The sequence below is a fragment of the Sphingomonas sp. genome (genome assembly GCF_965227385.1).
Lineage (GTDB): Bacteria > Pseudomonadota > Alphaproteobacteria > Sphingomonadales > Sphingomonadaceae > Sphingomonas.
Genome location: NZ_OZ245750.1, coordinates 3,535,982 through 3,754,662 on the forward strand (window position 1 = coordinate 3,535,982; position 218,681 = coordinate 3,754,662).

The 218,681-nt window shown below is 66.3% G+C and carries 226 protein-coding genes, 4 tRNA genes and 1 pseudogene (2 of these 231 running past the window's edge); 99 read left to right on the top strand and 132 right to left on the bottom strand.

The window, feature by feature from the left end; all coding sequences use genetic code 11:
• The 4 genes from ACO05N_RS17335 to ACO05N_RS17350 all read right to left on the bottom strand — a co-directional run.
• Nucleotides 1–711, bottom strand: partial view of an HAD family acid phosphatase gene (locus tag ACO05N_RS17335; RefSeq protein WP_422058237.1) — the 5' portion only. Its footprint begins 243 nt before the window's first position; the window shows 711 of its 954 coding nt (coding positions 1–711); it begins with the start codon at nt 709–711; its stop codon lies beyond the left edge, outside the window.
• The gene (locus tag ACO05N_RS17340) at nt 708–1,421 is read right to left on the bottom strand and encodes a CoA transferase subunit A (RefSeq protein ID WP_422058238.1); all 714 of its coding nucleotides are present in this window, start codon (nt 1,419–1,421) and stop codon (nt 708–710) included. Before ACO05N_RS17340 ends, ACO05N_RS17335 begins: the two co-directional genes overlap by 4 nt.
• Before the next feature lie 290 nt (nt 1,422–1,711).
• Nucleotides 1,712–1,786 (bottom strand) — tRNA-Gln (locus ACO05N_RS17345).
• A gap of 52 nt (nt 1,787–1,838) precedes the next feature.
• On the bottom strand, nt 1,839–2,987 hold the full coding sequence (locus ACO05N_RS17350; protein ID WP_422058239.1) for a branched-chain amino acid aminotransferase: 1,149 nt from the start codon (nt 2,985–2,987) through the stop codon (nt 1,839–1,841).
• On the opposite strand from ACO05N_RS17350, the gene ACO05N_RS17355 reads away from it, so the two are divergent.
• The gene (locus ACO05N_RS17355) at nt 2,986–3,468 is read left to right on the top strand and encodes a MarR family winged helix-turn-helix transcriptional regulator (protein WP_422058240.1); all 483 of its coding nucleotides are present in this window, start codon (nt 2,986–2,988) and stop codon (nt 3,466–3,468) included. The genes ACO05N_RS17350 and ACO05N_RS17355 overlap by 2 nt on opposite strands.
• 2 nt (nt 3,469–3,470) lie before the next feature.
• Here ACO05N_RS17355 and ACO05N_RS17360 read toward each other — a convergent pair whose 3' ends face one another.
• The 8 genes from ACO05N_RS17360 to ACO05N_RS17395 form a co-directional block, all read right to left on the bottom strand.
• Complete coding sequence (locus ACO05N_RS17360; protein ID WP_422058241.1) at nt 3,471–4,100, bottom strand: hemerythrin domain-containing protein; 630 nt, start codon at nt 4,098–4,100, stop codon at nt 3,471–3,473.
• Between the two features lie 61 nt (nt 4,101–4,161).
• On the bottom strand, nt 4,162–4,965 hold the full coding sequence (gene proC / locus ACO05N_RS17365) for a pyrroline-5-carboxylate reductase (protein WP_422058242.1): 804 nt from the start codon (nt 4,963–4,965) through the stop codon (nt 4,162–4,164).
• A gap of 130 nt (nt 4,966–5,095) precedes the next feature.
• A complete protein-coding gene (locus tag ACO05N_RS17370; protein WP_422058243.1) occupies nt 5,096–5,602 on the bottom strand; it encodes a YbjN domain-containing protein in 507 nt (168 codons plus the stop codon).
• A 111-nt stretch (nt 5,603–5,713) separates the two neighbouring features.
• Entirely contained in the window at nt 5,714–6,013 is a 300-nt protein-coding gene (locus ACO05N_RS17375; RefSeq protein WP_422058244.1) for an accessory factor UbiK family protein, read from the bottom strand.
• A 14-nt stretch (nt 6,014–6,027) separates the two neighbouring features.
• Nucleotides 6,028–6,579, bottom strand: a complete 552-nt coding sequence (locus ACO05N_RS17380; RefSeq protein WP_422058245.1) for a TspO/MBR family protein — start codon at nt 6,577–6,579, stop codon at nt 6,028–6,030.
• A gap of 27 nt (nt 6,580–6,606) precedes the next feature.
• Nucleotides 6,607–9,708 (bottom strand): efflux RND transporter permease subunit, encoded by a 3,102-nt coding sequence (locus tag ACO05N_RS17385; RefSeq protein ID WP_422058246.1) that lies wholly within the window; start codon nt 9,706–9,708, stop codon nt 6,607–6,609.
• Nucleotides 9,708–10,769: an efflux RND transporter periplasmic adaptor subunit gene (locus ACO05N_RS17390; protein ID WP_422058247.1), complete on the bottom strand. Its 1,062-nt coding sequence runs from the start codon at nt 10,767–10,769 to the stop codon at nt 9,708–9,710. The genes ACO05N_RS17385 and ACO05N_RS17390 overlap by 1 nt, the downstream gene beginning before the upstream one ends.
• 122 nt (nt 10,770–10,891) lie before the next feature.
• Nucleotides 10,892–12,274: a helix-turn-helix domain-containing protein gene (locus ACO05N_RS17395; protein ID WP_422058248.1), complete on the bottom strand. Its 1,383-nt coding sequence runs from the start codon at nt 12,272–12,274 to the stop codon at nt 10,892–10,894.
• Between the two features lie 179 nt (nt 12,275–12,453).
• Here ACO05N_RS17395 and ACO05N_RS17400 point away from each other — a divergent pair, with 179 nt between their 5' ends.
• The 3 genes from ACO05N_RS17400 to ACO05N_RS17410 all read left to right on the top strand — a co-directional run bounded on the left by ACO05N_RS17400 (nt 12,454) and on the right by ACO05N_RS17410 (nt 14,778).
• Nucleotides 12,454–12,612: a hypothetical protein gene (locus ACO05N_RS17400; protein ID WP_186456931.1), complete on the top strand. Its 159-nt coding sequence runs from the start codon at nt 12,454–12,456 to the stop codon at nt 12,610–12,612.
• A 124-nt stretch (nt 12,613–12,736) separates the two neighbouring features.
• Nucleotides 12,737–13,882, top strand: a complete 1,146-nt coding sequence (locus tag ACO05N_RS17405) for an acyl-CoA dehydrogenase family protein (RefSeq protein ID WP_422058249.1) — start codon at nt 12,737–12,739, stop codon at nt 13,880–13,882.
• Nucleotides 13,883–13,989: 107 nt separating this feature from the next.
• Nucleotides 13,990–14,778: an SDR family oxidoreductase gene (locus ACO05N_RS17410; protein WP_422058250.1), complete on the top strand. Its 789-nt coding sequence runs from the start codon at nt 13,990–13,992 to the stop codon at nt 14,776–14,778.
• Here ACO05N_RS17410 and ACO05N_RS17415 read toward each other — a convergent pair.
• Nucleotides 14,775–15,848 (bottom strand): AI-2E family transporter, encoded by a 1,074-nt coding sequence (locus tag ACO05N_RS17415; protein WP_422058251.1) that lies wholly within the window; start codon nt 15,846–15,848, stop codon nt 14,775–14,777. The two genes, ACO05N_RS17410 and ACO05N_RS17415, sit on opposite strands and share 4 nt — an antisense overlap.
• Nucleotides 15,849–15,993: 145 nt before the next feature.
• Here ACO05N_RS17415 and ACO05N_RS17420 point away from each other — a divergent pair, with 145 nt between their 5' ends.
• Nucleotides 15,994–17,100 (top strand): lactonase family protein, encoded by a 1,107-nt coding sequence (locus ACO05N_RS17420; RefSeq protein WP_422058252.1) that lies wholly within the window; start codon nt 15,994–15,996, stop codon nt 17,098–17,100.
• 7 nt (nt 17,101–17,107) lie between these two features.
• On the opposite strand, the gene ACO05N_RS17425 is transcribed toward ACO05N_RS17420, so the two are convergent.
• Complete coding sequence (locus tag ACO05N_RS17425; protein ID WP_422058253.1) at nt 17,108–19,366, bottom strand: NADP-dependent malic enzyme; 2,259 nt, start codon at nt 19,364–19,366, stop codon at nt 17,108–17,110.
• 29 nt (nt 19,367–19,395) lie between these two features.
• Complete coding sequence (locus ACO05N_RS17430; protein ID WP_422058254.1) at nt 19,396–21,003, bottom strand: hypothetical protein; 1,608 nt, start codon at nt 21,001–21,003, stop codon at nt 19,396–19,398.
• Nucleotides 21,004–21,107: 104 nt separating this feature from the next.
• On the opposite strand from ACO05N_RS17430, the gene mutS reads away from it, so the two are divergent.
• A complete protein-coding gene (gene mutS / locus ACO05N_RS17435) occupies nt 21,108–23,684 on the top strand; it encodes a DNA mismatch repair protein MutS (RefSeq protein WP_422058775.1) in 2,577 nt (858 codons plus the stop codon).
• A complete protein-coding gene (locus ACO05N_RS17440; protein ID WP_422058255.1) occupies nt 23,681–23,851 on the top strand; it encodes a hypothetical protein in 171 nt (56 codons plus the stop codon). Before mutS ends, ACO05N_RS17440 begins: the two co-directional genes overlap by 4 nt.
• 147 nt (nt 23,852–23,998) lie before the next feature.
• Here the strand turns inward: ACO05N_RS17440 and ACO05N_RS17445 are convergent, their stop codons facing one another.
• Nucleotides 23,999–24,589, bottom strand: coding sequence for an NADPH-dependent FMN reductase (locus ACO05N_RS17445; protein WP_422058256.1), 591 nt, complete (start codon nt 24,587–24,589; stop codon nt 23,999–24,001).
• A 65-nt stretch (nt 24,590–24,654) separates the two neighbouring features.
• Between ACO05N_RS17445 and ACO05N_RS17450 the strand changes: the two genes are divergently transcribed.
• Nucleotides 24,655–25,218: a hypothetical protein gene (locus ACO05N_RS17450; RefSeq protein ID WP_422058257.1), complete on the top strand. Its 564-nt coding sequence runs from the start codon at nt 24,655–24,657 to the stop codon at nt 25,216–25,218.
• A gap of 369 nt (nt 25,219–25,587) precedes the next feature.
• Here ACO05N_RS17450 and ACO05N_RS17455 read toward each other — a convergent pair whose 3' ends face one another.
• From ACO05N_RS17455 to ACO05N_RS17475, 5 genes are all read right to left on the bottom strand, one after another.
• Nucleotides 25,588–26,121 carry a hypothetical protein gene (locus ACO05N_RS17455; protein WP_422058258.1) on the bottom strand — a complete coding sequence of 178 codons (534 nt, stop codon included), beginning with the start codon at nt 26,119–26,121 and terminating at the stop codon, nt 25,588–25,590.
• Between the two features lie 41 nt (nt 26,122–26,162).
• Complete coding sequence (gene uvrB, locus ACO05N_RS17460) at nt 26,163–28,352, bottom strand: excinuclease ABC subunit UvrB (protein ID WP_422058259.1); 2,190 nt, start codon at nt 28,350–28,352, stop codon at nt 26,163–26,165.
• A 74-nt stretch (nt 28,353–28,426) separates the two neighbouring features.
• Nucleotides 28,427–28,825, bottom strand: a complete 399-nt coding sequence (locus ACO05N_RS17465; protein ID WP_422058260.1) for a hypothetical protein — start codon at nt 28,823–28,825, stop codon at nt 28,427–28,429.
• A gap of 22 nt (nt 28,826–28,847) precedes the next feature.
• Nucleotides 28,848–29,840 (bottom strand): DNA/RNA non-specific endonuclease, encoded by a 993-nt coding sequence (locus tag ACO05N_RS17470; RefSeq protein WP_422058261.1) that lies wholly within the window; start codon nt 29,838–29,840, stop codon nt 28,848–28,850.
• A 101-nt stretch (nt 29,841–29,941) separates the two neighbouring features.
• Nucleotides 29,942–30,406: a hypothetical protein gene (locus ACO05N_RS17475; protein ID WP_422058262.1), complete on the bottom strand. Its 465-nt coding sequence runs from the start codon at nt 30,404–30,406 to the stop codon at nt 29,942–29,944.
• Between the two features lie 153 nt (nt 30,407–30,559).
• Here ACO05N_RS17475 and ligA point away from each other — a divergent pair, with 153 nt between their 5' ends.
• The 3 genes from ligA (at nt 30,560) to ACO05N_RS17490 (ending at nt 36,961) form a co-directional block, all read left to right on the top strand.
• On the top strand, nt 30,560–32,692 hold the full coding sequence (gene ligA, locus ACO05N_RS17480) for an NAD-dependent DNA ligase LigA (protein WP_422058263.1): 2,133 nt from the start codon (nt 30,560–30,562) through the stop codon (nt 32,690–32,692).
• A gap of 134 nt (nt 32,693–32,826) precedes the next feature.
• Nucleotides 32,827–36,264, top strand: a complete 3,438-nt coding sequence (locus ACO05N_RS17485; RefSeq protein WP_422058264.1) for a TonB-dependent receptor — start codon at nt 32,827–32,829, stop codon at nt 36,262–36,264.
• A 106-nt stretch (nt 36,265–36,370) separates the two neighbouring features.
• On the top strand, nt 36,371–36,961 hold the full coding sequence (locus ACO05N_RS17490) for a hypothetical protein (RefSeq protein WP_422058265.1): 591 nt from the start codon (nt 36,371–36,373) through the stop codon (nt 36,959–36,961).
• Here ACO05N_RS17490 and ACO05N_RS17495 read toward each other — a convergent pair.
• The 4 genes from ACO05N_RS17495 to ACO05N_RS17510 form a co-directional block, all read right to left on the bottom strand.
• A complete protein-coding gene (locus ACO05N_RS17495) occupies nt 36,958–37,107 on the bottom strand; it encodes a hypothetical protein (protein WP_422058266.1) in 150 nt (49 codons plus the stop codon). The two genes, ACO05N_RS17490 and ACO05N_RS17495, sit on opposite strands and share 4 nt — an antisense overlap.
• A complete protein-coding gene (locus ACO05N_RS17500) occupies nt 37,104–37,304 on the bottom strand; it encodes a hypothetical protein (RefSeq protein WP_422058267.1) in 201 nt (66 codons plus the stop codon). Before ACO05N_RS17500 ends, ACO05N_RS17495 begins: the two co-directional genes overlap by 4 nt.
• 63 nt (nt 37,305–37,367) lie before the next feature.
• Nucleotides 37,368–37,580 carry a cold-shock protein gene (locus tag ACO05N_RS17505; RefSeq protein ID WP_066658172.1) on the bottom strand — a complete coding sequence of 71 codons (213 nt, stop codon included), beginning with the start codon at nt 37,578–37,580 and terminating at the stop codon, nt 37,368–37,370.
• A gap of 466 nt (nt 37,581–38,046) precedes the next feature.
• Nucleotides 38,047–38,514 (bottom strand): hypothetical protein, encoded by a 468-nt coding sequence (locus ACO05N_RS17510; protein ID WP_422058268.1) that lies wholly within the window; start codon nt 38,512–38,514, stop codon nt 38,047–38,049.
• Between the two features lie 118 nt (nt 38,515–38,632).
• On the opposite strand from ACO05N_RS17510, the gene ACO05N_RS17515 reads away from it, so the two are divergent.
• Both ACO05N_RS17515 and ACO05N_RS17520 read left to right on the top strand, forming a co-directional pair.
• Nucleotides 38,633–39,145 carry a DUF421 domain-containing protein gene (locus tag ACO05N_RS17515; protein WP_422058269.1) on the top strand — a complete coding sequence of 171 codons (513 nt, stop codon included), beginning with the start codon at nt 38,633–38,635 and terminating at the stop codon, nt 39,143–39,145.
• Complete coding sequence (locus tag ACO05N_RS17520; RefSeq protein WP_422058270.1) at nt 39,142–39,501, top strand: DUF1622 domain-containing protein; 360 nt, start codon at nt 39,142–39,144, stop codon at nt 39,499–39,501. Before ACO05N_RS17515 ends, ACO05N_RS17520 begins: the two co-directional genes overlap by 4 nt.
• A gap of 9 nt (nt 39,502–39,510) precedes the next feature.
• On the opposite strand, the gene ACO05N_RS17525 is transcribed toward ACO05N_RS17520, so the two are convergent.
• The gene (locus ACO05N_RS17525) at nt 39,511–39,906 is read right to left on the bottom strand and encodes a cupin (protein ID WP_422058271.1); all 396 of its coding nucleotides are present in this window, start codon (nt 39,904–39,906) and stop codon (nt 39,511–39,513) included.
• Nucleotides 39,907–39,910: 4 nt separating this feature from the next.
• The gene (locus ACO05N_RS17530) at nt 39,911–40,930 is read right to left on the bottom strand and encodes a P63C domain-containing protein (protein ID WP_422058272.1); all 1,020 of its coding nucleotides are present in this window, start codon (nt 40,928–40,930) and stop codon (nt 39,911–39,913) included.
• A gap of 103 nt (nt 40,931–41,033) precedes the next feature.
• Here ACO05N_RS17530 and ACO05N_RS17535 point away from each other — a divergent pair, with 103 nt between their 5' ends.
• On the top strand, nt 41,034–41,732 hold the full coding sequence (locus tag ACO05N_RS17535; RefSeq protein ID WP_422058273.1) for a cyclodeaminase/cyclohydrolase family protein: 699 nt from the start codon (nt 41,034–41,036) through the stop codon (nt 41,730–41,732).
• A 17-nt stretch (nt 41,733–41,749) separates the two neighbouring features.
• Here ACO05N_RS17535 and ACO05N_RS17540 read toward each other — a convergent pair.
• Nucleotides 41,750–41,935: pseudogene (locus ACO05N_RS17540) on the bottom strand (hypothetical protein); the annotation flags it as partial.
• Nucleotides 41,936–41,985: 50 nt separating this feature from the next.
• Nucleotides 41,986–44,985, bottom strand: coding sequence for an excinuclease ABC subunit UvrA (gene uvrA, locus ACO05N_RS17545; RefSeq protein ID WP_422058274.1), 3,000 nt, complete (start codon nt 44,983–44,985; stop codon nt 41,986–41,988).
• A 311-nt stretch (nt 44,986–45,296) separates the two neighbouring features.
• Between uvrA and ACO05N_RS17550 the strand changes: the two genes are divergently transcribed.
• Nucleotides 45,297–47,033, top strand: coding sequence for a hypothetical protein (locus ACO05N_RS17550; protein WP_422058275.1), 1,737 nt, complete (start codon nt 45,297–45,299; stop codon nt 47,031–47,033).
• A 6-nt stretch (nt 47,034–47,039) separates the two neighbouring features.
• On the opposite strand, the gene ACO05N_RS17555 is transcribed toward ACO05N_RS17550, so the two are convergent.
• Entirely contained in the window at nt 47,040–47,501 is a 462-nt protein-coding gene (locus ACO05N_RS17555) for a vgr related protein (RefSeq protein ID WP_422058276.1), read from the bottom strand.
• A gap of 48 nt (nt 47,502–47,549) precedes the next feature.
• On the opposite strand from ACO05N_RS17555, the gene ACO05N_RS17560 reads away from it, so the two are divergent.
• From ACO05N_RS17560 to ACO05N_RS17575, 4 genes are all read left to right on the top strand, one after another.
• Nucleotides 47,550–48,080 carry an rRNA large subunit pseudouridine synthase E gene (locus ACO05N_RS17560; protein WP_422058277.1) on the top strand — a complete coding sequence of 177 codons (531 nt, stop codon included), beginning with the start codon at nt 47,550–47,552 and terminating at the stop codon, nt 48,078–48,080.
• Between the two features lie 92 nt (nt 48,081–48,172).
• Nucleotides 48,173–49,321: a PepSY-associated TM helix domain-containing protein gene (locus ACO05N_RS17565; protein ID WP_422058278.1), complete on the top strand. Its 1,149-nt coding sequence runs from the start codon at nt 48,173–48,175 to the stop codon at nt 49,319–49,321.
• Nucleotides 49,318–49,509, top strand: coding sequence for a hypothetical protein (locus ACO05N_RS17570; protein WP_422058279.1), 192 nt, complete (start codon nt 49,318–49,320; stop codon nt 49,507–49,509). Before ACO05N_RS17565 ends, ACO05N_RS17570 begins: the two co-directional genes overlap by 4 nt.
• 23 nt (nt 49,510–49,532) lie before the next feature.
• Nucleotides 49,533–51,659, top strand: coding sequence for a TonB-dependent receptor (locus ACO05N_RS17575; RefSeq protein WP_422058280.1), 2,127 nt, complete (start codon nt 49,533–49,535; stop codon nt 51,657–51,659).
• A gap of 30 nt (nt 51,660–51,689) precedes the next feature.
• Here ACO05N_RS17575 and ACO05N_RS17580 read toward each other — a convergent pair whose 3' ends face one another.
• A complete protein-coding gene (locus ACO05N_RS17580; RefSeq protein WP_422058281.1) occupies nt 51,690–51,884 on the bottom strand; it encodes a hypothetical protein in 195 nt (64 codons plus the stop codon).
• 55 nt (nt 51,885–51,939) lie between these two features.
• The gene (locus ACO05N_RS17585; RefSeq protein WP_422058282.1) at nt 51,940–52,368 is read right to left on the bottom strand and encodes a copper chaperone PCu(A)C; all 429 of its coding nucleotides are present in this window, start codon (nt 52,366–52,368) and stop codon (nt 51,940–51,942) included.
• A gap of 176 nt (nt 52,369–52,544) precedes the next feature.
• On the opposite strand from ACO05N_RS17585, the gene dnaK reads away from it, so the two are divergent.
• The gene (gene dnaK / locus ACO05N_RS17590) at nt 52,545–54,449 is read left to right on the top strand and encodes a molecular chaperone DnaK (protein WP_066658756.1); all 1,905 of its coding nucleotides are present in this window, start codon (nt 52,545–52,547) and stop codon (nt 54,447–54,449) included.
• Nucleotides 54,450–54,569: 120 nt separating this feature from the next.
• Nucleotides 54,570–55,682 (top strand): molecular chaperone DnaJ, encoded by a 1,113-nt coding sequence (dnaJ, locus tag ACO05N_RS17595; protein ID WP_422058283.1) that lies wholly within the window; start codon nt 54,570–54,572, stop codon nt 55,680–55,682.
• 157 nt (nt 55,683–55,839) lie between these two features.
• Here dnaJ and ACO05N_RS17600 read toward each other — a convergent pair whose 3' ends face one another.
• Both ACO05N_RS17600 and ACO05N_RS17605 read right to left on the bottom strand, forming a co-directional pair.
• Entirely contained in the window at nt 55,840–56,583 is a 744-nt protein-coding gene (locus tag ACO05N_RS17600) for a sulfite exporter TauE/SafE family protein (protein ID WP_422058284.1), read from the bottom strand.
• A 1,008-nt stretch (nt 56,584–57,591) separates the two neighbouring features.
• Complete coding sequence (locus tag ACO05N_RS17605) at nt 57,592–58,023, bottom strand: cupin domain-containing protein (RefSeq protein WP_422058285.1); 432 nt, start codon at nt 58,021–58,023, stop codon at nt 57,592–57,594.
• 93 nt (nt 58,024–58,116) lie between these two features.
• Here ACO05N_RS17605 and ACO05N_RS17610 point away from each other — a divergent pair, with 93 nt between their 5' ends.
• From ACO05N_RS17610 to ACO05N_RS17620, 3 genes are all read left to right on the top strand, one after another.
• On the top strand, nt 58,117–58,437 hold the full coding sequence (locus ACO05N_RS17610; protein WP_422058286.1) for a glycine zipper 2TM domain-containing protein: 321 nt from the start codon (nt 58,117–58,119) through the stop codon (nt 58,435–58,437).
• A 102-nt stretch (nt 58,438–58,539) separates the two neighbouring features.
• A complete protein-coding gene (locus tag ACO05N_RS17615; protein ID WP_422058287.1) occupies nt 58,540–58,920 on the top strand; it encodes a glycine zipper 2TM domain-containing protein in 381 nt (126 codons plus the stop codon).
• Nucleotides 58,921–58,966: 46 nt separating this feature from the next.
• Nucleotides 58,967–60,133: a glycosyltransferase gene (locus ACO05N_RS17620; RefSeq protein WP_422058288.1), complete on the top strand. Its 1,167-nt coding sequence runs from the start codon at nt 58,967–58,969 to the stop codon at nt 60,131–60,133.
• Here ACO05N_RS17620 and ACO05N_RS17625 read toward each other — a convergent pair.
• Nucleotides 60,130–61,257, bottom strand: coding sequence for a DUF3089 domain-containing protein (locus ACO05N_RS17625; protein ID WP_422058289.1), 1,128 nt, complete (start codon nt 61,255–61,257; stop codon nt 60,130–60,132). The two genes, ACO05N_RS17620 and ACO05N_RS17625, sit on opposite strands and share 4 nt — an antisense overlap.
• A 139-nt stretch (nt 61,258–61,396) precedes the next feature.
• On the opposite strand from ACO05N_RS17625, the gene ACO05N_RS17630 reads away from it, so the two are divergent.
• Nucleotides 61,397–62,527, top strand: coding sequence for a tetratricopeptide repeat protein (locus ACO05N_RS17630; protein WP_422058290.1), 1,131 nt, complete (start codon nt 61,397–61,399; stop codon nt 62,525–62,527).
• Between the two features lie 12 nt (nt 62,528–62,539).
• Here ACO05N_RS17630 and ACO05N_RS17635 read toward each other — a convergent pair whose 3' ends face one another.
• The 4 genes from ACO05N_RS17635 to yajC are packed head-to-tail and all read right to left on the bottom strand — an operon-like array spanning nt 62,540 to nt 65,881.
• The gene (locus ACO05N_RS17635) at nt 62,540–62,902 is read right to left on the bottom strand and encodes an MTH938/NDUFAF3 family protein (RefSeq protein ID WP_422058291.1); all 363 of its coding nucleotides are present in this window, start codon (nt 62,900–62,902) and stop codon (nt 62,540–62,542) included.
• Nucleotides 62,902–63,879 (bottom strand): protein translocase subunit SecF, encoded by a 978-nt coding sequence (secF, locus tag ACO05N_RS17640; protein ID WP_422058292.1) that lies wholly within the window; start codon nt 63,877–63,879, stop codon nt 62,902–62,904. Before secF ends, ACO05N_RS17635 begins: the two co-directional genes overlap by 1 nt.
• 12 nt (nt 63,880–63,891) lie before the next feature.
• A complete protein-coding gene (secD, locus tag ACO05N_RS17645) occupies nt 63,892–65,535 on the bottom strand; it encodes a protein translocase subunit SecD (RefSeq protein ID WP_422058293.1) in 1,644 nt (547 codons plus the stop codon).
• A 4-nt stretch (nt 65,536–65,539) separates the two neighbouring features.
• On the bottom strand, nt 65,540–65,881 hold the full coding sequence (gene yajC, locus ACO05N_RS17650) for a preprotein translocase subunit YajC (protein WP_422058294.1): 342 nt from the start codon (nt 65,879–65,881) through the stop codon (nt 65,540–65,542).
• 174 nt (nt 65,882–66,055) lie between these two features.
• Here yajC and ACO05N_RS17655 point away from each other — a divergent pair.
• The 5 genes from ACO05N_RS17655 to ACO05N_RS17675 all read left to right on the top strand — a co-directional run bounded on the left by ACO05N_RS17655 (nt 66,056) and on the right by ACO05N_RS17675 (nt 71,516).
• A tRNA-Pro gene (locus tag ACO05N_RS17655) sits at nt 66,056–66,132 on the top strand.
• A gap of 115 nt (nt 66,133–66,247) precedes the next feature.
• Entirely contained in the window at nt 66,248–69,823 is a 3,576-nt protein-coding gene (locus ACO05N_RS17660) for a CHASE domain-containing protein (protein WP_422058295.1), read from the top strand.
• Between the two features lie 74 nt (nt 69,824–69,897).
• Nucleotides 69,898–70,518 carry a response regulator transcription factor gene (locus ACO05N_RS17665; protein WP_422058296.1) on the top strand — a complete coding sequence of 207 codons (621 nt, stop codon included), beginning with the start codon at nt 69,898–69,900 and terminating at the stop codon, nt 70,516–70,518.
• A gap of 15 nt (nt 70,519–70,533) precedes the next feature.
• Nucleotides 70,534–71,388 carry a hypothetical protein gene (locus ACO05N_RS17670; RefSeq protein ID WP_422058776.1) on the top strand — a complete coding sequence of 285 codons (855 nt, stop codon included), beginning with the start codon at nt 70,534–70,536 and terminating at the stop codon, nt 71,386–71,388.
• Between the two features lie 52 nt (nt 71,389–71,440).
• Nucleotides 71,441–71,516, top strand: a tRNA-Thr gene (locus ACO05N_RS17675).
• Nucleotides 71,517–71,584: 68 nt separating this feature from the next.
• Here ACO05N_RS17675 and ACO05N_RS17680 read toward each other — a convergent pair.
• On the bottom strand, nt 71,585–71,878 hold the full coding sequence (locus ACO05N_RS17680; RefSeq protein ID WP_422058297.1) for a PqqD family protein: 294 nt from the start codon (nt 71,876–71,878) through the stop codon (nt 71,585–71,587).
• A gap of 103 nt (nt 71,879–71,981) precedes the next feature.
• Between ACO05N_RS17680 and ACO05N_RS17685 the strand changes: the two genes are divergently transcribed.
• Nucleotides 71,982–72,920 (top strand): hypothetical protein, encoded by a 939-nt coding sequence (locus ACO05N_RS17685; protein WP_422058298.1) that lies wholly within the window; start codon nt 71,982–71,984, stop codon nt 72,918–72,920.
• Here ACO05N_RS17685 and ACO05N_RS17690 read toward each other — a convergent pair.
• On the bottom strand, nt 72,889–74,820 hold the full coding sequence (locus ACO05N_RS17690) for an asparagine synthase-related protein (RefSeq protein ID WP_422058299.1): 1,932 nt from the start codon (nt 74,818–74,820) through the stop codon (nt 72,889–72,891). The two genes, ACO05N_RS17685 and ACO05N_RS17690, sit on opposite strands and share 32 nt — an antisense overlap.
• Before the next feature lie 29 nt (nt 74,821–74,849).
• Nucleotides 74,850–75,023 carry a hypothetical protein gene (locus tag ACO05N_RS17695; protein ID WP_422058300.1) on the bottom strand — a complete coding sequence of 58 codons (174 nt, stop codon included), beginning with the start codon at nt 75,021–75,023 and terminating at the stop codon, nt 74,850–74,852.
• Between the two features lie 297 nt (nt 75,024–75,320).
• Here ACO05N_RS17695 and ACO05N_RS17700 point away from each other — a divergent pair, with 297 nt between their 5' ends.
• Entirely contained in the window at nt 75,321–76,733 is a 1,413-nt protein-coding gene (locus ACO05N_RS17700) for a sugar MFS transporter (RefSeq protein ID WP_422058777.1), read from the top strand.
• A 101-nt stretch (nt 76,734–76,834) separates the two neighbouring features.
• Here ACO05N_RS17700 and ACO05N_RS17705 read toward each other — a convergent pair whose 3' ends face one another.
• The 3 genes from ACO05N_RS17705 to ACO05N_RS17715 all read right to left on the bottom strand — a co-directional run bounded on the left by ACO05N_RS17705 (nt 76,835) and on the right by ACO05N_RS17715 (nt 78,665).
• Nucleotides 76,835–77,182, bottom strand: a complete 348-nt coding sequence (locus ACO05N_RS17705; protein WP_422058301.1) for a hypothetical protein — start codon at nt 77,180–77,182, stop codon at nt 76,835–76,837.
• Nucleotides 77,183–77,272: 90 nt separating this feature from the next.
• Nucleotides 77,273–77,689 (bottom strand): hypothetical protein, encoded by a 417-nt coding sequence (locus tag ACO05N_RS17710; protein ID WP_422058302.1) that lies wholly within the window; start codon nt 77,687–77,689, stop codon nt 77,273–77,275.
• A 157-nt stretch (nt 77,690–77,846) separates the two neighbouring features.
• Nucleotides 77,847–78,665: a flagellin gene (locus ACO05N_RS17715; RefSeq protein WP_422058778.1), complete on the bottom strand. Its 819-nt coding sequence runs from the start codon at nt 78,663–78,665 to the stop codon at nt 77,847–77,849.
• 298 nt (nt 78,666–78,963) lie between these two features.
• Between ACO05N_RS17715 and ACO05N_RS17720 the strand changes: the two genes are divergently transcribed.
• A complete protein-coding gene (locus tag ACO05N_RS17720) occupies nt 78,964–80,718 on the top strand; it encodes a methyl-accepting chemotaxis protein (RefSeq protein WP_422058303.1) in 1,755 nt (584 codons plus the stop codon).
• A 150-nt stretch (nt 80,719–80,868) separates the two neighbouring features.
• Here the strand turns inward: ACO05N_RS17720 and ACO05N_RS17725 are convergent, their stop codons facing one another.
• Nucleotides 80,869–82,506, bottom strand: a complete 1,638-nt coding sequence (locus tag ACO05N_RS17725) for an amidohydrolase (RefSeq protein ID WP_422058779.1) — start codon at nt 82,504–82,506, stop codon at nt 80,869–80,871.
• A gap of 176 nt (nt 82,507–82,682) precedes the next feature.
• Between ACO05N_RS17725 and ACO05N_RS17730 the strand changes: the two genes are divergently transcribed.
• Nucleotides 82,683–83,927 (top strand): threonine ammonia-lyase, encoded by a 1,245-nt coding sequence (locus tag ACO05N_RS17730; protein WP_422058304.1) that lies wholly within the window; start codon nt 82,683–82,685, stop codon nt 83,925–83,927.
• Nucleotides 83,928–84,169: 242 nt separating this feature from the next.
• Nucleotides 84,170–84,958: an arginyltransferase gene (locus tag ACO05N_RS17735; protein ID WP_422058305.1), complete on the top strand. Its 789-nt coding sequence runs from the start codon at nt 84,170–84,172 to the stop codon at nt 84,956–84,958.
• Nucleotides 84,959–84,960: 2 nt separating this feature from the next.
• On the opposite strand, the gene ACO05N_RS17740 is transcribed toward ACO05N_RS17735, so the two are convergent.
• The 5 genes from ACO05N_RS17740 to ACO05N_RS17760 all read right to left on the bottom strand — a co-directional run bounded on the left by ACO05N_RS17740 (nt 84,961) and on the right by ACO05N_RS17760 (nt 91,503).
• Nucleotides 84,961–85,764 carry a transglutaminase family protein gene (locus ACO05N_RS17740; RefSeq protein WP_422058306.1) on the bottom strand — a complete coding sequence of 268 codons (804 nt, stop codon included), beginning with the start codon at nt 85,762–85,764 and terminating at the stop codon, nt 84,961–84,963.
• Nucleotides 85,764–86,699 (bottom strand): alpha-E domain-containing protein, encoded by a 936-nt coding sequence (locus ACO05N_RS17745; RefSeq protein ID WP_422058780.1) that lies wholly within the window; start codon nt 86,697–86,699, stop codon nt 85,764–85,766. The genes ACO05N_RS17740 and ACO05N_RS17745 overlap by 1 nt, the downstream gene beginning before the upstream one ends.
• 5 nt (nt 86,700–86,704) lie before the next feature.
• Nucleotides 86,705–88,177, bottom strand: coding sequence for a circularly permuted type 2 ATP-grasp protein (locus tag ACO05N_RS17750; protein WP_422058307.1), 1,473 nt, complete (start codon nt 88,175–88,177; stop codon nt 86,705–86,707).
• Nucleotides 88,178–88,836: 659 nt separating this feature from the next.
• On the bottom strand, nt 88,837–89,442 hold the full coding sequence (locus ACO05N_RS17755) for a redoxin domain-containing protein (protein WP_422058308.1): 606 nt from the start codon (nt 89,440–89,442) through the stop codon (nt 88,837–88,839).
• A gap of 24 nt (nt 89,443–89,466) precedes the next feature.
• Nucleotides 89,467–91,503 carry a protein-disulfide reductase DsbD family protein gene (locus ACO05N_RS17760; protein WP_422058309.1) on the bottom strand — a complete coding sequence of 679 codons (2,037 nt, stop codon included), beginning with the start codon at nt 91,501–91,503 and terminating at the stop codon, nt 89,467–89,469.
• A 71-nt stretch (nt 91,504–91,574) separates the two neighbouring features.
• On the opposite strand from ACO05N_RS17760, the gene ACO05N_RS17765 reads away from it, so the two are divergent.
• Nucleotides 91,575–93,203: an alkaline phosphatase family protein gene (locus ACO05N_RS17765; RefSeq protein ID WP_422058310.1), complete on the top strand. Its 1,629-nt coding sequence runs from the start codon at nt 91,575–91,577 to the stop codon at nt 93,201–93,203.
• Nucleotides 93,204–93,398: 195 nt separating this feature from the next.
• Here ACO05N_RS17765 and ACO05N_RS17770 read toward each other — a convergent pair whose 3' ends face one another.
• The 12 genes from ACO05N_RS17770 to ACO05N_RS17825 form a co-directional block, all read right to left on the bottom strand.
• Nucleotides 93,399–93,902: a hypothetical protein gene (locus tag ACO05N_RS17770; protein ID WP_422058311.1), complete on the bottom strand. Its 504-nt coding sequence runs from the start codon at nt 93,900–93,902 to the stop codon at nt 93,399–93,401.
• A 110-nt stretch (nt 93,903–94,012) separates the two neighbouring features.
• Nucleotides 94,013–94,450 (bottom strand): hypothetical protein, encoded by a 438-nt coding sequence (locus ACO05N_RS17775; RefSeq protein ID WP_422058312.1) that lies wholly within the window; start codon nt 94,448–94,450, stop codon nt 94,013–94,015.
• A 102-nt stretch (nt 94,451–94,552) separates the two neighbouring features.
• Complete coding sequence (locus ACO05N_RS17780) at nt 94,553–94,993, bottom strand: hypothetical protein (RefSeq protein WP_422058313.1); 441 nt, start codon at nt 94,991–94,993, stop codon at nt 94,553–94,555.
• A gap of 28 nt (nt 94,994–95,021) precedes the next feature.
• The gene (locus tag ACO05N_RS17785) at nt 95,022–99,107 is read right to left on the bottom strand and encodes an Eco57I restriction-modification methylase domain-containing protein (RefSeq protein WP_422058314.1); all 4,086 of its coding nucleotides are present in this window, start codon (nt 99,105–99,107) and stop codon (nt 95,022–95,024) included.
• Between the two features lie 117 nt (nt 99,108–99,224).
• Nucleotides 99,225–99,773, bottom strand: a complete 549-nt coding sequence (locus ACO05N_RS17790; RefSeq protein ID WP_422058315.1) for a rolling circle replication-associated protein — start codon at nt 99,771–99,773, stop codon at nt 99,225–99,227.
• 406 nt (nt 99,774–100,179) lie between these two features.
• Nucleotides 100,180–100,434, bottom strand: a complete 255-nt coding sequence (locus ACO05N_RS17795; protein ID WP_422058781.1) for a helix-turn-helix domain-containing protein — start codon at nt 100,432–100,434, stop codon at nt 100,180–100,182.
• A 189-nt stretch (nt 100,435–100,623) separates the two neighbouring features.
• A complete protein-coding gene (locus ACO05N_RS17800) occupies nt 100,624–101,880 on the bottom strand; it encodes a tyrosine-type recombinase/integrase (protein ID WP_422058316.1) in 1,257 nt (418 codons plus the stop codon).
• A 133-nt stretch (nt 101,881–102,013) separates the two neighbouring features.
• Nucleotides 102,014–102,090: transfer RNA gene (locus ACO05N_RS17805), tRNA-Arg, on the bottom strand.
• 39 nt (nt 102,091–102,129) lie between these two features.
• Nucleotides 102,130–102,567, bottom strand: coding sequence for a DUF1178 family protein (locus ACO05N_RS17810; RefSeq protein WP_422058317.1), 438 nt, complete (start codon nt 102,565–102,567; stop codon nt 102,130–102,132).
• Complete coding sequence (locus tag ACO05N_RS17815) at nt 102,564–103,397, bottom strand: carbon-nitrogen hydrolase family protein (protein ID WP_422058318.1); 834 nt, start codon at nt 103,395–103,397, stop codon at nt 102,564–102,566. The genes ACO05N_RS17810 and ACO05N_RS17815 overlap by 4 nt, the downstream gene beginning before the upstream one ends.
• A complete protein-coding gene (gene grxC / locus ACO05N_RS17820; RefSeq protein WP_422058319.1) occupies nt 103,394–103,651 on the bottom strand; it encodes a glutaredoxin 3 in 258 nt (85 codons plus the stop codon). The genes ACO05N_RS17815 and grxC overlap by 4 nt, the downstream gene beginning before the upstream one ends.
• Nucleotides 103,652–103,682: 31 nt before the next feature.
• Complete coding sequence (locus tag ACO05N_RS17825) at nt 103,683–104,414, bottom strand: ComF family protein (RefSeq protein ID WP_422058320.1); 732 nt, start codon at nt 104,412–104,414, stop codon at nt 103,683–103,685.
• A 7-nt stretch (nt 104,415–104,421) separates the two neighbouring features.
• Here ACO05N_RS17825 and ACO05N_RS17830 point away from each other — a divergent pair, with 7 nt between their 5' ends.
• From ACO05N_RS17830 to ACO05N_RS17840, 3 genes are all read left to right on the top strand, one after another.
• On the top strand, nt 104,422–105,306 hold the full coding sequence (locus ACO05N_RS17830) for a methyltransferase domain-containing protein (protein ID WP_422058782.1): 885 nt from the start codon (nt 104,422–104,424) through the stop codon (nt 105,304–105,306).
• Between the two features lie 178 nt (nt 105,307–105,484).
• On the top strand, nt 105,485–105,664 hold the full coding sequence (locus ACO05N_RS17835) for a DUF465 domain-containing protein (RefSeq protein ID WP_066665305.1): 180 nt from the start codon (nt 105,485–105,487) through the stop codon (nt 105,662–105,664).
• A gap of 110 nt (nt 105,665–105,774) precedes the next feature.
• The gene (locus ACO05N_RS17840; protein ID WP_422058321.1) at nt 105,775–106,758 is read left to right on the top strand and encodes a TerC family protein; all 984 of its coding nucleotides are present in this window, start codon (nt 105,775–105,777) and stop codon (nt 106,756–106,758) included.
• Here ACO05N_RS17840 and ACO05N_RS17845 read toward each other — a convergent pair.
• Nucleotides 106,755–107,183 carry a (deoxy)nucleoside triphosphate pyrophosphohydrolase gene (locus ACO05N_RS17845; protein ID WP_422058322.1) on the bottom strand — a complete coding sequence of 143 codons (429 nt, stop codon included), beginning with the start codon at nt 107,181–107,183 and terminating at the stop codon, nt 106,755–106,757. The genes ACO05N_RS17840 and ACO05N_RS17845 overlap by 4 nt on opposite strands.
• A 54-nt stretch (nt 107,184–107,237) precedes the next feature.
• Between ACO05N_RS17845 and ACO05N_RS17850 the strand changes: the two genes are divergently transcribed.
• The 3 genes from ACO05N_RS17850 (at nt 107,238) to ACO05N_RS17860 (ending at nt 107,968) form a co-directional block, all read left to right on the top strand.
• Complete coding sequence (locus tag ACO05N_RS17850; RefSeq protein ID WP_422058323.1) at nt 107,238–107,420, top strand: Flp family type IVb pilin; 183 nt, start codon at nt 107,238–107,240, stop codon at nt 107,418–107,420.
• Nucleotides 107,421–107,550: 130 nt separating this feature from the next.
• Nucleotides 107,551–107,718, top strand: coding sequence for a Flp family type IVb pilin (locus tag ACO05N_RS17855; RefSeq protein ID WP_066665303.1), 168 nt, complete (start codon nt 107,551–107,553; stop codon nt 107,716–107,718).
• Nucleotides 107,719–107,797: 79 nt separating this feature from the next.
• The gene (locus ACO05N_RS17860; RefSeq protein WP_422058324.1) at nt 107,798–107,968 is read left to right on the top strand and encodes a Flp family type IVb pilin; all 171 of its coding nucleotides are present in this window, start codon (nt 107,798–107,800) and stop codon (nt 107,966–107,968) included.
• A 74-nt stretch (nt 107,969–108,042) separates the two neighbouring features.
• On the opposite strand, the gene ACO05N_RS17865 is transcribed toward ACO05N_RS17860, so the two are convergent.
• The 4 genes from ACO05N_RS17865 to ACO05N_RS17880 are packed head-to-tail and all read right to left on the bottom strand — an operon-like array spanning nt 108,043 to nt 111,840.
• The gene (locus ACO05N_RS17865; RefSeq protein ID WP_422058325.1) at nt 108,043–108,990 is read right to left on the bottom strand and encodes an acetyl-CoA carboxylase carboxyltransferase subunit alpha; all 948 of its coding nucleotides are present in this window, start codon (nt 108,988–108,990) and stop codon (nt 108,043–108,045) included.
• 9 nt (nt 108,991–108,999) lie between these two features.
• Nucleotides 109,000–109,929: a tyrosine-type recombinase/integrase gene (locus ACO05N_RS17870; RefSeq protein WP_422058326.1), complete on the bottom strand. Its 930-nt coding sequence runs from the start codon at nt 109,927–109,929 to the stop codon at nt 109,000–109,002.
• Nucleotides 109,926–111,722, bottom strand: a complete 1,797-nt coding sequence (locus tag ACO05N_RS17875) for a hypothetical protein (protein ID WP_422058327.1) — start codon at nt 111,720–111,722, stop codon at nt 109,926–109,928. Before ACO05N_RS17875 ends, ACO05N_RS17870 begins: the two co-directional genes overlap by 4 nt.
• Entirely contained in the window at nt 111,703–111,840 is a 138-nt protein-coding gene (locus tag ACO05N_RS17880; protein ID WP_422058328.1) for a hypothetical protein, read from the bottom strand. The genes ACO05N_RS17875 and ACO05N_RS17880 overlap by 20 nt, the downstream gene beginning before the upstream one ends.
• Before the next feature lie 79 nt (nt 111,841–111,919).
• Between ACO05N_RS17880 and ACO05N_RS17885 the strand changes: the two genes are divergently transcribed.
• Nucleotides 111,920–112,459, top strand: coding sequence for a shikimate kinase (locus ACO05N_RS17885; protein ID WP_422058329.1), 540 nt, complete (start codon nt 111,920–111,922; stop codon nt 112,457–112,459).
• Entirely contained in the window at nt 112,456–113,556 is a 1,101-nt protein-coding gene (gene aroB / locus ACO05N_RS17890) for a 3-dehydroquinate synthase (protein WP_422058330.1), read from the top strand. The genes ACO05N_RS17885 and aroB overlap by 4 nt, the downstream gene beginning before the upstream one ends.
• A 97-nt stretch (nt 113,557–113,653) precedes the next feature.
• Here aroB and dnaA read toward each other — a convergent pair whose 3' ends face one another.
• From dnaA to mutM, 4 genes are all read right to left on the bottom strand, one after another.
• A complete protein-coding gene (dnaA, locus tag ACO05N_RS17895) occupies nt 113,654–115,012 on the bottom strand; it encodes a chromosomal replication initiator protein DnaA (protein WP_422058331.1) in 1,359 nt (452 codons plus the stop codon).
• 460 nt (nt 115,013–115,472) lie between these two features.
• Nucleotides 115,473–115,736 (bottom strand): 30S ribosomal protein S20, encoded by a 264-nt coding sequence (gene rpsT, locus ACO05N_RS17900; RefSeq protein ID WP_300497779.1) that lies wholly within the window; start codon nt 115,734–115,736, stop codon nt 115,473–115,475.
• 94 nt (nt 115,737–115,830) lie between these two features.
• The gene (locus tag ACO05N_RS17905) at nt 115,831–116,490 is read right to left on the bottom strand and encodes a hypothetical protein (RefSeq protein WP_422058332.1); all 660 of its coding nucleotides are present in this window, start codon (nt 116,488–116,490) and stop codon (nt 115,831–115,833) included.
• 12 nt (nt 116,491–116,502) lie between these two features.
• Nucleotides 116,503–117,315, bottom strand: a complete 813-nt coding sequence (gene mutM / locus ACO05N_RS17910; RefSeq protein WP_422058333.1) for a bifunctional DNA-formamidopyrimidine glycosylase/DNA-(apurinic or apyrimidinic site) lyase — start codon at nt 117,313–117,315, stop codon at nt 116,503–116,505.
• 55 nt (nt 117,316–117,370) lie between these two features.
• On the opposite strand from mutM, the gene ACO05N_RS17915 reads away from it, so the two are divergent.
• Genes ACO05N_RS17915 through ACO05N_RS17950 form a run of 8 tightly spaced genes read left to right on the top strand, consistent with a single transcriptional unit; the run spans nt 117,371 to nt 124,364 of the window.
• Nucleotides 117,371–118,102, top strand: a complete 732-nt coding sequence (locus ACO05N_RS17915) for a class I SAM-dependent methyltransferase (RefSeq protein ID WP_422058334.1) — start codon at nt 117,371–117,373, stop codon at nt 118,100–118,102.
• Nucleotides 118,099–119,631 (top strand): 2-polyprenylphenol 6-hydroxylase, encoded by a 1,533-nt coding sequence (gene ubiB, locus ACO05N_RS17920; RefSeq protein ID WP_422058335.1) that lies wholly within the window; start codon nt 118,099–118,101, stop codon nt 119,629–119,631. Before ACO05N_RS17915 ends, ubiB begins: the two co-directional genes overlap by 4 nt.
• A 31-nt stretch (nt 119,632–119,662) precedes the next feature.
• Complete coding sequence (locus ACO05N_RS17925) at nt 119,663–120,775, top strand: hypothetical protein (protein WP_422058336.1); 1,113 nt, start codon at nt 119,663–119,665, stop codon at nt 120,773–120,775.
• Between the two features lie 9 nt (nt 120,776–120,784).
• Nucleotides 120,785–121,963 (top strand): bifunctional phosphopantothenoylcysteine decarboxylase/phosphopantothenate--cysteine ligase CoaBC, encoded by a 1,179-nt coding sequence (gene coaBC, locus ACO05N_RS17930; RefSeq protein ID WP_422058337.1) that lies wholly within the window; start codon nt 120,785–120,787, stop codon nt 121,961–121,963.
• A complete protein-coding gene (locus ACO05N_RS17935) occupies nt 121,953–122,753 on the top strand; it encodes an alpha/beta hydrolase family protein (protein WP_422058338.1) in 801 nt (266 codons plus the stop codon). Before coaBC ends, ACO05N_RS17935 begins: the two co-directional genes overlap by 11 nt.
• Nucleotides 122,753–123,199, top strand: a complete 447-nt coding sequence (gene dut / locus ACO05N_RS17940; protein WP_422058339.1) for a dUTP diphosphatase — start codon at nt 122,753–122,755, stop codon at nt 123,197–123,199. Before ACO05N_RS17935 ends, dut begins: the two co-directional genes overlap by 1 nt.
• Nucleotides 123,199–123,609 carry a hypothetical protein gene (locus tag ACO05N_RS17945; RefSeq protein WP_422058340.1) on the top strand — a complete coding sequence of 137 codons (411 nt, stop codon included), beginning with the start codon at nt 123,199–123,201 and terminating at the stop codon, nt 123,607–123,609. Before dut ends, ACO05N_RS17945 begins: the two co-directional genes overlap by 1 nt.
• Nucleotides 123,606–124,364, top strand: a complete 759-nt coding sequence (locus ACO05N_RS17950) for a HesA/MoeB/ThiF family protein (protein WP_422058341.1) — start codon at nt 123,606–123,608, stop codon at nt 124,362–124,364. The genes ACO05N_RS17945 and ACO05N_RS17950 overlap by 4 nt, the downstream gene beginning before the upstream one ends.
• A 34-nt stretch (nt 124,365–124,398) precedes the next feature.
• Here the strand turns inward: ACO05N_RS17950 and ACO05N_RS17955 are convergent, their stop codons facing one another.
• Together ACO05N_RS17955 and ACO05N_RS17960 are read right to left on the bottom strand one after the other, a co-directional pair.
• On the bottom strand, nt 124,399–125,736 hold the full coding sequence (locus ACO05N_RS17955; RefSeq protein WP_422058342.1) for an amidohydrolase family protein: 1,338 nt from the start codon (nt 125,734–125,736) through the stop codon (nt 124,399–124,401).
• Nucleotides 125,737–125,785: 49 nt separating this feature from the next.
• Complete coding sequence (locus ACO05N_RS17960; protein ID WP_422058343.1) at nt 125,786–126,160, bottom strand: DUF1244 domain-containing protein; 375 nt, start codon at nt 126,158–126,160, stop codon at nt 125,786–125,788.
• A 75-nt stretch (nt 126,161–126,235) separates the two neighbouring features.
• Here ACO05N_RS17960 and pyk point away from each other — a divergent pair, with 75 nt between their 5' ends.
• Nucleotides 126,236–127,693, top strand: a complete 1,458-nt coding sequence (pyk, locus tag ACO05N_RS17965; RefSeq protein WP_422058344.1) for a pyruvate kinase — start codon at nt 126,236–126,238, stop codon at nt 127,691–127,693.
• On the opposite strand, the gene ACO05N_RS17970 is transcribed toward pyk, so the two are convergent.
• Nucleotides 127,690–128,298 (bottom strand): HAD family hydrolase, encoded by a 609-nt coding sequence (locus ACO05N_RS17970; protein WP_422058345.1) that lies wholly within the window; start codon nt 128,296–128,298, stop codon nt 127,690–127,692. The two genes, pyk and ACO05N_RS17970, sit on opposite strands and share 4 nt — an antisense overlap.
• Nucleotides 128,299–128,321: 23 nt before the next feature.
• Entirely contained in the window at nt 128,322–128,447 is a 126-nt protein-coding gene (gene ykgO / locus ACO05N_RS17975; protein WP_066663252.1) for a type B 50S ribosomal protein L36, read from the bottom strand.
• 165 nt (nt 128,448–128,612) lie between these two features.
• Here ykgO and ACO05N_RS17980 point away from each other — a divergent pair, with 165 nt between their 5' ends.
• The 5 genes from ACO05N_RS17980 to ACO05N_RS18000 are packed head-to-tail and all read left to right on the top strand — an operon-like array spanning nt 128,613 to nt 132,163.
• Nucleotides 128,613–129,212 carry a DUF4136 domain-containing protein gene (locus ACO05N_RS17980; RefSeq protein ID WP_422058346.1) on the top strand — a complete coding sequence of 200 codons (600 nt, stop codon included), beginning with the start codon at nt 128,613–128,615 and terminating at the stop codon, nt 129,210–129,212.
• Nucleotides 129,209–130,327, top strand: coding sequence for a M14 family metallopeptidase (locus ACO05N_RS17985; protein WP_422058347.1), 1,119 nt, complete (start codon nt 129,209–129,211; stop codon nt 130,325–130,327). Before ACO05N_RS17980 ends, ACO05N_RS17985 begins: the two co-directional genes overlap by 4 nt.
• A gap of 21 nt (nt 130,328–130,348) precedes the next feature.
• A complete protein-coding gene (locus tag ACO05N_RS17990; protein ID WP_422058348.1) occupies nt 130,349–131,113 on the top strand; it encodes a hypothetical protein in 765 nt (254 codons plus the stop codon).
• A complete protein-coding gene (locus tag ACO05N_RS17995) occupies nt 131,110–131,574 on the top strand; it encodes a GNAT family N-acetyltransferase (protein WP_422058349.1) in 465 nt (154 codons plus the stop codon). Before ACO05N_RS17990 ends, ACO05N_RS17995 begins: the two co-directional genes overlap by 4 nt.
• 34 nt (nt 131,575–131,608) lie before the next feature.
• Nucleotides 131,609–132,163, top strand: coding sequence for a TIGR00645 family protein (locus ACO05N_RS18000; RefSeq protein ID WP_422058350.1), 555 nt, complete (start codon nt 131,609–131,611; stop codon nt 132,161–132,163).
• 62 nt (nt 132,164–132,225) lie between these two features.
• On the opposite strand, the gene ACO05N_RS18005 is transcribed toward ACO05N_RS18000, so the two are convergent.
• From ACO05N_RS18005 to thiE, 28 genes are all read right to left on the bottom strand, one after another.
• Nucleotides 132,226–132,486: a DUF1467 family protein gene (locus ACO05N_RS18005; RefSeq protein ID WP_066663239.1), complete on the bottom strand. Its 261-nt coding sequence runs from the start codon at nt 132,484–132,486 to the stop codon at nt 132,226–132,228.
• Nucleotides 132,487–132,495: 9 nt separating this feature from the next.
• A complete protein-coding gene (locus tag ACO05N_RS18010) occupies nt 132,496–134,136 on the bottom strand; it encodes a ribonuclease J (protein ID WP_422058783.1) in 1,641 nt (546 codons plus the stop codon).
• A gap of 138 nt (nt 134,137–134,274) precedes the next feature.
• A complete protein-coding gene (locus ACO05N_RS18015) occupies nt 134,275–135,045 on the bottom strand; it encodes a type III pantothenate kinase (RefSeq protein WP_422058351.1) in 771 nt (256 codons plus the stop codon).
• 11 nt (nt 135,046–135,056) lie between these two features.
• Complete coding sequence (locus ACO05N_RS18020; protein WP_422058352.1) at nt 135,057–135,758, bottom strand: biotin--[acetyl-CoA-carboxylase] ligase; 702 nt, start codon at nt 135,756–135,758, stop codon at nt 135,057–135,059.
• 97 nt (nt 135,759–135,855) lie between these two features.
• Nucleotides 135,856–137,301, bottom strand: a complete 1,446-nt coding sequence (gene nuoN, locus ACO05N_RS18025; protein ID WP_422058353.1) for an NADH-quinone oxidoreductase subunit NuoN — start codon at nt 137,299–137,301, stop codon at nt 135,856–135,858.
• Entirely contained in the window at nt 137,301–138,848 is a 1,548-nt protein-coding gene (locus tag ACO05N_RS18030) for an NADH-quinone oxidoreductase subunit M (protein ID WP_422058354.1), read from the bottom strand. Before ACO05N_RS18030 ends, nuoN begins: the two co-directional genes overlap by 1 nt.
• The gene (gene nuoL, locus ACO05N_RS18035) at nt 138,845–140,953 is read right to left on the bottom strand and encodes an NADH-quinone oxidoreductase subunit L (RefSeq protein WP_422058355.1); all 2,109 of its coding nucleotides are present in this window, start codon (nt 140,951–140,953) and stop codon (nt 138,845–138,847) included. The genes ACO05N_RS18030 and nuoL overlap by 4 nt, the downstream gene beginning before the upstream one ends.
• Nucleotides 140,953–141,258, bottom strand: a complete 306-nt coding sequence (gene nuoK, locus ACO05N_RS18040) for an NADH-quinone oxidoreductase subunit NuoK (RefSeq protein ID WP_066663206.1) — start codon at nt 141,256–141,258, stop codon at nt 140,953–140,955. The genes nuoL and nuoK overlap by 1 nt, the downstream gene beginning before the upstream one ends.
• A complete protein-coding gene (locus ACO05N_RS18045) occupies nt 141,255–141,881 on the bottom strand; it encodes an NADH-quinone oxidoreductase subunit J (protein ID WP_422058356.1) in 627 nt (208 codons plus the stop codon). Before ACO05N_RS18045 ends, nuoK begins: the two co-directional genes overlap by 4 nt.
• Nucleotides 141,882–141,911: 30 nt before the next feature.
• Nucleotides 141,912–142,397 carry an NADH-quinone oxidoreductase subunit NuoI gene (gene nuoI, locus ACO05N_RS18050; RefSeq protein ID WP_066663200.1) on the bottom strand — a complete coding sequence of 162 codons (486 nt, stop codon included), beginning with the start codon at nt 142,395–142,397 and terminating at the stop codon, nt 141,912–141,914.
• On the bottom strand, nt 142,394–143,449 hold the full coding sequence (gene nuoH / locus ACO05N_RS18055) for an NADH-quinone oxidoreductase subunit NuoH (protein ID WP_422058357.1): 1,056 nt from the start codon (nt 143,447–143,449) through the stop codon (nt 142,394–142,396). The genes nuoI and nuoH overlap by 4 nt, the downstream gene beginning before the upstream one ends.
• Complete coding sequence (gene nuoG / locus ACO05N_RS18060; RefSeq protein WP_422058358.1) at nt 143,446–145,452, bottom strand: NADH-quinone oxidoreductase subunit NuoG; 2,007 nt, start codon at nt 145,450–145,452, stop codon at nt 143,446–143,448. Before nuoG ends, nuoH begins: the two co-directional genes overlap by 4 nt.
• Nucleotide 145,453: 1 nt before the next feature.
• Entirely contained in the window at nt 145,454–146,050 is a 597-nt protein-coding gene (locus ACO05N_RS18065; protein ID WP_422058359.1) for a hypothetical protein, read from the bottom strand.
• Nucleotides 146,047–147,351, bottom strand: a complete 1,305-nt coding sequence (gene nuoF / locus ACO05N_RS18070; protein ID WP_422058360.1) for an NADH-quinone oxidoreductase subunit NuoF — start codon at nt 147,349–147,351, stop codon at nt 146,047–146,049. The genes ACO05N_RS18065 and nuoF overlap by 4 nt, the downstream gene beginning before the upstream one ends.
• A gap of 1 nt (nt 147,352) precedes the next feature.
• A complete protein-coding gene (locus ACO05N_RS18075; protein WP_156442874.1) occupies nt 147,353–147,523 on the bottom strand; it encodes a hypothetical protein in 171 nt (56 codons plus the stop codon).
• Complete coding sequence (locus ACO05N_RS18080; protein WP_422058361.1) at nt 147,520–148,188, bottom strand: complex I 24 kDa subunit family protein; 669 nt, start codon at nt 148,186–148,188, stop codon at nt 147,520–147,522. The genes ACO05N_RS18075 and ACO05N_RS18080 overlap by 4 nt, the downstream gene beginning before the upstream one ends.
• Nucleotides 148,188–148,556, bottom strand: a complete 369-nt coding sequence (locus tag ACO05N_RS18085) for a nuclear transport factor 2 family protein (RefSeq protein ID WP_422058362.1) — start codon at nt 148,554–148,556, stop codon at nt 148,188–148,190. Before ACO05N_RS18085 ends, ACO05N_RS18080 begins: the two co-directional genes overlap by 1 nt.
• Nucleotides 148,549–148,836 carry a hypothetical protein gene (locus tag ACO05N_RS18090; protein WP_422058363.1) on the bottom strand — a complete coding sequence of 96 codons (288 nt, stop codon included), beginning with the start codon at nt 148,834–148,836 and terminating at the stop codon, nt 148,549–148,551. The genes ACO05N_RS18085 and ACO05N_RS18090 overlap by 8 nt, the downstream gene beginning before the upstream one ends.
• Nucleotides 148,833–150,068: an NADH-quinone oxidoreductase subunit D gene (locus ACO05N_RS18095; RefSeq protein WP_422058364.1), complete on the bottom strand. Its 1,236-nt coding sequence runs from the start codon at nt 150,066–150,068 to the stop codon at nt 148,833–148,835. Before ACO05N_RS18095 ends, ACO05N_RS18090 begins: the two co-directional genes overlap by 4 nt.
• Nucleotides 150,068–151,003, bottom strand: coding sequence for an NADH-quinone oxidoreductase subunit C (locus ACO05N_RS18100; RefSeq protein ID WP_422058365.1), 936 nt, complete (start codon nt 151,001–151,003; stop codon nt 150,068–150,070). Before ACO05N_RS18100 ends, ACO05N_RS18095 begins: the two co-directional genes overlap by 1 nt.
• The gene (locus ACO05N_RS18105) at nt 151,000–151,578 is read right to left on the bottom strand and encodes a NuoB/complex I 20 kDa subunit family protein (RefSeq protein WP_422058366.1); all 579 of its coding nucleotides are present in this window, start codon (nt 151,576–151,578) and stop codon (nt 151,000–151,002) included. Before ACO05N_RS18105 ends, ACO05N_RS18100 begins: the two co-directional genes overlap by 4 nt.
• A gap of 5 nt (nt 151,579–151,583) precedes the next feature.
• Nucleotides 151,584–151,958, bottom strand: a complete 375-nt coding sequence (gene ndhC / locus ACO05N_RS18110) for an NADH-quinone oxidoreductase subunit A (protein WP_422058367.1) — start codon at nt 151,956–151,958, stop codon at nt 151,584–151,586.
• A gap of 234 nt (nt 151,959–152,192) precedes the next feature.
• Nucleotides 152,193–153,008 carry an inositol monophosphatase family protein gene (locus tag ACO05N_RS18115; RefSeq protein ID WP_422058368.1) on the bottom strand — a complete coding sequence of 272 codons (816 nt, stop codon included), beginning with the start codon at nt 153,006–153,008 and terminating at the stop codon, nt 152,193–152,195.
• Between the two features lie 125 nt (nt 153,009–153,133).
• On the bottom strand, nt 153,134–153,697 hold the full coding sequence (gene efp, locus ACO05N_RS18120; protein ID WP_300492876.1) for an elongation factor P: 564 nt from the start codon (nt 153,695–153,697) through the stop codon (nt 153,134–153,136).
• Nucleotides 153,698–153,770: 73 nt separating this feature from the next.
• Entirely contained in the window at nt 153,771–154,361 is a 591-nt protein-coding gene (locus ACO05N_RS18125) for a M23 family metallopeptidase (protein ID WP_422058369.1), read from the bottom strand.
• A gap of 5 nt (nt 154,362–154,366) precedes the next feature.
• Entirely contained in the window at nt 154,367–155,401 is a 1,035-nt protein-coding gene (locus tag ACO05N_RS18130; protein WP_422058370.1) for a L,D-transpeptidase family protein, read from the bottom strand.
• A gap of 49 nt (nt 155,402–155,450) precedes the next feature.
• Nucleotides 155,451–155,858, bottom strand: coding sequence for a low affinity iron permease family protein (locus tag ACO05N_RS18135; RefSeq protein WP_422058371.1), 408 nt, complete (start codon nt 155,856–155,858; stop codon nt 155,451–155,453).
• Between the two features lie 18 nt (nt 155,859–155,876).
• The gene (gene thiE, locus ACO05N_RS18140; RefSeq protein WP_422058372.1) at nt 155,877–156,566 is read right to left on the bottom strand and encodes a thiamine phosphate synthase; all 690 of its coding nucleotides are present in this window, start codon (nt 156,564–156,566) and stop codon (nt 155,877–155,879) included.
• A gap of 78 nt (nt 156,567–156,644) precedes the next feature.
• Between thiE and ACO05N_RS18145 the strand changes: the two genes are divergently transcribed.
• The gene (locus tag ACO05N_RS18145) at nt 156,645–157,010 is read left to right on the top strand and encodes a hypothetical protein (RefSeq protein ID WP_422058373.1); all 366 of its coding nucleotides are present in this window, start codon (nt 156,645–156,647) and stop codon (nt 157,008–157,010) included.
• Here the strand turns inward: ACO05N_RS18145 and ACO05N_RS18150 are convergent.
• The 5 genes from ACO05N_RS18150 to tkt form a co-directional block, all read right to left on the bottom strand.
• A complete protein-coding gene (locus tag ACO05N_RS18150) occupies nt 157,007–157,909 on the bottom strand; it encodes a fructose bisphosphate aldolase (RefSeq protein ID WP_422058374.1) in 903 nt (300 codons plus the stop codon). The two genes, ACO05N_RS18145 and ACO05N_RS18150, sit on opposite strands and share 4 nt — an antisense overlap.
• Before the next feature lie 101 nt (nt 157,910–158,010).
• On the bottom strand, nt 158,011–159,201 hold the full coding sequence (locus ACO05N_RS18155; protein WP_422058375.1) for a phosphoglycerate kinase: 1,191 nt from the start codon (nt 159,199–159,201) through the stop codon (nt 158,011–158,013).
• A complete protein-coding gene (locus ACO05N_RS18160) occupies nt 159,198–159,653 on the bottom strand; it encodes an MOSC domain-containing protein (protein WP_422058376.1) in 456 nt (151 codons plus the stop codon). The genes ACO05N_RS18155 and ACO05N_RS18160 overlap by 4 nt, the downstream gene beginning before the upstream one ends.
• A gap of 286 nt (nt 159,654–159,939) precedes the next feature.
• Entirely contained in the window at nt 159,940–160,947 is a 1,008-nt protein-coding gene (gene gap, locus ACO05N_RS18165) for a type I glyceraldehyde-3-phosphate dehydrogenase (protein WP_422058377.1), read from the bottom strand.
• Between the two features lie 10 nt (nt 160,948–160,957).
• A complete protein-coding gene (gene tkt / locus ACO05N_RS18170) occupies nt 160,958–162,922 on the bottom strand; it encodes a transketolase (protein ID WP_422058378.1) in 1,965 nt (654 codons plus the stop codon).
• A gap of 146 nt (nt 162,923–163,068) precedes the next feature.
• Between tkt and ACO05N_RS18175 the strand changes: the two genes are divergently transcribed.
• The 4 genes from ACO05N_RS18175 (at nt 163,069) to ACO05N_RS18190 (ending at nt 164,545) form a co-directional block, all read left to right on the top strand.
• The gene (locus ACO05N_RS18175; RefSeq protein WP_422058379.1) at nt 163,069–163,254 is read left to right on the top strand and encodes a hypothetical protein; all 186 of its coding nucleotides are present in this window, start codon (nt 163,069–163,071) and stop codon (nt 163,252–163,254) included.
• Nucleotides 163,254–163,556: a cell division protein ZapA gene (locus ACO05N_RS18180; RefSeq protein ID WP_422058380.1), complete on the top strand. Its 303-nt coding sequence runs from the start codon at nt 163,254–163,256 to the stop codon at nt 163,554–163,556. The genes ACO05N_RS18175 and ACO05N_RS18180 overlap by 1 nt, the downstream gene beginning before the upstream one ends.
• A gap of 219 nt (nt 163,557–163,775) precedes the next feature.
• Nucleotides 163,776–164,330 carry a 5-formyltetrahydrofolate cyclo-ligase gene (locus ACO05N_RS18185; protein ID WP_422058381.1) on the top strand — a complete coding sequence of 185 codons (555 nt, stop codon included), beginning with the start codon at nt 163,776–163,778 and terminating at the stop codon, nt 164,328–164,330.
• Nucleotides 164,327–164,545 (top strand): DUF2842 domain-containing protein, encoded by a 219-nt coding sequence (locus ACO05N_RS18190; protein ID WP_422058382.1) that lies wholly within the window; start codon nt 164,327–164,329, stop codon nt 164,543–164,545. The genes ACO05N_RS18185 and ACO05N_RS18190 overlap by 4 nt, the downstream gene beginning before the upstream one ends.
• Here the strand turns inward: ACO05N_RS18190 and ACO05N_RS18195 are convergent.
• Nucleotides 164,542–164,904, bottom strand: coding sequence for a PRC-barrel domain-containing protein (locus ACO05N_RS18195; RefSeq protein ID WP_422058383.1), 363 nt, complete (start codon nt 164,902–164,904; stop codon nt 164,542–164,544). The genes ACO05N_RS18190 and ACO05N_RS18195 overlap by 4 nt on opposite strands.
• 89 nt (nt 164,905–164,993) lie before the next feature.
• Between ACO05N_RS18195 and ACO05N_RS18200 the strand changes: the two genes are divergently transcribed.
• Together ACO05N_RS18200 and ACO05N_RS18205 are read left to right on the top strand one after the other, a co-directional pair.
• Nucleotides 164,994–166,880, top strand: a complete 1,887-nt coding sequence (locus ACO05N_RS18200; RefSeq protein WP_422058384.1) for a M1 family metallopeptidase — start codon at nt 164,994–164,996, stop codon at nt 166,878–166,880.
• Nucleotides 166,881–166,943: 63 nt separating this feature from the next.
• On the top strand, nt 166,944–168,203 hold the full coding sequence (locus tag ACO05N_RS18205) for a sensor domain-containing phosphodiesterase (protein ID WP_422058385.1): 1,260 nt from the start codon (nt 166,944–166,946) through the stop codon (nt 168,201–168,203).
• A gap of 46 nt (nt 168,204–168,249) precedes the next feature.
• On the opposite strand, the gene ACO05N_RS18210 is transcribed toward ACO05N_RS18205, so the two are convergent.
• From ACO05N_RS18210 to ACO05N_RS18235, 6 genes are read right to left on the bottom strand one after another with little or no spacing between them, the layout of a single operon-like run.
• Nucleotides 168,250–168,414 (bottom strand): hypothetical protein, encoded by a 165-nt coding sequence (locus tag ACO05N_RS18210; protein ID WP_422058386.1) that lies wholly within the window; start codon nt 168,412–168,414, stop codon nt 168,250–168,252.
• A 1-nt stretch (nt 168,415) separates the two neighbouring features.
• Complete coding sequence (locus tag ACO05N_RS18215; protein ID WP_422058387.1) at nt 168,416–168,682, bottom strand: hypothetical protein; 267 nt, start codon at nt 168,680–168,682, stop codon at nt 168,416–168,418.
• Nucleotides 168,682–169,017: a DUF423 domain-containing protein gene (locus ACO05N_RS18220; protein ID WP_422058388.1), complete on the bottom strand. Its 336-nt coding sequence runs from the start codon at nt 169,015–169,017 to the stop codon at nt 168,682–168,684. Before ACO05N_RS18220 ends, ACO05N_RS18215 begins: the two co-directional genes overlap by 1 nt.
• Nucleotides 169,014–170,834, bottom strand: a complete 1,821-nt coding sequence (locus ACO05N_RS18225; RefSeq protein ID WP_422058389.1) for a cation:proton antiporter — start codon at nt 170,832–170,834, stop codon at nt 169,014–169,016. Before ACO05N_RS18225 ends, ACO05N_RS18220 begins: the two co-directional genes overlap by 4 nt.
• On the bottom strand, nt 170,834–171,271 hold the full coding sequence (locus ACO05N_RS18230) for an iron-sulfur cluster assembly scaffold protein (RefSeq protein WP_422058390.1): 438 nt from the start codon (nt 171,269–171,271) through the stop codon (nt 170,834–170,836). The genes ACO05N_RS18225 and ACO05N_RS18230 overlap by 1 nt, the downstream gene beginning before the upstream one ends.
• Nucleotides 171,268–171,843: a CvpA family protein gene (locus tag ACO05N_RS18235; protein WP_422058391.1), complete on the bottom strand. Its 576-nt coding sequence runs from the start codon at nt 171,841–171,843 to the stop codon at nt 171,268–171,270. Before ACO05N_RS18235 ends, ACO05N_RS18230 begins: the two co-directional genes overlap by 4 nt.
• 108 nt (nt 171,844–171,951) lie before the next feature.
• On the opposite strand from ACO05N_RS18235, the gene ACO05N_RS18240 reads away from it, so the two are divergent.
• On the top strand, nt 171,952–172,362 hold the full coding sequence (locus ACO05N_RS18240; protein WP_422058392.1) for a hypothetical protein: 411 nt from the start codon (nt 171,952–171,954) through the stop codon (nt 172,360–172,362).
• Here ACO05N_RS18240 and radA read toward each other — a convergent pair.
• Nucleotides 172,309–173,676, bottom strand: coding sequence for a DNA repair protein RadA (gene radA / locus ACO05N_RS18245; protein WP_422058393.1), 1,368 nt, complete (start codon nt 173,674–173,676; stop codon nt 172,309–172,311). The genes ACO05N_RS18240 and radA overlap by 54 nt on opposite strands.
• A gap of 83 nt (nt 173,677–173,759) precedes the next feature.
• On the opposite strand from radA, the gene ACO05N_RS18250 reads away from it, so the two are divergent.
• Entirely contained in the window at nt 173,760–174,245 is a 486-nt protein-coding gene (locus ACO05N_RS18250) for a hypothetical protein (RefSeq protein ID WP_422058394.1), read from the top strand.
• On the opposite strand, the gene ACO05N_RS18255 is transcribed toward ACO05N_RS18250, so the two are convergent.
• On the bottom strand, nt 174,229–174,924 hold the full coding sequence (locus tag ACO05N_RS18255; RefSeq protein ID WP_422058395.1) for a glutathione S-transferase N-terminal domain-containing protein: 696 nt from the start codon (nt 174,922–174,924) through the stop codon (nt 174,229–174,231). The genes ACO05N_RS18250 and ACO05N_RS18255 overlap by 17 nt on opposite strands.
• Before the next feature lie 216 nt (nt 174,925–175,140).
• On the opposite strand from ACO05N_RS18255, the gene ACO05N_RS18260 reads away from it, so the two are divergent.
• On the top strand, nt 175,141–176,283 hold the full coding sequence (locus ACO05N_RS18260) for a glycosyltransferase family 4 protein (protein WP_422058396.1): 1,143 nt from the start codon (nt 175,141–175,143) through the stop codon (nt 176,281–176,283).
• Between the two features lie 117 nt (nt 176,284–176,400).
• On the opposite strand, the gene ACO05N_RS18265 is transcribed toward ACO05N_RS18260, so the two are convergent.
• Nucleotides 176,401–176,715: a DUF2218 domain-containing protein gene (locus ACO05N_RS18265; protein WP_422058397.1), complete on the bottom strand. Its 315-nt coding sequence runs from the start codon at nt 176,713–176,715 to the stop codon at nt 176,401–176,403.
• Nucleotides 176,715–177,272 (bottom strand): PadR family transcriptional regulator, encoded by a 558-nt coding sequence (locus ACO05N_RS18270; RefSeq protein ID WP_422058398.1) that lies wholly within the window; start codon nt 177,270–177,272, stop codon nt 176,715–176,717. Before ACO05N_RS18270 ends, ACO05N_RS18265 begins: the two co-directional genes overlap by 1 nt.
• A gap of 141 nt (nt 177,273–177,413) precedes the next feature.
• On the opposite strand from ACO05N_RS18270, the gene ACO05N_RS18275 reads away from it, so the two are divergent.
• A complete protein-coding gene (locus ACO05N_RS18275; protein ID WP_422058399.1) occupies nt 177,414–178,724 on the top strand; it encodes a replication-associated recombination protein A in 1,311 nt (436 codons plus the stop codon).
• Nucleotides 178,725–178,858: 134 nt separating this feature from the next.
• On the opposite strand, the gene ACO05N_RS18280 is transcribed toward ACO05N_RS18275, so the two are convergent.
• Nucleotides 178,859–180,742: a hypothetical protein gene (locus ACO05N_RS18280; RefSeq protein WP_422058400.1), complete on the bottom strand. Its 1,884-nt coding sequence runs from the start codon at nt 180,740–180,742 to the stop codon at nt 178,859–178,861.
• Nucleotides 180,742–181,911 carry a glycoside hydrolase family 88/105 protein gene (locus ACO05N_RS18285; RefSeq protein WP_422058401.1) on the bottom strand — a complete coding sequence of 390 codons (1,170 nt, stop codon included), beginning with the start codon at nt 181,909–181,911 and terminating at the stop codon, nt 180,742–180,744. The genes ACO05N_RS18280 and ACO05N_RS18285 overlap by 1 nt, the downstream gene beginning before the upstream one ends.
• 162 nt (nt 181,912–182,073) lie before the next feature.
• Between ACO05N_RS18285 and ACO05N_RS18290 the strand changes: the two genes are divergently transcribed.
• Both ACO05N_RS18290 and ACO05N_RS18295 read left to right on the top strand, forming a co-directional pair.
• Complete coding sequence (locus tag ACO05N_RS18290; RefSeq protein WP_422058402.1) at nt 182,074–182,991, top strand: DUF4861 family protein; 918 nt, start codon at nt 182,074–182,076, stop codon at nt 182,989–182,991.
• A 34-nt stretch (nt 182,992–183,025) separates the two neighbouring features.
• On the top strand, nt 183,026–183,757 hold the full coding sequence (locus ACO05N_RS18295) for a FadR/GntR family transcriptional regulator (protein WP_422058403.1): 732 nt from the start codon (nt 183,026–183,028) through the stop codon (nt 183,755–183,757).
• Between the two features lie 385 nt (nt 183,758–184,142).
• Here ACO05N_RS18295 and flgH read toward each other — a convergent pair whose 3' ends face one another.
• Genes flgH through ACO05N_RS18315 form a run of 4 tightly spaced genes read right to left on the bottom strand, consistent with a single transcriptional unit; the run spans nt 184,143 to nt 186,954 of the window.
• Entirely contained in the window at nt 184,143–184,922 is a 780-nt protein-coding gene (flgH, locus tag ACO05N_RS18300; RefSeq protein WP_422058404.1) for a flagellar basal body L-ring protein FlgH, read from the bottom strand.
• Between the two features lie 14 nt (nt 184,923–184,936).
• Nucleotides 184,937–185,404, bottom strand: coding sequence for a flagellar basal body P-ring formation chaperone FlgA (gene flgA / locus ACO05N_RS18305; protein ID WP_422058405.1), 468 nt, complete (start codon nt 185,402–185,404; stop codon nt 184,937–184,939).
• Entirely contained in the window at nt 185,404–186,186 is a 783-nt protein-coding gene (gene flgG, locus ACO05N_RS18310) for a flagellar basal-body rod protein FlgG (protein ID WP_422058406.1), read from the bottom strand. The genes flgA and flgG overlap by 1 nt, the downstream gene beginning before the upstream one ends.
• Before the next feature lie 24 nt (nt 186,187–186,210).
• Nucleotides 186,211–186,954, bottom strand: a complete 744-nt coding sequence (locus ACO05N_RS18315; RefSeq protein ID WP_422058407.1) for a flagellar hook-basal body complex protein — start codon at nt 186,952–186,954, stop codon at nt 186,211–186,213.
• Between the two features lie 129 nt (nt 186,955–187,083).
• Here ACO05N_RS18315 and ACO05N_RS18320 point away from each other — a divergent pair, with 129 nt between their 5' ends.
• The 5 genes from ACO05N_RS18320 (at nt 187,084) to ACO05N_RS18340 (ending at nt 190,335) form a co-directional block, all read left to right on the top strand.
• Nucleotides 187,084–187,656 carry a flagellar basal body-associated FliL family protein gene (locus ACO05N_RS18320; protein WP_422058408.1) on the top strand — a complete coding sequence of 191 codons (573 nt, stop codon included), beginning with the start codon at nt 187,084–187,086 and terminating at the stop codon, nt 187,654–187,656.
• Nucleotides 187,653–188,672: a flagellar motor switch protein FliM gene (fliM, locus tag ACO05N_RS18325; RefSeq protein ID WP_422058409.1), complete on the top strand. Its 1,020-nt coding sequence runs from the start codon at nt 187,653–187,655 to the stop codon at nt 188,670–188,672. The genes ACO05N_RS18320 and fliM overlap by 4 nt, the downstream gene beginning before the upstream one ends.
• Nucleotides 188,669–189,007 carry a DUF6468 domain-containing protein gene (locus tag ACO05N_RS18330; protein WP_422058410.1) on the top strand — a complete coding sequence of 113 codons (339 nt, stop codon included), beginning with the start codon at nt 188,669–188,671 and terminating at the stop codon, nt 189,005–189,007. The genes fliM and ACO05N_RS18330 overlap by 4 nt, the downstream gene beginning before the upstream one ends.
• Complete coding sequence (locus ACO05N_RS18335) at nt 189,007–189,591, top strand: MotE family protein (protein ID WP_422058411.1); 585 nt, start codon at nt 189,007–189,009, stop codon at nt 189,589–189,591. The genes ACO05N_RS18330 and ACO05N_RS18335 overlap by 1 nt, the downstream gene beginning before the upstream one ends.
• Before the next feature lie 93 nt (nt 189,592–189,684).
• Nucleotides 189,685–190,335, top strand: a complete 651-nt coding sequence (locus ACO05N_RS18340; protein ID WP_422058412.1) for a GAF domain-containing protein — start codon at nt 189,685–189,687, stop codon at nt 190,333–190,335.
• Here the strand turns inward: ACO05N_RS18340 and ACO05N_RS18345 are convergent.
• A complete protein-coding gene (locus ACO05N_RS18345; protein WP_422058413.1) occupies nt 190,332–190,742 on the bottom strand; it encodes a hypothetical protein in 411 nt (136 codons plus the stop codon). The genes ACO05N_RS18340 and ACO05N_RS18345 overlap by 4 nt on opposite strands.
• A gap of 100 nt (nt 190,743–190,842) precedes the next feature.
• Here ACO05N_RS18345 and ACO05N_RS18350 point away from each other — a divergent pair, with 100 nt between their 5' ends.
• A complete protein-coding gene (locus tag ACO05N_RS18350) occupies nt 190,843–191,067 on the top strand; it encodes a hypothetical protein (protein ID WP_422058414.1) in 225 nt (74 codons plus the stop codon).
• Nucleotides 191,064–192,836, top strand: a complete 1,773-nt coding sequence (locus ACO05N_RS18355; protein ID WP_422058415.1) for an endoglucanase — start codon at nt 191,064–191,066, stop codon at nt 192,834–192,836. The genes ACO05N_RS18350 and ACO05N_RS18355 overlap by 4 nt, the downstream gene beginning before the upstream one ends.
• Before the next feature lie 173 nt (nt 192,837–193,009).
• Here the strand turns inward: ACO05N_RS18355 and ACO05N_RS18360 are convergent, their stop codons facing one another.
• From ACO05N_RS18360 to ACO05N_RS18375, 4 genes are all read right to left on the bottom strand, one after another.
• The gene (locus ACO05N_RS18360; RefSeq protein WP_422058416.1) at nt 193,010–194,956 is read right to left on the bottom strand and encodes a methyl-accepting chemotaxis protein; all 1,947 of its coding nucleotides are present in this window, start codon (nt 194,954–194,956) and stop codon (nt 193,010–193,012) included.
• A 68-nt stretch (nt 194,957–195,024) separates the two neighbouring features.
• Nucleotides 195,025–195,927 carry a flagellin gene (locus ACO05N_RS18365; RefSeq protein WP_422058417.1) on the bottom strand — a complete coding sequence of 301 codons (903 nt, stop codon included), beginning with the start codon at nt 195,925–195,927 and terminating at the stop codon, nt 195,025–195,027.
• 11 nt (nt 195,928–195,938) lie between these two features.
• Nucleotides 195,939–198,044 carry a FlgK family flagellar hook-associated protein gene (locus ACO05N_RS18370; protein ID WP_422058418.1) on the bottom strand — a complete coding sequence of 702 codons (2,106 nt, stop codon included), beginning with the start codon at nt 198,042–198,044 and terminating at the stop codon, nt 195,939–195,941.
• A 25-nt stretch (nt 198,045–198,069) separates the two neighbouring features.
• Nucleotides 198,070–199,374 carry a flagellar hook protein FlgE gene (locus tag ACO05N_RS18375; RefSeq protein ID WP_422058419.1) on the bottom strand — a complete coding sequence of 435 codons (1,305 nt, stop codon included), beginning with the start codon at nt 199,372–199,374 and terminating at the stop codon, nt 198,070–198,072.
• 176 nt (nt 199,375–199,550) lie between these two features.
• On the opposite strand from ACO05N_RS18375, the gene ACO05N_RS18380 reads away from it, so the two are divergent.
• The 10 genes from ACO05N_RS18380 to ACO05N_RS18425 all read left to right on the top strand — a co-directional run bounded on the left by ACO05N_RS18380 (nt 199,551) and on the right by ACO05N_RS18425 (nt 210,319).
• Nucleotides 199,551–199,946 (top strand): flagellar biosynthesis repressor FlbT, encoded by a 396-nt coding sequence (locus ACO05N_RS18380; RefSeq protein WP_422058420.1) that lies wholly within the window; start codon nt 199,551–199,553, stop codon nt 199,944–199,946.
• Nucleotides 199,947–199,956: 10 nt separating this feature from the next.
• Complete coding sequence (gene fliI / locus ACO05N_RS18385; protein ID WP_422058421.1) at nt 199,957–201,294, top strand: flagellar protein export ATPase FliI; 1,338 nt, start codon at nt 199,957–199,959, stop codon at nt 201,292–201,294.
• Nucleotides 201,278–201,712: a hypothetical protein gene (locus tag ACO05N_RS18390; RefSeq protein WP_422058422.1), complete on the top strand. Its 435-nt coding sequence runs from the start codon at nt 201,278–201,280 to the stop codon at nt 201,710–201,712. Before fliI ends, ACO05N_RS18390 begins: the two co-directional genes overlap by 17 nt.
• Nucleotides 201,709–202,671, top strand: a complete 963-nt coding sequence (locus tag ACO05N_RS18395) for a peptidoglycan-binding protein (protein WP_422058423.1) — start codon at nt 201,709–201,711, stop codon at nt 202,669–202,671. The genes ACO05N_RS18390 and ACO05N_RS18395 overlap by 4 nt, the downstream gene beginning before the upstream one ends.
• Before the next feature lie 69 nt (nt 202,672–202,740).
• A complete protein-coding gene (locus ACO05N_RS18400) occupies nt 202,741–204,102 on the top strand; it encodes a protoglobin domain-containing protein (RefSeq protein WP_422058424.1) in 1,362 nt (453 codons plus the stop codon).
• A gap of 135 nt (nt 204,103–204,237) precedes the next feature.
• A complete protein-coding gene (locus ACO05N_RS18405) occupies nt 204,238–205,272 on the top strand; it encodes a sigma-70 family RNA polymerase sigma factor (protein ID WP_422058425.1) in 1,035 nt (344 codons plus the stop codon).
• A gap of 28 nt (nt 205,273–205,300) precedes the next feature.
• Entirely contained in the window at nt 205,301–205,780 is a 480-nt protein-coding gene (locus ACO05N_RS18410) for a hypothetical protein (protein ID WP_422058427.1), read from the top strand.
• Between the two features lie 77 nt (nt 205,781–205,857).
• Nucleotides 205,858–206,955 carry a helix-turn-helix domain-containing protein gene (locus tag ACO05N_RS18415; protein ID WP_422058428.1) on the top strand — a complete coding sequence of 366 codons (1,098 nt, stop codon included), beginning with the start codon at nt 205,858–205,860 and terminating at the stop codon, nt 206,953–206,955.
• A gap of 254 nt (nt 206,956–207,209) precedes the next feature.
• Nucleotides 207,210–209,705, top strand: a complete 2,496-nt coding sequence (locus ACO05N_RS18420) for a PAS domain S-box protein (RefSeq protein WP_422058429.1) — start codon at nt 207,210–207,212, stop codon at nt 209,703–209,705.
• Nucleotides 209,702–210,319, top strand: coding sequence for a response regulator transcription factor (locus ACO05N_RS18425; protein ID WP_422058430.1), 618 nt, complete (start codon nt 209,702–209,704; stop codon nt 210,317–210,319). Before ACO05N_RS18420 ends, ACO05N_RS18425 begins: the two co-directional genes overlap by 4 nt.
• A gap of 25 nt (nt 210,320–210,344) precedes the next feature.
• Here ACO05N_RS18425 and flaF read toward each other — a convergent pair whose 3' ends face one another.
• Complete coding sequence (flaF, locus tag ACO05N_RS18430) at nt 210,345–210,704, bottom strand: flagellar biosynthesis regulator FlaF (RefSeq protein ID WP_422058431.1); 360 nt, start codon at nt 210,702–210,704, stop codon at nt 210,345–210,347.
• A 169-nt stretch (nt 210,705–210,873) separates the two neighbouring features.
• On the opposite strand from flaF, the gene motA reads away from it, so the two are divergent.
• The 11 genes in view from motA to ACO05N_RS18485 are tightly spaced (at most 12 nt apart) and all read left to right on the top strand, a layout consistent with a single transcriptional unit that may run on beyond the window.
• A complete protein-coding gene (motA, locus tag ACO05N_RS18435) occupies nt 210,874–211,758 on the top strand; it encodes a flagellar motor stator protein MotA (protein WP_422058432.1) in 885 nt (294 codons plus the stop codon).
• On the top strand, nt 211,733–212,065 hold the full coding sequence (locus ACO05N_RS18440; protein ID WP_422058433.1) for an STAS domain-containing protein: 333 nt from the start codon (nt 211,733–211,735) through the stop codon (nt 212,063–212,065). The genes motA and ACO05N_RS18440 overlap by 26 nt, the downstream gene beginning before the upstream one ends.
• Entirely contained in the window at nt 212,062–212,427 is a 366-nt protein-coding gene (locus ACO05N_RS18445) for a response regulator (RefSeq protein WP_327519224.1), read from the top strand. Before ACO05N_RS18440 ends, ACO05N_RS18445 begins: the two co-directional genes overlap by 4 nt.
• On the top strand, nt 212,424–214,580 hold the full coding sequence (locus ACO05N_RS18450) for a chemotaxis protein CheA (protein ID WP_422058434.1): 2,157 nt from the start codon (nt 212,424–212,426) through the stop codon (nt 214,578–214,580). The genes ACO05N_RS18445 and ACO05N_RS18450 overlap by 4 nt, the downstream gene beginning before the upstream one ends.
• Nucleotides 214,577–215,068, top strand: a complete 492-nt coding sequence (locus tag ACO05N_RS18455; RefSeq protein ID WP_422058435.1) for a chemotaxis protein CheW — start codon at nt 214,577–214,579, stop codon at nt 215,066–215,068. The genes ACO05N_RS18450 and ACO05N_RS18455 overlap by 4 nt, the downstream gene beginning before the upstream one ends.
• Nucleotide 215,069: 1 nt before the next feature.
• Nucleotides 215,070–215,948 carry a CheR family methyltransferase gene (locus tag ACO05N_RS18460; RefSeq protein WP_422058436.1) on the top strand — a complete coding sequence of 293 codons (879 nt, stop codon included), beginning with the start codon at nt 215,070–215,072 and terminating at the stop codon, nt 215,946–215,948.
• Nucleotides 215,945–216,997 carry a protein-glutamate methylesterase/protein-glutamine glutaminase gene (locus ACO05N_RS18465; protein ID WP_422058437.1) on the top strand — a complete coding sequence of 351 codons (1,053 nt, stop codon included), beginning with the start codon at nt 215,945–215,947 and terminating at the stop codon, nt 216,995–216,997. Before ACO05N_RS18460 ends, ACO05N_RS18465 begins: the two co-directional genes overlap by 4 nt.
• Nucleotides 216,998–217,387 (top strand): response regulator, encoded by a 390-nt coding sequence (locus ACO05N_RS18470; RefSeq protein WP_294017182.1) that lies wholly within the window; start codon nt 216,998–217,000, stop codon nt 217,385–217,387.
• A complete protein-coding gene (locus tag ACO05N_RS18475) occupies nt 217,384–217,917 on the top strand; it encodes a chemotaxis protein CheD (RefSeq protein ID WP_422058438.1) in 534 nt (177 codons plus the stop codon). Before ACO05N_RS18470 ends, ACO05N_RS18475 begins: the two co-directional genes overlap by 4 nt.
• Before the next feature lie 12 nt (nt 217,918–217,929).
• Nucleotides 217,930–218,244 (top strand): hypothetical protein, encoded by a 315-nt coding sequence (locus ACO05N_RS18480; RefSeq protein ID WP_422058439.1) that lies wholly within the window; start codon nt 217,930–217,932, stop codon nt 218,242–218,244.
• Between the two features lie 2 nt (nt 218,245–218,246).
• Nucleotides 218,247–218,681, top strand: partial view of a flagellar motor protein MotB gene (locus tag ACO05N_RS18485; RefSeq protein ID WP_422058440.1) — the 5' portion only. The gene runs 417 nt beyond the window's last position; only the first 435 of its 852 coding nucleotides appear in the window; the start codon lies at nt 218,247–218,249; the stop codon falls past the right edge of the window.

Here is a 218,681-nt window from a genome sequence, read left to right on the forward strand (position 1 = left end):
GCCGCGCAGGATCAGCGTCTTGCCCGGCACGAAGTCTCCAAATCCAAGCTTGGCGAGCATGGCGGCCGCAGCGTTGTTGCCGGAGGGCCGCCGTGCGCTGGTGAAGATCGCCTGCACACCCTCGCGACGCAGCGCATCGATTCCTTCGACCGCGCCCGGCACCGCGCTGACCTGATCGCTGCCGTCGCCGATCCAGCGGCGAAAGCGCGCATCGGGATCGCTGCCGGCGGCGCTTTCATCCAGGTCGAACAGGATCGCGAACGGCTTTGCCTCGCACGGCACATAGCGTGGCGCATCGAGCGTCGCGCCTTCGGCCAGCACGGCCGAGCGCACCGCCTCCCCCGCCTTGCGCGCGGCGACCTGGCGTTCGACATAGGCCCAGAGCGACTGATACGCCTGCAGCGATGCCGCAGCGGATTCCGCCGATGCCGCCGGTGTGGCGGGCGATGCTGCCGCCGATGCCTGCAGCCGCAGCGCCAGCGCGCGCGCCTCGGGTGTGGCCAGCGTCGCGGTTGCATCGCCGGGCGCGGCCGCAACCGGTGCCGGCGTCGCGGTAGCGGCTGGCTGCGGCTCGGGCTCCGGCTTGTCGCCGTCGAGCAACCGCTTCCCCGCGATCGATCCGCCCGCGACGATCGGGATCGCCGCCGCGACGCATCCGCCGCACAGCAGCCCCGCCGCGCCAAGCGTCAGCAGGGCGCGCAGCCGGCTCACGCCGCCTCGCTGGTCCGCTGACGGACCGTGCGGAACTCGATCTTCTTGTCGTACGGCGCGCCGATGATCATCCGCTTCACGTAAATGCCGGGCAGATGGATCGTGTCGGGGTCGAGGCTGCCGACGGGCACCACTTCCTCGACCTCGGCGACGCAGATGTTCGCGGCGGTCGCCATCGGCTGGTTGAAGTTGCGCGCGGTCTTGCGAAAGATCAGGTTCCCCGCCTCGTCCGCCTTCCACCCCTTGATGATGGCGAGGTCCGCGCGGATGCCGCGTTCCAGGATATATTCCTGGCCGTCGAACACCTTGACCTCCTTGCCCTCGGCCACCTTCGTGCCGACGCCGGTCTTGGTGTAGAAGCCGGGGATGCCTGCCCCGCCCGCGCGGCAGCGTTCGGCCAGCGTTCCCTGGGGGCAGAACTCGACTTCCAGCTCGCCCGCCAGATACTGCCGCTCGAACTCCTTGTTCTCACCGACATAGGACGAAATCATCTTGCGGACCTGCCGCGTGCGCAGCAGCTTGCCCAGACCCTCGCCGTCGATACCGGCGTTGTTGCTGGCGATCGTCAGGTCCTTGACCCCGGCATCGCGGATCGCGTCGATCAGCCGTTCGGGAATGCCGCACAGGCCGAACCCACCGGCGCAGATTGTCATGCCGTCGTGCAGCAGGCCCTCAAGCGCCGCTTCGGCAGTCGGGTACAGCTTGTTCATCGCCGCGAGTCTCTCCTAGCCCCTGTCACGGGGGCGATAGTCGCGGGGGGTCGGCGTGGTCAAGCGAACCTGAACGGAGTTTCAACTTTGTTCGGGAGGATCATATCGAGTGACAGCGGGACGGCGGGCAATCCGCCCAAGACTGATCGAGGCTCAGGGGATGCACAGGCAAGTCAGCGCTAAACGGCGGGCCTTGCACTCCGCCAACGACCCAGCTTCAGACTGATGCGCCGACGGCACGGTCCCGGCCACCCTGTTCCGGTGCGCTTGCGGAAAAGGCATCGTCGATATGGCTGGGGCGGCTGGATTCGAACCAGCGCATGGCGGTACCAAAAACCGCTGCCTTACCGCTTGGCTACGCCCCAACATCGCGGAAGCGACGCCCTTAGAGCGCCGCGCCGCGTGTGAAAAGAGGGTTTAGCCGAACCGATGCACCCAGCCATGCGGGTCGGGTGCCTCGCCGCGCTGGATCGCGGTCAGCCGCGCCTTGAGCGCCTCGGTGACCTGCCCCGGACCGCCGCTGCCGATGGTGAAGCCGCCGTCCCGGCTCTTCACCTGGCCGACCGGCGTGACCACGGCCGCCGTGCCGCAGGCGAAGGTTTCGACCAGCCGCCCGCTCTTCGCATCCGCTTCCCACTGATCGATAGCATAGGGCTCTTCGCGCACGGTGATCCCCTGTTCGCGGGCCAGCGTCAGGATCGATTCCCGCGTGATACCGGGCAGGATCGTGCCGGTCAGCGGCGGGGTGAGGATGCTGCCATCGTCGAACACGAAGAACAGGTTCATGCCGCCGAGTTCCTCGACCCAGCGGCGCTCGGCTGCGTCGAGAAACACGACCTGATCGCAGCCCTGCTTGATCGCTTCGGCCTGGGCGACCAGGCTCGACGCATAATTGCCGCCGCATTTGGCAGCGCCGGTGCCGCCGGGCGCGGCGCGGGTATAATGGTCGGAGACCCAGATCGTCACCGCCTTGGCCCCGCTCTTGAAATAGGCGCCGGCGGGCGAGGCGATGACCAGGTAGAGATATTCGCTGGCCGGCTTCACGCCTAGGAATACCTCGCTCGCGAACATGAACGGGCGCAGGTAGAGCGAACCGCCCTCAAGGCTGGGGATCCAGTCGCGATCGGCGGCGACCAGTGCCTCGAGCGACCCGATGAACAGCTCGTCGGGCAGTTCGGGCATCGCCATGCGCCGCGCCGACTCGCGAAAGCGGCGGGCATTCTGCTCGGGCCGGAACAACGCCGTGCCGCCGTCGCCGAGGCGATAGGCCTTGAGCCCTTCGAAAATCTCCTGCGCATAATGCAGCACGGCGGTCGCGGGATCGAGCGTCAGCGGCGCTCGCGCAGTGATCTTCGCATCGTGCCAGCCCTGCGTGTCCGACCAGCGGATCATCGCCATATGATCGGTGAACAGCTTGCCGAACCCGGGATCGGCGAGCAGGCGCGTACGCTCGTTCGCGTCGATGGGAGCCCGATTGGCTTCGATCTGGAACGTCAGGCTGCTCACTTCACTCTCCTGAATTGACCGTTGCGCACGCCTAAGCCCGATGGCAAAACAGGTCAACATGGCTGTCCCAACTGCGTCCCCGCTATTCCTGCGCGAAGCCGAAATCCGGCGCGGCGTCGAAATGCTGTATTTCGGCTACAGTCACCTGACCCGCTCGATCGATGAAGGGCTCGCCGCACAAGGTCTGGGCCGGGCGCATCATCGTGCGCTCTATTTCATCGCGCGCCAGCCGGACATTACCGTCGGTGAGCTGATCTCGCTGCTGGCGATCACAAAACAGTCGCTCGGCCGGGTGCTGACCGACCTTACCGATCGCGCGCTGATCGACACTCGGCCCGGCCGTGAAGACCGTCGCCAGCGCCTGTTGCGCCTGACGCCTGAGGGGGCACGGCTGGAGGCCGAGCTGTTCGACGCGCTGCGCGAAAAAATGACCGCCGCCTATTCCTCGGCGGGACAGGCGGCGGTCGGGGGGTTCTGGGCCGTACTCGAAGGGCTGATCCCCGCCGACGAACGCAAGCGGGTGTCAGACCTGGGGCGGTAGGATTACGCCACCTTGAACCCTTCGCGGTTCATCGCCTTGGTCAGTACGGCGTTCTTCTCCTCGGACAGGCTGGCGCGCAGCTCCGGGAACAGGCGCTCCTCCTCGTCCTTCATATGCTCTTCCAGCTCGGTGCGCAGCTTGCGGATCGTGGCGAGGAACTGCGGGCTGGCGGCGGGCATATTGTCCAGCTCGTACAAATGCTGCTTCACATAGCCATGTTCGCCGTTAAGCGCATCGGCTTCCGCGACTTTCCCGGCCTCGCGCAGCGCGGGGTAGATCACATTCTCTTCCTCGATCGCATGCTTCGCCAGCGCGTGCTTGAGCTGGGTCAGCATCAGCGTGCGGCGCGCGGTCGCGGTGTCGTCGGTCGCCTCGATCGCGTCGAGCAGCTTGAGCACCGCCTGATGTTCCGCGATCAGCCCGTCCATCCAGTCGCCAGCCAGCAACGTCGGGGACTGCACCGCCGCCTTGCGTCCGAGCATCGCCAGCACCCCTAGCGCCGCACCGGCTGCGGTCGCACCGGCGATCTTGCCGAAGCTGCCGCCCCAGCCGCCTTCGTCCTTGAACCGGCCCTTGCTGTCGCGCGTCTGGTTGTCAGCCTGGGTCGCTCTGCTCTGCGTCTTGGTCGCCATCATCGCCTCCGTGAATAGAATACTGGCGCGACAACGTTTTCAAGAGGTTGGACGTTCCGCTTTACCCGCGCGCAGCGGCGGCCATTTCGGCGTTACGGCGCTCCGAGGCTTCAAGGGTGGCGGTGAGCAGCCTGACCAGCGCGGCGTCGGTGTCTAGCACGTCCAGCCCCGCGCGCGTCGAACCGCCGGGACTGGCCACCTTGTCGGCGAGCGTAGCTGGACTGTCGCTGGACCGGGCGGCGAGCAGCGCCCCGCCCTCCACGATCGCCAGCGCCAGCCGCAGCGCCTGATCGGCGGGAATACCGACCGCCGCGCCCGCTTCGGCTAGCGCGTCGATGAAGCGATAGACAAAGGCCGGACCGCTGCCTGCCAGCGCGGTCACCGCGTCGAACCGTGCAACATCGACCCATTCGACCAGGCCGAGCGGCGCCATCAGCGCGCCCGCCCCGGCCCGCGCGGTCGCATCGGCGCTGTCACTATGCAGCGCGACCACGCCCTTGCCGATCTCGACCGGCAGGTTCGGCATCGCGCGGATAATTGCCCCGGCATCGAACCGCGCCGCCACCGCGGCTTCCTCGACCCCGGCGAGGATCGAAACCAGCATCGGCACGCCCGCGATCCGGCCTGCGATCTGTTCGGCGATCGGGTCGATTTGCTGCGGCTTCACCCCCAGCATCACCGCATCGGGCAACGCACCGTTGGGCAACACCCGCCCCTGCCGCACGCCATCGGGCAGGTCGCGGTCGCTACGGTTGAGGACGAACACATCCTCCCCCCGCACCGTTCCCGCTGCGATCCAACGCCGCAACATCGCCCCGGCCATATTCCCGCATCCGATCAGCCACAGGGTCTTGGGGGTGGACAATGGGGCCTCCGGACATTGGCCGCCGGGACGGCGCCGGGCGGAAGATTACACTGGCTCTACACGATCGCGCGCCGCATTGCGGGTCGCTTGGCCTGGTGCGACGCGGCTGTGGCGTGAGCGTGTGGGTGGCCTACGCCTCGCCCTGCGTCTCGATCAGCGCGGCGGCGATGGCTTCCTTGGGAGTCTTGCCGCCCCACAGGACGAACTGGAACACCGGGTAGAAGCGTTCGCATTCGTCGATCGCGCTTTCGACCAGCAATTCGGTGTGCTGCAGCGTGATCGATGCGCCGTCGTCGCCGGGGATCATCGCGGCGTGGCGGTACAGCAGGATGCCGCTGGACGACCAAAGCTCGAAATGGCCGACCCAGAGCTGTTCGTTGACGAGGCCGATGGTTTCGTAGATCGCGCCGCGACGCTCGTCCGGGATGCGGACATCCGGGAACGCCAGGAACTGGAGCACGCCATCGTCTTCGCGCCAGATCGCGCGCAGTTCGTACTCGGTCCAGCTGCCCTTTACCTTGGCAACGACCTCGTCCTCCTCGCGCGTATGGCTCCAGCCATGCGCCGCGAAGTAGCTTTCCAGCATGTCGATCGGCGCGGCGTCATCGTCGCGCTCATATTCGCTCTCATCGAGCATTCCGGTCGTCCTCCGCCCGGCCCTTGCCTGGCGCAGTTGGTGCCAATCCTCGCCGCGCTGCACAAGCAGCATAACGTAAACGCGGCGGAAATAGATGTGGAAAAGGCGGGCTCAGGCGTCCGGCGCGGACTTCCTGGGCTTGGCAGGCTTTGCAGCAGCGGGAGCACCGCCCAGCTTCGCCTCCAGCGCCTCGATCCGCGCACGCAGCGCGTCATTCTCGTCGCGCGCCGCCACGGCCATCGCCTTCACCGCCTCGAACTCGTCGCGCGCCACGAAATCCATGCCACCGACGAAGCTCTTGAACCGCTCACGCGCGGCGCTCTCGCCCTCCCGCGCCATGCCGGCCATCGTGCCGGCCGCGCCGTTCACGAACTTTACGAAATCGTCGAAAATGCGGTTGTCGCTCTGCATGATAAGTCGGCTCCTCAAATACTCATCTGGGGCGCCGACTGCGCCGGGACAAGGGTTGCGGCATTGGGGTTGAGCTGGTCGATCTGGAAACACAGCCATCCGGCAAAGCACAGCCAGCCCAGATAGGGCAGCATCAGGATCGCCGCGCCCGTACGGATGCGTCCGAACATCACCGTCGTGGCCAGCGCCAGCACCAGGATCACGCCGATCAGCACGAATGCCCAGAAGGGCTGGTGCATGCCGAAGAACAACGGCGACCATGCGAGGTTCGCGCCCATCTGTACCGCGAACAGTACCAGCGCCGGGCCACGCAGCTTCGATCCGCGCGCGTTGATGATCATCGCCAGCGCCAGGCCCATCAGCACGTAGATGACCGCCCATGCCACGGGAAAGGCCCAGTCCGGCGGGGTCTGCGCCGGCTTTTCGAGCATCTGGTACCAGGGATTGTCGGCCCCGGTCGGAGCGATGCGGGCCGAGGTAAAGCCGAGCAGCAGGATGAACGGAACGGTGACGATCGCCCAGCGCAGGAACGCCAGCCGCAATTGCCCCTTGGACGCAATCTCCATTCCCCGCTCCCCGTTCTTGTAGCCGCCCTATTCGGCCGGTTGCGGCGATGTCATCGCCGCGTCAAGCTCGCGGCTCACCGCTTGGGGCGATCCGGTCCACTTGGCAAGCCTGCTATAGAGGATCGGGATCAGGAACAAGGTGATGAGCGTCGCCAGCATCACGCCGAACACGATCACCACGCCGATTGCCGAGCGCGCGCCCGCCCCTGCCCCGCTCGCGATCATCAGCGGCACCGCGCCCGCCGCCGTCGCGATCGACGTCATCAGGATCGCGCGCAGGCGCCGGGCAGAGGCGAGGCGGATCGCGTCGGCGATCTCCTTGCCCTCGTCGCGCAGCTGGTTGGCGAATTCGACGATCAGAATGCCGTTCTTCGCCGCCAGCCCCACAAGCATGACGATCCCGATCTGACTGTACAGGTTCAGCGTCTTGCCGAAGAAGAACAGCCCGAGCATCCCGCCAGCAACCGCCAGCGGCACGGTCATGATGATCACACCGGGATGCACGAAGCTTTCGAACTGCGCGGCGAGCAGCAGATAGACGACCAGGATGGTGAGGCCGAACACCAGCAGGATCGACCCGCCGGTCTCGACGAACGCCTGGCTCTCGCCGCGATAGCCGACCGCCAGCACCTCGGGCGACTGCGCCGCCTGTTCCTGCAGGAAGGTCAGCGCCTCGCCCAGCGAATAGCCCGGGGCGACGCCGCCCGACAGGGTAATGGCCCGCAGCTTGTTATAGCGGCCGAGGTCGCGTGGCCCGGATACTTCGCGCGTGGTGACGAGGTTGGACAGCGGCACGAGCGACCCGTCGCGCGCGCGCACCTGGATCTGGGCGAGGTTGGCTAGGGTGGAGCGGCCGGCCTCGTCCGCCTGAACGATCACGCGATATTCTTCGCCCCGGTCGAGGTAGGTGGACACGCGGCGCGAACCGAGCAGCGTCTGCAGCGCCTGGCTGACCGCATTGACCGAAACGCCCAGGTCGCCGGCGCGCGTGGTGTCGACCTCGATCCGCATCTGCGGCTTGGTTTCCTTGTAATCGGAATCGAGGTTGATGATGCCCGGATTCTGCGCCGCCGCGGCGAGGATGCGATCGCGCGCGGCGACCAGCCCCTCATAGGTGTTGCCCGCGAGCACGAAGTTGATCGGCTGCCCGCGCCCGCGCCCCAGCGCCGATCGCACCTGCGCATTGCCGCGCACCGCCGGCTGGTTGGCCAAGATGGCGTTGATCTGCTGGGCGACCTGCGCGGTCGAGGTGTCGCGCTCTTCCCAGGTCTTCAGGAAGATGACGAAGGCGCCGCTGTTGAAATCGTCGCTCGCACCGAACCCGCCCGGTGTGCGCGTGATGATCGTGCGCACCGCCCCCTGATCGAGCAGCGGCAGCAGCTTGCCCTGCGTATCGAGCATATAGCGGTCCATCTGGTCGAAGCCGGTGCCTTCGGGCGCGCTGATCTGGACCTGCGCGACGCCCTGATCCTCCGCCGGGACCAGTTCCGACTGGAGCGTGGAGAAGGCCGCGCCCGCCGCGAACAGAAAGGCCAGGACCGCGATCAGCGGGATCGCCGGCTTTTCGATCGCGCGCGACAGGCGGCGCGAATAGAAATTCTCCAGCTTCTGGAACTGCTTGTCGACCCAGCCGGTGAAGCGCCCGCGCTTTTCCTGCTTCAGGATCTTCGAGCACAGCATCGGCGTCAGGCTGAGCGCCAGGAACCCGGAAAACGCGATCGCGCCGATCATCGCCACTGCGAGCTCGCGGAACAACAGCCCGGTCTGCCCGGCCAGGAAACAGATCGGCACGAACACCGCGCACACGACGAGCGTCGTCGAAATCACCGCGAACCCGACCTGGCGCGTACCCCGGAATGCCGCGACCAGCGGAGTTTCCCCCTCCTCGATCCGGTGGTAGACATTCTCCAGCACCACGATGGCGTCGTCGACGACCAGGCCGATCGCCAGCACCAATGCGAGCAGGGTCAGCAGATTGATCGAAAAGCCGGCGAGCCACAGCACGGCGAATGCGCCGAGCAGGCAGATCGGCACCGTCACCGCCGGGATCAACGTGGCGCGCCACGATCCCAGGAACAGGAAGATGACGAGGACGACCAGGATCGCCGCCTCTGCCAGTGTCTGCCACACCTTTTCGATGGCGCGGCCGATGAACAGCGAATCGTCCGATCCGACGGTGATCGTCATCCCCTCGGGCAAATCCGCCTGAACCGCTTCTGCGGTTGCCTTGGCAGTCTTCGCGACCTCCAGCGTGTTCGCGCCCGACTGGCGGACGATGCCGAGCCCGACCGCCTGCTGGCCGTTCATGCGGAACGCGTTGTAGGGATTTTCCGCCGACTGTTCGACCCGCGCGACATCGCCCAGCCGGACAAGATAGCCATCCTCGCCACGCCCGACGACAAGGTTCGAAAAGTCGCCCGCCGTCGCAAACGGCCGGTCGACGCGCAATGTGCGGTTCTGTTGCTGCGATTCCAGCCGCCCGGCGGGCAATTCGACATTCTGGCTGCGCAGCGCGGTTTCGACTTCGGCCGGGGTCAGCGAATAGGCGGCCAGCCGCGTCGCATCGAGCCACACGCGCATCGACGGGCGCGCATCGCCCGCCACGAACACGCGCGCGACGCCATCGATCGTGCTGAACCGGTCGACCAGGGTACGGTCGACATAGTCGGACAGCTGCAACCGCGACCAGCCGGGGCGCGAGATCACGAGGAACAGGATCGGCGAGCTGTCGGCATCGACCTTGCGCACTTCGGGCGCCAGCGCCTCTTCAGGCAGATCCTCGGCGACGCTGCCGATGCGGTCGCGCACGTCGTTCGCGGCGGAATCGATATCACGGCCCGGGCGAAATTCGATCGACACGTCCGAAACGCCGTCGCGCGAACGCGAGGTGATCGTCTGGATGCCCTCGATGCCCGAGAGCGCCTCTTCGATCGGCCGGGTGATCCGCGCCTCGATCACGCTGGCAGCGGCGCCGGTGTAGGCGGTTTCGACCGACACCACCGGCGGGTCGGTGTCGGGATATTCGCGCACCGACAGGCCCAGGAATCCGACCACGCCGATGATCGTCAGCAGGATCGCCAGCACTGCGGCAAAAACGGGCCGCCGGACGGAGAGGTCGGACAGTTGCATCAGTTACCCTTGGCCTGGCCGGCCTTGGGGGCCGCATTGCCGGGTCCGGCGGTGCGCACCTGCTGTCCTTCGGCAATCTTGACCACGCCTTCGGTGACGACTCGCTGGCCGGGCTTCAGGCCCTGCGTCACCTCGACCAACCCGTTCTGGCGCAGCCCGGTGCGGATCCGCACCCGCTTCGCCTTGCCATTTTCGATGACGAACACGAAGCTCTGGTCACCCTCTCCCACCACCGCGAGTTCGGGCACGGCGGCCGCGGTCCGGGCCTGAGATTCGATGCTGACCGTCAGCAGCATCCCGGGCTTCAGCTTGCGATCGCCGTTGGCGAGCACCGCGCGCACGGTCGCCGCGCGCGTCTGCGGGTTCAGGACGGGGTCGATGGTCGCGACCGTGCCGCGAAACGGCTGATCCGGATAGGCGGCGGCGACCGCGACGATCGGCTGACCGGGCTCCAATTGCGCCAGCAGGGTCTCAGGCACGGTGAAGTCGAGCTTGATGCGGCTGATGTCGCTGACGGTGGCGATTTCGGTCCCCGCGCTCACCACCGCGCCGGCGGAAATATTGCGCAGCGACACCCATCCGCCGAACGGCGCGCGCACCACGCGATCGCCGATCGATGCCCGGGCCTCGGCCGCCTGGGCATTGGCCTGCCCGGCGAGCGCGGTCTGGGCGTCGACCGCGCTGCGCGTCGCAAAGCCGCGATTCTTCAGTTCCTCGAGCCGGGCAAGCTGCTGCTGCGCCTCACGCGCCCGGGCACTCGCCTGTGCCAGCTGGGCGTTTTCCTGGCCCTGCGCCAGAACCGCGATCACCTGGCCCCGGCTGACATAAGCGCCGTCCTCGAAATTGAGGCGCAGGATGCGTTCGGTCACCGGTGCCGTCAGCGTAACCTGTTCGTTGGCGCGCGCCGTGCCGACCGCATCGATGCGCTCGACAAAGCGCGCCGACTGGACCGCGCCCAGCGTCACCAGCGGCGCTTCGCGGCCCTTTTTCTGCGCTGCGTCACCGCCGCCGCACGATGCCAGGGCTACGGCGGAAGCCGCCAATACAAGAATCATTCGCATGAAAAAGCGCGCTACACCAACCGGGGGGAACATCAACTATTCCAACCAACTTGTCGCAAAAGTGTGTCAGGCTTTATTGCGCATGCGAAGAAACGCTGTGTTTCCAATCGGAACAGCGCGGCTCAATCTCCGGCAAAACCGAACGGCGAAACCCCGGCCTCGCGTTCGTTGACCAGCATCGCGCGTCCGGTGGGTGGCGCGCTACGCTGGGGGCATTCGCGGGTGCAGGCGCGGCAGCCCAGACCCACAGGCACCGCCTCTCCGCCGAAATCCAACCCGCGCGCAGCAGCCAGCCCCGTCGCCGCCTCCGCCGCCAGCCCCAGCGTGACCACGAACCGCGCGCGCACGGCCCCCGCCCAGCCGCCCGGCGGCGCGACGCAGCGCGAGCTGGTGAACCAGCGCGTTCCGTCCTCGAGTTCGACCAGCTGGACGATCCGCTCATCCGGGCGCGCGAATGCGGCATAGGCGTCGAGCAGCGGGCATGGCACCGCGGATTCCACCAGCGGCGATCCGCTCGCCCCGGCAAAGCGCTTGGACACCTGCCCCGCCCGGTCGACCCGCAGCATGAAGAACGGCAGTCCGCGCGCGCCGACCCGCTGCAGCGTGGTCAGCCGGTGCGCCACCTGTTCCGCGCTGGCCCCGAAACGGCGCCGCAGCAGTTCCAGGTCATAGCCGGTCGCCTCGCACGCGCGCAGGAAGCGGGCATAGGGCATCATCACCGCCGCAGCGAAATAGCCGACGAGATGGCGGCGATAGAGCCGTTCGGCGACGCGGTCGGCGAACCCGGCGCCGCGCACCAGCGCCTCGATCTCGCTCCGCGCCTCGCTCGCCAGCTGACGGGCCAGCGCGAATACCCGGCTCGGCGGATCGAGCGCTTCGGAGAGCTGCAGCTGCCGCGCGTGCAGGTCGAGGCGGACGCGCAGTCCGGCGAGTACCTCGATCGGGAGCACCCGGATCGACAGCTGATGCTTGACCCGCAACCGCTCCGCCATCGCGCCGAACGGGTCGCTCGAGGCGATGCGCAGCTCGTCGGCGAGCGCTTCGGCGGCGGCGTCAAGGTCGGCGAAATGGTTGCGCCAGCGCTCGACCTCGCGCCGCACCGCCGCGCCCGGATCCTCCGCGTCCCCGGACGCCACGGTGCCACCCGCCCCGATCCGGTCATAAGCACGCGCAAACGCCTCCGCCCCGCCGGGTGCTCCGGCAAGCCATTCGGTGAGCTCGCTGCGATCGATCTCGATATCGGCGAACAGCGGATCGGCCAGCCGCCGCCGCATTGCCTCCTCACCCCCGCCCGGCTCGCCCGCAGCCAGCGTACGCGGGTCGAAGTCGAACACCTGCGCCAATCCCAGCATCAGCGTCGCCGAGAGCGGCCGCTGGTTGCGCTCGACCAGATTGAGATAGCTGGCCGAAACGCCCAGCATCTCGGCCATCGCCGCCTGGGTCAGCCCCTGCCCCCGCCGCAACCGGCGGACCGCATGCCCCGCGAACAATTTGCGTTCCGCCATGTCCTACAGCCCCTGTTCCTGATACGTTCGCAGGAATTGTCACCTGTCAATTATTTACATAAAATCCACCGGCCTGTCATCCGTCATCTACACCATGACCCCGCTGACACCTGATCAAATTGTCAGCATCGCCATTCGAGAGTCATACAGAATGCACGACAGTTTACAGGAGCAAGCCTATGAAGACCCCCGAACCCGCGACTGCCCGCCCGGTCTTCTCGACCGCCGACTTCGCCCTGCTCAAGGAAGCGGTCGCGGATTACACCCGCAAGATCGCCGACGACCCCCGTTCGGTCCAGTTCGCCAACCTCTATCATCGCCTCGGCCGCCTCGGCTGACGCGGCACCGCCTTCCTGGGGAGGAACGATGCCCGCCGGTTCGCCCCGGCGGGCATTTGCGTCTGTGTTTTGGCCCTGCTAATCCCTCGATTCGAAAACAGGGTATGGAGCAGGATCGCCGGATATGAGCCTCGACGCCGAGACGTTTGACGCATTGATCGACACGGTACGCCGCTTCGTCGCCGAACGGCTGCGGCCGCTGGAGGCGGAGGTCGAAGAGGCCGATGCGATCCCCGCGCAGATCGTCGAGGAGATGAAATCGCTCGGCCTGTTCGGGCTGTCGATTGCCGAGGAATATGGCGGCCTGGGCCTGACGATGGTCGAGGAATGCCGCATCGCGCTGGAGCTAGGGCGCACCACCCCGGCCTTCCGCTCGACCTTCGGCACCAATGTCGGCATCGGCAGCCAGGGTCTCGTCATGGCCGGCACCCCCGAACAAAAAGCCGAATGGTTGCCGAAAATCGCGACCGGCGAGATCATCACCAGCTTCGCACTGACCGAACCCGATGTCGGCAGCGACAGCGGCGCGGTGAAGGCGCGCGCGGTGCGCGATGGCGATGTCTATCGGCTGAGCGGGACGAAACGCTATATCACCAATGCCGACAAAGCGTCGCTGTTCACGGTGATGGCGCGCACCGGCGACGAACCCGGCGCACGCGGCGTCTCCGCCTTCCTCGTCCCCCGCGACCTGCCCGGCGTCAGCATCGGCGAGCCCGAGAAGAAGATGGGGCAAAAGGGTGCGAAGGTGGCCGATGTGATCTTCGACGACGTCCCCGTCCCCGCCGCCAACCGGCTGGGCGAAGAGGGCGAAGGCTTCAAGATCGCAATGCGCGTACTCGACCGCGGCCGGCTGCATATCAGCGCGGTCAGCGTCGGCGTCGCCGAACGCCTGATCGCCGACTGCGTCGCCTATGCGACCGAGCGCAAGCAGTTCGGAAAGGCGATAGCCGAGCACCAGCTGATCCAGGCGATGATCGCCGACAGCAAGACCGAGGCGCTGGCCGCCCGCGCCCTCGTCCTCGAAACCGCCGCCGCAAAGGACGCGGGCAAGGACGTGGTGATGGAGAGCGCGGCGGCCAAGCTGTTCGCGACCGAAATGGTCGGGCGCGTCGCCGACCGCGCGGTGCAGATCTTTGGCGGTGCGGGCTATATCGCCGATTACGGGATCGAACGGCTGTACCGCGACGTCCGCCTGTTCCGCATCTACGAAGGCACCAGCCAGATCCAGCAGCTGATCATAGCGCGGGAGACGATCAAGCGGGGTGGGTAGTGATCAAAGCCGTCACCCCAGCGAAAGCGGGGTCTCCCACGGCAAAGCGGACGGCCTGACGCACAAGACCCCAGCTTGCGCTGGGGTGACGCACTTGGAGAGATAGGATGGACACCAGCAAATTCTTCGACCTCAGCGGCAAGGTCGCTCTCGTGACCGGCGGCAGCCGCGGCATCGGCAAGATGATCGCCGAGGGCTTCATCGCGCAGGGCGCGAAGGTCTATATCTCGTCGCGCAAGGCTCCGGCCTGCGAGGAAACCGCAGCCGAGCTCGGCCCGAACTGCATTCCGATCCCGATGGATGTATCGAGCGTCGAAGGCTGCAAGGCGCTCGCCGCCGCGCTGGCGGAGCGCGAGCCGCATCTCGACATCCTGGTCAACAATGCCGGCGCAGCATGGGGCGTGGAGTTCACCGAATTCCCGGAGAGCGGCTGGGACAAGGTGATGGACCTCAACGTCAAATCGCCCTTCTTCCTGACGCAAGCGCTGCACGAACTGCTCAAGGCCCGCGCCAGCCACGACGCGCCGTCCAAGGTGATCAACATCACCTCTATCGACGGACTGCGCCTCAATCCGTGGGAAACCTATAGCTATCACGCGTCAAAGGCGGCGCTGATCTACCTCACCAAGCGCATGGCCGCGCGGCTTATCCGCGACGGGATCATCGTCACCAGCCTCGCCCCCGGCGCCTTCGCCAGCGAGATGAACCGCGCCGCCCACGACCATGGCGACGAAGTTGCGAAGCGCATCCCGATGCGGCGCATCGGCACGCCGGAGGACATGGCGGGGGCCGCGATCTTCCTCGCCAGCCGGGCGTCGGACTACGTCGTCGGCGACACGCTCGTGGTGGATGGCGGGTTGGTCAACGCCTCCCTTGCCGTCAGCATCGACGCTTAATCCGCGTCGTCGGCTTGGCCAGCAATCTTGATGTCCTTGCCCAGCAGGGTGCGGACATAGATGCGCTGGACCAGCACGAACACCACCACGGTCAACGGGGCGGCCAGCAGGACGCCGAGGAAGCCGAACAGCAGCCCCGCGGCGACCACGGCGAACAACAGGATGGCGGGCGGCACGTCGACCGCCTGCTTCTGGATCATCGGCTGCAGGAAATTGCCCTGAATCTGCTGGATGATCAGGAACAGCACGATCGTCCACACGGCCGTGATCGGCGAGACGGTAAAGGCGAGCAGGACTGCGGGAACTCCGGCGATGATCGGGCCGATCATCGGGATGACGTCGAGCAGGCCCGCGATCAGGCCAAGCCCGCCCGCCGCTGGAACACCGAGCAGCGCGAGTCCGGCCCAGGTGAAGGCGGCGACGACCAGCGACGACACCGCCTGCCCCACCATCCAGCCGCGCAGGCCGCGCGCGGCATCGTCGATCGCATTGGCCACGGTCGGCTCGGCCCGGCGGGGCATCAGCAGCAAGAGGCCGCGGCGATAGACCGCGGGATCGCTGGCGAGGAAGATCGCCGCGACAAAGACGAGGACGAAATTTGCGATGCCGTTGGTGGCGGTGAGGACATAGCCGCCGGCCTGGCTGGCGAAGCGCGACACGTCGCTGCTCCCCTGCTCGACCATCTTGCGGACCGACTCGCTAAGGCCGGCGCGTTCGAGGAAGGCGCGAACCTGTTCGATCGCGGGCGGGATGCTGTCCTCAATCGTGTCGAACTCACCCGCGAGCTGCGACCCGAACAGCGTGAAGGCGCCGCCGAACACCGCGAGGATAAGCAGCACCGAGACGCCGAGTGCTAACCCGCGCCCGATGCCGGTCCAGCGACTCACCGCCTGGGTGATCACACCGAAGATCGCGGCGAGCACCAGCGATGCGAAGATCAGCATGAGGAAGCCCGACAATTCGAGCAGCATCCACGCAAAGCCGACGATCGCCAGGATCGTGACGGTGACCGTGGCGACGCGGCCGACCGTCGGGAACGCGCTGGCGGCCGGGTCCGATGGGGTGGTCATGCGGTGAGGTGCTCCATTCTAGTCCGGGATTTTCAGCCGAGCTGCGGCGATGCTACCGCGCAACGCTTTGCATCGCCAGCGGCTCCCGAAGCGGCTTACCCATCGCGGCATTGACGCGGCGCGCGCAGGCGGCTTTCAAGTGACGATGACTGCTTCCCCCTTCACTCCGTCGCGCCGCAGCTTCGTTGCCGGCACCCTCGCGCTTGCCGGCAGCCCGACGGCTGCGATGGCCGCCGCGCCTGATCGACTGATCGCCGGCACCTATGCCAGTCGCGGCGGTCCGGGCGTCGTGCCGCTGACAGGAACGGGGGATGGCTGGACCGCAGGCGCGCCGTTCGCGGCGATCCGCAACGCGTCGTTTGGCGTGACGTCGCGCGGTGGTCGCCTGCGCTATCTGCTCGACGAGAGCGAGGCGGGAACGCTGGGCATCTATGACCGGGCGCTGAAGCCGATCGCCAGCGTGTCCACACTGGGCGCGCATCCATGCCATGCCGCGGTCAGCCCGGATGGGGGCATGCTCGCGGTGGCGAACTATTCGAGCGGCAATGTCGCTGTGTGGCGCCTGGACCGGAAGACGGGGCTGTTGGTCGGCGAGGCGCAGAGCGTGGCGCATCGCGGGAGCGGGCCGAACCAGCGGCGACAGGCCGGGCCGCATGCGCATTGGGTCGGATTCAGCCGCAACGGGCGAACGCTGCACGCGGTCGATCTCGGCGCGGACGTGGTGTTCGCGCATCGCCTCGATCCCGCGTCGGGGCGCGTCACGCGCAGCGATGTTGCGTACCGCGCCGCGCCGGGATCTGGGCCGCGCCACCTTGCCTGGCACCCGCGCCTGCCGGTCGCCTATCTGCTGGCCGAGCTGGCGAATACGGTGACGGTGCTGCGCGCGAATGCCGATGGCGGGTTCACGGCAGGCGCTACGCTCTCGACCTTGCCCGCCGGGTTCGCGGGAGCGTCTTCGGGCGCGCATATCGCAGTCAACCGCGGGGGCACGCGGCTGTATCTGTCGAACCGCGGCCATGACAGCATCGCCGTATTCGCTATCGCGCGCGACGGCGGGCTGACCCTGGTGCAGCATGTCAGCTGCGGCGGAGACTGGCCGCGCCTGTTCCTGCTGCGCGAGGATCGCCGCGAGTTGCTCGTCGCCAACGAGCGGTCGGGCAATGTGGCGGTGCTGCGGATTCAGGTGGACGGTCGGCTCGCCGAGCCGACGCGCGGCCCGGCGATTCCCGGCGTAGTGTTCCTGTCAGAATAGCCTCGCTTTAGCGCGCGATCCCTCCGGCCGCGAGCACCGCCAGCGTCACCAGATCGCCAGCACTGCTGGTCATCGGTGCGACCTGGACCGGCTTTTCCATGCCGACCAGCATCGGTCCGATCATGCTGTCGCCGCCCAGTTCGCGCAGCAGCTTGGCCGAGATATGCGCCGACTGCAGGCCCGGCATGATCAGGATGTTGGCCGGGCCGGACAGGCGGGCGAACGGATAGTTGGCGAGCTGACGCGGGTTGAGCGCCACGTCGGGCGCCATTTCGCCTTCATATTCGAAGCTGACGCCGCGCCCGTCGAGCACCTTCACCGCGTCGCGGATATTTTCGAGGAACGCGCCCTTGGGGTTGCCGAAGTTCGAATAGCTGAGGAACGCGACGCGCGGTTCGTGGCCCATCTGGCGGGCGACCTGGGCGGTCTGTTCGGCAATGTCAGCCAGTTCCTCGGCGGTGGGGCGTTCGTTGACGGTGGTGTCCGCGATGAACACCGTGTGCGACTGGCCGACCATCAGGTGCATGCCGAACGCGGTGCGGCCATCGGCGACGTCGATCACGCGGCGCACTTCGCGCAGGGTCTGCGAATAGGTGCGGGTGACGCCGGTGATCATCGCATCGCCCTCCCCCAGCTGGAGCAGCAGCGAGCCGAAGATGTTGCGGTCCTGGTTCACCATCCGCTCGCAATCGCGGCGTAGATAGCCACGGCGCTGGAGCCGGTTGTACAGGAAGTCGACCATCGCCGGGACGAGCGGCGAGTTGCGGCTGTTGTGCAGTTCGAAGCTGTCGGGGTCGCTGACGCCGAGCGCGCGCAGGCGATCGGGCACATCGTCGCGGCCGACCAGCACCGGCGTACCATAGCCGCCGTCGCGGAAGGCGATGGCGGCACGCAGCACGACTTCCTCCTCCGCCTCGGCAAAGATCACGCGCTTGGGGTGCGCACGCGCGCCTTCATAAGCGAGCGTCAGCACCGACGTAGTCGGGTTGAGGCGGCTGCGCAGCGTGTGGCGATAGGCGGCCATGTCGAGAATCGGCTTGGTCGCGACGCCCGAGTCCATTGCCGCCTTGGCCACTGCCATCGACACGACTTCCATCAGGCGCGGATCGAACGGCGCGGGGATGATGTATTCGGGACCGAAGCTGTGCGCCTTGCCATAGGCGAGCGCGACTTCCTCCGGCACCTGTTCGCGCGCGAGTTCGGCGATGGCGCGGGCAGCGGCGATCTTCATTTCCTCATTCACCGCCGTCGCGCGGACGTCGAGCGCGCCGCGGAAGATGAAGGGAAAACCGAGCACGTTGTTGACCTGGTTGGGATAGTCCGACCGGCCGGTGGCGATGATCGCGTCGGGGCGCGCCGCCTTGGCCAGTTCGGGCCGGATCTCGGGCTCGGGATTGGCCATGGCAAAGATGATCGGCGCCGGGGCCATGTCCTTCACCATTTCGGGCTTCAGCGCGCCCGCGGCGGAGAGGCCAAGGAACACGTCGGCCCCGACCAGCGCCTCGGTCAGCGAGGTGCGGTCGGTGGCGACGGCATGCGCCGACTGCCACTGGTTGACGCCCTCGCGGTCCGGGGTGATCACGCCCTTGCGGTCGCACATGAGCACGTTGTCGTGCCGCACGCCCATCGCCTTGATCAGCTCGGTACAGGCAATGGCGGCCGCGCCCGCGCCATTCACCACCACCTTGATATCGGGCAGACTGCGCCCGGTGAGCAGGCAGGCGTTGATCAGGCCGGCGGCGGTGATGATCGCGGTGCCATGCTGGTCGTCATGGAACACCGGAATGTTCATCCGCTCACGCAGCGTCTGTTCGATGATGAAGCATTCGGGGGCCTTGATGTCTTCAAGATTGATGCCGCCAAAGCTCGGTTCCATCAGCTCGACCGCGTCGATGAAGCGGTCGACATCCTCGGTCTTCAGCTCGATATCGATCGAATCGACATCGGCGAAGCGCTTGAACAGCACCGCCTTGCCCTCCATCACGGGCTTCGATGCCAATGCCCCCAGATTGCCCATGCCGAGGATCGCAGTGCCGTTGGATATGACCGCGACGAGGTTGCCCTTGGCAGTATAGTCGTAGGCGGTAGCGGGATCGTCGGCGATCGCCTGGACCGGGACCGCAACGCCGGGGGAATAAGCGAGCGCCAGATCGCGCTGGGTCGTCAGCGGCTTCGACGCGATGATCTCGATCTTGCCGGGCCGGCCCTCCGAGTGGAACAGCAGCGCCTCGCGCTCGGAAAACTGGATATTGGCTTCTTCGGACATTCGGGTCTCCGCGGCGTTGTTGTGGCTCTTTAGGGCGGGTCGGCGCGGAATGGAACCGGGTGGCGCACGGCATAAAGTTCGCTGCGTCCGTTTGACCATATCCGATCGAGGGGCGGGCCGGCATAATCGGTCGGCAGACGGGCGCTGACCAGCCACAGATAGTCGGCGCCGTCGATTGGCGCGACCGTCAATGTTTCCTGCAATGTCCGGCGACTACGCTCGGCCAGTGGCAGCTTCATGTCGATGCACCGTGCGGGAAACACGAATGCGGACGGGTCGCGGTAATAGTCCGCGTGCGGACGATAGCGGACCTGCAGCATGTTGACGCCGTCCATTTCCCAATGCGCGTTGACCCATGATTGGCGGGTTACGGTCGCCACATTGGGAATATGTTCGAGCCGATGCCGCTTCCAGTCCGACAGCTTGCATCCGACGGCGACGAAGCTGAGGATCCGCGATCCGGGGCGGACCTGATCGAGCGCGGACAGCTCGCTGGCATAAATTCGATCATAGCCGACGAAGCTGGTCGTGGTGGCGATAAGGCGCACGACGAGCAATAGCGCGCCGGCCACTGCGACCCATCGCCGGCGGTCAGGCGCGACCCCACTCCAGTCCTGTAGCGCCAGCGCGAGCATCAACGCGACCGGGGCCAGCCGGGTATCGATATGGTGCGCCGCGTTGAGCACCGATGGAGCAAGCACCACCAGACTTGCTGCCGCGATGACCGGCACCACCGTGCCGTTGCGATAGCGGGCGCCCCACCGCCTTCCGATGAACAGGACAGCAAAGGCTGCGGCGACGGAGCCGATGTCGAGAATGATATTCTGGTCGCGCAACGCCATGACCACGGCATCGATCTTGAGGCTGACCAGCCAGCGGGTTTCGCCGCCGGTCGGCGGTGCCATCGCCATCCACAGGACCACGAACGCCACGACACCGGACAGCGGCCACAGCGCGCGCGAACCCGCGCTGGCCGCAGACAGCGTCCAGTTGGCCCGGCGCCAGATCTCGCGCCGCCCCGCTTCCTGGCTGGCGATGATGATCGTCGCCATGGCGCCGCCGACTGCGTGCGAGACCATCAGCAACGGGAGCAGGACCAGGTACAATCCTGCGCGCAGTGCGGGGCGCAGCTCCAAGCGGAACCACAGGGCAAGCGCCAGCAGCGCGAACCCGATGGTCAGCGAATAGTTGAGAAAGCCGTAGAGGAACGGCCAGTTCATCACGAAGATCAGCGCCCAGGGCAGCGCCGTCGCGCCGCGCGGATTGAGCGTTCGCGCGATGGCGATCACGCCGAGCGCGTTCATGACGGGAGTCGCGGCGCAGACCAGCCAGGTTGCGTCCATCAGCCCCAGCGCCGGACTGAGTGCGACGATCAGCGCGTCGCTGCCAAGGTTCAGGACGGGGACCCAGGTGAAGCTGAAGAACGCATGCAGCGCGCTGTCGCCGGGCGCGACCGCCACCGCCAGGCGACCCATATGCCCGGGCACGTCGATGATCGGGGGGATGCGGACGAACAACCACGGCAGCAGAAACAACAGGCAGACAAGGGCCACCACCGGCCATCGCAGCGGGCCGAACGCGTCACGTTCGGCCAGATTCGGTGCGGGCTGCGCGGCATGTGGGGTCGGTGTCGGCATCCATCGCCGACTATTGCAGCCCGGAGCGCGCGTCACGCCGTTACAGCCATTGCAATCAGCGAATTTTGAGATAGCGGTCTCGCATGTCCGCCCCCCCAACACCAATGATGGCGCAATATCTGGCGCTCAAGGCGGAGTCTCAGGACTGCCTGCTATTCTATCGCATGGGCGATTTCTTCGAGCTGTTTTTCGACGATGCGAAGATCGCCAGCAATGTCCTCGACATCGCGCTCACCTCGCGCGGAGAGCATGGCGGCGACAAGATTCCGATGTGCGGCGTGCCCGCGCACTCGGCGGAAGGGTATCTCGCGCGGCTGATCAAGGCGGGGCATCGGGTCGCCATTGCCGACCAGATCGAGACGCCCGAGGAGGCCAAGAAGCGCGGTGGGTCCAAGGCGCTGGTCGCGCGCGCGATTATCCGCGTCGTTACGGCCGGCACGCTGACCGAAGAGGCGTTGCTCGACAGCCGCAGCGCGAACTGGTGCGCGGCGATCGGCGAGGCGGGCGGCGCGGTCGCGATTGCGGCCGCCGACATTTCCACTGGCCGGTTCGAACTGCTGGAATGCAGCGCCGATGCGGTCGGGGCGGTGCTGGCGCAGCTCAACCCGGCGGAGATCGTCGTTGCGGAGGGGAGCGAGGCGGAGATGCTCGCCACCACCACCCGGCCGCGCGGCGAATTCGACAGCAGCCGGGGCGAAGCACGGATCAAGACGCTGTTCGGCGTGGCGACGCTCGACGGGTTCGGCCAGTTCGGTCGCGCGGCGCTGGCGGCTGCGGGGGGCCTGATCGCCTATCTCGATCATACGGCGAAGGGCGCCCTGCCCTTTTTGCGCCCGCCGCGCATCACCCGGTCGGACGCGTGCATGGCGATCGACGCGGCGACACGCGAGAGCCTAGAGCTGACACAGAGCCAGTCGGGGACGCGCAAGGGCAGCCTACTCGATGCGGTCGACCGGACGGTGACCGGCGCGGGAGCGCGGTTGCTGGGGCAGGATCTCGCCGCACCGCTGATGGATGTCGGCGCAATCGAGGCGCGGCTGGATCTGGTGCAGCGGTTTCACGACGACCCCGGCCTGCGTGAGGATGTGCGCGGGACGTTGCGCAGCCTGCCCGATATCGGGCGCGCGCTGGGGCGGCTTGCCGCCGGGCGCGGCAGTCCGCGTGACCTGGGCCAGCTGCGCGACGGACTCGATGGCGCGTGGCGATTGGGGGAGAAATTGGGGCGGCTGGCGGATGCCCCGACGCTGCTTGCAGAGCTTGCGCCGCAGCTGCGCGGGCATGGCGCGCTGATCGACTTGTTGCAGCGTGCGCTGGTCCCTGCCCCGCCGATTGATGCGGCGCATGGCGGCTATATCGCCGAGGGTTATGACGCCGCGCTAGACGATCTGCGCGACGCGGGCGCGGGCGGGCGGCGCGCGATCGCAGCGCTGGAGGCGCAGTATCGCGACCGCACCGGCATCGCCGCGCTCAAGATCAAGCATAATGGCGTGCTCGGCTATCATATCGAGGTCGCGGCGAAACATGCCGACGCGCTGATGGTCGCCGATAGCGGCTTCACCCATCGCCAGACTCTGGCCGGCGTGGTGCGGTTCAATGCGCCCGAACTGCACGAGATTGCGGTCAAGGTGACGCAGGCGGGCGCGCATGCGCTGGCGGCGGAGGCGGCGCATCTGGAGGATCTGACCGCCGCCGCGCTGGGAACGCGCGAGGCGATTGCGGCGACCGCCGATGCGCTCGCCCGGCTCGACGTGGCGGCGGGGCTGGCCGAGCGGGCGGCAGAGGGTGGCTGGACGCGACCGGCTCTGGTGGATCACGCCTGTTTCGAGGTCGAGGGCGGGCGGCACCCGGTGGTGGAGTCGGCGCTGGCACGGAGCGGCGAACGCTTTGTCGCGAATGACTGCGTGCTGTCCGAACGCAGCCGGTTGTGGCTCGTCACCGGGCCGAACATGGGCGGCAAGTCGACGTTCCTGCGCCAGAACGCGCTGATCGCGGTGCTTGCGCAGGCGGGCGCCTATGTCCCGGCGGCACGCGCGAAGCTGGGGCTGGTGGATCGGTTGTTCAGCCGCGTCGGCGCATCCGACAATCTTGCGCGCGGGCGATCGACCTTCATGGTCGAGATGGTCGAGACCGCCGCAATCCTCGCGCAGGCGACGGCGCGCAGCTTCGTTATCCTCGACGAGGTCGGGCGCGGGACCAGCACCTATGACGGCCTCGCCATCGCCTGGGCGGTGGTCGAGGCGATTCACGAGGATAATCGCTGCCGCTGCCTGTTCGCGACGCATTATCACGAACTGACGCGGCTGGCGGAGCGGTGCGAGGCGCTGTCGCTGCACCATGTCCGCGCACGCGAGTGGAAGGGCGACCTGGTGCTGCTGCACGAGGTGGCGGAGGGGCCGGCGGATCGCAGCTATGGCCTGGCCGTCGCGCGGCTCGCGGGGCTGCCGCCGATGACAATCAGCCGGGCCAAGGCGGTGCTCGCCAAGCTGGAGGTGGGGCGCGAGAAGACGGGCGGGATCGCGGCGGGACTGGACGACCTTCCGCTGTTCGCGGCGATGGTGGCTGAGGAAGCGGCGCCGGTCGATCCGCTGCGCGCGGAACTCGAGGCGCTCGACGTCGATGCGCTGAGCCCGCGCGAGGCGCTGGACGCGCTTTACCGGCTTAAGGCATTGAGTGACGCATGATGCGCAATAACGGCTTTTTCGGCCTGCTGTGGGTGATCTACGCCAGCTCGCGCGAGGGTTTCGGCAAGCGGCGCGCAGCCGAGGTGATGGTTGTCGCGGGGCTGATCCTGGCGACGCCGTTGCTGATCGTCGCGCTGCTGGTCTGGCTGCTCCTCCACTTCACGTAGAGGATCGCGCGTAAATCACAAATCAGGTTGCCGTTTGTGCTGAGCTTGTCGAAGCACGGTTCCGGCGCTCGCGGATGGCGGACCAACGCCCTTCGACAAGCTCAGGGAAAACGGCTGTAGAGCGAGCCCGATTAAACGCTCGATGAGTTAATAGGGCGGATCGCGGCGCGCGCGCTGGGCCCTGGCTGCTTCGACCCACCATAGGAAATCATCGACGAAGCGCGGGAAGGCGCGGGTCAGCGACGCCCCGCCCTCCCCCTGCGGCTGGTCGTCGGCGTCGATCGCCTGGCCGATCTGGCCCACTGTCAGCGTGGAGGAGATCACGACCATGCCCATTTCGCTGAGCGTCGGGTGCCACATCGAACTGCTGCGCGCGCCCGCCAGCCGACCGGCCGAATAGCTGGCGATCGCGGCGGGTCGCCAGAACCACTCCTCCAGAAAATGGTCGGTCAGGTTCTTGAGGCCGGGCTGCATGCCCCAATTGTATTCGCCGGTGACGAACAGGAATCCGTCCGCCGCCTTGATCTTCCCCGCCAGCGTTTCCATCGCCCCCGGCGCCTCGCCCTTCGGATATTCCTTGTACATCCGGTCAAGCATCGGGAGGTCGACCGCCATCGCGTCGATCAGTTCGGCGTCGCAGCCTTTCGCCGTCAGCTGTGCGGTGAGCCAGCGGGCGAGGCGGATACCCATGCGGTCGCGGCGGTAGGAGCCGTAGAAGACGAGAATACGGTCGGACATGATCGGCGGGCCTTTCGCTCGACAGGGCGGTGTCGTCATGGATAGTGGGCGCGAGGGGAAAATCCATGAGCGAGTTCGAGTTCATCTTCGCGCTGTTCGGGCTGCTGCTCGGCCTGTCGATCGTCGAGGTGCTGGGCGGTCTGGCCCGGGCGATCGAGGCGCGGTTGCGGCCCGGGGCGACGGTGCGGATCGGTTGGCTGACGCCGCTGCTGGGCATCTTCGTGCTGCTTGACCTCCTGTCCTTCTGGCAGGCGGCGTGGACGACGCGGGACGTGGTCGGGGTGTCCGGCCATTCGCTGATGGCGATCACTCTGTTCGCCAGCGCTTACTACCTGGCCGCGCACCTGGTGTTTCCGCGGGAGCCGGGTGATCATGCGGAGCTGGACAGCCATTTCTTCCGGGTTCGGCGGATCGTGCTGGGCGTGATGCTGGCGCTGCTGGCGTGTCAGATCGGATTTTATCTGGCGACGCCGGCAACGGCGGGGGTGCTGATGCGACCGCTGGCAATCGCGCTGACGGTGGTCCTGGCGGCGCTGATGGTTGCGGCGATGCTGGTGCGCGGCGAGCGGTTGAGCATCGCGGTGATGGTGGCGCTCGTGGCGCGCTATCTGGTCGTCTACCTGATCTGAACATGAAAGAGGCCACCGGGGCCATCTCTGGCACCCGGTGACCTCCGACATGGTCAGCGGCCGGAGAGCTCCAGCCCGGGAGACCATGCGGACCATCAGCTGTTGCGGCGTCGTTGATTGGAGGAGGATACCTCCCGTACGCCAGCCGGGTGGAGGGCTTCCACCCGGTGCACAGCTTAGGCCCGAGTCTCCCGAACGAACTGAACCGACCTCACTGCTGAACCATGAGACATCGGATCACCTCCTTTCGCTTGTTGAAACGGCGTACCTCGATTTGGGTACGATGCGAATGTGGCGACTCCGACAGGCGAGAACAAGTCTTGTAATTATCCGGAGTTTATACGATTCTGGTCTTCTGGCGCCGGTTGATCAGCGTCGGCAATCCTCCACCACGCGCTGCACCTCTGCCCAGGTCGGGACGACCAAGGGAGCGAGCGGCGGCATCTCCACCACGAAACGGCCGCGGCTGTAGCCCATCGCGTCGAGGATCGGATCGTTCGCGGGCAGCATCACCGCCATATAGGGCTGCGCACCCGGTGTGGCCCGGGCTGCCAGGCTCCGCGCGGTGGTTGACGTGCGGATCGTGATCGGCCCCGGGGCTTCGCCACGACGGGCGATCTGGACCTGTCGCGTCGCGCGATCGCAGCGCAGCGACAGTTCGGGCTGATCGGTGCGCAGGCCGAACAGCGCGATCGTCCCCTGCCCTTCCTGCCGGTAGCTCCAGTCCCCGCGCGCCGCAGGCCAGTCGCGCCAGTCGCTGCTGGCTGGAGGCGGCGCGGGTGCCGGAGCGGGTGCTGGCGCCGGGACCGGACGCGGCGGCGGCGGCGGAGCGGGGGCCGGCGGCACGACATTGGAACAGCTGGCGAGGGCGACCGACGCGGCGAGGAGAGGAATGAAACGCATGCCCGGCCTTATGGGCGAAGCGCGAGGGCGGCTCAACCGGCTCACCGCTTCCCCCCACCCCATTTGCGCTGCACCTTGCCGAAGCGGGTCTTGCGCGTACCCGGCTTGCCTTCGTTGCTGCGGCCCATGACGGGTGCCTTGTGGTCGCCGGCGGGGAGGCCGAGTTCCTCGGCCTCGAGGCTGCGGATCTCGTCGCGCAGACGGCCCGCCTCCTCGAACTCCAAGTTCGCGGCGGCGTTGCGCATCTTCTTTTCGAGTTCCTCGATGTACGCGCGCAGGTTGTGGCCGACCATGTGCGCCGGGCCGTCCTCGATCTCGACGGTCACCTGATCCTTGCTCGCGACATGGGCGATGATGTCGCCGATGTTGCGCTTGATCGTGGTCGGGGTGATGCCGTGTTCGCGGTTATACGCCTCCTGCTTTTCGCGACGGCGGCCGGTTTCGTTGAGCGCGCGCTCCATGCTGCCGGTGATGCGGTCGGCATAGAGGATCACGCGGCCATCGACGTTGCGCGCGGCGCGGCCGATCGTCTGGATCAGCGAAGTTTCCGAACGCAGGAACCCTTCCTTGTCCGCGTCAAGGATCGCGACCAGCCCGCATTCGGGAATATCAAGGCCTTCGCGCAGCAGGTTGATCCCGATCAGCACATCATACACGCCCATGCGCAGGTCGCGGATCAGCTCGATCCGCTCCAGCGTCTCGACGTCGCTGTGCATGTAGCGGACCTTGATCCCCGCTTCGTGCATATATTCGGTCAAATCCTCGGCCATGCGCTTGGTCAGCGTGGTGACGAGGGTGCGATAACCCAGTTCGGCGGTCTTGCGGCATTCGACGATCAGGTCCTGGACCTGCTCCTCGACCGGCTTGATCTCGACCGGGGGGTCGATCAGGCCGGTGGGGCGGATCACCTGTTCGCTGAACACGCCGCCGGTCTGCTCCATCTCCCACCCGCCGGGCGTGGCCGAGACGCTGACGGTCTGCGGCCGCATCGCATCCCATTCGTTGAAGCGCAGCGGGCGGTTGTCGATGCAACTCGGCAGGCGGAAGCCATATTCGGCGAGCGTAATCTTACGCCGGTGATCGCCGCGCGCCATCGCGCCGATCTGCGGCACGGTCTGGTGGCTTTCGTCAACGAACAGCAGGGCGTTTTCGGGGAGATATTCGAACAGGGTCGGCGGCGGCTCGCCCGGCAGGCGGCCGGTGAGGAAGCGGCTGTAATTCTCGATCCCCGCGCAGCTGCCGGTCGCGGCGATCATCTCAAGGTCGAAATTGGTGCGCTGTTCCAGCCGCTGCGCTTCGAGCAACTTGCCTTCGATATGCAGCTCCTTCAGCCGCTCGGCGAGTTCGTGCTTGATCGCCTCCATCGCCTGTTTGAGCGTCGGGCCGGGGGTGACGTGGTGCGAGTTGGCGTAGACGCGGATGCTGTCGAGGCTCGCGACCTTGCTTCCGGTAAGCGGGTCGAACTCGGTAATCTCCTCGATATCGTCGCCGAAGAAGCTGATCCGCCAGGCGGTGTCTTCATAGTGCGACGGGAAGATTTCGAGGCTGTCGCCGCGGACCCGGAAATTGCCGCGCGCGAAGGCGGCGTCGTTGCGCTTGTACTGCAGCGCGACGAGCTTGCGGATGATCTCACGCTGATCGGCGACCTGGCCCTTTTTGAGGTCGAAGATCATTGCCGAATAGGTTTCGACCGAGCCGATGCCGTAAAGGCACGAGACCGAGGCGACGATGATGACGTCGTCGCGTTCGAGCAGCGAGCGGGTGGCCGAGTGGCGCATCCGGTCGATCGCCTCGTTCACCGAGCTTTCCTTCTCGATGTACGTGTCCGAGCGGGGGACGTAGGCCTCAGGCTGGTAATAGTCGTAATAGCTGACGAAATATTCGACCGCGTTGTCGGGGAAGAAACTCTTGAACTCGCCATAGAGCTGCGCCGCGAGGATCTTGTTGGGGGCGAGGATCAGCGCCGGGCGCTGCAGATTGTTGATCACGCTCGCCATCGTGAAGGTCTTGCCCGAGCCGGTGACGCCGAGCAGCACCTGATCGCGCTCCCCCGCCAATGCCGCTTCGGTCAGTTCCTTGATCGCGGTCGGCTGGTCGCCGGCGGGGGAATAGTCGCTGACCAGCTTGAACGGCCGCCCGCCCTCGCTCTTTTCGGGGCGGCTCGGGCGGTGGGGTACGAAACCGGGGCCGGTTTCGGGCTCGGCAAGGCTGGTACGGATCTGGATCGCCATGGGGGGAATATGGGGCCTTCAGACGGGGGTGCAAATGGGGGCGAGTGTCAGGCTGACAGACGATGCTGACAAAATCAGGTAGTTGGCGACGGCTTCCACTCGGTCATCCCCTCGATCGGCGGATAGACCACCTTCCGGTCGCCGAAATGAGCGCGCAATGCTGCCTCGCGCCGCTCGATATCGGGCTTGGTTACATCGACCTCGTCGGGGAATTTGTAATCGGCCCGGAATTTATCGTTCTCCACGACATATTCCATCACAGACCAACGCTTGGTCGGGTCGGGCTCGGCATACCAAATGTCTGACAGGATTTCGGAAACCGCCGAGTCTTCCGACGGATAATAGCGAACCATGTTGCCGTCAGCGCGAAATACGCTCGGCGCAATCCACCCGTCCCCGGCCTCAACATAGAGAAAGACCCCGTCGGCACTTCCTCCAAGAACCTCCGCAAGCTCTTGTCCAAGCTCGCTCAACAGCGGGCCGAGGATTTCATACTTATTTCGCTCCACGGGGCTTGCCTTTCGCTTCGTTCCAGAAGGTTCGCGTTTCTCGACGCCCACCGTCCACCGACCATGTGACAACAATCTTGTAGGGGCGTCTGGACGCGCCCGAATAATATGGCTTGATGCTGGCAAAAACCGACCGGCCTGCACGTCGATGCGCTGCCCATGCATCCTCCATGGCGCGATAGGCGCCGCGATTGAAATTTGCGTCCTGGGCGAAGTGGTTGAAGCGTACTAGGGGCCCGTCAAAGCGAGCAGCCCAAAAATGCCCGCCATCGTCAGTGGGGCGGCGGTCAGCGCCGCCCGCTCTCGCCTGAAGACGCCGGGACCGCTTGGGCTTATTCGTTTGCGACACTGTTCCGTAGGTAATTCGGGGACGGTCGATAACGTCGATCTGAAAATCATAGCCATTCAGCGTCTCCCTTCGCCAATTGCTGTCGAGAATCTGACGTTCAAGCGAAGGCGGGTTCGCCGGGTTTGGTGGCAACCGGCCCCCATGCGTTTGCTGGTAATAGGCCAGCGCCAGAAACTTGTTCCGCGCATCACGCCCCGCATCAAGGAACTGCTGATGCGGCAGCATGAGCCGCTGCCCGATCCGAAGCCGCTTTTTCGGGTCGATGCCGTTAAGCCAGGCGAGATCGGATACCCGCAACCCTTTTCGCCGCCGCGCGATAGAGGTCAGGGACTCGCCCGCTTGGACCGTGTGCACCGAGTGGTTGCGCGGATTGCGCGGATCATCCTCGCGCGAACTCCGCTCTGCATCCGTTTCAGTTGTCCAGGGTCCACGCCCATAGCCGCCGCGAGCGGCGAACGGATCGTCAATCGACCCACGACGCGGGAAATAATTTCCCTGTCCGACAAAGGTGAACCGGCCATCTTCGGAATCGTACCACGGGTTGAATTTAAACTCTAACCCTCGCTGACCGAATCGCATCCAGATGCCGAATGCCGAAGCACGAAAACTGTCGCCCTGCTGTACTTTCATAAACCCCTTCCTGGCGGTTAGATGGGGAATGATGAGAACATATCAAGAACATCGATAAGTCAAGCCGACCCGCGTCAGGCCCGGGACGATGAAGAGTTAGGTCAAAACACCCGGCGATAGGCGACGCGCCACATCGCCAGTGCGATCCCCGCCGCAACCATCGCGAGCAGCGCGCTGGTGCCGAGCGCGCTGATCCAGCGGAACAGGGTGGTGCGCAGATCGCTCGTCGGCGCCGCGAGAAATCCGAAGCCATAGGTCTGGGCCCCGACGAACAGCACCAGCGAGATGAGCGCCCCCAGCACGGCCGCGTGCCAGGCGCGGCGGTAGCCGGCCAGATGCAGGACCAGCCACAGCGGCCCGCCGGCGCCCGCGATGCCGAGCGCCGAGAAGATCGTGCCGAGCACCCAAGCGGCGCCCAGCGACACCGCCTCGCGCTGTCCCGCCGCGATGACGAGCAGCAGCACAACCAGGCCACCCAATGCGCCGCCCACGGCCAGCGCCAGCCCCGCACGGTCGAGCGTCGTGTCATAATGCGGCGCGGACGCGCGCATTGCATGTTCAGTCACCAGAAACCCCTCCCCGGTGCGCGGGGCTTAGCATCGCGCGGCAGCGCGGCTCAAGCGCGGAGAATGCGGCAGTAATCAAATCCGGGACAGCCGGACGCGCGACTTGACGAATGGGGGTTTCAATGCGCCAGCCAACCCGGCTAGCGAAGCCAGATGGATACCCTGCCCGCTACCGAGACTGACGCCGTCGCCGAACTGGAGCGGCTGGCCGCCGAGATCGCGCGCCACAACGCGCTGTATCATACCGAGGATTCACCGGAGATCAGCGATGCGGCCTATGACGCGCTGGTCCGGCGCAATGCCGCGATCGAGGCGGCGTTTCCGCATCTGGTACGGGCGGACTCGCCGTCACGGTTGGTGGGTGCCGCGCCGGCCGGACACCTTGCCAAGGTGCCGCATGCGCGCGCAATGATGAGCCTGGACAATGCGTTCAGCGACGAGGATGTGATCGAATTCGTGCTGCGCGTGCGACGGTTCCTGTCGCTGGGCGAAGGCGACCGCGTGGCGCTGACCGCCGAACCGAAGATCGACGGGCTGTCCTGCTCGCTGCGTTACGAGAGCCGCAGACTGGTGCTGGCGGCAACGCGCGGCGATGGGCAGGTGGGTGAGAATGTTACCGCCAATGCGCTGACGATATCCGACATTCCGACCGAGCTGCCCGCCGATGCCCCGGACGTGTTCGAGGTGCGGGGCGAGGTCTATATGGCCAAGGAGGATTTCCTGGCGCTCAACGCGCGGCTGCTGGCCGAGGCGGAAGAGAGCGGCAAGGAAGCGCGCCAGTTCGCCAATCCGCGCAACGCCGCCGCCGGATCGCTGCGGCAAAAGGATGCGAGCGTGACTGCGGCGCGGCCGCTGCGGTTCCTCGCGCATGGCTGGGGCGAGACCAGCGCGCTTCCGGGCGACACGCAACACGCGGTGATGAAGGCGATCGCCGGCTGGGGCTTTCCGGTCCACCCGCTGTTCGTCGCGTGCGCCCAGGTCGAACCGGCGCTGGCGCAGTATCGCAAGATCGAGAAGCTGCGCGCCGACCTGCCGTTCGACATCGATGGCGTGGTGTACAAGGTCGATCGGATCGACTGGCAGGAGCGGCTGGGCAGCGTCGGGCGCGCGCCGCGCTGGGCGATCGCGCACAAATTCCCGGCCGAGCGCGCCGAGACGACGCTGCGCGAGATCGACATTCAGGTTGGGCGGACGGGCAAGCTGACCCCCGTGGCGCGGCTGGAGTCGGTGACGGTGGGCGGTGTGGTCGTGACCAACGCGACGCTGCACAATGCCGACGAGATCGAACGGCTGGGCGTGCGTCCCGGCGACCGGGTCGTGCTGCAGCGCGCGGGCGACGTGATCCCGCAGATCGTCGACAACCTGACGCGTGACGTCGAGCGGCAGGCGTTCGTGTTCCCCACGCATTGCCCGATCTGCCAGTCCGAGGCGACGCGCGAGCAGGGCGAGGTCGATGTGCGCTGCACCGGCGGCCTGATCTGCCCGGCGCAGCGGCTGGAGCGACTCAAGCATTTCGTCAGCCGCGGCGCGCTCGATATCGAGGGGCTGGGCGAGAAGACGATTGTCGAATTTCTGGAGCTGGGCTGGATCGCCGAGCCGGCCGACATCTTCCGCCTGAGCCAGCACCGCGACGCACTGCTGGGGCGTGAGGGGTGGAAGGAGAAGTCGGTCGACAACCTCCTCGCCGCGATCGAGGCGAAGCGGGAGCCGGATGCTGCGCGACTGCTGTTCGGCCTTGGTATCCGGCACATCGGTGCGATCACGGCGCGCGACCTGATGAAGCGGCTGGAGACCCTCCCTGCCCTTGCCGGGCTGGCGGACGAGATCATTGCGCTGCGTGGGTCGGTCACCCCCGCGCTGGGCGAGCCGGAGGCGAAGTTTCAGGCACGGCGCGACAAGGCGATTGCCGAGCATATCGGGATCGAGAATGTCGGTGCCGCCGTCGGCCACGCGCTGGCCGATTTCTTTCACGAACCGCATAATCGTGCGGTGTGGGACGATCTGCTCGCCGAAGTGGCCCCGCCCCCGTTCGTGGTCGAGGCGCGCGACTCGGAGGTGTCGGGAAAGACCGTCGTCTTCACCGGATCGCTGGAAACGCTGAGTCGCGACGAGGCGAAGGCGCAGGCGGAGTCTTTGGGCGCGCGCGTGTCGGGATCGGTGTCGGCCAAAACCGACCTGATCGTCGCCGGGCCGGGCGCCGGATCGAAGCTGAAAAAGGCCGCAGAGCTGGGGATTCGGGTGATCGACGAGGCGGCGTGGAACGCGATTGTGACAGCCGCAAGGTGATGCTTTTTTGCAACGCACAATTCGCTTGATCCGATTGTAACAATTCCGCAAAGAAGCATCCCCATGGGGCAGCGCAGGACGGTGAACGACACCGCGTGTGCAGGCTTTGGATAGCCCATCCTAAGGGGACAATAATGCGAAACCATCTGCTGATCGGCGCGGCTGTTGCTGCGTTCGTGATTCCTGCCGCCGCGAGCGCGCAGCAAATTACCTCTGGCATCGTCGGCACCGTCACCGATGAATCCGGCAACCCGCTGGCAGGCGCCGAGGTCGTGATCACCGACACGCGTACTGGCGCATCGCGCACGGTCACCACCGGCACCGACGGCGGCTTCAACGCATCGGGTCTCGTGACGGGCGGCCCCTACACCGTGGCGGCAACCGCGGCCGGGTTCGAAGGCCAGACCGTTCAGGACATCAACACGACCGTTTCGGGCAACACCAGCCTGAGCTTCGCCCTGTCCGCCGGCGGCGGTGAGATCGTCGTGACCGGTTCGCGCGTGCGCGCCACGCAGCTGGCCACCGGTCCCGGCCAGTCGTTCAGCGCCGAAGTCATCTCGGCCCTGCCGAGCTTTGACCGTGATATCCGCGACATCCTGCGCGTCGACCCGCGCGTCAGCCTCGAGCGCAACCTGGAATCGGATCGCGTGTCGTGCCTTGGCGGCAACGACCGCGCGAACGCGTTCACCGTGGACGGCATTTCGCAGGGCGACAACTACGGCCTGACCGACACCCCGTTCTCGTCGCGTTCGGGTTCGCCGATCCCGTTCGGCGCGGTGCGTGAGACGAGCGTCGAGTTCGCTCCGTTCTCGGTCGAATATGGTCAGTTCACCGGCTGTGCGATCAACCTGGTCACCAAGTCCGGTTCGAACCAGTTCCATGGCGACGCTTTCTTCCAGTATGGCGACACCAGCCTGGCGGGCGACCGCGTTGCCGGTCGTCCGGCAAAGGCCGCGGCCGACGACATCCGCTATGGCGGATCGCTGGGCGGGCCGATCTGGAAGGATCGCCTGTTCTTCTTCGGCGCCTATGAGCATAGCGAAGTCACCTTCCCGCAGGACGATGGTCCTTCGGGCGGCGGCTTCCCGAACGAGCGCGCGTTCCTGACGGTCGCTCAGTTCAACGAGATTTCGGACGTGCTGCGCACCGTTTACGGTCGCGACACGATGGGCATCGTGCGGGATCGCAAGGCCGTGACGGACCGTTATTTCGGCCGCCTCGACTTCTACATCACCGACGACCATCGCCTTGAAGGCACCTATCAGCGCACCGAGGAAAACCAGGTCCGCGCCGACGACTTCAGCGGCAGCAACATCACCGGTTTCGACAACTTCCAGAATTCGGGTTCGACCGCCGACTATGCGTCGGTCCGTCTGTATTCGAACTGGACCGACAAGTTCTCGACCGAAATTCGATATTCGCGTTCGGAAATCACCGACGCGCAGAATCCGGTCGGCGGTGGTGAGGCGCAGGACGCCAACCCGCTCCCGCGCATCGTGGTCGGCACGCAGAACCAAACCTCACCTGGCGTGTTCAGCCGTGGCCTGTTCATCTCGGGTCCGGGCTTCTCGCGCTCCGCGAACGATCTCTACACCACGGTCGACCAGTATAAGCTGAAGGGCACGCTGACCGCCGGCGCGCACAAGATCATGGTCGGCGCCGAGCTGAACACGGTCAATTTCGACAATCTGTTCGTTCAGAATGCGACCGGTACGCTGTACTTCGCCAACGTGCAGGCGCTGCGCGACGGCCGCATCAACACCGGCACCAGCACGAGCGTGACCACCGCTGCCGACGTCATCGCCGGAACGACCATCGGTGCCGAGGGCTCGTTCACCCGCGACGGCAACGTCAACACCGCGCGCGCCAAGTTCAACCGCTCGCTCTACTCGGCTTATATCCAGGACGTGTGGCAGGCGACCGACGCGCTCGAACTGACGCTGGGCGTCCGTACCGACTGGTATGACGGCGGTCATCCGAACCTGAACCCGAACTTCCAGCGCCGCTACGGCTTCTCGAACGTCACGGGCTTCAGCAACCTCGACCCGGTCGTGCTGCCGCGCTTCGCCTTCAACTATGATGCGGGCGACCTCGGCTTCATGAGCCGTGCGCGCGTCAAGGGTGGCGTCGGCATCTTCTCGGGCGGTGATCCGGGCGTGTGGTTCGGCAACGCGTTCCAGAACGACGGCTTCGGCTTTGCCTCGGGCAACACCACCGATGCGCCGTGCGTCAACACCGCGGCCAACCCGATCGTGGTGGTGAGCGGCGGCCGCTTCACCGGCCTGCCGAGCTGCTTCCGCACGGCGGCGCAGAACCGCGCCGGGGCCGGCCTTGGCGACACGCAGTCGATCGATCCGGATATCGAAATCCCGACGGTCGTCCGCGCCAATCTGGGCTTTGAAGCGCAGACTGCCGGCAGCGGCTTCTTTGGCGGCTGGAACGTCAACCTCGACTATATCTACAGCCGCTATCGCAAGGCGCTGACGCTGGTCGACCTGTCGCAGACGATCGACATCCGTCGTGGCCTCAACGGCTACACCATCGACGGCAATCCGATCTTCGCTGCCATCGATCCGACGGTTGCCGGTTGCTCGGCGCGCCTGGTTCAGGATGGCGTGAACATCCAGTGGTCGGGCGTGACCACCGCCTGCTTCAGCACCAGCCGCGACGACGAACTGCAGCTGACCAACGGCCGCGATTATGAATCGCACATCGCGTCGATCGTCCTGTCGAAGAACTTCGAGGGCGGGCTGTTCACCGAGGGTGGCCGCAGCTTCGTGAACTTCGGCTATGCGTACACCGATGCGCAGGACCGCCGGAACATGTTCAACTCCACCGCGGGTTCGAACTATGACAACACCGCGGCAACCAGCCTGCAGGATCCGCCGGCGTCGCGCGGCTTCTATGAAACGCGTCACAACTTCACCCTGTCGGCGAACCTGACCGAGAAGTTCTTCGGCGAGGAAGACACGAGCCTTGGCTTCACCTTCATCGCGCGTTCGGGTCGTCCGTACAGCCTGACCTTCGGTGGTTCGGGCGGGTTCTTCGACTCGGCATCGGGCTTCGACAACCGTCTGCTGTACATCCCGAACGGTCCGAGCGATCCGAATGTCGTGTATCGCGACACGGTGGTCAGCGGGGCGACGACGCGCACCGCCGCACAGAACCAGACCGACTTCCTGAACTACATTGAAGGTCTGGATTGCGCCAACGAAGCACGCGGTCGCGTGATCGATCGCAATACCTGCCTCAACGACTGGTATTTCGATCTGGACCTCAACTTCTCGCAGACGGTCCCCGGGCCGTTCCGCGGCGACAGCCTGAAGTTCACCGTCACGGTCGACAACTTCCTGAACATGCTGGACCAGAACTGGAACACGTTCCGCAAGCGCCAGTTCGCCAGCCTGATCAACGTCGTCGGCACGCCGACGGGGACCAGCGGCGCGAACCTGGGCCCGGTGGACTCGCAGGGCCGCTACATCATCAACAGCTTCGCGCCGGACGATACGCGCGATCTGGTGACCAGCGCGTCGCTGTGGCGTCTGAAGGTTGGCGTCAGCTACCGCTTCTGATCGCGGTCTGAACACCGAAGGAAACACCGCCGTCCCGGGCAACCGGGGCGGTGGTTTTCTTTTGGGCGTAGTGGGTTAAGCTGGTCGCCGAAACCTGGGGGAAGCGATGTCGCCATTCGAGCTGGTATTCGCGGTCTATGGGCTGCTGCTGGGGCTGGCCATTGCGGAGGTGCTGGGGGGATTTGGCCGGGCGCTGAAGCTCAAGCGGGGCGGAAAATCTGTCCGGGTCGGGTGGCTCACGCCGTTGCTGGGCATCGTCGTGATCCTCGACCTCACCTCGTTCTGGCTGCTGGCATGGGAGGCGCAGCCCCAGATCGGGGCGAATTACCTCACGCTGGTCAGCGTGCTGGCGATCGTGGGGATCTATTATTTGGCCGCGTCGCTGATCTTTCCCGACGATCCCGAGGATTGGCCGGATTTCGACCTGTGGTACGAGCGGCAGAACCGGATGGTGATTGGCGGGTTGCTGGCGGCGAATATCGGCAGCTGGATCGGATCGATCGCACTGGAATTTGTCGCGCCGTCGCCGGACGAGACCTTTTCCGGCATCGGGGATGCCGTCGAAGTGCTGGCCTCGCTTGGCGTGCTGGTGCTGCTGCTGGTCCTGCTGCGGGTCAATGGGCGGCGCACCAACGCAGGGTTGCTGGCGGCGGTCAGCCTGTTGCTGCTGACCGCGGGAATTGCCGAGCTGTTCTAGCCGATCACTTCAAGGACGGCGGCGCGGGCCACGGCGGCGGCGCGGAGGTCGTCGGCGGTGCGCCGCGCGAGGAAGGTAAGCGGCGGGCGAGCCGGCCGGGGATGATTGGTAACGTTCTGATACTTATTCGAAAAAATGGACTTCACTGGGTATCCTGTCTTGGGGTTACGTTAGCCTCACGCTCGGCGCGGGCGGTGTCGGTGCGTTCCTGACGGTCGGCCATGGCGAGCCATGCGGCCTCTGCGCGCAGATTGCGGTCGCGAACATTGTCCAGCGTCGCGGCATCGGCATCGGCGCGGCACTTGGCCGCATTGTCACGATAGGTCAGCGTCTGGGCAGCCATCGGGCGCTCCTTTTTTCTGCAAGAGCGGCGGGCGGAGCACGGATGCGCCCCGCCCGTCGCGGATCAGTCGGCGGCCTGCAGGTTGACGGCGGCCATCTTGCCGCGCTTGTCCTGCTCCAGCTCGTAGCTGACGCGCTGGTCCTGGTTCAGCGTCGCCATGCCGGCGCGCTCAACGGCCGAGATATGGACGAACGCGTCGCCACCGCCATTGTCGGGGGCGATGAAGCCATAGCCCTTGTCCGAATTGAAGAACTTGACGGTTCCGGTGATGCTCATTGGATATTCCTTCTTTAAGCGGCGCGTCCCGATTGGACGCACCTCGAGCTGCGGAGGCAGGGAAAGAAGGAAGAAGGGGCCGCAAAGCACCGAAGACCGTCGATTTGCGACTGTAGCAGCCCCTATATGGCGGATTGTACCAAAATTACAAGGGCAGCCCCCGGCGGGGGGCGGCGGCGCTCCCCTGCCCCATGGCGCCACCGGTGGTGCGGCGAGGCTGACAGCGGTCCGACGATGCTGACAAAAATGAAGGGGTTTTGGGCGGAAGCGACGGGTTCAGGCCCCCGACGCGACGGGTTCGCGACGGCGACGCGACACCCACGCGACCGTAGCGCGACGGGGTTGTCAGCCGGGGGTGGGGGCGTCGGGAATGGCATGGTGGATGGTCCTGTCGATTGGAGAGGACCATCCACAACTGCAGTCAGGGGGCGTGTAGGAAAGCCCCCTGCCCGGCCGTTACAGCGGATCAGTGGCGCAGGTCGGCGCGCCCATCGCCATTGGCGAGCGCCGGGGCGAGCGCCGCGCGGTCAGCGGCGTTCATCGGCGCATCCATGTCGGGGCGGAAATGCGGGGCCGCGCGGTCGTCCGCGCCCGGGTGGGCGTCGCCCTCAAGATCCGGGGCGGCGTGGCCCTCTGCGAGCACGTTGTTGCGACGGGTGAAGAACAAAGCGGCGGCGGTCGCGGCACCGGCGGCGAGGGCACCGGCGATCGGGAAGACGTTGCGGCGCAGCGTGGCGAGCGCGGCGGTCGTGGCGCCGCCCTGTGCCGCCTTGGCGCGGGCCGGGGATTTGCGCGCGGTGGTCTTGCGCGGCGCGGTCTTGGCGGTGGCGGCGCGCTTGGCGGGGGCGCGTTTGGTGGTCGCGCGGCCGGTGGACTTGGTCGCGGACTTGGTCGTCGTGGCCTTGGTCTTGGGGGTCGTGGTGCGGGTTGCCATGATCGATCTCTCTGAAATTGCTTGGGGAATGGCGAGAGAACACGGCAACGGGCGCGCGGGTTCCGGATGCGCGGGCGACGCGGGCGGAACAAGCGGGCGCGGGGCGACTTGATGGGGCATGTTCTTCGACACCGGATTTGGCCTGTTGCGGGTCATCGTCATCACGCTGTGCGCCTATGCGATCCTGATCGTCGTGCTGCGCGCGGCGGGGAAGCGGGCGCTGGCCAAGCTCAACGCGTTCGACCTAGTGGTGACGGTGGCGCTGGGGTCGACGCTGGCGACCGTGCTGCTGAGCAAGGACGTCGCGCTGGCCGAGGGGGCGCTGGCGTTCGCGATGCTCGCCGGGCTGCAATATGCAGTGGCGCGGGCGTCGATCCGCTGGGGCTGGTTCCGCGACGCGGTGCGCGCCGAGCCGCGCTTGATGGTCGAGGATGGCGTCGCCCGCCGCGACGCGATGGCGGCGGAGCGGGTGACGCGCGGCGAGATCGATGCGGCATTGCGCCAGCGGGGCATCGGCCGGATCGCGGAGGCCGCCGCCGTGGTGCTGGAAACCGATGGCAGCTTGAGCGTGGTCCCGGCGAGCGCCGGGCGCGCGGCGGAGCTGGACGCACTGGAGGGCGTGGCGCGATGATCGAGGATGCGGGCTTGCTGCAGATCGTCCACTGGATCACGCGCTGGGTCGAGCTGGCGGGGATCGCGGTCATCCTGGCGGGCGCGATCTGGGCCGCGCTGCGCTTTGCGCGCGACGTGATGCGGCGCGACGGGACCGACAGCTACCGCGCGCTGCGATCCAATCTGGGCCGATCGATCCTGCTGGGGCTGGAGCTGCTGGTCGCGGCGGACATCATCAACACGGTCGCGGTCGAGCCGAGCCTGACCAGCGTCGGCGTGCTGGCCGGCATCGTCGCGATCCGCACCTTCCTGAGCCTGTCGCTGGAACTGGAGATCGAGGGCAAATGGCCGTGGCAGCGCGCGGGGGACGCGTAACGCGGCGGATCAGCGCGGGCGGTGGTCGGTGCCGGCGCCGGGGGTGATGAAGATGGCGGTGGCGGTGGTGCCGGGGGGCACGTCCGCCGTGTGCCACACGCCGGGCGGGTTGATCGCATAGTCGCCGGGGGTGAGGGTTTCGCGGGTCGTGCTGCCATCGGGAAGTTCCTGCACCAGCGTCATTTCCCCCGCGGTGCAGATGACCAGCTCCGCGCCGTGGGGGTGGACTTCCCAAGAGGTCCAGCTTTCGGTGAAGCTGTATTGCGAGACCAGCCGCCCCTCGATCCCGTCGGCGGCGTGGCGTTGTTCGTAGCCGGCGTACCAGGCCATGCCGTCGAAGGGCGGTTCGACTGTGGCGGTGGCGTTTAGGCCGAGATGGGCGAATTGGGTTTCGAGGTGGGGCATGGGGTCACCTTCGATTCAGTACATCATGGAAATCAAGCTGATCGATATCTTTCTTCGGTATCGCCTCGGGGAAAGCCCGATAAAATGATCGGTCAAACTGCTGACGATCATTCACCGACTCTCCAATCCCCACAACTTGCCAAAGGTGCTGCCTAAAAGCAGACATTCCGATTTCATCAGAAAGATACTGAAAGAATTTGCGTTTTCTTCCGCCTGAATCATAGACAACAGGGTTATGTTGCTCAAGATTCTCCAATATAGCACCATTACTGTTTGCAAGCGGATAATAAATATATCGCCTAATGAAATGTCCAAAAAATTGAGGGTGCTTATTGCTATCCGGCATTTGACGCCGAAGCCCGTAAAGCCGATAAATCATATCAAAAAATTTGTCCGGAAATTCCTTCTCCCACTGTCTAAACTCTGCCCGAATAAATCCATCGAACAGTTTGCGGTATTCATCTCTCGTCTTATCGACGTAGCCAGTCGCCTCATCAACAAGTGCGATGATACCGAGCTTGGCAGCTGAACGAAAAATTATTTCTGCCTGCCTCGCTAGGAAAAATTGAGACGGAGCAAGTCTTCCCTTATTTCGCGCCTCGATAATAGCATCGCAAACTTCGATTAGCGTTTCAGCTTCATAGCCATCCGCCAATTCCCCCCTCATCCCATAAAATGAGAGCGGATTTTCCACTTTCTCCATAAGCGCAGGCGACAGTGCGGCTTGAATGCCCTTACGCGACATGGTGCGCATAAACGCATTCCCCCCCTGAGATTTCAGGTTGAGGCCTTTCGCTATTCCGCGCTTACTGATAACTCGTTGGCCGTTATCGAGAACATAGGCCTCGATCTCAACTTCACCGATATTGAGCGTGCCTCCATTTCGCGCGGTCGGAATTCGAACCTGCGTGCGTGCACGCTGCCAGCGCGCCTTAGCGGCCTCTTGCGCAATCTTGCTCCGTTGCTCACTCGATAGGCGAACGGCGCGCGCATCGCCGCCGAGGCTCTGAGGAGTTTTTGCCATTATACACCTGCTTGCTAGACCCGCCGAGATATATGCTTGCTATCGCGCAAATTAGCAAGCATAAATCCGACGAATCGTCGCGATTGCTTGCTGGAGGAATGAAGTGAAGGCCACCGTCGATCCATTGCCAAGGAATCGCTCACTGATCGCGATGCCCACAGATCAACTTTTGGACGAGTTTGGCGCGGGGCGACATTCGCCCGGATCGGGCAGCGCAGCCGCGCTCATGGCGCTACTGTCCGCCAAACTCAGCGGGACGGTGTATAAAATTTCGATGAAGAGAGGCCACGGCGATGCGGCGCAGTTCGCATATTTGCTGAAGCAGCTTGAAGACGTGCTGGTTCCCCGCCTGAAGTCCTTATTTCAGGAAGACGCTGAAAAGTTCGATGAAGTGATACGTGTTAGAACTTCCCGAGACATTGAACAAAATCCAGCCTCCAAAAGAAAGCTACGCGAACGTGCGCTGCAGCTTCTTCGAGAAGCAACGGACATCATTACAGAAATTGTAAATATCTGCAGCCAGCTAATAGATTACGGGATTATCGCGTTTGATTCTGGCTTGAACCGAGTTCGTGGAGACTCCGGGTCAGCTATCAGCGTTGCTATTGCAGGGGCGATGTCTGGCTTATTTATTCTGAAGCTCAACCTCGAGTCCTTCGCCGAAGGTCGCTGGGCCACCGAACAACGCGAATCCGTTGAGAAGCTACAAGCGACCATCCTCAACAAACAAAACGAGGCACTAGCTCGAATTGCTCGGCTTTCCCCAAGAGATCCGCCAACGAATCAACCAAACTTGTTCTGACTTCAATTTCTGTAAGTTCACTCCGCTGCCACCTCAGCCCGCTCCTTCACCCCACCCCGCCCCAGCAACGGCGCAAGATACTTCCCCGTGCAGCTGCGCGGTTCCTTCGCCACCTTTTCCGGCGGCCCCTCAGCGACTATTTCACCGCCCTTGACGCCGCCTTCGGGGCCGAGGTCGAGGATCCAGTCGGCGGTTTTGATGACCCCGGCCTTCGCCGGGGCAGGCTGATTATCTTCGAGAGTCTTTGTTGTCGTCATTCCGCTGCCGTTGCGACGGGAGCGTTCAAGAGCGGCGCGAGGTATTTGCCGGTATAGGATCGCGGTTCCTTGACGACCTGCTCAGGCGTGCCTTCAGCCACGATCTCGCCGCCCTTGACCCCTCCCTCCGGGCCGAGGTCCAATATCCAATCGGCCGTTTTGATCACATCCAGATTGTGTTCAATGACGACGACGGTGTTGCCCTGTTCGACCAGCGCGTGGAGCACCTCCAGCAGCTTGCGGACGTCCTCGAAATGCAGGCCCGTCGTGGGCTCGTCCAAAATATAGAGCGTCTGGCCGGTGGCGCGGCGGCTGAGTTCCTTGGCGAGTTTGACGCGCTGGGCTTCGCCGCCGGAGAGGGTCGTGGCCTGTTGGCCGACCTTGACATAGCCGAGGCCGACTTCGGCGAGCATCGCCATCTTGTCGCGGATCGGGGGGACGGCCTTGAAGAACTCCACCGCGTCCTCGACCGTCATGTCGAGCACGTCGGCGATGCTGCGGCCCTTGAACTTCACCTCCAGCGTTTCGCGGTTGTAGCGCTGGCCGTGGCACACGTCGCAGGTGACGTAGACGTCGGGGAGGAAGTGCATTTCGATCTTGAGCACGCCGTCGCCCTGGCATGCTTCGCACCGCCCGCCCTTAACGTTGAAGCTGAACCGGCCGGGCTTGTAGCCACGCGCCTGTGCCTCTGGCAGCCCCGCGAACCAGTCGCGGATGTTGGTGAAGGCGCCGGTATAGGTGGCGGGGTTGGAGCGCGGGGTGCGGCCGATCGGCGACTGATCGATGTCGATCACCTTGTCGAGATGGTCGAGGCCGGTGATCTTGTCATGCTTGCCCGCGAGCACGCGCGCGCCGTTGAGGTGGCGGGCGGCGGCGGCGTAGAGCGTGTCGATGGTGAAGCTCGACTTGCCCGAGCCGGACACGCCGGTGATGCAGGTGAAGGTGCCGAGCGGGATCGACGCGGTGACGCCGGTCAGGTTGTTGGCGGTGGCGTTGTGGACGGTCAGCTTCTTGCCATTGCCCTTGCGGCGCTTGGCCGGCACCTCGATCCGGCGGGTGCCGTTGAGGTAATCGGCGGTGACGCTGCCGGTGCTGGACAGGATTTCATCGAACGTCCCCTGTGCCACCACCTGTCCGCCATGGACGCCGGCGCCCGGCCCCATGTCGATGACGTAATCGGCGGTGCGGATCGCATCCTCGTCATGCTCGACCACCAGCACGGTGTTGCCGAGGTCGCGCAGGCGGCGCAGCGTGGCGAGCAGCATGTCGTTGTCGCGCTGATGCAGGCCGATGCTGGGTTCGTCGAGGACGTAGAGGACGCCGGAGAGGCCGGAGCCGATCTGTGACGCGAGGCGGATGCGCTGGCTCTCCCCGCCCGACAGCGTGCCGCTGGTGCGATCGAGGTTGAGGTAATCGAGGCCGACATTGTTGAGGAAGCCGAGGCGCTCGTCGATTTCCTTGAGGATCGCGCGGGCGATCTCCTGCTGCTGCGGGGTGAGCGCGGCGGGGAGGTCGCGGAAGAAGGGCAGCGCGTCGACGACGCTGAGGCGGGTGACGGACGAGATGTCGCGGTTGGCGACCTTGACCGCCAGCGCCTCGGGCTTCAGGCGCGCGCCGTTGCAGGTCTCGCACGGGTGCGCGGCCTGATACTTGCTCAGCTCCTCGCGCATCCAGGCGCTTTCGGTCTGGAGCATGCGGCGGTTGAGGTTGCCGATGACGCCCTCGAACGGCTTCTTCACGTCATAGCTCTTGCGGCCGTCGATGAAGGTGAGCGTGACCGGCTTGCCGCCGGTGCCGTGGAGGATGATCAGCTGAACCTCGCCGGGCAGGTCCTTCCACGGGGTGTCGAGGGAGAAGCCGAATTCGCGGGCGAGGCTGCCAAGCACCTGCATGTAATAGGGCGATGGCGGGTTGGACTTGGCCCAGGGGACGACCGCGCCCTTCTTGATCGACAGGTCGTGGTTGGGGACGACGAGGTCTTCGTCGAAGATCAGCTTTTCGCCGAGGCCGTCGCATGCCGGGCACGCGCCCTGCGGGGCGTTGAAGCTGAACAGGCGCGGTTCGATGTCGGGGATGGTGAAGCCGCTGACCGGACAGGCGAATTTCTCGCTGAACACGATGCGGTTGTCGGGGATGCCGGTGTTTTTCATGCCGGACTTGCGCACCGGCTCGGCGGGGGTGGCGCCTTCGGCCGCGAACGTCTGGCGCGCCTCTCTGACAGACCCTCCCCCGGCCCCTCCCGCGAGCGGGAGGGGAGAGATGGCCTCGACCGTGGTGTCGACCAGATCGACATAGGCGAGGCCGTCGGCGAGCTTGAGCGCGGTCTCGAAGCTCTCGGCGAGGCGCGTGGCGATGTCTTCGCGGACGACGAGGCGGTCGACCACGACCTCGATGTCGTGCTTGTACTTCTTGTCGAGCGCGGGGGCTTCTTCGATCAGATAGGTTTCGCCGTCGATGCGGACGCGCTGGAAGCCGGCCTTCTGCCACTCGGCCAGTTCCTTGCGATACTCGCCCTTGCGGCCGCGCACGACCGGGGCGAGCAGCAGGAGGCGCGTGCCTTCGGGCAGCGCGAGGACGCGGTCGACCATCTGGCTGACGGTCTGTGCCGCGATCGGCAGGCCGGTGGCGGGGCTGTAGGGCACGCCGACGCGCGCCCAGAGCAGGCGCATGTAATCGTAGATCTCGGTCACCGTCGCGACGGTCGAGCGCGGGTTGCGGCTGGTCGTCTTCTGCTCGATCGAGATGGCAGGGCTCAGCCCCTCGATATGCTCGACATTGGGCTTCTGCATCATCTCGAGGAACTGGCGCGCATAGGCGCTGAGCGATTCCACGTAGCGGCGCTGCCCCTCGGCATAGATGGTGTCGAAGGCGAGGCTGGATTTGCCGCTGCCCGACAGGCCGGTGATGACCGTCAGCGTGTCGCGCGGAATGTCGATGTCCACGCCCTTGAGGTTATGCTCGCGCGCGCCGCGGACCGAGATATGCGTAAGTGCCATGCGGTGAGTTCTAGCTTTGTTCTGGAGGGGAAGCTAGGGGGGAGATAGGGGCGCGGGCGGCCGGTTGCGAGGGGGGCAGAGGCAGAACAAAAGCGCTTTGTGGCGAAGGGGTTGTGGGCAAGGCGCTGAACAGCGTCTCCGGCATCTTGACCGCTGACATGCGCGAGGTGGTGCGCAAGAACGTGACGCGGTGTCCGCGTTTCAGGACGAAATCTGACGGCGGCTTCAAATCGTGCCGCCCCCGAAATCCATCCACCCGCCGTTCATACCGACTCGTCGAATAGTGCCGCATGAACGTGAGGAGCGGGACGATGCGTGGATTGCGTGGCGTGAGTCTGATGGCGGTGGGGCTGGTGCTGGCGGGGGGCTTTGCCGGTTCCGCGCAGGCGGCAGCGGTGGGCTATGCGGCATCCTCGCCGACTGCGCAGGCCGGATGGCGGGCGGAGTCGGGCGATTATTACTGGATCGACAATGCCGATGGCCTGTTGGAGGCGATCGGCGATGCGCCGCCGGACTTTACCTTCATCTATCGCGGCGACGATGTCTGGGGCTGGGAGTTGCAGACCGGGCATCTGGTGCTGGCCGAGAGCGACCGCGACGGCGGGCTGATCCATTATTATTTCGAGCCGAACGCGGATGCGCCGTTCCTGGTGCAGGAAGCGCGGCGGTCGTTCGCGTACCAGCGCCAGCGGCTGGCGGTGGTGTATGACAGCGGCGGGGCGGCATTGTCGCCGCGCGAGAGCGACCTGTGGGACGAGCGCGCCGAGGAGCTGTACGATCGCGCGGTGGCGCTGCGCGACGCAGCCGACGGGACCGATCAATGGGATGCGGTCGACGCCGGATGGTGGGCCGGACAGGTCGCGACGGTGATCGAGTGGCGGCTGCGCTGGGAAAGCGGGCGCGTGCGGCATCCGGGGTGGCAGCGCTGGCGCGGCACGTCCGACGCGGTGCGCTGGCGGTTGCGGCTGGAGCGCGAGCGCGAGCGGCGGCGGCTGGACGGCGACCGCTTCCGGCGCTGGCAGCGCGATGGCTTTCGCGGACCGCCGCCGCGCTTTGACGGGCCCGGGCGACCGGGCCGCCCGGGTCTGGGCGTGCGTCCGCCGTGGCGCGATGGCGATGGTCGCCCGGGCGCTGGACGGCCCGGAGGCGGTCGGCCCGATGTCGGCGCGCCCGGAGGCCCACGCCCGGGCGACGGTCGTCCCGGCAGCGGTCGCCCCGGTGCCGGGCGCCCTGACGGCGGACGGCCGGGTGCCGGTGGACCCGGTGGCGGACGGCCCGACGCTGGACAACCCGGCGGTGGTCCCGGCGAGGGACGACCGGGCGGCGGGCGCCCCGGAGCGGGGCGGCCCGATGGCGGGCGCCCCGAAGGTTGGCAGCCGGGCGGCGGACGCCCCGGCACCGGCAGACCTGAAACCGGTCGGCCCGATAGCGGTCGGCCGGAAGGTTGGCAGCCGGGTGGCGGACGCCCCGGAGAAGGAAGACCCGGCGATGGTCGCCCTGGTGGCAGCAATCCCGGCGCGGGTCGGCCTGACGGTGGACAGCCCGGCGCCGGGCGGCCCGGCGGGCGGCCCGGCGGGGGCCGACCGCCCGTGACCACGCCGATGCCCACGCCGACCCCTGCCCCGCCGCCGCCGGTGGCGGTACAGCCGGCACCGCCACCGCCTCCGCGCCCGCCGCGGCCGGAAGTCGGGCGGCCATTGGGCGATCGGCCGGCCGAATGGCGGCGGCGACTGCCCGAAGGCACGGCCCCGCGCGAGACCGCACCACAAGCGCCGATGCGGGTCGAGCCGCGGCCGCAGCCGCAGGCCCAGCCGCAATGGCGCCCGCAACCCCAGCCGCAGGCCCAGCCGCAGTGGCGCCCGCAACCCCAGCCGCAGGCCCAGCCCCGGCCACAGCCGGCGCCGCCGCCAGTGCGGATGGCTCCCCCACCTCCGCCGGTCCGGGTGGCGCCACCGCCTCCCCCGCCTCCGCCGCCACCGCCGCCTCAGACGCGCAGCAGCGATTCAGGGCAGTCGATGCAGGACCGCAGCGCCCCGGACCCGCGATGAGCGGGGTCAGGCCGGCGTAAAGGGCAGGATGGCGCGAAACACCTCGCGCGACGGCGATCCGGGCACGGGAGCGCCGCGCGCGAGGAGGAAGGCGTGGGCGACGATCTCCGCCTGCTGCTCGATCCCGTAGCGCTCGAGCGTCCAGCCGGGCTTGATCGCGTAATCATAGCGGCAGAACGGATGGCGGCGCAGGGGGAGGAAAATGCCCCGCTGATGCTGCCACACATGCGTCATCTCATGGATGAAATGCGCCTGGAGGCCGAGCGACGCGGTCGAAAAATCCTCCCGATAGGCATGGCCCCCGGGATGGAAATGGATGCAGCCCAGCGGCGCCATCGTCACGTTACGCGGCTGGAAGAAGATCCATTTGCGGTTGGATACCGCGGCGGCGGCATAGTCGATCGCGTCGCCGAAGACGCTGCGGGCGAGCGCGATCTCTCCAGGCGTGAGGGGGCGGCGATGAGTCATCGTGGCTGAGGTGGATTGCAGGAGGGGTTCTGTCTAGACCCCCTCCCCATGCTGATCCTGTTCAACAAGCCGTGGGGCGTGCTGTCGCAATTCACCGATGAGGGCAGCGGGCATCCGACGCTGGCCGATTATATCGACGTGCCGGGGGTGTATCCCGCCGGGCGGCTGGACCGGGACAGCGAGGGGTTGTTGCTGCTGACCGATGACGGGCGGCTGCAGGCGCGGATTGCGGACCCGAAGCACAAGATGCCAAAAACCTATTGGGCGCAGGTCGAGGGGGAGCTGGACGACGCGGCGCTGGCGGCGCTGCGCACGGGCGTGCGGCTGAAGGACGGGATGACGCGCCCGGCGCAGGCCGAGCGGATCGATCCCCCAGCGATCTGGCCGCGCGATCCGCCGGTGCGGTTCCGCAAGACGGTGCCAGATTGCTGGATCGCGCTGACGATTACCGAGGGGCGTAACCGGCAGGTACGGCGGATGACCGCGGCGGTGGGATACCCGACGCTGCGGCTGGTGCGCTGGCGCGTCGGGGAGTGGACGCTGGACGGGGTTGCGCCGGGGACGTGGCGGAGCGTGTAGCGATTGCAAATGCGAATGCCTCGCATTGACTGCCCCGGTGAAGCGAGGTAGGCGCGCGGCGTAACGTTATTTGCCGAGGAAAGCCGCACGCCGTGTCCCGCTCGACGATCAAGGCCTGGTTCCTGATCCATAAGTGGTCGAGCATCGTGTGCACTGCATTCCTGCTGATGCTGTGCGTCACCGGGCTGCCGCTGATCTTCCACGACGAGATCGAGGCGCTGACCGAGCATGATGCGGCGGCGGCGATGCAGGGCATGCCGTCGGCACAGGGCGGCGTGCCGCTCGACACGCTGATCGCCAAGGCGGTGGCCGAGGGCGGCGGCGGGGTGCCGCTATTCGTCGGGTTCAGCCATGACAATCCGATCCTGACCGTCACGACCGGGCCGAGCCCGGATGCGCCGGAAGCGCAGATGCGGCTGTTCTCCTACAACCGCACCACGGGCGCGAGCGCGGGCGAGATCCGCGAGGAAGGCGTGATGCACTTCCTGCTGAAGCTGCATACCGACATGTTCCTGGGGCTGCCGGGGATGTTGTTCCTTGGCGTGATGGGGACGCTGTTCGTGCTCGCGATCCTTTCCGGCGGCGTCCTCTATGTCCCGTTCATGCGGCGGTTGCGGTTCGGAACGCTGCGCAGGACGCGGAGCAAGCGGGTGCGCCGGCTCGATACGCATAATTTGCTGGGCGTGGTGACGCTGGGCTGGGCGCTGGTGGTCGGGGTGACGGGCGTGATCAACGCCTTTGCCGATCCGCTGACCGCGAGCTGGCGCGAAGGGCAGCTCAAGGAGATGGTCGCGGCGCATGGCGGCGACCGGCCGGTCGCGCCCGCCGACTACGCATCGGTCGATGCCGCGATGGCGGCGGCGCAGGCGGCGCTGCCGGGCGTGTCACCACAGTTCATCGGCTTTCCCGGCGGCGGGTGGAGCAGCGGGCGGCACTATGCGATCTTCTTTCAAGGCGACACGCCGCTGACCAGCCATGTGCTGACCCCGGCTTTGGTCGATGCCGAGACGGCGAAGCTGGCCGACACCGCGACGATGCCGGCGCTGAGCCAGGCGCTGATGCTGTCCAAGCCGCTGCACTTTGGCGATTATGGCGGGATCGCGCTCAAGATCCTGTGGGCGATGCTGACGCTGGCGACGATCTGGGTGCTGTGGAGCGGGCTGCAGCTATGGCTGGGCAAGGGCGCGCGCGGCACAGAGCGCGCGGTCGACGAGATCGTCCATGCCGGAGCGGCATCGTGAATGCGTCGCGCCGCATCGGTCCGCAGCGCGCGGCCAGCGTCCTCGCCGTCCCCGCCATGTTGCTCGTCGCGAGCCTCGCTGGGCTGATCCTTGGTCTCACCGGCGATGGCTGGCGCGATGCGGCCGCGTCGCTGCTGCTCGCCCTTCCTGTCCTGATTTTCCTGCGCAGCTGGCTGCGCCGTTCCTGAACCCTAGACAATTGGATAGACAAATGAAGCGCCTGATCCTTGCCACTGTGTCGCTCGCCGCGATCGCCACCCCTGCCCTGGCGCAGGATGACGAGGTCGTCATCCAGGCCCAGCGCGAGAATGCGAGTGCGGTGACCAGCGAAGGCGATCTGGGCGCGCTGGGCACCAAGAAGGCCGAGGACGTGCCGTTCACGGTGCGGTCGTATAATGAGGCGCTGATCCTCAACCAGCAGCCACTGACGCTGGGCGCGCTGCTGGAGAATGATCCGACGATCCGCACCACCTATGGCTTTGGCAATGCGTCGGAGCAGTTCGTGATCCGCGGCTTCCAGCTGTTCGGCGACGATGTCGGCCTGAACGGCCTGTACGGGATTGCGCCGCGCCAGCTGGTCGCGCCCGAATTGTTCGAGAGCGTGCAGGTGCTGAACGGCGCATCAGCATTCCTGAACGGCGCGGCGCCGGGCGGGTCGGGGATCGGCGGCAGCGTCAACCTGCAGCTGAAGCGCGCCGGGCGCGACCTCACCCGCGTCACCGCCAGCTATATCGGCGACCAGCATTTCGGCGGCAGCTTCGACGTTGCGCGCCGCTTTGGCGACGGGTCGTTCGGGGTGCGGGTCAACGGCGCGTTCCGCAGCGGTGACGTGGCGGTCGAGGGCGAGTTCCGCCGCACCGCCGTGCTGGGCGCGGCGTTCGACTGGCGCGGCGAGCGGGTGCGCGCGTCGCTGGACCTGGGCTATCAGCGGGTCGAGGTGGACGGGCTGCGCCCCAAGGTGACGGTCGGCACCACCGTCGTCCCGCGCGTGCCGGAAGCAGACGCCAACTATGCCCAGCCCTGGACCTATACCGACATGCGCGACGTGTTCGGCGTGGCGCGGATCGAATATGACGTGGCCGACAATGCGATGTTCTATGCCAGCGCCGGTGCGCGCGACGGCATGGAAGAGGGCATTTATGGCGGGATCACCATCCAGAACGCCACCACCGGCGCGGCGAATGGCAATGCGCTGTACGTGCCCCGGACCGACAATAACGAGGCGATCGAGGCCGGGCTGCGCGTCAAGCTGGGTCAGGCGGTGACGCATGAGTTCAACCTGGGCGGCAACATCGCGTGGCAGGTGAACCGCAATGCGTTCGACTTCCTCTATGGCCCCGGGTTCGCGGGGTTTGCGACCAATCTGTACAGTCCGACGCTTGCGGCGATCCCCGCCTCCACCCTGGTCGGCGGCGATCTGGACGATCCCTTCCCCATCAGCCGCACCCGGTTGTGGAGCGTCTATGCGTCCGACACGCTTGGCCTGTTTGACAACCGCCTGTTGGTGACCGGCGGCCTCCGGCTCCAGTCGATCCGCGTCAAGGCGTATAATGCCTATAATGGCGGGCTGCTCGACACCACCTACGACGAAAGCGCAGTGACCCCGGTGGTTGGCGTGGTGGTGAAGCCGGTTGCCGGCGTGTCGCTGTTTGCCAACCGGATCGAGGGGCTGCAGCAGGGCCCGACCGCGCCGATCGACCCGCTGCTGGTCAATTCGGGCGCGGTGCTCGCGCCGACCAAGTCGGTGCAATATGAGGTCGGCGGCAAGGTGCGCATCGGCGGGTTCGATGCCAGCCTGGCGGTGTTCCAGATCGACCTGCCGACCGCTTATGCGGTGCCGACCGGCACCGGCACCAGCCAGGTCTATGGCCTGTTCGGCAAGCAGCGCAATCGCGGGATCGAACTGAGCTTCGCCGGTGAGGTTGCGCCCGGGCTGCGCCTGATCGGTGGCGGCACGGTGGTCGACGCGAAGCTGCGCGAGACGCTGGGCGGCGCGAACGAGGGCAATCGCGCGCAGGGCGTGCCGGAATATACCGCGAACCTGAACGCCGAATGGGACATGGCGTTCGTTCCCGGCCTGACGCTGACCGGGCGTGTGGTGCATACCGGGCCGCAGGCGGTCAACATCGCCAACACGCTGGAGCTGGACGACTGGACCCGGGTCGATGTCGGCGCGCGCTATGTCTTTGCGGCGGGCGACAAGCCGCTAACGTTGCGGGTCGGAGTCGATAACGTCGCCAATGCGCGGTACTGGGCATCGGCCTATGACGCGTTCAACCAGTCGCTGTTGCAGGGTGCGCCGCGTACGGTGCGCGCGTCGCTTTCGGTCGATTTTTGAGTTTCCAATCCTCCCCCGCAAGGGGGAGGATCACCGCGCCAAATTCACCGGACCCGGCACGCCGGATTCGTTGCCGACGGCCTCGCCGCGCTCGGTTTGACGCAGGTGGCTCAAGTTCATGCCGACAAAGATCACCGCGACGATGGCGATGATCACAAGCGGAAGCAGCCACAGGATGCGGCGCTGGCGCGGGCCGGGGGGCGGTGCGGGATCTTCGAGGGACATGGCGGTTCAACGCGGCGGGGACGCCATCGCTCCCGCGCCGCCGCCCGCCCCAGTCTTACTTTTCCTGGCCCGGCGCGCGCAGTTCGGCCTCGACCTCGACCGTCTTGCCATTGGCGAAGGCGAGGCGCAGCGGGATCTTGCCGCCCGCCCGCAGTTCGGGGGACAGGTCATAGAGCATGACATGCTTCCCACCCGGCTCGAACTTGATGGTGGCGCCGGCGGGGATCGCGACGTCCTTGAGCGGGGACATCGTCATCATGCCGCCTTCATGCTTCATTTCGTGCAGTTCGGTGCGCACGGCGGCGGGCGAGGAAACCGCGAGCAGGCTGGTTGCGTCCGCCCCGCCCTTCACCGTGAAATAGGCTGCGCCCGGACGGCTCGACACCGCGGGCAGGCGGACCCATGCGTCCTCCACGCCGAGCTGCGCCTGTTCGCATCCGGCCAGTGCCACCGCCGCCGCCATTACCGCCACCAGAGACCGCATATTCGAAACTCCTTCTCCCGATTCGGGAACCTTCGGGAAATTCCTAAGAGCGCCATGGTCTTGCGACAAGGCGCGCCGCGCCTATATCCCGCCTAGTGATGGCCGCGTTGCCGCTTTAGGGGCGCGGTAACGCACTGGTTTAACATGATTTAGCAGACGGGGGCCTTAGAGGACTCATGGGTAAAGTTATCGGAATCGATCTCGGCACGACCAACAGCTGCGTGGCAGTGATGGAGGGCGGCAAGCCCAAGGTGATCGAGAATGCAGAGGGCGCGCGCACGACGCCGTCCATCGTCGCGTTTGCCAAGGACGGCGAGCGACTGATCGGCCAGCCGGCCAAGCGCCAGGCGGTCACGAACCCCGACAACACCGTCTTCGCGGTGAAGCGCCTGATCGGCCGCCGCTATGACGATCCCATCACCAAGAAGGACACCGAGCTGGTCCCCTACACGATCGTGAAGGGTTCGAACGGCGACGCATGGGTCAAGGCGGGTGGCGAGGATTATTCGCCGTCGCAGATCTCGGCCTTCATCCTGCAGAAGATGAAGGAAACCGCCGAAAGCTATCTCGGCGAGACCGTGACGCAGGCGGTGATCACCGTCCCGGCTTACTTCAACGACGCGCAGCGCCAGGCGACCAAGGACGCCGGCAAGATCGCGGGCCTCGAAGTGCTGCGCATCATCAACGAGCCGACCGCGGCGGCGCTGGCCTATGGCCTCGACAAGGACAACAACAAAACCATCGCGGTCTATGACCTTGGCGGCGGTACGTTCGACATCTCGATCCTCGAGATCGGCGATGGCGTGTTCGAGGTGAAGGCGACCAATGGCGACACCTTCCTGGGCGGCGAGGATTTCGATTCCAAGCTGGTCCAGTATTTCGCCGACGAGTTCAAGAAGGTCGAAGGCATCGACCTGACCAAGGACAAGCTGGCGCTGCAGCGTCTGAAGGAAGCGGCCGAGAAGGCGAAGATCGAGCTGTCGTCGGCCCAGACGACCGAGGTCAACCTGCCCTTCATCACCGCCGATCAGAACGGCCCGAAGCACCTCGTCAAGACGCTGTCGCGCGCGGAGCTGGAGCGGCTGGTCGACGATCTGATCACCCGCACTCTCGACCCGTGCCGCAAGGCGATGGCGGATGCCGGCGTCAAGTCGGCGCAGATCGACGAAGTGGTGCTGGTCGGTGGCATGACCCGCATGCCCAAGGTGCGCCAGGTCGTGAAGGAGTTCTTTGGCAAGGAGCCGCACACCGGCGTCAACCCCGATGAGGTGGTGGCGATCGGCGCGGCGATCCAGGCCGGCGTGCTGCAGGGCGACGTCAAGGACGTGCTGCTGCTCGATGTGACCCCGCTGTCGCTGGGCATCGAGACGCTGGGCGGCGTGTTCACCCGCATGATCGACCGCAACACCACGATCCCGACCAAGAAGAGCCAGGTCTATTCGACTGCCGATGACAATCAGCAGGCGGTGACGATCCGCGTCTTCCAGGGCGAGCGCGAAATGGCGGCGGACAACAAGATGCTGGGTCAGTTCGACCTGGTCGGCATCCCCCCTGCCCCGCGCGGCGTGCCGCAGATCGAGGTCACGTTCGACATCGACGCCAACGGCATCGTCAACGTGTCGGCCAAGGACAAGGGCACCGGCAAGGAGCAGCAGATCCGCATCCAGGCGAGCGGCGGCCTGTCGGACAGCGACATCGACCAGATGGTGCGCGACGCCGAGAAGTTCGCCGAGGAGGACAAGGCGCGCCGCGCCGCCGCCGAGGCGAAGAACAATGCGGAATCGCTGATCCACACCACCGAACGCCAGCTCGCCGAAAATGGCGACAAGGTCGACGAGGCGCTGAAGGGCGAGATCCAGTCGGCGATCGACGCGGCCAAGGCGGCGGTCGAGAGCGGCAACGCCGATCAGATGAACGAAAAGAGCCAGGCCCTCGCGCAGGTCGCGATGAAGCTGGGTCAGGCGATCTACGAGAAGCAGCAGCAGTCCGAGGCGTCGCCCTCGGCCGATGCGGCTGCGGAGAAGCCGGCGGACGACGTGGTCGACGCCGAATTCTCCGAGGTGGACGACAACAAGGCGTAATCAGATGATCCGAAACCGTCACCCCAGCGCAAGCTGGGGTCTCCGGCCTCAGGCAAGCAGCCTGTGACGCGAGATGCCAGCTTTCGCTGGCATGACGGCTTTTGGGCGGGGGCCGAGTGAATGACCACCCAGGTAGATTATTACGAACTGCTCGGTGTTGCGCGCGATGCAGACGATGCGACGATCAAATCGGCGTTTCGCAAGCTGGCGATCCAGTGCCATCCCGACAAGCATGGCGGGTGCAAGGAGCACGAAGCCAAGTTCAAGGCGATCAACGAAGCCTATGATTGCCTGAAGGACCCGCAAAAGCGCGCGGCCTATGACCGGTTCGGCCATGCCGGACCGCAGGGCATGGGCGGCGGCGGCGGGCAGGGTTTCGACGCCTTTTCCGACATTTTTGAGTCGATGTTCGGCGAGTTCATGGGCGGACGCGGCGGCGGCGGACAGCGCCAGGCGCGCGGCGCGGACCTGCGCTACGACATGGAAATCAGCCTGGAAGATGCCTTTCACGGCAAGGCGACCGACATCACCATCGACGTGTCCGGCCCGTGCGAGCCGTGCGGCGGCACCGGTGCTGCGCCGGGGACGATGGCGAAGCGCTGTGGCACCTGTGCCGGGCATGGCAAGGTGCGCGCGCAGCAGGGATTTTTCGTGGTCGAGCGGACCTGTCCGTCGTGCCATGGCGCGGGCCAGACCATTGCCGATCCGTGCCGCACCTGTCGCGGCGACGGGCGCGTCGACAAGACGGTGACGCTGGCGGTCAACATCCCGCCGGGCGTCGACGAAGGCACGCGCATCCGCATGGCGGGTCAAGGCGAGGCCGGTGCGCGCGGTGCGCCTCCGGGCGACCTCTACATCTTCCTGCACGTCAAGCCGCACGCGATCTTCGAGCGCGAGGGCACGACCCTGTTCGCGCGCGCGCCGATCAGCTTCACGACCGCGGCGCTGGGCGGGGAGATCGAGATTCCCGGCCCCGATGGCGAGGTGCACAAGATCCACCTGCATCCCGGCACACAGAGCGGACGCGAGGTGCGCCAGCGCGGCGCGGGCATGCCCGTGCTGCAGGGACGCGGTCGCGGCGACCTGGTCGTGCGGATCGAGGTCGAGATCCCGACCAAGCTGTCGGGCGAACAGCGCGCGCTGCTGGAACAGTTCCGCGCGCTGGAAACGGGCGAGGAATGCCCGATCTCGACCGGGTTCTTCGACAAGCTGAAGAAGGCGGTGGGGGGCTGAGGCTTTCCATCGATAAGTTGCTGCCGCTAATCTCACGCGTCACCCCGGCCTTGTGCCGGGGCCCACTTCGCGGCGCGCGCGGAACGTGAAGCTCTAGCGCTGGATGTGCGGCACGGTGGACCCCGGCACAAGGCCGGGGTGACTACGTGGGGCCAGCTCAATAGACCCCGAACAGCTTCGCGCTGGCGACCAGCAGGACGAGGCCAAGGGCGCGCAGGATCCACTTTTGCGGTAGCTTGATGCCGAGCGTGGTGCCGACCACTGCGCCCGCGAGCACCGCGACCGCATAGAGCGGGAGTTCGGGCGGCAGGCTGCCGACCGAGGCAAGGTTTCCGGCGAGGCCGGCGGCGGAGTTGGCGAGGATGAACACCGCCACGACGCCCGACGCCGGCTTGGGCGCGGACCAGGCGAGGAACAGCAGCAGCGGCGAAAGGAAGATACCGCCGCCGGTGCCCGTGAGGCCGGCGAGCAGGCCAAGGCCGATCCCGGCGAGGATCGCGAGCCACAGCGGGGGATCGTGCCACTCCCGCTCGGCCTTCAATTCGCGTGGCCACAGCATGCGGGCGGCGGAGAAAAGCAGGACCGCGCCCATCGCCGGACGGTAGAGTTCGGGGGGGACGTGGATCATACCGCCGACGAACGCGGCGGGAATCGCGCCGACCAGGAACGGCCAGAGCGTGCGCCAGCGGAATAGTCCGGCGCCGGCGTAGCGGATCGATCCCAGGGTCGCGACGATCAGGTTGAGGACCAGCGCGGTCGGCCGCATCGTCGCGACCGGCACGCTGAACAACGCCATCAGCGCGATATAGGACGACGCGCCACCGTGGCCGACGGTGGAATAGAGCAGCGCGCCGAGGAACATGCAGGCGGCGAGCGCGAGGTGCAGGGAGTCGACGGCCATCGCACCGAAGGTTTAGCTACTCGTTGGATCACGTCCACACTCTTCTGGTCACCCCGGACTTGTTCCGGGGTCCACCGGGAGACGGGCTCGGAGCAAGACGCTGGAGCGCCGGATGTGCGGAGAAGTGGACCCCGGCACGGGGGCCGGGGTGACGATGAAGTTGGGGCGTCGCCCTCTCCCACAAGCGGAATCATGGGGAAGAGGAGTGGCGCGGCCCGCGTTTCCTCGAAACCAAAAGAGGGCCGACGTTTCCGCCAGCCCTCCGGTGTCGCCATCCGCTCGCTTGCCCATCCGGGAGACGGGCGCGCCGCGGCGGCGGCAGGCAGTGTTCCGCTTCCGGCAAGGGACTGCGGAACCCTGCGCTCCAGCGGTCGCGATGCGCCCGCTGGGCGGTCACCGGGACGGGGGCGGTTCCGAAGAGCCGCGTTCCCGCCTCGATGTCCTTGCGATCCCTTTCCGCCTTGCGGCGCTCCGGCATCGCGGTCCGGTCATCGATCGACACCATCCCCGAAGGGTCGTTTCGTTCGATCACCTCGCGTCGGTTCCGTTGCCCTAAGGCTTCCGGTTCCGTCGCGGCTGTGGCTACATCGTCCCGGCCTTGCCCGAAGGCGCCGCCCGTCCGGTGCAACCCGCTCCACCCGGTCCGAAGACGGGCTTTGCGTCCATGGCTTCCGGTTTGGCCCGCTGCCCGAAGGCACCGGCCCCTGCCCGTCCGCCTGTCATCCCCGGCACGAAGCCCTGGGATGCCATTGGACGCCTGTCCGTTCCGTTCGCGCAAAGCCGATGCGAACATCGCCTTCACGGTTTCCCGGGGTGGCGTCCCCGTCCCGATCATGCGGTTTCCCGAAGGCACCTGCATGGTTCAGACCGTGACAAACATTTGATTTCGCTTTGGTTTCCCGCTGCGGCCTCATCTGCCTGCCCGATGATGCTGTCACGGTTTTCGAGTCGGGCGAAGTAGCGATCGACGGTTACGATCTGTGGATAACGTGAATCACGGGAAGCAATTCAGCAGGTCGGGGACCAGGCAGGCGGAGCGAGTTCAAACCCGGCAAAGTCGAACCCGGGGACAACGATGCAGCTGACCAGCGCCCAGCCGCGATGCGCATCCGCCGCCTGCCAGCGACTGGTCGGGACGCGCGCCTGCGGCTGGTAGCCGCCGAGCACGTCGCCGCCAAGCGCGATCGTCACCGGATTGGCATCGGCCGCGTCGGCAATCATCAGATCGAGCGGCGACCCGGCGTGCCACAACCACAGTTCATCGGCATCGACACGGTGCCAATGTGACTTCTGACCCTGCTCCAGCAGAAACAGGATCGCCGTTCCCGGCGACCGCGCGCTGGGGTCAAGTGCTTGAGAACGCCATGTTTCCTTGTACCAGCCCCCCTCCGGATGGGGGGTGAGGCCGAGGCGGTCGATGAGGGATCTGGCTTCCTGCATGGGGCATGAACTGCCCGAAATGTGACGTTCATGAAACCCCGGCCAGAAGCCCGGCGTTCTATTCCGAGAGTTCAGGAAGATGGAGTAATTGATATGCGTAACCTGATGCTGGCGCTGGGCGCCGCTTCGCTGGCCGTCCCCGCGACGGCGATGCTGCCGCTGACGTCGAGCGACGCGCAGGCGCATTCGAAGAAGAAGCGCTATAGCTATCGCGAGTGGAACGGCCGTGACGGCCGCCGCTATTGCCGCAAGCCCGATGGCACGACCGGATTGGTGATCGGCGGCGTCGCCGGCGCGCTGGTCGGTCGGACGATCGATACCCGAGGCGACCGCACGGTTGGCACGCTGCTGGGCGCTGCTGCAGGCGCAGTGGCGGGTCGTGAGATTGAGCGCAGCGGCAAGCGTTGCCGATAACATCGGCCCATCAGTCGAAATGATGCGGGGCGCGGGATATTTCCGCGCCCCGTTTCGTTGGCACAACATCGGCGGGGGGCATCGTGGACAGGGAGATGCCCAATGAATTTTTCACTTCGCACCGGCATGATCGCGCTGAGCGCAGGCGCCATGGCGCTGACCGGTGCCTGCAGCCAATATGGCTATGATCGCCCGGGCTATGCCGGTGCCAGCGACTGGGATGCTGCCCGCTATTATCGCGACGGCAGCTATGAAGAGCGGCGGCTGAGCCGTGGCGACAATGTCTATGTCGGCCGCGACGGGCGTTATTATTGCCGCCGTAGCGACGGAAGTGCCGGGCTGATCGTCGGCGGAATCGCCGGCGGCGTGCTCGGCAACATCATTGCTCCGGGCGGGTCGAAGACGCTGGGCACGATCATCGGTGCCGCCGGTGGCGCGGCGATCGGCTCTGCAGTCGACAAGGGTGAAGTGCGCTGCCGCTGATCGCGGTTTCGCAACGTTAACGCAAAGGGTGTAGTGCGTCGGAGCAATGCTCCGCGTGCTCACTCTGTCGTCGCTCTTTCCCGATGCCTCGCGGCCCAATTTCGGCGTTTTCGTCGAGCGGCAGACGCTGGGCCTGGCGGCGCATCCCGGTGTCGCATTGAAGCTGGTGGCCCCGCTTGGGCTGCCGCCCTGGCCGCTATCCCGCATGGGGCATTATGCGGCGCTGGCCGTCCTCCCCCGGCACGAGACGTGGAAGGGCGTCGAGACATGGCGTCCGCGCTTTGCCAATCTGCCGGGGACCGGCGGACGATTCCATGCCGCCATGCTGGCGACACGGATCAAGCCGCTGTTGCGCGCGATCCGGCGCGATTTCCCGTTCGATGTGATCGATGCGAGCTTCTTTTTTCCCGATGGCGTCGCTGCGGTCGCGCTGGGCCGCTCCTTTGGCGTGCCGGTTTCGATCAAGGCGCGCGGAGCCGATATCCATCATTGGGGACGCGCACCGGCAACCGCCGCCCAGGTCCTGGACGCCGGGCGGCGTGCCGACGGGCTGCTGGCAGTCGCGGCATCGATGCGCGATGACATGGTGGCACTGGGCATGGATGGCGCGAAGATCCGCGTGCATCGCACCGGTGTGGATCTCGACCGTTTTGCACCGCGCGACCGGGCAGCGGCCAAAGCGGCGCTGGATGTCCACGGTCCGCTGGTCGCCAGTGTCGGCGCGCTGATCCCGCGCAAGGGGCATGAGATCGTGATCGAGGCGGTCGCGGCGCTGCCCGGCGTGCGGCTGATGATCGCGGGAGAAGGGCCGGAGCGGCCGAAGCTGGCGGCGCAGATCGCGCGGCTGGGTGTCGGCGACCGGGTGACGCTGCTGGGCAGCGTGGCGCATGGCGAACTGCCGGGATTGCTGGCGGCGGCGGACGTCATGGCGCTGGCGTCGTCGTCCGAGGGCCTGGCCAATGCGTGGGTCGAGGCGCTGGCGAGCGGGACGCCGGTGGTGATCCCCGACGCCGGCGGCGCGCGCGAACTGGTGACCGCACCGGCCCATGGGCGGATCGTGGCAAGGACCGCGGCGGCCTTTGCCGAAGCCATCGGCGCGCTGCTCGCCGCCCCGCCCCCGCCCGATGCGGTGCGCGCGGGCGCGGCGGGGTTTACCTGGGAGGCGAACCGCGACGCGCTCTACGCGCATCTTGCGGGGCTGGTCGGGCGCTAGCGCTGCTTCTTCGCCCACGCCGCGTATTGCGTCTCCGCGAGCTTTACCAGATCGCCCATCGCCAGGTTCATGTCGATCAGGTGCAGGCCCCAATCGTCGAGCCGCTGCGGGCCGACCATCACGTCGCCGGGGATCGTGTCGGTACGCGCATCAGAAGGGTCGGCGTTGAGCGTCGCTTCGAAATAGCTCGCGCCGTCCTTGACCACGCACGCGCCGGAGATCAGGCCGGGCAGCTTGACGAAGTTGGTCGTGACTGGTGGCCCGTCCTTGCTCCAGACAAAGGCGGAGGCGGTGCCGAGCAGCGAGCCGGTCGGCAGATAGGCGTCTAGCGGCGCGCTGCCGCCGCCGAGCGCCGCCGGATTGGTGCAGGCGACCTGCATCCCCGGCGTGGTCGAGCGGGCGAAGCGCGACCTGGCGGGCGGCGGCACGGTCGCGCGGAAGCTGACATAGGTGACGACGCAGCCGATATCGGTCGCGCTGGCGCAGGTCGGGATCGTCTTGAGCGTGCCGGTGCGCTGGCCCGACGCGACGTCGAGATTGAAGCCGATCGGCATCGCCGAGATGATCGGCTTCATCGCAGCCGGCTTCCCGTCGAATTCGCGTTCGAGCAGCTGGGACAGCATCCGCGCGCCCTGGCTATGGCCGATCAGGATGACGCCGCGACCCTGATTGTCGTGCTTCATATAGTCGTCGAACGCGGCCTGGACGTCGCGATAGCCGAGCACGGGATCGGCGCCCGACGTCTGCCCCGCCATCACCGCCTGCAGCGCCTTGAGCGTTACCTGACGGTACATTGGTGCATAGACGCGGCACACGCTGCGGAAACGGGCGGCCTGAATCATCGCGACACGGCGCTCGGCAGCATCGATGCTGAGGTCGCTATTCGGGGTCTGATCGGTCGAGACGGTGGGATAGACGTAGAAGCAATCGAACTTCGGGTTTGCTGACGCAGTGAATTTCTCGATCGTCCGCGATCCGTCGGGTGCGACAACCGTCGCGTCGAGATTGACGGTGCAGCTATCCTCGCGACCCGGTCGGCACAACCAATTGGCCATATCGCGATAGTCTGCGGGCGCGGGTGCGGCGGTTTGCGCGGCGGCGAGCGCAATGGCGGCAGTCAGCATGATCCTCTCCCCTCTTTGTGCGAGGATATGCATGAGTTCGAGCGCAATTGGAAGATCGGGTATGGGAACCATCGCGCGCACGACCGCGCTGTCAGCAACTGTCGGTTGCGCGTCAGCCCGTGGCGCGCAAGGTTGGCGCATGGCGCTCGCCCCTGCCCTCGCCCTGTTATTGCTCAGTCAGGCGGCGCCGCCCGACCCTGCGCGCGTGCTCGAGGATGCCGGTCGGTACCGCGAGGCTGAACCGATCCTGCGGCGCGCGGTCAGCGACGCTGGGGGCAAGCCGAGCGATGCGCTGGCCGATGCGGCGGAGCGATTGGCGGACAATCTGGCGAAGCAGGCGCGTCCGCGTGAGGCGGAGCCGCTCTACCGGCGTGCGTTCGAAATCCGGCTGGCGCGGCATGGCACGGCGCATCCAGTGGTTGCGCGCAGCCTGAGCCAGTTGGCGGGCCTTGCGGCAGATGCCGGACGGCTGGACGAGGCGGAGGCGCTGTCGGCAAGCGCCGTGACGATCCTGACCGCTGCCGGCCCGGACGCGCGGCTCAACCTTGCGCGTGCGCAGGGCAACCGCGCCGGCATCCTCGCGGCGATGGGGCGCCACGAGGACGGCTATGCGCTGTATCGCGAGGCGGCGGCGACGCTGCAGCGGCTGGGGCCGACGGCGGAGGCCGAATTTGCCGTCGCGCTGAACAATCTGGGCTCTCATCTGGTGCGCATGGCGGGCGCGACCAGCGTGCAGGCGGGGTTTCGGCGCAGCTTTACCCTGCGCCAGGCTGTGCTGTCGCCGCTCCCGCCGGTCAGCGCCCCGGCCACAGGCGGCACGGAGCCAGTCGACGCGACGTTGCGCCGTCGGTTGCTGTTCGATGCGGCGATGGCGCTGCGCATGGCGCTGAGCGTTCGCGTGAAGTTGCTCGGCGAGATGCACCCGGACACGGCCAATAGCCTCAACGGGCTGGCGGCGGCGGAGCGGGCGCTGGGGCGGCGGGCGGAGGCAGAGGCCCTGTATCGCCGCGCGCTCGCCATCAAGCTGGCAATGCTGCCCAGCGGCGACCGCGATCGCGTGATCGGCGCATGGAGTCTCGCCAGCGTCATTGCGGAAGATGGCGCGCGTACCGGTGAAGCGCGGACATTGTATCGCGCGGCGGCTGGCGAAGCGCTGACCGCTCAGGGGTGGCATGCGGACTATGACCGCGCGGCGAGCACCGAATTGCGCAGTTTCGCCCCGATCTTCACCGGACAGATCCGTACCGCCTGGACGCTCGCCAACCCTTAGTCGAGCGGCCTCTTAGTCGAGCGGATAGAGCGCTGCGGCGACGCCGCGCAGTTCGGCGCGCAGCACGCCCCACAGGCGCGCGGCGGCGCGACTGTCCATCGGTTCGATCCCGAACGGCAACACTGCCTCCAGCGCGCGCGGCGGGCGGCGCAGGATGGTGCCCGTGCCGAGAATCAGAAACTCCGGCAGCGGGTTCATCGCCAGCAATGGCGCGAGATCGTCGGCAGTCAGCGCGTCGAGCGGCGGCGGCGACCAGCCATCGGCACGGGTCGGGGTCAGCAACAGCCCTTCATACACGCCATCGTCGACGCGGAACCCGCGCCCGCTGAACCCCGAGACGACCGGCCCCTCGATCCGGGTCCGGTCGACCCGCATCAGGGCATGTCCTTGAAGTCGATCGACGCAGTGCGCTCCGCGCCCTTCGGCCCCGCGACTTCCTTGGGCAGGAAGCTGTCGGGCTTGAGCCGCAGCCACAGCAGGATCGCCGCCGAGACATAGACCGACGAGAAGGTGCCGATGACGATGCCGAGCAGCATCGCGGCGGTGAAGCCGAAAATGACTTCCGGACCGAGCACGAGCAGCACGGTAAGCACGATGCCGATCGAGAGCGAGGTCACGACGGTGCGCGAGAGCGTTTCGTTGATCGACAGATCGAGCAGCTCCCCCATCTCCATCTTGCGGTATTTGCGCATATTCTCGCGAATGCGGTCATAGACGACGATGGTGTCGTTCAGCGAGTAGCCGATGATCGTGAGAATCGCCGCGACGATGTTGAGGTCGAACTCAAGCTGGGTCAGCGCGAAAAAGCCGAGCGTCAGCGCGACGTCGTGGAACAGCGCAAACAGTGCGCCGACACCGAACTGCCATTCGAAGCGGAACCACACATAGAGCGCGATGGCGATCATCGCGAGCGTCAGGCTGATCGCGCCGTTGCGGAACAGCTCTTCCGACACCTTGCCCGACACGCTCTGCGCGCCTTCGACCTGGGCGCCGGGATAGCCCTGCTGGATCGTCGCGCGGATCGCCGAAGCCGCCTTGTTCGCGGCTTCCTCGCCACCCTCGGGCAGCGGGGTACGGACCGAATATTCGTTCGTCGAGCCGCTGCGCTGGATCGTCGCCTCGCCATAGCCGAGTCCTTCGACCCGCTGGCGCAGAGTTTCGACATCGACCGGCTGGCTGAATGTCACGCGGGTCTGCTGCCCCCCGACGAAATCGATGCCGAGGTTGAACCCCTTGACGAAGCACAGCACGATCGAGCCGATGATCAGCAACAATGACAGCGCCATCGCCACGTTCCGCCATTTGAGGAACGGGATGTTGGTGTTGTCGGGAACAAGCTTGAGAGGGCGCATATCTGGGCGGCCTTAAATATTGATCGTCTTGGGACGGTTGCGCTTCAGATAATCGGCAACGAGCAGACGCGTGAAGGTGACGCCGGTGAACACCGAGGTGACGATGCCGATGGCAAGCACGACCGCGAACCCGCGGATCGGGCCGGTGCCGAACAGGAACATGATCGCCGCCGAGATGACGTTCGTGATGTTGGCGTCGAAGATCGCGCGGCTTGCCTCCTTGTAGCCGAATTCGACCGAGGCGATCGCGGCGCGGCCACGGATGCGCTGCTCCTCACGGATGCGTTCGTTGATCAGCACGTTGGCGTCGACCGCGGCACCGATGGTCAGCACGAACCCGGCGATGCCCGGCAAGGTCAGCGTTGCGCCGAAGAACGCCATGACGCCCAGCACCATGACCGCGTTCACCAACAGCGCGGCCGCGGTGTAGACCCCGAAGCGCAGATAGGTGAACAGCATGAAGGCGATCAGCGCGAGCGTGCCGACGATGCCGGCGAGGATGCCCTTTTCGATCGATTCCTGACCGAGCTCGGCCGAAACCGTGCGCTCCTCGACCACCTTGAGCGCAACCGGCAGCTTGCCCGAGCGCAGTGCGATGGCAAGTTCGTTGGCGCTTTCGACGGTGAACCCGCCCGAAATCTGGCCGCGACCGCCGAGGATCGGTTCGTTGATGTTGGGGGCGGAGATGACCTGGCCGTCGACGATGATCGCGAACGGCTTGCCGGTATTGGTCTGGGTCGCCTGCGCAAAGCGACGGCCGCCCTGCGTATCGAAGGTGAAGCCGACCACGACGCGCTGATCCTGGTCGAACTCCTGCTTGGCATCGATAAGCTGATCGCCGCCGACGATGATCTGGCGCTTGAGCGCGATCTTGGCGACGTCGCCCTCCCTGGTCGGATAGGCGACATAGGGCAATCCGCCCGGTGCGGTCGGATAGGCGGCGATTTCGCTGCCGATCGGCGGGCGCCCGGCGGCAATCTCAGCCGGATTGGCGGTGGTATCGACAAGCTTGAACTCAAGCCGCGCGGTCTTGCCGATCGTACGCTTCAGCGCCTCGGGATCCTTGACCCCCGGCACTTCGACGAGGATGCGGTTGCGGCCCTGCAGAATGATCGTCGGTTCGAGCGTGCCAAGCGCGTTGATGCGCCGGTCAACGACCTCGCGCGCGTCGGCCATCGCCTGCGTCACCGCCTGATCAAGCCCGGCACCGGTCTGGCTGACGATGAAGCGGGTGCCGTCGCGCACCTCGATCGTCCATTCGCGCTGGCCGGACATGCCAACGCCGCTGCCGGTCAGCTGAAGCAGGCGTTCGCGCGCGGCATCGACCTGCGCCACGTTGCGCACCATGAAGCTGATGCGGTCGTCGCGGGTCGAAATGTCGCCGATGTCGATCCGCGGATCCTGCCGACGGAACTCGGTCTCGATCTCGTCGCGCTTGGCCGCGAGGCGGGTGCGGGCGAGATCGTCTACATCCGCTTCGAGCAGGATGGAGCTGCCGCCGGCGAGATCGAGGCCGAGGTTGATCGACGGCTGCGGGATCCAGGACGGCCAGCGTTCCCGCGCGCTTTCGGGCACGAAGCTGGGGATCGCCAGCAACAGGCAGACCGCGATGCTGAGCCAGACCGCCCACACCTTCCACTTGGGAAAATCGAGCATGGCGTCAGTCGTTCGCGGGTTTGCCGCCGAGCGGCTGAACCTCGACGATGGTGGCCTTGACCACCTTGACCTTCACGGTCGGCGCGATTTCGACATTGGCGTATACGTCGTCGACCGACACCACCTTGCCGACCAGGCCGCCCGCAGTCACGACCGTATCGTTCTTCTTCATCGACGCGATCGACGCCTGCAGCGTCTTCATCCGCTTTTGCTGCGGGCGAATCATCAGGAAGTAGAAGGCGACGAAGATGAGGACGAGCGGGGCGATCGACAGGAACGACGCTGCGCCGCTAGACGGAGCCGCCGCGCTGCCCGCGGCCTGTGCAAATGCTGGGGTGATGATCATGGGGTTCCCGGGGCCAGTAGGTTGGGCCTGAATGGTGGGGAGCGATGCTCCCCGGTTCAAGCGGCGCGAGCTACCACTTGTGTTGCGCGGGTGCAACTGTCGCCCGATCGGGGCACCCCCAACCGAACCCCCTTGCATCCCCGGCGACAGCCGCCTAGAGGGCCTGCCTTCGGTCGGGGCGTAGCGCAGCCTGGTAGCGCATCACACTGGGGGTGTGGGGGTCGCAGGTTCGAATCCTGTCGCCCCGACCAAATTTCCATCACGGTTCGAAAACTTCAGCGCGCAACCGGTGCGGGCGCGACGCGCGGTCCGCAACCGGGTAACGCGACGGATGCATTGGTCGCGCGACTTGCTATAGACTGCGTTGTGGAGCCCGCGCGCGACGTCCCTTCTGCTGACCAATGGCTGTCCGACGATCGGGCGGGCGCGGCACCCCTGTCGCCGATCGCGCGCGTTCGGGTCGCGCTGATCCTGATCCTGACGTTCGTCGCAAGCGGATGGGTGGCGCGGCAGCTCGCGGTTCCGCCGGACAATGTCACCATGTTGTGGCTGCCGTCCGGCGTGGCGGTCGGGGCGGTGCTGCTGTACGGGCGCTGGCTGCTTCCGGCGGTGTTTCTGGCTTCGCTGTTGCTCAACACGATCCTGGGCATGTCGGTGGGGTCGGGGATGCTGCGCGCGGGCGGTCTGGCGGTCTGGACTGCGTTCGGTGCGACGCTTCAGGCCCTGACCGCCGATGTCCTGCTGCGCCGCCGCTTCGGCGGTCATATCGAACTGACCCGCGCACGGCATGTCGCCGCAGCGATCGGGTTGGGAATATTGATCCCCGCGCTGGTATCCGCGTCGATCGGACACCTCGCGCTGATGGCGCTGCGCGACGTTCCGATCGAGCGCGTGCCGGGCAGCCTGGCGACCTGGGCGCTGGGCGACATCCTCGGCATCCTGACGGTCGCCCCCTTTGCGACGATCGGCCGACATCGGCGCTTTCAGGCGCTGTGGCGTGGCGCGACGATCCGCGGCTTGTTCGGCTATATCGCGCTGGGATGCGGCCTGGGTCTGGCGCTGACCATGTTCGCGTGGATCAACGTGCGCGAGCGGGTATATGGCAGCAGCCGTGCCAGCTTTGCGATGCTGACTGCGGAAAACGAGCAGGCGCTGCACGAGCGACTGAACCGCGCCGCGCAAAGCCTGGACGCTGCATCCGCGCTGTTCACCGCCGGCGAGCGGGTGACGTGGAGCGAATGGGTCGCCTTTGCCAAGGTGATCGACATCGAGCGCAGCAACCGCGGCGTTCGCGACATCGGGTTCATCCGCCGCGTTCCCCGCGCGGAGGTAGCCACATTCCAGGCCGCCGCCCGGAGCAACGGGCTGGCGATCGATCGCATCGAGCGCGCCCCGGCGGAGGGCGACCATTATGTCGTCACCTATATCTATCCACTTGAGCGCAACCGCTTCGTTCTGGGCATGGACATCACGTTCGATGCCAAACGGCGCGAGGCGGCCGATCAGGCCCGCGACAGCGGGGCGGCGGTGGTGACCCGCCCGCTTGAATTCGTTCAGTATCGTGGGCCCGGCACCGGCTTCACGATCCTGCGGCCGGTCTATGCGGCGACCGAACCACCCCGCACCGTCGCAGAGCGCCGTCGCACGCTGATCGGATGGGTCTATCATCCGTTTACCGCCCAGCGCTTCTTCAGCGGTCTGTCGCCAAACCAGGGCGACGATTTCGAGCTGTCGATCCGCGCGCGCGATCAGGCGAACAACTGGGTGACGGTGTACGATACCCGATCCGGCGAGCCCGGCGCGATGCATCAGCCGGCCTTCGTCACGTCGCGACAGATCAAGGTCGCGGGCCGTGTCTGGTCGCTCGAATGGCGCAGCACCGCCGCGTTCGAAGAGCGCACCCGCAGCAAAGAGCCGCTGCTGGTCCTGCTCACCGGCCTGACCATCAACCTAGCCCTGGCCGCCGTGCTGGCGGTGGTAGCGCGACGCGAGGCGGTGGTAACGCGCGAGGTGGAGCGCGCCACGGCCGAACTGTCGGAGGCGAACCGCCTGTTGCTGATGACCGAGGCGACAACGCATGTCGGCCATTGGCGATACGACATCGCCGCCGGCACCTTGCTCTGGTCGGACGAAGTCTATCGCATCCATGGCCGCGACCCGGCCCGACCGATCACGCGGGACGAAGCGCTCGCCTATCTTCACACCGAGGACCGCGACCAGACCTGGCAGGCGATGCTGGCGGCGGTACGCGACCACCACCCGTTCAACCTCCGCGTGCGGATCACCCGGGACGATGATGGCGAGACGCGCTACCTGTCCTATCTCGGCCGCACCGAACAGCGCCCGGATGGCAAGCCCAGCGCACTGTTCGGCGTGATCCAGGACGTCACCAATGAAACGCGGGTGCGCGAGCAGCTGCTGAAAGCGCGCGACGCAGCGCAGCACGAGGCGCGAGCGCGCGGCACGTTCCTGGCCAATCTCAGCCATGAAATCCGCACGCCGATGAACGGCGTGATCGGCTTTGCCGAATTGCTGCTCGAATCGAAGCTCGCCACCGAACAGCGCAACTATGCCCAGATCATTATCGAATCCGGGACGAACATGATGGCGCTGCTCAACGATGTGCTCGATCTGTCGAAGATCGAGGCCGGACATCTGGAGCTCGCCGACGAACCCGTGGTGCTCGAGGAACTGGCCAATTCGGCGATCCGCATGCTGATGCCCAGCGTGCGCCGCCGCGACGTGTGGCTGGAGGTCCAGATCGATCCCCGGCTCCCGCCGGTGGTGCGCGGCGACAAGCTGCGGCTGCGCCAGGTTCTGCTCAACCTGCTCGGCAATGCGGTCAAGTTCACCGAACAGGGGTTCGTGCGGCTGCAGATCAATCGGGTCGGCGAGCAAATGCGGTTTGCCGTCGTCGATTCCGGCCCCGGTATCCCCGCCGACCGCGTGAACGACATCTTCCAGTCTTTCGTCCAGCTCAATCCACTGACGCGTGCCGCCGGGTCGGGGACCGGGCTTGGCCTGACCATTTCCAGCTCGCTCGTGCGGCTCATGGGCGGAAGCCTGAAAGTGCAAAGCCGGGTGGATGAAGGCAGCAACTTTCACTTCACCCTGCCCTGCATTCCCGCCGCCCTGGCGGAGGGGTCCGCGCCGCCCGACCAGCCGCAGGTAGGCAGCGCGGACGATGAAGCGGCGCCGACAGCGATCCGGGTGCTGCTGGCCGAAGACAACGAGATCAACCAGGCGCTGATCCGCGCCACGGGCGCGCGCCTTGGCCTGAAGCTTGACGTGGTCGGCAACGGTGCAGAGGCGGTAGCGCGGGCCGAAACGGCGGCGCGCGATGACATACCGTATGACTTGGTCCTGATGGATATCCAGATGCCCGTTCTGGACGGCATCGGCGCCACGCGGCGGTTGCGCAGCATGGGGTTCGACGCCGAGCTGCTGCCGATCGTCGCGCTGTCGGCGAACGTCTATCAAAGCGACATCGACGCCTGTTTCGCGGCCGGGATGCAGGCGCATCTGGCCAAGCCGGTGCGGCGCGAGGCACTGGAGGCCGCGATCGCCACCTGGGCGCGCCGGCGTCCCGGTGCCACGCCGGTGCGATCGGTGCCAACGACGCCGCCCCACGCCACCGCCACCGCCACCGAGCCGACCCCGCCCTCGCTGGCGGCGCGCTATGCCGAACGCCGCGCGGCGCTGGCCGAAACGCTCCGCAGATTCGACTCGATCGCGGCCGACGACGCGCAGACGATCGCCGCGCTGCTGTCCGATATCCACAAGCTGGCCGGCACCGCCGGGCATTTCGGGGATACCCGACTGGGTGAAAAGGCGCGCGAAACCGAACGGGGGATGATCGATGCGTTACCCGACGAACGCATGATTCTTGCACAAGCGCTGCTGGCGATGATCGAAACAAGTTCCCACAATGCTTCAAGTTGAGTAGTATCGTTACACGATCATATAGACTTGCGGAGCATTCCGGTTATCAGGCCGGTTCCTGTGCCAAACAGCGAATGAAAATGTCCAGAACCATCCATGTCGTAGACGACGACGATCTTGCCCGCGATGTGATTTCCAGCCTGGTGGCGACATTGCCGGGGGTGTCAGTCAGTACATGGGATTCGGCCGAGCGTTTTCTGGGCGCTGCCCGCGACGGCGCCGCCCCGGGGGTGGTCCTGCTCGACCTGAACATGCCCGGCCTGTCCGGCAATGAGGCGTTGCGCGCGTTCGACCACCGCCGTTTCCCCGCAATTATCGTGTCGGGACAGGGGCAGATCACCTCGGCGGTCGAAGCGCTCAAGCGTGGCGCGATCGATTTCATCGAAAAGCCCTTTACCCTCGAAAAGCTGCTCGGCCCGCTCAAGATCGCGTTCGACCTGCTCGACCGCAATCTGGCTGAGGAACGCCAGTCCGACCGCGACCGCGACCGACTGGAGACGTTGAGCGAGCGCGAGGTCGAGATCCTGGCCCTGCTGGTCGACGGGATGACCAACCGCGAAGTCGCCGAGAAGCTGGGGCTGAGCGTGCGGACGGTCGAATCGCATCGCGCGCGGATCATGCTCAAGCTCGACGTGGCGAGCTTTGCCGAGGCGATTCGGCTGGCGGTGCTCGCGGGGATCGAGACGCCGGGCTGAGCCGGCGCAATCGTGTTGTCGCCCCATCATTTCACCCGCTTTGCCGCCATCGACTGGTCGGGCGCGAAGGGCGTTCGGCATCCCGGCATCGCGGTCGCGCAGTGCGAGCGGGGAGATGCAGCACCGGTGCTGATCCCGACGCCCAACCGGGCGTGGGCGCGACGCGAGGTGCTGGAGTGGGTCTTGCGGCACGCCGACGCGCCGATACTGATCGGGTTCGACTTCAGCTTTTCGGCGCCGTTCATCGCGCGCGGCGCGCATCTGCCCGGGGAGACGCAGGGCGACGATGCCCGCGCGCTATGGGCGCATGTCGATGCCGCGAGCGACGATCCCGACCTGGGAGCGGCGGGGTTCATCGATGCGCGGCGCGGGACGCATTTCTATCTGGGCGCGGCCGACGGGGCGAAGGCGGATTTCCTGCACTGGCGCGCGTGCGAGATCGCGCATGACGGCAGCACCAAGCCATCGACGGTATTCGACGCGATCGGCGCGGCGCAGGTGGCCAAGGCAAGCTTTGCGGGGATGCGGCTGCTCCACCAGCTGAATGGGCGGGTGCCGGTGTGGCCGTTCGACCCCCTGCCCGACCGCGGTGCGTGTATCGTCGAGATCTACACCGCCATCGCCGCGCGCGCGGCCGGTGCGCGGAAGGGACGATCCAAGCTGCGCGACGCGGCATCGCTGGACGCCGCGCTGGCGGCGCTCGGGTCGCAGCCGCATGCGCCGATCGCACGCTACAGCGACCATGCGACCGACGCGCTGCTGACGGCCGCATGGCTGCGACGGGCGGCGGACGCGCCCGCGCTCTGGGCTCCCGCGGCGATGACCGACGCAATTGCGCGCACGGAGGGCTGGACGTTCGGGATCGGTTGACGCAAAGGGGCTGCATCCAGATGCGGGCGACGGACAAGCGCCAGCCCGCCGCGCCGGTTTAGCTCAGCTGGTAGAGCAGCGGTTTTGTAAACCGAAGGTCGCGGGTTCGATTCCTGCAACCGGCACCACCCGAACCCCGACGCTGCGACTGGCCCAAGGGCAAAGCCTGCCCGGTCTGAACTACGGATGTTTGCTGCTACGCCTGGCGCTCGATCATCTGGTGCGCTTCCAGATAGTTGAGGAAGGCCAAGGTATCCGCTTCGACCGTTTCCGGCGGTGCCCGATAGGCATCGGCGAGTTCTGCGCACAGGTCGCGGACCCGCATGGGCGTGGCGAGCCGGTCCCAAATCGCACGGCTGGTCACCTTCAACGCGTAATATGTACCGGTTTCCATGCTCATGAGGACGGTTTCGTCGCCGACACTGGCGTCGAGCACGGCGCCGCTGCGCACCACCACCGTCTCCAGATCGATCATGATTTTGCTACCCATTTCGTTTGCGGTCCTCCTATATGGCGGTCGCGCGGCGGTGACCATTGCCCAGGCCGTGCTCCCTCAAATTCCCGCTGCGGGGCGGGGCAGCAGACCGGACGCAATGCACGATTACACGCTTTTCGGCTGGCGCGTGCGGTGCGCATTCCCGCTTCCGGAGCTGCGCCCATGGCGTGGCGACGATCGAACGCCGGACCTTACCGTCGCGGTCGGCGCGGTGCTGCCCGTCGATCCCAGCCTGCCTACCCCGATACCGCACGTGCAGGTGCATCCGCAGGGCGTGCGCATGGCCATTCCACAGGTCGCCACCTATTGGATCGAGGCGGGCCGCCAGGTCACCATCGCGGCGCCGCTGCCGCCGGACACATCCTTGATCCGGGTGTTCCTGTTAGGAACGGTGCTGACCGTCCTCTGCTTCCAGCGCGGGCTGGTGCCGCTGCATGCCAGTGCGGTGGACATCGGGGACCGGGCGCTGCTGATCTCAGGCGTGTCGGGCGCGGGAAAATCGACACTGGCAGCGGCGTTCGCGGCGCAGGGTTACCGGTTGCTCGGCGACGATCTCTGCGCGCTTCAGCTGGACGAAGGGCAGCCGCTGCGCATCCTTTCGGCCTTCCCGCGGGTCAAGCTCCGGGCGGATTCGGCACGCCAGTTGCGCGTATCCGCCGACGATCTCGATCGCGGCCGGGAGGGGTTGGAGAAGTTCAATCTTGCGCTGCCCGAAACACGCTTCCAGCCACACGCCCTCCCCCCCGCGCAGATCGTGTTCCTGAAGACCGCAGCCGATGGCGCGCTGGCCGAGCCGCGCGCCCTGGTCGGCGTCGCTGCGATGCGTCGCCTTGATCTGGTCCATCGGTGGCAGCTGGGCGCGGCGCTGGGCTTTCAGCCGTTGATTTTTGCCGCGATGGCGCGGTTGGCCAATGCGGTTCCGATGGTCGAGGTGAGCCGGAGCGACGATCTTTCCGACCTGCCGGTCTTGGTCGATCGGATCCGCGCACTGGCGGATCACCCGGTCAGCGATTGCTCCGCTCACTCCAGCGAATGAACCGGCCGGTCTGGATCGCGCGCGGCAGCAGCTGCGCATATTCAAAGCGCCGGGACTCTGCGGCGACGGCGTCCTCGGGCCAGTCGTCGATCAACCGTCGCAGGCGTGGCAGGTCGAGCATCTCCGCCGCGAGCGGGACATCGGCCAGCCGCTCAATATCCGCGGCGAAACTCTCGCGCTGCGCGGTGATGCGCGCGAACCATTCGGGGTTTTGCCGCCCGAAACCACGTTCGGCGAGCAGTGGTTCCGGGAGGCGATCGGCGAGCACCCGGCGCGCCAGGCTGCGCTGGATACCGCCCAGCAGATATTGGTCGCGCGGGATCGCCAGACAGAATTCGACAAGATCCCGGTCGGCAAGCGGGTCGCGCAGTTCAAGGCCGTAATAGGTCCGGATCGCGCGAACGGACTCGATCATCCGCACCCGCTGTCCGTCCAGCAGATGCGCGGTGAGTTTTCGGCTGTCGGTGCCATAGAAGGCAAGGCCGTCGTTGCCCTGTTCCCGCAGTGTCGCGTCCAGACCGATCCGTGCGGCGAACTCCGATCGGATGGCGGCATATTTGGTCGAAGGCGCTAAGTCGCCATGCCGCCACCGCCACAGCGCAGCGCGCAGCTTCGGCGGCAATGCCGGGATCAGTACCTCTCCTTTCAGCGTGCCCCACAGCGTGTTCTGGCGAAACCGCGCGGCACCGGGGAGCAATTGGACGAGCTTATCGATCCGACCCGTGCGGGCAAGATCACCCAGACCCCGCATGCCACTATAGCTGAGCGTCAAATTGCCCGATTGGCCAGTCAGCAGGACGGCATGCCCATTGCGTTGGGCGGCGCGATAGAGGGGGTCGAACCAGCCGATGTGACTGGCATTGATCTGGGGCCGTCCCCCGGCAACGAAAAAGGGAGTGGGATCCTCCTCAAACGAAGCGAGCTCGCTCGAATGGCAGAAATGCGGGCGCAGGTTGGGATAGCGCGCCGCGAGTGCGTCGACATAGGGCCGCTCGCGATCATACCAACCGCCGCGCGCGGCGAGTTCTTGGTCCGGCGGTGGCTCGGCGGTGTAGGAGTAGAGCGGATCAGGCGCCAGCATGCGCGCCGCCGACGCCGCAACCGCCGCGCTGTCCAGCCCACCCGACAGCATCACGCCGGGCGTGTCGGCAGTGCGCAAGGTTCGCCGAACCGCCTGATCGAGCAGCGCGCGCGCTGCCTCGGCATAGGCTTCCGGGGAGTTCAGTGTCACGCGGCGGCGGGTGTCGAGGCGCCAAAAACTGTGTTGCCGCACGCCGCCGACATCGGATGTGAGATGGGTCCCCGGCGGCACAAGCCGGATATCCTTATACAACGTATCGGCCGGATCGCCGACTGCCGCCGTGAACTGGAGCGCGAGCTGAAGCGGGTCGAGCAGCTGGGGAACGCTTGGAAACTGGAGGAGCGCGTTCAGCGTCGTCGCGAACCAGAAGCCGGACGGACGCGCATGCCAATAGATGGTCCGCATCGCCATCGGGGCAACGATGAGGTGCAACCGACGCGCGCGCGGATCCCATAGCGCGCACCCAAAGTCGCCCTGCAGCTGGTGCAGCGAATCAAACCCGTACCGCTCGAGCCAGGCCGCAGCAATTTGCGAGTCCGGGGTGTGCGCAGGGAGGCGCAGGTCGGCGCGCAGCGCGGCGGGATCAAAAAGATACCCGTCGAACAATATGACGCGACCTGCACCATCCTCAATCGGCTGGCGCTCGGCGCGGTCTTCTGTCGTGGCGATTCGCTGCGCATGTGCGAGCGTGGCGACATCGTCGCGCCACACCCGTGTCTTGGCGAGACCGGTCCCTAAAAAAGCCGCACCGCCGCGCGCCCGATCCTGCTCGGTCAGCGCTTCCGCCCTATACGCAATATAACCGCGAAAATCGCTCATGCGTCACGGGCACGCGCCATTGCCGGACTTCAGGACTGGGTAAAGATGCCTATGCCATCGTCGCCCGGAAAGGAGTCAAGCCGGGTAAACTCGGAAATCGAAAACGCCTCAACCGACTGAAGCGGCGCAACCCAGCGCGTCGCAACGGCGTCCGACGACACCGACATGGTCAAAGCCTCGTGGTCAAACTGCTGCTTTTCCATTCAGATTCCCCCCGATTATGCCGGAGACGAATGCCGCGCCCCGCTGAGCGTGGGGACCGCCAAGCAGTCATATCCATCTTCGTTTCCAATACCGTCGCTCGGCACGGATAGCAACCGAAGCAATGGCGCCGCCGCCCTGCTGCCCCCGTTTATCGGCTCTGTCCCTGCATCGGGCCGATACCAGCACCGTGATCGCATCGACACACTTTCCCCTCGCCTTTCGCGCGAGCGGCGTTAAACATCGCGCCAGCTGACAACGTTATCAGGAGAGGGGCCTTGGCCGCACCCGTCACGAACATGAGCTCCACCGACCCGAATTCGGGCGATCCGGGCGCGCAGGGGGTGAACGCCCCGGACCTTCAGGTCTTCGTCTTCGCGCTGTTTTTCATCTTTGGCGGCATCACTTCGCTCAACGACGTGATCATTCCCAAGCTGAAGGAGCTGTTCACGCTCAACTTCACCCAGGCGATGCTGATCCAGTTCTGCTTCTTCACCGCGTATCTGGTGATCGGCATTCCCGGCGCGAAGCTGGTCAAGAAACTTGGCTATATGCGCGGCGCGGTCGCGGGGCTGGTCATCATGATGGTCGGCTGCCTGCTCTTCATCCCGGCGTCCCAGACCGCGACCTACGGCCTGTTCCTCGGCGCGTTGTTCGTGCTGGCGAGCGGCGTGGTGATCGTGCAGGTCGTGGCCAACCCGCTGATTTCGCTGCTCGGCAAGCCACAGACGGCGCATAGCCGCCTGACCTTCGCCCAGGCGTTCAATTCGCTTGGCACGACGGTGTTTCCCTATGTCGGCGCGATCGTGATCCTGGGCAGCCTTGCCGCAGTCACGGCCGACCAGCTGTCCGGCGCCGAGCTTGCCGCCTATCGCACCGCCGAGAGTCAGGCGATCGTCAACGGCTACCTGGGCATCGCCGCAGCGCTCGCCGTCGTGGCCATCGCCGTCTGGGCATTCCGCAACCGTCTTCCCCACAGCGCAGACAGCATGGGCGACAAGGAATTCGTCAGCGTTCCGCGCTACGCCGCCGGGCTGGTCCTGTTCATCATCGGCGCGGTGCTGGCGGTCGAAGTCAACGCGATCGCCGGGCTTGTCCTGATCATGGCCGCCCCGGTGGTCTGGCTGTACGGCAACGACCTGCTCTCGCGTCGTCGCTTCAGCTTCGGCGCGCTGTGCATCTTCCTCTATGTCGGCGCAGAGGTTTCGATCGGGTCGCTGATCATCAACTATCTCGCGCTCGACCGGGTGCTGGGTCAGCCGGAATCGGTCATTGGCTGGATGGTCTCGATCTACTGGGGCGGCGCGATGATCGGTCGTTTCATCGGATCGGCGCTGATGCGGGTCATCAGCCCGGGCAAATTGCTGGCGGCCGTGGCGATCGGCGCGATTGCCCTGATCGCGATCTCCGCGAATACGAGCGGCACCGTCGCGGCCTATTCGCTGCTGGCAATCGGCCTGATGAACTCGATCATGTTCCCGACGATCTTCAGCCTGGCCAGCGAAAAGCTGGGCAGCCGGGCGGCGGACGGGTCGGGGATCATCAACGTCGCGATCTTTGGCGGCGCGGTCATTCCGCTGGCGACCGGCGCGATTGCCGACAACACGGGCAGCCTCGCCATCGCCTTTGCGCTGCCGGCCCTGTGCTACGCGATCATCGCCGGCTTCGGCTATTATGCCCGCCGTCCTTATGACGGGCCGGTCGCGGGCTGAGTCCCGAAACGGTCGAAGGGGCCGGCGAGAGGGATCGCGCCGGCCCCTTCTTCGGGGGATTTGCGAGGGGACGTGCAGCGCGCGTCCCCCTTTTTCTGCAGTCAGGCGGCGATGGCGTTCTGGCTCGGCATGCTGGGCAGGCTGGGGAGGCCGGGCATGGCATCGACCCAGAAATCATCGACCGAGCATCCCGGCACCAGCGACGGCGCACAGAGCAGTGCGACGCAATCAGCGAGCTGCGGCGCTTCGACCGGACCGATCGTCTCCTCGACCATCTCCTCGCACCCGCCCGGCGCAGCCAGCAGGCGCGCACGTGCCGCGTGCCACAGGCGATCGGCATCCGACAGGGTCAACGTCACCGTCACGCGAAATTCAGGCTGCCCGCCCATGCCCCAGACGCGACGGTCAGGATCGTTCTTCAACAATTGCGCGTCACGGTTGTCCATCATGCTCGCCCCCTGTTTTCGAGCGCAGTATCTTCGTTCAAAATGGCGATTGCGGGCCCGGAACGAAATACTGCGCGATTACCTATGGTAGAATTACAATGCCGCCTCCGCGCTGGCGGAGAGGCCGCCCAAGGCCCGGGCATGCGCCCCTACGATGCATAATTCCGCATAGAGCCGGTCCCACATCGTGGCAGGGATCGTCAGGACTGCATCGTCGAGCAGATGGCGGCGCACCTCGACCCGTACGATCGGGTCGTGCGAGAGGCTGAACGTCGCAGCCAGCGGGCCGAACGAGGTCTCGTCGGCAAGCTGCTGGCGTCCGGAAAGCCGAGCGGCGACCAGATAGCCGCACAGCAGATCGGCACCGTGCGGGTCGAGCCGCACTTCGACATCGAAATCGGGCCGGCCCAGTCGGATCGATGGACCGCGCGCACCAGGCTCTATCGTCACCCTAAGCCGCATGCCGGTGGCGTCGATGATCTCTCGGATGCGGGGGGCAGTGGTTACCATGCCATTGTTATAGAAGCAGCAACGGCGGCACGGGTGCCCGGAATGACAATTTCATCGCAAATGCGCGGGCGGTCGTCGGGACCGCGGCAACGCTGATGCAAGAAAACGGGCCGGAACGCTTTCGCGTCCCGACCCGCCTTTGTCAGGGTAGTCTTTATTAACGGAACAGCGAGGTGATCGTCTGCGGCGCCTGGTTGGCAATCGACAGTGCCTGAACGCCCAGCTGCTGCTTGACCTGCAGCGCCTGGAGCTTGGCCGATTCCTTCGCCAGGTCGGCGTCGACAAGATTGCCGATGCCGCTCTCGATCACGTCCGACAGCTTGCTGACGAACGACTGCTGACCCTCGATCTTACGCGAGGCAGCGCCCAGGGTGCTCATCTTGGTGTTGATGGCAGTGGCCTGGGTTTCGAGAGTGCCCACCATCGTCTCCGCCGTGGCGGCCGAGGTGAAGGTGGTGCCGATCGCGGTCACGATCGCGGTGAAGTCCTGGTTCGCCACGTCGAGCGTATCAGCCGCCATGTCGGTCGACTGAAGCGCGCTCACCGAGCCGCTCGCTGCCTTCAGCAGATTGGTGCCATTGAATTCGCTGGATTCGATGACGGTTTCGATCTGCTCCTTGAGCCCATCGAAATCTGCTGCGAGCGACGTGCGGCTGGCAGAGTCCAGACCCGCGTCCGAAGCTTCGATCGCCTTGGCCTTCATCTGGTTGACGAGGTCGGAGATCTGCTCGGCACCGGCCACCGCGACGTCAACCGTGCTCTTTGCACGGCTGAGCGACGAACCGACCGACTTCAGGCCACCCAGGTCGCCGCGAAGCGTCTGAGCAACGGCGAAGGCAGCCGAATCGTCCTTGGTCGACGCGACATTCATACCGGTGTTGATGCGGCTCTGGGTGGTAGCCAGGGACTTGTTGGTCGCATTCAGGCTCTGGAGAGCCGCCATCGCGCCAACGTTCGTGTTAACCGAAAAACCCATGATCATATTCCTTCTGGAAGAGTTGGCCGCTTCTGCTGCCAGGGCCAAGACGCAGACCCAACGACGGCACACGTCACATGCACCGCATGACCATTTTGGAGGGTTCGGCAGACCGCCGGTCGCGACCGCGGATTATTGATGGTTAACCGCGCGTTATCCGGCGCTGCGCGCACTGCTTACCCAGGCGCTTTCCATACTGTCCGTGCCAGGCCGCACGACCGGCACCGCCGCGCCGCGTCTATAATGGGCGGAAATAGGCCGCCGCTGTGGGCAGGTCGACGAAGAAGGCTCTCTTACCATGTTGCAGAACTGGCCGATCTGGCGAAAGCTCACCCTCTCCTTCCTCATCCTGATCGTGACGTTCGGCGGCGTCAGCGCGCTGATCGTCACGAGCATCACCGGACTGGAAAAAGCGCAGCACGAAAAGGAAAGCGCGTATGCCGGCGCACGCGCCAGTCAGACGCTGTTGTACCTGACGCTGGAGCAGATGAATGCGGTGCGGGGGTTTACGATCCTGGGCCAGGAAGCATTCTACGAAACCTATGTCGAAAACCGCGACAAGGTCGCGGCGGCGGTCGAGGAAATTCGCACCGTGTCGCAGGGGCATGACTTTGGTGGCCTGATCACCGAATATTCCGCCGCGACGACCGAGTGGCAGAAGGAAAAGCTGGAACCCACGATTGCGCTGGCGCGCAACCCGGCAACCCGTGCTGAAGCGCAGGAGATGGCCGGCAAGAAGCAGCTCAGCCGCATTCGCGACGCGATCAAGGCGCTCGACGCCGCGCAGAAAACCCGCATGGAGGCCGCCGATGCCGAAGAAGCGGCATGGCGCAGCCAGGCGCACTGGGCGCTGGGCATCGGCATCGCGTTGATCATCGCGCTGTCGGCTGCGATGGCGTGGCTGCTCAACCGATCGATCGCCAGTCCGATCGCCGACATGGTCGGCAAGATGGGGCGACTGGCGGCGGGTGATCACGCGGTCGAAGCAGAGACCGGCGAGCGCCGCGATGAAATTGGCGACATGGGCCGGGCGCTGCACGTCTTCCGCGACGCCGCGATTGCCAAGGAGGCAGCGGACGTTGCCAAGCGTGCCGATGAAGCCGCGCAGAAGCGCATCGTCGAGCTGCTGAGCGGCGCGCTCAAGCGCCTGTCCGCCGGCGATGTGTCGCACAGCATCGACGCTGATGTTCCTCCGGCCTATCGGGGGCTGCGCGACGATTACAACTCGGCTGTCGCCGGATTGCGCAACCTTGTCCAGGCGGTCAGCCATAGCGTCGAGGCGATCCGTACCGGCACCAACGAAATTGCCAGCGCCACCAACGACCTGGCGCGCCGCACCGAAAGCAATGCGGCGTCGATCGAGGAAACGGCCGCTGCCGTCACCCAGATCGACGGCAGCGTGCGGGCAAGCTCGACCGCTGCCGGCGACACCGTGACGCGCGCCGATCGCGCGCATGGGGCGGTCGTGTCGGGCCGGGCGGTGGCCGAGGAGGCGATGCAGGCGATGACCCGCGTGTCCGACAGTGCCAAGGGCATCGACGACGTCATCGAAGGCCTGGACAAGATTGCGTTCCAGACGCGCGTGCTCGCGATGAACGCCGCGGTCGAGGCGGGCCGTGCAGGTGAAGCCGGCCGCGGCTTTGCGGTCGTTGCCGACCTTGTCTCCGCGCTCGCCATGCGTGCCGAAGAAGAATCGAAGCAGGCACGCGAGCAGCTGACCGCGACCCAGGTCGATATCGAAGGCGCCGTCCAGGCGGTGCGCCGCGTCGACTCCGCGCTGGTCGGCATCGCGACCGATGTGGAGGAGGTCAACAGCCTGCTCGGCACCGTCGCGGAAGGCAGCCGGTCGCAGGCCGCCGCGATCAGCGAAGTGTCCGGTGCGATCCAGTCGCTCGACGGCGCGACCCAGCAGAACGCGGCAATGGTCGAACAGACTTCGGCAGCGGCACAGACGCTGAGCACCGAAGCGGATCGTCTCGCCGAGCATGCCAGCGCGTTTCAGCCCGGCACCGGTGGCGGTCGGGTGAGCGCACCGCTGCACATGGCCGCCTGACCCACTGCTGTTTCGCGCTGCCTTCCCGGAGCGCGAACGGCCCGCCCGCCGAACCCCACCCACTCCCTCGCGGTGGCGGTCCGGTCGGGCGGGCCGAATGCGTTTAACGGGCCTCCCGGCGGCGCGGGCGCGCGCCGATGCTGGGTCGAACTAGCGCCCGCCCGACGCGTCGCTGCCCGGACGGCGATAGACCTGCTCGCCGCCGACCCAGGTTTCGATCACCACCGTTGCGCGCAAGTCGCTGGGCGACGCCAGCAGCGGATCGCGGTCCACCACGATGAAATCCGCGCGCATGCCCGGCGCGAGATGGCCGAACCTGGTTTCGGCAAATCCGGCATAGGCGCCATCCAGCGTAAACGCCCGCCAACTGCGCTCACGCGAGAGCGCTTCTTCGGGTCGCCAGCCGCCGAACGGCTGAGACTGCCCGTCCTGACGCGTGAAGCCGGTCGCCCAACCCTCGAACGGATTTGGACGTTCGACCGGATAGTCGGACCCGAAGGCAATCCGCGCGCCGCTGTCCAGCATCGACTTCCATGCATAAGCACCCGCCAGCCGCGCCGCACCGACGCGGGCCTCTGCCATGGTGCGGTCGCTGCTCTGGTGCACCGGCTGCATCGACGCGATCACCCCGAGCTTGGCGAAGCGCGGCAGGTCGACGGGGTCGACGACCTGAGCATGCTCGATCCGCCAGCGGCGATCGCCCTTGTAGGTGTCGCTGACCTCGGTGATCGCGTCGAGCACCTGCTGGTTCGCGCGGTCCCCGATCGCGTGGATCGCGAACTGGAACCCGTCCATCGCGCCGCGCACGAGCAGGTTCGACAGCTGGGCATCGGTCAGGAACGGCAGGCCGCGATTGCCCGGTGCATCGCTATAGGGCGTCTTGAGCCACGCGCCGCGCGATCCGAGCGCGCCGTCGGTGTAGAGCTTGATCCCGCCCATGCGCAGCTTGTCGCCGTAAAGCCACGGCGTCGGGCCGCTGCCGCCGACCCGCAGCGCGGTTTCGACCCCATCCGAATAGGACATGATCCGCATCCGCAGCAGACCCATATCGCCCATGCGACGATAGGTCAGCCAGTCATCGACGCTGGTGCCCATGTCCGCGCTGGCGGTAACGCCCATCGACAACAGGATTTCCTGTGCCTTGATGAAGGCGGCATTGCGGTCGCGCGGCGTCGGCTGGGGCAGCACCTTTTCGATCAGCTCCATCGCCGCATCGACGAAGACGCCGCCGGGCTTGCCCGCCACCAGCTCGATCCGGCCACCGGCGGGCGATTTGGTCGCCGCGGTGATTCCCGCCGCCTTCAGCGCCGCGCTGTTCGCCCAGCCGGCATGGCCGTCGGCGCGGACCAGCCAGGTCGGGACATCGCCGGTCGCAGCATCCAGTTCCGCCGCAGTGGGGAAACGGCCAAGGCCCCAGACTTCCTGATTCCACCCGCCACCGGTGATCCAGCGGCGCGTGGGGTTTTCAGTGGCATAGCGGCGGATCGCGTCCTGCGCATCCACCAGCGAGCGGGTCGCCGACAGGTCGAGCGCCAGCGCGCGGAAACCGAGATTCATGACATGGCCATGCGCATCGACCATGCCGGGAATGACCACGCGACCCTTGAGATCGGCACGCCAATCCGGGCGCTCGGGCCGCTTGTCGCCGCGCCTGAGCAGCTTCACCACCTTGCCATCGGGCGACATGACGATGCCGGTGAACCGCACGACTTCACCCTGTTCGTCCAGCGTGATGCCATCGAGATTGTCGACCAGCGCATCGGCAAGCGCCGGGGTGGACAGCAGCATGGCGGCGATCAGAGCAAAGGAACCGGGAAGGCGCACGCAGGTCTCCAGTAAACAGGGCCAGGCACAAAGCTGGGCTTGGCGCGCGTTTCGAATAGGCGGTGTTCCCCCATCGCGCCAGATGGTCTAGGGCGCGCGCACCGGCCCGGCGGCATTTCCGGGATTGCGAAAGATTCATGATGGCAACCCAGGCTGCGTCCGACCCCACTCCCCTTCCCCTCGCTCTGGCCGATGTGCAGATGGCGGCGGAGCGGATTGGCGGATCGATCGTGCGCACGCCGACCTTGCACAGCAAGACGCTGTCCGACCTGACCGGCGCGACCGTGTATCTGAAGTTTGAAAACCTGCAGTTCACCGCGGCGTACAAGGAGCGCGGCGCGCTCAACACGCTGCTTCAGCTCGACGATGCCGCGCGGGCAAAGGGCGTGATCGCGGCGTCGGCCGGCAATCATGCGCAGGGCCTGGCCTATCACGGCAATCGCCTAGGCATCCCGGTCACGATCGTCATGCCCAAGCCGACCCCGACGGTGAAGGTGACGCAGACCGAGGGCCATGGCGCGAGCGTGATCCTGGAGGGCGAGACGTTCGACGAAGCCTATGCCCATGCGCGGCAGCTGGAGGCGTCCAACGGCTATACGTTCGTCCATCCGTTCGACGATCCCCGGATCATGGCGGGTCAGGGCACGGTGGCGCTGGAGATGCTGGCCGATGCGCCCGACATCGACACGCTGATCGTGCCGATCGGCGGCGGCGGGCTGGTGTCCGGCATGGCGACCGTCGCCAAGGCGGCCGACCGCGCGATCGAGGTCGTCGGGGTCGAGGCGGAACTGTTTCCGTCGATGTACAACCGCGTGAAGGGCACCGACCTTGCCATCGGCGGCGACACGCTGGCCGAGGGTATCGCGGTCAAGGAACCGGGCACGATCACCGCGCAGGTGATCGAGGCGCTGGTCGATGACATCGTACTGGTCAGCGAGCGCAAGCTGGAGGAATCGGTCAGCCTGTTGCTACAGATCGAAAAAACCGTGGTCGAGGGCGCGGGCGCGGCGGGCCTCGCGGCACTGCTGTCCAATCAGGAGCGGTTTGCGGGCCGGACGATCGGCATCGTGCTGTGCGGCGGCAATATCGACACGCGGCTGCTCGCCAATGTGTTGCTGCGCGACCTCGCCCGCTCGGGCCGGCTCGCGCGGCTGCGCATCCGGTTGCAGGACCGCCCCGGCGCGCTGTTCCACGTCAGCCGCATCTTCCACGAACAGGGCGTCAACATCATCGAGGTGTATCACCAGCGCGTGTTCACCTCGCTTCCCGCCAAGGGCCTGATCACCGACATCGAATGCGAGACGCGGGACGGCGCGCATCTCGACCGGCTGATGGCGGCCCTGCGTGCGGCGGGCTATTCGGTGAGCATGGTCGAGCTCGACTGACGCTTTTCCACAGCTCGACGACGAACCGAATCTGGCGTGCGGCGAACCGAGTCGCGCGCCTCTCCCCACCGAATCGCCACTGCGGTACATGTGCGATGCGCGTGTCTTTCGGCTGCGCAATCCCGAATTATCACTGCGCCGCCGTTAACCCATTTTCATGGTAAATCGGCTTTTCATCGTGATTCCGCCGCTTCATAAGGGTCGCGTTCGGCGCATATTGCGTGGTTGAAAGGGGCGAACGGGTGACGGCACTGACGCGCTTTCCACGGTTCTTCGTGACCAGCCCCTCCGCCTGTCCGTACCTGCCCGGGCGGCAGGAGCGGAAGATCTTCACCGAGCTGAACGGCCCACACGCCGGCGAGCTGAACGATGCGCTGGGCCGCATCGGGTTTCGCCGCAGCCAGTCGGTCGCCTATCGGCCGAGCTGCGTCGGCTGCAACGCCTGTCTCTCCGTGCGCGTCGTCAATGACGAGTTCCGGCCCAACGCGACGCAGCGCAAGCTGATCCGCCGCCATTCCGACCTTTCCGTCACCGCGTGCCGCCCCTGGGCGACCGAGGAGCAATATGCGCTGCTGCGCCGCTACCTTGCCGCGCGTCACCCCACCGGGGGCATGACGATGATGGACGAGACCGATTATGCCGACATGGTCGAGCAGTCGCCGGTCAGCACCTATGTCATTGAATATCGCGAGCCGGAGGAACTGGGCGGTGCGCTGGTCGGCGCCTGCATCACCGATCAGCAGGCCGATGGGCTGTCGATGATCTACAGCTTTTTCGCCGCCGACCATCCCGAGCGGCAGGGCCTGGGCAATCTGATCATCATGGATCACATCGTCCGCGCCCGCAGCGCCGGGCTGCCCTATGTCTATCTTGGCTATTGGGTGAAGGGCAGCGAGCGGATGGCCTACAAGACGCGCTATCGCCCGATGGAGGTGCTTGGCCCCAATGGCTGGTCGCGGATGCCGGACGATGCCGATGCGACCGTTGCCGAAGCTGCGCCCCAGCCGATGCGGCTGCGCGCTTTCGCCTGAAATCAGGCGTCGCCGTTCATCCGTTCGACCTGCAGCTCCACGGACAGCTCCTCCACCCCTTCGCCTTGCCGGATACCGGCGATCGGCGCGGCGCCGTTGAAATCGAGCGCAGTGGCGACGCGGACATAGTTGGCGTCGGGGCAGATGCCCGCCGACGGATCGAACCCGACCCAGCCCAGTCCATCGATCCAGCCCTCGGCCCAGCCATGCGGCGGGCAGGTTGCCTCACCGCAATTGCGATAGCCCGAGACGTAGCGCGCCGGGAGTCCGAGTGCCGAGGCCCCGGCGATGAAGATATGGGCGAGGTCGCGGGCATTGGGTTCGCCCTCAAACGCCTCGGCCGCCGTCGCGCCGCTGTCGGGCAGGTCGGTGGCGTCGGGGAAACGACCGGCGAGGGCCAGGTTCCAGCGGTGGAGCCGGTCGAGCGCGTCCCCCTCCCCCGCCGCCGCGCGGGCCAGTTCGGCGAGCGCCGCGCTGGGCGCGGTGCGCGGCGTGGTGCGGTTGAACAGCGCGGGCGGCAGCGGCTCGTTGCTGCCGCGGATCAGGCCGTCCGCCTCGGTCGTCAGCACCTGTCCGGCGACGTTGATCTCGATCCGGTCGATCGGCCCTTCGGCGTAGAGCATCGTGACGCGGTTGCCGAAGCCGTCGATCGCATCGCGCAGCCGGACGTCGCAATCGACGTCGATGCGCCAGTCCACCACGGTCTGGTCATGGGTGTCGCCCGGCGTCAGGCGCAGCGTCTGGACCAGCCGCTGCTGCGGACTGCTAAAACGGTAGCGGGTCTGGTGGTCGATCGCGAGACGCATCAGATAAACCTGAACTGGCGCGCGATCGCCGCGTCGAGCAATGCGTTTTCGCGGATGAATGCCTGAAGATATTCGTGCAGGCCGCTGACGATCACCTCATGTGCGCGGGTTTTCTGCATCCTTGCGATGCGCGCGCGGGCCATGCGGTCGGCCTCACCCTGCAGCCCGGTGCGCTTGGCGAGGGCGTTGAGCTGTTCCACCACTTCCTGCACGCAGCCCGCCAGGCTGCGCGGCAGTTCGGAGCGGGTGATCAGCAGGTCGATGACGTTGGCGGGCCGCAGCCCGTCGCTGTAGAGCCAGCGATAGGCGGTGACCGCCGATACGGTCTGCAGGATCGTGGTCCATTGGTCGCGATCGACCAGCCCCCCTATCCGCTCGCCCTCCGGCAGCAGCAGGTGATATTTGACGTCGAGCAACCGCGCGGTGTTGTCCGCCCGCTCGATCGCGGCGCCGAGCTGGATCAGCATCGTCGCTTCATTGTCCATCATGCGGTGGATCGCGCCTTCGAAGCCGCGCGCTTCGGCCATGATGCCTTCGATCAGCGAGAGCGTCGTCGTGGTTCCGCCGGGACTGACGCGCTTGGCGAAGAGGAGCCAGAGGCGGTTGATCGCGGTCCAGGCTTCGCGCGTCAACGAGGTGCGCACCGCGCGGGCATTGTTGCGCGCCTGTTCGAGGCAGCGGACGATGGAGCCGGAGTGGCTCATGTCGAGCGTCAGGAAATGCGCCACCGGCTGCTGGCTGATCGACTGGTGCGCGGCGGCATAGGCCTCTTCGGTATAGGTGACGCTGAGCGCGCTGGCCCAGGCCGCTTCCCCCGCCGGGCGGGCGGACAGCGCGTCGAGGCGCACGGTCGCTTCGACCAGCCGGGCGATGAAATCGGCGCGCTCGACATAGCGGCCGAGCCAGTAGAGCGACGCCGCGGTGCGGGAGAGCATGCGCATCAGCCGACCACCTGCGTCTGTTCCTGTCCCTGTACGGGCCGGTCGGGCAGCAGCACGAAACTGTCCTTGGTCCCGCCGCCCTGGCTGGAATTGACGACCAGCGACCCTTCCTTGAGCGCGACGCGCGTGAGGCCGCCGGGGACGACGCGGACGCCGTCCGAGCCGGTGAGGACAAAGGGGCGGAAATCGACATGGCGCGGGGCAAGGCCGGTCTCGGTCACCGTCGGCACCGTCGACAGCGCCAGCGTCGGTTGTGCGATGTAGCGATGCGGTTCGGCGATCAGCGCGGCGCGGAACGCCTCGATCTCCTTCTTGCTCGCGGTGGGGCCGACCAGCATGCCATAGCCGCCCGAGCCATCGACCAGCTTGACCACGAGGCTGTCGAGATGGTCGAGCGTGTATTTCAGCGCATCGGGCTCGCGACAGCGCCAGGTTTCGACATTGGGCAGCTTGGCCTCGCCGCCCGAATAGAATTTCACGATCTCTGGCATGTAGCTGTAGATCGCCTTGTCATCGGCGATGCCGTTGCCCGGTGCGTTGACCAGCGCGACATTGCCGGCGCGATAGGCGGCCATGATGCCGGGAACGCCGAGCAGCGAATCCGGGCGGAACACCAAAGGATCGAGGAAATCGTCGTCGATGCGGCGATAGATCACATCGACGCGGACCCGCCCGGCGATGGTCTGCATATAGACGATATCGTCATCGACCAGCAGGTCGGCGGGCTCGACCAGCTCCACCCCCATCGTGTCGGCGAGGAAGCTGTGTTCGTAATAGGCCGAGTTGAAATGGCCCGGGGTCAGCACGACCGCGACGGGACTGGCGCTGCGGCGTTCCGGCGCGACCGAGTAGAGCGTTTCGCGCAGCATGTCGCTGTAGCTGTCGACTGCTGCGACGCGGAAACTGCGGAACAATTCGGGGCAGAGGCGGATCATCGCCTCCCGGTTTTCAAGCATGTAGGACACGCCCGACGGGGTGCGGGCATTATCCTCGAGCACATAGAATTCGTCCGGCCCGGTACGGACCAGATCGATGCCGCAGATATGCGCCCAGATATCGTGTGGCGGGCGGATGCCGGCGACTTCGGGGCGGAATTGCGGATTTGACAGCACCAGTTCGGGGGGCAGCACACCCTCGCTCAGGATGCGGCGTTCGCCGTAGATGTCCTGGAGGAAGGCGTTGATCGCCTCGACCCGCTGCACCAGCCCTTCGGACAGGCGCGCCCATTCGTCGTGCATGAAGATGCGCGGGACGATGTCGAACGGGATGATGCGTTCGCTGGCGTCGGTGTCGCCATAGACGGCGAAGGTGATGCCGAGCTGGCGGAAGGTCGCTTCGGCCGATTGCTGGCGACGGTGGAGTTCGGCGTGCGGGGTGTCGGCCATCCAGCGCGCGAGTTCGTTGAATTCAGGTCGCGGCTTGGCCGGCCCACCATGACCCCAGATCTCGTCGAACGCGCGGCTTTCCCCCATCAGGCCTCCAAAGTCCCGAACCCCGTAACGGTTCCATGCTGCAATGCTTTGTTGCGTTGCACAAGGGGGTGTGGAGCGGGCCGACGAAGCTGACGATGATGGGGGTGTTTTGGGGTGAGGCGACTGGGAGGGGGCGGGTTTGGGACTGGGAGGGAACTGCGACGCGACACTGGCGCGACAGGTGCGCGACGTTGGCGCGACTTGGGTGTCAGGCTAGGCGTGGTGCTGGGACGCGGGGTCGGCGGCATGGGTGGAGCAGATCAGGAAATTTCCAACTTGTATCCAACAAAGCGGGGCAGCGTCACGATCAACGGCCGACTTCCCCAAGATCGTCGGCTAGCTGCAGTTCAACTCAGTCCCCCATATCGCAATATCGTGCACCAGCTCAGCCGGCTCCGTGGCGGCAGCCTGAATAGCCACCGGCACAATGCTTCGACCCTGATACTCCGGCTGTGCGGAATAGCGAGTTACCCGACCTTCCGCGGCTTGAGGGATCACAACATTATGATCGAGATCCTGCTTGAGATCAGCGACGGCCCCCTCCACCATCCTTCTGATGGTCCCCCCTCCCCTGCTGCGCAGGTAGGGATAAAAAAGGCCGGGGTTTCCCCCGACCTTCTCTCCTTCCCTGCCCCCTATCACAGGGAAGGAAAGCCCGTTCACTCGGCGTATTTGACCGAGCAGCCATAGGGCGTGGTCTGGGCGACCGAGACCGGCTTGCCCGCCTTGATCTCGTTCAGCGCGGCGAGGACGTGGTTGCGTGCCGACCCCATTTCCTCGACGCGGGCGGCGGGTTTGTCGTCGATGCCGCCCTGGAAGCGCAGCGTGCCCGCGCCGTCGATGATGTACAGGTGCGGGGTGGTCTTGGCGGCATAGCCCTTGCCGACCACGCCCTTGGGGTCGAGCAGGTAATGGGCGGGGCTCGCCTTCTTGTCCGCGACCCATTTCTGTGCCTCGGCACCCTGCATGTAACCCTGCTTGCCCGGTGCGCCGGAGTTGATCGTCAGCCACACCACGCCGCCGGCCCTGGCCGCGGCCTGGGTCTTTTGCATGTTGCCTTCGTAGTGGCGCTGCACGAACGGGCAGCCGGGGTTGTTCCACTCCAGCACCACGGTCTTGCCCTTGAAGTCGCTCAGCTGGACGGTCTTGCCGCTGGCGTCGGTCAGTTTGAAATCGGTCGCTTTCTGGCCGTTGGTCTGCTCTGCGGCGGCGGGGAGTGCGAGCGCCGCGACGGCGGCGGCTGCAAATGGGATCAGTCGGTGCATCGGCTCATCTCCTTGATCTGCGGATCATTTGCCCCCGGTCAGCTCGGTCAACATGCCTTGCGTGAGAAGCTGCGGCAAGACCTGAGGTTCGCGCGCGCCGGCCGGATACCACAGGTAGAGCGGCACGCCCGCGCGGTTGTGGCGTTCGATGAAGCGGCCAAGCGCGGGGTCTCCGTCGGTCCAGTCGCCGACAAGGACGGTGACGCCGCCCTTGGCGAAGGCGTCGCGGACCGCGTCGGTCTCGATCGCTGCCTTTTCATTGACCTTGCAGGTGACACACCAGTCGGCGGTGAAATAGGCGAAGACGGGTTTGTTCTGGGCGCGCAGCTCGGCGAGCCTGGCTTCGCTGAAGGGCTGCGCGCCGGAGACACTGGCTGCGGCAGCGGGGGGCTTTTCGATGGTGCCGACCAGCCACATGCCGCCGATCACGATGGCGAGGCTGAGCGCCCAGGCGATGCCATTCCCGGCCCCGCGCAGCTGGCGCCGGCCGAGCACCCACAGCACGACGCCAAGCGCGAGCGCGACGATCAGGCCGGTGGCCATGCCGTTGACGCCGGTGAGGCCGCCGAGCACCCAGGCGAGCGCGATCGCGGTGAGGAACATCGGGACCGACAGGATCTTGCGGAATGTGTCCATCCACGCGCCCGGCCTGGGCAGCATCCGGCGCAGCGCGGGGACGAAGCCGAGCAGCAGGAACGGCAGCGCGAGGCCGAGGCCGAGGCCGAAGAAAATGATGAGCGCGATATACCAGGGCAGCACGAGCGCGGCGCCGAGCGCGGCACCCATGAACGGGCCGGTGCAGGGCGTGGCGATGAACGCGGCGAGTGCGCCGGTCATGAATGCGCCGCCACTGCCGCCGTTGGCGAGGCGGCCGGCGAATTTGGGGGTCATCAGCTCGAACAACCCCGCAAGGTTGAGCGCGATGCCGAGGACGAGGAGCAACAGGAGCAGGATGACGCGCGGGTCGGTGAGCTGGAACGCCCAGCCGACGCTCGCCCCTGCAGCGCGCAGGCCGAGCATGAGGCCGCCGAGCGCGAGGACGACGAGGACGACGCCAGCCGTGTAGGCGAGGCCTTCGGCGCGGGCATGGGCTTCGCTCGTGCCGCTCTTGGCGAGGCTCAGCGCCTTGAGGCTGAGGATCGGAAAGACGCACGGCATGATGTTGAGGATCAGCCCGCCGAGCAGCGCGCCGCCGAGCGCGAGCAGGGCGGCGCTCCAGTCGATGCCGACTGGCGCTGCGGATGCGGCGGCGACGGTGCTGGGGATGGCGGTCAGCGCAAAGCCGTCACGCTCACCGGTGGCGAGGATGCCGTCGAGCCGTTCGGGGACTTTCGACCCGGCCTTGACCGACAGGATCAGCGTGTCGCCGTCGCGGGTGACGGTTTGGGGCGCGGAATAGGTGACGGCGTCGGGGGTCTGGGCGAAGAAATAGGCGTCCTTCCACAGATCGACCGAAGCGGGGAACGGGATCGCGATCCGTAGCGTGCCGTCGGTGACCTGGAACTGCGCCTGGCTGCCGAGCGGCTTGGGCAGCAGGCGGCGCCACTGGTCGAACTGCGCGCGGCGCTCGGGGGTGATCGACCCGTCACCGACGGTCAGGTTCAGCGTCAGATTTTCGGTCTCGGGGACGCAGATTTCATCGGTGCAGATCAGGTAGTCGGCGCGCACCGCGATCGGGAGCTGCGTTCCTGGGGCGAGGCCGGCGGGGATCTTCAGCGTCGCGAACTGGGTGTAATTGCCCTTGTAGATATAGTTCATGATCCCGGCGATCATCAGCCGGGTCGGCACCGGGTAGCGCAGCTCGCCTGCGGTCACGCCTTGGGGCAGCGTCCAGTCGAGGCGGGTGTCGAGGCCCGCATCGCCGGGGTTCTTCCAGTATCCGTGCCAGCCGGGGTTGGGCTGGGCGACGAAGGCGATCGTGACCTCGCTTCCGGCGGCGGGGGCGTCGCTCTCCGCGAGCAGATCGACGGTCAGGTTGTTCTGGCCCGCGGGCTGCGCGGCCGCTGGCAGGGCAACCAGCGCCAGCAGGAAAGTCACCCAGGCCAAACCGAATCTGCGCATTGCCAACCCTTGCCGTATCGACGTTGCGGGAACATAGCGGGCGCGGCCATTTTTGCCATGCCGGAGGGTTCATGTTCGCTCGATTGCTCGCCACTGCCATGCTGATCGCCGTTCCGGTTGCGGCACAGGAAGCTGCTCCGGCGCCTGCCCCGGCGGCTCCACCCAAGCTGATCGTCACGATTTCGGTGGACCAGTTTTCGACCGACCTGTTCGCGGCCTACCGCACCTATTTCACCGGCGGGCTGGCGCGGCTGGCGCGCGGCGTGGTGTTTTCCGGCTATCAAAGCCATGCTGCGACCGAGACCTGCCCCGGCCATTCGACGATCCTGACCGGCAGCCGCCCGTCGCGCACCGGCATCGTCGCCAATGACTGGGTCGACCTGAAAACCGCGCGTGAGGACACGACGATCTATTGTGCCGAGGATGAGCGCGTGGCGGGCAGCACGTCGGAGAAATACACGGTGTCGCCGGTGCATCTGCTGGTGCCGACGCTGGGCGACCGGATGAAGGCGGCGACCCCGGCGACGCGCGTCGTATCGGTTGCGGGGAAGGATCGCGCGGCGGTGATGATGGGCGGCAAGACCGCCGACCAGACCTGGTGGTGGGGCGGCAAGGGCTTTGTCACCTATACCGGCACCGCCGAGGCACCAATCGTGACCCGCGCCAACGCCGCGATCGCCGCACAGATCGCCAAGGCGCAGCCCGCGCTGGAGCTGCCCGACTATTGCAAGCCGCGCGATGCCGCGGTGAGCGCGGGCAGCCGCACCGTTGGCACCGGGCGGTTCGCGCGCGAGGCGGGCGACACCCGCGCCTTCCGCGCATCGCCCGAGATGGACGGCGCGACGCTGGCGCTGGCGGCGGCGTTCTTCGAAGAGATGCAACTCGGCCGGGGCGCGGCGACCGATGTGCTGATCGTGGGCGCGTCGGCGACCGACTATGTCGGCCATGGCTATGGCACCGAGGGCACAGAGATGTGTCTGCAGCTTACCAGCCTCGACCGCGATCTGGGCGCGTTTTTCGACGTGCTCGACCGCAGCGGGGTGGATTATCAAGTGGTGCTGACCGCCGATCATGGCGGCCATGATCTGCCCGAGCGCAATGTGCTGCACGGCATCCCCGACGCCGCGCGCGCGCAGACCGGGCTGTCGTCGAAGCCGATGAGCGACAAGGTGGCGGCGGCGCTGAAGCTGGGCGATCGCCGCCTGTTGTGGGGCGGCAATTTCGGCGACATCTATATCGATCCCAAGCTCGCGCCCAAGCTGCGCGCCAAGGTGCTGGCCGAGGCGGTGGCGCAGTATCGCGCGCACCCGCAGGTCGCCGCCGTCTTCACCGGTGCGGAGATCATGGCGACGCAGAGCCCGAGCGGCCCGCCGGAAAGCTGGACGCTGATCCAGCGTGTGCGCGCATCCTATCATCCCGACCGCTCGGGCGACTTCTATGTCGCGCTCAAGCCGCGCGTGACGCCGATCCCGGTGCCGGGCGGTGCGGTGGCGACGCATGGCAGCGTGTGGGATTATGACCGCCGCGTGCCGATCCTGTTCTGGCGCAAGGGCGTGACGCCGTTCAACCAGCCCAATGGCGTCGAGACCGCCGACATCCTGCCGACGCTGGCGAGCGTGGTCGGGCTCAAGATCGATCCGGCGGAGATCGACGGGCGGTGTCTGGATCTGGACGCGAGTGCCGCGAACAGCTGTCACTGATCGGGGGAAATGGTGTCCCGGAGAGGATTCGAAAAGGCAGCTTAATCCGTTGCTTTTGTTGTGTATTTTATAGCTGACTTGTCAGCATGCCCCCAATTCTGCCCCCAAACGTGCCCGGTGCCCCTAAAATAATTTGCCGGGGCGGGGTGCCGGGACAGGTTGGGGGATGTCGGCTTCGCGTCGGTCGGGACGCGCTCAGCCCGCCAGCCGGGACAGCATCCCGTGCATGACTACCGCGCATTGCCCGTCCAGCGCCTCATACTCCCGCCACATGCGCGCATAGGTCCGATTCCACATGCCTTTCGGACGCCGGGGCAGTCCGGCCTCCCATCCTTGCGGCCCGCCCAGCCGCTTTTGCAGCCGGAACAGCGCCTCGAAAGGTCGATCGTGATCGGCAATGCGTTGCGAGTGATAGCCCAGCCGCCAAGCCGTGCGCGATGCGAAGCGGTCGCCATGCGGGGGCAAATACAGCTTCGCCGCCCGGACCCCGCGATAGGGGCAGATCATCCACCACCGAAACCCGCCATAATGCGGGCGCGTTCGGCAAAGGCGTATCCGCTGCTCGACCTGCTCCGCGCTCGCTCCGCTTCCCCGGCGATAGGTCAGGACAAGATGCGGCTGTTGGTCCTCTAGGTCCGCCACATAGCCGATAGACCCGGCATGCTCACCGCCCCGGCTCCAGCGGAGTGTCCCGCTCATCCGCGCGCCCGGCCTAGCGTGACCGGTGCGCAGCATCCAATTCAGGTCAACGCGGAAACTGTGATCCGCCAGCGGTCGCCCGCCTTGCCGTCCGGAACCCCAGCCGCCCATTAGTAGGATTCCCGGTCGTCATCGGCGGACGCCTCGGCAGCGTCCGCCCCAGCTTCCTCTTCGCGCGCGCGGCCCTCCGCATAGGCGCGACACCCCTCTTCGAAGCTCCAGCTTTTCCCGCCGCAACTGTCGGGGTCGGAAATGCCGCGCTCCTCCGCCCAGCGATAGCCCGCGTCATGGCCGCTGCAATCCACGGTGCAGCCATCTCCGGCATAGGTGCCCCGCGCGCCGTCATAGCTGTCGCGCCGGTCGTCAAACTCCGAATAGGTCTCGCCGCCGCGCTCTTCGCCGGTCTCTTCGGATTCGTCGGAAGGTTCGGACTCGGTGTCATCGCGCGACGAAATGCTCGCCTCGCTATCATCGGAACCAGCATCGGCTCCGCCGCACGCGGTCAGCGTAAAGAGCAACAGCGCGGGTAAAAGCTTGCTCCCCATCATGGGCCGACTGATAGCACGCCTCGCGCGCGCCCGCGCGGGAAAACCTGTGTTAGCGATATTCAGCGGCTGGGCGATTGGTTTCCCGATTGGAAGGCGTAGGGATTACCCTTCCCCCGCCCCCAGCAGTTTCTTGCGCCGTTCGATGTCGCCCGGAAGCTGGGGGCGTTCGGGCATCGGGTCGGACGGGACGTTAAGCCGGAGCGTGTGGATGCTGGCGGGATAGCCGCCACCGCTTCGCCGGGTTCCGATGTCGGCATAATCGTCCAGCTTGATCTTGTGCCGGTTGCGAGCGTTGACCTGGGCATCGGTCAGGGGGCGTTTGATCCGCACCGCCTTCTTTGCCGCGCGTTCCCGCTCCGCCTCCAGATGCGCCTTGCGCCGCTCGACCAGATCGGGCTCCGCTACCCAGCCGGGTTGCCCGTAGTCGTCCGGACGCCAGCGGACGCCATCCTCCAGCGCCAGCGCGGTCAGTTCCTTTTTGGTCAGCCCGATATGCGCAGCCGCAAGCGGGAGGGCAAACCAATGGACGCCATCCGCCAGCATGACATCGCCTTTCGTCCGCCGAACCATATCAGACCGAAACCACCGCGTCGGGCTGTCCCGCGTCGAGCACGTTGACATAGGCAAGGCACAGGTCGCGGCTGAGATAGCGGTCATGCGCCGCCAGTTCCTGCCGCTCGACGATCGGGAAGGTCGAGTAGATGTAGCGGATGTCGTCGCGGCTCCGCTCGCGATCGGCTGGGTCGAACACGCCGTAGAGGATGAAATACAGGGCATCCAATTTCGCGCGCAAATGCAGCCGCCGCATTTCATCCCACGGGAACGGGGACAGGACATTCCCCTCGCCATCCACATGCCCCAGATCGCGCGCGAACGGGGCCATGTCGTGCGCGGTATAGGTCAGTTCCAGCACCGCCTCCCGCACGATGTCAGCGGCGGATTTGGGGCCGAACATGCGGGTGTAGGCGGCTGGCGGGATGATCGGGAGTTGCTCGACCATATACTTATTGAGATTTCTGCTCTGTAACTTTTGACGCAAAACATAGTCCAGAGGAATAGAACCAAAATTTCCCTGTAACAAACACTTCGAAATGGCGCCGTCGGTATCCAGTATTGGTAGCGAATTTCCACAGCCGACGTCAGGAATTATCGCACTGATTAAGGTGCGTTCGTTGTTTGAATTGCATATTCCATTAAACGAAAAGTGATATTCTTTCCTAGGGTGCACGTTACTCGCCGCGACCCAGTATCTCGGGACAGTAGAAAACATTGCATTCGACCAATCGGATTTGTTAGCATGAATACTAACGCCTTGGCCACTCGTTCCAGTATGCGAGAACGCAATCCCCGCATAGCGATGATTATCGATTTGAATGCTCTTTCCTTCAAATAGTGGCAACCACTCGCCACTAGAAGACTGCCACCGGCTCTGTCTTACAGGCCAAGCACCTTCCTTGCCTTCCAGTTCCGCGCGAGTGCGAAACAAGGCACTGTCATTCGTCATATGGAACATTGTTACGTAGCGCACCGGCCACGTAGCAACCGGCGCATCACTTGACTTGTCCAAAAGAACTGGAACACGGGAATAAATTCCAGTTATCAGTGGCAAATCTTCTGCATTCCTCAATATTGGAGCGGTTCCGGTATTTGGATTAACCCTAGCCAGAATCTCCGCCGTCAGATTTTGAATAAGATTGTCAGAACCGGTCGGAATTTTGTCTAGTTTTACAGCATATTTGAAAGAATCACTCTCACGCCCTTCACCGGAATATACAATAATCGTAGGCTGATCTTCAGTGTGAACATCTGCAAACAACCAATGACGCCTGTTTTCAAACGCGATAAATGCCCTTAGCCTTCGCCGGGCTGCGAGTTTTGAAAAAAATGCGGCGGCATAATTATCCGCTCCGACTCCAATTGGAGTCACAAGACCAACCATTCCTCGCTTGTTTATGAGCGACTCGGCTCTTTCGACGAACAACTTGTAGATATCGATGTCACCTTGGCTCATCAGCGGAAAATAGCCGGTGTCCCGAGAAATACGAGCGGATGCCAAGGCGCGACCTTCGGCCTTTAGAAAATCATCATAAAGCGGCGCGTCCGTTTCCTTAAGTTTGGCGATCATTTGTTTTCGGTCAGATGCGCGTTGCGCCTTCGCAATCTCCGGTCGCCGCGCAGCGAACCATTCCACCTGTTGCAGCTTGATCCGGTCCCATGGCGGATTGCCCACGATCGCATCGAACCCGCCTTCCCGCGCCGCGCTGCTCCAGTTGGTCCAGACGCCGGGAAAGGCGATTTGCCAGTTCAGGAAGCGCTCTTCGTCGATCAATTCGCGCGCCTGTTTCCAGATCGCGGTAAAGCGCTCGACTTCCTCCCGTTTCGCCTTGCCCGGTTCCGGTGCCACCCGGCCCCGCGCGATCGGGATCGGGTCGCCGAACCGCCCGTCCAGCCATAGCGTTACCAGCGCCTTGTCGGGCTTTTTCAGGTCCAGCCAGTCGAGCGCGTGCATGAAGCTGACAAAGCCGTCCAGCGGCCCCGTCTGTGCCTCCACATCGTGCCACATCGCCGCGCTGCGATGCGCCTCCGCCACTTCCGCGTCGGTCAGCGCCTCGATCGTCTGCATTGCCGCCGCTTGGCGTTGGGCGTTCGAAATCGGTTCATGCAGGAACAGCGCGCCGCCCTGCCCCGCCTTGTCGATCGCGTCGCGCACCCACAGCCCGAACAGGCTGTCCCCAGCCGCCAGATGGTGGTCGATGAACGACAGCGGCGCGCCCACGGTAAAGGTGTGCAGCCACAGCGCCACCTTTGCCAGTTCAACGGCCATCGGGTTCTTGTCCGCGCCATAGATGCAGCGTTTCAGGACCATGCGCTTGACCAGCTGGGGGTCGTCCAGCTGCTCTTCGCTTACGCTCCAGCGCGCATCCTCCGCATTGTGGCGAATGGTCGAGCGAACCTTGCGGACTTCCTCCGCCACCGGGCTTTCATAGTCCAGCTTGGCGATGTCGCGGGCCATCGCCGCCGCCTCTGCCATCGCGTCCAGCGTGTGGTTGGTCAGGCGATCGACCAGATTGACCAGAAAATGACCGGACCCCATCGCCGGGTCGCAAATGCGCAGCCGGGCTATGGCGCGCGCCGGGTCCGCCTTTTGCAGCTGGGTGATCCGGTAATCCTCACTGTCGCCCGGCTTCAATGTTTTGAGCGCCGCCCGGAACGCCGCCATCGCATCGTCGATCAGCGGGGCGAGGGTTTCGTCCAAAATCAGCAGGACCAGATCGTCCGGTGTGTAATAACTGCCGCTGTTCTTGCGTGCGAACAGGTTGGGGCGCACATCCACCGCGCCCGCGTCGTCGCGGACCAGTTCGAACTCCAGCAGCCGTTCGTAAATTGAGCCCAGTTGCTGAACCGACAGGTCGCGATAATTGATATAGCGCCGCCGCCCGCCGCGCTGTTCGAACGACAGGATGTCGAGCGCGTCCGACATGATCGCATCGCCCAGCGCAATCGCTTTGAGCAGCGGGGTGCGCTCGGCATTGAACAGGCCGCCATTATAGGGGGGCAAGCCCACGGATTCGTCGCCCTTGTCGATCATCTCCGACAGGTCGGCAAAGCGGTTCCAGATGGTTTTTGCGACGGTCGAAAAGCTGTCCCCCGCGTCTTTCCGCTCGCCAACGTCCAGCCGCGCCTTGCGCAGTGCGTAATCGTCGAACCGGCGGTCGCTGACCGGCAACAGGCTGCGATCCTCCGCGTAGAGGATGAACAACAGCCGGTAGAGCAAGATCAGCGTTGCTTGGCGGATTTCGTCCAGATCGGTGCCCGCCGGTGCCGCTTGCGCCACAGCACGCCCTAGCGCCGGGTAAAGGCGATCGAACACAAGGTCCGACAGGTTCGACGCCACCCGCTCTTCATACAGCGCCGCGTCGCGCCGGGCGGTATCGTGGAAGCTGGGCGATGTCGTGGTGGCGCGCTCGAATGCGGTGCGCGAAAACATCGCGACGAATACGGCCAGCCAATGGTCGCGCTCCGCCTCGCTGACCGCGCTGTCCAGCAACGCATCGCCCGCCAGCCCCATGATCCGGGCGAAGTCGAGTTCCAGATAGTCGTCGATGGTCGAACGCGCGCCGGAGAAATACAGCCGCCACTTCGCCCCATTGGTCAGGATGCCCCAGCGAACGCCGCCTTGGGTCAGATCATCCACGCGGCGAAGGTAACGCAACAGCTGGGTTGAGGGGGTGTCGCGATCGTCGCCCTTGCGCCCTTCCGCCCGGTCGAGCGCGCGGCCCCAGCGCTTGCTTTCGACAATCGCCGCACCGAACGCATAGCGCCGCCATTCCTCCGGATGCGCGTTGGCTTGCGCCTTAGCGCCCGCGTCGATGAACAGCAGCGCGTCCGGGACATCCACGCGCCCGGACCCGCTGAGATTTTGCTGGGTCAGGTAATCCGTCCAGCCCAGCAGGTGGAGGATCGGCCAAATCAAATCCTGTTCGGTCGTCGCTTCATTCGGGCCGCTGCCATGCGGGAAGCGGGTCAGGATGTCGGACAGCGCCGCGCGCATCCCCGGGGCATCCACCTGCCGGTAATGCGCGGTGCCCTTGATCGCTTCGATTAGGTAGTCCTGGGTGAACAGCCCCCCGGTCGTGAACAGGCTCGCGTCGGTCACGGCTGGCGGCTTTCGGCTGGGGCAATGCGATGGTGGCGAACAGGCATCGGCAATGCCTATCCGGGGAAACGACCCGCGCCAAGATTTTCCGAAATTATTAGGCAACTTGCCGAAAATTCAGCCGCCCGGATCGGTCCGCCAGCCTTGCCAGATCGCCAGCCGCTTGCCGAATACGCGGCAAGGCTTTCCCCAGCTTTTCGGCCCCGCGCCCAGCATCCCCAGCCGCGCCTCCAGCGCCGCCGGGGCCGCTTTGAGCATGTAGTGGACCTTGCCCCCAATTTCCGCGCGATAGGCGTCCAGCGACGCTGTATCGCCCGCGTTCAGGGGATAGGGCACCCTTTGGCTATCAGTGGTCTTCCCGACATAGCCAGTCTCCACGATCCGCTTTACCCAACGCGTCGGCATCGGCCCGAACAGCGGCTGCAGATCAAGCGGAACGTGTAACAGCATATGCACATGCGCGCGGAACCCATCGCTTGATTCCTGCACCCATGCCCAGCGCAACCGGCACCCACGCGCACGCATCCAGTCGCTCGCCATCTTGATGAACCGCCCGGTCGCTCGGGCATTGTCACGCGGGTCGATGCCGCTCCGCTCCCACGTGATCGTTATGAACCGGTTGAACGGCGCGCCGATTTCCTCCGCCCGCTGTAGGGCCCCGATCAAGTCCCGGCATTGCCGTTCGGTCAGCGAGTCACTCGTCCGCCCGCGCGTGTTCCGCGCACCGCCGCGCCCAGTCTCCTGTCCGCTAGTTCCGCCCTTTAATAGAGGACCACCCGTCACCACGCCGAACACCTTGAAAACGCGCCATAATCATAGCGCGCGGCTGAAACCTCCGGAGACATACCGGATCAAACCGCCGTAAGTTTCAAAGAATGACCGGGGAACGATCGCTCCCCGGTCAGGTGCTCAGTCAGCAGATCGCCCGAACAGCATCCCGCCTCAATTCGGCCCAAACAAGTTGCCATCCAAATGTTGGAAGGATACTTCCAACGGGGCACCGCTGACCAAGCATGCTCACGCCCTCAGGTTCGTTCCGTCGCCAAACTGTGCGAACCTGAGGGTCACGGCATTAGCCATTGTCGTTCGCGGGGGGCTGCAGCCCGCGCTCCCATGCCACGGCAGAATCTTCCGTGATGCGAACACTCCGGCCAATTTTGACGCTGATAACCTTGCCAGCCGCCAGCAGCCGGTAAATGGTCGAGCGGCTAACCTGATACTGTTCGGCGAACTGCCGGATCGTTAGAAATCGTCGTCGCATTCTTCGTGGTCCTCTGTTGCTGTCATCCGGGTCTGTTCCCGATATGACCACTAGCACCCTAGGCATTCCGGAATGCCCCGCCAAGCCGAACAGATGTAGACAAGCGACTCCACTCGTCGCGCATATGACTCGGCTCGTGGCACGCGCGTAACGACACTTGCGACGCGACTCGCGCCCAACTGCGCCTTCCTCAGACCGCAAGAGAACGCGGTGCGAACAGAAGAAAATTTTCGGTCGCCAGTTCGTCCACAGAATTCATGCAGGAGCGGCCACCATTCGGTGAATAGTCGCGCCATCCCGCATGCCATCGATCCGATCGCTCCACCATTGGTTCATCGCGACTCGCTCCTCCCAATAGCTTCCCCTATTGTAGATGCCGCGCACCACATCGTTATCGCGATGCGCCAACGCGCGCTCCACTGCATCGGCTGACCATTTCCCGCTTTCGTTCAGGAAGCTGGAGGCGGTTGTCCGCAAGCCGTGCCCGGTGACTTCATCCTTGGAAAAGCCCATCCGGCGAAACGCGGCATTGATCGTGTTTTCGCTCATCGGACGGTTCAGCGTCTGCATTGACGGGAACAGGTATTTGCCGCCCCCGGTCAGTTCCTCCAGATCGTCCAGCAACGCCAGCACCTGCCGGGTCAGCGGCACCGAATGGGGCCGCCGCCCTTTCATCTTACTGGCAGGAATATCCCAGCGCGCCGCCGCCCGGTCGATTTCCGCCCATTCCGCGTGCCGCAATTCGCCGGGCCGCACGAACACATGCGGGGCAATCTGCAATGCCAGCCGGGTGATCGGGCTTCCCTCGAAACCGTCGATCGCGCGCAACAGCTCGCCAAACTTGGCCCGGTCCAGAATTGCGGCATGGTGTTTGACTTGGGGGGCGGACAATGCGCCGCGTAACAGCGCCGCCGGGTCCGACTTCGCCCGCCCGGTCGCAACCGCGTAGCGGAACACGCGGCTGGCAAACGCCCGGCATCGCCGCGCGCTCTCCAGATTGCCCTTGCGCTCCAGCTTGCGCAGCGGCTCCAGCAACTCCGCCGGTTCGATCGCGGTGATCGGGCGATTGCCCAGCGCCGGGCGCAACAGCGCCAGAAACCACCGCGCCCGAACCAGCGTCCGGTCAGCGCGTCGATCGCCGGTCATCTTAGATTCGATGAACTCGTCTGCGATCTTGCCGAAACTGTTGTCCGCCTCCAGCTTCGCCTGTCGCTTGTCCCGCTTCTTTTGCTCGGCAGGGTCCAGCCCTTCCGCGAGCGTCGTCCGCGCCGCCTCCCGCATCCGCCGGGCGCTCGCCAGCGTGACATCGGGATAGGCTCCGAACGCCAGCCGCTTTTCCTTCGCGGCAAATCGGAACTTGAACCGCCACAGCTTCGCGCCGTTCGGGAATATCTCCAGATACAGCCCGCCCCCGTCCGCCCGCTTGTAAGGTTTGTCCATCGCCCGAAAGCTGCGGATTTCAGAATCTGTCAGCGCCATTTGGGGGCATCCCTTTCCTACCGCGCCCGCCATGCCCCCAACGATGCCCCCAGCCGGGGCGGATTATGCAGGAACAATCGGAAACATTCCGGGCCTTACAGGTCCAGAATATCGCAGTTTCCCGGGGATTTGTCGATATGCCGGGGAACAGGCCGGAACAGGGAAATGGTGTCCCGGAGAGGATTCGAACCTCCGACCTGCGGTTTAGGAAACCGTTGCTCTATCCTGCTGAGCTACCGAGACACGCCGGGGCTGGTTAAGAGCGCGCGGCGATCTGGTCAATCAGTTGCACTGCTCCGGCGGGATGACCGGCAGCGGCAGGGGCGCGACGGGGACGCCATCCTCGATCAGCGCCTTGGCCTCGGCGAGGCTGGTCTCGCCGTGGATCGGGGCGGCGGTTTCCTCGCCGGCGTGCATCGCGCGCGCCTTGTCGGCAAAGGACATGCCGACCCATTGCGAGCCCTCCAGCATCCTGGCCTGAACCTGCGCGAGCGCGGCCATCAGCGCCTTGGGATCCGGGGGCGTACCTGCGGGCGTGGCGGGGGCGCGGTTGCCCTTGGCAGCGAGATTGGGGGCCATTACCGCCTTGGCGATATCGAGGTCGCCGCAGATCGGGCAGGACAGGAGGCCGCGCGTGCGCTGGTCCTCGTAATCTGCGCTCGACCCGAACCATGCCTCGAACACATGGGCGTGGGCGCATTTGAGGTCGAACACGATCATGCGCTGGTCACCGGCGGGATCGGGCGGCGGTGCGCGATGGCGGGGACACGGCTGCGCACGTCGGCGACACGCGCGGGGTCGATCTCGACAAAGCCAAGGCCCACCGGTTCGCCCATGTCGAGCAGGATTTCGCCCCAGGGATCGATGGCGAGGCTGTGGCCATAGGTGGTGCGGCCATCCGCGTGCGTGCCGGTCTGGGCGGCGGCGATGACGTGGACGCCAGCCTCGATCGCACGGGCGCGCAGCAGCGTGTGCCAGTGCGCGGCGCCGGTTGGGCGGGTGAATGCGGCGGGCACGGCGAGCAGGGTCGCGCCGGCGTCGGTGAGCGCGCGGTAGAGATCGGGAAACCGAATATCATAGCAGATCGACAGACCGAGCGGCCCGAGCGGCGTGTCCACCACCACCGCACGCTCGCCGGGGGCATAGGCATCGGATTCGCGCCAGCGTTCACCTGTGGGCAGGTCGACATCGAAGAGATGCAGCTTGTCATAGGAGGCGCGGATGGCGCCATCGGCGTCGATCACAAAGCCGCGATTGACGAAGCGGCCACCGTCGCCGCGCAGGGCGAGCGAGCCGAGCTGCACCCAGATGCCGTGGCGCGCGGCGGCTTCGCGGACGGCGGCGAGGACCGGATCGTCATCCTGCGCCACGATCGACGCCGCCCCGCGCTGACGGTCGCGGTCGAGCAGGCCCGACATTTCGGGGGTGAACAGCATCGCTGCGCCCTCCCCCGCTGCCGCAGTGATCGCATCGACCAGCGTACTGGCGTTGGCCAGCGGGTCGATGCCGCTGGTCATCTGAAGGATCGCGGCGCGCACCGGACCGCTCACGTACCGAGCAAGGCGTCCAGCTTGCCCTCACGCTCCAGCGCCATGAGGTCGTCGGAACCGCCGATATGCGCGCCGTCGATGAAGATCTGCGGCACGGTGGTGCGACCATTGGCGCGCTGGATCATCTCCTGCCGCTTGGGCCCTCCCATGGTGAGGTCGAATTCCTCATAGTCCGCACCCTTGCTATCGAGCAGCGTCTTGGCGCGGTGGCAGTAACCGCAAAATGCCTTGGTGTAGATTTCGATCTTGGCCATGGGCCCGAGTTGTGGATCGCGACCGCGCTTGTCAATCCGCCTCGGCATCGTCGATCACCCGCGCCCAGCACAGGATCGTCACCTTGGCCGCGCCGGCGCGCTTGAGGAGGCGGACGCAGGCGGTAGTGGTCGCGCCGCTGGTGTGGACGTCGTCGACCAGGACGATCGCCTTGCCCTGAATCATTTCTTTCGCCCCCGGCGCGAGCGCAAAGGCTCCCGCAACCGCCCTGGCGCGTCCGCGCGGGCCGAGGCCGCGCAGCACCGGGGTCGCCTTGACCCGGCAGAGCAGGTCGGGCGCGACCGGCACATTCGACGCGGCGCCGAGCGCGCGGGCGATCAGCAGCGCCTGATTGAACCCCCGCCCCCAGATCCGCCAGCGGTGAAGCGGGACCGGCACGAGCAGCGCGGCGTCGTCGGGCATGAGGCGCGTCATCAGCCGCGCGGCGGTGACGGCAAAGCCGGTGCGCCCGCCATATTTGAGGCGCAGCGCGAGCGTGCGCGCCGCCGGACCATAGGCGACCGCGGCGCGCACGCCGTCATGCAGCGGCGGGTCGGACAGGCATGCACCGCATTGTGCGTCAGGCCCCCGGTCATGATCGAACGGCAGGTTGCAGGTCGCGCACCAGGGCGGGGCAATCAGACGCATCCCGCTCCAGCAGGCAGCGCAGAAGCGGTGATCGGCATCGACCACATCGCCACAGCCCGGGCAACGCGGGGGCAGCGCCAGGCCGATCAGGTCGAGCAACGGTTGATGCAGCCCCATGCAGCGCTTGTCGCGCGGCGCGCGACCGGGCACAAGCCGCGCCGTGACCCCAGCCCCCACCCCGCCCGAGATTTTCGACCGCACCCGCCGCCGCCTGCGCCGCGATCGCGCCGCGCCGGGTTTTGCCGGGTTCGACTTCATCCGCGGCTGGATGCTCGAGGGGATTGCCGAGCGGCTGGACGCAGTGCGGCGCGAGTTTCGCGATGTGCTGGATCTGGGCAGCTTCGACGGCGGGTTCGTCCCTCCGCCCGGCGCGAAGCTCACGCGGATCGACGCCGGGGCGCGTTTTGCATCGCAATCGGGCGGCGTGCAGGCCGATGAGGACCGGCCGCATTCGCCCGAGGGGGCCTATGACCTCGTCGTCTCGGCGGGGGTGCTCGACAGCGTCAACGACCTGCCCGGCGCGCTGGCGTTGATCCGCCGGTCGCTGCGTCCCGATGGCCTGTTCATGGGCGCGTTTCTGGGTGGGTCGACGCTTTCTACGCTGCGCGGCGTGATGCTGGAAGCGGAGGGCGACCGACCGGCGGCGCGGGTGCATCCGCAGGTCGATGTGCGCGCGGCGGGCGACCTGCTGGTCCGCGCCGGATTCGCGCTGCCGGTGGCGGATGTCGAGACGCTGGAGGTGCGCTATTCCAGCCTGTTCGATCTGGTCCGCGATTTGCGCGGCATGGGCGCGACCAGCCTGCTGCGCGACCCCGCCCCGCTGACCCGCAGCGCGGTGGCACGTGCCGCGCAAGCCTTTGCGGCGCGAGCCGATGGCGAAGGGCGGACCAGCGAGCGATTCGACGCGATCTTCGTCACCGGCTGGGCCCCCGACCCCAGCCAGCCCAAGCCCGCGCGGCGCGGATCGGCGAGCGCCTCGCTGGCCGACGCGCTGCGGCCCAAGCCCTGATATCTTGACAAAATGGTGCGCTGCCGCCATAAACAGCGCGCGGACCGGGCCCCTCTGGCGATCCTTTGATCGCGATGTCGGACCGCATCGGATGACCCGATGCAGGCTGGGCTTTTTGTGACCGTATCCTCCCGCTGACGGCCGTCCGATCGATTTCACATCGACAGGAGGCATTATGATGAGTGGCATGTTGTACCGTCTGAGCGTCGTCCACCGGAAGCTGGACGAGGAAATTCGCCGTGAAGCGCGGCGACGCAACCCGGACGGATTTCGGCTGCTGCGGCTCAAGAAGCTGAAGCTGGCGGTCAAGGACCGTCTGGCCGGCCACTGGAAGCGCACGCTCGCGACCGGTAGCTGACCTAATCACCACCACCGGCGGCCCGGGCCCCTCTGATGCGCGCGATGCGCATGATGTCGGGCCGCCATGATGGCGCGTGCAGCGCCTCACCCAACTGGGGCTGATTCACCATGGAATTTCTGACGTTACTCTGGCTGGGCAAGCCGGTGTGGATGTGGCTTGCCTTCATGGGGCTGGTCGCGGCGCTGCTCGCCCTCGATCTGGGCGTCCTGCATCGCAAGGCGCGCGAGATCGGGGTCAAGGAGAGCCTGATGCTCTCCGCTTTCTATATCGTTCTGGGCCTGTCGTTCAGCGGCTTTGTCTGGTGGCAGCTCGGCGAGACGGCGGCGATCAACTATGTCACCGGCTTCGTCGTCGAGAAGAGCCTGGCGATGGACAATGTCTTCGTCATCGCGATGATCTTCACCTATTTCGCGATCCCGCGTCAGTATCAGCACCGGGTGCTGTTCTGGGGCATCCTGGGCGTCATCGTGCTGCGCGCGATCATGATCGCACTGGGCGCGACGATCGTTTCCGAATTCGGCTGGGTGCTCTACCTCTTCGCCGCCTTCCTGATCTTTACCGGCATCAAGATGTGGCGGATGGTCGACACGCCCTATGACGTGGCCGGCTCGCCGCTGCTCGGCTGGCTGAAGCGGCACATGCGCGTGACCGATGGGCTGCGCGGATCGGCGTTCTTCGTGCAGGAGCCGGATGCCAAAACGGGTATTGTCGTGCGCCATGCAACGCCGCTGTTCCTGGCGCTGGTGATGATCGAGTTCGCCGATCTGGTGTTCGCTGTCGATTCGGTGCCCGCGATCTTTGCGATCACGACCGACCCGTTCATCGTCTACACGTCGAACATCTTCGCGATCCTGGGCCTTCGCGCGCTGTATTTCGCGCTGTCGGCACTGGTCGACCGGTTCCACTATCTGAAGTACACGCTCGCCGTGCTGCTGGTGTTCATCGGATCGAAGATCTTCGTCGCCGATGCGCTGGGCCTCGCCAAGATCCCGCCGGTGGTGTCGCTGGGCATCACCGCGCTGATCCTGACGACGGGTGTGGTCTATTCGCTGTGGCGCACGCGCAATGCGCCCACGCCGAGCCTGACCTAAAGGAGTGCCTCGAGCATGCCGATCAGCGGGATATCCGCTGGCGGCATGGCGAGGGTGCGCAACGCGGGCGGGTGAACCCATTGCAGCGCGGTCGCGTGCCGCGCTTGGGGTTCCCCGCCCCATTCGCGCAGTGTGTACAGCAGCAGCAGCAAATGACGCCCGCCCAATGGCGCGCTGGCGAAGGTCGCGGGGGCCAGCGCGGCGGCGTCGACGGTGATGCCGAGCTCTTCGTGCAGCTCGCGACAGAGCGCGGCTTCGGGCAGTTCGCCCGGCTCGACCTTGCCGCCCGGGAATTCCCAAAGATCGGCCATCGGCTTGCCCGGTGGGCGTTGCTGGACGAGCACGCGTCCGTGATCGTCGACCAGTGCCGCCGCCACTACCGTAAGGATACCCCCCGTTGAAATCCCAGCGTCCGACTTCAGCATTTCGTTAATCTTGTTTCCGTATTTTTTCGGTAGCTCGAACATGAAAGGCCGAGGATGCGTGACCCAAAGCCATTGCTGACCCGGCTTTCACGCTGCAACCGCGGCGCGACTGCGGTCGAATATGGCTTTGTCCTCGCGCTTATCGTCCTCGTCCTGATCGGTGCGCTGACCGAAATGGCCGGCGGCACGACCGACATGTGGAACAATGTCAGCAACAAGGTCCAGAACCCCCGCTGATTTTTTCCCGGGATCGTCTGTGCCTCTAAGCCCTTTATTAACTTCCGTCCCCTAGTTTCGGGCTTGCTGAGACCGGTTTCCGCCGGGCGCAGCCGGGAAAACTGAAGCTTCGAACAGGATGGAGACCGGTATGAACACGATCCGCAAGATTTTCGGCAACAAGAAGGGCGCGACCGCCATCGAATACGGTCTGATCGCCGCTCTGATCGCGGTCGCCGCGATTGCCGCGATGCAGGGCCTGGGCAACCAGCTCAAGACCACCTTCACCAACGTCTCGTCGAACATGAAGGCGTCGTAAGACCCCTTCATATCGAAACGACTGAACAGGGGGCGGTGGGCCGATGGTTCACCGCCCTTTTTTCGATGCAGGGGGATTTATGGTTAAGCGCCTATTGGTGGCCCTGCGCGATACGCGCGGAGCGACCGCAATCGAATATGGCCTGATCGCCGCACTGATCGCCGTCGCCGCGATCGCCGCGATGCAGGGCCTGGGCAATCAGGTCAAAAAGACGTTCTCCAACGTCTCGTCGAACATGAAGGCGTCGTGACCTGAACGACCCATGAAACAATGGGGCGGCGACCATCGGTCCCCGCCCCATTTTTTTGGCTGTTCGAGGAACGGCTACGCCCGGCCCATTGCCAGGAACTTGGCCCGGCGCGCCTTGCGCAGCGCGGTCGCGCTCTGGCCCGACAGATCCTTGAGCGCCGCTTCGATCGCGTCGCCAAGCGCGTCGATCGCCTTGGCATGGTCCCGATGCGCCCCGCCCAGCGGCTCCGTGACGATCGTATCGATCACGCCGAGTTCCTTGAGGTGCTGCGCCGTCACCTTCATCGCCTCGGCTGCATCGGCCGCCTTGTCGGCGGTGCGCCACAGGATCGACGCGCAACCCTCGGGCGAGATCACCGAATAGACGGCGTGTTCCATCATCAGCACGCGGTTGCCGGCGGCGAGCGCAACCGCGCCGCCCGAACCGCCCTCGCCCAGGATCGACGCGACCATCGGGACGCCGAGGTTGAGGCACGCCTCGGTCGAACGGGCGATGGCTTCGGCCTGACCGCGCTCTTCGGCCTCCATGCCGGGAAAGGCGCCCGACGTGTCGACCAGCGTGACCACCGGGATGCCGAACTTGTCGGCCAGCTCGACCAGGCGGATCGCCTTGCGATAGCCCTCAGGCTTGCCCATGCCGAAATTGTGGCGCAGCCGGCTGGTGGTGTCGTCGCCCTTTTCATGGCCGATGACCATGACGCGCTGCCCCCGGAACCGGCCGAGCCCGCCCTGGATCGCCTGATCGTCCGCGAACGCGCGGTCGCCACCCAGCGGCATGAAATCGGTAATCAGCCGCGCGACATAATGTTTGAAATGCGGACGCTCCGGGTGGCGCGCGACCAGCGTCTTCTGCCACGGCGTCAGCTTGGCATAGGCGTCCTTGAGGAAGCGGTCGGACTTGGCCTGAAGCTTGGCGACTTCGGACTCGATGTCGACCTCGCCGCCGGCAGCGGTGTCGCGCAATTCGTCGATCCGGGCCTGAAGCTCAGCGATCGGCTTTTCGAATTCAAGAAAACTGGCCATCGCGCGCACCTATGCGCGGTCGCGCTTCGCGTCAACGCGGGGCGTATCGGCGAGCGGGTGGCGTTCGTTGACGAGGGTGACCAGCCGGGCGCTGTCGACATGGGTGTAGATTTCGGTCGTCGCGATATCGGCATGGCCCAGCATCGACTGAAGCGCGCGCAGATCGGCCCCGCCCTCCAGTAGGTGCGTGGCGAAAGCGTGGCGCAGGACGTGCGGGCTGATCCGGTCGGGCGGGATGCCCGCCAGCCCCGCAATATCGCGCACCATCTGATACAGGCGGATGCGGCTGAGATGCCCCTTGCCCGAGGGGAACAGCCATGGCCGGGCGGGATCGACATGGTCGCGCCACGCCGCCACCGCCGCGCGTGCGCGGTCGGACAGCGGGACCAGACGTTCCTTCCCGCCCTTGCCGCGCAGGATCAGATAGGGCCTGTCGGGCTGGACCGCGCCGCGCGGCAGCGAGACGAGCTCGCTGGCGCGCAGGCCAGAGCCGTAGAGAAGTTCGATCAGCGCGAGCAGGCGCAGGTCGCGCGGATCGGGCGGCACGCGATCGATCCGCGCCTGAATCGCCGCAAAGATCGCATCGACATCGGCGTTCGACAGCGTCTTGGGCAGGCTGCGTCCGGTGCCGGGCCGGGGCAGCGCGCTGCCGGGATCGTCGGCGCGGAGCTTTTCATCGACCAGGAAGCCGTAGAAGCGGCGCAGCGCAGCCGATTTGCGCGCGACGGTGGCGCGGGCAAGGTCGCGCCAGTCCTCCGCCAGCCGCTCGATCGCCGGACGGTCGGCAAGCGCGAGCCCGCCGTCCAGCGCCTGCGACGCCAGCCGCAGATCGGTGCCATAGGCAGCGATGGTGTTGGCCGACGCCCCCGCCTCGGCCGCCAGCATCTCCAGAAAGCGCTCGATCAGCGCCGGGTCGTCGCCCGGGCGGATCGTCGTCAAAGCCGGGTAATCGCCTCGACGGCGATCATCCGGGCATAGGCGTCGAGCCCGACCTGAGAGAGCGCGCGGGTGATGTGATACAGCGCCTCGGGCGAGATGCCTTCCCATACCCGGCTCTGCATGCCGACCGCAGCGAGCAGGATCACGGTTCCCGGCTGGTTCGCATCCGCCGCCTGCGCGATGGCACGCGTCCAGGCGTTGGCGGCGCCGAACTCGACCCCCGATGCGCGCATCAGCCGCTCGCCATCGCCAGTCGGGATGCGGCCCATCCCGGCCATCGCGGCGATCAGCATCGCGCCATTGGTCGAGTCGGCGCTGTTCCGATACGCCTCGACATCGCCGACCGCGACCGCGCGGCCGGGTTCGGCGAGGAGCAACATGCCCCAGCCATCGCTGCCGCGCGGCGCGATCTGCTTCCAGCGCAGCGCGGCGCGGTCGAGCCCGGCGCTGAGCATCGATGCGATCAGGCGATCGGTGTCCTCGGCATGCTCCGCCGACGGCGTCAGGCGCGCGGCGGCGCGGGCGGTGAGGATCAGGCGGCTATAGGTGGCGCGCGGCCCCTGTGCCTCGTCCCATAATTGCCGCATCCGTTCGACCCGGTCGGCGGCGGTGGCGGCGGTGAAGGCGGCGCGCAGGTCGCGGGCAACCGCGACTTCGGCGATCGACGGATCTTCCTGCGCCTCGATCTCACCATAGAGATCGGTCAGCGCCTGGCTGGAAAAGATGCCCTGGCTCGCCGCAGCTTCGGCTGCGGCAGCGCGATCGCGCAGGCCCAGCATTGGCGCGGTCGCGCGCCAGTAGCGCAATTGCGGCCCGGCGGTGCCGTAAAGACGCTCGGGAATATCGGTTGCGGACGCCACCGCCAGACCCCAGCGCCACGCGCTGATGCGGTCGACCGGATCCCATTCGATCGTCACCGCGCGGCGGCCCGAAACGCCCATGCCCACCAGCTTTTCGGCAAGCAGCACATCGACCGCATTACCCATTCGACGGCGGCTGGCGTCGATCAGCGGCCCTGCCTTGCTGGGATCGCCGTCCAGCCCGGCGCAGATCGCCTCGGCCAGGCGCCAGTTGCGGTCCGGCGCGGTATCCAGCGCCGGCCTGACCATCGGGCACATTCCGCCCGGATCGGCGGTGGCCAGCATCGCCTGCATCGCCACCTGAAACATCTTGGGCGTGTAGTTGGCGATATCGACCGACTGCACCAGCGCGCGGGCGGCATCCGCCTCCCCCATGCGGATTAACAGCCAGGCGCGTTCGGCCGCGAAATCGGCGCCGTTGAGGCCGCGGGGCGTGTTCACCCGCGATAGCAGCGCTCGACGCAACGCGATCGACAGCCAGCGCGACGCGACCGGCGCATCGGTGCGGCGCATCAGCGTCTGGAGGAAGCCGCCATCGGCAGTGCCGAATGCGGTGACCGGCAGCCCGTCGCTGGCCGGGGAGGACGGGCCGACCTGTGCCAGCGAGCGCTTGGCGAAATCGGGCAGTTCGTAGCGGGCGATCGTGGCGTAATCGATCTCACCCGCCGCCTCGGCCGCGACGCCGCTCGACGGAGCGGTGGTGTTGTCCAGATCGCCCGACGCAGTCGGTTCCGCATCAGCGCGCGGCGCGGTCGTCGGCCCCGCAGCAGGCGCCGGTGCCGGCGCAGGCGTGGGCGCAGGCGCCGGGACGGGATCGTCGAACCCCGGCGGCAACAGCGATTCGGGTCGATCCTGCCCCAGCGCGGGAATCCCGACGCCTGCGGCGACCACCAGAACGGCGGCGAGTGCGGTCTTAGTTCGCGAGATTTTCAAGCGGGACGACCTTTTCGACGCGCACCGGCTGTTTCTCCGTATCGCGTCCGGCGAGGAAAAACAGTCCGCCGATCAACAGGATAGCGACAATGACGATGATGATGAGCGAACGGGACATCGACCCCCTCAAACCGGTTTTAAATACAGGCACGGGCCTTTTGCCCGAGCGCGATGCTCGCTGTATAGCCCCCGCGACCATGCTGCAAACCCACCCGGCCGATCCTGAACCGATTACCCGCCCGATCGTGCTGATCGGCCTGATGGGTGTGGGCAAAACCACGGTCGGCCGTCGCCTCGCCCAGCGGCTGAAACTGCCCTTTGTCGATGCGGACGCCGAGATCGAGGCAGCGGCGGGAATGACCGTCGCCGAAATCTTCGAGCGATTCGGCGAACCGCATTTCCGCGACGGCGAGCGGCGGGTGATCGCGCGGCTGATCGACGGCGAACCCAAGGTGATCGCGACCGGCGGCGGCGCTTTCCTGAACGACGAGACGCGCGCGCTGATCCTTGACCAGGCGACCGCGATCTGGCTGGACGCCGCCCCCAAGGTTTTGGCCGAACGTGTCGCCAAGCGCGACCATCGCCCGCTGCTGCGCGGAAAGGACCCGTTGAAAGTGCTCACCGAACTCGCCGAAATCCGCAACCCGGTCTACGCGCTCGCGCCGATCCATATCGTGAGCAAGGTTGCCCCGCACGAGGCGACGGTCAGCGCGATCATGACGGCGCTCGGGCGATGAAGGTCGTTCCGGTCGCGCTGGGTGCGCGCAGCTATGACGTGCGGATCGCCAGCGGGCTGCTCAGTCAGGCGGCGGAGCAGATTGCGCCGCTGGCGCGCGGACGCCCCTTTGTCATCGTTACCGATGCCAATGTCGCGCCGCACGCCGCGCGGCTGGCGGCGCTGCTGCACCATGGCGGCCTGGCGAGCGACATCATCACGCTGCCGGCGGGTGAGGCGACCAAGAGCTGGGGGCAGCTGGAAGCACTGACGGACGCGCTGCTCGACCGTGGCATCGAACGTGGCGACCATGTCGTCGCGCTGGGCGGCGGCGTGATCGGCGACTTGGTCGGCTTTGCCACGTCGATCCTCAAGCGCGGCTGCAACTTCGTGCAGATCCCGACGACGCTGCTGGCGCAGGTCGACAGCTCGGTCGGGGGCAAGACCGCGATCAACAGCCGCGCCGGCAAGAACCTGATCGGCGCGTTCCACCAGCCGTCGCTGGTGCTGATCGATCCGGACCTGCTCGGCACGCTGCCGCTGCGCGACCTGCGCGCGGGCTATGCGGAGGTCGTGAAATACGGGCTGATCGACGACCTCGCCTTTTTCGAATGGTGCGAAGCCAATGGCGCAGCGCTTCTCGCCGGAGACCCGGCGGCGCGGGAAACTGCCATCGCCCATTCGGTAGCGGCCAAGGCGCGGATCGTCGCGGCGGACGAGCGGGAAACGACCGGCGTGCGCGCGCTGCTCAACCTTGGCCACACATTCGGCCATGCACTGGAGGCCGAAACCGGCTTTTCCGATGCGCTGCTACATGGCGAGGGAGTCGCAGCCGGGATGGCGCTGGCCTTTGCCTATTCGGCGCGCCGCGGCCTGTGCCCCGTGCAGGATGCCGAACGGGTCGCGGCGCATCTCAGGGCGATGGAGATGCCGCACGACCTCGCCAGTGCGGGAATCACCGCGTCGGGCGCGACCCTGGTCGGCCATATGCTGCACGACAAGAAGATGGACGCCGGCACCCTGCCCTTCCTGCTCGCGCGCGGAATCGGGCAGACCTATCTCGACAAGCAGGTCGATCTGGCGGACGTGGCGGCGTTTCTCGACGAACTGCCACGCTGACCTGCCCCGCACTGGGCCACAACGCTTGGGGTGAAGAATAAGTCGTTCCGGGGAGACCCCCCCCACCCCGGCGTCCCCCCCCAGGGAGATGCAAGCTTCAGGCTTCGAGCTGTCGCATCAGGCTGCGGACGGCGCCGTCGATTTCGCTGTCGGTGCCGCGCAGTTCCTCGATGCGGCGGACGGCGTGGATGACGGTCGAATGGTCGCGATTGCCGAATTTGCGGCCGATTTCCGGAAGCGAGCGCGTGGTCAGGCGCTTGGCGAGGTACATCGCGATCTGGCGCGGGCGGGCGATCGCAACGGCTCGGCGCTGTGACACCAGATCGAGCTGCTTGACGTCGAAGTGGCTCGAAACCGCCTTCTGGATCTCGTCGATCGTCACGCGGCGCTGGCTGCCGCGCAGCGCTTCGCCGAGCACGCTTTCGGCGAAGGCGATCGACACCACCTCATTGTTGAGCTGTGCATAGGCGACGAGGCGGTTGAGCGCACCCTCCAGCTCGCGCACCGACGAGCTGATCCGCGCGGCCAGCAGGTCGAGCACGTCGGACGGCACCGACGCGCCCGGCATATCCTCAAGCTTCCGGTCGAGGATCGCGCGGCGCAGGCCGAGTTCGGCGGGCTTGATATCGGCGGCAAGGCCCGATCCGAGGCGCGAGGCGAGGCGCGCCTCGATCCCCTCAAGCGCCAGCGGGCTGCGGTCGGCAGCGATGACCAGGCGCTTCCCCTCACGCATGAATTCGTCGACCGTGTGGAAGAATTCCTCCTGGGTCGATTCCTTGCCCGCGATGAACTGCAAATCGTCAATCATCAGCAGATCGACGCCGCGCAGCCGCGCCTTGAAGGAATAGGTGTCGCGCTCGCGCACCGCCCGCACGAATTCGAACATGAAGCGTTCGGCCGGCATGTAGATCGCGGTCGCGTCGGGGCATGCATCCATGAAGGCCTGGCCGATCGCATGCATCAGATGCGTCTTGCCCTGACCGGTATTGCTGTGGAGGTAGAGCGGGCTGAACCGCGGCGTCCCCGGCTCGGCCAGCGCCTTGGCGGCGTTGAACGCCAGCCGGTTGGACGTGTCGACCACGAACCGGTCGAAGGTGAAGCGCGAATCGAGGTTGGGACGCTCGCCCGCTCCGGCCATGGCCGAGGGCGTGGCGGGCGTCGCCGCGTCGACCACAGGGGCCGTAGCGGCAAGCTCACGATTCGCGCGTGCATCGACCGTTTCGATCGAAACCGTACGCACGCCCGGAAGCTGCGCACGGAATTCCATCATCAACCGATCGGCGTAATGATTCTTGACCCAATTGGTCATGAAGGCGGACGGCAGGCCAAGGCGGACGGTTTCAGCGTCATCGCCGGGGATCAGCACGATCGGCTTCAGCCACTGGTCGAACAGCCGCTGGCCTGCGGAAAGTCGCAGATTGCCCCGCACGCGTGTCCAGGCCTTGGCTTGATCCATCTTGTCGCTGCCCCTCAACTTGCCAAAACCCGGCCCTGCGCGTGCGCGCAGATGCCACTCCCCCGGACGCAAGAGCGTTGCTCCCGCGCGAACAGCTCAGGCAACAGCTTCCCGAAGCCGGAATCACATCCGCACTTGGTTGGCGCCTTCGCTGAATCCACCGACGCGAACGCCGCGGTGGAAGTCCGTTTTAGGGACGCATTTCTGAGTCGATCAAGAGGGCTGCGTGTAAAGAATCTGAAATAAGTAGGGTTGACTCACTCAGAGCCGCGGAAAACCGTTATTCTTCCGCCAAGCCCCTGATTTAGCTCGATTTAGTTAGATCATTACATTGCCGTTACGGCGCGACTCATTGAGATTCCGCGATTCGCCGCGTGAATGCTTGCGACGCGACCCGGACAAAAGAAAAACCCCGTCGGCGCTGGGCCGACAGGGTCACTTTCTTCACGCGGAGAGCGGATCAGCCGAGTGCGGCGAGACGCTTCGTGAGACGCGAGAACTTGCGCGAGGCGGTGTTCTTGTGAACCACGCCCTTGGCGACGCCACGTGCCAGCTCCGGCTGCATCGCCTTGAGCGCGGTTTCCGCAGCCGCCTTGTCGCCGCTGGTCAGTGCGCTTTCGACCTTCTTGATGAAGGTGCGGATGCGGCCGACGCGGGCACCGTTGACTTCGGCGCGGCGTTCGTTGCGGCGGATGCGCTTCTTGGCTTGCGGCGTGTTCGCCATGAATCTTCGTTCCTGTTTTCGATGCGAAAAGAGGCGCGGATTTCCGTCCCACGCCTCGGGAAAGCGCGCCCCTTAGCGGCGGCAGACGATTCGGTCAACCAAGAACCAGCCGACAAGGCGGTGGAGCGGGCTGTCCGGGAAGCGGCGGCGGCGCGGTCTGGTCGAACTCGACTCCGTCCAGAACGAGCGTCTTTCCTTCGAACCACGCCTTGCCGCGCAGCGTGTCGTCGAGAAACAGTTGCGACGTCGCAGCATCCCAGCGGAAGCGGCCGCCACCGCTGGTCATCGTCTCGACCATCATCTCGGGGAAGGTGAAACTGTAGTAGCCGTTGGCGGTGAATACGATCTCCCCCGGCACCTTGCCGCGGCAGTCCTTGTTCGATCGTGGACGCCAGGTTCCGGTCAACACCTGTTCTTCGCGCCCGGTGATGGCGATGCGATATTCCTTTGGCTTGCCGTCGATCAACACACTGATGGTCACCGTGTCGCCCGCCTTCGCCGTGTCGGCGATCTGCAGCCCGACCTTCTTGTCGAACACCGCCGGCCCGCTGACCTTCAACCTGCGAAAGCAGCGTTGCGGCACCGGCTTCGATCCGAAAGGCCCGTCACGCCACATCAGCGTCAGGGAAACCTTGTCGCCCGGACGTAACACATCCTGAGACAATTGAGGCCAGTTCGGCATTTCCGACATCAGGCTGCACGGAGTGTCATCGTCCGCCGGGAGCAGAATCATGAGGATTGCGGCTAAGATCATGATCACCCCGGGTCATTTTTGGCAGCGCGGGCACCAGAATGTCGAGCGTCCGCCTTCGACGTAGCGTGCTACGATCCCACCGCATTCGCAAGCTGCGCCTTCACGGCCATAGACTTTGAACTGTTTCGAAAAATAGCCGAGCTCGCCGTCGGGCTGGGCATAGTCGCGCAGGGTCGATCCGCCGGCTTCGATCGCCGATTCGAGCACGTTGTGAACCGCCGCGACGAGCCGCTGCAGTTGCGGCCGGGTCAGCGATCCGCCGCTGCGCTTGGGCGAGATGCGCGATTCGTGCAGCGCTTCGCAGACATAGATGTTGCCGAGCCCGGCAACGATGCGCTGGTCGAGCAGCAACAGCTTGATCGAGGCGATGCGCCCGGCCAGCGCCTCGCGCAGATGATCGACGGTGAAGTGCGGCCCGAGCGGCTCCGGCCCCAGCGCGGCGAAGGGCGGCCAGGCACCGACATCGGCCGTGGGCATCAGATCGACAGACCCGAATCGGCGCGCATCGTTGAGCGCCAGCCGCCGCCCCGCCTCCGTCTCGATTACCAGATGGTCGTGCGTCAGCAGCTCCGCCGGGTCGATGCGCCAACGCCCCGACATGCCGAGGTGGAAGATCATCGTGTCGCCGCGATCGGTGTCGATCAGGCCATATTTGGCGCGGCGGCCAAGCGCGGTGACGGTCGCGCCGGTCAGCCGTTGCCCCAGATCGACCGGCATCGCGCGACGCAGATCGGGGCGGCGCAGCTGGACGCGCGCGATGCGCTGGCCGTGCAGTGCGGGGGTCAGGCCGCGGACGGTGGTTTCGACTTCGGGAAGCTCGGGCATTTTGTCCAGCTAAGCGGGCTTTGCCGCGCCCACAAGGGCGGCTAAGGGCTGAGGCATGACCGACACCGTCTCCTTTGGCTATGAAGAGGTTGCCCCCGACGAAAAGACCCGTCGCGTCGGCGGCGTCTTTTCCAGCGTGGCCTCGCGCTATGATCTCATGAACGACGCGATGTCGGGCGGCCTGCACCGCGTGTGGAAGGACGTATTCGTCCGCCGCGTGAAACCGCGCGAAGGCGAGGCGATCCTCGACATGGCCGGCGGCACGGGCGACATCGCGTTCCGCATGGCCGAACATGGCGCGGCGGTGACCGTGGCCGACATCAACCCCGACATGCTGGCGGTCGGCATCGAGCGCGCGGCGCAGCGCGGGATCGACGGACTGGTGTGGAGCGAGGCCAATGCCGAGACGCTGCAGTGGCCCGACCGGTTCTTCGACGCCTATACGATCGCCTTTGGCATCCGCAACGTCACCGACATCCCGGCCGCGCTGCGCGAGGCGCATCGCGTGCTGCGCCGGGGCGGGCGGTTCTTCGTGCTCGAATTCTCGACGACGTTGTGGCCCGGATTCGCGGACGTGTACGATGCCTATTCGCACCGGCTGGTGCCCAAGCTCGGCGAACTGCTGGCGGGCGATGCCGACAGCTATCGCTATCTGGTCGAATCGATCCGGCGTTTCCCCGACATGCCGACGTTCGAGGCGATGATCAAAGACGCGGGCTTTGTGCAGACGCGGGTCGAGCCGATGCTGGGCGGACTGGTCGCCATTCATAGCGGCTGGAAGATTTGACCGCTCCCGTCGTCCATCTGTGGCGTCTCCTGAAATGGGGCCGCACGCTGGCGCGTCACGGCGCGCTGCGCGGGATCGAGCGTGACCGCAACACGCCCGCCCCGGTCCGCCGCCTTGCCCGCATCGCCCGGTTCGGCGCGCGCGTGCCCGAGGTTCCCGGCTATGCCGATGCGCTGCAGGCGATCGGCCCGGCAGCGATCAAGCTGGGCCAGACGCTTGCCACCCGCCCCGACCTGATCGGCGAAGCGGCCGCGCACGACCTGCTGCGCCTGCAGGACGCCCTGCCCCCCGTCCCCTTTGCGGTGATTCGCGCGGCGATGGAGAACAGCTTCGGGCGGCCGATCGAGGAGCTGTACCAATCGGTCGAGGAAACGCCGATCGGTGCTGCGTCGATCGCACAGGTCCACCGCGCGATCACTACCGATGGCCGCCAGGTCGCGGTCAAGGTGCTGCGCCCGGGGATCGAGGCCGAGTTCTCCCGCGCCATCGACACCTATGAATGGGCGGCGGCACAGGTCGAGGGGATGGGCGGCGAAGCATCGCGCCTGCGCCCGCGCCTGGTGATCGAAACCTTCAAGCGCTGGACCGCGCGCGAGCTGGATCTGCGGCGTGAGGCGGCATCGGCGTCCGAACTGGCCGAGTCGATGGAAGCCGAGCCCGACTTCGCCGTCCCCACGATCGACTGGCAGCGCAGCACCGGCAAGGTCATGACGCTGGAGTGGATCAACGGCATCAAGCTGTCGAACCGCGACGCGCTGATCGCCGCTGGGCATGACACCGAGAAGCTGGCGCATACGCTGGTCCGCGCGTTCCTGCGTCAGGCGATTTCGGAAGGGTTCTTCCATGCCGACATGCACCAGGGCAATTTGTTCGCCCTGCCCGGCGACCGGATCGCGGCGATCGATTTCGGGATCATGGGGCGGATCGACCGGCGCGCCCGGGTGTGGCTGGCGGAGATTCTCTACGGCCTGATCACCGGCAATTATCGCCGTGTCGCTGAAATTCATTTCGAGGCGGGGTATGTCCCCCCGCATCACAATGTTGCCGAGTTCGCCACTGCATTGCGCGCGGTGGGTGAGCCGATGCGCGGTCTGGCAGTCAAGGACATGAGTGTCGGCATGATGCTCGACAGCCTGTTCAACATCACCCGCGATTTCGACATGCAGACCCAGCCGCATCTGCTGCTGCTGCAAAAGACGATGGTGATGGTCGAGGGCGTGGCGACGCGGCTGCACCCCGATATCAATTTGTGGGACAGCGCCGCGCCGTTCGTGCGCGAATGGATTCGCACCGAGCTCGGACCCGAGGCGTTCCTGGCCGACCGGATTTCCGAAGACCTCAAGACGCTCGCCCGGCTGCCCAAGCTGATCCGCAACATCGAGCGCCACTTCCCCGACCCGGGCGGCGCGCCCCCCGCCCCGCCGTTGCGCGAGATCGAGGTGGTGCGCGTCGGCGGCGGCTGGCGCTACGTCGTGGTCGCGCTGCTCGCCGGGGGAGCGGGCGTGGCGGCTACCTTGCTGCTCGCCTGACCGGCGCGGCAGGCTGGATCAGAGTCGCACCATGGCGTCCCCACCCCCGATCTGGATGGCCGAGCCGACCCGGTTCGCACGGCTGTCGCAGCGGTCGGCGCGGATCGTGGCGGCGGTGCTGGCAGTGCTGCTGCTCGGCGCGCTGGCCAGCCTGGCCGCCCCCGCGCCACCGGCCGCCAGCGGCACCGGCAACAGTGCCGATGATCAGCGCGACGTGCTCCTCTATGAGGAGATCGTCGATGCGATGCGCCATGGCGGCGGCTATTACGACGTGGCGGTGACCGAGCTGCGCGCGGGCCATTATCCCCTGCGCCCGTTCTTCACCGTGCGCCTGCCCGGGCTGGCGCGCGTTCAGGCGGCACTGCCCCAGCCACTCGTGATCGTATTGCTCTATGCGCTGGTCGTCGCGGTGCTTGCCGCCTGGGCGATGCGATTTCGCACGGCCTTTGCCCGCTGGCCGGGGCGGGCGGTGGCGATGACATTGCTGGCTGGCGGGCTGATGGCGTTCGTGCAGGCCGATCTATGGGCATTCCACGAGATCTGGGCGGGGCTGCTGATCGCGCTGGCGCTCGCGATTCGGCGGCCGGGCCGTTGGATCGAGGCGGTGGCGATCGCGCTGCTTGCCGCGCTGATCCGGGAGACGGCCGCGCTGATGCTGGTGATCATGGCGGCGATGGCATGGATCGAGGGCGAGCGGCGCGAGGCAACGGGATGGGCCGCGGCACTCGGCATCCTGGCGCTGGCGCTGGCGGCGCATGCCTGGGGCGTGGCGCAACTGGTGGGCCCGCTCGACCCGGCATCGCCCGGCTGGAGCGGGATGCTGGGACCGGGATTTGCGCTGCATTCGGTGCGCGCGGCCACCGCACTGGTGCTCGCCCCCGGCTGGCTGGCGGCGCTGCTGGTGGTGCTGGCGCTGTTCGGGTGGAGCGGGTGGCGCGATCCGCTGGCCCGTCGCGTGCTCGCGGTGATGGCGGGCTATGGCACGATACTGGCGCTGTTTGCGCGGCCCGACACCTTTTACTGGGTGTTGCTGATCGCGCCGCTGTCGCTGGTGGGGCTGGCCTTTGCCCCCGATGCCCTGCGCGATCTGGCGCGGGCGGCGCGGGGCACGCGGCGGGTGGTCGTGACGCGAATGGATCGCTAGAGTCGGGTGATGAAACGCATCCTGTTGATCGTCGGCGGCGGTATCGCCGCGTACAAGGCGTGCGAACTGATCCGCCTGCTGCGCAAGGCCGGGCATGAAGTCACCTGTGTGCTGACGGCGGGCGGGCAGCATTTCGTGACGCCGATGACGCTGGCGGCGCTGTCCGAGAACCAGGTGTTTACGACGCTGTGGGACCTCAAGGACGAGGCAGAGATGGGGCATATCCAGCTCAGCCGTGCCGCCGACCTAGTGGTGGTCGCGCCCGCCACCGCCGATCTGATCGCCAGGATGGCGGCGGGCATTGCCGACGATCTTGCCACAACGCTGCTCCTCGCCACCGACAAGCCGGTGCTGGCCGCGCCTGCGATGAACGTGCGGATGTGGCAGCATGCCGCGACCCGGCGCAACGTCGCGACGCTGCGCGGCGATGGCGTGACCGTGCTGGAGCCCGACGAAGGGCCGATGGCGTGCGGCGAGTTCGGTCCGGGGCGGCTGCCCGAGCCGGAGGCGATCCTGCGTGCGATCGAGGCTGCGCTGGCGCCGTCCTCGGACCGGCTCAAGGGCAAGCACATCCTCGTCACCGCCGGGCCGACGCATGAGCCGATCGATCCGGTGCGCTACATCGCCAACCGTTCTTCGGGGAAACAGGGCTTTGCGATTGCCGGAGCGCTCGCGGCGCTGGGCGCGCGGGTGACGCTGGTTGCCGGGCCGGTCGCGCTGCCGACGCCCGCGGGCGTGGCGCGGGTCGATGTCGAGACCGCGCGGGAGATGGCGGCGGCGGTCGATGCCGCGCTGCCCGCCGATGCCGCGGTCATGGTGGCCGCCGTCGCCGACTGGCGCGCGGACGAAGCGGCGGGGCAGAAGATCAAGAAGGGCGACGTCGCCGCGCCCGCGCTGACGCTGGTCGAAAACCCCGATATTCTGGCCGGCCTCACCCGGCATGCACAGCGCCCGCGCCTGGTGATCGGTTTCGCCGCCGAAACCGAACGGGTGGTCGAACATGCGGTCGCTAAACGTGCGCGCAAGGGTGCAGACTGGATCGTCGCCAATGATGTGTCGGGCGATGTCATGGGGGGTGATGCCAATCTTGTTCATCTGGTTACGGAATCGGGCGTGGAAAGCTGGGAGCGGCTGGCCAAGGCCGATGTCGCACGCCGCCTCGCCGAACGGATCGCCGATGCGCTTTAAGCTTCCGCTGTTCCTGTTGCCGCTGCTGATCGCCGGTTGCGCGGCGGACCGGGCGCAGACGCCCGCCGCACCGAAATTGTTCACACAAGGCTATGGCGCCTCGCCGCGCACTGCGCCGACGCTGTATGTCGTCATCCACGGCAATGGACGGCGTTCCAAGATCGACACGAGCGATTTTGCCAAAGCGCTGGCGGCGGCGGAGCCGGGCAGCGCTGTCGTGCGCCTGTTGCGTCCCGGCTATGCCGATGGCCTGGGCGGCCAGTCGCCCGGTACCCGCGGCGCCAGCCCGACCGATGATTTCAGTGCGGAGCGGATCGCCGCAGTGGGCGACGCGATCGCCGCGCTGCGTCAGCGCTATCGCCGCGCCCGGGTGGTTTTGATCGGCGAGGTTGGCGGCGCGGTGGTTGTCGCCAACCTCGCGGGACTGCGTCCGGGCCTGGTCGACGGGGTGGTGCTGGTATCCTGTCCCTGCGCCCTGCCCGAATGGCGGGCCTATCGGGCCAAGCGCGAGCCGAGCGCGCCGCATTGGCGCGACAAGCTGGTCAGTCTCGATCCGTTGCAGACCGCTGGCGGGATCCAGCCGGGACTGCGCGCGGCGATCCTTGTGGGCGGTTCGGACGCCGATGTTCCCGCGCGCTTTTCCCGCGCCTATGCCGAGGCGCTGAGCCTGCGCGGCATTGCGACGGACTTCCGCATCATTCCCGAGCGCAGCGACCCCGTACTCGACGACCCCCAGGTGATCGAGGCGGCGCGCCGCCTTGCCGCGACGTTGCCGGGGCGCAAAAAATGATGGCTGCGCCGATCACCATCCGCCTGATGCGCCTGCCCCATGGCGAGGGACTGCCCCTGCCCGCTTATGCCACCGCCGGGGCGGCGGGCATGGACGTCGTCGCGGCGGAGAACCTGGTGCTTGCCCCGGGCGCGCGCCATGCGGTCGCCACCGGCTTCGCGATCGCGATCCCGCCCGGCTATGAAGTGCAGGTGCGCCCGCGCTCCGGCCTCGCGCTCAAGCACGGCATTACCTGCCTCAACACCCCCGGCACGATCGACGAGGATTATCGCGGCGAGGTTAAGGTGATCCTCGCCAATCTTGGCGACCAGCCCTTCACCATCGCGCGCGGAGAACGGATCGCGCAGCTGGTGCCCGCACCGGTACAGCGCGCGCTGTTCGAGGAGGTCGCGGTGCTTGACGACACCGACCGTGGCAGCGGCGGCTTTGGATCGACCGGGCGGTGATGATCCCCGTGCTCCTTGCCCTCGCCAGCGTGCAGAGCGATCCCGTACGGGCGCAGGAAGCCCCTGCGCCGGCCGCGATCGATTGGGAAAGCCTGCCCCATTTGCCCTATCGCGAGGCGCCGAGCATGACGCCGGCGATGCACGATTGGGCGCGCGGACAGGTGCACGCGCGCAAATGCCGGGCGCGGCGGCTGGTCGATGGCCGCCCGGCGGTGCGGGTCGAGGTTGCGGCGCTGGTCGATGAGGATGGCGTGCGCACGACGATCCCGCGCGCGATCGGCTGCCCCTCGATCGAGCAGTATGCGGCGGGTCTGGTCGCGGGTTTCTCGCGCAACAACCTTACACAGCGCACCGGCGCGGCCGGCCCCGCCTGGTACCGCGCCACGGTGACCTTTGCCTGGCGGCAATGAGCTTTTCCGACGCAGAACTCGAACGCTATGCCCGCCACATCGTGCTGCCCGAGATCGGCGGCGCGGGTCAGGCGGCGCTGAAGGCCGCGCGGGTGCTGGTGATCGGCGCCGGCGGGATCGGGAGCCCGGCATTGCAGTATCTGGCGGCGACGGGGGTTGGCCAGATCACGGTGGTCGATGACGATCGGGTCGATCTGTCGAACCTGCAGCGGCAGACGATCTTCGGCACTGCGGATGCGGGGCGATCCAAGGCGGTGGCTGCACTGGCGAGAGCCGAATCGCTCAATCCCCATATCGAAGTCCGGGCGTGGCAGGTCCGCCTCGATGGCGACAATGTGGACGAATATGTCCGTGGCAACGACGTCATCCTCGACGGCACGGACAATTTCGAGACCCGCCTGCGCGTCGCCGATGCGGCGCTGCGTCACCGCGTCCCGCTGGTCAGCGCGGCGGTCGGACGGTTCGAGGGACAGCTCGGCGTGTTTCGCGGGTGGGAGGCGGACAAGCCCTGCTATCGCTGCTTCGTCGGGGCCGACCCGGAGACAGCGGGGATCAACTGTTCCGAACAGGGCGTGCTCGGCGCGCTCACCGGGATCATGGGCAGCCTCGCCGCGCTCGAGGTGATCCGCGCGATCCATCCGTTCGGGGAGGACAGCGCGGGCAAGCTGCTGCTCGCCGACACGCTGGCGCTCCGCTTCCGCACGCTGACCCTGCCCAAGGACCCCGGCTGCCCGGCCTGTTCGGGCGCGCGATAATCCTCCCCCGCCAGCGAGAGGATTGCTACAAATCCTATTCCGCCGGGAACGCCTGCCGCTTGCCGCCGGCCTTGTGGACCACGCCCTGGCGCATCACGAAGTCGACCTGCTCCATCCGCTTGATCTCGTCGAGCGGACTTCCCGCAACCGCGATAATGTCGGCCTGTTTGCCTGGCGCGATCGAGCCGATGCTGTTTGCCCGGCCCAGCGCTTCTGCAGCGTTCAGCGTTGCGGTCTTGAGCGCCATGGCCGGGGTCATACCCGCCCGCACCATCAGCGCAAATTCCTGCGCATTGTCGCCATGGCGCGACACGCCACTGTCGGTGCCGAACGCGATCTTTACCCCCGCCGCATAAGCCTTGCTATGGCTGGCAAAGGCGGCTGCGGCGGCTTCCTCGGCTTTCGGTATGACGGCCGGCGGGAGCAGGCCCTTGCGTGCCTGTTCGAGCGCCGCAGCGGGGGCCATCATCGTCGGGACGAGCCAGGTGCCGTTCTTCTTCATCAGCGCGATCGCTTCGTCGTCGAGGAACGATCCGTGGTCGACGGTATCCACTCCGGCCGCGACCGCCGCCTTGGTCCCGGCCGCCGCATGGCTGTGCGTCGCGACCTTGCGGCCGAGGCCATGCGCGGTGTCGATGATCGCCTTCATCTCCGCATCGGTCATCGCGCGGCCAAGACCGCCCGAGACGTTGGAGAGCACGCCGCCGGTCGACATGTATTTGATCACCTGAGCCCCAAGCGCGATCTGCTGGCGCACCGCGCGGGTACAATCCTCAGGACCGTCACAGGTGTTGATCTGATGCTTGTGGATCGCGTCGGCGAACACTTCCGCCACACCGTTGGTGCCATCGGCATGGCCACCCGAGACCGAGATCGAAGTGCCGGCATTGACGATCGTCGGCCCGGCAATGTCGCCCCGCTCGACCGCCTCGCGCAGCGCCCGCATGCCCCGCGCGCTCCCGCCGAGATCGCGCACGGTGGTAAAGCCAGCTTCCAGCGTGGCCCGCGCGTTGGCGACCGCGTGCATCATGTCATCGGCATCGTCGCGGTTGAGCGCGGTGAGCCGGTCGCGCAACGGATCGCCGCCGATTCCCCACAGATGCACGTGCATGTCGACCAGCCCCGGCATGACGAACCGGTCCTTGAGGTCGATCAGTTCCGCACCGCCCTCGGGCGCGACAAAGCCGTCGCGGATTTCGGCGATTTTCCCGTCCCGCACGACGATCGTGCTCGCCCCGCGCGGCGTTTCGCCCGGATTGGCGAGCAGCGTGCCGGCATGGATGAACTTCACCTTGGCCGGCGCGCTGGTCTGCGCAGCCAGCGGCGTGGCTCCAGCGAGCAGCGCGACGGCGACTGCGGCGATTCGGCGCATGAAACTCTCCCTGTTTTTCCGCAGCCTAGGCGGCAAACAGGCGCGCTGCCTAGCCCCCCCGCTGGGTGATCGACGGCGGGTCGCTGGCGGGGAAGCTGTCGTCGAGTTCGGCGTCCAGCTCCGCGTCCTGCTTGTTGCGCGCGACGCTCGCCTCCATCCGGGCGATCTGCTCTGGCGTCGCCTCGCCCTGGTGCTGCGCCTTCCACGTTGCATAGGGCATGCCATAGATAGCGGTGCGCGCCGCGTCGCGATCCAACTCCCCGCCGCTCGCTTCGCTCACCCAGTCGGCCAGGCAGTTGCGGCAAAAGCCGGCAAGCCCCATCAGTTCGATGTTTTCGGCGTCGGTGCGGTGGCGTAGATGGCGGACGAGGCGGCGAAACGCCTGGGCGGCGGTGCGGTCGTCGATGTTGTCCAACGTTGTCATATTCACGCCTCCACGGTTGAATAGTGTGCATTTGGCGTTAGGGACCGGCACGGGCAAGAGATGGAGAGTTCGGCGATGACAAAGGCAATGGCACCGCGATCGCGCAAGGTGCGCGTTCTGGCGACGCTCGGCCCCGCCAGCAATTCGCCCGAGATGATCGCCGCGCTGCATGCCGCGGGTGCCGACGCCTTTCGCATCAATATGAGCCACGGCGACCAGGAATCGAAGATTCCGGTAATTCAGGCGATCCGCGCGCTGGAGAAATCGACCGGTCGCCCGACCACGATCCTCGCCGACCTGCAGGGACCGAAGCTGCGCGTGGGCAAATTCGCCGAGGGCAAGGTGATTCTGGCGACCGGCGCGACCTTCCGCCTCGACCGCGACAAGACGCCGGGCGATGCGACCCGCGTCGAGCTGCCGCACCGCGAAATTTTCGAGGCCGTCACCGAGGGCGCCCGCCTGCTACTCGACGATGGCAAGATGGTGCTGCGCGTGATCGCCTATGGCGATGGCTGGATCGAGACGCGGGTCGAAGTCGGCGGGGCGCTGTCGAACTCCAAGGGGTTGAACGTCCCCGACATGGTCCTCCCGCTCGCCGCATTGACCGAAAAGGATCGCAGCGACCTGGCCTTTGCCGTCGCGCAGAAGGTCGACTGGATCGCGCTGTCGTTCGTGCAGCGGCCCGAGGATCTGGCCGAGGCGCGCCGCCTGATCGGACCGGGTGGCCCGGCGCTGCTCGCCAAGATCGAGAAGCCGAGCGCGGTGGCGCGGCTCGACGAGATCGTCGAGGCGTGCGACGGCGTAATGGTCGCGCGCGGCGACCTGGGCGTCGAGCTGCCGCCGCAGAACCTGCCCCCGATGCAGAAGCGGATCGTCGAAACCTCGCGCCGCATGGGCCGCCCGGTGATCGTCGCGACGCAGATGCTCGAATCGATGATCACCTCCCCCTCTCCCACCCGCGCCGAAGTGTCGGACGTCGCGACCGCGGTCTATGACGGCGCCGACGCGATCATGCTGTCGGCGGAGAGCGCGGCGGGCCAGTGGCCGATCGAGTCCGTGACGATGATGGACGCCATCGCGGATTCGGTGGAGCGCGATCCGGCGCATGGCGACCGCGTGCACTTCACCGTGATGCGGCCCGATCCCACCACGGCCGATGCGCTGGCCGAGGCCGCGAAGAGCATCGCCGCCAATGTGTCGGCAAGCGCGATCATCTGCTTCACCATGTCGGGCTCCACCGCCCGCCGCATCGCCCGCGAGCGTCCGTCGGTGCCGATCCTGGTGCTGACCCCCAAGGCCGAGACGGCACGGCGCATGGGCCTGTTGTGGGGCACGCACGCGGTCCACACCAAGGACGTCGATTCGTTCGAGGAGATGGTGGCCAAGGCCAAGCGCATGGCGCTGCGCCAGGGGATCGCCAAGGGCGGCGACCGGGTGGTGGTTTGCGCCGGCGTCCCGTTCGGCACGCCGGGATCGACCAACGTGCTGCATGTCGTGACGCTGGTGGGCGACGAGCTTAAGGGTCGGAACTAATCCGGTAGCAGCCCGGCGGCGACCAGTTCGCGCCGGGCGTCCGCTTCCCGCGTGAACAGCACGGAGCGTATCCCCAGCGCCCGTGCACCTGACACATTCGCTGCATTGTCGTCGATGAACACCGCCTCATGCGGCTCTAGCCCGAAGCGGGCGAGCGCGAGGTGGTAGATCGCGGGGTCGGGCTTCACCAGCTTCTCGTCGCCCGACACGACGACGTCGCGAAAGCGGTCAAACAGCTCGCTCCATTCGGCGCGGAAGGGCGGCCAGAATTCGTGGCTGAAATTGGTGATCGCGAACAGCGGCACGCCCGCCGCATCCAGCTCGGCGACCAGCTCATGCATGCCCGGTACCGGCCCGCCGATGCTTTCGTTGAACCGCGGAGCCCAGGCGGCGATCAGACCGGCATGTTCGGGAAAGCGCTCAGTAAGTTCGGCAGAGGTATCGGCGAAGTCGCGCCCGGCATCGTGCTGAAAATGCCATTCCAGCGTGACGACATCGCGCACAAACGCGTCGAGCGCCCGATCGTCACCGATCAGGCGCTCGTACAGAAACCGGGGATGCCAGGTGAAAAGGACGTTGCCGATATCGAAGATAACGGCGCGCACGACCCTTTCGCCCTGCGCCGGGATCAGCCCTGGCGGGCCTTGAAGCGACGCTGCGTCTTGTTGATGACGTATACGCGGCCACGACGACGGATCACGCGGTTGTCGCGATGGCGATCCTTGAGCGACTTCAGGCTGTTCACGATCTTCATGACCGATTCTCTACTATCTCGAATTATGGCGGGTGCCGGAAAAGAGGCGCTCGCCTAGTCGGGACAGGCCGGCAAGTCAAGGAAAGCTTGGCAACGGAACCCACATCCCCGTAACGATGTTCAACCGTTGAGCCGTTGCGTGTGCGCGGCAGGAGGATGTGTCCGATGAAGACCCGTGCAGTGCTTGCTCTCGCTCTCTCCGCCGCCGCTCTGGCCGGGTGTTCGACCACCATGGGTGGCCGGTCCGCCCCGGTTGACGTGACCCGATATCATTTGTCGCACCCGATCCCGGCCGGGACGCTTGCGGTTCAGCCGGTCAACGGCGGCGCAACGGGTCCGGAGGCGCAGCTCTATCTGGATGCGGTTGCCGCGGCCATGGGCGGCATGGGGTTCGCCGCCGCTCCGGATTCGGCGAGGGCCGATTACCTCGCCACGGTCGATTTCCGCCGCACCGATCGCGGCCAGGTCCGCACCCGCCCACCGATCACGATCGGCATCGGCGGCGGCAGCTATGGCGGCGGTGTCGGGGTCGGTGCGGGCGGCAGCGTCGGCATCGGGAGTAAGACCAGAACGGTCTACGGCTCCGAACTGGCCGTCCAGCTACGTCGTCGCGGCGACAATACGGTTATCTGGGAAGGGAAGGCGATCACCGAGACGCTCGGCGCCGCCGACGGCACCCAGCCGACCGATACCGCCACCAAGCTTGCAAATGCACTGTTCAAGGGCTTTCCCGGCCAGTCGGGCATCACTATCACGGTGAAATGAGCATCCAACTGAATGCCGCGTTCGACAGCGGCAACATCCGCCTGATCGGCATCGACGGAGACACCGTCGATGCCGAGATCGTCGCCGACCACAAGTCCGACTTCTTCCAGTGGTTTCACTTCCGCGTCTCCGGCGCGAAGGGCCGCACGCTGACCTTCCGCATCGTCAATGCGGGCAAGGCAGCCTATGCGTTCGGCTGGCCCGGTTACCGCGCGCGCGTCAGCACTGACCGTACGACCTGGCGCCTCAACGATGGCAACTATGTCGACGGCGTGTTCAGCTTCACCCACAGCTTCGACAGCGACGTTGCGTGGTTCGCCTATTTCGCGCCCTACAGCATGGAGCGCCATGCCGATTTGATCGCGCGCATGGCGGCGCAACCGGGCGTGACGCATCGCGAGCTGGGCCAGACGCTCGACGGGCGCGCGATGGACCTGCTGACACTGGGCACCGGACCGAAGCAGGTGTGGCTCTATGCCCGCCAGCATCCCGGCGAATCGATGGCAGAATGGTGGGCCGAGGGGGCGCTGGAGAAGCTGACAGATCCCGACGACGCGACCGCACAGGCGCTGCGCGCCAAGGCAACGTTCCACATCGTGCCCAACATGAACCCGGACGGCAGCTTCCGCGGCCATCTGCGCACCAATGCCGCGGGCGTGAACCTCAACCGCGAATGGCATGCTCCGACGCTGGAGCAGAGCCCCGAAGTCTTCCTCGTTCGTGCGGCGATGGACGAAACCGGGGTCGATTTCGCGATGGATGTGCATGGCGACGAAGCGATCCCTGCGAACTTCCTCGCGGGGTTCGAGGGGATTCCCAGCTGGACCGACGCGCTGGGCGAGAAATATTATGAATTCGGCCGCCGCCTTGCAGCCACGACGCCGCTGTTCCAGCTCGAAAAGGGCTATGACAAGTCCGCGCCGGGCCAGGCGAACCTGTCGATGTCCACCAACCAGCTCGCCGAGCGCTTTGGCGCGGTGTCGATGACGCTGGAAATGCCGTTCAAGGATCACGACCCCAGCCCCGATGCCGAATTCGGCTGGTCGCCCGAGCGGTGCAAGGCGCTGGCGCATGCGTGCCTCGACACGCTGGCGGGGATGATCGACGCGATTTAGGGCCACAAAAAGGGGGGAATGATGATTGCACCGATTATTGCGGCAGTTGCGCTGACTCAGACGGCGATTCCCCCCAAGCTCGGCGAGCCGTGGATCGGCGCCGACGGGAACCAGCGCGAAGCGTCGATCGGATTGCAGATCGACCGCAGCGGGGAACCGGACCCCGAGCTGGTCCGCGGGCTGCAGATCAACTGGAAGGACTTTCCCTATCAGAAGGGGCGGTTCCCGGTCGCGGTAGCAGACGCTGACGATCACAGCGTTGCGGTCGGCACCCTGCTCGATGTCGCGGCGACCGGTGTGCCGCAGTCCTGCCGCATCGCCACGCCCAGCGGGAAGGCGGCGTTCGACGATCATGCCTGTCCGCACCTCATGCGCTACCTGCGGTTCTACCCGGCGCTGAACCGGTCGGGCACGCGCCTTGGCGGGACACTGGCAATCCGCGTGCGCTACACCGCCGGCCGCATCCGCATCGAGACCGCAGCAGGAGGCGTTGCGCTGACGGTCGCGCGCCCGATGCCCAGGCCGCTGATGCCGATCAACGCCGCCACGGTCGGATTCGGACCGGGCGACGGGCTGCCCGCAGACGTCGGCGGCACGAGCGGGTCGCTGAAGGTCGAGGCGGATGGCAGCGTCAGCGGCTGCATGCTCGCCGCGCCGACCCAGGTCGATGCCTTCGACATCAAGATGTGCGAACGGCTGCGCGCGGTGAAGTTTGAGCCCGCGCGCGAACCCGACGGGCGCGCGATTGCGGCGCGCTTCAGCTTCGGTGTGGCTCGCCCGCGATGATCATCCGCACCGGCCAGCTTGACGATCCACAGGTGGTCGCGCTGTTGGAATTGCACGCGCGTGAGATGTCGGATCATTCGCCGCCCGGGACGTGCCATTTTCTCGACCTGTCGGGGCTCAAGACGCCCGACATCAGCTTCCTGAGCGCGTGGGACGGCGACACGCTGCTCGGCGTCGGCGCGCTCAAGCAGCTCGATCGGGTGACCGGTGAGATCAAGTCGATGCGCGCCACCGCTGCCGCGCGCGGACGGGGCGTGGGGTTCGCGATCCTCGACCATATCGTCGGACTTGCCCGCAACCGGGGCTATACCGCGCTTAAGCTGGAAACCGGCACCGGGCCGTTGTTCGAGGCGGCGCACGCACTCTACCGCCGCTACGGCTTTGTCCCCTGCCCGCCCTTTGCCGATTATGTCGAAACCGACTTCAACCGCTTTTACGTGATGCCGCTGAAGGTCGCTTGATCGGCGCCACGCACTTCCGGTATTGCGCCGCAACATGAACATCACCGATCCGTCGCCCAGCGACCAGCCCGTCCGCCTGAAGCCGCTGCCGCTGCTGATCTTCAGCTCGCGCTGGCTCCAGCTGCCGCTTTATGTCGGGCTGATCGTCGCGCAATGCGTCTATGTTTTCCTGTTCATCAAGGAGCTGATCCATCTCGTCCAGCATGCCTGGGAGTTCAGCGAGCAGCAGATCATGCTGGTGGTGCTCGGGCTGATCGACGTGGTGATGATCTCGAACCTGCTCGTGATGGTGATCGTCGGCGGCTATGAGACGTTCGTGTCGCGGCTAGGCCTGAAGGGTCATCCCGATCAGCCGGAATGGCTCAGCCACGTCAATGCCGGGGTGCTGAAGGTCAAGCTGGCGATGGCGATCATCGGCATCTCGTCGATCCACCTGCTGCGCACTTTCATCGAAGCCGGCGCGATCGGCACCGCGACGGGGCGCGTCACCGAAACCGGCGTCATGTGGCAGACGATCATCCACATGGCCTTCATCCTGTCGGCGATCGGCATTGCATGGGTCGACCGGATGACGCAGACACGGAACTGACCCTGTTAGTTCAGCTGCGCTGCAAGGGGCACCGGCCCGCTGCAGCATATGGTTAGCGCGCCTCAGTTCCAGTAATCGAGCATGTCGGCGGTGATCCAGCCGTTGACATAGTTGAGGTAAAACGCCGCGAACAGCACGGTGCCGACGATCGTCGTCCATTTGGCGATCGCGCCTGCGTCAAAGCGCTGCGGTGCGCTTTCGGCCTGGCCCTTGATCAGTGCCTCCCCCGCCTCGACCCCGGTGCGCGCGAAAAACGGCAGCACCAGGAACAGGGCGAGGAACCAGAACAGGAAATAGATTGCGAGCGCGCTGAACCAGTTCATGGCGGCTGTTTAAACGTCGATCAGCATCACGTCCATGACCGGCTTCTTGCCAGTATAGCGCACCGCGACCCGCCGGGCCGCCAGCCGGATCGCTTCGCGCAGCTTGTCGCGGTCGCCGCCGCGTGCTTCGCCCACCACCTTGGCCACCGCCGCACTGGCATCGGCGATCAGCCCGTCGCGGTCCTCTTCAGCCGGAACGCCCTGGATCGTCACCTCGGGCTGGCCGGCGAGCTTGCCATTCGCCTTGAGCGCAACCGCGACCGACATCTGGCCATATAGGCCGAGCTTGCGCCGCTCGTTCATCGTCGTGCCATCGGCAGGCAGGATGACGTCGCCGTCAAGCACAAGCCGTCCGGCGGGCGCATCGCCGACCTTTTTCGGCTTGCCCGGCGCGAGGCGGATGATCTCGCCATTATTCTGCACCACCGCATTGGGGATGCCATGCGCGCGGCCGAAGCGGGCTTGCTCCGCGATGTGGCGCATCTCGCCATGGACGGGGACGAGGATGTCGGGGCGAATCCAGTCATACATCGCCGCCAGCTCGGGCCGGCCGGGATGGCCCGAGACGTGGACGAATGCCTGACGGTCGGTGATCATTTCGACCCCCTTGCCCGCCAGCACATTCATGATCCGCCCGATCGCCATTTCATTGCCGGGAATCTGCTTGGACGAGAAGACGACGGTATCGCCGGATTCGAGCTTCAGCTGATGCGTTTCGTCGGCGATGCGGGCGAGCGCGGCGCGCGGTTCGCCCTGTCCGCCGGTGGCGATGATCATCACCTTGTCGCGCGGCAGCTTCATCGCGGTTTCGAAATCGACCGTCTCGGGGAAATCGCGCAGATAGCCGGTCGCCTTGGCGACGCGCAGGATGCGGTCGAGCGAGCGGCCCGCGACGCACATCGCGCGCCCGGTGTCCTTCGCCACCTCGCCCAGCGTCTGCAGACGTGCGGCGTTGGAGGCGAAGGTGGTGACGAGCACCCGGCCCTTGATGCCAGCGACAACCTCGTCCAGACCCTCACGAACGGCGGATTCGGAGCCCGATGCCTCGGGGTTGAAGACGTTGGTGGAGTCGCACACCAGCGCCAGCACGCCCTCGTCGCCGATCGCGGTCAGCTCCGCGGCGGTCGATGCGCCGCCCATCACCGGGGTCTCGTCGATCTTCCAGTCGCCGGTGTGGAACACGCGGCCATGCGGCGTGTCGATCAGCACCGCATTCCCCTCAGGGATCGAGTGCGCAAGCGGGAGGTAGCGGATGCCGAACGGGCCGATCTGGAACGGCTCCTCTTCGCGCACCACGTTCAGTTCGACGCGGTCTGCAATGCCTTCCTCGTCCAGCTTGCCGTGGATCAGGCCCGCGGTAAACGGCGTCGCATAGAGCGGCACGCCCAGCTCGCCCGCCAGATAGGGCAGCGCGCCGATATGATCCTCATGCCCATGCGTCAGCACGATGCCGAGCAGGTCGTCCAGCCGCTCCTCGATGAACTGCAGGTCGGGCAGGATCAGGTCGATGCCGGGATAGTCGGGCGTGCCAAAGATCACGCCGCAATCGACCATGATCCACTTGCCCTGACAGCCGTAGAGATTGACGTTCATGCCGATTTCGCCCGAGCCACCGAGCGCGAGGAAGAGGAGTTCGTTACCGGGAGTCATCTGGTCTTTCGTCATCAAATACCGTCGTCACCCCGGCCTTGTGCCGGGGTTCACCGGGAGGCAAGCGCGAGACAAGAGGCTCAAGCGCCGGGCGTAGGGACAAGTAGACGCCGGCACAAGGCCGGGGCGACGAGGGGGTCAAGGAGCCGACCGCTCCCACAGCATTGCCAGTCCCTGAATCGTCAGGTCGGGCTCGATCACATCGAACACATTGGTCTGCTTTTCGAACAGCACCGCCAGGCCACCGGTGGCGATCACCTTCACCGGGCGGCCGATCTCCGCCTTCATCCGCGCGACCAGCCCCTCGATCATCGCGATATAGCCCCAGTAAATGCCGATATGCATCTGATCGACCGTATTGCGGCCGATAACTGAGGTGTTGGCAGGGGCCTCGATCGCGATGCGGGGCAGCTTGGCCGCGGCGGTGACCAGCGCGTCGAGCGACAGGTTGATGCCCGGCGCGATGATCCCGCCCTTATATGCCCCGGTATAGTCGGCAACGTCGAAGGTTGCGGCAGTGCCGAAGTCGACGACGATCAGGTCGCCCGGATGATTTTCATGCGCGGCGATGATGTTGAGCGCGCGGTCGGCGCCGACGCTCTGCGGCTCCTCGACATCCAGCGCGATCGGCCAGCCGTCGCGCCCGGCGACCAGCGGGGTGCAGCCGAAATATTTCTGCGACAGCACCTCGAGATTGTGGAGCGCGCGCGGGACCACGGTGCCGATGATGACGCCAGTGACCACGCTGCGCTCATACCCCTCCAGCGCGAGCAGCTGGCTCAGCCACACGGCATATTCATCGGCGGTGCGGCGCGGATCGGTCGCGATGCGCCAGCGCGCCTTGATCTCACGCCCCTGCACGAGCGCGAAAACGATGTTGGTGTTGCCGGCGTCGATCGCGAGCAGCATGGATTGGTCCTTCAAATCAGGAAGACGTCGCCGGCATGAATGACATGCCGCGCCCCATCGGCCAAGCGCAGGATCAACGCGCCATCGCCAGTCAGGCCATCGAACAGACCGTCATGGCTCGACCCGTCGGGCAAGCGCGCGGTGAGCGCCGTACCGGTCGGATGCGCGCGGGCGAGCCAGCGCTGGCGGAGCGGCTCCAGCCCCTCGCCGCGCCAGCGTGAGAGCCAGCGCGCGAAGCTCTCGGCCAGGATATCGGCGAAGGTCGCGGCTTCCACCGCCACGCCCTGCGCGGCCAGGCTGGTCGCGGGTCGATCGGTTAGCTCGGGACGGTGGATCAGGTTGACGCCAATGCCCACCACCACCGCGTCAGCCGCGCGCTCCAGCAGCACGCCCGACAACTTTGCGCCGTCGATCAGCAAATCGTTGGGCCACTTGATCGCCGCGCCCGTGGGCAGGAACACACGCACCGCCTCTTCCAGCGCCACGACCGTGACCAGCGCCAGCGTCGGTGCGGGCGGGTCGGTCGGGCGGAGGCGGACAAGCGTGCTGCCGTAGAAATTGCCGACCGGGGATTCCCACGCCCTGCCCTGTCGCCCCTTGCCCGCTGTCTGGCGCTCGGCGCGCAGCCAGACCCCTTCGCTCGCGCCCGCCGCAGCGAGCCCCAGCATGTCGGCGTTGGTGGAACCCGTCTCGGCTACGACGCGGATCGTCATAGGCTGAGCGGCACCGGCCCGCTCCCCCACCCGGCCACGCAATCAGGATACGCTGTGGGTGGCCGGGTGGGGGAGCCGGCCGGTGCCGTAACCTGCTTCAAAAAAGCGTCCGCGCCGCCGCCATCGACCATGCGCCCAGCACCGGGATCAGCAGATAGCCGAGCGGCGAGACGAACACCGCCGCCGCGGCGATCAGCCCGCCCTCAAGCGCGCTGTCGCCCTTGGCATAGGCCGGGGCTGGCTCGTCGAAGTACATCGTCTTGACGATCTTGAGGTAGTAGAAGGCACCGATCACCGACGCCGCGATACCGATCGCCGCGAGCGCGAACAGGTCGGCCTTCACTGCCGCCTCGAACACCGCGAACTTGGCCCAGAAGCCGAACAGCGGCGGAATGCCCGCGAGGCTGAACATGAAGATCGCGAGCGCCGCCGCCAGCGCGGGTCGCGTGCGCGACAGGCCCGACAGGCTGGCGATCGTCTCGATCGGCTGGCCATCCGCATCGCGCATCTGCAGCACGACGAGGAAGCTGCCCAGCGTCATCACCACATAGATGGTGAGATAGGTCAGCACGCCCGCCACGCCCTCGGCCGTGCCCGCGGCAAGACCGATCAGTGCGAAGCCGACATTGTTGATCGACGAGTATGCGAGCAGACGCTTGATATTCTGCTGACCGATCGCCGCGACCGCGCCGAGCACGATCGATGCGAGCGCGGCGAAGATTACGATCTGGCGCCAGTCGCTGGTCACCGGGCCCATCGCCTCGATCGCGACGCGGACCGACAGCGCCATCGCCGCGACCTTGGGCGCGCTGGCGAAAAAGGTGGTCACCGGGGTCGGTGCGCCTTCGTACACGTCGGGCGTCCACATGTGGAACGGCACCGCCGACATCTTGAACGCCAGCCCTGCAAACACGAACACCAGGCCGAACAACAGGCCGGTGTTGCTGCCCGCCGCATAGGCCGCGGCGATGTCGCCGAACACGGTGGTCCCGCTGAACCCGTAGACCAGGCTGATGCCATAGAGCAGGATGCCCGAGGCGAGCGAGCCGAGGATGAAGTACTTCAGGCCCGCTTCGGCCGAGCGCACGTCGCGGCGCATGAAGCTGGCGAGGACATAGGAGGCAAGGCTGTTGAGCTCGAGCCCGACATAAAGCGTCAGCAGGTCGTTCGCCGAAACCATGATCCCCATGCCCGCCGTCGCGAACAGGATCAGGATCGGATATTCGGGGCGCAGATCCTCACCCGAGGTGCGGGCGAAGAAGCGCGGCGCAATGATGATCGAGATCGCCGCGGCGAAGAAGATCAGCGCCTTGGCGTAGGCCGAGAACAGGTCCGCGCGGTAGAGCCCGTCAAACGCGGTGCCGCCCGACGATGCCGGGCCGACCAGCGCGATGCCGCCACCGATCAGCACGGCGACCGAAACCCAGCTCACCGCGCGCGACACGGCCGGACCACCCCAGGCTGCGACCATCAGCAGCGCCAGACCGCCCAGCGACAGGACGATCTCGGGCAGGACCATCGAAAGTTGTGCGGCGTAATCCATCAGTGTGCCGCTCCATGTTCGGCAGATTTGTGCTCAGGCGCGTGCTCGGCCTTGGCCGCAGCCGGATTGCCGGGCGTCGGCAGGCTGTCGCCCGCCGGCTTCGCGCGCTCGATCCGCGCCAGCAGCGTAGCAACGTCGGCGCGCATCGGGGCGAGGAAGGTCTCAGGATAGACGCCCATCCACAGCACCGCCGCCGCGATCGGGGCGAGCAGCGCCATTTCCCGCTTGTTGAGATCCGGCATCGCCTTGACGTCGTCCTTGGTCAGGTCACCGAACACCACGCGGCGGTAGAGGTAGAGCATATAGCCCGCGCCAAGGATGATGCCGGTGGTCGCGATCAGCGTCGCCAGCGTCGACACTTGGTACGTGCCCATCAGCGCCAGCAATTCGCCGACGAAGTTGCTCGTCCCCGGCAGGCCGACCGACGCCATTGTGAACAGCATGAACAGGATCGCGTACTTCGGCATGTTGATCGCAAGGCCGCCGTAACGGTCGATCTCACGGGTATGAAGGCGGTCGTAGATCACGCCGACGCACAGGAACAGCGCGCCCGACACCAGGCCGTGGCCCAGCATCACCATCATCGCGCCCTCGATCCCCTGCCGGTTGAAGGTGAACAGGCCCAGCGTCACGATCGCCATGTGCGCGACCGACGAATAGGCGATCAGCTTCTTCATGTCGCTCTGCACCAGCGCAATCAGCGACGTGACCACGACCGCGATGCACGACAGGCCGAACACCAGCCAGATCAGCTGCGCCGACGCCTCCGGGAACATCGGCAGGCTGAAGCGCAGGAAGCCATAGCCGCCAAGCTTCAGCAGCACGCCCGCCAGGATCACCGAGCCTGCGGTCGGCGCCTGCACGTGCGCGTCGGGCAGCCAAGTATGGACCGGCCACATCGGCATCTTGACCGCAAACGACGCGAAAAACGCCAGCCACAGCCATGTCTGGACATCGGCCGGGAAGTCATACGCCATCAGCTGCGGGATCGACGTCGTGCCCGCGGTGATGCTCATATACATCATCGCGATCAGCATCAGCAGCGAGCCGAGCAGCGTGTAGAGGAAGAACTTATACGACGCGTAGATGCGGTTCGCCCCGCCCCAGATGCCGATGATCAGGAACATCGGGATCAGGCCGGCTTCGAAGAACATGTAGAACAGGAAGATGTCCTGCGCCGCGAAGGTGCCGATCATCAGCACTTCGGTGATCAGGAACGCCGCCATATATTCCGGCACGCGCTTTTCGATCGCGGTCCAGCTGGCGCCGATGCAGATCGGCATCAGGAACACCGACAGCATGATCAGCAGCAGCGCGAACCCGTCGATGCCCAGCGCCCAGGCGAAACGGCCAAAGATCGGCGTATATTCGACGAACTGCCACTGCGGCCCGCCAATCTCGAAATTCGCCCACAGCACGCCGCCGAGCACCAGGTCGATCAGCGTCGCGATCAGCGCGATCCAGCGCGCATTGTTCGCGGTGGTGAACAGGCATGCGACCGCCGCAACCAGCGGCACGATCAGCATGATGGAGAGAATGCCGCTCATCGCGTGATCACCCAGGTAACGGCTGCGGTCAGGCCGATCAGCATGACGAACGCATAGCTATAGACATATCCGGACTGGAGGCGCCCGCTCCACACGCCAGCAAAGCGGACCAGGGCGGCGGACCCGTTCGGACCGAAGCGGTCGATCGTCCCCTCGTCACCCCGCTTCCAGAACAGGCGGCCGAACCAGAAGGCGGGCTTCACGAACAGCACATTGTACAGCTCGTCGAAATACCACTTGTTCAGCAGGAACTTGTACAGAAGCCCGAAGGTCGCGGTGAAGCGCGCGGGAATGGTCGGCGATTTGATGTACGCAACCCACGCCCCGAACAGGCCGAGCAGCATGACGATGCTGGCCGACAGCTTCACCCACAGCGGCACTTCATGCATCGCGTCCGCCAGGTGGGTGTCGAACGCGACCGCGCCCTTCCAGAAGATCTCACCGGCCTCGGGCTGGATGAAGAACTTGTTGAAGACGAACCCTGCGAACACCGCGCCCAGGCTGAGCACCAGCAGCGGGATCATCATTGGCAGCGGGCTTTCGTGCGGATGGTATCCGCCGGTGCCGTCCGCAGTCTCATGCGCGCTCGGACCATGGGCGTGCGGTTCATGGCCCGCATCTTCCTGCGCCGGCGGGTTCTCCGCATGCGCAACCGCGTGGCCATGCGCCTCATCATGCGCGTGGTCATGGCCGTGCGAGTCATGCAGCGCGTGCTGGATATGCTCCGACTGGGTCCAGCGCGGTTTGCCGAAGAAGGTGAGGAACATCAGGCGCCAGCTGTAGAAACTGGTGAGGAGCGCGGCGAACACGCCGACCCAGAACGCCGCCTGGCCGCCACCCTCGGCTGCATACGCTGCCTCAAGGATCGCGTCCTTGGAGTGGAAGCCCGCGAACCCGGCATGGAGCCAGTAGATGCCGACGCCGGTGATCGCGAGCGTGCCCGCCATCATCGTCCAATAGGTGACCGGGATGTGCTTCCGCAGGCCGCCATAATAGCGCATGTCCTGCTCATGGTGCATCGCATGGATCACCGAGCCGGCACCCAGGAACAGCAGCGCCTTGAAGAAGGCGTGGGTGAACAGGTGGAACATCGCCGCGCCATACATGCCGACGCCGGCGGCGAAGAACATGTAGCCGAGCTGCGAACAGGTCGAATAGGCGATGACGCGCTTGATGTCGGTCTGCGTCGTGCCGACGGTCGCAGCGAACAGGCAGGTCGCGGCACCGATGAAGGTGACGAAGCCGAGCGCGATCGGCGCCTGTTCGAACAGCGGCGACAGACGGCAGACCATGAACACGCCCGCGGTGACCATCGTCGCAGCGTGGATCAGCGCCGACACCGGGGTCGGGCCCTCCATCGCGTCGGGCAACCAGGTGTGCAGGCCAAGCTGCGCCGACTTACCCATGGCACCGATGAACAGCAGCAGGCAGAGCACGGTGAGCGTATCGACGCGATAGCCAAGGAAACCGATCGTGCTGCCGGCCATGCCGGGCGCTGCTTCGAGGATTTCGGGGATCGAGATGGTGCCGAACACCAGGAACACGCCGAAGATGCCGAGCATGAAGCCAAGGTCGCCGACGCGGTTGACCACGAACGCCTTGATCGCGGCGGCATTGGCGGACGGCTTCTTGAACCAGAAGCCGATCAGCAGGTAGCTCGCGAGGCCCACGCCTTCCCAGCCGAAGAACATCTGCAGCAAATTGTCGGCGGTCACCAGCATCAGCATGGCGAAGGTGAACAGCGACAGATACGCGAAGAAGCGCGGCTGATCCGGGTCCTCTTCCATGTACGACCAGCTGTAGAGGTGGACCAGCGCGGAAACGCTCGTCACCACCACCAGCATGACGGCGGTCAGGCTGTCGACGCGCAGCGCCCAGTCGACCATCAGGTCGCCCGAGTTCATCCAGGTCAGCACCTTGATGACCTGCGGCTCGGCCGTACCGTTGAGGAACGGGATGAACGTCACCCAGCTGAGGATCGCCGCGACGAACAGGCCACCGGTGGTGACGATCTTCGGGAATGCCGTACCGAACGCGCGGTTACTGAAGCCCGCGACGATCGCTGCCAGCAGCGGCAGGAATACGATGAAATGGATCGAAGACATCAGCCCTTCATCCGATTGACGTCGTCGACCGAGATCGTGCCGCGGCCGCGGAAATAGATGACAAGGATGGCAAGGCCGATCGCGGCCTCACCCGCCGCAACGGTCAGCACGAACATCGCGAACACCTGACCCACCAGATCGCCGAGATAGGACGAGAAGGCGACGAGGTTGAGGTTCACGCTCAGCAGGATCAGCTCGATCGCCATCAGGATGACGATGAGGTTCTTGCGGTTCATGAAGATGCCGAGCACGCCCATGGTAAACAGGATCGCGCTGACGACGAGGTAATGCGTGAGGCCGATCACAGCTCCACCCCCTGCCCGACGGGCTGATTGACGTTGCGGATGGCGTCCTTCTGACGCCGGTTGATCTGGCGCCAGACATTCTGCTTCATCACCCCGCTGCGCTGGCGGTGGGTCAGCACGATCGCGCCGACCATGGCGACGAGCAGGATGAAGCCGGCGGCCTCAAACAGATAGAGATAGCGGCTGTAGAGCAGCATGCCGATCGCCTGGACGTTCGACACCTGGCCGAGTGCGGTATCGGCGTCGATCGGCGCGACGCGCTTGGCGAGGTCGATCTTGCCCGCAGTCCACGCCATCGTGCCGATCACGATCTCCGCCGCCAGCGCCACCGCGATGGCGAGGCCGAACACGGCATAGCGCACGAACCCGGCGCGCAGCTCGGCAAAGTCGATGTCGAGCATCATCACGACGAACAGGAACAGCACCGCGACCGCGCCGACATAGACGATGACCAGCAGCATCGCGATGAACTCCGCCCCCGCCAGCACCATCAGGCCGGCGGCGTTGAAGAAGGCGAGGATCAGCCACAGCACCGAATGAACGGGATTGCGGGCGGTAATCGTCATCGCGGCGGAGAGGATCACCACCCCGGCGAAGAGATAGAAGGCGATTGCTTGAATCACGGAATCATATGCCCCTTTGGTGCCGCGCGCTTAACGATAGGGTGCATCGGCGGCAAGGTTCGCGGCGATTGCGCGCTCCCAGCGGTCGCCGTTCGCGAGCAGCTTGTCCTTGTGATAGATCAGCTCCTCACGGGTTTCGGTCGCGAATTCGAAGTTCGGCCCCTCGACAATGGCGTCCACCGGGCATGCCTCCTGGCACAGGCCACAATAGATGCACTTGGTCATGTCGATGTCGTAGCGCGTGGTGCGGCGGCTGCCGTCGTCACGCGGTTCGGCCTCGATCGTGATCGCCAGCGCCGGGCACACCGCCTCGCACAGCTTGCACGCGATGCAGCGCTCTTCGCCGTTCGGATACCGGCGCAGCGCATGCTCGCCGCGAAAGCGGGGCGAGATCGGGTTCTTCTCGTACGGATAGTTGATCGTCGCCTTGGGCTTGAAGAAATACTTCAGCGTGAGGGCATGCGCCTTCACGAACTCCCACAGGGTGAACGAACGGACGAGTTGGGCGACGCTCATGCGGGAACTCCAACGCGGACCAGCATCAGATAGCCGGAGACTGCGAACACGAAAAACAGGGACAGCGGCAGGAATATCTTCCAGCCCAGGCGCATCAGCTGGTCGTAGCGGTAGCGCGGGACGGTCGCCTTGATCCACGAGAAGATGAAGAAGAAGACGAGGATCTTGATGAACAGCCAGATGATGCCCGGCACCGCATAGAGGATCGGGATGTCCAGCGGCGGCAGGTAACCGCCCCAGAACAGCACCGCGTTGAGCGTGCACATCAGGATGACGTTGGCGTACTCACCGAGCCAGTAGAGCGCGAACGCCATCGACGAATATTCGGTCTGGTACCCCGCGACCAGCTCGCTCTCCGCCTCGGTCAGATCGAACGGCGCGCGCGCGGTTTCGGCGAGGGCGGAGATCAGGAACACCACCGCCATCGGGAACAGTAGCGGGTTGAAGCCGAAGCCGTTGAAGATGCCCAGCACATGCCCCTGCTGCGCATTGACGATTCCCGACAGGTTGAACGTCCCCGCCCACAGCACCACCGCGATCAGCACGAAACCGATCGAGACTTCATAGCTGACCATCTGCGCCGCTGCGCGGATCGCCGAGTAGAAGGGATATTTGGAGTTTGACGCCCAGCCGGCGAGGATCACGCCATAGACGCCCAGCGACGACGCCGCGAGGATGTAGAGCAGGCCGACATTGATGTTCGCCAGCACCACGCCCGCCTGGAACGGGATCACCGCCCATACGATCAGCGCGACGGTGAATGTGATGATCGGCGCGAGCAGGAACAGCCCCTTGTTCGCGCTCGACGGGATGATGGTTTCCTGAAGGAAGACCTTCAAACCGTCCGCGAACGACTGGAGCAGGCCGAGCGGGCCGACGACGTTGGGACCACGGCGCAGCGCCATCGCCGCCCAGATCTTGCGATCGGCATAGATGATCATCGCGACGGCCAGCATCAGCGGCAGCGCGATCAGCAGGATGCCCGCGATCGTCGCGACGAACCACGCCCATTCGAAGGACATGCCGAGGGTGTTCTGGAAGAAAGCGGTCACTCTGCGGCCTCCGCGAAATCCTGGCCGTGGATCAGTTCGGCCGAGCAGCGCTGCATCGTCGGCGATGCGCGGCAGATGGCGTTCGTCAGGTAGAAGTCGGCGATCAGATACGCGACCTCCCCTTCCCCCTTGGCGTCGAGCGCGGGCGGGTTCCAGTCGAAGCTGGCGAGCCCTTCGCTGCCCAGCGCCGGCACTTCGGCGGCCATCGCCGCGCGCAGTTCGCCGAAGCTGTCGAACGGCAGCGTCTTGCCCATCACTTCGGACAGCGCGCGCAGGATCGTCCAGTCCTCACGCGCGTCGCCGGGGGCTGAAACCGCCTTCTCGCTGCGCTGGACCCGGCCTTCGAGGTTCACATAGGTGCCATGCTTTTCGGCATAGCTCGCGCCCGGCAGGATCACGTCCGCCGCATGCGCGCCCTTGTCGCCATGATGGCCGATATAGACGTTGAAGCTGTTGGCGAAGGCCGAGAAATCGACCTCGTCCGCGCCGAGGAAGAAGGTCAGCTTCGGCTCCGCCGCGACGATGTCGGCGATGCCGCCCTTCGACGCGAAGCCGAGCATCAGGCCGCCCATGCGGCTCGCCGCCATGTGCAGCACGTTGAAGCCGTTCCAGCCCTCACGCACGAGGTTCAGCGATTTGGCGAGCGCGAGCGCCGCGCCATGCCCGTTCTTGAGCGCCGCGCCGCCGACGATCACCATCGGGCGCGCCGCGTCCTTGAACGCATCCGCCGCCGCCTGGGGCAGCTTGCCGAGCAAGCCGAGGTCGTTGCCGAGCCAGGTCGTCTTGTAGGTCAGATCGACTTCCGGCCCGATCGCGAACACCTTGGCGCCGCGCTTGATCGCCTTGCGCACGCGGGTGTTCACCAACGGCGCTTCCCAGCGCAGGTTCGTGCCGACCAGCAGGATCACGTCCGCCGTCTCGACGCCCGCGATCGTGGTGTTGAAATTCACCGCCGACAGCGACGAGGTGTCATACGTCATGCCGGTCTGACGCCCTTCGAGCAGGGTCGAGCCGAACGACTGGACCAGCTTCTTGGCGGCAAAGATCGTCTCGCAATCGAGCAGGTCGCCATGGATCGCGGCGACCTTGTCCCCCGCGCCCTTCGCCGCGACGGCGATGGCGGCGAACGCCTCGTCCCATGTCGATTCAACCAGCTTGCCGTCCTTGCGGACATAGGGCTTGTCGAGCCGGCGGAAGCTGAGCCCATCGACATGGTGGCGCGTCTTGTCGTGCGCCCATTCCTCGTTCACGTCTTCGTTGATGCGCGGCAGGACGCGCAGCACGCCGCGCCCGCGGCTGTCGATGCGGATATTGGTGCCGACCGCGTCCATCACGTCGATCGCGAGGGTCTTCTTGAGCTCCCACGGACGCGCTTCGAACGCATAGGGCTTCGACGTGAGCGCGCCGACCGGGCACAGATCAACGACATTGCCCGACAGTTCGGACGTCACCGCCTGTTCGAGATAGCTAGTGATCTGCATGTTCTCGCCGCGATAGATCGCGCCGATCTCCTCCACGCCCGCAACCTCTTCGGCAAAGCGGACGCAGCGGGTGCACTGGATGCAGCGGGTCATCACCGTCTTGACGATGGGACCCATATATTTCTCGGTCACCGCACGCTTGTTTTCGGTGTAGCGGCTATGGCCGCGACCATAGGCGACCGACTGGTCCTGCAGGTCGCACTCGCCGCCCTGATCGCAGATCGGGCAATCGAGCGGGTGGTTGATCAGCAGGAACTCCATCACGCCTTCGCGCGCAGCCTTGACCATCGCGCTGTCGGTGCGGACGTCCTGATTGTCGGCGGCGGGCAGCGCGCACGACGCCTGCGGCTTGGGCGGCCCGGGCTTCACCTCGACCAGGCACATGCGGCAATTGCCCGCGATGCTCAGCCGCTCGTGATAGCAGAAACGCGGGATTTCCTTGCCCGCAGCCTCGCACGCCTGGAGCACGGTGGCGCCGGCGGGGACTTCGACTTCGATCCCGTCTACGGTCAATTTGGGCATATCAGCTTCTCGAATCCGCCGTGGCGGCGTGGATGCTGCGGAATGCGGCGGTCGCCAGCATCGCGCGCAGGCCATCGGTGGTGACGGTGACGGGGTTGTTCAGGCAACGCGACATGACCGGCGCGATCGCCTTGGCCGCCGCATCCTCTTCTGCGCTTGCAACGTCGCTGGCGAACAACGCGCCGACATCGTCGGGCACGGAGCGAACGACGCACACGGCCGCGCTGTCGGTCGGCGAATAGCTCGATGCCGCCGGGCGCGTCGCGGCCTTGGCGAGTGCGCGGTTCACCGGCGTGCCGTCACGCTCGATCAGGCGCTCGGCGATCGCTCCGGCCAGCAGCAAACGGCTTGCGCGCATGCGGGCCCAGCCACGCGAGCCGGCGCACAACCGGTTCGTTTCGACCAGCTGGTCCATCGCGCGGCGATAGCCCGGCGTGCGGAAATCGCTGGCCAGCGTCGCCGACGCCTTCGCCGTGCTCGCATCGGCGATGCATGCGCCAAAAGCCTGGATCGTGCGCAGCGCCTCGGGCGAGGAGCGTTGCGGCGCCGGTTGCGCCTGGACCGGTGCGAGCGCGAGGGCGAGTATCAGTCCGATCATTCTGCAGCCTCCTGCATCGGTTCCAGCCCGCCGCCCTGCTTCGCCAGGATGCGGCGCTCCATTTCGGGCCGGAAATGCTTGATCAGGCCCTGGATCGGCCATGCCGCCGCGTCGCCGAGCGCGCAGATGGTGTGGCCTTCGACCTGCTTGGTGACGTTGAACAGCGTATCGATCTCGCTGATGTCGGCGTCGCCGGTGCGCATCCGCTCCATCACGCGCCACATCCAGCCGGTGCCTTCGCGGCACGGGGTGCACTGGCCGCAGCTCTCATGCTTGTAGAAATAGCTGATGCGGCTGATCGCGGCGACGATGTCGGTTGACTTGTCCATCACGATCACGGCTGCCGTGCCAAGGCCCGAGCCAAGCGCGCGCAGGCCGTCGAAATCCATCGGCGCGTCCATGATCTCCGCCGCCGGGACCAAAGGCACCGACGAACCGCCCGGGATGACGGCGAGGAGGTTGTCCCAGCCGCCACGGATGCCGCCGCAATGCTTTTCGATCAGCTCGCGGAACGGGATCGACATGCTTTCCTCGACCACGCACGGCTTTTCGACGTGACCGCTGATCTGGAACAGCTTGGTGCCCTTGTTGTTCTCCCGGCCAAAGCTCGCGAACCATTCGGGGCTGCGACGCAGGATCGTCGGCGCAACCGCGATCGATTCCACATTGTTGACCGTGGTCGGGCAGCCATAAAGGCCGGCACCCGCCGGGAAGGGGGGCTTGAGGCGCGGCTGGCCCTTCTTGCCCTCCAGGCTCTCGATCATCGCGGTTTCTTCGCCGCAGATGTACGCGCCCGCGCCGCGGTGGCAGAAGACGTCGAAATCATAGCCCGACCCGCAGGCATTCTTGCCCAGCAGACCCTTGGCGTAGGCTTCCTCGATCGCCTTGAACAGCGTCTCGGCCTCGCGGATATATTCGCCGCGGATGTAGATATAGGCCGCGCGCGCGCGCATCGCGAAGCCCGCGACCAGCGCGCCTTCGAGCAGCAGATGCGGGTCGTGGCGGATGATCTCGCGGTCCTTGCACGAACCCGGTTCGGATTCGTCGGCATTGATGACCAGGAAGCTCGGCCGCTCCGGCGTCGGGTTCTTGGGCATGAAGCTCCACTTCATGCCGGTCGGGAACCCCGCCCCGCCGCGCCCGCGCAGGCCCGACGCCTTGATCTTTTCGATGATCGTGTCGGGGCCGAGTTCGAGCAGCTTCTTGGTATTGTCCCACGCGCCGCGCTTGATCGCAGCGTCGAGGGTCCACGGCTGATAGCCGTAGAGGTTGGTGAAGATCCGGTCCTTGTCCGCGAGCATGTTAACGCGGCCCCCCGATACGCTTGTTGTCCTTGACCGCGAGGTAGATCGCGACGCCCGCGCCGATGACGAGCAGCGGCACGAACAGCTTCGCAGCGAGTTTCAGCGCCCAGATCGCGACGACGATGCCACCGATGATGGCGAGGATCGTGAAGATCGTGTTCTTGCTCACCATTCGCTCCTGTAATCGTGGTTCTCGGACACCATCGCGGTCAGGCTGGTCGGGCCGCCCAGCGGTTCGACGGTGTGGCGACCGGGCTCCTGCGTCCCCGCCTTGGGCCACTTACCCTGCGCCAGCGCGTCGAGGATCGCGACGGTGCGGTCGTAGTTCAGATCCTCGAAATTATCGTCGTTGATCTGGACCATCGGCGCGGAGGCGCAATTGCCCATGCACTCGACCTCGGTCAGCGTGAACAGGCCGTCGGGCGTGGTCTTGCCCTTGGCCATGCCGCGGTTCTTGCACGCCGCGAACACCTCGTCCGATCCGCGCAGCCAGCACGGCGTCGTGCCGCACACCTGGACATGATATTTGCCGACCGGGTGCAGGTTGAACATGGTATAGAAGGTCGCGACCTCGAGTACGCGGATCACCGCCATGTCGAGTTCGCGCGCGACGAATTCGATCACCGGGATCGGCAGCCACCCTTGCGTATCCGTCTCCGCCCCGACCTGACGCTGCGCCAGGTCGAGATAGGGGATGGTGCAGCTCATCTGTCGCCCCTCGGGATAGCGCGCACGGATGGTCGCGGCCTTGGCGGCATTCTCCGGCGTCCAGGCGAAATTGCCCCAGCGTGCGCGGAGTTCCGGCGTGTCTTCGATTGCGTTTGCGTCAGCCATTAGCGGATGAACTCCACGCGGCTCACTCGGTCGCCGCTGAAGGTGTAGATGGACATGACCTCGAACTGCTCGCCATCGGGCGCGCGCGAGACCGTTTCGTGGAGCAGCACCGTCTCGCCCAACTCATAGCTGGCGAGGATGTCGGCGCGGTTATGCGGGAACTGGGCGAACATCGCCTTGAGCCCCGCGCGGACGCCTTCCTTGCCCTCACGCAGCACCGCACCGCGATAGCCCGCTTCACAGGCATCGTCGGTCATCAGCGCGACATAGGCGTCGGCATCCTGCGCGTTGTAATGCGCGATCATTTCGTGCGCGGTCGCGATGCGGGTGCTCACGGGCGCGTCGTGGAGGGTAAGGGTGTCAGCCATGATTAGACGCCCTCAAGCTCGCCAAGAACTCGGCCCGCGCTCGGACACGTCGAGTCCTTCGGACGCGAAAGAACAGCGCTACCCCGATTAAAACCAAGATCGACGGCGCCGCGCCGAGGATCATGCGCATCTGATCCGCAGAGCTGGCACCTTGGAAGCCGATCGCGATCACACTACCCACAACCGTCACGAGCATGAAAGCAGCAGCCCCGAAGCAAAACCGCTCCGACAGCGCGGTCGGAATACTTTGAGATGAGGGGTACTTCGCCTCAATGCTCACCGGTCACACTCCCCGAACACGATATCCATCGCGCCCAGAATCGCCGTGATGTCCGCCAGCATATGACCGCGCGACATGAAGTCCATCGCCTGCAAATGGCTGAATGCGGTCGGGCGGATTTTGCAGCGATAGGGTTTGTTCGACCCGTCGCTGACCATGTAGATGCCGAACTCGCCCTTGGGGCTTTCGGTCGCGACGTACACTTCGCCCGCGGGGACGTGGAAGCCCTCGGTATAGAGTTTGAAGTGATGGATCAGCGCTTCCATCGACTGCTTCATCTCGGCGCGCTTGGGCGGCACCACCTTGCGGTCGAGCGACGCGATCGGGCCGGAAGGCATCTCGTTGAGGCACTGCTTCATGATGCGCGCGGACTGGTACACTTCCTCGACGCGGACCATGAAGCGGTCATAGCAGTCGCCGCGCGTGCCGACCGGGATTTCGAAATCCATCCGGTCATACACGTCATAGGGCTGCGACTTGCGCAGATCCCACGGAATGCCGGCGGCGCGGATCATCGGGCCGGAAAAGCCCCATTTCACCGCGTCGTCGCGGTTGACGATCGCGATGTCGACATTGCGCTGCTTGAAGATGCGGTTTTCCGCGACCAGGCTGATCGCGTCGCCGAACAGCTGCGGCAGGCGGGTGTCGAGCCAGTCGCCGATGTCGGTCAGCAGCTTCAGCGGCACGTCCTGATGCACGCCGCCCGGGCGCAGATAGTTGTGGTGCATGCGCGCGCCGGACATGCGCTCAAAGAAGTTGAGGCAATCCTCGCGCAGCTCGAACATCCACAGGTTCGGCGTCATCGCGCCGACGTCCATCACGTGCGCGCCGAGGTTGAGCATGTGGTTGCAGATGCGCGTCAGCTCGGCGAAGAACACGCGCAAATATTGCGCGCGCACCGGCACTTCGAGGTCGAGCAGCTTTTCAACCGCGAGCACGAAGCTGTGCTCCATCGCCAGCGGCGAGCAATAATCCAGGCGGTCCATGTAGGGGAGCGCCTGGGTATAGGTCTTGTACTCGATCAGCTTTTCGGTGCCGCGATGCAGGAGGCCCACATGCGGGTCTATCCGCTCGATGATCTCGCCGTCCAGCTCGGTGACGAGGCGCAACACGCCGTGCGCCGCCGGGTGCTGCGGTCCGAAGTTGATCGTGTAATTGGCGATCGCGGTATCGCCGACGCTGGGGTCAGCGGCATCGGTGCGGCCGGCGATTTCGTCGAGATAGTCAGCCATTACGCTTCACCCTCCCCCTTGGCCTTGCGCGGTGCGCGCGGCTTGCGGGGCTTCTTGGCATCTTCCTGCGGCACGTCGGACTCGGCAGGAGCCGCACCCGCATGGGGCGAGGCCTTGCCGATGCCGGTATCCTCGGGACCGTCGCTGGTCTTGGGCTTGCGCACGCGCGCCTTGACCGGCTTCACCGAATCGTCGGCTTCCTTGACCTGCTCGGCGGTCGCCGGGGTCGGCGCGCCCTTTGCCTCGGGGGCGGCGGCGGGCTTGTCCTCGACCTTCGCGGCGGGCGGCGGAGCCGGGGGTGCGGGCGGTGGCGGCGGCGCGACGTACTTCTCGTCGCCCGGCAGCACGTACTGCGCGCCTTCCCACGGGCTCATGAAATCGAAATTGCGGAAGTCCTGCGCCAGCTGCACCGGCTCATAGACCACGCGCTTGTCGGCTTCGGAGTAGCGCAGCTCGACGAATCCGGAGAGCGGGAAGTCCTTGCGCTGCGGATGGCCGCGGAAACCATAGTCGGTCAGGATGCGGCGGAGGTCGCTATTCCCCTCGAACAGCACGCCGTACATGTCGTAGACTTCGCGCTCGAGCCAGCCGGCGACCGGCCAGATCGCGGTCACCGACGGCACCGGCTGAACCTCATCCGTCGTCACGCGGACGCGGATGCGGTGGTTGCGGGTGTAGCTGAGCAGCATGTAGCAGACATCGAACCGCTCGGCCCGCTCGGGGTAATCAACCCCGGCGATTTCCATCAGCGCCTGATACTGCAGCGCCGCGCCGTCGCGCAGCGCGATCATCGCTTCGGGCAGGCGCGCGCGATCAACGGTCAGATTGACCTCACCGACCAGATCGGTCGCCTCGACCAGCATATCGCCCAATGCAGCCTGCGCCGCCGCGATCACGCCGTCATTGGCGGCATATTTGGGAGCCGGGGCCTTCACCGCGTCACCGTGCCGATCCGGCGGATCTTACGCTGAAGCTGCATTACGCCGTACAGCAGCGCCTCGGCAGTCGGAGGGCAGCCGGGGACATAGATGTCGACCGGCACGATCCGGTCGCAACCCCGCACGACGCTGTAGCTGTAATGGTAATAGCCGCCACCATTGGCGCAGCTGCCCATCGAGATGACGTATTTCGGCTCCGACATCTGGTCGTACACGCGGCGCAGCGCCGGGGCCATCTTGTTGCAGAGCGTGCCGGCGACGATCATCACGTCCGACTGGCGCGGGGACGCGCGCGGGGCGGCGCCGAACCGCTCCATGTCATAGCGCGGCATGTTGACGTGGATCATCTCGACCGCGCAGCAGGCCAGGCCAAAGGTCATCCACCACAGCGAGCCGGTACGTGCCCACTGGAACAGTTCCTCGGTCGAGGTGACCAGGAAACCCTTGTCGTTCAGCTCGCCATTCAGGTCATTGAAGAACGACTGATCGGGCTGCACCACCGCGCCGCCGGCCGCCGTCTGACTGACAAGGGGCTGCCCCTGCGCATTGAGGATCGGAGAAGTCGTATTCATCTGGCTCATTCCCAATCCAGCGCGCCGACCTTCCACGCATAGGCCAGGCCCAGCGCGAGTTCGGCGATGAAGATCATCATGCTGATCCACGCGGCCCAGCCCAGGTCGAACACCGTGACCGCCCAGGGGAACAGGAACGCCGCTTCCAGATCGAAGATGATGAAGAGGATCGCGACGAGGTAGAAGCGCACGTCGAACTGGCTGCGCGAATCCTCGAACGCGGGGAAGCCGCACTCATATTCGGTGAGCTTCTCGGGCGTCGGCTGATGCGCGCCGGTGAAGCGGGCTGCGATCATGGGCAGGAAGACAAAGGCGCTCGACAGCACCAGGGCCACCCCCAGGAACAACAGGATCGGCAGGTATTCGGACAGGTCGACCAAGACGGCCCTCGCAATTGCGGAATCTTGGGGTCGCTTTAGGCCGATGGCAGGGGGGCATCAAGGGCGGAAACCGGTGAGAATCACTCGCAAGTAGCAAGCGCGGAGCGGGTAAAGCGCAATGCGCCCCTCCCGCTTGCGGGAGGGGCCGGGGGAGGGCTTGCCACAAGCGCTATCGAGGAGGGCAGTCCCTCCCCTATCCCCTCCCGCAAGCGGGAGGGGGATTTGGCCCAAGCCTTAGCGCAGCGACCCGGCGAGCAGCTTGTGCAGCTTCGAATGGATCGCGTCGGTTGCGGCGAGGATCTCGCCCTTGGCGTGCGCATTGTCGGTGCCGCGGAAATCGGTGACGAAGCCGCCCGCTTCCTTGACCAGCAGGATGCCCGCTGCCGTGTCCCACGGTTTGAGGCCGCTTTCCCAGAAGCCGTCATAGCGGCCGGCGGCGACCCAGGCGAGGTCGAGCGCGGCCGATCCGAAGCGGCGGATGCCGGCGACTTCGGGCGCGACCGCGCCGAAAATGCGGCTCCACTCGGCGAAATTGCCATGGCCCAGGAACGGGATGCCGGTGGCGATCAGCGCATCGGCGAGATCGCGGCGTGACGAAACGCGCAGCCGCTGGTCCTGCAACCATGCGCCGCGGCCCTTTTCGGCCCAGAAGCTCTCATCGGTCAGCGGCTGATAGACATAGCCGTGGGTGATCTCGGGCTTGCCCTGCGGCCCGTGCGGATCCTCGACCGCGATCGACATGCAGAAATGCGGGATGCCGTGAAGAAAGTTGGTGGTGCCGTCGAGCGGATCGATGATCCAGCGCGGCTTGTCGGGATCGCCCGCGATCTGCCCACGCTCCTCGACCAGGAAGCCCCAGTCGGGCCGCGCCTTGCGCAGCTCCTCGATCAGCGTATCCTCGGCGCGCTTGTCCGCCATCGACACGAAATCCGCCGGCCCCTTGCGGCTGACCTGCAGCTGCTGGACTTCGTTGAAGTCGCGACGCAGCCGGGGTCCGGCCTTGCGGGCAGCACGCTCGATAACGGTGATGAGGCCGGAATGGGAAACCATTACTTCTTCTCCCCCCTCCCGCATGCGGGAGGGGTTGGGGGAGGGCCTGTCAGCAATCAGCGGAGGGTCGTGAGGCCACGGACACGCCCTCCCCTAGCCCCTCCCGCGAGCGGGAGGGGAACCGGTCAATCCGCCCGGCGGACGTAGGTCTGCTCGTAGACATCGACGACGATGCGCGTGCCACTGGCGATGTGCGGCGGGACCATGATGCGCACGCCATTGTCGAGGATCGCGGGCTTGTACGACGACGATGCCGTCTGGCCCTTCACCACCGCGTCGGCCTCGACGATCGTCGCTTCGATCGTGTCGGGCAGCTGGACGCTGATCGCCTCGTCCTCATACAGTTCCATCACGACGTCCATGCCGTCCTGCAGGAATGCGGCCGCGTCGCCGAGCAGGTCGCGCGGCAGCGTGGTCTGGTCGTAGGTTTCCTTGTCCATGAACACGAGCGAGTCGCCTTCCGGGTACAGGAACTGGAAATCCTTGGTGTCGAGGCGGATACGCTCGACCGTCTCGGCGGAGCGGAAACGGACGTTGTTCTTGCGGCCGTCGCGGAGATTCTTCATCTCCACCTGCATATAGGCGCCGCCCTTGCCCGGCTGGGTGTGCTGGATTTTCACCGCGCGCCAGATGCCGTTTTCATATTCGATGATGTTGCCGGGACGGATGTCCACGCCGCTGATCTTCATGGGGATCGCCTATAGTGCTGAGAAAGACAAAGCCGTCGGGGTGTTCCCCAAAGGCCAAACAACGCCGCGGCCCTTAGCGATCTGCGCGCGATCCGGCAAGCAGGGGATAGGGGTCGATCGGAGTCCCCTGATGCCAACGCTCACCCGCGGTCATGCGGTTGACACCGAAATGCAGGTGAAAGTTGCCCGCGCCCGCATTGCCGGTGTCGCCGACATAGCCGAGCACATCCCCGGCCCGCAGCACCCTGCCCTCCGCGATCCCGGGCGCGTAACCCGCGAGATGGGCGTAATAATAGATCCACCCGCCATCGGCCGAGCGCTGGTAGAGCGTGATGCCCCCGCCCCCGTTCGAATAGAACAGCTTCTCCACCCGTCCATCCGCCGCTGCGACCACCGGGGTGTTGGCGGGGGCGATGATGTCGAGTCCCTCATGCGCCCGCGTGCCGCCGCCGCGCGCCTCGCCCCAGTTGCTGCGCAGGGTGTCGGCGCGCGCACCCTGCACCGGCACGATCAGCGGCCCGCGCTGCGGCGCCTGCGCCGCTTGTGAAGCAACTGGCGTGGGCTGCGCGCTGGCGGTGCTCGGCTCGACCACGCGGATCGTCGCGGCGAGGAACGCGATCAGCGCGGCCGCGCAGCCGCCCAGCACCCATAACGCGATCCGCATCCGCCTCATTCCTGGAAGATCACCGGCGTACCCGGCGACACCATCAGCGCCAGTCGCGCCGCGTCCCAATTGGTCAGGCGGATACAGCCATGGCTCTCGCTCCGCCCGATCAGGTGCGGTTCGGGCGTGCCATGGATACCATAATGCTCCTTGCTCAGGTCGATCCACACCACGCCGACCGGACTGTTCGGGCCGGGCGGGAGCAGCGCATCGGGCTTCTTGTCGCTGACGTCCCAGAACAGCTTCGGATTATAGTGGAAATCGGGGTTGGTCGCGACGCCATTGACCTTCCAGCTGCCGATCGGCAGCGGATCGCGCTTGCTCCCCGTGGTGACGTTGAACTGCGCGGCTAGCATGCCCTTCGCGTCGAACACCCGCAGCACCTTATCCGACTTGTCGACGATGATCCGATTCGCCTTGGGCTGGACCGCGTTGACGTTGAGATCCGTGAGTGTGCGCCGCCATTCCGGCTTGATATCGGCGGGATAGTCACGCGATGCGGGGATTGCGTTGGGCACTTCGACCGGCACACCGGGCGCGAGGCGGGTGTCGGGGCTGTTGAGTTCGATCAGCACCTGCGGCGTCGTGTGGAACATCTCGGCGAGCTTCTCGAGTGCGCTGCGATAGCCCATCGTCTTCAGCTTTGCCTGCGCCTGCGGATCGCGCGGCCACGGGCGCACGAACGGCCCGGCCAGCATCTCGGGCGTCAGGCGGACGATCCGCGTCGGGCGTATCGCGCGGTGCTGGTGCAGCGCCTGCAGCGTGCGGGCATCGGTCTTGCCGGTGACGGGGATCTGGCGCGTGATCTGAAACCCCTTGAGCGCTGCGGTAAGCCCCTGGCCCTCACGCCCGTCGAGCGGACCGGGCGGAAAGCCAAGCTGGTCGAGGATCGCCTGAACGTGCAGGATGTCGCGGCTCAGCGCGGGCTTTGCCGGAGCCGCCTTCTGCGCCGGCTCATTTTGCGCCTGGACTGCCACGGCGCCACCCGACGCCATCGCCACCGCCGCGATCAATCCTGCAACACCCTTACGCACACCCATTCTCCGTCTCGTTACAGCGGGATAACGAGGCAACACCGGCGCGGTTTCATCAATAGCGGTTACGCAGCCGATCGACAGTGGCGGCGGGATGTGCCTCAGCGTCATCGCGCACCTCGACCTCGATCGCGGCGCGGATCGCCTCGATCTCGGTGTCGCTGCGATGTTCGATGCCGATGAACTCGTTCCGCGCCCCCTCAACAGCCCGGATCAGCTCGTCAAGCTTCGCCTGAAGCGCCGCCGCGTCGCGGTTTTGCGAATTCTGGATCAGGAACACCATCAGGAAGGTGACGATGGTCGTGGAGGTGTTCACGATCAGCTGCCACGTGTCCGAAAAACCGAACACGGGGCCGGTCAGCCCCCATGCGACGATCAGCAGCACTGCGACGATGAACGCCACCGGCTGCCCCGCCAGCGCGGCGATGCGACCGGCGACGATCGTGAACACCCGGTCGAGCATCTGCCTGTCCCCCTGCGATCAGCGCGCCGCGTTCAGCACGGCATCGAACGCGCGCACCGCTGCCACCTCATCCCCGTTCCATACCGCACCCGACACCGCGATGAAGTCCGCTCCCGCGCTCACCAGCGGCGCGGCATTTTCGGGCATGATCCCGCCGATCGCGACGCACGGGATCTCGAACACCGTCGTCCACCACGACAGGATCGCCGGGTCGGGGCGATGCGTGGTTGCCTTGGTCGCGGTCGGGTAAAAGGCTCCAAACGCGACATAATCCGCGCCGGCCTCACCCGCCTCCATCGCCAGATGGCGGCTATCGTGACAGGTCACGCCGATCTGCGCCGCCGGGCCGAGCACGCTGCGCGCCTCACGCGGATCGCCATCGCCCTGCCCCAGATGCACGCCGTCCGCGCCTAGCCGCTTGGCCAGGCTGATGCTGTCATTGACGATGAACGCCACCTCGCGATCGGCACAGATGCGCAGCAGCGGTTCGGCGAGCCGCGCCGCCTGATGCTGGTCGACATCCTTGACGCGGAACTGGAACGCCGCGACCGGCCCCGCGTCGAGCGCGCGGGCGAGCCGGTCGGGAAAGCCGCCATCCACGTCGAGCGGCGAGATCAGGTACAGCTGGCACGGCGGACGGCTATCGTCGCGCTTGAACTGCGCGGCGAATTCGGGGCCGAGCGGCGGCAGGTCGTCATCATCGATCATGTCGCGCTGATAGAGCCTCGGTGCGCAGACCGGAAGCGGTTCATTGCGCGGTCAGCATCGACGGCGCAGGCTTGCACCATGATCTGCTCGATGATTGCCCCCGCCCTGCTCGCCACTGCCTGTGCCGAGCTTCCGCCGCAGCCGGTGACGGCCGGGGTTCGTCTGCATCACTGGACCCGGACCGGTCCGCTGCGGCTGCGCGCCGACAAGGTCGTTGAGGACAGCCGCTGTCCGATGAATGCACGGTGCATCCATGCCGGGCGGGCGATCGTCCGGGTGACGATCCGCGACGGTCGAAAGCCCCGATCGCTGGACCTGACGCTGGGCGAGCCGGCCCGGGTCGGTGGCTGGACGGTGACGCTGGTCGCCGTGTCGCCGGAGAAGATGGCGGGCCAGCAGCGGCCGCCCGCCCCCTATCGCTTCGCCTTCCAGGTCAGCCGTTAGGCGGCCATCGCCTTGGCCGTCGATGCCGCGTGGATCGCGCCGATCGCCTCACCCAGCGATGCGTCGAATTCGGCGTCGGTCATGCCGTGGCGCAGGTCTTCGAGCAGCGCGCGGCTGAAGCTGGCGATCATGCCGCGGTTCCTGGCGAGTTCGGCACAGGCTTCGGGGCGCTTGTAGCCGCCGGACAGGGCGACCACGCGCAGAACCTTGGGGTGGTCGACCAGCGGGTCGAACAGGCCGGGAGTCGCGGGGATCGACAGCTTGAGCATCACCTGCTGCCCCGCGGGCAGTGCGTCGAGCGCCTTGAGGATCTCGTCGCGCAAAATCGCGTCGGCTTCGCCGCGCTCGGGCGACTTGATATTCACTTCAGGCTCGATGATCGGCATCATGCCGTGGCTGAGCACCTGCGCGCCGATTTCAAACTGCTGCTTCACCACCGCCGCAATGCCCGTGGCATTGGCGAGGTTGACGACCGAGCGTTCCTTGGTGCCGAACACGCCGAGCCCCTTGGCCTTGACCAGCATCGCGTCGAGATCGGGCATCGGCTTCATCAGTTGGACGCCATTCTCCTCGGCCTCAAGGCCCTTGTCGATCTTGATGAATGGGACAACGCCGCGCTCGATCAGCGCCGCCGGGGTCGGCTTGCCATCGACTTGGCCGTCCATGGTGCGTTCGAACAGGATCGCGCCGATCACCTTGTCACCGCTGAAACAGGGTGAGGTGATGATGCGGCTGCGCATCGCGTGGATCAGGCTGAACATCTCCTCGTCGGTCGACCAGGCATCGTCCGCCACCCCATAGCCGGCCAGCGCCTTGGGCGTCGAACCGCCGGACTGGTCGAGCGCGGCGATGAAGCCATTACCTTCGGCGATCTTGGCGGTCATTTCGGCGGTGTTCATCGCTGGCATCCCTGTTCCGACACTTTGTTGCGCGGCCTATTGCAGCGCGGCATCACGCTGAAAAGCCTGACAACGATAGCCAACCGACCGAAAAAATGCCGTCAGCGCGTCAGCGCCGCGACGCCGGGCAATTCCTTGCCCTCCATCCATTCGAGGAACGCGCCGCCGGCGGTGGAGACGAAGCTCATATCGTCCGCGACGCCGGCCTGGTTGAGCGCGGCGACGGTGTCCCCGCCCCCGGCGACCGAGACCAGCGACCCTTCCTTGGTCAGCGCGGCGACGGTGTGGGCGAGTGCCATGGTCGCGGTGTCGAACGGCTTGGTTTCGAACGCGCCGAGCGGGCCGTTCCAGACAAGGGTGCGGCAGTTCTTGAGCACATCCGCCAGCGCCTCGCTCGCCGCCGGGCCGATGTCGAGGATCATCTCGTCGGCGGCAACTTCGTGAACGTTGCAGGTACGCAGCGACGGCGGGTTGGCGGCAAACTCCTTCGACACCACGACGTCATAGGGCAGATGGATCGTGCAATTGGCCTTGTCCGCCGCGTCGAAGATTTCCTCGGCGGTGCCGGTCAGGTCATGCTCGCAAAGCGACTTGCCGACGTCGACGCCGCGCGCGGCGAGGAACGTGTTGGCCATGCCTCCGCCGATGATGAGGTGATCGACCTTCCCAACCATGGCTTTGAGCACATCGAGCTTGGTCGACACCTTGGCCCCGCCGACGACTGCAGCGACGGGGTGGTCGGGGTTGCCCAAGGCCTTGTCGAGCGCGTCCAGTTCTGCCTCCATCTGGCGACCAGCGAATGCGGGGAGACGGTGCGCCAGCCCCTCGGTCGAGGCATGGGCGCGGTGCGCGGCGGAGAAGGCGTCGTTGACGTAGAGGTCGCCGAGTGCGGCGAAGCGGTCGACCGTCGCGGGATCGTTCTTTTCCTCTCCGCTGAAGAAGCGGGTATTTTCGAGCAGGCCGATATCGCCGGGCTGCAGCGTCGCCACCGATTCGGCGTCGCCCTCCCAGTCGATGTAGCGGACCTCGCGGCCCAGCACCTGGCTGAACGGACGCGCCAACTGTGCTGTCGAGAGTTCGGGGCTCGGCACCTTGGGGCGGCCGAAATGGGCGAGGATCAACACGATCGCGCCCTTGTCGGCGAGTTCGGCGACGGTCTGGACGGCCGCGCGGAAGCGATTGTCGTCGGTGACCGCGCCATCGGCCATCGGCACGTTGAGATCCTCGCGCACCAGCACCCGCTTGCCGGCGATGTCGCCCATGTCGTCGAGGGTCTTGAAAGCTCGGGTCATGTTTCGATCCTGATTGGGTCACCCACGGCGATCTTGCCGGGATGGATGACCATGGTGAGCACACCGCCCCGCCAGTCGGGCGTCAGCGCGGCGCGAAGTCCCTCGGCAAGCGCTTCCATGCGCTCGCACGGGTTGGTTTCGTCGCGCACTTCCAGCACGACATCGGCGCCGATGCGCAGCCGGGCACCGACGATCTGGGGCAGGTCGAGACCCTCGACCAGCAAATTGGCGCGGCGCTGTTCCCACGGGATCGAGTGGCCGACTTCGGCCATTGCGGCGTCCCAGTCCCCGGCCTCGATCAGGCTGACCTGACGTTTGTAGGGCTTGCCCTTCATCGCACCGCGATAATCGCCGGCGATGCCCCCCTCCAGCGTGACGGTAGCGTGGTCGATGACCTCCATCGGCCCCTTGGGAATGGCGTGGCGGGCGATGCCTGCGATGCGGCCGGTCATGCGATCGCTCCGATTGCGCGGGTAAGGAGATACCCGTTCCTGACAGATCTGACGTTTTCCGCCATATGTATGCGCGTGTCAGGCTGACACGTTGGGGTGCCGGTCGGGGTCGGGACGGAGTGACTGTGCGTCATGGTTCGACCCTAACCGAAAGGGGCGGTTGTAGGAAAGCGGCCGCCTGCCGATCCGGTGTCTCAGCGGGGTGACAGGCCCTGCCCCAGCCCCTCCCGCAAGCGGGAGGGGAGCATGTTGCGCCCCACCGCTTGCGGCAGTGTGGTTGTTGGGTTCAGCCGAGCTTCGCCATCGCGCTGGCGGTGTCGACCATGCGGTTCGAGAAGCCCCATTCATTGTCGTACCAGCTGACGACACGGACGAGCTTGCCGTCGATGACGGCGGTTTCGAGGCTGTCGATGGTCGACGATGCCGGGTTGTGGACGATGTCGATCGACACCAAAGGCTCGTCGCTGAACGCGAGCACGCCGACCAGCGGGCCGCTCTCCGCCGCGGCCTTGAGGATCGCGTTGACCTCTTCCTTGGTGGTGTCGCGCTTCGGCGTGAAGGTCAGGTCGATCAGCGAGCCGTCCGGCACGGGGACGCGCACCGACGAGCCGTCGAGCTTGCCCTTGAGCTCGGGCAGCACTTCGCCGACCGCGCGGGCAGCGCCGGTGGTGGTCGGGATCATGCTCATCGCCGCAGCGCGGGCGCGGCGCATGTCCGAGTGGATCTGGTCGAGGATCTTCTGATCGTTGGTATAGGCGTGGATCGTGGTCATCAGGCCACGTTCGATCCCGATGCTGTCGTTCAGCACCTTTGCCACCGGGGCGAGGCAGTTGGTGGTGCACGACGCGTTCGACACGATCGTGTGGCCGGCCTCGAGCTTGTCATGGTTGACGCCATAGACGACGGTCAGGTCGACATTCTTGCCCGGAGCCGAGATCAGCACCTTCTTTGCGCCGGCATCGATATGCTTCTGCGCGCTTTCGCGGTCGGTGAAGAAGCCGGTGCATTCGAGGACGAGATCGACGCCGTTGGCGGCGTGCGGCAGGTTTGCCGGATCGCGCTCCTTGGTCACCTTGATCCGCTTGCCGTCGATGATCAGGTCATCGCCGTCCGCGCTCACGGTGCCGGGATAGCGGCCATGCACGCTGTCGCGGCTGAACAGCCAGGCGTTCGACTTGGCATCGGCCAGATCGTTGATCGTGACCAGTTCCAGACCGCTTTCCGGGCGCTCGAGGATCGCCCGCGCCACCAGGCGCCCGATGCGTCCGAACCCGTTGATCGCAACCTTCGTCATTCGTCTCTCCTTAAGCGGCAAGCCGTGCAATAATCTGTGGGGCGATCGCGTCGGCGGTCAGCCCGAAATGCTTGTACAGGTCTTCGGCAGGGCCCGACGCGCCGAAGCCGTCGATGCCGAAGTTGAGGCCGTCGAGGCCGGTGTAACGCTGCCACCCGAAGGTGCTTCCTGCCTCGATCGACACGATCAGCGCGTCGGCGGGCAGGATGTCGGCGCGATAGGCCGCGGGCTGGGCGTCGAACGCCTCGGTGCAGGGCATGGACACGACATCGGCACCGATGCCCTGTGCTTCAAGGGCGGTGCGGATATCGGCGGCGATTTCGACTTCCGAGCCGGTGGCGAGCAGCACGACCTTGCGCGCGGCATCAGCGGCCTGAAGGCGGTAGCCGCCCTTGGCGATATCGGCGACCTGCGTCGGGCCGACCAGCGGGCGCAGATTCTGGCGGGTGAGCACCAGCATCGACGGGCCATCGGTGGTGCGCAGCGACAGGTCCCATGCGGCTGCAGCCTCGACCGCGTCGCACGGGCGCCAGACGTTGAGGTTCGGCATCGCGCGCAGGCTCTGCAGATGCTCGATCGGCTGGTGCGTCGGGCCGTCTTCGCCCAGGCCGATGCTGTCATGCGTCATCACATAGACGACGCGCGCGCGCTGGAGCGCCGAGAGGCGGATCGCGCCGCGCGCATAGTCGGAGAAGACGAGGAAGGTGCCGCCATAGGGAATGATCCCGCCATGCAGCGCCATGCCGTTCATCGCGGCGGCCATGCCGAATTCGCGGATGCCGTAATAGACATAGCGGCCGGCATAGTTTTCGGCCGTCAGCGGGCCGGTCGCCTTGGTCTTGGTGTTGTTCGAGCCGGTGAGGTCGGCCGAGCCGCCGATCAGTTCGGGCAGGTTCTCGGTCAGCGGCTCGAGCGCCATTTCGCTCGACTTGCGCGTCGCGACCTTGGGCTGGTTGGCGAGCAGGTCGGCGATGTAGGAATCGAGGTTGAAGGCGGGCAGGTCGCCCGCCATGCGGCGCTCAAACTCGGCGCGGTCGGCATGGGCGGCGAGGCGCGCCTTCCAGTCGGCATGCGGCGCAGCGGCGCGCTTTCCGGCCTCCGCCCATGCGGCGGCGATGTCGGCGGGGATTTCGAACGGGGCGTGGGTCCAGCCTAGCGCGGTGCGGGCGGCGGCGACTTCGTCGGAACCGAGCGGCGAGCCATGGACCTTGCTCGTACCGCCCTTGTTCGGGGCGCCCTTGCCGATCACCGTCTTGCAGCGGACCAGCGAGGGGCGCGGGTCAGCGATCGCGGCGTCGAACGCGGCGGCGATGCTGGCGGGATCATGGCCGTCGCACGCGACGACGTGCCAGCCGGTCGCTTCGTAGCGGGCGGGGATATTCTCGCTCGACGACAGCGACACCTTGCCGTCGATGGTGATGTCATTGTCGTCCCACAGCACGATCAGGCGGCCGAGCTTGAGGTGCCCGGCGAGGCCGATGGCTTCGTGGTTGATGCCTTCCATCAGGCAGCCGTCGCCCGCGATCACCCAGGTGCGGTGGTCGACGATCGAGTCATCGAACACGGCGTTGAGGTGACGCTCGGCCAGCGCCATGCCGACCGCCATGGCGAGCCCCTGACCCAGCGGGCCGGTGGTGCATTCGATGCCGGGCAGCTCGAAATTCTCGGGGTGGCCGGCGCAGGGGCTGCCGACCTTGCGGAAGTTGCGAATGTCGTCGAGCGTCGGGCGGGCATAGCCGGTCAGGTGCAGCAGCGAATAGATCAGCATCGAACCGTGACCCGCCGACAGCACGAAGCGGTCGCGGTCGGCCCATTTGGGGTCGGTGGGATCGTACTTCAGATAATCGCTGAACAGCACGGTCGCGACGTCGGCCATGCCCATCGGCATACCGGGATGGCCCGAATTGGCGGCCTCCACCGCGTCCATCGACAGGGCCCGGATGGCGTTGGCACGGTCGGCGAATGAAATGGTCACGGCATATCCCCCTTCGGGCCTGCGCGCGTCGCGTTGCGTCTCGCCACGGCCCGGCGAATCGAAGTTGGCGTGCCAATGGGGCGCGCGGGCGCAGTCGTCAACCGCGCGGGGTTGCGACTTGGGTAAAGCCTCCCTATCCACCCGGCATGGCGGATGCGGAACCCTCCGCGCTCGATCGGATCGAGCGCGCGCTGACGCGGATCGAGGCTGCGGCTGCGCGCCGGGCATTCGATGCGGAACGGCTGGAACATCGGCACGCGGTGCTGCGCGGCAAGGTCGAGCAGGCGATCGCCGCGCTGGACGCGCTGATCGAACAGGAGGGCGAGGACTGATGGGTCAGGTCACCCTCACCATCGCGGGACGCAGCCACAGCATCGCCTGTCGCGATGGCGAGGAGCTGCATCTCGAGCGGCTCGGCGCGTTGCTGGCCAAGCATGCCGACACCGCGGTGCGCGCGTCAGGCGGGCTGAGCGGCGAGCGGACGATGCTGTTCCTGGCGCTGATCCTGGCCGACCAGCTGGACGAGGCGGAGCGCAACCCGCCCGGCGGCGTGTCGCCGGTGCTGCTCGACAATCTGGCCGACCGGCTGGAGGCAGTGGCCTTGGCACTTGAGGAACCTGCACCGAACGCCTAAATTGGCGGTGGCGGGTACTGCCCGGTGCGAGCTTTAGCGATTATCCCTGAGGCGATTCATCATCCATGGGGGCTGTCCCTGCTCAGGTCCTGGCCTGTGGCACATGGTCCCCACCTGACGTAAACGGCGTCAGAGGATATTCAAGCACACGGCCCATGGTGGTCCCGCCAACGGATTTAGTCAGCGAGGCCGCGGCTTCGCAGGGTGCGAAGCGCGAGTATGGCTGACGATAAACGGACCCTGCGCGCCCGGATGCGCGCGCTGCGCGACGAGTTCGCGATGACCATCGGCGGGGTGATCGAGCCGCCCCCTGCGCTGCTCGCGCGGCTCGGGCCGGGCGTCACGATCTCATCCTATATCCCGGTGGGTAGCGAGGCCGACCCGACCGCGATCGCCTGGGCCGCGCGCGAGGCCGGGTGCCGGATCGTGCTGCCCCATGTCACCAGCCGCGAGTCGCCGGTGCGGTTCTTTGCCTGGGAGCCGGAGCATGCGCTGGTCGACGGGCCGCTGGGGCTGCGCCAGCCCGACGACAGCGGCGTGGAGTGCAACCCCGACATCGTGCTGACCCCGTTGCTGGCGTTCGACGCGGCGATGAACCGGTTGGGACAGGGTGCCGGGCATTATGACCGGGTGTTCGAGCGGCTGCCCGACGCGTGGCGGATCGGGGTCGCCTGGTCCGTGCAGCAGGTCGAGGCATTGGCGATCGATGTGTGGGACATGCCGTTGAACGGCGTGATCACTGAGGCCGCTGCCTATGGCGAGGCGGCGGCATGACCCCGTCCTGGCGCAAGCCCGCCGGGGCGTTCGCGATCATTGCGCTGATTATCGCGTGGTGCGTCGCGGTGGCGAGCCTATCGCGGATTGTCGGCGAATGGCCGGTCCTCATCCAGCTCGTCTTCTACGTCTTCACCGGCATCGTGTGGATCCTGCCGCTGAAGCCGCTGCTGCTGTGGATGGAGACCGGCCGCTGGCGCGTGCCGCGCGATTAAAGCGCGGGCACCCCGTAATAGGCGTTGACCTCTTCGCCATAGCTTCGGTCGTAGCGCGGCTCTTCGCCCTCACGGTCATAATTGGGTGCCGCCTCCAGCTTTTCGCGGCTGAGCGACACGACATAGCCGTCCTTGTCGGTGTCATAGGTCAGCGCCTGCCACGGCACGGGGTAGTGGCGGTGGCCGATGCCGAGGACGCCGCCGAACGCCATCACGGCATATTCGGCGCGGCCCGAGACCTTGTCGACCATGAAGCGCTCGACATGGCCGAGCTTTTCGCCGCTGGCGTCATAGACGCTGGTGCCTTCGACGCGGTCGGAAGCAATCAGGCGGTTGGGGCTGTCGACGGCGGTGTTCATCGCATCTCTCCTTCAATTTCAGGGATATGGCCCCAACGCATGAGCGCCGCGCTTGTGCCGGAGGAAATCGGGTCGTAGCAGTTGCGACCATGCGTATCCTGACCCTCGCAGCGCTGCTGCTCGCTTCCGCCGCCCCCGCCCTCGCCCACGCCGACGCCCAGACCGCCAAGGTCGCGCCGGTGCTGAACACGCCCGAGGCGAAGGATGTGTGGACCTATGCCCGCCCCGCCGAAGCGCGGGTGACGCATGTCGACCTCGACCTGAACATCGATTTTGCAAGCAAGACGATCAGCGGCGTCGCGGTGCTGGATGTCGCGGCGGCCAAGGGCGCGAAGGAGATCGTGCTCGACACGCTCGACCTCACCATCACCGAGGTGAGCGACGAACAGCGCATCAAGCTGCCGCACACGATTGGCCCGAAGGACCCGCAGCTGGGCAGCCCGCTGACCATCCAGCTTAACGGCGCGAAGAAGGTCCGCATTGCCTATAGCGCCAGCCCCGGTGCGCGCGCGTTGCAGTGGCTGACCCCGGCGCAGACGCAGAGCAAGACCCTGCCCTTCCTGTTCAGCCAGGGTCAGGCGATCAACAATCGCAGCTGGATCCCGACGCAGGACAGCCCGGGCATCCGCCAGACCTGGTCCGCGACGATCACCGTGCCCGACGGGTTCGCGCCGGTGATGAGCGGACAGATGCTGGACGGCGCGACGGGCAAGCTGGTCCCGCATTACCGCCGCCAGTTCCGTTTCAGGATGGACAATCCGGTGCCGCCATACCTGATCGCGATCGCGGTCGGGGATTTGAAGTTCAAGGAAGTCGGCCCGCGCACCGGCGTATGGGCGGAAGCCGGGATGATCGATGCCGCGGTTTCGGAATTCGCCGATGTCGAGAAGATGATCGACGCGGCGCAGGCGCTGTACGGTCCGTATCGCTGGGGCCGGTACGACATGCTCGTCCTGCCGCCGTCCTTTCCCTATGGCGGCATGGAGAACCCAAATCTCACTTTCTTCACCCCCACGATCATCACCGGGGACAGGTCGAACACCGATGTGCTGGCGCATGAGCTCGCGCATAGCTGGTCGGGCAATCTGGTCACCAACGCGACCTGGTCGGACGGCTGGCTGAACGAAGGGTTCACCACCTATTTCGAGAACCGGATCATGGAGGCGCTGTACGGCAAGGAGCGCGCGGCGATCTATTCCGACCTCGACTATGCCGGGATGCTGCGCGACGTGAAGGATGCGGGCGGCGACAGCGCGCCGTCGACGCGCCTGCATGGCGAGCCGGGAGAAGGTGCGGGGCAGCTGGATTATCTCAAGGGCAGCACCTTCCTGCGCACGATCGAGGTTGCGGTCGGGCGGGCGCGGTTCGACGCCTATCTGCGCGGCTATTTCGACCGGCATGCGTTCCAGCCGCAGACCAGCGCAGGGTTCCTGGCCGATATCCGCAAGCATCTGATCAAGGGCGACAAGGCGCTCGAAGCCAAGCTGCAGCTCGACCGCTGGGTGTATCAGCCGGGTGTGCCGTCCAACGCGGTGCAGGTGAAGTCGGAGACGCTGGCCAAGGTCGATGCGCAGCTCGCCGCGTTCAACGCGGGCGGGCCGGCTGCGGCGATCGACACGGCGGGATGGCAGACGCAGCAATGGCAGCGGCTGCTGGGCGGGCTGCCGCGCCAGCAGAGCGCGGCGCGGCTGGCCGAGCTGGATGCGGCGCTCAAGCTGACCAGCTCGAAAAACGCTTATGTCCAGTCGGCCTGGTTCGATCTGGCGATTGCCAATCGGTTCGAGCCGGTGATCCCGGCCCTGGAGGAATATCTGACCCGCGTGGGCCGTAACCTGCTGGTGACGCCGCTCTATCGCGGACTGAAGGCGCAGGGCGAGTGGGGCACCCCGATCGCGCAGCGGATCTTCGACAAGGCGAAGCCGGGATATCATCCCGTAACGGTCGGCGCGGTGACGCGGATTTTGGAGGCGCGCTGACCGAATCTTCATACTCCACCCTGTAGAACTACGCATGTGATGGTTCGACGGGGTGGAGGCGAGATGACGGTTGACGGCGAGACGCTGGGCGCGACGGCGCTGCGCGAGATCATATCGTCAGCCAGCAGCACCGGCAGTTCGGATGCGATCATCGCCCGCGCGTTGCAGGCGGTGCGCGCGCATCTGGGGCTGCAGGTCGCCTATGTCTCAGAGTTCGTCGGGAATGATTCGGTCTTCCGAGTGGTCGACGCGCCGGGGCTGGAGCATCTGGCCAAGGCGGGCGATGTCCATTCGCTCGACGATGTCTATTGCCGCCATATCCTGGCCGGGCGGTTGCCCGAGCTGATCCCCGATACCGCCGTCGAACCGATTGCCGCCGCCATGCCGATCACGGCGGCGGTGCCGATCGGCGCGCATGTCAGCGTGCCGATCCGCCTGTCGGACGGGCGCACCTATGGCATGTTCTGCTGCCTCGGCCCCTTTGCCAGCCCCACGCTCAACCCCCGCGACCTTGGCATGATGCGCGCCTTTGCCGATCTGGCCGCGTTCGAGATCGAGCGCGATCTGGGCAATCGTGAAGAAGCGGCAGCGTCGCGCAGCGCGATCGAGCACGTCATGGCCGAAGGGCTGATGGACATTCACTATCAGCCGATCTTCAGCCTCTCCCAAGGGCGACCCGCCGGCTATGAGGCGCTGGCGCGGATCACCGTCGAACCGTACCGTTCGCCCGACAAATGGTTCACCCAGGCGGCGTTGGTCGGCATGGGTGAGGCGTTCGAGCTGTTCGCGATCGACCGCGCGCTGCAAGGGCTGTCGCAGCTTCCTGACCCTGCCTATCTGTCGGTCAATGCCAGCCCCGCGACGGCGATGTCGCCCGATCTGCTCCCGATCCTGCGCCGCGCGCCGTTGGAGCGGGTCGTACTGGAAGTCACCGAACATGACCGGGTTTCGGATGTGTGCACGCTGCTCGACCGGCTTGCGCCGCTACGCGCAGAGGGGCTGAGGATCGCGGTGGACGATGCCGGATCGGGCTATAGCGGGCTGCAGCAGATCATCCAGATGCGGCCCGATATGGTGAAGCTCGATCGCTTCCTGATCGAGGATATTCAGCATGATCCGGGCCGCCGTGCACTGGCCGCCGGGCTGATGATGTTCGCGCGCGATACCGGCAGCCGGTTGATCGCCGAGGGGGTCGAACGCGAGGACGAGTTGGCGGTGCTGCGCGCGCTGGGGATCGACCTGATCCAGGGATATCTGCTGGGGCGCCCGCAGCCGCTGGCGGCGATCCGGGATGCTGAGGGCGGTCTGCGCGCGGCGGGTTGATTTATCCTCCCCCGCCCGGGGGAGGATTGAGTTTTCCCCGCCTCCGCTACAGCACCCGCTTCCCCTTGGTCCGGCCGGTCAGGTGGAAGCCGAAGCAACGGTCGCAGCGATAGGGGCGCAGGGTGATCGTCGCAGCCAGCGCGGCGGCCCCGGCCCCAGTTTCATCCGCAAATCTGCGCTTGCGGCGGCAAACGCTCAGCCGCGTGCGCATCTTATTGCGGGCACCCGCCAAAGGTCAGATGTGCCAGAACCTCACTTAGAAAGAGTGCGGGCAACAGGCCGATCAGTGACAGCCCAGCGCCGGCAACACGTTCGATCGGTGCGCGGAGCAGCACCAATGGGGTCGTGATCCCGGCACCCAAGGCGAACAAAATGAGATAAACGATATTGAGTGGCGCGAGGAACCCTATCCAAGGGGGCAGTATCATCGCGGCCCCGGTCAGAACCGCAACTAGCCATTTCCACGGCGCGTCAGTCACTATCCGCCCCGTAGTGCGTGCCATGCCAGCCACAGCCAGCCGAGAATTAGCGCGGTGCCGCCGATTGGCGTGATCGCGCCCAGCCAGCGCGGTGCGCCGAAGGCCATGGCGTAGAGAGTGAAGGCGAAGATCGCGGCCCCGGCGACGAACAGCCAGCCCGCGCTCCGTGCGCCCAGCTGTACCGCGACCAGCGCGGCGACGACATGGATCAGCTGATAGGTTGCGCCGGTGCGCAGCCATTCCGCCGCCTTGCCCTCCGCACCATGCGCGCCGAATGCGCCTGCACCGACCGCGATGGCGCCGGAGAGCGCGGCGAGGGCCACCAGCCAGTTCATCCGCACTCGCTCCCGGTGGCAGGTTTCGGCTCCAGCGGATCGGGCGCGTCGCGCCGGCCGGGGCGCCAGTCGAGGTCGGGGTCGCCGATGATCGCCTCCCGCGCGGCGGTCAGGCTGCCGGCTTCGTGCTGGATGCGCAGCCGTTCACGGTCGCGGCGGCGGTAGAGATCTTCGGTGCGCTCGATCTCCTCGATATCGACGCCGACCGCAGCCATCGCCTTGCGCGCCATGACGATCGCGGATTCGAGCACTTCGCGCACGACGCCGCTTGCCGGTGTCCCCTTGAGCTTCAACAGCGCACGGCGGTCGTAGGCGCGCACGAAGATCGATGCCTGGGGGAAGGACTGGTGTACCGCTTCGATCAGCTCGGGCTCGATCTTGTCGCCGTCGAGGCAGAACAGGATCAGCTGCGCCTCCCCCGCCCCCGCCTGACGCAGCATGTCGATGCGGGTGCCATCGCCATAATAGACCTTCGCACCGAACTGGCCGGCGATGTCGATCATCTCGATATCGGTGTCGATCAGCGTGACGGCGATGCCCTGAGCATTCAGCATCTGGCCGACCGTCTGGCCAAAGCGGCCATAGCCGACGATCAGCGCGTTCGATCCGTCCGACACCGGGCCTTCGCGCTCGCCCTGAACCTCGACCGCGTCGGCGCGGAAGCGTTTGGTGAACATCATCAGGAACGGCGTGGTGGCCATCGATAGGGTCACGACCGCGCTGAACACGCTGACCGCTTCGGGCGCGATCGACAGGGCGTTCTGGGCCTGTGCGAAGAGCACGAAACCGAACTCGCCGCCCTGGCTGAGCAGCAGGCCAAGGCCGAGGGCCTGACGCCACGGCATGCGGAACGCCATGGCGAGGCCGGTGATGACGAGCGTCTTGGTCGCGATCAGCGCGGCGGCCATGCCGAGCACGAACACCGGGCGCTCGGCGATGGCGGACAGGTCGAGCATCATGCCGACCGACAGGAAGAACAGGCCGAGCAGGATCGAGCGGAACGGTTCGATGTCCGCCTCCAGCTCGTGCCGATAGGGGCTGTCGGCGAGCATCACGCCCGCGATGAACGCGCCGAGTGCGGTGGACAGACCGATCGACTGCATCAGCGCGGCGGCGGCAACGACGGTGAACAGGCCGGCGAACACGAACAATTCGCGCTCGCCCCAATTGCCGATCAGCTTGAACAACGGGCGCAGCAGATAGCGGCCCGCCAGCACCAGCCCGGAGATCGCGCCGACGGTGTAGATGGCGAGCAGCCAGCCCGGAGGGCCCTCCGCGTCGGCCGGATTGCGGCTGAGGATCGCGATGATCGTGATCAGCGGGACGATCGAGATGTCCTGGAACAGCAGCGTCGAAAAGGCGCGTTCGCCGAACGGGGTGCGCATGCGACCCGCCGATTGCAGCATCGGCAGCACCTGCGCGGTCGAGGAGAGCGCGAGCGGAAGGCCGAGCGCGAGCGCGGCGGAGAGCGAGAAATTCGCGCCGTATCCGATCACCAGGCTGAGTGCGATGCCGCACAGCACGACCTGAAGCAGGCCGAAGCCGAAAATGTCGCGCTTCATCCGCCACAGCCGCGACGGGCTGAGTTCGAGGCCAACGAGGAACAGCAGCAGGGCGATGCCAAACTCGGCGATGCCCATCTTGCTCTCCGCGCCACCGACCAGCCCGAGGACTTGCGGCCCGACCAGCGCGCCTGCGACGAGATAGCCGAGCGTCGCGCCGAGCCCCATGCGGCGGAAGATCAAGACGAACAGCAGCGCGAAGCCGAGCAGCGGGGCGCTTTCGGCGACGAAGCTATGGGCGGCACCGTGATCCATCAGGCGGCCTTTTCGGTGCTGGCGCGGGTGGCGGCTTCGGCGACCGCTTCAAAGGCGAGGCGGATCGAAGGGTGGCGCGCGCTGTGCGGGAGCGCGGGAGCGAAGAGGTCGAGGCCGGGCCAGTCGGGCGCTACGTCGCCCTCTCCCGCCAGCCAGCGGGTCAGCGCGGCGCGGGTGGCGTCGAGCTCGGCGGGAGTGCGGCCAATGGCATGCGCGCCCATCAGCGAGGCGGACGCCTGTCCCAGCGCGCAGGCGCGGACCTGCATGCCGAGCGCGGCGACGCGGCCTGATGCGTCGAGGTCGACATCGACGGTCACGCGACTGCCGCACACGAGCGAGCGCTTCTCGACACTCGCCATCGGATTGGTCAGGCGCTGATGATGCGGAATTGTGGCGGCGAGCCGCAGGATCTGGGTGTTGTAGAGCGGAGCCGTCATGGCTCCGATGTAACCTGCTCCGACCCGTTCGCAAGCTCTGCGGCGTCGGTATCGTTGCCGAACACCGGCTCACCCCGGCGGCGGCGATCGACGAATTCGGCGATGCTGGCGCTGGTCGCGTTGAGCAACGGGTAGGTGCGGCCGGCGGTCATCCATTCGGGGCGCTTGGCCGGGCCACCGCTGACGGTGTCGACCGCGAGCGCGACGAGCAGGAAGGCGAGGCTGGCGAGGATCAGCCCCTTGAGCGCGCCAAAGCCGAGCCCGAGCGCGCGGTCCACCGGGCCAAGAAAGCCCGAGCGGGTGCGCGATCCGATCGCATTGGCAACAACGCGCCCGCCGAAATAGGCGACGCCGCCGAGCAGCGCGAAGGCCAGCACCGCCGCCCCCTGCACCGTCCCGACCGGCTCGGCCAGCGCGGCGGCGATGGGGGTGTGGAGGAAACGGATCGCCGCGACGACGAGCAGCCACGCCATCAGCGACAGCACTTCGGTGACGAAGCCGCGCATCGCGCCGGTGATCGCCGCCGCGCCAACGCCCAGCAGCACGAAGATGTCGATTGCCGTCAGTCCCATTGCCCGCTCCCTCGGTCGGCCGCGTCATAGCCGCAGCGTGACGCGGCGCGAAGAGCGTTTCGGCGTGGCGGGTTGCGTCGGGCGTGTTGCCCCCTCACCTTAGGGGCGATGACCCTGCTTCGCCGCTTCTTCGTGGTCGCCTTCTGGGCGGCGCTGATCTTCGCATTCGTGATGGCCGTGCTGCCCCAGCCCCCCGCCCTGCCGGGTGACCCGGGGGACAAGGTGCAGCATATCATCGCCTTTGCCGTGCTGACCGGGCTGGCGCGGCTGGCCTATCCGCGCGCGCGGGCGGTGACGCTGTTGCTTGCCTTTGCCCTGTTCGGGGGGCTGATCGAGTTGACCCAGATGCTGCCCGCGCTGGGACGGACGGCGGCGCTGGACGACTGGCTGGCCGATGTCGCGGCGACGATCGTGGTGCTGGCGGTGCTCGATCCGGCACGGCGGCTGCTGGCGCGGCGAAAGCGCTCAGCGCCCGAGCATATGATCGACGAAACCGGCGAGGTTGCGGAAGCCGGTTAGCGCGACGCTGCCCTCCTTCGGCTGAGCCGAGGGGACGAGCGCGCGGGTGAAGCCGAGCTTCCCCGCTTCCTTCAGCCGCAGCGCGCCATGCGCGACCGGGCGCACTTCGCCGGACAGTGCGATTTCGCCGAACGCCACCATGTCGGTCGCGACCGGGCGTTCGGACAGCGCGGAGATCAGCGCCGCCGCAACTGCCATGTCCGCCGCCGGATCCTGCACGCGATAGCCGCCGGCGATGTTGAGATAGACTTCGCTGGTCGCGAAGCTGAGCCCGCAGCGTGCCTCGAGCACCGCGAGGATCATCGCCAGGCGCCCGCTGTCCCACCCCACCACCGCGCGACGCGGGGTCGCGCCGGATGCAAGGCGGACGACGAGCGCCTGGATTTCCACCAGCACCGGGCGGGTGCCTTCCAGCGCGGGGAATACCACCGTGCCGCTGACGCTCTCGTCGCGGCTGGTGAGGAACAGCGAGGACGGGTTGCCGACTTCGGCCAGCCCCTCGGTCTGCATCGCGAATACGCCGATCTCGTCGGTGCCGCCGAAGCGGTTCTTGACCGCGCGCAGGATGCGATACTGATGGCTGCGCTCGCCCTCGAACGCCAGCACGGTGTCGACCATATGTTCGAGCACGCGCGGCCCGGCGAGGCTGCCGTCCTTGGTGACATGGCCGACCAGCACCAGCGCGGTGCCGCGCTCCTTGGCGAAGCGGATCAGCTCCTGCGACGATGCGCGCACCTGGCTGACCGTACCGGGTGCGCCCTCGATCAGGTCGCTGTGCATCGTCTGGATCGAATCGATGATGAGCAAATCGGGCGGGGTCGCGCCGCCGAGCGTGGTGAGAATATCGCGCACGCTGGTCGCTGAGGCGAGCTGGACCGGCGCATTGCCGAGGCCGAGGCGGCGGGCGCGCAGCCGCACCTGATCCGCCGCCTCCTCGCCCGAGACATAAGCGACGCTCTTGCCCGCCAGCGCCATCTTGGCCGCCGCCTGCAGCAACAGGGTCGACTTGCCGATACCAGGATCGCCGCCGATCAGCGTCGCCGACGCCTCGACAAAGCCGCCGCCCAGCGCACGGTCGAGCTCGGCTATGCCGGTGCCCATTCGCGCGGGCAGCGGGACATCGGCGTCGAGCCCGGACAGCAGGATCATCCGCCCGCCGCCCTGCAGGTTATGCTTGGCCTGAAATGGCGTCACGACCGCGCCGGCATCCTCGACCAGCGTGTTCCACTCACCACAATCGGCGCATTGCCCCGCCCATTGCGATGTGACCGAACCGCAGGACTGACAGACGTAGCGCTTCTTGGGTTTGGCCATGGCAAAGGTCTAGCGAACTTGGAACGATTAGGGAACAGAAAAGCGCATTTGCTTGGGCGCGAAACACGGCATAGCCTGAGCCGATGCTGGCCCTGCTCGCCCTGCCCGCCGCGCTCCTCGCTACGCCCGTTCAGGGTCAGGCGAGCGATTTCGGTCACCTCGCCGCGCTCGTTGGGCATTGGCGCGGGAGCGGGGACGAGGGGCGCGTGATCGATATCCGCTATCGCCTCATCTCCAATGGCTCCGCGCTTGTCGAAGAATGGACGTCTCCACGCGGCAACCAGACGATGACGGTCTATTACCGCGACGACGGCGCGGTGCTGGCGACGCATTTCTGCGCGCAGGGCAATCAGCCGCGGCTGACGATGGCACCGCAGACCGGCGGCCGGATGCGCTTCACGTTCCGGGATGCGACCAACCTGAAGCCGGGCAAATCGCACCTGCACGACTTCTGGATCGAGATCGACGCCTACGGGACGATGCGGCGGAGCGAGACTTATGCCGCCGACGCCAAGACCGAGACCGAGACCGAAGTGATGGTCCTGCGCCGGGTCACCCCTTTGCCGTGACCATCAATCCGCGCTGAACCGACGGGCGGGCGAGGCCGCGCTCAAGCCATGCCGCCACGTTGGTGAAGGCGTCGAACCCGACCAGATCGCGCGCTTCGTAGAAACCGATGAGGTTGCGGACCCAGCCGAGCGTGGCGATGTCGGCGATCGAATAGTCGCCCATGATCCAGTCGCGGCCCTGAAGCTGCGTGTCGAGGACACCGAGCAGGCGCTTCGATTCCGCGACATAGCGGTCGAGCGGCCGCTTGTCCGCGATCTCGCGGCCCGCAAATTTGTGGAAATAGCCGAGCTGGCCGAACATCGGGCCGAGCCCGCCCATCTGCCACATCACCCAGCCGATCGTTTCGTAGCGCTGGGCCGGGTCGAGGAACTGGCCGGTCTTATCGGCGAGATAGAGCAGGATTGCGCCGCTTTCGAACAGCGCGAGCGGACGGCCATTGGGGCCATCGGGGTCGAGGATCGCGGGTATCTTGCCGTTCGGGTTGAGGCTCAGAAATTCCGGCGTCTTCTGGTCGTCTGCGCCGATGTCGATCAGATGCGCTTCATAGGGCAGCGCCGTTTCCTCGAGCATGATCCCCGCCTTCACGCCATTGGGCGTGTTGAGCGAATAGAGCTGGATGCGGTCGGGGTGCTGCGCGGGCCAGCGGCTGGTGATCGGGAAGGCGGAGAGATCGGACATCAAAGATTCCTTGTTGAGTTGCGGCACCGGCCCGCTCCCCCACCCGGCCACCCATAGAATACACTGTCGTTGGGTGGCCGGGTGCGGGTAGCCCCGCAAAGTACTACTTTGCGGGGACCCCGTGGGGGAGCGGGCCGGTGCCGCCATCCGGCGCAGCAGGATCTGACATCGACTACGACATAGTAACGCCGTAATCGGATCGCTATGGGCGCGCCGATGACTCCGACCGATCTTCGCGTGGCGCTGTTCAGCGGCAATTATAATTATGTGCGCGACGGCGCGAACCAGGCGCTGAACAAGCTGGTGCGCCATTTGCTCGATGCCGGGGTGACGGTGCGCGTCTATTCACCGACCGTCGAGAAGCCGGCGTTCGAGCCCGAGGGCGATCTGGTCAGCGTGCCGGCGCTGCCCGTCCCCGGCGGTCGTGGCGAGTATAAGGTCGCGCTGGGCCTGCCGCGTGCGCCGCGTGAGGATCTGGAAGCGTTCAATCCAAACCTCGTCCACGTTTCCGCGCCGGAATTCCTGGGTCATGCTGCGGTCGCCTGGGCGCGCAAGCGCGGGCTTCCCGCGGTGGCTTCGCTGCATACGCGGTTCGAAACCTATCCGCGCTATTACGGCCTCGGCTTTGTCGAGCCGTGGCTGATCCGGCGGCTGACGCGATTTTACAACAAGTTCGACCGGGTGATGGTGCCGGGCAATTCGATCGCCGAGCTGATCCAGAGCTGGGGCGTGACGACGCCGGTCGGCATCTGGTCGCGCGGGGTGGACCATGCGCGGTTCAACCCGCAGCGGCGCGACCTGGAGTGGCGGCGGGAATTGGGGATCGCCGACGATGTGCCGGCGATCGGGTTCTTGGGGCGACTGGTTCTGGAAAAGGGACTCGACATCTTTGCCGAGGTGGCGCGCGAGCTGACCCGGCGCGGGGTGCCGCACAAGGTGCTGGTGGTCGGCGAAGGCCCGGCGCGCGACTGGTTCGCGGGTCAGGTGCCCGAGGCGATCTTCACCGGATTCCAGTCGGGCGATGCGCTGGGCCGCGCGGTCGCGTCGATGGACGTGTTCTTCAACCCATCGGTGACCGAGACGTTTGGCAATGTGACGTCGGAAGCGATGGCATGCGGCGTGCCGGTCGTTGCGGCGCGCGCGACGGGCGCGATGGATCTGGTGGTCGAGGGCGAGACCGGCTTCCTGGTCCCGCCGCGCGACGTTGCCGCCTATGCCGATGCGATCGAGCGACTGGCGCGCGATGCGGAGATGCGCGCACGCTTCGGCGCGCTGGGGCACCAGCGGATGCAGGCGCAGATGTGGCCGCAGGTCAATCAGGCGGTGCTGGACGCGTATTTTGAGGTGATGGGCAAATAGGCTGTCACCCCGGACTTGTTCCGGGGTCCACCAGTCCGTGCGCCCTACGCTTGAGCCTCTTGCGCAGGATCAGACGCACGGTGGATCCCGACACGGAGGCCGGGATGACGATCGTTTTTAGGACCAGTCGTACTTTAGCCCATCCTCGCGGAACGCAAAGCGGTCGAGATGGCGTTCGATTGCGCCCTTCAGGCCTTCGGCCTGTTCAGGGACGCTGGCGTCGATGCGGATCGCGATGCCGTCGGGTCTGGCGTCGAGCGTGACCAGCCCGTCGCCGGGCCAGTTTGCGCCGCGCGCGTCCTTCGGAAACACGATCGTGCCATGGTCGGCGGTGTACTCGACCTTGAGGTTGTGTTCCCAATGCTTGCACAGCTGTTGCAGGTAGCGCGACGCCTTGTCGGTCGCGGCGAAGCCGGTTGCAGTTGCAGTCATCAGAGTCGCTCCACCTTGCGCGCGGCGGCGTCGATGATGTCGACGATCGCGTCGACGGTTTCCTGATCGGCCTCGCCGTCGCTCAGCCGCTGCATGACCGCCATCTTAAGGTTGCCCATGGCGCGGCGCACCGGGCTGCGCCCGCTCTGCTCGCGCTGCGTGCCGAGTTCGGCGAGGCGGCCCATCAGCTGCGTCACCTGTTCGGCGTTCTCGTCGAGATGCGCCTGACCGGTCGCGGTGATCGCGTAGAGCTTCTTCGCGCCCTCCGCCGCCTGCTCGGCAATGTGATCCATGTCGGCGAGCAGGGTGAGCGTCGGATAGACCACGCCCGGGCTGGGGGCATAGGCGCCGCCGGTGCGCTCCTCGATCTCACGGATCAGGTCGTAGCCGTGGCGCGGCTGGTCAGCGATCAGCGCGAGCAGGACTAGGCGCAGTTCGTCGCCGGTGAAGATGCGACGCCGTCCGCGGCCACCGCCGCGCCCGCCGGTCGCTTCGGCGTTGATGTCCCATTCGACCGTGAACGGCCCCCATTGGCGGCGTCCCCGGTTGGCGTGCATGCCGTGCGGCCCGTGGCCGCGATGATGTCCTCGAAACATTTCAGTCCTTCAAATTCGAGTCGTGATGCTGCTAAGATATATCTTGAACGCATTTTGACAAGCCCCTTCGCGTTGGGGTGCGTAATTCCTATATCGGCGAGCATGGCTGACCTGTTCGGCGGGACCGCACCCGCCGCCTCCCCTTCCGAAGTTTCCGCCTCCGCGCCGCTGGCCGATCGGCTGCGTCCGGCGCGGCTGGAGGAGGTGGTGGGGCAGGAGCATCTGACCGGGCCGGAGGGCGCGATCGGGCGGATGGTGGCGGCGGGCAAGCTGTCGTCGATCATCCTGTGGGGGCCGCCGGGGACCGGCAAGACAACCACCGCGCGGCTGCTCGCCGATGCCGTGGGGTTGCGCTTCGTCGCGATCAGCGCGGTGTTTTCGGGCGTGGCGGATCTGAAAAAGGTGTTCGCCGAGGCGAAGGAGCATGCGCGGATCGGTCAGCGGACCTTGCTGTTCGTGGATGAGATTCACCGCTTCAACCGCGCGCAGCAGGATGGGTTTCTGCCGTTCGTGGAGGATGGGACGGTGACCCTGGTTGGCGCGACGACCGAGAATCCGTCGTTCGAGTTGAATGCGGCATTGCTCAGCCGGGCGCAGGTGCTGATCCTGCGACGGCTGGACCATCCGGCGCTGAGCCAGTTGCTCGACCGCGCCGAGGCGATCGAGGGCCGCCCCCTGCCCCTCACCCCCGAGGCGCGCGATGCGCTGGTGGCGAGCGCGGATGGCGACGGGCGGTTCCTGCTCAATCAGGCGGAGACGCTCTACTCGGTCAGCTTCGACGCGCCGCTCGATCCGGCGGGGCTGTCGGCGTTCCTGCAGCGCCGGGTGGCCGTGTACGACAAGGACCGCGAGGGGCATTACAACCTCATCTCCGCGCTGCACAAATCGCTGCGCGGGAGCGATCCGCAGGCGGCGCTCTATTACCTCGCGCGGATGCTGGTGGCGGGCGAGGAGCCGCTGTACGTGCTGCGGCGGCTGGTGCGGTTTGCGAGCGAGGATATCGGCCTGGCCGACCCGCAGGCGTTGGTCCAGTGCCTGGCCGCCAAGGACAGCTACGAGTTTCTGGGGTCCCCCGAGGGCGAACTCGCGATCGTGCAGGCGTGCCTCTATTGCGCGACCGCACCCAAATCGAACGCGGCCTATAAGGCGATGAAGGCAGCGTGGACGAGCGCGAAGGAGACGGGGTCGCTGATGCCGCCGCAAAACATCCTCAACGCGCCGACCAAGCTGATGAAGGAGATCGGCTATGGCAAGGGCTATGCCTATGACCATGACGCGGAGGATGGGTTCAGCGGTGCCAATTACTGGCCCGAGGAGATGACGCCGCAAACCTTCTACACCCCGACCGACCGGGGGACAGAAAAGCGCATCGCGGAGCGACTGGCCTGGTGGGACGCGCGGCGGGGGCGGTAGCGTCGCGAAAGAAAAAAGCCGCCGCCGGGGATCAAAACCCCACGGCGGCGGTGATGGCGCGGACCGAGAGAGGGATGGCCCAGCCGAGTTGCAAAGAATGTATGACAACTGGCTTGGCCACGGTCAACTAGCCCTTAGTCGTAGTTGTATGACAAAGCCCAACTTGTGGCGATCGCTCCAGAGGGCATCTCGCCCTGTGCGCGGGTGCATTTGACGACCGTTGCGAAGGGGCCGACCGGGGCACGATAGACCGGGTCGCTGGCCGGTTGCGCATCACACGCACCATAGCCGATCGTCGCAAACCGCTTTACCGCGCCGCGGGCGAAGCCGACCGCCCCGGGCCGCTGCGTCGGTGCGTCTGAAAAGCTGGCAAATTCCATGTCGATCCGCGCGATCTTCACCCCCTCGGCCGGGACGATGCGGTCGCGGCGCTCGATCCTGCCCGGCGAAAAGCGGTAATGCGTCTCGATCGCCACCCGCGTGTCGAGCTGTGCGTCGTTGCCCCCCATGCGGTCGAGCGCGGTCTGGTGCCAGCGCACATCGGTGACCGCGCCGCGCCGGGTGACGCGCACATCCTTGAAGAACGCCAGCGGCATCAGTACGTCGCCATTGGCCAAAGTGATGCGCGGCAATAACTGCGGGAAGGTCGTATCGGCCGAGCCGGCGAGCATCCCGGGTGAGAAGGGAATCGGGAAATAGGGGTTGTTCATATGCTGCCCCTCCGCCCCGTTGATGATGGGCAGGGAGATCATCCGGTTACCGTCGCGGATCGTCACCAGCCCGCGATCGTGCACGCCGCGCGCGAACCAGGTCGTGGTCGAACGCGGCAGCGTGTCGAGCCAGCGCTCGAACCCCGCATCGGGCGCCTGTCCGCGATAGCCGAGCCGGTTCCAGATCGCATTGGTGTAGATGTGCTGGCGCGCGAGGCTGAAATTCTCGCCCAGGATGCGCGCTTCGCCGCGATAGGCATCGGTGCGCCGCCCCTGCCCCCATAAGGTGCGGCCCCACAGGTCGACCGACCCGCTGACCGGATCGATCCAGAAATCCATGTAGCGCGCGGTGACCCGGCTGGAGAAGGCATAGGCCATGCGCTCCTCGACCGGAGTCATCACCTTGAGCAGCGCGGCGGCGGTCAGGACTTCGAGGAAGGCGGTGTCGCCATAGGTGCCGATGCTGCGGCCATATTCGAACCCCTCACCATGCAGGTTGAAGCGCGGGAGCAGCAGATCGACCGACTTGCGCAGCCACGCCTTGACCTCATCACTCGGCGTCATGCCGGTTTCGAGCAGGCGGTGGGCGATCTCGCCAATCAGCAGCACCGAATAGCGGTCGAACCGCCCCTTCCCCTCGGTCTCGTCGGCAAAGCCGTATTCGCCCGAATATTTGCGATAATGATCGATCATTCGCGCGAGCAGCTGGTCGCCCGCACTGGCATCCTCCCAGCCGAGCAGGTGGCGGAAGCGCGCGATCGAGAAGGCGACGCCATAATAGTTATTGGGCAGGTTGATCAGGCTGAGATCGGGGCGGACGAAGCGGCGCCAGTCGAGCCGCTGCTTGAGCTTGGCCAGCGTCGCCGGGCGGACGGCGCGTTCGAGCAGGCCACGCGCGTGCAGGTCATGCAGCGCGGCGATGTAATAATAGAGGCCCCAGCTTTCATTGTCGTTGGCCAACGTCAGCTCGGCCATGTCGGCAAATTCGCGCAGCCGCTGATCGAGCCGGGGATCGTTCGGCTCAAGCGCGACGACGCGATGCGCCATGGTCGCGGCGATCTTGCCCGGCAGGAACTTGTCCCCGCCCCCGAACACGGCGACGCCGTCGATCTTGGTCGCCTTGCCATCGCGCAGCAGTTGCTCGACCAGCTTTTCCAGTTGAGGTGACAGACGCGTGGTGACGCTGGTGTCCATCGGCGCGACCGTTTCGGCATAGACCGGGCCGGCCGGCGCAGCGGCGCGGCGGTCGGCCGGGGCGGCCTGGGCCGCGACGGGAACGGCAAGGGCGATCAGCAACAACGAACGCATCAATTGGACTCCTTCCGCGCGAGATCGGCCATCGCGGTACCGGCGAGCAGGAACGCGCCCGCGCCATAGAATTGGGTTTCCCGTGCCGACACGCTGTCCGGCCGATCGCCGACCTGCTGCACCCAGCCGAGCATGCCATCGGGCTGTACCGCCCGCACGATCGCGTCCCAGCCGCGGATCGCCGCAGGCTGATAGGTCGCGCGGTCGAGCAGGCCCGCGTCGATGCCCCAGGCAAAGGCATAGGTGAAAAAGGCGGTGCCGCTGCTTTCGGGCGGAGTGCCGGGATCGGTGTCGAGCAGCGAAGCCGACCAATAGCCATCGGGCTTTTGCAGCGTCAGCAGCTTGGCCGACATGTCGCGGAACAGCCCTTCATAATATGCGCGCTTGGGGTCCGTGCGGGGCATCGCATCGAGCATGCGGACGATGCCGCCCATCACCCAGCCATTGCCACGGCTCCAGAACTGCTTGCGCCCCTTGGCATCCCGCGTATCGAAGAAACGGCTGTCGCGGAAATAGAGCTTCTCGTCGGGATCGTAGAGATAGTCGGTGGTCGCCTTGAACTCTTCATGCGCGAAATCCGCATAGCGCCGGTCGCCGGTGATGTTCGCGAGTTGCAACAAGGTGGGCGGGGCCATGAACAGCGCGTCGCACCAGCACCAGCGGTCGGTGCATTTCGACCAGCCCGCGCCGGGCGCGCCGGGGATAAATTCGAGGTTGCCGGTCGGGCGATTGGCAAGGACATGATCGAAATAAGCGACGGATGGGGCCAGCGCAGCCCTTCCCGCGCCGTTGCGCGCCGCCCAGATCCACGCCTGGGCGATCAATTGATCATCGGCGTGAAACGGGTTGTCACCCAGTTTCCACTGTTGCGCGCGCCCAAGCTCCATCAGCGGCGCGGCGTAGCGGGCGTCGCGCCGGGCGAGTTCGGTCAGCGCGATCCAGAAGGTCGCCTGTTGCCAGTCGCGCGGGTTCTGCACGCTCTTGCGCGCGGCGGGCATGGTCGCCCAGTTGGTGCGGTTGGCGAGCTGCCAATCGGCGACGCGGCGCACCTGCGCGAGGATCGCGGCGGGTTGCGGCAGCGCCGGGTGCACCTCGACTATTGGCGCGGGCGTCGTCCGCGCGGACCCAGCGGGAACCGCTGCGGCAAGGGCAAGCAGAATCAGCGACATTTCATTTCCTTCCGGGCACATCGCGACCATGAAGGTCGCGGCCCCCTCTCCTGATGGCCCGATGTGCGATCGTTGTTGACACCGGTGCCATTATCTTTCCAATTGACGGATGGCTGTCAATCAGGTTGTCACACAACTACGCCACGAAGTCGAGAGGATGGCATGGTGAAACTGCAAATGGCCCCAGCGCCGTTGAATGTCGCCGCGCTGGCGCTGTTGCTCACGAGCGCAGCAGTGGCGCAGGAGCGCAAACCGCTGCGTCCGGCGACAGCGGAGGAGCAGGCGGCACGCGCGGCGGTCTCGATCGCCGAGTATCGCCATGGCGACCTGTTGTTCGAGAACGACCGGATCGCGTTCCGCATCTATGGCCGACCGCTCGAGGCAGCCGAGCCCCCCTCCTCCTCCGGCATCGACGCATGGGGCAAGCGCGTGCGTTGGCCGTTCATGGACCGCCAGCTGCGCACCGGGGACCAGCATCAGGATCAGGGAGAAGGCGTCGATTTCTACAATGTCGGCACCGGGCGCGGGATCGGCGGCCTCGGCATCTGGCACGACAACAAGCTGTGGACGTCGCGCAACTATGTGAACCCGCGCATCGAGAGCGCCGGGCCTGACCGCGCCGCCTTCAGCGTGGACTACCCCGCCTGGCCGGTCGATACCGCGCGCAACGTGGCGGAGACGCGGCAGTTCGCACTGGCGGCGGGCAGCAACTTCGTGCGGATGACCTCCACCATCACATCAAGCAACGCCGAGCCGCTGACGGTTGCGATCGGCCTGTCGAAACGCCCCACCGGCACCGCATTAGGCAAAGTGATGAAGGACGCCGCTGGAGCCCGGCTGATCTGGTGGGGGCCGGAGACGTCCGACAAGGGCGCGATGGCGGGAGCGGTGATGGTCGATCCGGCCGCGTTCGTCGGATTTGCCGAAGATGCAGACAATTACCTGATTCTCGTGCGGGCCACGCCCGGAACCCCCTTTGTCTATTATGCCGGCGCGGCGTGGAGCGGCGGTCCCGATTTCAAGCGCGAACCCGATTGGCACGCCTATGTCCAGCAGCAACGTCCTGATTTCACACACTAGCCAGCCCCAGCCGCGCAATGCTATCGGTCCCGTAATGACGGTGACCAAAGCGGCGTCGCTGGCCGACGATCTGGTCCAGCGGTTCGAAGAACAGATCGAACGGGGGGAGATGCCTCCGGGCTCGCGTTTTCCGACCGAGAAGGCGATTACCGAGAGTTTCGGGGTCAGCCGCACCGTGGTGCGGGAGGCGTATTCGCGCCTCGCCGCGCGCGGGTTGCTGGTGTCGCGGCGCGGATCGGGTGCCTATGTCGCCGAGGGCGCGCAGTATCGCGCGTTCCAGGTGACGCCGGACGAAGTCAGCGCGATCGACGATGTGCTGCGCCTGCTGGAAATGCGCATGGGGTTCGAGGCGGAGATGGCCGCGCTCGCCGCCGAGCGCCGGACCGAGGCGGACCTGGAGGACATCCGGGCTGCGCTCGCGGCGATGGATGCAAGCACCGAGGCGGAAGGATCGGTCGCCGCCGACGCCGCGTTCCACGCCGCAATCGCGCGGGCGACAGGCAACGCCTATTTCGTGCGCTTCACCCAGTTTCTGGGCGTGCGGCTGGTGCCGTCGCGCAAGCTGTACCTGCAGGGCAACGACCCCAGGAAGCACCAGCGCTATGCCCGCATGATCAACCGCGACCATGAGGCGATCTATTCAGCGATCGAGGCGGGCGACCCGGCAGCGGCCCGGCGCGCGGCGCGGCGGCATATCCAGAAGTCGATTGACCGGCACGAGGCGCTGAAGGCGGGACGCAGCGACGGCGAAGGCGACGCAGGGTGAGTCTACCTGAATTCCTCCCCTGCCATGCAGGGGAGGTGGCAGCGCGTAGCGCTGGCTGAGGGGCGCCCTCGCAGAGGGCGGAACGTTGCGGAGCTGTTCACGGCTGCCTGCGCAGCCGCCCCTCCACCACCCCCTCCCCTGAGCAAGCTCAGGGGAGGAATGCGGCATAGGCGACTGAGCCGCAGGTGGTGCGGTGGATGCTGAAACAAGTTCAGCATGAGGAAACTGGAGCGGACAACAAAAAAGGGGAAGGGTTTCTCCCTCCCCCTCTTTGGAATGGCGGCGCTTCTGCGCTTCCCTTCCCTTTCCACGGCCCCCCGGCTGGGAAAGGGGCTGCCCGTCCACGGCCCCCCGGCTGGGACGGGCAATCCTGTTGACTGCCCGATCAGAACGGAAACAGCGCGTCGTAGATCTGCTGGCCCCAGCGCGCCTGCTGTGCATCCGACAGCTGGCCGCGGCCGCCATAGCTGATCCGCGCTTCGGCGATCTGGCTGTGGCGCACTGAATTGTCGCGGCCGATATCCTGCGGGCGGACCACGCCGCTGACCACCAGTTCGCGCAGTTCGTTGTTCACGCGGACTTCCTGACGGCCTCGGATGCCGAGATTGCCGTTGGGAAAGACGTTGGTGACGATCGCGGACATGGTCATGTTGATCGTTTCGGAGCGGCTGATATTGCCCCCGCCGCTCGACTGCGATTTCGAATTGGTGCTGGCGAGGTTGGTCGGGTCGATCGACTTGGGCAACAGGTTCTGGAGGCCGAGCAGCGAGGCGATACCGGCATTTTCCGAACCGCTGCGGTTGCGCGAGGTGTTGTTGCCGACTTCGGCCTTGTCCGCGATGTTGATCTTGATCGTCAAAATGTCGCCCATGCGGGTCGCGCGCTGATCGCTGAGGAACGCGCCGGCACCGGCGCGGAACAGCGAAGCCGAGGCGGCCGGCGCCTGAGCCGGTATGGTGCCGGGGGCGACCGGCGCATTGGCGACCGCCGCCGCGACGCTGCCGTCGCGCAGGCCGGGATGGCCGATCGAGCGCTCGCCGCCCGGCATCGCCATGTCCTCGGGCGCGCTCATCTTGGGCGCCTTGCCGATCCGGCCGAGCCGGTCGACCGCGCCGCAGCCCGAAACCAGGGTCGCCGCTGTGACGGCGAGGATGATCTTCTTCATGGGTAACTGCTCCCTCAATACAGGATACGGACCAGCCCGTTGCCCGCGACGAAGCCGTCGAGCGTGCGCTGGGTGGAGGTGGTGACGACGCGGACCGGTTCGCCCGCCCCCGCGCTGGCCAGGGCGCGGCCCTGGGTGGTGATGGTAAGCCCGCCCACCTTGTAGGCGATCAGCACCGGCTCGCCGCGACGGACCAGCCGCGGAGTGATGACGTCGCTGACCCGCACCACCGATCCGGGCGAGAGCGGACGCACCGCCTCCAGCCCCTTGGCCGCCTCGGCCTCGATCGCGCCGCGACCCATATTGGGCGAGCGTTTTTCGTAGACGAAGTCGTCGGGCGAAAGGATCTCGCCGCGCTGGACCGGCCGCGCGAGCACGGCGACCTCGACCTGCGCGGGACCGCTGGCGGGTGCCGTCGGCGTCTGCGCCGGTGCGGGGACCGGAACCAGCGCCGCGGCGATGAAGGCGATGCGGTAGATCATCAGCGCAGCTGGCTGGTCGTCGCCAGCATTTCGTCCGCGGTCTTCACGACGCGGCTGTTCATCTCATAGGCGCGCTGCGCGGTGATCAGCGCGGTGATTTCGGCGACCGGGTTGACGTTCGACGCCTCGACAAAGCCCTGTTGCAGCGTGCCGAAGCCCGGCTCGCCCGGATTGGCGAGCGTCGCTTGCCCCGATGCGGCGGTCTCCAGATAAAGGTTGCCGCCCTGCGCCTCGAGCCCGGCTTCGTTGATGAAGGTCGCGAGCTGAAGCTGACCGACATTCTGCGGCTCGGGCTGGCCGGCAAGGATTACCTGGACTTCACCGGTTTTCGAGATGGTCACGTCGACCGCTTCGGCGGGGATGGTGATGCCCGGCTGGACCGGGAATCCGTCGGCATTGACCAGTTCGCCCTGATCCGACAGCTGGAACGACCCGTCGCGGGTATAGGCGGTTTCGCCCGACGGCAGGGTAATCGCGAAATAGCCACGCCCCTGGATCGCTACGTCATAGCGATTGTCGGTCTGGCTCATCGCGCCCTGGGTCGCGATGCGATAGACGCCGCCGGTCTTCACGCCCGCGCCGATCTGGATGCCGGTCGGTACGCGGCTGTCGGGGCCGGATGCGCCGCCGGGCCGGGTCACCTGCTGGTAGAGCAGGTCCTGAAACTCGGCCCGCTGGCGCTTGTAGCCGGTCGTGTTCATGTTCGCGATGTTGTTCGAGATCACATCGACATTGGTCTGCTGTGCGAGCATCCCGGTGCCGGCGATGGAGAGGGTACGCATGGGTCAGTCTCCGTGGAAAGGGGGTCAGCCGAAGCGGCCAAGCTTGTCGATTGCGGATTTGCGCATGTCGCCGAGTGACTCCGACATCTTCATGCTGGTCTGATAGGCGCGCAGGATCTCGACCATGTTGGTGGTCTCGACGATCGCCTGGACGTTCGATCCCTCGACGCCGCCGCTCTTGAGCTTGGTGTCGGCCGCGGCCAGTTCGCGCCCGCCGGTCCCGCTGAAGGTGCCGTCGCCGCGCGGGTCGACCATGCGCTCGTCGTCGAACACGGTCACCGCGACGCGGCCGACCTGCGCGTCGCCCGCGCTGACCGTGCCGTCCTTGCCGATGCTGACTTGCCCCGCCTGTTCGGGCGGGATGGTAATGGGGCGACCGCCTTCGCCGAGCAGGGTCAGCCCGCCCGCCGTCTGGAGCGTGCCATCTTCACCAACCTTCAGATATCCCGCGCGCGTATAGGCGGTGCCGCCCTCCGGCGTTTCGACCGCGAGATAGCCCGCGCCGTCGATCATCACGTCGATCGGATTGCCGGTCGCGAGGAATGCGCCCGCGCTCTGGTCATGCACCGCGCCATAGTCGAGCACCATCGACGTCGTCTTGATCGGCGCATCCGCACCGCCGCCGCTCTGCTCCACATATTCGCGGAACACCGGCGCTTCGCGCTTGAACCCGGCCGTCGAGATATTGGCCATGTTGTTCGCGCTCACGTCGAGCCGACGCCGCAGCGCCTGGTTATGACTCAGCAGCACATAGGATGAGATATCCATCGCGACCGCCCTCCGAAAAAAATCGTCCAAGTTTTTTAGAGCTAGGCAAATGTTGCCGCCCCACTCCCCTATAATAGGAACATTCCGCCGGTCCGGTCGCGGATGGGCAAAGAGATTAGGACGCAAGACATGAGCGACGACGTCATCGTCGAGGCCAAGGACGGCGAGGCGGCAGCCAAGCCCAAGGGCAGCAAGAAGAAGCTGATGATCATCATCGGCGCGGCCGTGCTGGTGCTGGGCGGCGGCGGCGGCGGCGCGGCCTTCTTCCTGATGGGATCGGACAAGGCGGCGGCAAAATCTGCCGAGGGCGAGCATGGCGAAGCCGAGGCCGAGGGAGAGGCAGAGGCAGAGGCCGAAGCAGAAGGCGGCGAGGAAAAGGGCGGCAAGGACGGCAAGAGCGCGGTCTATCTCGACGTTCCCCCGCTCGTGGTGAACCTGCGCAGCGCCGACGGCGCGGCCCGCTTCCTCAAGGTCCATTTCGTGCTGGTGCCCGGCAAGGCGAGCTCGGTCGACAAGCTGCAGGGCAAGCTGCCGCTGCTGATCGATGCCTATCAGCCGTTCCTGCGCGAACTGCGCCCCGAAGATCTGAACGGGTCCGGCGCAGTCTATCGCGTCAAGGAAGAGCTGCTGGTCCGCGCCACACAGACGCTGGGGCCGGACGCGGTCAAGGATGTTCTGATCCAGGATCTGGTGCAGCAATGAGCGACGATTTCGACGATTTCGAACTGCCCGAGCCGCCCAAGTTCGATCCCGATGCGGAGGCGCTGCTCGACCAGGCCGGGATTGACGCGCTGTTCGGGCAGGTCGGCGGGTTCAGCCAGCCGAAAGAGGGTCTGCGCGCGGTCATCGAGTCCAACGTCATCAGCCGCGAGCGGCTGCCGATGCTGGAAGTGGTGTTCGACCGCATGGTCCGCATCTTCGCGACGTCGATGCGCAACCTCACCTCCGACGCGATCGACGTCAGCCTTGAGGAAGTGACCTCGATCCGCTTCGGCGACTATCTCAACCACATCATGCTCCCCGCGATGATCGGCGTGTTCCGCGTCGAGGAATGGGAGAATTACGGCCTGGTCTCGGTCGATTCCGGCCTGATCTATGCCGTGGTCGATGCGCTGCTCGGCGGGCGGCGTGGCGGCGGCGAGCAGGTGATGATCGACGGACGCGGGTTCACCACGATCGAAACCGACCTGGTCTCGCGCATGCTGGGCCATGTGCTGAGCGACCTGTCGACATCGATGGCGCCGATCACCCCGACGACGATCGAGCTGGAGCGCGTCGAGAGCAGCCCGCGCTTCGTCGCGATCGCCGGCACCACCAACGTCTGCGCCGTCGCGACCTTCCGCGTCAGCATGGACGAGCGCGGCGGCAATTTCAGCATCCTGCTGCCCTATGCGACGATCGAGCCGGTGCGCCACCTGCTCAACCAGCGGTTCATGGGCGAAAAGCTGGGGCGCGACACGATCTGGGAAGTCCATATGGCGTCCGAAGTGCGCAAGGTGGACGTGACGCTGGACGTTGTGCTGGGCGAACGCGACATGGCGCTGGGCGCGGTGCGCGACTTCAAGGTCGGCCAGACCATCCCGCTGTTCGCCGACCCCGACCAGCCGCTCGACATGCAATGCGGCGGCGTCACCATCGGTCGCGCCCAGATCGGCCAGCGATCAAGCAAGATCGCGGTACGGCTGGTGTCCGACATCGCCAAGGAGATGCGCGCATGACCTACTCGCTCGCAGCGAATGTGCTGACGATGCTGTTCTGCACGGTGGTGATCGTCCAGAGCATGCGCATGATGCGCGCGCTCAACGCGCTCAAACGCAACGATCTGGCACAGGTCGTTTCGACCCTTGACCAGGCGACAGTGCAGGCACGGCTGGTGCTGTCGGAGCTCAAGGGCACGCTGACCCAATATGCCCGCGGGACGCACGACGCGGCCCGGGCCAAGGCGGTGGCGGACGAGTTGCGCATGATGATCGAGATCGCGGATTCGACCGCCGAGCGGCTGGTTGAATCCGCCGCAGCGGCACGACGCGCCGAGCCGGTGGACCGTTACTGATGCGCATTCCGTTCCTGTTGATCACCGCCGCAGTGGCGACGGTTGGCGCGGTCGCGAACGGCGTCGATGCGGCGGTGGCCGTCGGTGAATCGGTCGTGCCCAAGACGCGGCTCGGCAGCCAGATCGAGGGCGAGATCGATGCCGCCCAGCGCAAGGAGGCCGAGCGCCGCCGCGCGCTCGACCTGCGCGAACAGGCGCTCAAGGCGGCACGGCTGCGCCTGCAGCGCCAGCAGAAAGACGCCGAAACCAAGGCCGCGGCCGAGGGTAAGGCCGGCGCCGATGCGAGCGCCCCCGGTGCGCCCGACGCCGCCCCCGCTGCGGAGGAAAAACGCTATAGCGATCTGGCGCGCATCTTTCAGTCGATGAAGCCCGCAAAAGCCGCCCCGGTGTTCGAGAAGCTGAGCCCGGAGGTGCAGTTCCAGGTGGCGCAGCGGATGCGCGATCGCAATGCCGCGTTGATGATGCAGGCCATGTCGCCCGATGCCGCCGCGACCCTCGGCATGGCGCTGGCCCGTGGCGGAATGACCGCGCCCAAGGCGGCTGCGCCGACGCCCACCAAGGCGGGCCGCGCTGCGCCAAGATGAGGACGCACTGCATTACCGTAATACTACAATACTGACAGCAGCAGTCTGCTAAGATCATCTTGCGACAAGCGGGGTTCTTGAGCGGAGACAGCAGTGACGATCCCCGACTCTGACGATGCGCCATTGTCGAGCGAAGATGCGCTGCGTCGTGCGGCGCTCTTCGCGTCGGGCATGTTGGCGCTGCGGGAATCGCCGCGTTTCAATGAGTTGATCCAGGAATTGAGCCGCGCGATCGACGTTCCGATCGCGGGAGTCAGCGTGGTCGACAGCGGATTCTGCTGGCTGCCGGTGCTGCACGGCATCGACCTGGACTCGATCCCGCTGTCCGAATCGCTGTGCGTCGGGGTGGTCGAGACCCAGGTCCCGATGACCGAGACCGACCTCTGCGCGAATCCCCGATTTGCTGACAATCGCTTCGTCGTCGGTCCACCGTCCCTGCGCGCCTATGCCGCCGTCCCGATGCGCGGGGTGCAGGGGGCGCGGCTCGGCACGGTATTCATCGCCGACCAGCGCGTCCGGCCCGATTTTGCAGATCGCGCCATCCCGGCACTGGAGCGTACGACCGCGCGCGTGCTGGAGGAGGCGTCCTCGCCCCATCATATGCGGCGCGTAGGACGCACCACGGTCGAGGGGCTGGAGTCGCTGATCCGGCGCGCCACCCGCGACGGGGACGATGCGCTGGTCACCGCGATCGACCGGGTGATGCGCGAAGTGCTGCCGCTGACCGGGGTGCGGGGGAGTTAAGGCGCGCCACGTGCGGGGCTGGTGCGCACTTCGAGAATCAGCACATGACCGGCCTGCGGATCGGCCGCGTGCGCGGCGGCATCCAGCGCATGCGCCAGCGCTTCGGCGTCCACCGCAATGCGCGGTGACGCATTGAGCTGCGCGAAATCGAGCAGCGCCGACAGCATTGCCGCACGTAACGCCGGTTGAAGAGTGCCCAACGCGCCCGCATCGACGCCTTCGGCCGGCGTGATGGCCAGCTCGAGCTCAAGGTCGCCGTCGAGCCGCCCCGCATCGATGATCGGCACGCGGAACTTGCCCAGCGGAACGACGGCGGCATCGCCCCCGCCGCCGCCGGCGGCTCCGGCGGGAGCAGCCACAGCCAGCAATGCGGCGGCGGCAGTCAGGCGGGCAGCGGTTCGGCGCATGGGGTCTCCCTCAAAGGCGTGCGGCAGGGACCGCACCCGGCCCCGCCCGTCTATAATAGATCGAAAACCCCGTGTTGGGACTTGCCCCGTTGGGATTTGAATGAGTCACGATCAAAAGCCCGCGCGGATCCGCCTAATTGGCAGCGCTGCATCCAACAGCGGTCGGCTGCGCGGTGGTTTTGCCACCGGCCCGGCGCCGCGCCGTCCCGCCACGCCCCGCCCGATCGGCAGACCGGGCCTGAGCCGCGCCGTGATCGCCGTGCTGTTCCTGTCCGCTGCGCTGGTCGGCGGCGTGGTCCAGGCCTGGCTGGTGCTGCGCGCATGACCCGCGCCGGCCTGGCCCTTCTTCTGCTTGCCGGCAGCGCCAGCGCTGCGCTGGCGGCGAGCGATGCCAAGCACGCTCCCGCCGCGCATGGCGGCCAGCCCGCGGCTGCAGTCAAGCCCGCCCCCGGCGGCGCGGTGGCCAAGCCAACCCCCTTCGCCGCCGAGCTCGCTGAAATGCCGCGCGCCGCACCGGGCGCGCGAACCGCTATCGACGCCCCCCTTGCCTGGTCGCTGATCGCGCGCAGCACCGCGGAAACGCGACAGTCTGCCCGCTGGAAGCTGGCGACGGCGCTGATCGATACCGGCCGCGGTGCCGAAGCGCTAGGCGTGCTCGAAACCATGCTGCGCGACGACCATGCGCTCGAACTGGTCCCGGTCTGGCGGCTTGCGATCGGTAAGGCGAACATACTGGCCGGCCGCAATGCCGCCGCCCTCACCTGGTTCAACGCGCCCGAATTGCTGGCCGATCCCGAAGCCTGTGCGTGGCGTATCCGCGCGGGCGCGGTGATCGACGGTGCCGCGGGCAGCGCGCTGCTCAAATGCGCGGTGCCGGCGATCCTGGCACACCATGGGGCGGATCGTATCGCCTTCCTCCTCGATGCCGCCACCGGCCTGATCCGATCGGGCCATCATGACCGCGCCTTGCGCTTTCTTGCCGTGATCCCGGACCAGCATGTTGCCGCCAATCTGCAGCGCGGAATCGCGTTGATGGCGACCGGCCAGCCGGAAGCAGGCAAGCTGCGGCTGGAGCGCGTGATGCTGTCGGGTACCCCGGCGGAGCGCGCCGCGGCCGAACTCGCGCTGATCCGCGATGCGGTCGCGCGGGGCACGATCAAGCCCGGCGAGGCGGTGAAGCGGCTCGATGCCCTCACCTTTCGCTGGCGCGGCGGCGCGGTCGAGCGCGCAGCACTCGAACTCAAATGGCAGATTGCCGAACGCGCGCATGATCCGGTGATCGCGCTTGTGGCATCGGCGACGCTGTTTCGTCATTTCGACCTCGGCGCACAAACCGGGCCGACGCTGACGCGGATTCAGGCTGACCTTCAGACATTGGTCAACGATCCCAAACGTCCGATCGCGCAAGCGGCAGGGCTGTTCTGGGAATATCGCGACTTGTCCCCGACCGGTGCGCCGGGCGACCTTCTGGTCAGCACGCTGGCGGACCGTCTCTCCGCCGCCGGCCTCCATGTCCGCGCCGCCGAATTGCTGCAGCACCAGATGCAGAACCGCGCGATCGACATCGCCAAGGGGCCATTGTCGGTCCGCATCGCGCGCCAGCTGCTGCTCGCCGACAAGCCCGATCAGGCGCTGGCGATCCTGCGCCGCAGCGATGGCCCGGACTATCCGGCACCCATTGCCGCGGATCGCCAAAAGATGCAGGCGATCGCCACCTGGCGCATGGGCCGGCGCGGCGACGCGCTGGCGATGCTCGACCAGGTCGATGCAGCGGACGATCTGCGCGCCGAAATGCTGTGGCAGGCGCGCGACTGGCGTCGCTTTGTCGAGGCAAATCGGGCGGTGCTTGCCCCCGGACGCACGGCCACGGTGCTGCGTCAGGCGGTCGCGCTGGTGATGCTGGGCGATGAGCCGGGCCTTGCCGCACTGCGCAATCGCTACCTGCCCGCATTGCGCGGGACCAAGGCGGGCGCGGCGCTGGGTGCGCTCGCCTCGGCCAGCGGCGCGGTCAACCCCGCCGCACTGGACACCGCCATGGCAGGCGTGTCCGAGATCGCCGCCGACGGCGACTTGTTGCTGCTCGCACGCGGGTAACCGCCCCCTCAGCCTTCCCAGTCGATCCACCTCGCCCGCCGCCTGCCCGGATCGGGGCTGGCGAACGGTGCGTCGTCATCTGCGTGTCGCACGCAACAGAAAAGCGGCGGTGCCGGGGGAGGCACCGCCGCGAGGTTTGAACCGTCCGGGGAGAATGTCCGGCCGGATAGGGGTCAGAATTCGTCCCAGGCATCGCTCTTGCGCACGAGCGACGGGATCGCCGCAGCCGGCAGCGGCTTGATCGGGGACTGATAGACATGCTCGGTCGACTGGCGCGCGGATTTTGCCCCGACCTTGGGTTCGGGCGCAGCGGCGCGCGGCTTGGCCGGGGACTTTGTCACCGGTCGCGGCGCCCGGACCGGCGCAGGCGCGGGCGACCCCGAGCTTGCCCCCGTGCGGAAGCTGTTGGCGCGTTCGCCCAGCACACGGACTTCGGAATTGAGGCTGCGTGCGGCCGCCGAGGTTTCCTCGACCATTGCCGCATTCTGCTGGGTCGATTCGTCCATCGTGCCGATCGCCGATGCGATCTGCTGCACCGCCGCTGCCTGCGCCTGATTGTCCTGCGCGAGGCCGTTGAGCATTTCATGCACCGCCGACACGTCGGACGAGATGCCGACCAGCGCGCCATCGACGCGCTCGACCGCACCGACCGCGATTTCGACGTCATTCTGCGTCGCGGTCAGCTGTTCGCGGGCGCGCTTGGCCTCTTCTTCGGAACGCATCGCCAGCTGGCCGACCAGATCGGCGACGACCGCAAAGCCACGGCCAGCTTCCCCGGCGCGCCCGGCCTCGACCGCAGCGTTCATCGCAAGGACGCGGGTCTGGAATGCAATCTTGTCGAGCCCTTCGATCACGCTGTCGATGCCCTTGGCGCTTTCGGCGACGCGGCCCATGGCCGACACGGCCTCTTCCGCGGTGCCGCGACCCGTGCCGACGGTGACCATCGCCTGATCGGCGCGACCCACGGTGCGGGTCGCCGCGTCGGCACCCGTACGCAGGCGATCGTTGATCTGCGCGACCGCAGCCGAGGTTTCCTCGAGCGAGGCCGCCGCGCTTTCGGTGCGGCGAGCGAGGTCTTCGGACGCGGCCTCGATCTCGGTCGAGCCCGAGCTGATCGAGCGGACGCTTTCCATGACCGACTGGATCAGGTCGCTGAGCGACGCGAGCGCGGCGTTGAAATTGTCCTTGAGCACCGCATAGGAGCCGGTGAATTCGGCGTTGATCGGCCGGGTCAGATCGCCCTGTGCCAGCGATTCCAAGTGGCTGGAGACGGTGTCGATCACCATCTTCTGCTCGGCATCGGCCGCTGCCTTTGCCGCAGCCTGTCGTTCCTGTTCCTGGGCATTGTCACGGAAGACGAGCACCGCCTTGGCCATTGCGCCGACCTCGTCACCGCGATCGGTGCTGTTGACGTCGATGCGATTATTGCCCTCGGCCAGCGTGCGCATCGCGCCTTCCAGCCCCATCAGCGGTGCGATGATCGTGCGGCGAGCAATGAAGATGCCGAAACCGACGGCAAGCACGACCCCAAGCAGGCCGGTGACGAGCATCGAAGTGACCGCGCTGGAAACCATCTGGTCCAGTTCGGAAACCTTTGTTTCTGCTGCCTTCGCGCGCTCGTTCGTGAAGCGTCGCAATTCCGCGCGGATCTCCTTGGCCTTCGGATCGGCCTGCGCGAGCGTCTTGCCCGCTTCTTCGTTACGATCGGCCTTCCCATATTCAATCGCCTGAAGCGTAAGCTTATGCAGCTCATCGAGGTTGGCAGCGATCGGCGCTATCGTGTCGGCATAATAGGGTTCCGACTTCGCGATCGAAGCGAGACGCGATTTCGCCTTCTCGTAGGCGTCCAGTTCCGACGCGATCGCCTCGCGGTTGCGCTCACTGCCGCCGGGATAATACATCACCTGATAACCCGACAGGGTGATGTCAATCGCCCCCTGGTAGGTACGGGCCAGCTCGGTGTTGTTAGGCAGCGTCGTGTTGGTCACATAGCTGTACTCCTTGTCGATATACTTCAGCGTGCTGACACTGTTCATGACAAGGCCCAGCGTGACCGCTCCAAGCATCAGCATCAGCGCCGCGATCTTGTAGGCGATCTTAAGGTTGGTGAAGGCCTTCATTACGGTCTCCGTTCGGTTCGAATGTGTAATTATAGATGTTTCGCCGACGGGACGGGCGCGCCGCGCGGTTAACGCATGTAGTTGAGCAGGCTGAGCTCATTGAGCTGCGTGAAGACCGAGTAGCTGGCCTCCAGCGTGGTCTTGTGCATCGCCAGGTCCATCGCGACCTGCGCCAGATCGGCGTCTTCGTTGCGGCTGATCACGTCCTTCAGCACCAGCGCGCGTTCGTTGGCGCGATCGACCAGCGTGTCGGTTTGCGCCAGCCGCCGGCCATTCTCGGCGTTCAGGCGACGGATCCCGCCGACCGCATCGTCGAGCTGGACCTTGATGGCGGTCAGCGCGGTTTTCTGCGCGTCGGTCAGGCGCTCGCCGAACGGGCCGGCTTCGACCAGGCTACGGTAGATGGAGGTCATCTCAAGACCGAGCTCGGACGCGGTGATGCCGTAGTTGAGGTCGAGGCCGTCGCCGACGCGGGCGCGGGCAATCGCCTCGCCATCCACGAAATGGTCCGCCGCAGGCAGTCCCACGAGATCCTCGATCTTCGACGGCGTATAGGGGGCGGTCGCGATTCCGCCGCCGAACAGGGGCAGCCCGCCCTCGCTGGTGTTGAGCATCGAGCGGAACTGGTCGAACGCCGCGGAGATCGCCTCGCCCAGCCCGGCCGCCTCGCCGGTCCCGACCGCCAGCGACAGGCGGTTGCCGAGTTCCATCGATCCGTTCTCGATCGCAGTGATCGAGGTTTCGTACAGGCTGAGCGTGGTGCCGAGCCGGGTCGCGGTGTGGGCATGCGCCTCCTGCTTGGCCAGCAAGGTATGGGCCGACAGCGTGCGCACCGCCTCGCTGCCCAGCGCCGCGAGGTCGGGGGCCTTCTTGCCGCTCGACAGCTGCGCCTGGGTGACCGACAATTTCTCCTGCGCGCGCTGGATCGAGATCGCGGTGGTCTGTTGCAGGGGAATGGTGGCGACGCGCATCGATCAGTTCCTCAACCCACGATCCCGAGCAGGGCCTGGTACATTTCGTCGGCCACGCGCACGACGCGCGCGGAGGCGGAATAGCTGTTTTGCAGGACGATCATCATCGACAGCTCCTCGTCGATGTTGACGCCGGAATAGGAATCGCGCCGGTTGATCGCGTCCTGGCTGCGCGCGGTGGCATCTTCGTAGCGGGTCTGGGCGTTGGCCGCGCTGGTGCCCGTTTCGCCGAGGATCAGCGAGGCATAGCGCTCCAGCGAGATGTTCCCTTCCTTGCCAAGGTCATTCACCCGACCGAAGCTGTCGCTGTAGAATTGCGCGGCGCGGGTGTCGGACGCGAGCACGCCGCGTTCGCCGACGGCGGCACTGGTGTTGAAGATGGCGAGCGGCAATTTGCCCGGGCTGTTGCGCAGGTCGGGCGCGACGCCGCCTGCCGCCAGTCCGCTGACGCTGCCGACCAGGCCCGAGAGCGCCGAAAAGGAGATGCCGGTGCCGTAGCGGCCGGTCGAATCGGACGGGATCGAGATCGACGTGCCGGTGACGCCGGCGGCCTGATCGAAGCGGAAGCGGCCGCTGCCGTCGATCGCGAAGGTGCCGAACCCGCCGAGCTCGCTGGCGTTGAGCTGGGTCACCAGATCGCCCATCGTCCCGCCGGCTGCCGCGGTCATCGTCGTACGCGCGATCACGCGGCCGGATGAATCGCGCAGCATGATGTCGCTGGTGCTGCCGCCCGCGAACCCATGCGGGTCGCCCGAGGCGAAGCCCGGCGGCACCATCAATGCGCCTTCGGTGCGGACGACATCGTTGAGGCCGAAATACTGGCTGAACCCGACTCCGCCCCGGCTGGACGGGGCCGCGGGATCATCGCCGACCGCGACGCCGCGACCGACGCCCACGGCATCGATGGTCAGGCGCCCATCGGCGAAGCTGGCCGTGCCGGCACCACCCAGCCCGGCATTGATCGCAGCAACCGCGTCGGCAACGGTCGCGCCCGGTCCCATCGCATCGAAATCGACGCGTGTCCGTGCGACAATCGACCCGTCCGATCCCATCACGGCGAAGACGGCGGCCCCGGTGAAGCCGAGCCGGTCGCTGGTCGCCAGCGCAGTGGTCGATCCGTGCAGGCGGTTGGGCGGCGGGGCAGAGCTGGCTGCGTTCGACGCACCATTGAGTGCGCGGGCAAGGCCAGTGAACAGGGTGCCCAGCTGATCGCGGAACCCCGGCAATGTGCGGTCGCGCAGTTCGAGCAGTCCGCCAAGCTTTCCGCCGACCGCCGAGGATTCGATGCGGTCCCCGGTCGCAGCGCCAAGCGCGCCGGATTCGGTGGCAAAGCGGATGTCGATGCCCGGATACTCGGCGAGCGCGGCGCCGGAACCCGACTTTGAGGTCGGGTAGGATAGCAGGCGCATGCGCGTGTCGAGCAGCGGCGCACCGCCGGCGGTTTCGATCAACAGCCGGCCATTGGGCTGTTCGCGGACCGTCACCGCCATCAGGCTGCTGAGTTCCTGAACCGCGTTGTTGCGCTGGTCGGCGGTGCCCGCCGGGCTGCGCCCCAGCCCGTCGAGCCGCGAAACGGCGTCGTTGAGCGAGTGGATCTGCTTGAGTAGCGCGTTGATCCGCTCGACCGTCAGGCCCGTTTCGGCATCGACGTCGCCGGTCAGCATCGAAATGTCGGTGTCGAGCCGCTGCAGCGTGCCGATCGCGTCGGTCGTGCGTGCGATGAAGTCCGCCGCATTCTGTTCGGCACCCAGCGCACCGGTCATGGCGATCGCCGCGCTGTTGATTGCATTGAGCCGCGCGGGAATGCCCGACTCCCCGCCCGGCGCACCGAGCAGGGTCTGCATGCGATCGAGGTAGCTGGCCGTGACCTCCGAATTGCCGAGGTCGTTGGCTCGCCGATAGACGGCGGCTTCCAGAAACTTGTCGGCGATGCGGGTCGGCTCGCCGACCACGACGCCGGTGACCCGGTCGCCATGGACGGCGGCGAACTGGTTGGAACGTTCGCGGGCATAGCCGGGGGTGCCGACATTGGCGATGTTGGTCGACACGGTCTTGAGCCCGGCTTGCGCCGCGCTCATGCCCGATACGGCAGCCCCCAGAATCTCCCCGATCGACACGCCCAGTCCCCCGCCGCTTCAGCGATCAGCGCTTGAGGTTGCTGACTTCGGCCAACATGTCGTCGACCGTGGTGATGATCTTCGACGACGCGCTGTAGGCGCGCTGGAAGCGGATCATGTTGCTGAACTCCTGCGCCAGATCGACGGTAGAAGCTTCCAGCGTGCTCGATCGGATCTTGCCCGCGCCCAGTGCGCCCGCAACGTCGATCGACGCATTGCCCGACCGGTCCGACAGCAGATAGGCGTTGCCCGAGATGCGGGTCAGGCCGTCCGGGTTCGGGAAGGTCGCGACCGGCAGCTGGAAGACCGGACGGGTCACGCCATTGTCGAACACCGCGCTGAGCACGCCGGCTTCCGACACCTGGATCGAGGCGATGTTGCCGAGCACGCCGCCATCGGTGGTGGCCGCGATCATCGCCGATTCCGAACCGAACTGGCTGAGCCCGCTGATCGTGCCGTTTTCGCCGAGGCCGAGGCGGAGCGGAACCGACCCCGCGCCATTGGCCCAGGTGATCGCAACCGGGTCGAAGAATCCCGATGTGTAGACGGCATCGTCCTTGATCAGGCTGCCATCGGGGTTGAAGCGCAGTTCGCCGCTGGCAAGCACGCCGCCGGGTGCCGTGACGTCCGAGGCCGGTTCGGCGTAGAGCTCACCCTGCCAGCTGTTCGCACCCGTACGGACATAGGCCATGGTCACGCGGTGCGAAGTGCCCTGCGCATCATAGATGTCGAACGAACGGCTGAAGCTCGCATCGACCGTGCCGTTGGCAATGTCGCCGACCGCATAGGCGCCGGTGTGCAACGGCGCGGTCGACTGGAGGTTGGCGCGGATGTCAATCTTGGTCGACGGCGCGGCGGCACCCGTCAGGTCGCTGACGCGCACCGGAGTCAACGCCGCGACGTTGCCGGTGTTGGTGAACTCGCCAAAGCTGTCGAGGCGCCAGCCCTGCAGGTACATGCCCGCCGCGTTGCGCAGGAAACCGAACTCGTCGGGGCGGAACGAACCCGCGCGGGTGAAGGCGACATCGTTGCCGTTCAGCGTTTCGCGCACGACGAAGAAACCGCCGCCCTCGATACCCAGATCGGTGGTATTGCTCGACGCTTGGAGCAGCCCCTGCTTCGAGATCAGCGCCTGTGGCGCGGCCATCACGCCGCCTGCGGTATAGGCCGACCGCGCGCGCCCGTCGCTGACCAGCGTGCGGAACTGGATATCGTTCCCCTTGTACCCGATCGTGTTGATGTTGCTGATGTTGTCGGCAACGACGGCCATCGCAGTCGCTTCGGCGCCGAGACCGGCGACACCGGCATAAAGTGCGGAATAAAGGCTCAAGGACTGTCTCCGGTTCGTGCCCCTGTGGGCTGACATGGCCATGATAGGACAGCGGCGATCCCATCGGTCCGAGGGGGCGCGCAATTTTTGCTGGGCGGCAATTTTTTCCGGGTGCGGGACCGCGCCCTCCCCCGCCCTTCTATGAAAGCAGCAACGCACAAGATGAGGACCTGACGATGCTGCGAATTTCCCTGCGCGACGGCGAGGCGCTGGTAGTCAACGGAGCGATGCTGCGCGCCAAGGGCCGCACCGAACTGGTGATCGAGAACAAGGTCGCGCTGCTGCGCGGGCGCGAAATCATGGCGCCGGAAGAGGCCACGACCACCGCGCGCCGCCTCTATTATGCGACGATGATGGCGTATCTCGGCGACGAACCCGAAGCGCACAAGGACCAGGTGATCAACGAGCTGACGCTGCTGATCCCGGCGATGGCCAGCGACGAAGGCCGCGCCGCATGCGTGCGCTTTGCCCGGCAGGTCGCGGAGGGCAGTTTCTACCGCGGACTCACCACGTGCCGCGCGCTGATCGAGATCGAGGACGCCGCCCCCGCTCCGGCGAACGAAGCGGCCTGAGACGCGTCCCGTGCACAGCCTGTCCTCGACCGCCCGGACGATCGCCACACTGCCGCTGGAGCAGCGCTACGGCCGCGTGACGGCGGTGCGCGGCGCGTTGATCGAGGTCGAGGGCCTGGCAGGCGCAGCGCAGATCGGGGCACGCATCGATATCGACACGCCCGAAGGGATGATCCCGTCGGAAGTGACGGGAATCGAGGCGGGCCTGGCGCAGTGCATGCCGTTCCGTGAGCCCCAGGGGCTGCGGTCCGGCACCATGGCCTGGTTGCACCCCGGCGCACTTTCGCTGCGCCCGTGCGATGGCTGGCTCGGCCGGATGGTCGATGGCCTTGGCCGCCCGGTCGATGGCAAGGGCGAGTTGCCGCTGGGCGCCACGCGTCAGCCGATCAAGGCACCCCCGCCCCCGGCCGCGTCGCGCGCCCGGGTCGGTGAGCGGATCGAAACCGGGGTGCGCGCACTCGACCTGTTCGTGCCGCTCTGCACCGGCCAGCGGCTGGGCCTGTTCGCGGGGTCGGGCGTCGGCAAGTCGGTGCTGCTGTCGATGCTGGCGCGCTGGACCGAATGCGATGTCGCGATCATCGGCCTGATCGGCGAACGCGGACGCGAAGTGCAGGAATTTGTCGAGGACGATCTCGGCCCCGAGGGTCTCGCGCGCAGCATCGTCGTCGTGGCCACGTCGGACGAACCCGCGCTGATGCGGCGTCAGGCGGCCTGGACCACGCTCGCGCTGGCCGAGCATTTCCGCGACCGCGGCCTGCGCGTGCTGTGCCTGATGGACTCGGTCACGCGCTTTGCGATGGCGCAGCGCGAGATCGGCCTTGCCAATGGCGAGCCGCCCGCAACGCGTGGCTATACCCCGACCGTCTTTGCGGAACTCCCGCGCCTGCTCGAACGTGCCGGCCCCGGCCTGCCCGGACAGGGTTCGATCACCGGCCTTTTCACCGTGCTGGTGGATGGCGACGATCATAACGAGCCGGTCGCCGACGCGGTGCGCGGCATTCTCGACGGTCACGTCGTCATCACCCGTCGCATTGCCGAGCGTGGGCGCTACCCGGCGATCGACCTGCTCAAATCGGTGTCGCGCACCCTGCCCCGCTGCCTCAGCGAGGACCAGAACGCGACGCGGCTCGCCGCGCGGCGGGTACTCGGCACCTATGCCGATATGGAGGAAATCGTCCGGCTTGGCGCCTACAAGGCCGGGTCGAACGCAGAAGTCGATCGGGCCGTCGCCATTGCACCGCAGATCGAAGCGATGCTGACGCAGGGCAAGGGCGATCGCGGCCACGCCGATCAGGCCTTTGCCGACCTCAACGCATTGGTGGAGGCAGCGCATGCGCACGCCCTATGACGCCGCGCTCCGCGCGCTCGACCGCGACATGGATGCACTCAAGGGGCTGATCGCCGACGCGACCGCCCGGCTCGAGGAGATGCAGTCGCTGCACGAGGCGCTGGGCAGCGAGATCCTGCGCGAACGCGCGTTGAGCGCGATGGATTGGCAGCTATATGCCGAAGCCTATCTCGACCGGGCGCGCGCAGAGCGCCGTCGGCTGGAGCAACTGCGCCACGATGCCGAGGTCGAACTGACCATGCTGCGCCGACAGGCGGCCCAGCAATATGCGTCGATGAAGGCGATCGGCAACGCAGCCGACCAGTATCGCGCCGACGCCGAACGCGCGCTGCAGACAGCCGAGCAGGCGATGCTCGACGATCTCACTGCCGCGCGCTTCGTGCGTCGCGCCCGCGACTTGCGCAGGAGCAGCCGATGACGACCATCCACACCCGTCCGCTCGGCGCGCCCGAGACTGCCGCGACCGCTGCGGCGATCCACCGCAACGCGCTGGGCGCGGCGCAGAAGCGCCTGTGGCAGGCGGCGATCGGGACGATGGTCCCGGATACGCAGACCCAGCTGCCGCAGACCCCCGAGACGGAGAAGCTGGACCTGGACGCCCTGCTCGAACTGTCGGGTCGGGCGACGCAGCCGCGCACGGTGGCCGCCATGCTGCACAGCCCGGAATTTCAGGATATCGACCTGCGCAGCCTGGAGAAGCGCGCGTCCGAACCGGTCGGTGGGCCGACGCTCGATCCTGCGCGGCTGGGCGCGAATGCGCGGCACGCCCCCTCCCTTGAGCGCGCGGCGGAGCGCACCGGCATCCCCGCCACCGCGCTGGCCGCGATCGTCAATGCCGAGGCGGCAAAGGATTCGAGCGGCCAGTGGAATGTGTATTCGCGCAACAGCCGGTCGTCGGCGGCGGGCCTCGGCCAGTTCCTGAGCGGCACCTGGCAGGGCATGGCCGAGACGCGCGGCACCTGGCTCAACCAGACGGCGCAGGCCAAGGGGTGGCTCGACCGGTCCGGTCAGGTCCGTCCGGCGGCGCGGGCGGCGCTGCTTCAGCTACGCTACGACGCCACCGCGTCGATCGAAACGACCGCCGATTATGCGCAGGCCAACCTGAAACTCCTCAAGCGATCGGGCGTCGCGACCGGCGAGGATCCATCGGCGGTCGCACGCACGGCCTATCTCGCCCATCACCTCGGCCCGGGCGATGCCGCACGATATCTCAAGACCGGCCTCACCGACGCGCGCGCCAGCCTGTTGCTGCGCGCCCAGATCGGCGGGGGGCGCGCCGCCCAGGCAATCGCGCGGACCGGCGACGCCAGCGCCGCGCATCGCGCCTGGCTGGACCAATATGTCGGCAGCCGCGTGCGCCCGGATCGCTTTGCCTAGTCCGTACGTAGGAACACCATAGCGACCAGCCCTCCCGTATTTCTCCTATATTTGAGGAGATCCAACTGGATGGAAGACCCCGCCATGACCGTCAGCGCCGAACTCGTCGAACGCCTCGCCTTTGCCGGATTTACCGATAGCCAGCGCGCCCTATTGACCAAGTTCGGGCCGACGCTCGAGCGCGAGCTGCCCACGATCCTCGACAAATTCTACGCCAATCTGCGCAGCTGGCCCCAGCTGGCGGCGATGTTCAAGGGTAGCGATGCGATGCCGCGCGCCGCGAACGCCCAGGCGGCGCACTGGAAAATGTTGTTCAACGGCCGCTTCGACGACGCCTATGTCGCGTCCGTCAAGAAAATCGGCTTTATGCACAGCAAGATCGGGCTGGACCCGCGCTGGTACATCGGCGGCTACACCTTCATCCTGCGCCATTTGTTCGAGCTGGCCGCACAGAGCTGCGGACGCCAGCTCAGCCCCGCGGGTGCGCGCCGCACGGCGGAGCTGTGCACCGCGATCAACATGGCGGTGATGATCGACATGGACCTCGCCATCTCCGGCTATATCGACGAGAACAAGGTCACCTATGACGAGAAGTTGGGCAAGCTTGCCGAGGACTTCCAGGGACAGGTTGCCGGGCTGGTCGAACAGCTGAGCGTTGCATCCAACGAGCTAGAAGCGAGCGCCCAGTCGATGACCAGCAATACCGGCGAGGCCAATCATCGCGCGCTGGCCGTTGCCGCTGCGGCCGAACAGGCCAGCGCGGGCGTGCAGACCGTGGCATCGGCGGCGGAGGAGCTGTCGGCATCGATCCAGATGATCGCGGCGCAGGTCAACGAGTCGACCCGCACCACCCAGCGCGCGGTAACTGACGCCCAGGAGACCGACCAGACCGTCCGCGCGCTCGACGATGCGGCGGAGCGGATCGGCACCGTGGTCGGGTTGATCGGCCAGATTGCAGGCAAGACCAACATGCTCGCGCTCAACGCATCGATCGAGGCGGCGCGCGCCGGCGAGGCCGGAAAGGCCTTCGAGGTGGTCGCCGCCGAGGTCAAGGCGCTCGCCAGCCAGACCGAACGGATGACCGAAGAGGTCGAGGTTCAGATCCGCGAAATTCAGCAGGCCACCCGGAAAGCGGTCGCGGGTCTCAACAACATCGCCGAAACGATCGGCCAGGTCGCCGAGATCAGCACCAGCATCGCCAGCGCGGTCAACCAGCAGAACAGCGCCACCGCCGACATCAGCCGCAACATCCAGCAGACCGCCCAGGCGGCGCATGAGGTGTCGGCCAACATCGTCGGCGTCAGCCAGGCGTCGGAGGCAACGGGAACCGCGGCGCACCAAGTGTTCTCGTCCGCCAGCGCGCTGTCGGGACAGGCCAGCACCCTCTCTGACCAGGTCCATCGCTTCGTCACCCGCGTGCGCGCCGCGTGATGCACAGACTACCGTAGAAACACATATTGTGGAATTACGTATAGGAGCAGTTCACTCCTATTTACTGCGATCAGCGATCATTCCCCTGCAGCCGGAGCAGACATCGCGACGGCAAAGACGATCGAGGGGACGATCATGTCGAACACCACCGCCGCGCTTGAAGTTGCCGTTGCCGCCGTCATCGAGAACATGGCCAAGGACGGTCAGCCGCAGACCAACCGCCAGCGCGTTTATGGCGAGCGCGCCTTCGCCCAGGTACTGAAGCTGCTCGCCCCGCGCATCCGCCACTTCATTCGCCAGTACGGCCTCGCCGCGCATTGGGACGATGCCGAGCAGTGCTGCGCGATCGGTGTCCATCGCGCGATCCAGGCCTATGATCCCGAGCGCGCCCAGTTCACGACTTTCGTCAACTGGCAGCTGCGCGGCGAGCTGCAGAGCCTGCGCTTCCGCGTCATGACCGACCAGCGCCCGTCGGCGAAGAAGGTCGAGGCAACCACCGTCTCGCTCCATGCCATGAGCCTGGGCGCCGAAGGCGAAGCCAATACGTTGGAAAGCATGATCGAGGACGAATGCGCCCTGGAGCGCACCGAAGCGGCGGCCGGGGAGCATCTCGCGGTCAAGACCCGTGAAGCGCTGCTCGACGCCTATGTCGATCATCTGCGCGGCGTCGCGATGGAGCAGCTCAAGCGCCGGGCCCGCAACACCCGCTCGATCCAGGTGCAGGACCCGCGCCTTCCCCGCTATCGTGCGGGTGCCGCGATCATCGATCCGGCCGAGATTGCCGAGCTGGAGGAAAAGCTGGAGGCCCAGCGGCGCACGGTCGCGCGTCGCCTGTCGGACGACGCCGCCGATATCGAGATGGAGGCCGATCCGCAGGAGCGCGAGCGCCAGCGTCAGGTCGCCAAGCGCGCGGCCAAGACGATCGCCGACATCGCGGCAGCCGACCCCCGTTTCGGCGGCATGTTCGAACGCCCCAAGGCGACGCCGCGTCGGCGCGCTGGCGACAAGATCGACACGCCCCCGATCGGCGTGCTGCCCGATCACAATGCACCGCATAACCGCCTGAGCCGCGTGATTGCGGTGGTGCCGACCGCGATGGAAGAGACCCCGGCCGTCGAGCAGGACGAGCGCGAAGCCGCGCTGGTCCGCGGCGTCACCCGTTCGCGCTGAGCGTCATCCCGTGATCCGCGAGAGCATCATGACCGCTCAAGGAAGCGCCGACGGCCTCATGCCGTTCATCGATCCCGGCCTCGACGAACTGTCCCGGGAATTCTGTCACAGCGCCCGCCATTGGTTCGACCAGTCGGGACATCTGATCGCCGTCTGGGGCGTGGGCACCAACGGGCATTTCGGTGTCAGCTGGGACCGCTGGCTCAAGCGCCAGGAAATCGCCCCGCTGCGCGCCGCGCGCAGTTGTGAACGGCTCGCCGCACAATTGCTCGAGCGGGTTCGCCAGCGCTGGCCGCTGGGCATGGCACCGCACAGCATCGGGCTGATCACCGACGGCAGCGGCGTGGCCGTTGCGCCCGAGGACCCGTGGCCACTCGCACCGGGCTGGCTCGACCGCCGCATTGCGCGTCCGGGCAGCCTCGTCGCGCTGCGCCGCTTCGACCCGGCGGGCAACTGGGCGCTGATTTCACAGCCGCCCCGATCGCTCGCCGCGCGCCGGGCGGGCTAATCGATTGCCAGCTAGAAGCTTGGAGTCGTTCAGGATGCCTGCTATCCTATACCAAAATGAGTATAGGAGCTCGGGGCATGGATGCTCCCGTCATTTTGAGGACTGCGTTTGCTCCCGGGGCGGTGCCGGTCGACCCATATCGGGCGTTCATCTTCCCCAATCACATCCGCGAATTGCGTCGGCGGGCAGGATATCAGAAGCTGATCGGCCTGGCGCATCGCCTGCCGGGACTGACCTATATCCGCCTGTCGAAGATCGAGCGCGGCGAGGTTACGGCGCGGGCGCAGGAACTGGTCGAAATCGCAGCCGTGCTCGGCGTCACGCCGGACGCCTTGCTGGTCGATGTCGACGCGCCGGATTTCTCGATCGAGGATTGGGCGACGCCCTTTGTCAGCGCGCCGATCCTGGACCTGGAGCGCGAGCAATTCGCGGTGCTGCTCGCCGCAGCCGTTCGACATCTGCGCTCGACCGATCGGGCGCTGACCATCCAGGCGATCGGCGAGCGGCACGGGATCGCGCCGGTCAACCTGTCGCGCATCGAAAATGCGCAACGCAGCTTCGAGGAGTGGAATGCGCCGACCCGGCTGGCGATCGCTGCATTGTTCGATGCTGCGAGCGAGACGGCGTTGCGCGCCCGTATCGACCAGCTGCACCGCGCCGGCGATCTCGACCCATGGATGGCGTCGGTCAGCGATCCGGATGCGCGTCTGCGCCGGACCCGTGAGCGGATCGACGCGTTGCGCGCCGAGCTGCGCGGCGAGGCCGCGGGCGGGGCAACGAACGCCGCGACGATCCCGACGGTCGGCGATCCTTCGGCGACGATCCCGGTCCGCGGAATCGCCGGTCCGGACGGGCTGGTCCTCGACCAAGAAACGGGGGAGCGCATCCCGCCTCCGCCCGGATGCGGTGCCCAGGTGATCGCATTGCGCCTGTGTCGTGCCACGCTCGGCGCCGGGCTGCCCGGTCAGGCGATTCTGTTCATCGACCCCGATCGCTATCCGGTGGCGGGCGGTCTGGCCGCAGTGCGCGAACCGCGCGGGTTTCGCATCCTTGCGGTCGCGGCGGGCATGGACGGCACGTTGGTCGGGCACAGCCAGTCGCCGCAGCGCGCGTTGCCGCTCAACGAGCTGACCCAGGACGAGGTCCATGCGGTCGTCGCTGCGCGGTTCGTCTAAGCGGTTGTAACTCAAACCATTATGGGTAAAGTCGGTGCAAGAAACCGGGTTGAGGCTGTGATGGGGGGAGCGTGGCGCCGAGCCGTATCTGGTTTCCAATGGGGTCTATTCGCGGACGATTAGCCGCGAGCTGTTTCGCGCTGGCCGCGCTGGTTTGCCTCATCGGTCTCCTTGGCTGGGTCTTCAATTACCCGCTATTGCACAGCACCATCCCCGGATATCCGCCGGTCTGGCCCCCTTCCGTTGCGACCAAATTGCTGCTTGCCGTGACGCTGGTTGCGGTCAGCGTCTCAGGCACCGTATCGCGCAGGCACGCCGCATTTGTCGGGATCGGCGTTGCCGTCGTCGCGCTGATCCTGCTTGCGATCTCGATATTCGCCGACGGTAGCGGCAGCCCCATTTCATGCCTGCTCATCCTGCTACTCGGCATCGCGACGGTGATTCTGTTCCGCACCGATCACGACGGGGCGCCGATCGCGGCGTTGGTCGCGGCGCTCGTCATCAGCTTTGCGTTGCTGACCCTGGCCGGCCTGATTCTAGCGGCCGAGGTACGCGGTGGCACGGTCCAGCCCTGGCACATCCCGATCCTGACCAATATTGCCGAACTGCTGCTCGGCCTGGGCCTGCTCCTCACCGCGATTGACCAGACGCTGGCGGAATATAGAGCCAGCGGCGAGGAACGCTGGCCATTGCCATTGCGCGCGGTGCCGGCGCTGATGGTGGCACCGGCACTCGTGCTGGCCGCCGACCTGATCCTGTTCGGCGATCCGGAATTTCCCGAGACGACCGAAATCTGGGGCATGCTGGCAAATACGCTGATCGTGGGATCGGTGCTGTTATGGGCCATTGCGCGACTGACGCGCCAGCGCTCGACGCTGCGCATCTATGCCGCGACGCTCGACGCCCAGCCGATCGCGATGGTCGACCCGGAGGGACGGATCATACACTGGTCGCAGGGCTGTCAGCGGTTGTTCGGCTTTTCGGCAGATGAAGCCCTCGGCAAGGTCAAGTCGGAGCTGTTGCACACCCGGCCGGCCGACGGGGCGGCGGAGGAAACGCTGGCGGAAGACAGCAGCGGCGTCTGGCGTCAACGGCGCTGGGTGGAAACCGCGCGCGACGGCCACGCTGTGCAGGTACTGGAGCATGCGCAGCATGTGGAGGACCGGAACCGCACCAGCGTCACCGTGCTGTCCTTTACCGACCTTGGCCCCATGCTGCACGCGCAAAGCGCGATCGCGGAGAGCGATGAGCGGCTGAGGCTGGCGGCCGAGGCGCACAGGATCGGCATCTTCGAATGGGATGTGGCATCGGGCACGCTCACCTGGTTCGCCAATACCGAGCCTTTGCTGGGCGTGCCGAGGGGAATGCTCAAGGACTTTGCGTCGTGGCAGGAATTCGTGTTTCCGGAAGATCGCGACCTGCTCGCCAAACGGCTGGAAGCCGCAGTCTGGAGCAAGGCTGACCAGATCAGCCTGTTCTATCGCCTGCTCCTGCCCGACGGGTCAATCCGTGCGATCGAGGGATCGGCGCGCTGTTTCTATGATAAATCCGGGGCGCTGGTCAGGGCGGTTGGTGTCAATATCGACGTGACCGACCGCATGGATCAGACCGCGCAGCTGGCCGCGCGGGAAGCGCAGATGCGCTCGATCCTCGAAACCGTGCCCAGCGCAATGGTCGTGATCGACATCCATGGCCGCATCCTCAGCTTCAGCCCGGCTGCGGAACGGCTGTTCGGTCACAGCGCCAACGACGTGATCGGGTCCAACGTCTCGCTGCTGATGAACGACGAGTTCGGGCTGCGGCACGACGGCTTCCTGGCGCATTATCTGCGCACGGGCCAGCGGCGGATCATCGGACGGCCCCGCATGCTGACCGCGCGCCATGCCGACGGCAGCGAATTCCCGATCGAGCTGCACGTGGGTGAGGCGGTGTATCAGGACAATCGCGTGTTCACGGGATTCATCACCGATCTGTCCGACCGATTGCGGAACGAGGAGCAGCTGGCGCAATTGTCCAGCGAACTGACCCAGATCGGCAGGATCAACGCGATGGGCGAACTCGCCGCGGCGCTGGCGCACGAGATCAACCAGCCGCTTGCGGCAATCGCCAACCATATCGCCACGGCCGAGGTGATCCTGGAGAATGAACAGATTTCCGATCCCTTGCACGAACGGCTGTTCGATCAGTTGCGCGCGACGCGGGGACAGGCGCTGCGGGCGGGCGAGATCATCCGGCGCCTGCGCGATTTCGTCGCACGGCGCGACATTGATCTGCGTGTCGAGCCGGTCGAAGCCGCGATCCGCGAGGCCAGCGCTTTGGTACTTGTCGGAGCGCAGCGATTGGACGTATCCATAGAATATGATCTTGCACCAGAGGCGCCGTTCATGTTCGCCGACAAGATCCAGATCCAACAGGTTCTGGTCAATCTGATGCGCAACGCGCTGGAAGCCTTGCGCGTTACAGCGGCCGACCAGCCGATCATTCGCATCGCGACCCGCAAACTCGACGGCGACCGCATCGAGATTTCGGTTTCCGACAATGGTCCGGGCCTGGCAAAGCCGATCCTCGACAACATGTTTCTGCCGTTCAATTCGACCAAGGGCGAAGGCAGCATGGGGATCGGCCTGCTGATCTGTCGCAGGATCGTCGAGGCGCATGGCGGCAAGATGTCGGTTCAAAACAATGAACAGGGTGGCGCCACGTTCCGCTTTGCCGTTCCAGGCGTCGAGCGGACATTGGGGGAGGAATGATGCAGAGTGTCTATATCGTCGACGATGACCAGGCGGTGCGCCAGTCGCTGCACGGGCTGTTGTCCGAACGCCCCAACCTGGTGATCCGCGTTTTCGCGTCCGGGGATGCGTTTCTCGACAATATCGAGGCAAGCGATGGCGGCGTGCTGCTGCTGGATTTCCAGATGCCCGGACGCGACGGGATCGAGGTCATGCGCGCACTGCAGGATCGCAGTGCCAAGTTCCTCACGATCATGCTGACCGGCCAGGGCGACATCTCGCTGGCGGTGAAGGCGATGAAGGCGGGTGCGACCGACTTTCTCGAAAAACCGTACGACCCGCACCATCTGCTCAACCTGCTCGACGAAGCATTTGCGCGGTTCAACGAGACGAGCGGCATCGCGCAACGCCGCGAACACGCGCGCGAGCGGATCGCACGGCTGTCTCCGCGCGAGCACGAGGTGTTGATGGGATTGATCGAAGGGCGACCGAACAAGGTCATCGCCCATCAGCTCGACCTGTCGCCGCGCACGGTCGAAATCTACCGCGCCAACATGATGGAAAAGCTGGATGTGAGCAGCCTGTCCGAAGCGCTGCGGCTTGCTTATGCGGCAGAGGTCGCAGTGCCGGTATAGCTGCCGGCACACCCACCCGCTGCGTTCAGGCGGCCATCCGGCCTTCGCCCAGCCCCTCGAGCAACGAGCGGTTGACCTCGATCAGCGGATCGATCGCTTCGCGACCCTTCATCACTTCACTGGCGTGACGATTGACCCACAGGGCGATCGAGATGATCGACGCGCGCACCGCGTCAGGGAGCTCGTTGCCCGGCGCGCCACAGGCGCTGGCGAAGGTGTCCCACATCTCGCGATTCCAGTGCAGCGCCTCCATCAATCGGCCACCGCGATAGTCCAGGTCGCGCGCCTCCATCAGTGCCGCCGTCACCTCGCGGATCAGCCGCTGTTCGGTTGCGCGGGGCGTTTCGACGAGCGTGCGGACACGTTGGTAGGCGCTAAGCGACATGCGGTTTCCTCGTTCGCGTTTACACTTATCTAGACTGGTCTGAGCCGGTCCGGTCGCACGCGCACCGGTCGGCCAACAAATATCTAAAAGATGTTCCGCGCGTCCGCCGCCCCCGTGCCCCGCCTATAATCGACGGGACCATCACTTACGGCAGGGGACCGCCACCAACATGCTTAACGGCGTCGGATTCGTCATCATCATGATCTGCGTGTTCGGCAGCTACATCATGGCGGGTGGCAAGATGGAAGTCATCCTCCATGCATTGCCGCATGAGATGATGGCGATTGGCGGAGCCGCAATCGGCGCGTTTCTGGTGTCCAACCAGATTTCGGTGGTGAAGGCGGCCGGCAAGGGCGTGGTCAAGTCGTTCAAGGGCAGCCGCTGGAAGGATTCGGATTATCGCGACCTGCTGACGCTGATGTTCGGCCTGTTGTCGGCATTCAAGAAGGGCGGCGCGACAGCGATCGAGCCGCATCTGGACTCGCCCAAGGACAGCCCGATCTTCAGCCGCTATCCGCGCCTGATCGCCGACCACCACCTGACCGAATTCATCTGCGACTATCTGCGCATGATGACGGTGAATTTCGAAGATCCCCATCAGATCGCCGAAGCGATGGAAAACGACATCGAGGCGCATCACCATCACGAGATGCATCCGCAGCACGCGCTGCAGCAGATGGCCGACGGCCTGCCGGCGATCGGCATCGTCGCGGCGGTGCTGGGCGTGATCAAGACCATGGGGTCGATCGACCAGCCGGTCGAAGTTCTCGGTGCCATGATCGGCGGCGCACTGGTCGGCACCTTTCTCGGCGTGCTCCTGTCCTACTGCTTCGTCGGTCCGCTGGCCGCCAAGCTGGGCCAGGTCATCGAAGCGGACGGCAAGCCGTTCGTGATCGCCAAGACCGCCATCGTCGCACACGCCCAGGGCATGCCGACCCAAGTCGCGGTCGAGATCGCCCGCCGTGCCACGCCGTCGGACAAGGCGCCGACCTTCCAGCAACTAGAATCCGCGCTCGAGGAGGCAAAGAGTGACTTCGCAGCCCAACCAGCCTGAACTGGCGCCGTCGCCCGGCGGCATCATCGAACTGCCCGCCCATGGCGTGACGGTCACCGCCGAGGAGCTCAAGGTTCGCCTCGTGCTCGCGGCAGATGTCGGCGGCGATCTCGTCGTCGATGCGAGCGCGGTCGAAAGTGTCGGCCAGGCCGTGCTCCAGCTGCTGCTGGCCGCGCGAACCGAAGCAGAAGCGACTGGCCATCGCTTGATCATCCAGAACCCCAGCCCCGCCTTCCTGGCCAGGATCGAGGCGCTTGGTCTGAGCGACCGATTGGGCCTGAGCCAGACAGAGGAAATGCAATCGTGAGCAAGCTGATTCTTACCGTCGACGATTCCGCCAGCATGCGCATGCTGCTCAAGGCATCGCTCAGCGCCCAGGGATTCAAGATCGAAAGCGCCAATGACGGGCGCCACGGTCTGGAACGTATGCAGGAGGTCAAGCCCGACCTGCTCATCACCGACATCAACATGCCCGAAATGGACGGCTTCGAGCTGATCGAAGCGGTACGCGGCCTGCCCGAGTTCCGCGGCACGCCGATCCTGGTGCTGTCGACCGAATTCTCTGATGAGAAGAAGGCGCGCGCCCGCTCCGCCGGCGCCACCGGCTGGATCACCAAGCCATTCGAGGCCGAAAAACTGGGAGCGGCGATCCGCCGCGTCTGCCCATGAGCGACGATATGGACGATATCCAGGCGATCTTCTTTGAAGAATGCGCCGAGGGATTGACCGCTGCCGAGCAGGGCCTGTCCGCCATGCAGGCCGGCGACGTGTCGGCAGGCACGATCGCGGCCGTGTTCCGCGCCGTGCACTCGATCAAGGGTGGCGCGGGCGCATTCGGCCATGTCGCGCTGACCGCCTTTGCACACAAGTTCGAGAATCTGCTCGATGAAGTGCGCGCCGGTCGCATCGCGCCGACCCCGGCCACGGTGGGCGTCATGCTCTCCGCGCTCGACATCCTGTCGGATCATGTCGGCGCGTCGCAGGGCACCGTTCCCCTGCCTGACGACAGCGCCTCGCTGGCGGCGATCCAGGCGATCCTCGACGCCGATCATTCGGCCCCCGCCCCTGCCCCCGAAGCGCCGTCGTCCGAGCCCGAAGCGCAGGTCGAAGCGGAGCCGGATCCGTTCGGGTTCGAACCGGTCGCCGTGACGCTGGATTTCGATCTGGATACGCCCGAGGACGTGGCCGACGAGCCCGAAGCCCCCGCCGCCGAACCGGTGTGGCGCGTCGAGTTCGGACCATCGCGCGACGCGATGGCGGCGGGTGCCGAACCGGTGCTGGTGATCCGCGAGCTGGAGGACAATGGCGGCCGCGTGGTCGCCGTCGATTGCGACGCGCTGCCCCGCCTGCGCGACCTCGACCCCGAACAGTCCTATCTGCGTTGGACTATCGAGTTGCCCGGCTGGACCGCGGAAGGCCGCATCAACGATGCATTCGATTTCGTCGCGCCGGATTCGCATATCGCGATCTCCCGCTTCGAAGTCGGCGCGCTCGACGCTGAACCCGTCGCAGACCGGACCGAGCGTCTCGAGGACGCCCGCGCGCTGATCGAACAGGTTGCGGCAGCCACGGTGGCCGCCCCGACGCTGACCGCCGTGCCAGCGGCAGCGGCACCGGCGTCGGCGGGCGACAACGGGTCGCAGACGATCCGCGTCGACCTGGTCAAGCTCGACATGCTGCTCAACCTGGTGGGCGAGCTGGTCATCCGCAACTCGATCCTGTCCGATCGCCTGAGCGCCAAGGATCAGGAGCGCGTCGAGCTGCCCGAACTCGCCCGCCTGACGCGCGAGATTCAGGACAATGTGATGAGCCTGCGCGCCCAGCCGATCAAGCAGGCGTTCAGCCGCGTGCCGCGCATGCTGCGCGACCTGATGGCCGAGACCGGCAAGCAGGTGCAGCTTCACACCCATGGTGAGATGACCGAGGTCGACAAGGGCGTGATCGAGAAGATCGGCGACCCGCTGACCCACCTCATCCGCAACGCGGTCGACCATGGCCTGGAAAGCACCGAAGAGCGCCTGCGCGCCGGCAAGCCGCCGCAGGGGACCATCGTGCTGTCGGCCGAGCAGAAGGGCGCCCGGATCATCGTCACGGTGTCGGACGACGGCAAGGGCATCGACCGCGCCCGTGTCCGCGCCAAGGCGGTGGAGAAAGGTATCATCCCCGCCGACGCGGTGCTGAGCGACGAGGAAATCGATCAGCTGATCTGTGCCCCCGGCTTCTCGACCGCCGCGACGATCTCGAACATCTCGGGTCGCGGCGTGGGGATGGACGTGGTCCGCTCCAACGTCGAGGCGCTGGGTGGTCGGGTCGAGATCGCGTCGGTCCCGGGCAAGGGGACCAGCTTCACGCTCGTCCTGCCGCTGACGCTGGCGATCCTCGACGGCATGGTCGTTCGGCTTGCCGGACAGCGCTTCGTGCTCCCGCTCGCGACGGTGATCGAGGCGATCCGGCCCGAGCCGGGTCAGGTCAGCGCGACCACACCGGGCAGCGAAGTGATCGAAATCCGTGGCGATTATCTGCCAGTCCGCCGCCTGACCCAGGTCTTCGGGTTGCACGCCAACGAGGATCGCCCGCTGCACGAAAGCCTGGTGATCATCGTCGAAAGCGAGAGTGCCGGCCGCGTCGGCCTGCTGGTCGATACGATCGACGACCGCCGCGAAGTGGTGATCAAGAGCCTGGAGCAGAATCTCCACCCGATCCGCGGCCTGGGCGGCGCCACCATCCTTGGCGACGGTTCGATCGCACTCATCCTTGATGTCGAGGCGCTTGTCGCCCCGGCCGGACAGACCCGCAACCTTCTGAGAGGACTTGCAGCATGAACGACCAAGAAAACCCCGCCGACGAGATCAAGATCGTCACCTTCACCCTGGGCAGCCGCCATTTCGGCATCGACATGCGCTCGTTGATCGAAATCCGCGAATGGGCCGAGCCGACCCCGCTTCCCAGCGTGCCGGACTATATCCTGGGCGTCACCAATCTGCGTGGGACCGTGGTGCCGGTGATCGGCCTTGCCGACCGGCTCGGGTGGACGCCGAGCGAGATCCATGCCCGCTCATGCGTGCTGGTCGTCAACATCGCGGGCAAGCAGGCCGGCTTCCTGGTCGACGAGGTCGATGACATCGTCGCCATCCAGGAAAGCGCGATCCAGCCCGCGCCCGATGTCGAGCTGCAGGAAGCGTCGGTCATTTCGGGCCTGGTCCAGATCAACGCCCGGTCGCGCGACGGCAGCGAGCCCAGCGCCCAGATGGTGCTGTTGCTCGATCTCGACGCGCTGTCGATCACCCGTCACCTGGATCTGGCTGCCTGATATGACCACGTCGCTGGCGCCTGTGCCCATGAACCCGCTGCTGTCCGACGGCGCACCGCCACTGGGCGACAGCGAGTTCGCGGCGATCGCGCGGATCATGATGACCGAGGCACGCATCAGCCTGCCGTCGACAAAGAAGGTGCTGGTGCATTCGCGCCTGTCGCGCCGCCTGCGCGATCGCCGGCTGGCGTCGTTCAAGGACTATGTCGCGTTCGCGGAAAGCGATCCCGAGGAGCTGCGTATCCTGGTGACGGCGTTGACCACCAATCACACGCACTTCTTCCGCGAAAGCCATCATTTCGACCATCTGCGCGACGTGCTGATGCCGAAGCTGAAGGCTGACCCGAGCCGTGCTCCGGTGCGGATGTGGTCGGCCGGCTGCTCCAGCGGCGAGGAAGTCTATACGCTGGCGATGACGCTGATGGGCACCGACCGCAGCCAGGCGGAATGGATGCGCAACCGCGACGTGCGGTTGCTCGCCACCGACATTTCGGAGCCCGTGGTCAACGCGGCGGCCGAAGGATTCTATGCCGCAGGCGGCGTGGATGGCGTGCCCGAAGCCTATCGCAGGGCATGGATGGTACAGGAAGGCAACGGTTATCGCATGGCAGAGGCGGCACGCGCGCTGGTCACGGCACGCGTCCTCAACCTGTTCGGCGAATGGCCGATGCGCCAGCGCTATGACGCGATCTTCTGCCGCAACGTCATGATCTATTTCGACGATGCGGCGAAGGAAGAGCTGGAGGCGCGGCTGGTCGATCTGCTCAAGCCGGGCGGATACCTGTACATCGGGCATAGCGAGCGGCTGATCGGCCCTGCGGTGTCGCGCATGAAGAGCTGCGGCAACACCATTTATCAGCGCACGGACGGTGCCGCATGAAGCCCGTTCGCGCATTGATCGTCGATGACAGCCCGTCGATGCGGGCGGCACTGACGCGCATCCTGTCGGGCGACCCCGAGATCGAGGTGATCGGTGCAGCGCCCGAGCCGCACACCGCGCGCGAGATGATCAAGGAGCTCAACCCGGATGTGCTGACGCTCGACGTCGAGATGCCCGGGATGGACGGCCTGTCCTTCCTTGAGCGGATCATGCGGCTGCGTCCGATGCCGGTCGTCATGTGCTCGTCGTTGACCGCAGCAGGTGCCGAGGTCACGATCGAGGCGCTGCGCCTCGGCGCGGTCGACTGCATCGCCAAGCCGTCGGGTGGACCGGTCGAGCTCGCGCTCGGCGCCGACCAGCTGCGCGCCACGGTCAAGGGCGCAGCGCGGTCGCAGGCGCGGCGGGGACTTTCCTCGGCCGTCCCGGCACCGCAAACGCCGACCCCGTCCCCGAGCCAGGCGCCGTTCCGCGACGTCGTCATCGCGATCGGCGCATCGACCGGCGGCGTGGAAGCGCTGTTCCGCGTGCTGGGCGAGCTGCCCACCGATTGCCCGCCGGTGCTGGTCGTGCAGCATATGCCCGCCGCATTCACCACAAGCTTCGCCGCCCGGCTCGACCGTGGCTGCGCGGTCAACGTGGTGGAGGCCACCGACGGTGCGCGTCTCCAGCGCGGCACGGTCTATATCGCGCCGGGCGGATCGCACCACATGGTGCTGGACGGCGGTACGACCGGCCGCATCAAGCTGGTCGCGGCAGACCCGGTCAACGGCCACCGCCCGTCGGTCGACATGCTGTTCGATTCGGTCGCCAAGCTGGGCAAGTCCGCAGTTGCCGCGATCCTGACCGGCATGGGCACCGATGGCGCCAACGGCATGCTGGCGATGCGCCAGGCCGGTGCGCGCACCTTTGGCCAGACCCGCGAGGATTGCGTCGTTTGGGGCATGCCGCGCGCGGCACTCAATGTCGGCGCAGTCGAAGCCGAAGTCAGCCTGTCCGCAATGGCAGGTGCCATCACCGCCGCCGCGCGCGGCAAGTACCAGGAGCGTTAAATGCCCGCCGCGTCAGCCATCCGAGTCATGGTCGTGGATGACCAGACGAGCATGCGCGCGATGATTCGCCGCGCGCTGCAAGACTTTGGATTCAAGGACATTCGCGACAAGGCGACCGCGCCCGAGGCGCTGTCCGCAATGCGCGTCGACCGGGTCCATCTCATCATCTCGGACTATAACATGCCCGAGATGGACGGGCTCGAGTTCCTGGAGACGGTCCGCAACGATTCCGTGCTCGCCAAAACGGTGTTCATCATGCTCACCGGTTCGTCCGACCGCGAGGTCGTGGCGAAGGCGGCGGCATTGGGGGTGAACAACTATCTCGTGAAGCCATTTGCGCCCGCCGCGCTGAAGGAAAAGATCGAGCGCGTCTTTGGTGATCTGTCATGAGTGTTACGACCGCCAGCAAGATTTCGATCATCCAGGGCGAGTTCGCCGTGATCGCGAAGCCCGAGGTGGTGATCTCGACCCTGTTGGGGTCGTGCATTGCCGTGTGCCTGCACGATGCGCGCGCGCGCATCGGGGGGATGAACCATTTTCTGCTGGGGGAGCCGGGTCCCGACCACAAGGTCAGCCAGACCGAGCTGCAACGCTATGGCGTGCACGCGATGGAGTTGCTGATCAACGGCATGATGAAGGCCGGCGCCGAGCGGTCGCAGCTGCGCGCGCATATGTATGGGGGCGCGAACATCATCGCAGGTCTTGGCGGAATCGGCACGGCCAATGCTGCCTTTGCCGTCCGCTTCCTGCAGACGGAAGGTATTGCCATCGGTCTCAACGACACGGGCGGGACGCAGCCGCGCAAGGTCGAATTCCGTCCTTATGACGGGAAGATCCGATGCACCTATGTCGCGGAGCCGCCACCCGTCACTTTGCCTCCAAAAATGCCGGCGCACGGCGGCGAAATCGACCTGTTCTAAAAGGGGTTAGCAATGCACGAAACCAACGCCCCAGCCTCCGGAACCGACCCGCTGGTCGGCGCGCTGCACAGCGCGGTCGCCGGCGAGCTGCGTCACGTCCGCGCCATGATCGAGGAACTGGCCGAGGTGCTGGTTGGCGACGAACATTTCGTCGACCGCTATCTCGACAAGCTGCAGGCTTTCGATCTGCTCGTCCAGTGCACCGAAGAGAGCGCAGCCGTGCTCGACCGTCTCGCGGCGGGTGCCTGCACGCGCAGCGCGATCGCGCCCGTGCGCCTGGGCCAGATCCATGAGCGACTGCACACGGCGCTCAAGGCGGCGCACTGATCATGGCCAGCCAGGCACCCAACGCACGCCCGATCGTCATCCGCAAGGTCAAGAAGGTGGTCGGCGGCCATCATGGCGGCGCGTGGAAGGTTGCCTATGCCGACTTCGTGACCGCGATGATGGCGTTCTTCATGCTGCTGTGGCTGATCAGCAATCCCGACAAGGAAACGCTGAAGGGGCTTGCCGACTATTTCTCGCCCGGCCCACCGATGGTGGGCGCCGCGGGCAATGCCGCCGGTGGCGCGCAGGCGGGTTCGGGCGGCCATGGTCGCGCCAAGAATGCCGACCAGGCGCAGGCCAAGGGCGTACCCGCGATGGACGCGCAGAGCGTCGGCACCGCACGCGGCGGATCGGCGACGATCCCGGACGCGGCGCTGCGCGTGCTGGCACAGGAACTGCGCGTATCGCTGGACGCGATCGCCAGCGATGCGAGCGCG

What these genes read in the sequence shown, in the direction of transcription:
- ACO05N_RS18205 (WP_422058385.1), top strand. Translation starts at nt 166,944, where the DNA reads ATGACGGTTGACGGCGAGACGCTGGGCGCGACGGCGCTGCGCGAGATC.
- ACO05N_RS18210 (WP_422058386.1), bottom strand. Translation starts at nt 168,414, where the DNA reads ATGCGCACGCGGCTGAGCGTTTGCCGCCGCAAGCGCAGATTTGCGGAT.
- ACO05N_RS18190 (WP_422058382.1), top strand. Translation starts at nt 164,327, where the DNA reads ATGACCCCGTCCTGGCGCAAGCCCGCCGGGGCGTTCGCGATCATTGCG.
- ACO05N_RS17835 (WP_066665305.1), top strand. Translation starts at nt 105,485, where the DNA reads ATGAGTGGCATGTTGTACCGTCTGAGCGTCGTCCACCGGAAGCTGGAC.
- grxC (WP_422058319.1), bottom strand. Translation starts at nt 103,651, where the DNA reads ATGGCCAAGATCGAAATCTACACCAAGGCATTTTGCGGTTACTGCCAC.
- secD (WP_422058293.1), bottom strand. Translation starts at nt 65,535, where the DNA reads ATGCTCGATTTTCCCAAGTGGAAGGTGTGGGCGGTCTGGCTCAGCATC.
- nuoN (WP_422058353.1), bottom strand. Translation starts at nt 137,301, where the DNA reads ATGGATTACGCCGCACAACTTTCGATGGTCCTGCCCGAGATCGTCCTG.
- dnaA (WP_422058331.1), bottom strand. Translation starts at nt 115,012, where the DNA reads ATGGATCAAGCCAAGGCCTGGACACGCGTGCGGGGCAATCTGCGACTT.
- uvrB (WP_422058259.1), bottom strand. Translation starts at nt 28,352, where the DNA reads ATGGCGATCCAGATCCGTACCAGCCTTGCCGAGCCCGAAACCGGCCCC.
- ACO05N_RS18345 (WP_422058413.1), bottom strand. Translation starts at nt 190,742, where the DNA reads ATGCGCCGAACCGCTGCCCGCCTGACTGCCGCCGCCGCATTGCTGGCT.
- ACO05N_RS18295 (WP_422058403.1), top strand. Translation starts at nt 183,026, where the DNA reads ATGACGGTGACCAAAGCGGCGTCGCTGGCCGACGATCTGGTCCAGCGG.
- ACO05N_RS17950 (WP_422058341.1), top strand. Translation starts at nt 123,606, where the DNA reads ATGAGCTTTTCCGACGCAGAACTCGAACGCTATGCCCGCCACATCGTG.
- gap (WP_422058377.1), bottom strand. Translation starts at nt 160,947, where the DNA reads ATGACGAAGGTTGCGATCAACGGGTTCGGACGCATCGGGCGCCTGGTG.
- ACO05N_RS17865 (WP_422058325.1), bottom strand. Translation starts at nt 108,990, where the DNA reads ATGGCCAGTTTTCTTGAATTCGAAAAGCCGATCGCTGAGCTTCAGGCC.
- ACO05N_RS17985 (WP_422058347.1), top strand. Translation starts at nt 129,209, where the DNA reads ATGAGCATCCAACTGAATGCCGCGTTCGACAGCGGCAACATCCGCCTG.
- ACO05N_RS17705 (WP_422058301.1), bottom strand. Translation starts at nt 77,182, where the DNA reads ATGATGGACAACCGTGACGCGCAATTGTTGAAGAACGATCCTGACCGT.
- ACO05N_RS17915 (WP_422058334.1), top strand. Translation starts at nt 117,371, where the DNA reads ATGACCGACACCGTCTCCTTTGGCTATGAAGAGGTTGCCCCCGACGAA.
- ACO05N_RS17580 (WP_422058281.1), bottom strand. Translation starts at nt 51,884, where the DNA reads ATGTCCCTCGAAGATCCCGCACCGCCCCCCGGCCCGCGCCAGCGCCGC.
- ACO05N_RS17840 (WP_422058321.1), top strand. Translation starts at nt 105,775, where the DNA reads ATGGAATTTCTGACGTTACTCTGGCTGGGCAAGCCGGTGTGGATGTGG.
- ACO05N_RS18405 (WP_422058425.1), top strand. Translation starts at nt 204,238, where the DNA reads ATGTCGAACACCACCGCCGCGCTTGAAGTTGCCGTTGCCGCCGTCATC.
- ACO05N_RS17470 (WP_422058261.1), bottom strand. Translation starts at nt 29,840, where the DNA reads ATGAAAGTACAGCAGGGCGACAGTTTTCGTGCTTCGGCATTCGGCATC.
- ACO05N_RS18470 (WP_294017182.1), top strand. Translation starts at nt 216,998, where the DNA reads ATGCCCGCCGCGTCAGCCATCCGAGTCATGGTCGTGGATGACCAGACG.
- ACO05N_RS17355 (WP_422058240.1), top strand. Translation starts at nt 2,986, where the DNA reads ATGGCTGTCCCAACTGCGTCCCCGCTATTCCTGCGCGAAGCCGAAATC.
- flgH (WP_422058404.1), bottom strand. Translation starts at nt 184,922, where the DNA reads ATGAAGAAGATCATCCTCGCCGTCACAGCGGCGACCCTGGTTTCGGGC.
- ACO05N_RS17780 (WP_422058313.1), bottom strand. Translation starts at nt 94,993, where the DNA reads ATGCTGGCGGATGGCGTCCATTGGTTTGCCCTCCCGCTTGCGGCTGCG.
- ACO05N_RS17885 (WP_422058329.1), top strand. Translation starts at nt 111,920, where the DNA reads ATGCTGCAAACCCACCCGGCCGATCCTGAACCGATTACCCGCCCGATC.
- ACO05N_RS18355 (WP_422058415.1), top strand. Translation starts at nt 191,064, where the DNA reads ATGACCCGCGCCGGCCTGGCCCTTCTTCTGCTTGCCGGCAGCGCCAGC.
- ACO05N_RS17410 (WP_422058250.1), top strand. Translation starts at nt 13,990, where the DNA reads ATGGACACCAGCAAATTCTTCGACCTCAGCGGCAAGGTCGCTCTCGTG.
- pyk (WP_422058344.1), top strand. Translation starts at nt 126,236, where the DNA reads ATGACAAAGGCAATGGCACCGCGATCGCGCAAGGTGCGCGTTCTGGCG.
- ACO05N_RS17385 (WP_422058246.1), bottom strand. Translation starts at nt 9,708, where the DNA reads ATGCAACTGTCCGACCTCTCCGTCCGGCGGCCCGTTTTTGCCGCAGTG.
- ACO05N_RS17925 (WP_422058336.1), top strand. Translation starts at nt 119,663, where the DNA reads ATGGCGTCCCCACCCCCGATCTGGATGGCCGAGCCGACCCGGTTCGCA.
- ACO05N_RS17665 (WP_422058296.1), top strand. Translation starts at nt 69,898, where the DNA reads ATGAAAATGTCCAGAACCATCCATGTCGTAGACGACGACGATCTTGCC.
- motA (WP_422058432.1), top strand. Translation starts at nt 210,874, where the DNA reads ATGCTTAACGGCGTCGGATTCGTCATCATCATGATCTGCGTGTTCGGC.
- ACO05N_RS17380 (WP_422058245.1), bottom strand. Translation starts at nt 6,579, where the DNA reads ATGGAGATTGCGTCCAAGGGGCAATTGCGGCTGGCGTTCCTGCGCTGG.
- ACO05N_RS18150 (WP_422058374.1), bottom strand. Translation starts at nt 157,909, where the DNA reads ATGAACACCGCCGAAATGACCGCCAAGATCGCCGAAGGTAATGGCTTC.
- ACO05N_RS18365 (WP_422058417.1), bottom strand. Translation starts at nt 195,927, where the DNA reads ATGCGCGTCGCCACCATTCCCCTGCAACAGACCACCGCGATCTCGATC.
- ACO05N_RS18290 (WP_422058402.1), top strand. Translation starts at nt 182,074, where the DNA reads ATGGTGAAACTGCAAATGGCCCCAGCGCCGTTGAATGTCGCCGCGCTG.
- nuoL (WP_422058355.1), bottom strand. Translation starts at nt 140,953, where the DNA reads ATGTCTTCGATCCATTTCATCGTATTCCTGCCGCTGCTGGCAGCGATC.
- ACO05N_RS18395 (WP_422058423.1), top strand. Translation starts at nt 201,709, where the DNA reads ATGACGACCATCCACACCCGTCCGCTCGGCGCGCCCGAGACTGCCGCG.
- ACO05N_RS18155 (WP_422058375.1), bottom strand. Translation starts at nt 159,201, where the DNA reads ATGACCCGAGCTTTCAAGACCCTCGACGACATGGGCGACATCGCCGGC.
- ACO05N_RS17455 (WP_422058258.1), bottom strand. Translation starts at nt 26,121, where the DNA reads ATGCGTTTCATTCCTCTCCTCGCCGCGTCGGTCGCCCTCGCCAGCTGT.
- ACO05N_RS18225 (WP_422058389.1), bottom strand. Translation starts at nt 170,834, where the DNA reads ATGGATCACGGTGCCGCCCATAGCTTCGTCGCCGAAAGCGCCCCGCTG.
- ACO05N_RS17515 (WP_422058269.1), top strand. Translation starts at nt 38,633, where the DNA reads ATGTTCTTCGACACCGGATTTGGCCTGTTGCGGGTCATCGTCATCACG.
- ACO05N_RS17430 (WP_422058254.1), bottom strand. Translation starts at nt 21,003, where the DNA reads ATGCCGACACCGACCCCACATGCCGCGCAGCCCGCACCGAATCTGGCC.
- ACO05N_RS18160 (WP_422058376.1), bottom strand. Translation starts at nt 159,653, where the DNA reads ATGACCGGCCGCATCGCAGGCATCGCCCGCCACGCCATTCCCAAGGGG.
- ACO05N_RS17340 (WP_422058238.1), bottom strand. Translation starts at nt 1,421, where the DNA reads ATGAACAAGCTGTACCCGACTGCCGAAGCGGCGCTTGAGGGCCTGCTG.
- ACO05N_RS17960 (WP_422058343.1), bottom strand. Translation starts at nt 126,160, where the DNA reads ATGACAACGTTGGACAACATCGACGACCGCACCGCCGCCCAGGCGTTT.
- ACO05N_RS17855 (WP_066665303.1), top strand. Translation starts at nt 107,551, where the DNA reads ATGAACACGATCCGCAAGATTTTCGGCAACAAGAAGGGCGCGACCGCC.
- ACO05N_RS17390 (WP_422058247.1), bottom strand. Translation starts at nt 10,769, where the DNA reads ATGCGAATGATTCTTGTATTGGCGGCTTCCGCCGTAGCCCTGGCATCG.
- ACO05N_RS17440 (WP_422058255.1), top strand. Translation starts at nt 23,681, where the DNA reads ATGATGCGCAATAACGGCTTTTTCGGCCTGCTGTGGGTGATCTACGCC.
- ACO05N_RS17880 (WP_422058328.1), bottom strand. Translation starts at nt 111,840, where the DNA reads ATGTCCCGTTCGCTCATCATCATCGTCATTGTCGCTATCCTGTTGATC.
- ACO05N_RS18095 (WP_422058364.1), bottom strand. Translation starts at nt 150,068, where the DNA reads ATGGCTGACTATCTCGACGAAATCGCCGGCCGCACCGATGCCGCTGAC.
- ACO05N_RS18020 (WP_422058352.1), bottom strand. Translation starts at nt 135,758, where the DNA reads ATGACGATCCGCGTCGTAGCCGAGACGGGTTCCACCAACGCCGACATG.
- ACO05N_RS18280 (WP_422058400.1), bottom strand. Translation starts at nt 180,742, where the DNA reads ATGCGTTCGTTGTTGCTGATCGCCCTTGCCGTTCCCGTCGCGGCCCAG.
- ACO05N_RS18315 (WP_422058407.1), bottom strand. Translation starts at nt 186,954, where the DNA reads ATGGATATCTCATCCTATGTGCTGCTGAGTCATAACCAGGCGCTGCGG.
- ACO05N_RS17995 (WP_422058349.1), top strand. Translation starts at nt 131,110, where the DNA reads ATGATCATCCGCACCGGCCAGCTTGACGATCCACAGGTGGTCGCGCTG.
- ACO05N_RS17715 (WP_422058778.1), bottom strand. Translation starts at nt 78,665, where the DNA reads ATGGGTTTTTCGGTTAACACGAACGTTGGCGCGATGGCGGCTCTCCAG.
- uvrA (WP_422058274.1), bottom strand. Translation starts at nt 44,985, where the DNA reads ATGGCACTTACGCATATCTCGGTCCGCGGCGCGCGCGAGCATAACCTC.
- ACO05N_RS17860 (WP_422058324.1), top strand. Translation starts at nt 107,798, where the DNA reads ATGGTTAAGCGCCTATTGGTGGCCCTGCGCGATACGCGCGGAGCGACC.
- ACO05N_RS17555 (WP_422058276.1), bottom strand. Translation starts at nt 47,501, where the DNA reads ATGACTCATCGCCGCCCCCTCACGCCTGGAGAGATCGCGCTCGCCCGC.
- ACO05N_RS17755 (WP_422058308.1), bottom strand. Translation starts at nt 89,442, where the DNA reads ATGCACCGACTGATCCCATTTGCAGCCGCCGCCGTCGCGGCGCTCGCA.
- ykgO (WP_066663252.1), bottom strand. Translation starts at nt 128,447, where the DNA reads ATGAAGATCGTGAACAGCCTGAAGTCGCTCAAGGATCGCCATCGCGAC.
- ACO05N_RS17560 (WP_422058277.1), top strand. Translation starts at nt 47,550, where the DNA reads ATGCTGATCCTGTTCAACAAGCCGTGGGGCGTGCTGTCGCAATTCACC.
- ACO05N_RS17360 (WP_422058241.1), bottom strand. Translation starts at nt 4,100, where the DNA reads ATGGCGACCAAGACGCAGAGCAGAGCGACCCAGGCTGACAACCAGACG.
- nuoG (WP_422058358.1), bottom strand. Translation starts at nt 145,452, where the DNA reads ATGCCCAAATTGACCGTAGACGGGATCGAAGTCGAAGTCCCCGCCGGC.
- ACO05N_RS17810 (WP_422058317.1), bottom strand. Translation starts at nt 102,567, where the DNA reads ATGATCGTGTTCGACCTCAAATGCGCCCACGCCCATGTGTTCGAGGCA.
- ACO05N_RS18000 (WP_422058350.1), top strand. Translation starts at nt 131,609, where the DNA reads ATGAACATCACCGATCCGTCGCCCAGCGACCAGCCCGTCCGCCTGAAG.
- flgA (WP_422058405.1), bottom strand. Translation starts at nt 185,404, where the DNA reads ATGATCTACCGCATCGCCTTCATCGCCGCGGCGCTGGTTCCGGTCCCC.
- ACO05N_RS18425 (WP_422058430.1), top strand. Translation starts at nt 209,702, where the DNA reads ATGATGCAGAGTGTCTATATCGTCGACGATGACCAGGCGGTGCGCCAG.
- ACO05N_RS17630 (WP_422058290.1), top strand. Translation starts at nt 61,397, where the DNA reads ATGGCGCTCGCCCCTGCCCTCGCCCTGTTATTGCTCAGTCAGGCGGCG.
- ACO05N_RS17450 (WP_422058257.1), top strand. Translation starts at nt 24,655, where the DNA reads ATGAGCGAGTTCGAGTTCATCTTCGCGCTGTTCGGGCTGCTGCTCGGC.
- ACO05N_RS17800 (WP_422058316.1), bottom strand. Translation starts at nt 101,880, where the DNA reads ATGGCGGGCGCGGTAGGAAAGGGATGCCCCCAAATGGCGCTGACAGAT.
- ACO05N_RS18010 (WP_422058783.1), bottom strand. Translation starts at nt 134,136, where the DNA reads ATGACTCCCGGTAACGAACTCCTCTTCCTCGCGCTCGGTGGCTCGGGC.
- aroB (WP_422058330.1), top strand. Translation starts at nt 112,456, where the DNA reads ATGAAGGTCGTTCCGGTCGCGCTGGGTGCGCGCAGCTATGACGTGCGG.
- ligA (WP_422058263.1), top strand. Translation starts at nt 30,560, where the DNA reads ATGGATACCCTGCCCGCTACCGAGACTGACGCCGTCGCCGAACTGGAG.
- ACO05N_RS17625 (WP_422058289.1), bottom strand. Translation starts at nt 61,257, where the DNA reads ATGCTGACTGCCGCCATTGCGCTCGCCGCCGCGCAAACCGCCGCACCC.
- ACO05N_RS18415 (WP_422058428.1), top strand. Translation starts at nt 205,858, where the DNA reads ATGGATGCTCCCGTCATTTTGAGGACTGCGTTTGCTCCCGGGGCGGTG.
- ACO05N_RS18005 (WP_066663239.1), bottom strand. Translation starts at nt 132,486, where the DNA reads ATGAACTGGTTCAGCGCGCTCGCAATCTATTTCCTGTTCTGGTTCCTC.
- dut (WP_422058339.1), top strand. Translation starts at nt 122,753, where the DNA reads ATGGCTGCGCCGATCACCATCCGCCTGATGCGCCTGCCCCATGGCGAG.
- ACO05N_RS18400 (WP_422058424.1), top strand. Translation starts at nt 202,741, where the DNA reads ATGGAAGACCCCGCCATGACCGTCAGCGCCGAACTCGTCGAACGCCTC.
- ACO05N_RS18410 (WP_422058427.1), top strand. Translation starts at nt 205,301, where the DNA reads ATGACCGCTCAAGGAAGCGCCGACGGCCTCATGCCGTTCATCGATCCC.
- ACO05N_RS18125 (WP_422058369.1), bottom strand. Translation starts at nt 154,361, where the DNA reads ATGCGGATCGCGTTATGGGTGCTGGGCGGCTGCGCGGCCGCGCTGATC.
- ACO05N_RS17725 (WP_422058779.1), bottom strand. Translation starts at nt 82,506, where the DNA reads ATGCTGCTGTCCACCCCGGCGCTTGCCGATGCGCTGGTCGACAATCTC.
- ACO05N_RS17635 (WP_422058291.1), bottom strand. Translation starts at nt 62,902, where the DNA reads ATGCGGGTCGACCGGACCCGGATCGAGGGGCCGGTCGTCTCGGGGTTC.
- ACO05N_RS17610 (WP_422058286.1), top strand. Translation starts at nt 58,117, where the DNA reads ATGCGTAACCTGATGCTGGCGCTGGGCGCCGCTTCGCTGGCCGTCCCC.
- ACO05N_RS18480 (WP_422058439.1), top strand. Translation starts at nt 217,930, where the DNA reads ATGCACGAAACCAACGCCCCAGCCTCCGGAACCGACCCGCTGGTCGGC.
- ACO05N_RS18065 (WP_422058359.1), bottom strand. Translation starts at nt 146,050, where the DNA reads ATGATCGGACTGATACTCGCCCTCGCGCTCGCACCGGTCCAGGCGCAA.
- ACO05N_RS18270 (WP_422058398.1), bottom strand. Translation starts at nt 177,272, where the DNA reads ATGCACGCCAACCGGGGACGCCGCCAATGGGGGCCGTTCACGGTCGAA.
- ACO05N_RS17845 (WP_422058322.1), bottom strand. Translation starts at nt 107,183, where the DNA reads ATGCTGAAGTCGGACGCTGGGATTTCAACGGGGGGTATCCTTACGGTA.
- ACO05N_RS18285 (WP_422058401.1), bottom strand. Translation starts at nt 181,911, where the DNA reads ATGTCGCTGATTCTGCTTGCCCTTGCCGCAGCGGTTCCCGCTGGGTCC.
- ACO05N_RS17685 (WP_422058298.1), top strand. Translation starts at nt 71,982, where the DNA reads ATGCACGATTACACGCTTTTCGGCTGGCGCGTGCGGTGCGCATTCCCG.
- ACO05N_RS17415 (WP_422058251.1), bottom strand. Translation starts at nt 15,848, where the DNA reads ATGACCACCCCATCGGACCCGGCCGCCAGCGCGTTCCCGACGGTCGGC.
- ACO05N_RS18335 (WP_422058411.1), top strand. Translation starts at nt 189,007, where the DNA reads ATGCGCATTCCGTTCCTGTTGATCACCGCCGCAGTGGCGACGGTTGGC.
- ACO05N_RS17445 (WP_422058256.1), bottom strand. Translation starts at nt 24,589, where the DNA reads ATGTCCGACCGTATTCTCGTCTTCTACGGCTCCTACCGCCGCGACCGC.
- ACO05N_RS18255 (WP_422058395.1), bottom strand. Translation starts at nt 174,924, where the DNA reads ATGTCCGATCTCTCCGCCTTCCCGATCACCAGCCGCTGGCCCGCGCAG.
- ACO05N_RS18135 (WP_422058371.1), bottom strand. Translation starts at nt 155,858, where the DNA reads ATGCTCGACCGGGTGTTCACGATCGTCGCCGGTCGCATCGCCGCGCTG.
- ACO05N_RS17695 (WP_422058300.1), bottom strand. Translation starts at nt 75,023, where the DNA reads ATGGAAAAGCAGCAGTTTGACCACGAGGCTTTGACCATGTCGGTGTCG.
- ACO05N_RS17690 (WP_422058299.1), bottom strand. Translation starts at nt 74,820, where the DNA reads ATGAGCGATTTTCGCGGTTATATTGCGTATAGGGCGGAAGCGCTGACC.
- ACO05N_RS17795 (WP_422058781.1), bottom strand. Translation starts at nt 100,434, where the DNA reads ATGCCTAGGGTGCTAGTGGTCATATCGGGAACAGACCCGGATGACAGC.
- ACO05N_RS17825 (WP_422058320.1), bottom strand. Translation starts at nt 104,414, where the DNA reads ATGGGGCTGCATCAACCGTTGCTCGACCTGATCGGCCTGGCGCTGCCC.
- ACO05N_RS18475 (WP_422058438.1), top strand. Translation starts at nt 217,384, where the DNA reads ATGAGTGTTACGACCGCCAGCAAGATTTCGATCATCCAGGGCGAGTTC.
- ACO05N_RS17505 (WP_066658172.1), bottom strand. Translation starts at nt 37,580, where the DNA reads ATGAGCATCACCGGAACCGTCAAGTTCTTCAATTCGGACAAGGGCTAT.
- ACO05N_RS18200 (WP_422058384.1), top strand. Translation starts at nt 164,994, where the DNA reads ATGCGTATCCTGACCCTCGCAGCGCTGCTGCTCGCTTCCGCCGCCCCC.
- ACO05N_RS17585 (WP_422058282.1), bottom strand. Translation starts at nt 52,368, where the DNA reads ATGCGGTCTCTGGTGGCGGTAATGGCGGCGGCGGTGGCACTGGCCGGA.
- ACO05N_RS17350 (WP_422058239.1), bottom strand. Translation starts at nt 2,987, where the DNA reads ATGTTGACCTGTTTTGCCATCGGGCTTAGGCGTGCGCAACGGTCAATT.
- ACO05N_RS18260 (WP_422058396.1), top strand. Translation starts at nt 175,141, where the DNA reads ATGACTCCGACCGATCTTCGCGTGGCGCTGTTCAGCGGCAATTATAAT.
- ACO05N_RS17405 (WP_422058249.1), top strand. Translation starts at nt 12,737, where the DNA reads ATGAGCCTCGACGCCGAGACGTTTGACGCATTGATCGACACGGTACGC.
- ACO05N_RS17770 (WP_422058311.1), bottom strand. Translation starts at nt 93,902, where the DNA reads ATGAGCGGGACACTCCGCTGGAGCCGGGGCGGTGAGCATGCCGGGTCT.
- ACO05N_RS17370 (WP_422058243.1), bottom strand. Translation starts at nt 5,602, where the DNA reads ATGCTCGATGAGAGCGAATATGAGCGCGACGATGACGCCGCGCCGATC.
- ACO05N_RS18240 (WP_422058392.1), top strand. Translation starts at nt 171,952, where the DNA reads ATGACCCTGCTTCGCCGCTTCTTCGTGGTCGCCTTCTGGGCGGCGCTG.
- ACO05N_RS18220 (WP_422058388.1), bottom strand. Translation starts at nt 169,017, where the DNA reads ATGAACTGGCTGGTGGCCCTCGCCGCGCTCTCCGGCGCCATCGCGGTC.
- ACO05N_RS17500 (WP_422058267.1), bottom strand. Translation starts at nt 37,304, where the DNA reads ATGGCTGCCCAGACGCTGACCTATCGTGACAATGCGGCCAAGTGCCGC.
- ACO05N_RS18465 (WP_422058437.1), top strand. Translation starts at nt 215,945, where the DNA reads ATGAAGCCCGTTCGCGCATTGATCGTCGATGACAGCCCGTCGATGCGG.
- ACO05N_RS17710 (WP_422058302.1), bottom strand. Translation starts at nt 77,689, where the DNA reads ATGGTAACCACTGCCCCCCGCATCCGAGAGATCATCGACGCCACCGGC.
- ACO05N_RS17740 (WP_422058306.1), bottom strand. Translation starts at nt 85,764, where the DNA reads ATGCGTCTCGCGATCGACCACCAGACCCGCTACCGTTTTAGCAGTCCG.
- ACO05N_RS17935 (WP_422058338.1), top strand. Translation starts at nt 121,953, where the DNA reads ATGCGCTTTAAGCTTCCGCTGTTCCTGTTGCCGCTGCTGATCGCCGGT.
- ACO05N_RS17620 (WP_422058288.1), top strand. Translation starts at nt 58,967, where the DNA reads ATGCTCCGCGTGCTCACTCTGTCGTCGCTCTTTCCCGATGCCTCGCGG.
- ACO05N_RS18115 (WP_422058368.1), bottom strand. Translation starts at nt 153,008, where the DNA reads ATGGTTTCCCATTCCGGCCTCATCACCGTTATCGAGCGTGCTGCCCGC.
- ACO05N_RS17525 (WP_422058271.1), bottom strand. Translation starts at nt 39,906, where the DNA reads ATGCCCCACCTCGAAACCCAATTCGCCCATCTCGGCCTAAACGCCACC.
- ACO05N_RS17905 (WP_422058332.1), bottom strand. Translation starts at nt 116,490, where the DNA reads ATGATCTTAGCCGCAATCCTCATGATTCTGCTCCCGGCGGACGATGAC.
- ACO05N_RS17760 (WP_422058309.1), bottom strand. Translation starts at nt 91,503, where the DNA reads ATGCGCAGATTCGGTTTGGCCTGGGTGACTTTCCTGCTGGCGCTGGTT.
- ACO05N_RS17680 (WP_422058297.1), bottom strand. Translation starts at nt 71,878, where the DNA reads ATGGGTAGCAAAATCATGATCGATCTGGAGACGGTGGTGGTGCGCAGC.
- ACO05N_RS17765 (WP_422058310.1), top strand. Translation starts at nt 91,575, where the DNA reads ATGTTCGCTCGATTGCTCGCCACTGCCATGCTGATCGCCGTTCCGGTT.
- nuoI (WP_066663200.1), bottom strand. Translation starts at nt 142,397, where the DNA reads ATGAGCGTCGCCCAACTCGTCCGTTCGTTCACCCTGTGGGAGTTCGTG.
- ACO05N_RS18360 (WP_422058416.1), bottom strand. Translation starts at nt 194,956, where the DNA reads ATGAAGGCCTTCACCAACCTTAAGATCGCCTACAAGATCGCGGCGCTG.
- ACO05N_RS18460 (WP_422058436.1), top strand. Translation starts at nt 215,070, where the DNA reads ATGACCACGTCGCTGGCGCCTGTGCCCATGAACCCGCTGCTGTCCGAC.
- ACO05N_RS18455 (WP_422058435.1), top strand. Translation starts at nt 214,577, where the DNA reads ATGAACGACCAAGAAAACCCCGCCGACGAGATCAAGATCGTCACCTTC.
- ACO05N_RS18130 (WP_422058370.1), bottom strand. Translation starts at nt 155,401, where the DNA reads ATGGGTGTGCGTAAGGGTGTTGCAGGATTGATCGCGGCGGTGGCGATG.
- ACO05N_RS18030 (WP_422058354.1), bottom strand. Translation starts at nt 138,848, where the DNA reads ATGAGCGGCATTCTCTCCATCATGCTGATCGTGCCGCTGGTTGCGGCG.
- ACO05N_RS18230 (WP_422058390.1), bottom strand. Translation starts at nt 171,271, where the DNA reads ATGACGGCTCCGCTCTACAACACCCAGATCCTGCGGCTCGCCGCCACA.
- yajC (WP_422058294.1), bottom strand. Translation starts at nt 65,881, where the DNA reads ATGATCATCACCCCAGCATTTGCACAGGCCGCGGGCAGCGCGGCGGCT.
- ACO05N_RS18175 (WP_422058379.1), top strand. Translation starts at nt 163,069, where the DNA reads ATGGCGGATGCGGAACCCTCCGCGCTCGATCGGATCGAGCGCGCGCTG.
- ACO05N_RS17550 (WP_422058275.1), top strand. Translation starts at nt 45,297, where the DNA reads ATGCGTGGATTGCGTGGCGTGAGTCTGATGGCGGTGGGGCTGGTGCTG.
- ACO05N_RS17395 (WP_422058248.1), bottom strand. Translation starts at nt 12,274, where the DNA reads ATGGCGGAACGCAAATTGTTCGCGGGGCATGCGGTCCGCCGGTTGCGG.
- ACO05N_RS17615 (WP_422058287.1), top strand. Translation starts at nt 58,540, where the DNA reads ATGAATTTTTCACTTCGCACCGGCATGATCGCGCTGAGCGCAGGCGCC.
- ACO05N_RS18180 (WP_422058380.1), top strand. Translation starts at nt 163,254, where the DNA reads ATGGGTCAGGTCACCCTCACCATCGCGGGACGCAGCCACAGCATCGCC.
- ACO05N_RS17400 (WP_186456931.1), top strand. Translation starts at nt 12,454, where the DNA reads ATGAAGACCCCCGAACCCGCGACTGCCCGCCCGGTCTTCTCGACCGCC.
- ACO05N_RS17945 (WP_422058340.1), top strand. Translation starts at nt 123,199, where the DNA reads ATGATCCCCGTGCTCCTTGCCCTCGCCAGCGTGCAGAGCGATCCCGTA.
- ACO05N_RS17375 (WP_422058244.1), bottom strand. Translation starts at nt 6,013, where the DNA reads ATGCAGAGCGACAACCGCATTTTCGACGATTTCGTAAAGTTCGTGAAC.
- efp (WP_300492876.1), bottom strand. Translation starts at nt 153,697, where the DNA reads ATGAAGATCAGCGGCGTGGACATCCGTCCCGGCAACATCATCGAATAT.
- ACO05N_RS18265 (WP_422058397.1), bottom strand. Translation starts at nt 176,715, where the DNA reads ATGACTGCAACTGCAACCGGCTTCGCCGCGACCGACAAGGCGTCGCGC.
- ACO05N_RS17420 (WP_422058252.1), top strand. Translation starts at nt 15,994, where the DNA reads ATGACTGCTTCCCCCTTCACTCCGTCGCGCCGCAGCTTCGTTGCCGGC.
- rpsT (WP_300497779.1), bottom strand. Translation starts at nt 115,736, where the DNA reads ATGGCGAACACGCCGCAAGCCAAGAAGCGCATCCGCCGCAACGAACGC.
- ACO05N_RS18320 (WP_422058408.1), top strand. Translation starts at nt 187,084, where the DNA reads ATGAGCGACGACGTCATCGTCGAGGCCAAGGACGGCGAGGCGGCAGCC.
- ACO05N_RS17990 (WP_422058348.1), top strand. Translation starts at nt 130,349, where the DNA reads ATGATTGCACCGATTATTGCGGCAGTTGCGCTGACTCAGACGGCGATT.
- ACO05N_RS17775 (WP_422058312.1), bottom strand. Translation starts at nt 94,450, where the DNA reads ATGATGGGGAGCAAGCTTTTACCCGCGCTGTTGCTCTTTACGCTGACC.
- ACO05N_RS18330 (WP_422058410.1), top strand. Translation starts at nt 188,669, where the DNA reads ATGACCTACTCGCTCGCAGCGAATGTGCTGACGATGCTGTTCTGCACG.
- ACO05N_RS17425 (WP_422058253.1), bottom strand. Translation starts at nt 19,366, where the DNA reads ATGTCCGAAGAAGCCAATATCCAGTTTTCCGAGCGCGAGGCGCTGCTG.
- radA (WP_422058393.1), bottom strand. Translation starts at nt 173,676, where the DNA reads ATGGCCAAACCCAAGAAGCGCTACGTCTGTCAGTCCTGCGGTTCGGTC.
- ACO05N_RS17485 (WP_422058264.1), top strand. Translation starts at nt 32,827, where the DNA reads ATGCGAAACCATCTGCTGATCGGCGCGGCTGTTGCTGCGTTCGTGATT.
- ACO05N_RS18105 (WP_422058366.1), bottom strand. Translation starts at nt 151,578, where the DNA reads ATGAATACGACTTCTCCGATCCTCAATGCGCAGGGGCAGCCCCTTGTC.
- ACO05N_RS18275 (WP_422058399.1), top strand. Translation starts at nt 177,414, where the DNA reads ATGGCTGACCTGTTCGGCGGGACCGCACCCGCCGCCTCCCCTTCCGAA.
- mutM (WP_422058333.1), bottom strand. Translation starts at nt 117,315, where the DNA reads ATGCCCGAGCTTCCCGAAGTCGAAACCACCGTCCGCGGCCTGACCCCC.
- nuoF (WP_422058360.1), bottom strand. Translation starts at nt 147,351, where the DNA reads ATGCTCGCGGACAAGGACCGGATCTTCACCAACCTCTACGGCTATCAG.
- ACO05N_RS17980 (WP_422058346.1), top strand. Translation starts at nt 128,613, where the DNA reads ATGAAGACCCGTGCAGTGCTTGCTCTCGCTCTCTCCGCCGCCGCTCTG.
- fliM (WP_422058409.1), top strand. Translation starts at nt 187,653, where the DNA reads ATGAGCGACGATTTCGACGATTTCGAACTGCCCGAGCCGCCCAAGTTC.
- ACO05N_RS17700 (WP_422058777.1), top strand. Translation starts at nt 75,321, where the DNA reads ATGAGCTCCACCGACCCGAATTCGGGCGATCCGGGCGCGCAGGGGGTG.
- flgG (WP_422058406.1), bottom strand. Translation starts at nt 186,186, where the DNA reads ATGCGTACCCTCTCCATCGCCGGCACCGGGATGCTCGCACAGCAGACC.
- ACO05N_RS17510 (WP_422058268.1), bottom strand. Translation starts at nt 38,514, where the DNA reads ATGGCAACCCGCACCACGACCCCCAAGACCAAGGCCACGACGACCAAG.
- ACO05N_RS17720 (WP_422058303.1), top strand. Translation starts at nt 78,964, where the DNA reads ATGTTGCAGAACTGGCCGATCTGGCGAAAGCTCACCCTCTCCTTCCTC.
- coaBC (WP_422058337.1), top strand. Translation starts at nt 120,785, where the DNA reads ATGAAACGCATCCTGTTGATCGTCGGCGGCGGTATCGCCGCGTACAAG.
- ACO05N_RS17520 (WP_422058270.1), top strand. Translation starts at nt 39,142, where the DNA reads ATGATCGAGGATGCGGGCTTGCTGCAGATCGTCCACTGGATCACGCGC.
- thiE (WP_422058372.1), bottom strand. Translation starts at nt 156,566, where the DNA reads ATGATCGATGATGACGACCTGCCGCCGCTCGGCCCCGAATTCGCCGCG.
- dnaJ (WP_422058283.1), top strand. Translation starts at nt 54,570, where the DNA reads ATGACCACCCAGGTAGATTATTACGAACTGCTCGGTGTTGCGCGCGAT.
- ACO05N_RS18195 (WP_422058383.1), bottom strand. Translation starts at nt 164,904, where the DNA reads ATGAACACCGCCGTCGACAGCCCCAACCGCCTGATTGCTTCCGACCGC.
- secF (WP_422058292.1), bottom strand. Translation starts at nt 63,879, where the DNA reads ATGCGCCCTCTCAAGCTTGTTCCCGACAACACCAACATCCCGTTCCTC.
- ACO05N_RS18450 (WP_422058434.1), top strand. Translation starts at nt 212,424, where the DNA reads ATGAGCGACGATATGGACGATATCCAGGCGATCTTCTTTGAAGAATGC.
- ACO05N_RS17530 (WP_422058272.1), bottom strand. Translation starts at nt 40,930, where the DNA reads ATGGCAAAAACTCCTCAGAGCCTCGGCGGCGATGCGCGCGCCGTTCGC.
- ACO05N_RS18350 (WP_422058414.1), top strand. Translation starts at nt 190,843, where the DNA reads ATGAGTCACGATCAAAAGCCCGCGCGGATCCGCCTAATTGGCAGCGCT.
- ACO05N_RS17605 (WP_422058285.1), bottom strand. Translation starts at nt 58,023, where the DNA reads ATGCAGGAAGCCAGATCCCTCATCGACCGCCTCGGCCTCACCCCCCAT.
- ACO05N_RS17745 (WP_422058780.1), bottom strand. Translation starts at nt 86,699, where the DNA reads ATGCTCTCCCGCACCGCGGCGTCGCTCTACTGGCTCGGCCGCTATGTC.
- ACO05N_RS17600 (WP_422058284.1), bottom strand. Translation starts at nt 56,583, where the DNA reads ATGGCCGTCGACTCCCTGCACCTCGCGCTCGCCGCCTGCATGTTCCTC.
- ACO05N_RS17750 (WP_422058307.1), bottom strand. Translation starts at nt 88,177, where the DNA reads ATGGGGGAAAGCCGCGCGTTCGACGAGATCTGGGGTCATGGTGGGCCG.
- ACO05N_RS17490 (WP_422058265.1), top strand. Translation starts at nt 36,371, where the DNA reads ATGTCGCCATTCGAGCTGGTATTCGCGGTCTATGGGCTGCTGCTGGGG.
- ACO05N_RS17575 (WP_422058280.1), top strand. Translation starts at nt 49,533, where the DNA reads ATGAAGCGCCTGATCCTTGCCACTGTGTCGCTCGCCGCGATCGCCACC.
- ACO05N_RS18145 (WP_422058373.1), top strand. Translation starts at nt 156,645, where the DNA reads ATGATCTGCTCGATGATTGCCCCCGCCCTGCTCGCCACTGCCTGTGCC.
- ACO05N_RS18380 (WP_422058420.1), top strand. Translation starts at nt 199,551, where the DNA reads ATGCTGCGAATTTCCCTGCGCGACGGCGAGGCGCTGGTAGTCAACGGA.
- ACO05N_RS18085 (WP_422058362.1), bottom strand. Translation starts at nt 148,556, where the DNA reads ATGGCTGACACCCTTACCCTCCACGACGCGCCCGTGAGCACCCGCATC.
- ACO05N_RS18080 (WP_422058361.1), bottom strand. Translation starts at nt 148,188, where the DNA reads ATGGCTGACGCAAACGCAATCGAAGACACGCCGGAACTCCGCGCACGC.
- flaF (WP_422058431.1), bottom strand. Translation starts at nt 210,704, where the DNA reads ATGTCGCTTAGCGCCTACCAACGTGTCCGCACGCTCGTCGAAACGCCC.
- ACO05N_RS18185 (WP_422058381.1), top strand. Translation starts at nt 163,776, where the DNA reads ATGGCTGACGATAAACGGACCCTGCGCGCCCGGATGCGCGCGCTGCGC.
- ACO05N_RS18235 (WP_422058391.1), bottom strand. Translation starts at nt 171,843, where the DNA reads ATGGGACTGACGGCAATCGACATCTTCGTGCTGCTGGGCGTTGGCGCG.
- ACO05N_RS18250 (WP_422058394.1), top strand. Translation starts at nt 173,760, where the DNA reads ATGCTGGCCCTGCTCGCCCTGCCCGCCGCGCTCCTCGCTACGCCCGTT.
- mutS (WP_422058775.1), top strand. Translation starts at nt 21,108, where the DNA reads ATGATGGCGCAATATCTGGCGCTCAAGGCGGAGTCTCAGGACTGCCTG.
- ACO05N_RS18390 (WP_422058422.1), top strand. Translation starts at nt 201,278, where the DNA reads ATGCGCACGCCCTATGACGCCGCGCTCCGCGCGCTCGACCGCGACATG.
- ACO05N_RS17730 (WP_422058304.1), top strand. Translation starts at nt 82,683, where the DNA reads ATGGCAACCCAGGCTGCGTCCGACCCCACTCCCCTTCCCCTCGCTCTG.
- ACO05N_RS17955 (WP_422058342.1), bottom strand. Translation starts at nt 125,736, where the DNA reads ATGCGCCGAATCGCCGCAGTCGCCGTCGCGCTGCTCGCTGGAGCCACG.
- dnaK (WP_066658756.1), top strand. Translation starts at nt 52,545, where the DNA reads ATGGGTAAAGTTATCGGAATCGATCTCGGCACGACCAACAGCTGCGTG.
- ACO05N_RS17850 (WP_422058323.1), top strand. Translation starts at nt 107,238, where the DNA reads ATGCGTGACCCAAAGCCATTGCTGACCCGGCTTTCACGCTGCAACCGC.
- ACO05N_RS18015 (WP_422058351.1), bottom strand. Translation starts at nt 135,045, where the DNA reads ATGCTGCTCGCGATCGACGCCGGCAACACCAACATCGTTTTCGCGCTC.